Annotated in this window: 188 protein-coding genes and 2 pseudogenes; 128 read left to right on the forward strand and 62 right to left on the reverse strand. The window is 65.1% G+C overall.

Features of this window, described 5'->3' with window-relative positions; genetic code table 11:
• Positions 1-384: 384 nt before the first annotated feature.
• The 4 genes from ACUSIJ_RS12380 (at position 385) to ACUSIJ_RS12395 (ending at position 3,989) form a co-directional block, all read left to right on the forward strand.
• The gene (locus tag ACUSIJ_RS12380) at positions 385-1,359 is read left to right on the forward strand and encodes an ABC transporter substrate-binding protein (protein WP_449308707.1); all 975 of its coding nucleotides are present in this window, start codon (positions 385-387) and stop codon (positions 1,357-1,359) included.
• Between the two features lie 25 nt (positions 1,360-1,384).
• Positions 1,385-2,206: an ABC transporter ATP-binding protein gene (locus tag ACUSIJ_RS12385; RefSeq protein WP_449308708.1), complete on the forward strand. Its 822-nt coding sequence runs from the start codon at positions 1,385-1,387 to the stop codon at positions 2,204-2,206.
• Complete coding sequence (locus ACUSIJ_RS12390; RefSeq protein WP_449308709.1) at positions 2,203-3,042, forward strand: ABC transporter permease; 840 nt, start codon at positions 2,203-2,205, stop codon at positions 3,040-3,042. Before ACUSIJ_RS12385 ends, ACUSIJ_RS12390 begins: the two co-directional genes overlap by 4 nt.
• A gap of 191 nt (positions 3,043-3,233) precedes the next feature.
• Positions 3,234-3,989 (forward strand): SDR family oxidoreductase, encoded by a 756-nt coding sequence (locus tag ACUSIJ_RS12395; RefSeq protein ID WP_449308710.1) that lies wholly within the window; start codon positions 3,234-3,236, stop codon positions 3,987-3,989.
• Between the two features lie 37 nt (positions 3,990-4,026).
• On the opposite strand, the gene ACUSIJ_RS12400 is transcribed toward ACUSIJ_RS12395, so the two are convergent.
• The gene (locus ACUSIJ_RS12400; protein WP_449308711.1) at positions 4,027-4,707 is read right to left on the reverse strand and encodes a polysaccharide deacetylase family protein; all 681 of its coding nucleotides are present in this window, start codon (positions 4,705-4,707) and stop codon (positions 4,027-4,029) included.
• Positions 4,708-4,867: 160 nt separating this feature from the next.
• Between ACUSIJ_RS12400 and ACUSIJ_RS12405 the strand changes: the two genes are divergently transcribed.
• The gene (locus ACUSIJ_RS12405; protein WP_449308712.1) at positions 4,868-5,152 is read left to right on the forward strand and encodes a hypothetical protein; all 285 of its coding nucleotides are present in this window, start codon (positions 4,868-4,870) and stop codon (positions 5,150-5,152) included.
• Between the two features lie 87 nt (positions 5,153-5,239).
• Here ACUSIJ_RS12405 and ACUSIJ_RS12410 read toward each other — a convergent pair whose 3' ends face one another.
• On the reverse strand, positions 5,240-5,998 hold the full coding sequence (locus ACUSIJ_RS12410) for a GntR family transcriptional regulator (protein ID WP_449308713.1): 759 nt from the start codon (positions 5,996-5,998) through the stop codon (positions 5,240-5,242).
• Between the two features lie 358 nt (positions 5,999-6,356).
• On the opposite strand from ACUSIJ_RS12410, the gene ACUSIJ_RS12415 reads away from it, so the two are divergent.
• The 8 genes from ACUSIJ_RS12415 (at position 6,357) to ACUSIJ_RS12450 (ending at position 16,813) form a co-directional block, all read left to right on the forward strand.
• Complete coding sequence (locus tag ACUSIJ_RS12415) at positions 6,357-7,397, forward strand: threonine aldolase family protein (protein WP_449308714.1); 1,041 nt, start codon at positions 6,357-6,359, stop codon at positions 7,395-7,397.
• Positions 7,394-8,692, forward strand: coding sequence for a hydantoinase/carbamoylase family amidase (locus tag ACUSIJ_RS12420; protein ID WP_449308715.1), 1,299 nt, complete (start codon positions 7,394-7,396; stop codon positions 8,690-8,692). The genes ACUSIJ_RS12415 and ACUSIJ_RS12420 overlap by 4 nt, the downstream gene beginning before the upstream one ends.
• 88 nt (positions 8,693-8,780) lie before the next feature.
• Complete coding sequence (locus tag ACUSIJ_RS12425) at positions 8,781-9,980, forward strand: aminotransferase class V-fold PLP-dependent enzyme (RefSeq protein ID WP_449308716.1); 1,200 nt, start codon at positions 8,781-8,783, stop codon at positions 9,978-9,980.
• A 93-nt stretch (positions 9,981-10,073) separates the two neighbouring features.
• Positions 10,074-11,066: an ABC transporter substrate-binding protein gene (locus ACUSIJ_RS12430; RefSeq protein WP_449308717.1), complete on the forward strand. Its 993-nt coding sequence runs from the start codon at positions 10,074-10,076 to the stop codon at positions 11,064-11,066.
• 68 nt (positions 11,067-11,134) lie between these two features.
• Positions 11,135-12,868, forward strand: a complete 1,734-nt coding sequence (locus ACUSIJ_RS12435) for an ABC transporter permease (protein WP_449308718.1) — start codon at positions 11,135-11,137, stop codon at positions 12,866-12,868.
• A 14-nt stretch (positions 12,869-12,882) separates the two neighbouring features.
• Positions 12,883-13,983, forward strand: a complete 1,101-nt coding sequence (locus ACUSIJ_RS12440; protein WP_449308891.1) for an ABC transporter ATP-binding protein — start codon at positions 12,883-12,885, stop codon at positions 13,981-13,983.
• A gap of 29 nt (positions 13,984-14,012) precedes the next feature.
• Complete coding sequence (locus tag ACUSIJ_RS12445) at positions 14,013-15,449, forward strand: MmgE/PrpD family protein (protein ID WP_449308719.1); 1,437 nt, start codon at positions 14,013-14,015, stop codon at positions 15,447-15,449.
• Positions 15,446-16,813, forward strand: coding sequence for an MmgE/PrpD family protein (locus tag ACUSIJ_RS12450; protein WP_449308720.1), 1,368 nt, complete (start codon positions 15,446-15,448; stop codon positions 16,811-16,813). The genes ACUSIJ_RS12445 and ACUSIJ_RS12450 overlap by 4 nt, the downstream gene beginning before the upstream one ends.
• A gap of 34 nt (positions 16,814-16,847) precedes the next feature.
• Here ACUSIJ_RS12450 and ACUSIJ_RS12455 read toward each other — a convergent pair whose 3' ends face one another.
• A complete protein-coding gene (locus ACUSIJ_RS12455; protein ID WP_449308721.1) occupies positions 16,848-17,738 on the reverse strand; it encodes a LysR family transcriptional regulator in 891 nt (296 codons plus the stop codon).
• A 175-nt stretch (positions 17,739-17,913) separates the two neighbouring features.
• Between ACUSIJ_RS12455 and ACUSIJ_RS12460 the strand changes: the two genes are divergently transcribed.
• Positions 17,914-19,428 (forward strand): CoA-acylating methylmalonate-semialdehyde dehydrogenase, encoded by a 1,515-nt coding sequence (locus tag ACUSIJ_RS12460; protein WP_449308722.1) that lies wholly within the window; start codon positions 17,914-17,916, stop codon positions 19,426-19,428.
• Between the two features lie 72 nt (positions 19,429-19,500).
• On the opposite strand, the gene ACUSIJ_RS12465 is transcribed toward ACUSIJ_RS12460, so the two are convergent.
• A complete protein-coding gene (locus ACUSIJ_RS12465; protein ID WP_449308723.1) occupies positions 19,501-20,406 on the reverse strand; it encodes a LysR family transcriptional regulator in 906 nt (301 codons plus the stop codon).
• Between the two features lie 160 nt (positions 20,407-20,566).
• Here ACUSIJ_RS12465 and ACUSIJ_RS12470 point away from each other — a divergent pair, with 160 nt between their 5' ends.
• Together ACUSIJ_RS12470 and ACUSIJ_RS12475 are read left to right on the forward strand one after the other, a co-directional pair.
• Complete coding sequence (locus tag ACUSIJ_RS12470) at positions 20,567-21,787, forward strand: ABC transporter substrate-binding protein (protein WP_449308724.1); 1,221 nt, start codon at positions 20,567-20,569, stop codon at positions 21,785-21,787.
• A gap of 188 nt (positions 21,788-21,975) precedes the next feature.
• Entirely contained in the window at positions 21,976-23,571 is a 1,596-nt protein-coding gene (locus ACUSIJ_RS12475) for a GMC family oxidoreductase (RefSeq protein ID WP_449308725.1), read from the forward strand.
• Between the two features lie 30 nt (positions 23,572-23,601).
• Here ACUSIJ_RS12475 and ACUSIJ_RS12480 read toward each other — a convergent pair whose 3' ends face one another.
• The 4 genes from ACUSIJ_RS12480 to ACUSIJ_RS12495 all read right to left on the reverse strand — a co-directional run bounded on the left by ACUSIJ_RS12480 (position 23,602) and on the right by ACUSIJ_RS12495 (position 27,962).
• On the reverse strand, positions 23,602-24,570 hold the full coding sequence (locus tag ACUSIJ_RS12480; protein WP_449308726.1) for an antibiotic biosynthesis monooxygenase: 969 nt from the start codon (positions 24,568-24,570) through the stop codon (positions 23,602-23,604).
• The gene (gene guaD / locus ACUSIJ_RS12485; RefSeq protein ID WP_449308727.1) at positions 24,567-26,144 is read right to left on the reverse strand and encodes a guanine deaminase; all 1,578 of its coding nucleotides are present in this window, start codon (positions 26,142-26,144) and stop codon (positions 24,567-24,569) included. The genes ACUSIJ_RS12480 and guaD overlap by 4 nt, the downstream gene beginning before the upstream one ends.
• Positions 26,145-26,358: 214 nt before the next feature.
• On the reverse strand, positions 26,359-27,108 hold the full coding sequence (locus ACUSIJ_RS12490) for an SDR family NAD(P)-dependent oxidoreductase (RefSeq protein WP_449308728.1): 750 nt from the start codon (positions 27,106-27,108) through the stop codon (positions 26,359-26,361).
• The gene (locus ACUSIJ_RS12495; RefSeq protein WP_449308729.1) at positions 27,108-27,962 is read right to left on the reverse strand and encodes a fumarylacetoacetate hydrolase family protein; all 855 of its coding nucleotides are present in this window, start codon (positions 27,960-27,962) and stop codon (positions 27,108-27,110) included. The genes ACUSIJ_RS12490 and ACUSIJ_RS12495 overlap by 1 nt, the downstream gene beginning before the upstream one ends.
• A 312-nt stretch (positions 27,963-28,274) precedes the next feature.
• Here ACUSIJ_RS12495 and ACUSIJ_RS12500 point away from each other — a divergent pair, with 312 nt between their 5' ends.
• Positions 28,275-29,123 (forward strand): IclR family transcriptional regulator, encoded by an 849-nt coding sequence (locus ACUSIJ_RS12500; protein ID WP_449308730.1) that lies wholly within the window; start codon positions 28,275-28,277, stop codon positions 29,121-29,123.
• Positions 29,124-29,217: 94 nt separating this feature from the next.
• Here ACUSIJ_RS12500 and ACUSIJ_RS12505 read toward each other — a convergent pair whose 3' ends face one another.
• The 3 genes from ACUSIJ_RS12505 to ACUSIJ_RS12515 form a co-directional block, all read right to left on the reverse strand.
• Entirely contained in the window at positions 29,218-30,540 is a 1,323-nt protein-coding gene (locus ACUSIJ_RS12505; protein WP_449308731.1) for an acetamidase/formamidase family protein, read from the reverse strand.
• A 57-nt stretch (positions 30,541-30,597) separates the two neighbouring features.
• Positions 30,598-31,263 (reverse strand): DsbA family oxidoreductase, encoded by a 666-nt coding sequence (locus ACUSIJ_RS12510; protein WP_449308732.1) that lies wholly within the window; start codon positions 31,261-31,263, stop codon positions 30,598-30,600.
• A 165-nt stretch (positions 31,264-31,428) separates the two neighbouring features.
• Complete coding sequence (locus ACUSIJ_RS12515; protein ID WP_449308733.1) at positions 31,429-32,061, reverse strand: flavin reductase family protein; 633 nt, start codon at positions 32,059-32,061, stop codon at positions 31,429-31,431.
• Positions 32,062-32,437: 376 nt separating this feature from the next.
• Here ACUSIJ_RS12515 and ACUSIJ_RS12520 point away from each other — a divergent pair, with 376 nt between their 5' ends.
• From ACUSIJ_RS12520 to ACUSIJ_RS12565, 10 genes are all read left to right on the forward strand, one after another.
• Positions 32,438-33,739, forward strand: a complete 1,302-nt coding sequence (locus tag ACUSIJ_RS12520) for an NAD(P)/FAD-dependent oxidoreductase (protein WP_449308734.1) — start codon at positions 32,438-32,440, stop codon at positions 33,737-33,739.
• Between the two features lie 606 nt (positions 33,740-34,345).
• Complete coding sequence (locus ACUSIJ_RS12525; protein ID WP_449308735.1) at positions 34,346-35,590, forward strand: transporter substrate-binding domain-containing protein; 1,245 nt, start codon at positions 34,346-34,348, stop codon at positions 35,588-35,590.
• Between the two features lie 143 nt (positions 35,591-35,733).
• Positions 35,734-36,603, forward strand: coding sequence for an urea ABC transporter permease subunit UrtB (urtB, locus tag ACUSIJ_RS12530; protein ID WP_449308736.1), 870 nt, complete (start codon positions 35,734-35,736; stop codon positions 36,601-36,603).
• 10 nt (positions 36,604-36,613) lie between these two features.
• Positions 36,614-37,729 (forward strand): urea ABC transporter permease subunit UrtC, encoded by a 1,116-nt coding sequence (gene urtC, locus ACUSIJ_RS12535; protein WP_449308737.1) that lies wholly within the window; start codon positions 36,614-36,616, stop codon positions 37,727-37,729.
• Entirely contained in the window at positions 37,726-38,454 is a 729-nt protein-coding gene (gene urtD, locus ACUSIJ_RS12540; protein WP_449308738.1) for an urea ABC transporter ATP-binding protein UrtD, read from the forward strand. The genes urtC and urtD overlap by 4 nt, the downstream gene beginning before the upstream one ends.
• A 23-nt stretch (positions 38,455-38,477) precedes the next feature.
• Positions 38,478-39,173, forward strand: a complete 696-nt coding sequence (urtE, locus tag ACUSIJ_RS12545) for an urea ABC transporter ATP-binding subunit UrtE (protein ID WP_449308739.1) — start codon at positions 38,478-38,480, stop codon at positions 39,171-39,173.
• Between the two features lie 85 nt (positions 39,174-39,258).
• Positions 39,259-40,299 (forward strand): aliphatic amidase, encoded by a 1,041-nt coding sequence (locus ACUSIJ_RS12550; RefSeq protein ID WP_449308740.1) that lies wholly within the window; start codon positions 39,259-39,261, stop codon positions 40,297-40,299.
• Positions 40,300-40,508: 209 nt separating this feature from the next.
• Entirely contained in the window at positions 40,509-41,645 is a 1,137-nt protein-coding gene (locus ACUSIJ_RS12555) for an AAA family ATPase (protein WP_449308741.1), read from the forward strand.
• 13 nt (positions 41,646-41,658) lie between these two features.
• Entirely contained in the window at positions 41,659-42,840 is a 1,182-nt protein-coding gene (locus ACUSIJ_RS12560; protein WP_449308742.1) for a transporter substrate-binding domain-containing protein, read from the forward strand.
• 30 nt (positions 42,841-42,870) lie between these two features.
• Positions 42,871-43,476, forward strand: coding sequence for an ANTAR domain-containing response regulator (locus ACUSIJ_RS12565; protein WP_449308743.1), 606 nt, complete (start codon positions 42,871-42,873; stop codon positions 43,474-43,476).
• A 104-nt stretch (positions 43,477-43,580) separates the two neighbouring features.
• Here ACUSIJ_RS12565 and tenA read toward each other — a convergent pair whose 3' ends face one another.
• The 3 genes from tenA to ACUSIJ_RS12580 are packed head-to-tail and all read right to left on the reverse strand — an operon-like array spanning position 43,581 to position 45,397.
• Positions 43,581-44,249, reverse strand: coding sequence for a thiaminase II (gene tenA, locus ACUSIJ_RS12570; protein ID WP_449308744.1), 669 nt, complete (start codon positions 44,247-44,249; stop codon positions 43,581-43,583).
• 13 nt (positions 44,250-44,262) lie between these two features.
• Positions 44,263-44,904, reverse strand: coding sequence for a TenA family protein (locus ACUSIJ_RS12575; RefSeq protein ID WP_449308745.1), 642 nt, complete (start codon positions 44,902-44,904; stop codon positions 44,263-44,265).
• A gap of 22 nt (positions 44,905-44,926) precedes the next feature.
• Positions 44,927-45,397 (reverse strand): NUDIX hydrolase, encoded by a 471-nt coding sequence (locus ACUSIJ_RS12580; protein WP_449308746.1) that lies wholly within the window; start codon positions 45,395-45,397, stop codon positions 44,927-44,929.
• A 160-nt stretch (positions 45,398-45,557) separates the two neighbouring features.
• Here ACUSIJ_RS12580 and ehuR point away from each other — a divergent pair, with 160 nt between their 5' ends.
• From ehuR to ehuA, 9 genes are all read left to right on the forward strand, one after another.
• Positions 45,558-47,033: a MocR-like ectoine utilization transcription factor EhuR gene (ehuR, locus tag ACUSIJ_RS12585; RefSeq protein ID WP_449308747.1), complete on the forward strand. Its 1,476-nt coding sequence runs from the start codon at positions 45,558-45,560 to the stop codon at positions 47,031-47,033.
• 155 nt (positions 47,034-47,188) lie between these two features.
• Entirely contained in the window at positions 47,189-48,217 is a 1,029-nt protein-coding gene (gene eutB / locus ACUSIJ_RS12590; protein WP_449308748.1) for a hydroxyectoine utilization dehydratase EutB, read from the forward strand.
• Entirely contained in the window at positions 48,210-49,235 is a 1,026-nt protein-coding gene (gene eutC / locus ACUSIJ_RS12595) for an ectoine utilization protein EutC (RefSeq protein WP_449308749.1), read from the forward strand. Before eutB ends, eutC begins: the two co-directional genes overlap by 8 nt.
• A gap of 29 nt (positions 49,236-49,264) precedes the next feature.
• On the forward strand, positions 49,265-50,443 hold the full coding sequence (gene doeA, locus ACUSIJ_RS12600; RefSeq protein ID WP_449308750.1) for an ectoine hydrolase DoeA: 1,179 nt from the start codon (positions 49,265-49,267) through the stop codon (positions 50,441-50,443).
• A gap of 4 nt (positions 50,444-50,447) precedes the next feature.
• Positions 50,448-51,452: a N(2)-acetyl-L-2,4-diaminobutanoate deacetylase DoeB gene (doeB, locus tag ACUSIJ_RS12605; protein WP_449308751.1), complete on the forward strand. Its 1,005-nt coding sequence runs from the start codon at positions 50,448-50,450 to the stop codon at positions 51,450-51,452.
• A gap of 64 nt (positions 51,453-51,516) precedes the next feature.
• Positions 51,517-52,428, forward strand: a complete 912-nt coding sequence (gene ehuB / locus ACUSIJ_RS12610; RefSeq protein ID WP_449308752.1) for an ectoine/hydroxyectoine ABC transporter substrate-binding protein EhuB — start codon at positions 51,517-51,519, stop codon at positions 52,426-52,428.
• A gap of 129 nt (positions 52,429-52,557) precedes the next feature.
• Positions 52,558-53,223 (forward strand): ectoine/hydroxyectoine ABC transporter permease subunit EhuC, encoded by a 666-nt coding sequence (gene ehuC / locus ACUSIJ_RS12615; protein ID WP_449308753.1) that lies wholly within the window; start codon positions 52,558-52,560, stop codon positions 53,221-53,223.
• A complete protein-coding gene (ehuD, locus tag ACUSIJ_RS12620) occupies positions 53,220-53,912 on the forward strand; it encodes an ectoine/hydroxyectoine ABC transporter permease subunit EhuD (RefSeq protein ID WP_449308754.1) in 693 nt (230 codons plus the stop codon). The genes ehuC and ehuD overlap by 4 nt, the downstream gene beginning before the upstream one ends.
• Before the next feature lie 37 nt (positions 53,913-53,949).
• Entirely contained in the window at positions 53,950-54,747 is a 798-nt protein-coding gene (gene ehuA / locus ACUSIJ_RS12625; protein ID WP_449308755.1) for an ectoine/hydroxyectoine ABC transporter ATP-binding protein EhuA, read from the forward strand.
• 2 nt (positions 54,748-54,749) lie between these two features.
• Here ehuA and ACUSIJ_RS12630 read toward each other — a convergent pair whose 3' ends face one another.
• Complete coding sequence (locus tag ACUSIJ_RS12630; RefSeq protein ID WP_449308756.1) at positions 54,750-55,217, reverse strand: Lrp/AsnC family transcriptional regulator; 468 nt, start codon at positions 55,215-55,217, stop codon at positions 54,750-54,752.
• 127 nt (positions 55,218-55,344) lie between these two features.
• On the opposite strand from ACUSIJ_RS12630, the gene ACUSIJ_RS12635 reads away from it, so the two are divergent.
• The 4 genes from ACUSIJ_RS12635 (at position 55,345) to sigJ (ending at position 59,680) form a co-directional block, all read left to right on the forward strand.
• Positions 55,345-56,823: an NAD-dependent succinate-semialdehyde dehydrogenase gene (locus ACUSIJ_RS12635; protein ID WP_449308757.1), complete on the forward strand. Its 1,479-nt coding sequence runs from the start codon at positions 55,345-55,347 to the stop codon at positions 56,821-56,823.
• Positions 56,824-56,835: 12 nt separating this feature from the next.
• Complete coding sequence (locus tag ACUSIJ_RS12640; RefSeq protein ID WP_449308758.1) at positions 56,836-58,239, forward strand: aminotransferase; 1,404 nt, start codon at positions 56,836-56,838, stop codon at positions 58,237-58,239.
• Between the two features lie 120 nt (positions 58,240-58,359).
• On the forward strand, positions 58,360-58,785 hold the full coding sequence (locus tag ACUSIJ_RS12645) for a carboxymuconolactone decarboxylase family protein (RefSeq protein ID WP_449308759.1): 426 nt from the start codon (positions 58,360-58,362) through the stop codon (positions 58,783-58,785).
• Between the two features lies 1 nt (position 58,786).
• The gene (sigJ, locus tag ACUSIJ_RS12650; protein ID WP_449308760.1) at positions 58,787-59,680 is read left to right on the forward strand and encodes an RNA polymerase sigma factor SigJ; all 894 of its coding nucleotides are present in this window, start codon (positions 58,787-58,789) and stop codon (positions 59,678-59,680) included.
• A gap of 45 nt (positions 59,681-59,725) precedes the next feature.
• Here the strand turns inward: sigJ and ACUSIJ_RS12655 are convergent, their stop codons facing one another.
• From ACUSIJ_RS12655 to ACUSIJ_RS12665, 3 genes are all read right to left on the reverse strand, one after another.
• A complete protein-coding gene (locus tag ACUSIJ_RS12655; protein ID WP_449308761.1) occupies positions 59,726-60,454 on the reverse strand; it encodes a glutathione S-transferase family protein in 729 nt (242 codons plus the stop codon).
• 72 nt (positions 60,455-60,526) lie between these two features.
• Positions 60,527-61,396, reverse strand: a complete 870-nt coding sequence (locus ACUSIJ_RS12660; protein WP_449308762.1) for a carbon-nitrogen hydrolase family protein — start codon at positions 61,394-61,396, stop codon at positions 60,527-60,529.
• A complete protein-coding gene (locus ACUSIJ_RS12665; RefSeq protein WP_449308763.1) occupies positions 61,396-61,983 on the reverse strand; it encodes a GNAT family N-acetyltransferase in 588 nt (195 codons plus the stop codon). Before ACUSIJ_RS12665 ends, ACUSIJ_RS12660 begins: the two co-directional genes overlap by 1 nt.
• Before the next feature lie 86 nt (positions 61,984-62,069).
• Here ACUSIJ_RS12665 and ACUSIJ_RS12670 point away from each other — a divergent pair, with 86 nt between their 5' ends.
• The 4 genes from ACUSIJ_RS12670 to fghA all read left to right on the forward strand — a co-directional run bounded on the left by ACUSIJ_RS12670 (position 62,070) and on the right by fghA (position 65,060).
• Complete coding sequence (locus ACUSIJ_RS12670; RefSeq protein WP_449308764.1) at positions 62,070-62,471, forward strand: ketosteroid isomerase-related protein; 402 nt, start codon at positions 62,070-62,072, stop codon at positions 62,469-62,471.
• A gap of 71 nt (positions 62,472-62,542) precedes the next feature.
• Positions 62,543-62,830 (forward strand): metal-sensing transcriptional repressor, encoded by a 288-nt coding sequence (locus tag ACUSIJ_RS12675; RefSeq protein WP_449308765.1) that lies wholly within the window; start codon positions 62,543-62,545, stop codon positions 62,828-62,830.
• 162 nt (positions 62,831-62,992) lie between these two features.
• The gene (locus ACUSIJ_RS12680) at positions 62,993-64,105 is read left to right on the forward strand and encodes an S-(hydroxymethyl)glutathione dehydrogenase/class III alcohol dehydrogenase (RefSeq protein WP_449308766.1); all 1,113 of its coding nucleotides are present in this window, start codon (positions 62,993-62,995) and stop codon (positions 64,103-64,105) included.
• A gap of 118 nt (positions 64,106-64,223) precedes the next feature.
• Positions 64,224-65,060, forward strand: a complete 837-nt coding sequence (fghA, locus tag ACUSIJ_RS12685; protein WP_449308767.1) for an S-formylglutathione hydrolase — start codon at positions 64,224-64,226, stop codon at positions 65,058-65,060.
• 15 nt (positions 65,061-65,075) lie between these two features.
• On the opposite strand, the gene ACUSIJ_RS12690 is transcribed toward fghA, so the two are convergent.
• Positions 65,076-65,924, reverse strand: coding sequence for a VOC family protein (locus ACUSIJ_RS12690; RefSeq protein WP_449308768.1), 849 nt, complete (start codon positions 65,922-65,924; stop codon positions 65,076-65,078).
• 206 nt (positions 65,925-66,130) lie between these two features.
• On the opposite strand from ACUSIJ_RS12690, the gene ACUSIJ_RS12695 reads away from it, so the two are divergent.
• Positions 66,131-68,302, forward strand: a complete 2,172-nt coding sequence (locus tag ACUSIJ_RS12695; protein ID WP_449308769.1) for a malate synthase G — start codon at positions 66,131-66,133, stop codon at positions 68,300-68,302.
• A 48-nt stretch (positions 68,303-68,350) separates the two neighbouring features.
• Here the strand turns inward: ACUSIJ_RS12695 and ACUSIJ_RS12700 are convergent, their stop codons facing one another.
• Positions 68,351-69,991, reverse strand: a complete 1,641-nt coding sequence (locus tag ACUSIJ_RS12700; RefSeq protein ID WP_449308770.1) for an acyl-CoA synthetase — start codon at positions 69,989-69,991, stop codon at positions 68,351-68,353.
• A 78-nt stretch (positions 69,992-70,069) separates the two neighbouring features.
• Entirely contained in the window at positions 70,070-70,540 is a 471-nt protein-coding gene (locus tag ACUSIJ_RS12705) for an Lrp/AsnC family transcriptional regulator (RefSeq protein ID WP_449308771.1), read from the reverse strand.
• A 129-nt stretch (positions 70,541-70,669) separates the two neighbouring features.
• Between ACUSIJ_RS12705 and putA the strand changes: the two genes are divergently transcribed.
• Both putA and ACUSIJ_RS12715 read left to right on the forward strand, forming a co-directional pair.
• A complete protein-coding gene (putA, locus tag ACUSIJ_RS12710; RefSeq protein WP_449308772.1) occupies positions 70,670-74,407 on the forward strand; it encodes a trifunctional transcriptional regulator/proline dehydrogenase/L-glutamate gamma-semialdehyde dehydrogenase in 3,738 nt (1,245 codons plus the stop codon).
• A gap of 292 nt (positions 74,408-74,699) precedes the next feature.
• Positions 74,700-76,958: a TonB-dependent siderophore receptor gene (locus ACUSIJ_RS12715; RefSeq protein ID WP_449308773.1), complete on the forward strand. Its 2,259-nt coding sequence runs from the start codon at positions 74,700-74,702 to the stop codon at positions 76,956-76,958.
• A 30-nt stretch (positions 76,959-76,988) separates the two neighbouring features.
• On the opposite strand, the gene ACUSIJ_RS12720 is transcribed toward ACUSIJ_RS12715, so the two are convergent.
• Positions 76,989-77,720 (reverse strand): hypothetical protein, encoded by a 732-nt coding sequence (locus tag ACUSIJ_RS12720; protein ID WP_449308774.1) that lies wholly within the window; start codon positions 77,718-77,720, stop codon positions 76,989-76,991.
• Positions 77,721-78,040: 320 nt separating this feature from the next.
• On the opposite strand from ACUSIJ_RS12720, the gene ACUSIJ_RS12725 reads away from it, so the two are divergent.
• The 15 genes from ACUSIJ_RS12725 to ACUSIJ_RS12795 all read left to right on the forward strand — a co-directional run bounded on the left by ACUSIJ_RS12725 (position 78,041) and on the right by ACUSIJ_RS12795 (position 93,632).
• Positions 78,041-78,760 (forward strand): GntR family transcriptional regulator, encoded by a 720-nt coding sequence (locus ACUSIJ_RS12725; RefSeq protein ID WP_449308775.1) that lies wholly within the window; start codon positions 78,041-78,043, stop codon positions 78,758-78,760.
• A 22-nt stretch (positions 78,761-78,782) separates the two neighbouring features.
• Positions 78,783-79,694 (forward strand): dihydrodipicolinate synthase family protein, encoded by a 912-nt coding sequence (locus ACUSIJ_RS12730; RefSeq protein WP_449308776.1) that lies wholly within the window; start codon positions 78,783-78,785, stop codon positions 79,692-79,694.
• Positions 79,695-79,759: 65 nt separating this feature from the next.
• On the forward strand, positions 79,760-80,953 hold the full coding sequence (locus ACUSIJ_RS12735; protein WP_449308777.1) for an extracellular solute-binding protein: 1,194 nt from the start codon (positions 79,760-79,762) through the stop codon (positions 80,951-80,953).
• A gap of 86 nt (positions 80,954-81,039) precedes the next feature.
• Entirely contained in the window at positions 81,040-82,113 is a 1,074-nt protein-coding gene (locus ACUSIJ_RS12740) for an ABC transporter ATP-binding protein (protein WP_449308778.1), read from the forward strand.
• A gap of 3 nt (positions 82,114-82,116) precedes the next feature.
• Positions 82,117-83,037: an ABC transporter permease gene (locus ACUSIJ_RS12745; RefSeq protein WP_449308779.1), complete on the forward strand. Its 921-nt coding sequence runs from the start codon at positions 82,117-82,119 to the stop codon at positions 83,035-83,037.
• Between the two features lie 3 nt (positions 83,038-83,040).
• A complete protein-coding gene (locus ACUSIJ_RS12750; protein WP_449308780.1) occupies positions 83,041-83,883 on the forward strand; it encodes an ABC transporter permease in 843 nt (280 codons plus the stop codon).
• 28 nt (positions 83,884-83,911) lie between these two features.
• The gene (locus tag ACUSIJ_RS12755; protein WP_449308781.1) at positions 83,912-84,802 is read left to right on the forward strand and encodes an SMP-30/gluconolactonase/LRE family protein; all 891 of its coding nucleotides are present in this window, start codon (positions 83,912-83,914) and stop codon (positions 84,800-84,802) included.
• A 1-nt stretch (position 84,803) separates the two neighbouring features.
• Positions 84,804-85,598, forward strand: coding sequence for an NAD-dependent epimerase/dehydratase family protein (locus ACUSIJ_RS12760; protein WP_449308782.1), 795 nt, complete (start codon positions 84,804-84,806; stop codon positions 85,596-85,598).
• Positions 85,595-86,509: an aldose 1-epimerase gene (locus tag ACUSIJ_RS12765; RefSeq protein ID WP_449308783.1), complete on the forward strand. Its 915-nt coding sequence runs from the start codon at positions 85,595-85,597 to the stop codon at positions 86,507-86,509. Before ACUSIJ_RS12760 ends, ACUSIJ_RS12765 begins: the two co-directional genes overlap by 4 nt.
• A complete protein-coding gene (araD, locus tag ACUSIJ_RS12770; RefSeq protein WP_449308784.1) occupies positions 86,506-88,239 on the forward strand; it encodes an L-arabinonate dehydratase in 1,734 nt (577 codons plus the stop codon). The genes ACUSIJ_RS12765 and araD (ACUSIJ_RS12770) overlap by 4 nt, the downstream gene beginning before the upstream one ends.
• Before the next feature lie 60 nt (positions 88,240-88,299).
• A complete protein-coding gene (locus ACUSIJ_RS12775) occupies positions 88,300-89,025 on the forward strand; it encodes a ribonuclease activity regulator RraA (protein ID WP_449308785.1) in 726 nt (241 codons plus the stop codon).
• A gap of 376 nt (positions 89,026-89,401) precedes the next feature.
• Positions 89,402-90,145, forward strand: coding sequence for a GntR family transcriptional regulator (locus ACUSIJ_RS12780; RefSeq protein WP_449308786.1), 744 nt, complete (start codon positions 89,402-89,404; stop codon positions 90,143-90,145).
• A 405-nt stretch (positions 90,146-90,550) separates the two neighbouring features.
• Positions 90,551-91,492: a Bug family tripartite tricarboxylate transporter substrate binding protein gene (locus tag ACUSIJ_RS12785; RefSeq protein ID WP_449308787.1), complete on the forward strand. Its 942-nt coding sequence runs from the start codon at positions 90,551-90,553 to the stop codon at positions 91,490-91,492.
• A gap of 11 nt (positions 91,493-91,503) precedes the next feature.
• The gene (locus ACUSIJ_RS12790) at positions 91,504-91,977 is read left to right on the forward strand and encodes a tripartite tricarboxylate transporter TctB family protein (RefSeq protein ID WP_449308788.1); all 474 of its coding nucleotides are present in this window, start codon (positions 91,504-91,506) and stop codon (positions 91,975-91,977) included.
• A 131-nt stretch (positions 91,978-92,108) separates the two neighbouring features.
• A complete protein-coding gene (locus ACUSIJ_RS12795; protein ID WP_449308789.1) occupies positions 92,109-93,632 on the forward strand; it encodes a tripartite tricarboxylate transporter permease in 1,524 nt (507 codons plus the stop codon).
• Positions 93,633-93,751: 119 nt separating this feature from the next.
• Here the strand turns inward: ACUSIJ_RS12795 and ACUSIJ_RS12800 are convergent, their stop codons facing one another.
• Complete coding sequence (locus ACUSIJ_RS12800; protein ID WP_449308790.1) at positions 93,752-94,735, reverse strand: GlxA family transcriptional regulator; 984 nt, start codon at positions 94,733-94,735, stop codon at positions 93,752-93,754.
• A 552-nt stretch (positions 94,736-95,287) separates the two neighbouring features.
• On the opposite strand from ACUSIJ_RS12800, the gene ACUSIJ_RS12805 reads away from it, so the two are divergent.
• The 6 genes from ACUSIJ_RS12805 (at position 95,288) to ACUSIJ_RS12830 (ending at position 104,070) form a co-directional block, all read left to right on the forward strand.
• Positions 95,288-96,154, forward strand: a complete 867-nt coding sequence (locus ACUSIJ_RS12805) for a p-hydroxycinnamoyl CoA hydratase/lyase (protein WP_449308791.1) — start codon at positions 95,288-95,290, stop codon at positions 96,152-96,154.
• A 123-nt stretch (positions 96,155-96,277) separates the two neighbouring features.
• The gene (locus tag ACUSIJ_RS12810; RefSeq protein ID WP_449308792.1) at positions 96,278-97,312 is read left to right on the forward strand and encodes an ABC transporter substrate-binding protein; all 1,035 of its coding nucleotides are present in this window, start codon (positions 96,278-96,280) and stop codon (positions 97,310-97,312) included.
• Positions 97,313-97,324: 12 nt separating this feature from the next.
• Positions 97,325-99,079: an ABC transporter permease gene (locus tag ACUSIJ_RS12815; protein ID WP_449308793.1), complete on the forward strand. Its 1,755-nt coding sequence runs from the start codon at positions 97,325-97,327 to the stop codon at positions 99,077-99,079.
• Between the two features lie 266 nt (positions 99,080-99,345).
• Positions 99,346-101,607 carry an acetate--CoA ligase family protein gene (locus tag ACUSIJ_RS12820; RefSeq protein WP_449308794.1) on the forward strand — a complete coding sequence of 754 codons (2,262 nt, stop codon included), beginning with the start codon at positions 99,346-99,348 and terminating at the stop codon, positions 101,605-101,607.
• Between the two features lie 87 nt (positions 101,608-101,694).
• A complete protein-coding gene (locus ACUSIJ_RS12825; RefSeq protein ID WP_449308795.1) occupies positions 101,695-103,122 on the forward strand; it encodes an aldehyde dehydrogenase family protein in 1,428 nt (475 codons plus the stop codon).
• Positions 103,123-103,305: 183 nt separating this feature from the next.
• The gene (locus ACUSIJ_RS12830; RefSeq protein ID WP_449308796.1) at positions 103,306-104,070 is read left to right on the forward strand and encodes an enoyl-CoA hydratase-related protein; all 765 of its coding nucleotides are present in this window, start codon (positions 103,306-103,308) and stop codon (positions 104,068-104,070) included.
• A gap of 287 nt (positions 104,071-104,357) precedes the next feature.
• Here the strand turns inward: ACUSIJ_RS12830 and ACUSIJ_RS12835 are convergent, their stop codons facing one another.
• Together ACUSIJ_RS12835 and ACUSIJ_RS12840 are read right to left on the reverse strand one after the other, a co-directional pair.
• Positions 104,358-105,380: an LLM class flavin-dependent oxidoreductase gene (locus ACUSIJ_RS12835; RefSeq protein WP_449308797.1), complete on the reverse strand. Its 1,023-nt coding sequence runs from the start codon at positions 105,378-105,380 to the stop codon at positions 104,358-104,360.
• Between the two features lie 91 nt (positions 105,381-105,471).
• A complete protein-coding gene (locus ACUSIJ_RS12840) occupies positions 105,472-106,089 on the reverse strand; it encodes an NAD(P)H-dependent oxidoreductase (protein WP_449308799.1) in 618 nt (205 codons plus the stop codon).
• A gap of 108 nt (positions 106,090-106,197) precedes the next feature.
• Between ACUSIJ_RS12840 and ACUSIJ_RS12845 the strand changes: the two genes are divergently transcribed.
• Entirely contained in the window at positions 106,198-106,779 is a 582-nt protein-coding gene (locus tag ACUSIJ_RS12845) for a TetR/AcrR family transcriptional regulator (protein ID WP_449308800.1), read from the forward strand.
• Between the two features lie 15 nt (positions 106,780-106,794).
• On the opposite strand, the gene ACUSIJ_RS12850 is transcribed toward ACUSIJ_RS12845, so the two are convergent.
• The 4 genes from ACUSIJ_RS12850 to hemP form a co-directional block, all read right to left on the reverse strand.
• The gene (locus tag ACUSIJ_RS12850) at positions 106,795-107,322 is read right to left on the reverse strand and encodes a class I SAM-dependent methyltransferase (RefSeq protein ID WP_449308801.1); all 528 of its coding nucleotides are present in this window, start codon (positions 107,320-107,322) and stop codon (positions 106,795-106,797) included.
• A 66-nt stretch (positions 107,323-107,388) separates the two neighbouring features.
• Complete coding sequence (locus tag ACUSIJ_RS12855) at positions 107,389-108,075, reverse strand: ceramidase domain-containing protein (protein ID WP_449308802.1); 687 nt, start codon at positions 108,073-108,075, stop codon at positions 107,389-107,391.
• A 12-nt stretch (positions 108,076-108,087) separates the two neighbouring features.
• Positions 108,088-109,014 (reverse strand): cation diffusion facilitator family transporter, encoded by a 927-nt coding sequence (locus tag ACUSIJ_RS12860; protein WP_449308803.1) that lies wholly within the window; start codon positions 109,012-109,014, stop codon positions 108,088-108,090.
• A 198-nt stretch (positions 109,015-109,212) separates the two neighbouring features.
• On the reverse strand, positions 109,213-109,494 hold the full coding sequence (hemP, locus tag ACUSIJ_RS12865) for a hemin uptake protein HemP (RefSeq protein WP_449308804.1): 282 nt from the start codon (positions 109,492-109,494) through the stop codon (positions 109,213-109,215).
• A gap of 159 nt (positions 109,495-109,653) precedes the next feature.
• Here hemP and ACUSIJ_RS12870 point away from each other — a divergent pair, with 159 nt between their 5' ends.
• A complete protein-coding gene (locus ACUSIJ_RS12870; RefSeq protein WP_449308805.1) occupies positions 109,654-111,816 on the forward strand; it encodes a TonB-dependent hemoglobin/transferrin/lactoferrin family receptor in 2,163 nt (720 codons plus the stop codon).
• A 235-nt stretch (positions 111,817-112,051) separates the two neighbouring features.
• Positions 112,052-112,144: pseudogene (locus tag ACUSIJ_RS12875) on the forward strand (CstA-like transporter-associated (seleno)protein); the annotation flags it as partial.
• A gap of 69 nt (positions 112,145-112,213) precedes the next feature.
• Here the strand turns inward: ACUSIJ_RS12875 and ACUSIJ_RS12880 are convergent.
• Entirely contained in the window at positions 112,214-113,251 is a 1,038-nt protein-coding gene (locus ACUSIJ_RS12880; protein ID WP_449308806.1) for an LLM class flavin-dependent oxidoreductase, read from the reverse strand.
• A 128-nt stretch (positions 113,252-113,379) separates the two neighbouring features.
• Entirely contained in the window at positions 113,380-116,490 is a 3,111-nt protein-coding gene (locus ACUSIJ_RS12885) for a UvrD-helicase domain-containing protein (RefSeq protein ID WP_449308807.1), read from the reverse strand.
• A 587-nt stretch (positions 116,491-117,077) separates the two neighbouring features.
• Between ACUSIJ_RS12885 and ACUSIJ_RS12890 the strand changes: the two genes are divergently transcribed.
• A complete protein-coding gene (locus tag ACUSIJ_RS12890) occupies positions 117,078-117,374 on the forward strand; it encodes a hypothetical protein (RefSeq protein ID WP_449308808.1) in 297 nt (98 codons plus the stop codon).
• A 12-nt stretch (positions 117,375-117,386) separates the two neighbouring features.
• Here ACUSIJ_RS12890 and ACUSIJ_RS12895 read toward each other — a convergent pair whose 3' ends face one another.
• The 7 genes from ACUSIJ_RS12895 to ACUSIJ_RS12925 all read right to left on the reverse strand — a co-directional run bounded on the left by ACUSIJ_RS12895 (position 117,387) and on the right by ACUSIJ_RS12925 (position 126,154).
• Entirely contained in the window at positions 117,387-117,827 is a 441-nt protein-coding gene (locus ACUSIJ_RS12895) for a DUF1810 domain-containing protein (protein WP_449308809.1), read from the reverse strand.
• Between the two features lie 181 nt (positions 117,828-118,008).
• Positions 118,009-119,850, reverse strand: a complete 1,842-nt coding sequence (locus ACUSIJ_RS12900) for an ABC transporter ATP-binding protein (RefSeq protein WP_449308810.1) — start codon at positions 119,848-119,850, stop codon at positions 118,009-118,011.
• 90 nt (positions 119,851-119,940) lie between these two features.
• Entirely contained in the window at positions 119,941-120,660 is a 720-nt protein-coding gene (locus ACUSIJ_RS12905) for an MBL fold metallo-hydrolase (RefSeq protein ID WP_449308811.1), read from the reverse strand.
• Positions 120,661-120,665: 5 nt separating this feature from the next.
• Positions 120,666-121,520: an ABC transporter permease gene (locus ACUSIJ_RS12910; RefSeq protein WP_449308812.1), complete on the reverse strand. Its 855-nt coding sequence runs from the start codon at positions 121,518-121,520 to the stop codon at positions 120,666-120,668.
• Positions 121,517-122,437, reverse strand: a complete 921-nt coding sequence (locus ACUSIJ_RS12915; RefSeq protein WP_449308813.1) for an ABC transporter permease — start codon at positions 122,435-122,437, stop codon at positions 121,517-121,519. The genes ACUSIJ_RS12910 and ACUSIJ_RS12915 overlap by 4 nt, the downstream gene beginning before the upstream one ends.
• An 81-nt stretch (positions 122,438-122,518) precedes the next feature.
• Positions 122,519-124,036: an ABC transporter substrate-binding protein gene (locus ACUSIJ_RS12920; protein WP_449308814.1), complete on the reverse strand. Its 1,518-nt coding sequence runs from the start codon at positions 124,034-124,036 to the stop codon at positions 122,519-122,521.
• A gap of 51 nt (positions 124,037-124,087) precedes the next feature.
• Positions 124,088-126,154: a hypothetical protein gene (locus tag ACUSIJ_RS12925; RefSeq protein ID WP_449308815.1), complete on the reverse strand. Its 2,067-nt coding sequence runs from the start codon at positions 126,152-126,154 to the stop codon at positions 124,088-124,090.
• Between the two features lie 498 nt (positions 126,155-126,652).
• Between ACUSIJ_RS12925 and ACUSIJ_RS12930 the strand changes: the two genes are divergently transcribed.
• Both ACUSIJ_RS12930 and ACUSIJ_RS12935 read left to right on the forward strand, forming a co-directional pair.
• Positions 126,653-127,555 carry a LysR substrate-binding domain-containing protein gene (locus ACUSIJ_RS12930; protein WP_449308816.1) on the forward strand — a complete coding sequence of 301 codons (903 nt, stop codon included), beginning with the start codon at positions 126,653-126,655 and terminating at the stop codon, positions 127,553-127,555.
• A gap of 141 nt (positions 127,556-127,696) precedes the next feature.
• On the forward strand, positions 127,697-128,389 hold the full coding sequence (locus ACUSIJ_RS12935) for a nitroreductase (RefSeq protein ID WP_449308817.1): 693 nt from the start codon (positions 127,697-127,699) through the stop codon (positions 128,387-128,389).
• 65 nt (positions 128,390-128,454) lie between these two features.
• On the opposite strand, the gene hydA is transcribed toward ACUSIJ_RS12935, so the two are convergent.
• Positions 128,455-129,909 (reverse strand): dihydropyrimidinase, encoded by a 1,455-nt coding sequence (gene hydA / locus ACUSIJ_RS12940; protein ID WP_449308818.1) that lies wholly within the window; start codon positions 129,907-129,909, stop codon positions 128,455-128,457.
• A 564-nt stretch (positions 129,910-130,473) separates the two neighbouring features.
• Between hydA and cofG the strand changes: the two genes are divergently transcribed.
• The 19 genes from cofG (at position 130,474) to ald (ending at position 152,129) form a co-directional block, all read left to right on the forward strand.
• Positions 130,474-131,595: a 7,8-didemethyl-8-hydroxy-5-deazariboflavin synthase CofG gene (gene cofG / locus ACUSIJ_RS12945; protein ID WP_449308819.1), complete on the forward strand. Its 1,122-nt coding sequence runs from the start codon at positions 130,474-130,476 to the stop codon at positions 131,593-131,595.
• A gap of 4 nt (positions 131,596-131,599) precedes the next feature.
• Positions 131,600-132,871, forward strand: a complete 1,272-nt coding sequence (gene cofH, locus ACUSIJ_RS12950; protein WP_449308820.1) for a 5-amino-6-(D-ribitylamino)uracil--L-tyrosine 4-hydroxyphenyl transferase CofH — start codon at positions 131,600-131,602, stop codon at positions 132,869-132,871.
• 2 nt (positions 132,872-132,873) lie between these two features.
• Positions 132,874-133,848 carry a 2-phospho-L-lactate transferase gene (gene cofD, locus ACUSIJ_RS12955; RefSeq protein WP_449308821.1) on the forward strand — a complete coding sequence of 325 codons (975 nt, stop codon included), beginning with the start codon at positions 132,874-132,876 and terminating at the stop codon, positions 133,846-133,848.
• Positions 133,845-135,215, forward strand: coding sequence for a coenzyme F420-0:L-glutamate ligase (cofE, locus tag ACUSIJ_RS12960; RefSeq protein WP_449308822.1), 1,371 nt, complete (start codon positions 133,845-133,847; stop codon positions 135,213-135,215). The genes cofD and cofE overlap by 4 nt, the downstream gene beginning before the upstream one ends.
• A complete protein-coding gene (gene npdG / locus ACUSIJ_RS12965; protein ID WP_449308823.1) occupies positions 135,212-135,898 on the forward strand; it encodes an NADPH-dependent F420 reductase in 687 nt (228 codons plus the stop codon). Before cofE ends, npdG begins: the two co-directional genes overlap by 4 nt.
• A gap of 57 nt (positions 135,899-135,955) precedes the next feature.
• Entirely contained in the window at positions 135,956-136,963 is a 1,008-nt protein-coding gene (locus ACUSIJ_RS12970; protein WP_449308824.1) for a TIGR03842 family LLM class F420-dependent oxidoreductase, read from the forward strand.
• 77 nt (positions 136,964-137,040) lie between these two features.
• Complete coding sequence (locus ACUSIJ_RS12975; protein ID WP_449308825.1) at positions 137,041-138,291, forward strand: Zn-dependent hydrolase; 1,251 nt, start codon at positions 137,041-137,043, stop codon at positions 138,289-138,291.
• A complete protein-coding gene (locus tag ACUSIJ_RS12980; RefSeq protein WP_449308826.1) occupies positions 138,288-139,037 on the forward strand; it encodes a peroxiredoxin in 750 nt (249 codons plus the stop codon). The genes ACUSIJ_RS12975 and ACUSIJ_RS12980 overlap by 4 nt, the downstream gene beginning before the upstream one ends.
• A 580-nt stretch (positions 139,038-139,617) precedes the next feature.
• Positions 139,618-140,655: an extracellular solute-binding protein gene (locus tag ACUSIJ_RS12985; RefSeq protein ID WP_449308827.1), complete on the forward strand. Its 1,038-nt coding sequence runs from the start codon at positions 139,618-139,620 to the stop codon at positions 140,653-140,655.
• A 345-nt stretch (positions 140,656-141,000) separates the two neighbouring features.
• Positions 141,001-142,095: an ABC transporter ATP-binding protein gene (locus tag ACUSIJ_RS12990; protein WP_449308828.1), complete on the forward strand. Its 1,095-nt coding sequence runs from the start codon at positions 141,001-141,003 to the stop codon at positions 142,093-142,095.
• On the forward strand, positions 142,092-142,961 hold the full coding sequence (locus ACUSIJ_RS12995) for an ABC transporter permease (RefSeq protein WP_449308829.1): 870 nt from the start codon (positions 142,092-142,094) through the stop codon (positions 142,959-142,961). The genes ACUSIJ_RS12990 and ACUSIJ_RS12995 overlap by 4 nt, the downstream gene beginning before the upstream one ends.
• Positions 142,958-143,755, forward strand: coding sequence for an ABC transporter permease (locus tag ACUSIJ_RS13000; protein ID WP_449308830.1), 798 nt, complete (start codon positions 142,958-142,960; stop codon positions 143,753-143,755). The genes ACUSIJ_RS12995 and ACUSIJ_RS13000 overlap by 4 nt, the downstream gene beginning before the upstream one ends.
• A 12-nt stretch (positions 143,756-143,767) precedes the next feature.
• Positions 143,768-144,985 carry a CaiB/BaiF CoA transferase family protein gene (locus ACUSIJ_RS13005; RefSeq protein ID WP_449308831.1) on the forward strand — a complete coding sequence of 406 codons (1,218 nt, stop codon included), beginning with the start codon at positions 143,768-143,770 and terminating at the stop codon, positions 144,983-144,985.
• Positions 144,986-145,016: 31 nt separating this feature from the next.
• Positions 145,017-145,562, forward strand: coding sequence for a gamma carbonic anhydrase family protein (locus ACUSIJ_RS13010; protein ID WP_449308892.1), 546 nt, complete (start codon positions 145,017-145,019; stop codon positions 145,560-145,562).
• 5 nt (positions 145,563-145,567) lie between these two features.
• Positions 145,568-147,373: an AMP-binding protein gene (locus ACUSIJ_RS13015; RefSeq protein ID WP_449308832.1), complete on the forward strand. Its 1,806-nt coding sequence runs from the start codon at positions 145,568-145,570 to the stop codon at positions 147,371-147,373.
• A 13-nt stretch (positions 147,374-147,386) separates the two neighbouring features.
• Positions 147,387-148,187, forward strand: coding sequence for an enoyl-CoA hydratase/isomerase family protein (locus ACUSIJ_RS13020; RefSeq protein WP_449308833.1), 801 nt, complete (start codon positions 147,387-147,389; stop codon positions 148,185-148,187).
• A gap of 166 nt (positions 148,188-148,353) precedes the next feature.
• Positions 148,354-149,322 carry a D-2-hydroxyacid dehydrogenase gene (locus ACUSIJ_RS13025; RefSeq protein WP_449308834.1) on the forward strand — a complete coding sequence of 323 codons (969 nt, stop codon included), beginning with the start codon at positions 148,354-148,356 and terminating at the stop codon, positions 149,320-149,322.
• Positions 149,323-149,783: 461 nt separating this feature from the next.
• Positions 149,784-150,419 (forward strand): TetR family transcriptional regulator C-terminal domain-containing protein, encoded by a 636-nt coding sequence (locus ACUSIJ_RS13030; RefSeq protein WP_449308835.1) that lies wholly within the window; start codon positions 149,784-149,786, stop codon positions 150,417-150,419.
• Between the two features lie 594 nt (positions 150,420-151,013).
• A complete protein-coding gene (gene ald, locus ACUSIJ_RS13035) occupies positions 151,014-152,129 on the forward strand; it encodes an alanine dehydrogenase (protein WP_449308836.1) in 1,116 nt (371 codons plus the stop codon).
• Between the two features lie 463 nt (positions 152,130-152,592).
• Here ald and ACUSIJ_RS13040 read toward each other — a convergent pair whose 3' ends face one another.
• The gene (locus ACUSIJ_RS13040) at positions 152,593-152,847 is read right to left on the reverse strand and encodes a hypothetical protein (RefSeq protein WP_449308837.1); all 255 of its coding nucleotides are present in this window, start codon (positions 152,845-152,847) and stop codon (positions 152,593-152,595) included.
• A gap of 217 nt (positions 152,848-153,064) precedes the next feature.
• Here ACUSIJ_RS13040 and ACUSIJ_RS13045 point away from each other — a divergent pair, with 217 nt between their 5' ends.
• The 4 genes from ACUSIJ_RS13045 to ACUSIJ_RS13060 all read left to right on the forward strand — a co-directional run bounded on the left by ACUSIJ_RS13045 (position 153,065) and on the right by ACUSIJ_RS13060 (position 159,099).
• Positions 153,065-154,420: a solute carrier family 23 protein gene (locus ACUSIJ_RS13045; protein ID WP_449308838.1), complete on the forward strand. Its 1,356-nt coding sequence runs from the start codon at positions 153,065-153,067 to the stop codon at positions 154,418-154,420.
• Positions 154,421-154,508: 88 nt separating this feature from the next.
• On the forward strand, positions 154,509-156,914 hold the full coding sequence (locus ACUSIJ_RS13050; RefSeq protein WP_449308839.1) for a molybdopterin-containing oxidoreductase family protein: 2,406 nt from the start codon (positions 154,509-154,511) through the stop codon (positions 156,912-156,914).
• Positions 156,915-156,921: 7 nt separating this feature from the next.
• A complete protein-coding gene (locus ACUSIJ_RS13055; RefSeq protein ID WP_449308840.1) occupies positions 156,922-158,595 on the forward strand; it encodes an MOSC domain-containing protein in 1,674 nt (557 codons plus the stop codon).
• Between the two features lie 51 nt (positions 158,596-158,646).
• On the forward strand, positions 158,647-159,099 hold the full coding sequence (locus tag ACUSIJ_RS13060; protein ID WP_449308841.1) for a DMT family transporter: 453 nt from the start codon (positions 158,647-158,649) through the stop codon (positions 159,097-159,099).
• Positions 159,100-159,197: 98 nt separating this feature from the next.
• Here ACUSIJ_RS13060 and ACUSIJ_RS13065 read toward each other — a convergent pair whose 3' ends face one another.
• Positions 159,198-160,121 (reverse strand): LysR family transcriptional regulator, encoded by a 924-nt coding sequence (locus ACUSIJ_RS13065; RefSeq protein WP_449308842.1) that lies wholly within the window; start codon positions 160,119-160,121, stop codon positions 159,198-159,200.
• Positions 160,122-160,215: 94 nt separating this feature from the next.
• Between ACUSIJ_RS13065 and ACUSIJ_RS13070 the strand changes: the two genes are divergently transcribed.
• On the forward strand, positions 160,216-161,403 hold the full coding sequence (locus tag ACUSIJ_RS13070) for an acyl-CoA dehydrogenase (RefSeq protein WP_449308843.1): 1,188 nt from the start codon (positions 160,216-160,218) through the stop codon (positions 161,401-161,403).
• Between the two features lie 38 nt (positions 161,404-161,441).
• Positions 161,442-162,599 carry a CaiB/BaiF CoA transferase family protein gene (locus ACUSIJ_RS13075; RefSeq protein ID WP_449308844.1) on the forward strand — a complete coding sequence of 386 codons (1,158 nt, stop codon included), beginning with the start codon at positions 161,442-161,444 and terminating at the stop codon, positions 162,597-162,599.
• A gap of 41 nt (positions 162,600-162,640) precedes the next feature.
• On the opposite strand, the gene ACUSIJ_RS13080 is transcribed toward ACUSIJ_RS13075, so the two are convergent.
• A complete protein-coding gene (locus ACUSIJ_RS13080) occupies positions 162,641-163,219 on the reverse strand; it encodes a cupin domain-containing protein (RefSeq protein ID WP_449308845.1) in 579 nt (192 codons plus the stop codon).
• A 414-nt stretch (positions 163,220-163,633) separates the two neighbouring features.
• Between ACUSIJ_RS13080 and ACUSIJ_RS13085 the strand changes: the two genes are divergently transcribed.
• From ACUSIJ_RS13085 to ACUSIJ_RS13105, 5 genes are all read left to right on the forward strand, one after another.
• Positions 163,634-165,028, forward strand: a complete 1,395-nt coding sequence (locus tag ACUSIJ_RS13085) for an aspartate aminotransferase family protein (protein ID WP_449308846.1) — start codon at positions 163,634-163,636, stop codon at positions 165,026-165,028.
• 105 nt (positions 165,029-165,133) lie between these two features.
• Positions 165,134-166,147, forward strand: a complete 1,014-nt coding sequence (locus ACUSIJ_RS13090; RefSeq protein ID WP_449308893.1) for an ABC transporter substrate-binding protein — start codon at positions 165,134-165,136, stop codon at positions 166,145-166,147.
• Between the two features lie 68 nt (positions 166,148-166,215).
• On the forward strand, positions 166,216-167,325 hold the full coding sequence (locus ACUSIJ_RS13095; protein ID WP_449308847.1) for an ABC transporter ATP-binding protein: 1,110 nt from the start codon (positions 166,216-166,218) through the stop codon (positions 167,323-167,325).
• Positions 167,322-168,515 carry an ABC transporter permease gene (locus ACUSIJ_RS13100; protein ID WP_449308848.1) on the forward strand — a complete coding sequence of 398 codons (1,194 nt, stop codon included), beginning with the start codon at positions 167,322-167,324 and terminating at the stop codon, positions 168,513-168,515. Before ACUSIJ_RS13095 ends, ACUSIJ_RS13100 begins: the two co-directional genes overlap by 4 nt.
• Before the next feature lie 3 nt (positions 168,516-168,518).
• Positions 168,519-169,304: an ABC transporter permease gene (locus ACUSIJ_RS13105; RefSeq protein ID WP_449308849.1), complete on the forward strand. Its 786-nt coding sequence runs from the start codon at positions 168,519-168,521 to the stop codon at positions 169,302-169,304.
• Positions 169,305-169,322: 18 nt separating this feature from the next.
• Here ACUSIJ_RS13105 and phnE (ACUSIJ_RS13110) read toward each other — a convergent pair whose 3' ends face one another.
• The 5 genes from phnE (ACUSIJ_RS13110) to ACUSIJ_RS13130 form a co-directional block, all read right to left on the reverse strand.
• A complete protein-coding gene (gene phnE / locus ACUSIJ_RS13110) occupies positions 169,323-170,138 on the reverse strand; it encodes a phosphonate ABC transporter, permease protein PhnE (protein ID WP_449308850.1) in 816 nt (271 codons plus the stop codon).
• Position 170,139: 1 nt separating this feature from the next.
• Complete coding sequence (gene phnE, locus ACUSIJ_RS13115; RefSeq protein ID WP_449308851.1) at positions 170,140-170,949, reverse strand: phosphonate ABC transporter, permease protein PhnE; 810 nt, start codon at positions 170,947-170,949, stop codon at positions 170,140-170,142.
• Entirely contained in the window at positions 170,946-171,785 is an 840-nt protein-coding gene (gene phnC / locus ACUSIJ_RS13120; protein WP_449308852.1) for a phosphonate ABC transporter ATP-binding protein, read from the reverse strand. The genes phnE (ACUSIJ_RS13115) and phnC overlap by 4 nt, the downstream gene beginning before the upstream one ends.
• 132 nt (positions 171,786-171,917) lie before the next feature.
• Entirely contained in the window at positions 171,918-172,874 is a 957-nt protein-coding gene (gene phnD / locus ACUSIJ_RS13125) for a phosphate/phosphite/phosphonate ABC transporter substrate-binding protein (RefSeq protein WP_449308853.1), read from the reverse strand.
• A gap of 187 nt (positions 172,875-173,061) precedes the next feature.
• Positions 173,062-173,721: a TetR/AcrR family transcriptional regulator gene (locus ACUSIJ_RS13130; protein ID WP_449308854.1), complete on the reverse strand. Its 660-nt coding sequence runs from the start codon at positions 173,719-173,721 to the stop codon at positions 173,062-173,064.
• A gap of 118 nt (positions 173,722-173,839) precedes the next feature.
• On the opposite strand from ACUSIJ_RS13130, the gene hlyD reads away from it, so the two are divergent.
• The 7 genes from hlyD (at position 173,840) to ACUSIJ_RS13165 (ending at position 182,811) form a co-directional block, all read left to right on the forward strand.
• Entirely contained in the window at positions 173,840-174,847 is a 1,008-nt protein-coding gene (gene hlyD, locus ACUSIJ_RS13135) for a secretion protein HlyD (RefSeq protein WP_449308855.1), read from the forward strand.
• Positions 174,844-176,622 carry an ATP-binding cassette domain-containing protein gene (locus ACUSIJ_RS13140; protein ID WP_449308856.1) on the forward strand — a complete coding sequence of 593 codons (1,779 nt, stop codon included), beginning with the start codon at positions 174,844-174,846 and terminating at the stop codon, positions 176,620-176,622. Before hlyD ends, ACUSIJ_RS13140 begins: the two co-directional genes overlap by 4 nt.
• Complete coding sequence (locus ACUSIJ_RS13145) at positions 176,619-177,800, forward strand: ABC transporter permease (RefSeq protein WP_449308857.1); 1,182 nt, start codon at positions 176,619-176,621, stop codon at positions 177,798-177,800. Before ACUSIJ_RS13140 ends, ACUSIJ_RS13145 begins: the two co-directional genes overlap by 4 nt.
• Before the next feature lie 5 nt (positions 177,801-177,805).
• The gene (locus ACUSIJ_RS13150; protein WP_449308894.1) at positions 177,806-178,906 is read left to right on the forward strand and encodes an ABC transporter permease; all 1,101 of its coding nucleotides are present in this window, start codon (positions 177,806-177,808) and stop codon (positions 178,904-178,906) included.
• A 292-nt stretch (positions 178,907-179,198) separates the two neighbouring features.
• Positions 179,199-180,710, forward strand: coding sequence for a sugar ABC transporter ATP-binding protein (locus ACUSIJ_RS13155; RefSeq protein ID WP_449308858.1), 1,512 nt, complete (start codon positions 179,199-179,201; stop codon positions 180,708-180,710).
• Between the two features lie 7 nt (positions 180,711-180,717).
• A complete protein-coding gene (locus ACUSIJ_RS13160) occupies positions 180,718-181,746 on the forward strand; it encodes an ABC transporter permease (protein WP_449308859.1) in 1,029 nt (342 codons plus the stop codon).
• Between the two features lie 117 nt (positions 181,747-181,863).
• On the forward strand, positions 181,864-182,811 hold the full coding sequence (locus tag ACUSIJ_RS13165) for a substrate-binding domain-containing protein (RefSeq protein WP_449308860.1): 948 nt from the start codon (positions 181,864-181,866) through the stop codon (positions 182,809-182,811).
• 53 nt (positions 182,812-182,864) lie between these two features.
• On the opposite strand, the gene ACUSIJ_RS13170 is transcribed toward ACUSIJ_RS13165, so the two are convergent.
• From ACUSIJ_RS13170 to ACUSIJ_RS13195, 6 genes are all read right to left on the reverse strand, one after another.
• Positions 182,865-184,034: a Gfo/Idh/MocA family protein gene (locus tag ACUSIJ_RS13170; protein ID WP_449308861.1), complete on the reverse strand. Its 1,170-nt coding sequence runs from the start codon at positions 184,032-184,034 to the stop codon at positions 182,865-182,867.
• Between the two features lie 32 nt (positions 184,035-184,066).
• Positions 184,067-185,119: a sugar phosphate isomerase/epimerase family protein gene (locus tag ACUSIJ_RS13175; protein WP_449308862.1), complete on the reverse strand. Its 1,053-nt coding sequence runs from the start codon at positions 185,117-185,119 to the stop codon at positions 184,067-184,069.
• Between the two features lie 120 nt (positions 185,120-185,239).
• Positions 185,240-186,049, reverse strand: a complete 810-nt coding sequence (locus tag ACUSIJ_RS13180) for an SDR family oxidoreductase (protein WP_449308863.1) — start codon at positions 186,047-186,049, stop codon at positions 185,240-185,242.
• Positions 186,046-186,960, reverse strand: a complete 915-nt coding sequence (gene iolE / locus ACUSIJ_RS13185) for a myo-inosose-2 dehydratase (protein ID WP_449308864.1) — start codon at positions 186,958-186,960, stop codon at positions 186,046-186,048. Before iolE ends, ACUSIJ_RS13180 begins: the two co-directional genes overlap by 4 nt.
• Before the next feature lie 181 nt (positions 186,961-187,141).
• Positions 187,142-188,983: a 3D-(3,5/4)-trihydroxycyclohexane-1,2-dione acylhydrolase (decyclizing) gene (iolD, locus tag ACUSIJ_RS13190; RefSeq protein ID WP_449308865.1), complete on the reverse strand. Its 1,842-nt coding sequence runs from the start codon at positions 188,981-188,983 to the stop codon at positions 187,142-187,144.
• Between the two features lie 150 nt (positions 188,984-189,133).
• The gene (locus ACUSIJ_RS13195; RefSeq protein ID WP_449308866.1) at positions 189,134-190,048 is read right to left on the reverse strand and encodes a MurR/RpiR family transcriptional regulator; all 915 of its coding nucleotides are present in this window, start codon (positions 190,046-190,048) and stop codon (positions 189,134-189,136) included.
• A 377-nt stretch (positions 190,049-190,425) separates the two neighbouring features.
• Here ACUSIJ_RS13195 and ACUSIJ_RS13200 point away from each other — a divergent pair, with 377 nt between their 5' ends.
• The 10 genes from ACUSIJ_RS13200 (at position 190,426) to ACUSIJ_RS13245 (ending at position 202,937) form a co-directional block, all read left to right on the forward strand.
• Complete coding sequence (locus tag ACUSIJ_RS13200; protein ID WP_449308867.1) at positions 190,426-191,862, forward strand: NAD-dependent succinate-semialdehyde dehydrogenase; 1,437 nt, start codon at positions 190,426-190,428, stop codon at positions 191,860-191,862.
• An 11-nt stretch (positions 191,863-191,873) separates the two neighbouring features.
• Positions 191,874-192,698, forward strand: coding sequence for an HpcH/HpaI aldolase family protein (locus tag ACUSIJ_RS13205; protein ID WP_449308868.1), 825 nt, complete (start codon positions 191,874-191,876; stop codon positions 192,696-192,698).
• Between the two features lies 1 nt (position 192,699).
• Positions 192,700-193,689 carry a hydroxyacid dehydrogenase gene (locus ACUSIJ_RS13210; RefSeq protein ID WP_449308869.1) on the forward strand — a complete coding sequence of 330 codons (990 nt, stop codon included), beginning with the start codon at positions 192,700-192,702 and terminating at the stop codon, positions 193,687-193,689.
• Between the two features lie 69 nt (positions 193,690-193,758).
• The gene (gene iolG / locus ACUSIJ_RS13215) at positions 193,759-194,754 is read left to right on the forward strand and encodes an inositol 2-dehydrogenase (RefSeq protein ID WP_449308870.1); all 996 of its coding nucleotides are present in this window, start codon (positions 193,759-193,761) and stop codon (positions 194,752-194,754) included.
• 11 nt (positions 194,755-194,765) lie between these two features.
• Positions 194,766-195,935, forward strand: coding sequence for a Gfo/Idh/MocA family protein (locus ACUSIJ_RS13220; RefSeq protein WP_449308871.1), 1,170 nt, complete (start codon positions 194,766-194,768; stop codon positions 195,933-195,935).
• 13 nt (positions 195,936-195,948) lie between these two features.
• Positions 195,949-197,700, forward strand: a complete 1,752-nt coding sequence (gene araD / locus ACUSIJ_RS13225; RefSeq protein ID WP_449308872.1) for an L-arabinonate dehydratase — start codon at positions 195,949-195,951, stop codon at positions 197,698-197,700.
• Positions 197,701-197,926: 226 nt separating this feature from the next.
• Positions 197,927-198,856, forward strand: coding sequence for a sugar ABC transporter substrate-binding protein (locus ACUSIJ_RS13230; RefSeq protein WP_449308873.1), 930 nt, complete (start codon positions 197,927-197,929; stop codon positions 198,854-198,856).
• Between the two features lie 88 nt (positions 198,857-198,944).
• Complete coding sequence (locus ACUSIJ_RS13235; protein ID WP_449308874.1) at positions 198,945-200,480, forward strand: sugar ABC transporter ATP-binding protein; 1,536 nt, start codon at positions 198,945-198,947, stop codon at positions 200,478-200,480.
• A gap of 90 nt (positions 200,481-200,570) precedes the next feature.
• Positions 200,571-201,593, forward strand: a complete 1,023-nt coding sequence (locus ACUSIJ_RS13240; protein WP_449308875.1) for an ABC transporter permease — start codon at positions 200,571-200,573, stop codon at positions 201,591-201,593.
• Positions 201,594-201,716: 123 nt separating this feature from the next.
• The gene (locus ACUSIJ_RS13245) at positions 201,717-202,937 is read left to right on the forward strand and encodes a transporter substrate-binding domain-containing protein (RefSeq protein WP_449308876.1); all 1,221 of its coding nucleotides are present in this window, start codon (positions 201,717-201,719) and stop codon (positions 202,935-202,937) included.
• Positions 202,938-202,997: 60 nt separating this feature from the next.
• On the opposite strand, the gene ACUSIJ_RS13250 is transcribed toward ACUSIJ_RS13245, so the two are convergent.
• The 7 genes from ACUSIJ_RS13250 to ACUSIJ_RS13280 all read right to left on the reverse strand — a co-directional run bounded on the left by ACUSIJ_RS13250 (position 202,998) and on the right by ACUSIJ_RS13280 (position 211,974).
• Entirely contained in the window at positions 202,998-203,696 is a 699-nt protein-coding gene (locus tag ACUSIJ_RS13250; protein ID WP_449308877.1) for a redoxin domain-containing protein, read from the reverse strand.
• A gap of 34 nt (positions 203,697-203,730) precedes the next feature.
• Positions 203,731-205,839 carry a protein-disulfide reductase DsbD family protein gene (locus ACUSIJ_RS13255; RefSeq protein ID WP_449308878.1) on the reverse strand — a complete coding sequence of 703 codons (2,109 nt, stop codon included), beginning with the start codon at positions 205,837-205,839 and terminating at the stop codon, positions 203,731-203,733.
• Positions 205,840-206,242: 403 nt separating this feature from the next.
• A complete protein-coding gene (gene pstB / locus ACUSIJ_RS13260) occupies positions 206,243-207,064 on the reverse strand; it encodes a phosphate ABC transporter ATP-binding protein PstB (protein ID WP_449308879.1) in 822 nt (273 codons plus the stop codon).
• A complete protein-coding gene (gene pstA, locus ACUSIJ_RS13265; protein WP_449308880.1) occupies positions 207,061-208,425 on the reverse strand; it encodes a phosphate ABC transporter permease PstA in 1,365 nt (454 codons plus the stop codon). The genes pstB and pstA overlap by 4 nt, the downstream gene beginning before the upstream one ends.
• Before the next feature lies 1 nt (position 208,426).
• Positions 208,427-209,803, reverse strand: a complete 1,377-nt coding sequence (gene pstC / locus ACUSIJ_RS13270; protein WP_449308881.1) for a phosphate ABC transporter permease subunit PstC — start codon at positions 209,801-209,803, stop codon at positions 208,427-208,429.
• A gap of 118 nt (positions 209,804-209,921) precedes the next feature.
• Positions 209,922-210,953 carry a substrate-binding domain-containing protein gene (locus tag ACUSIJ_RS13275; RefSeq protein ID WP_449308882.1) on the reverse strand — a complete coding sequence of 344 codons (1,032 nt, stop codon included), beginning with the start codon at positions 210,951-210,953 and terminating at the stop codon, positions 209,922-209,924.
• Between the two features lie 316 nt (positions 210,954-211,269).
• Positions 211,270-211,974: a glutathione S-transferase family protein gene (locus ACUSIJ_RS13280; RefSeq protein ID WP_449308883.1), complete on the reverse strand. Its 705-nt coding sequence runs from the start codon at positions 211,972-211,974 to the stop codon at positions 211,270-211,272.
• A 108-nt stretch (positions 211,975-212,082) separates the two neighbouring features.
• Here ACUSIJ_RS13280 and ACUSIJ_RS13285 point away from each other — a divergent pair, with 108 nt between their 5' ends.
• Genes ACUSIJ_RS13285 through arsC form a run of 3 tightly spaced genes read left to right on the forward strand, consistent with a single transcriptional unit; the run spans position 212,083 to position 214,263 of the window.
• Complete coding sequence (locus ACUSIJ_RS13285; RefSeq protein ID WP_449308884.1) at positions 212,083-212,481, forward strand: winged helix-turn-helix transcriptional regulator; 399 nt, start codon at positions 212,083-212,085, stop codon at positions 212,479-212,481.
• A gap of 51 nt (positions 212,482-212,532) precedes the next feature.
• Entirely contained in the window at positions 212,533-213,786 is a 1,254-nt protein-coding gene (gene chrA / locus ACUSIJ_RS13290; RefSeq protein ID WP_449308885.1) for a chromate efflux transporter, read from the forward strand.
• A gap of 51 nt (positions 213,787-213,837) precedes the next feature.
• Positions 213,838-214,263 (forward strand): arsenate reductase (glutaredoxin), encoded by a 426-nt coding sequence (gene arsC / locus ACUSIJ_RS13295; protein WP_449308886.1) that lies wholly within the window; start codon positions 213,838-213,840, stop codon positions 214,261-214,263.
• 29 nt (positions 214,264-214,292) lie between these two features.
• Here arsC and ACUSIJ_RS13300 read toward each other — a convergent pair whose 3' ends face one another.
• Positions 214,293-215,744 carry an FAD-binding protein gene (locus tag ACUSIJ_RS13300; RefSeq protein ID WP_449308887.1) on the reverse strand — a complete coding sequence of 484 codons (1,452 nt, stop codon included), beginning with the start codon at positions 215,742-215,744 and terminating at the stop codon, positions 214,293-214,295.
• A gap of 118 nt (positions 215,745-215,862) precedes the next feature.
• Between ACUSIJ_RS13300 and ACUSIJ_RS13305 the strand changes: the two genes are divergently transcribed.
• The 4 genes from ACUSIJ_RS13305 to ACUSIJ_RS13320 all read left to right on the forward strand — a co-directional run bounded on the left by ACUSIJ_RS13305 (position 215,863) and on the right by ACUSIJ_RS13320 (position 218,195).
• Positions 215,863-216,756, forward strand: a complete 894-nt coding sequence (locus ACUSIJ_RS13305; protein ID WP_449308888.1) for a LysR family transcriptional regulator — start codon at positions 215,863-215,865, stop codon at positions 216,754-216,756.
• A 98-nt stretch (positions 216,757-216,854) separates the two neighbouring features.
• A complete protein-coding gene (locus ACUSIJ_RS13310; RefSeq protein WP_449308889.1) occupies positions 216,855-217,178 on the forward strand; it encodes an ArsR/SmtB family transcription factor in 324 nt (107 codons plus the stop codon).
• Positions 217,175-217,585 carry an SRPBCC family protein gene (locus tag ACUSIJ_RS13315; RefSeq protein WP_449308890.1) on the forward strand — a complete coding sequence of 137 codons (411 nt, stop codon included), beginning with the start codon at positions 217,175-217,177 and terminating at the stop codon, positions 217,583-217,585. The genes ACUSIJ_RS13310 and ACUSIJ_RS13315 overlap by 4 nt, the downstream gene beginning before the upstream one ends.
• Before the next feature lie 112 nt (positions 217,586-217,697).
• On the forward strand, positions 217,698-218,195 hold the full coding sequence (locus ACUSIJ_RS13320) for a DUF1801 domain-containing protein (RefSeq protein ID WP_449308895.1): 498 nt from the start codon (positions 217,698-217,700) through the stop codon (positions 218,193-218,195).
• A gap of 66 nt (positions 218,196-218,261) precedes the next feature.
• Here the strand turns inward: ACUSIJ_RS13320 and ACUSIJ_RS13325 are convergent.
• Positions 218,262-219,317 (reverse strand): annotated as a pseudogene (locus ACUSIJ_RS13325) (IS481 family transposase).
• Positions 219,318-219,566 lie beyond the last annotated feature (249 nt).

Below are 219,566 nucleotides of genomic sequence, written 5' to 3' on the forward strand. Positions count from 1 at the left end.
TCATCCCCACTCAAAACACAAACCAAACCAAAACACAGACACCCCAAACTCAAACCACCAGAGACCACTCACCCGAGACGGGAAGGGATGGGCAGCTCGATTCCCCCGTTCGCGCCTCCGGCTACAGGACCATGTTCCGATTGACGGCTGGCATGGCTTCATTCAGCGTTCCAACGTCGGCGGAACAAGAAGAACGCCAACTCCATAAGGGAGATCCACCACGCAACCTGTCAAGCAAGAGAAGCGAGGCCTGACTGGAGAAGCCGCGCGATCGGTCTGTTCGAACGGCTCGCCGCTATAAACTCTTGTATAGGATTCATATTACAGTTATAGTTAAGTCGTCAGCATGAAGGCTGATCAATGATAAGCCAGGGGAGATTTCCAATGTCAATTCGTCTCGGTGCGTTCTCGATCCGCGGCTGGGCAGCGGCTCTTTGCATGTTGCTTGTAGTGCCGGCTTTCGCTCAGGAAAAAATCGTCGTTGCTACCGGACTTGATCCGACATTCGCGAACTTCGCATCGTCGGTGGATAAAGGCTTCTTCAAGGAGCAGGGGATCGATGCGGAGCTCAGGTCGTTTGATGATGGCAATGTCGCGCTCGATGCGCTGCTAACCGGGCAAGCCGATATCGGCGCCACCAGTGAGCTCGGTGGCATCGCCCGTGTCGCGCGGGGCGGCAAGATCTATGCCGTCGGGAGCGGCATCCAGTCGGCCGACTTTTTTGGGGTCGTGGGCAGCAGCACGATCCAGAACCCGAAAGATTTCGAAGGCAAGAACGTAGGCGTTCCGAAGGCGACCGGCGCGCACCTGTTCATGGGCAAGTATTTTGCCCACCACGATATCGATCAGTCGAAAGTGAATATCCGTTTTCTGCAAGCGCCGGAATCCGTCGCCGCGCTGGCCCGTGGAGACATAGACGCCTTCTTTTTGTGGGATCCGTGGCTGACGCGCGCGACGGAAACCGTTCCGGACACCCACATCATTGCGCGCTCGGGCGACAACAATGTTTTCCGCCTCAATACCTATATTTGGTTCTCCGAGCGACTGATCAATAACAAGAAGCTTGCCGAACGCGCTCTGAAAGCCCTGGTCAACGGGTCTGAGTGGGCAATGGCGAACAGGCGTGAGGCATCCGAGATCGCAGCAAAGTACTGGCACCTCGATGTGGATTTTTCCGAGAAGATGGCGAGTATCGTGAAGTGGGATATCCGCTTTCTTCCCGAGTTCAACGATAACATGCGCGATGCTGCGGGCTTCGCCATCAAACAAGGCGTTATCGATAAAGAGCCGGACTATGCGACGTTCTTGCGGCCTGACATCATGGAGGTGGTTGATCCGGTGCGCCTGAAGGCTCGCTAGATAGATCCAAGCGCGAGGACCTGACATGCATGGGCCAACAGTTCATTCAAGCGTCGCCATTCGGATATCCGACGTCGCGTACTCCTACAGTCCCGCTGCTCCAGAGCCGACGCTTCAGGGGGTCTCCCTGGACAGTACCAAAGGCGAGTTCCTCTGTCTTCTTGGCCCGAGCGGGTGCGGCAAGACGACGGTCCTGCGCCTCATCGCCGGCTTCGATGTTCCATCCGAAGGCAATATTTGGGTCAACGGTCATCCCGTCCACGGCCCAAACGTGGATCGCGGCGTGGTCTTCCAGGGCGACGATTCCTTGTTCAACTGGTTGACCGCCGCGGACAACGTCGCCTTCGGAGCGAAGATGCGCGGCATCGGCCGCGCGGAAAGAACAGCGATCGCTGAACGCTTTCTTACCTTGGTCGGACTCGAAGGGCACGGCCATAAATTTCCGAGCGAGCTCTCTGGCGGCATGCGCCAGCGCATCCAGATCGCGCGCGTGCTTGCGAACGATCCACAAATCCTGCTCATGGACGAGCCGTTCGGTGCTTTGGATGCGCAGACACGTGCAGAGCTTCAAGACGAGTTGGCACGTATCTGGGAGGAGACAAAAAAGACTGTCGTTTTTATTACCCACGATATCGGTGAAGCCCTGCTTCTCGGTAACCGGATTGGGATTATGCGGCGAGGACCGCGTGCGAATGTCCGCGAGATCATCGAGGTCAACCTGCCGCGCCCTCGCTCGCGGTCATCAGTTCGGTTTGGCGAGCTCTATGAGTACATCAACAACATTATCATTGAAGAGGTGAAGCTGAGCCGGCTTGAATCTCGCTCAACCAATGGGGTAGGTAGATGACCACTAGAGTTTCCAGCCTCGCGGGTGCTCAGAAGCGAAGGACATCTCGCTCGGATATCAGAAAAATAAAGATAGCCAATCGGTCGAGCAATGGCTGGTTGGTGGGCGTCAGCGCAGTGTGCATCGTGCTTGCAATATGGGAGATCCTGTCGAGCTGGATATTCCCAAGCGTCCTGGTTCCGAGTTTTAGCCAGGTGCTCGGCAAGGCCTATGATCTGTTCATCACGGGCGCGATTTTCCCGCATATATGGGCGAGCCTGCAGCGTATTCTGCTCGGGTTCCTGATCGGTAGCGCCGTCGGCGCCCCGATTGGCCTGCTCATGGGAAGCTTCCGTCTGGTGCGGAACCTCGTCGATCCGATCGTGCAGTTCTTCCGCTTCGTTCCGCCGATCGCCTGGCTCACGCCGGCTGTCATCTGGTTCGGTATCGGCGAAACGTCCAAGGTGGTCATTATCTTCTACACGACTGTTTTCATCGTCGCGATCAATGCGTCGCTCGGTGTCATCAACATCCCGAAGAACAAGCTGCTGGCGGCCGAAACGCTGGGCGCAAGCAGGAGCCAGTCCTTCTTTCATGTCGTCGTACCGGCGGCTCTTCCCTTCATCCTGGCCGGCATGAGGCTTGCCATGGGCAATTCGTTCGCCACCGTCGTTTCGGCAGAAATGATTGCTGCGGACAACGGCCTCGGCTACCTCATTTTCAATTCACGCTTGTGGATGGCGTCCGACGTTATCTTCGTCGCGATTCTTCTGCTCGGCTTCCTTGGCCTGCTGACCGATCTCCTCTTCCGCACCGCCATCCGGCGCTTCGCGGGAAAATACGGGCCGATTGATTAAAGCAGCTTGCGTTTGAGCATCAAATCAAGCGCAAGTTGCGGAGAACGACGAAAATTAGAGCGATTTGCGCAACAGACCCCGATTCGACAATTGTGCACCTTGCTCTAAACGCCGGCAAATTTACGGGCATGTCGGCCGATATCTTCAGCCGGAAGCCAATCATATAACTCTACTTTTATGGGGGGTGATTTATGACTCTGAGCGGAAAGGTCGCGATCGTGACCGGCGCCGGATCGGGCTTCGGCGAGGGAATTGCCAGGCTCCTTGCCAAGCGTGACGCGTTCGTCACGGTCAACGATCTCGTCGCATCGTCCGCGGAGAAGGTCGCGGCCGATATCACGGCGGCTGGTGGCAAGGCGATTGCCGTTGCCGGAGACGTGTCCGAGCGTGACAGCGTGAACCACATCGTGGAGCGCACGAAGGCAGCTCACAACCGCATAGACGTTCTCGTGAACAATGCCGGTTACACCTACAGCGCGCAGTCGATGCTCACCGTGTCGACGGAGGAATTCGAGAAGACTTTCGATGTCAATGTCCGCAGCGTCCTTTTCTTCGTGCAAGCGGTCGTGCCGATCATGGCCGAGCAAGGCGGGGGATCGATCGTCAACATCGGCTCGGTCGGCGCGATCCGTCCACGCGCGGGGCTCGGCTGGTATTGCGCTAGCAAGGGGGCCGTCATCACCGCCACCAAGGCGATGGCCGTCGAGCTCGCGGATAGGAATGTGCGCGTGAACTGTATCTGCCCTGCAATCGGAGAGACCGGTATGCTGGAGCCATCAATCGGCGAGGATACGCAGGAAAACCGTGCCCGGGTCCTGAGCACGGTGCCGTTGGGGCGCTTCTGTACCCCCGCTGATATCGCCGCGATGGCCGCATTCCTGGCGACGGACGAAGCGAGTTACATCACCGGCGCCGTGCTGCCGGTTGATGGTGGCCGGTCAGTCTAGCACTGCTATGGCAAATTATGAGCGAGGGGCCGGCCTTTCAAGCGCCATCCCGATCGTGTGCCCCTGCCTGGCTTTCAGTCAGGTAATCCTCAACCTGCCTGCGTATCGCCCCGCCGGCGATCGGCACACAATCCGGAGGAAAGTCCTGGCGGAAGTGTGCGCCCCTCGCTTCGGCCTCATCCAAAAACCGGTCAAGATGCTTCATCGCGCCGGTAGGCAGATCATGAAGCACCATAAGTGTCCAAGGCTGTCGCGCAAGATGATCGAACGCCGTCTCCACCCATTGATCAGGCTCGGCCCAGTCTCGCGGCACAGAATTCCATAAAACGCAGCTATAGTGGTTGGAGAGAAGGTAGTTGAGCGCTGGCCGCGACAATAACGTTTTTCCCAAGACGCCGCCGCCATAGGGCCGGAACAGGGAGGCCGGGTGTGCCAACCCTTTTAGGGCACGTTGCGTCGCTCCGATTTCCGCTTCCGGCGCGGCCGGGTCCAGTCCGATACCGAACGGTATCGAATGCGTGAAAGTATGGTTGCCTATCCAGTGCCCTTCCGCATGGGCGCGCTCGGCAGTCGCAAAGGCCTCACGGTCTGCGAGCTTCGACCCGATAACGAAAAAGGTCGCCTTGATGCCACGGCGAGCGAGAACGGAGAGTACTTGGGGCGTAGTCTCCGGGTCCGGGCCGTTGTCGAAGGTCAGCGTAACGTCGAATCTGCGCATGAAAGTGCTGAGCTATGGTCGACATTGATGGTGTGGACGGCTCCTCGTGGCATCTGACGTAGCAGAAAGAGTTTGCCAGAAACTCTGAAAGACGAGCCGCCTTTAAAACATACTGCCCGGATCGGCATGGACATGTCAACGCATGTTTTCCAGTTGAACGATGTCGATGCTGCTGATCCGGCCCCCATTGCAGTGGTTCACCTTGAAAGATGGTTTTTGTCATGACGAAAGGTCACAGCGTCCAGCTCGCGGACATGGCGATAGCTATGGAACGATGTTCCTTGAGGCATTCATCCTTCAGCCGATGACGCCTTCACTTTCCATGGGCTTCCAGGCGCAATGGAAGGCGCTCATCGCCATCGGCATCCGGCGCCAGACAGTCTGCCCGCCGCAGCGAAAGCCCGGTGCAGGGACTTGGATATCAGGCCGACTGCCTCGCCGCTAGCTCTTCCAATCAATCCTCAGCGCCCCAAAATGCCTCTAAAACCCCGCGGTTCCTGTCTCAGAACGTCCGGAGATTGCGCTGACGGCATTATGGTGCGGTCTTTGCCGCCTTTGACTTCTCCGCGGAGGCCAGGATTGCATCCATGTCCCGAGAGGTGGTCAGCAGATGCTCTCTCATGATCTCAGATGCGGTTACCGCATCGCCCTTTTCAATAGCGGTGACTATGTTCAGATGCCGTTCGTGAGACATGTCCAGATGAGCGAAGTAAGCTATCATTGTCTCCTCCTTGTTTTCCGAGTTTCTTAGCAGAGTGAATCTATAAAATAATATAAGCTTTTTTAAAGAATCCATCATTCTTATGAGAAACTCATTCTGACTTCCTTCAATGATAAGGTCATGAAAGTTCCCGCTATGTTTAAACACTTCCTGCGCATTCCGCGACAAGAGTCCGTTTTTCTTTTTGTTGAGGGTATCCTTGATTTTCTTGAGCAGGCGCTTGTCTCCGCGTAGCGTCAATTCGCGCGTCGCTGCGGCTGCGAGCGCCGAACGGCACACATAAAGATCGAGAAGCCCGGCGCGATCCACGGGGCGAACCTGATAGCCTCCGTTGTCGAGTGTCAGCAGCACGCCATCTCGCGCCATCTGCCGCATGGCTTCACGGACAGGTGTCCGGCTAACATTCAGGTTGTTAGCCCATTGCCGGTCGCTTATGTGACAGCCCGGCGCTATCTCTCCGGATACGATCCGTTCCCATAGGGCCTCCTGAATCTGTTCATAAAGGGGCATGCCGCGTTTGACTTCGGCTGGCTTTCGGGAGGGGAGGGGCATTTGATCGAGGTTCGTCATTGTTCTTTTGCGCTGACGTTTGGACGGGTGATTCTGCGAGTAGATTGAATTTTAGTTTTTTTTAGCATGGCGCGCTCGCTCATTTTCCACAATTGCACAATCGAGCGGTTTGGACGGTACCGATTCCGTTGAAAAACGCGACGCCTTTTACCATCGAGACGGGAGGTCCAGCAGGCATCGTGCCATTTTGCTCGGCCGCCCAGTCGCTATGCGGAGAGCGGTATCAGGCACCGTCAATGGGGCATTCATTTTGTTTCATTCGTGTCTTTTCAAGGGGTACCCGAGCATATATAGTGGTATTCCGAATTCCGAATCCGAGATCGGATGAAGCTTCATTTTCCAGAAAGCGAGCAGGTGCGTGGCAAGGTTTCAGATCGATTTGAGGAGCGATACGAAATCCCTGCCCACGGAGGGCATGCGCCAGGCCATAGCGAGGGCGGAGCTTGGAGATGAGCAGAGCGGGGAAGATCCGACCGTCAATGCCCTTTGCGCCCGCGTTGCCCGCCTGCTCGGCAAGGAGGACGCGCTGCTTCTGCCATCGGGCACGATGTGCAACCATATCGCCCTTCTTGTGCACGGACGGCCCGGTGACGAGATCATCGCAGCGGCCTCGTCGCATATCGTTACGTCCGAATCGGGCGGTGCTGCCGCGCTGGCGGGGCTGCAGATTCACGGGATCGCTTGCGAACGCGGCATCTTCGGAGCCGAGGACGTTGCCGGAGCGTTGCGTCCAACCAAGCGAAACGCGCCGAGATCGTCCATCGTCGTCGTTGAGCAGACAACGAACCTGGGAGGCGGGGCGATCTGGCCCACCGCTGTGCTGGACGCTCTCCGGCAGGTCGCAGATGCGCATGGCATGTGCATTCATATGGATGGCGCCCGCCTGCTCAACGCGGTCGTCGCGTCCGGTGTGCCCGCCGCCACGTTCTGCGGTCCGTGCGACAGTGCCTGGCTCGATCTTTCCAAGGGATTGGGCTGCCCGGTCGGCGCTGTGCTCGCCGGCTCCTTCGAGTTCATCCGGCAGGCGTGGGTCTGGAAGCAACGCCTGGGCGGCGCCATGCGTCAGGCGGGAATATTCGCAGCGGCCGGACTTTATGCGCTCGACCATCATGTCGCCCGTCTGGCGGACGACCACACCAATGCCCGTGCGCTGGCAGAGGGGCTTTCCCGGCTGCCATGGGTGCGTGTCGCGCATACGCCCGTGGAAACCAACATCGTCTTCCTCGACGTTTCTGCGTCCGGCCGAACGGCGTCGGACGCCGCCGCCTTCCTCGCAGCGCATGGCATAGGCATTGGTGTCGACGCGCCGTTTCGCCTGCGAGCCGTGACTCATCTGGGCATCACGCGCCAGGACATCGGCACAACCATCGACCTTTTCGGGAGGCTTGATCAGACATGACCGCAGCTTTGAAAGCCAATGATTTCGATATCGCATCCAGCATTGCCATGGCTGACGAACTGCTGCAGAAGCTTGCGGATCTGACGCGCGGCAAGATCGGCATCGAGCGTGCGACCTATGGCGAAGGCGAACAGATCGCCCATGACGTGGTCAAGGCGCTCGTCGAGTCCTGGGGGCTCGAAACGCGTATAGACGATATGGGCAATCTCTATATGACGCTGCCGGGCCTCGACCGCAGCCGGCCCGCGTGGATGGTGGGGTCGCATCTGGATACCGTTCCGGCTGGCGGGAATTATGATGGCGCTGCCGGAGTCGTCGCGGGTCTTGTCGCCGCGCATGCCCTGATACAGCGCGAGATGCGGTTGCCGATGGATCTGACTGTGGTGGCGATGCGCGCCGAGGAGGCCAGCAGTTGGTTTTCTGGGCCACATAGAAGCCACTTCGGCAGCCGCGCCATGTTCGGCCAATTGAGCCAGGAGGAAATGAACGCGGCGATCTCACGCCGGGACGGGCGTTCTCTCGCGCAAATGGTGAGGGATGGCGGATTTCGCCCTGAAAGGGCCGGGAGCGGCATTTTCCTTCAGGACGTGAAAAACGTGCAGGGCTTTATCGAATTGCACATCGAACAAGGGCCCGTGCTCATCGAGAATGACCTTTCGGTCGCGGTCATCACTGGTATTCGCGGCAACCTCCGTGCACGATCCTGCCAGGTGCGGGGCCAGTATGCCCATTCCGGCGCCGTGCCGCGCGAGTACAGACACGACGCGCTGTTTGCGGCAACCGAGTTCGCCTATCGGCTCGAGCAGCAGTGGCATGCCTGGCTGCAGGACGGGAGGGATGCGGTATGCACCATCGGCATTTTCAACACCGATCCGGAGCACCACAGCCTCTCGAAAGTGCCGGGCGATGTCCGCTTCGTGGTTGATTTTCGCAGCATCGAGCCGGAGCTCCTGTCCGAGGCCGCGAAGTTTCTGCAGACGCTTGCCGACGAGATTGGTCAGCGGCGGGGAGTTGCCGTCGATCTAGGCCCCTTCAGTTCAACGGCGCCGACGGCTTTGTCTGCTGATCTTATCGAGAGCCTCGAGGACGCTGCCGCGCAGATCGACATTCCCACCCTGCGGATGGCAAGCGGCGGAGGACACGATGCCGTCAGCTTCCGGGAAGCTGGCATCCCGGCTGCTATGCTTTTCGTTCGCAATCAGAACGGCAGCCACAATCCCGACGAGGCCATGGAAATCGAGGATTTCGCCGCCGGTGCGCGCGTGATTCTGGCATTTCTACTGCGACAGGCCTGAATTATCTTGACGTCAATTCGGCATGCGGTATACCAATATACATGCCTTTTGACGCCTTAAGCCTCGCTTCGAACGTAGGGCGCTTGCTGTGTTGATAGAAAAAAAGCCTCTCCATGTTTTTGCGGACATCATCGCTCTTCGCGAGGAGTTCCCGGGCGCGGATCAGTGGCGATATTTCGATGTTGCCGCCCGTGGTTTGCTGCCTCGCTCGGCGAGGCGCGCCATAGATGCAGATCTCGACGCGCGCATGAACGACGGCGGCGACAAGGCTGAGATGTTTCGAACCGTCGAGCGCGTGCGGGACCGTTTCGCGCGTCTGATCGGCGCCGACGCCGATGACATCGCCATCACCAAAAACATTTCCGAAGGGCTGAACATCGTCGCCGTCGGCTATCCATGGTCCGCGGGGGACAATGTCGTGGTGTGCGCGGAGCGCGAGCATCCGAACAATGTCTATGTTTGGCTCTACCTTGCCCGCACCCGGGGCATTCGAGTGAAACTGGTGGAGAGTGTAGAAGGGCGCATTCCAACGGACGCCGTTCTTGCCGCTATTGATGATCGGACACGCATCGTCGCGGCCTCGACGGTCACTTTCATGCCGGGATTGAGAACGGATCTCGACACCATAGGCGAGGCTTGTCGCCGTCGTGGCGTTCTGCTGCTCGCTGATGCAGCGCAGTCGGCAGGCATCCTGAAGATTGACGTGCGGCGGACTGCCGTGGACGCCATTGCCTGCTCGACCCAGAAAGGCCTTCTCAGTCTTTATGGGATGGGGCTGCTCTATGTCCGCAGGGAATGGACGGAGCGGATCGCTCCCACCTACCTGGCTCGTTTCGGGGTGGATCTTGGCGATGCGCACGAGGCCGATCTCGGTTCGCCGGATTTTCAGTTCATGCCCGGAGCCCGCCGATACGATCTCGGCAACTACAATTTTACCGCTGCCAGGGGACTGGATGCATCGCTGATGCTGCTCGAAGCTGTCGGCACGGAAGCCATTGAAAATTACGTGGTTTCGCTGTCGCGGCGGCTTGCGGAAGGGTTGCGTGGGGCTGGGTTCGCCATAGCCGGTGATCCGGCCGCCGCCGATTTCGCCAGCATCGTCACCGTCTATGATGATGGCGACACGCTCGCCTCTCTGTCACAGTTCTTGAAGTCGAACAAAGTCAAATTCTCCGAAAGGAGAGGGGCTATCCGACTTTCCTGCCATCTGTACAACTCCACCGATGATGTCGACGATGTAATCGACATAGCAAGCCGTTTCAGGAGGCGGGTTACTAACAAGAATTGAATTTCAACTAAATAAAAATACAGCAGAAGGGGTTCAAAGATGGCTGGATCAAAGCGGAGTATAGCCGGCCTTGTTGCTGGCATCGTGGCGTTCATGATTGCCGTGGATATCGTCCCCTCGGCCGCCCAAAGCTGGGACGACGTTGTGGCGGCCGCGGAGAAGGAAGGGACGGTCGTATGGTACACGAACCAGCGTGCCCAGGGAATCGAGCCGCTGCTTCAGAAATTCCGGGAAGCCTATCCTAAAATTCAGACGGAAGCGGTCCGTATTACCAGTAACGCGATGATGGAGCGTTTCGTTACGGAGTATAATGCCGGCCGACATCTTGCCGATGTCGTCATCACCTTTTCCGACGATCGGCTGATCGACGGGCTGAAGGAAGACTGGATGGCGGAGTGGTCGCCGCCGGAATTGCCCAACTTCCCGCCTGAATACAATCAGGAAAACAAGTTGTTCACCCTTTCGCATGCGCGCGAGGCGATCGTCTGGAACAAGAATCTTGTGGCCGAGGATGACGCGCCGAAGGAATGGTCGGATCTCTTCGACCCGAAATGGAAGGGAAAGGTAGGTCTCAATCCGGTCTGGCGCGCTATCCCGGTGCTGCAGGTCGTGGCATATTGGGAAGATAGGCTGAAACTTGGCGACACGGCGCAAAAACTGAAGGCGAATGACGTTTTCTTCTTCGAGGGATCGGGCGGCGTCATCCAGGCCCTCATTCGCGGCGACATACAAGTGGCGGAAATCACGGACTCCACGCTCAATCCCCTGCTCGAGGATGGCGCGCCGTTCGGCGTTCATTATCCGGCATCCGGGACAACCACGTCCGCCTCGGTCTCATTCGTTGCGAAAAACGCCCCGCATCCGAATGCCGCCAGAGTTTTCATGAACTGGCTGATGACGGAGGAGGGCCAGCTTCATATGCAGAACGATCTGGCGCTCCCGGTTACAAGAAATGGCATGCCGTCGCTGTCTCATCTCCCGGCAACCAAGGACCTGCCGAACGTGACCCCGGGTCCTGAGGTGCTGACGCCTGAACGTCGCGCCCAGATCGTGGAGAACTGGCAACGGGTCTTCGGCATTCGCTGATCAGTGCAGCGCCGGGTGCGCAAGCATTCGACGCTGTATCCGTCACGCCGTTTCAATCGGAGAGCTCGATGACCGGGTTGGTACCGATGCCGCTGACGCACGATTCCATGACAGCGAGCGCCAGGCGGAGCAAACGTTCGGCTTGGATCCTTAACGCGCTCTACATCCTGACGTTCGCCACGATCGTCGTGCTGGTCACGATTCCGCTTGGAGCGCTGGTCTATGGCAGTTTCCGGTCCTCGGCACCCGGCGTGCCCGGTGACTGGACGCTGCAAAATTACGCCGGGCTGGCATCTCCGGGTGTGCTGCGCTCCCTGGGCACGACCCTGTGGATCAGCATCCTGTCGTCGGCGTTCTGCGTCGTCATCGGTACGCTGATCGCCATCATCGTTCACCGGACGGATTTCAAGTACACCCGCACGGTGACGGCTCTGCTTGGCGTTTCCTTCTACTTCCCGTCGTTTATCCTGGCCATGTCGTGGATCATCATTGGTTCGCCGGGAGGCATATTGAATTCCTTCCTCAAAATGTTCGTAGATCCGTCGACTTTTCGAATAAACATTTATAGTATTACGGGAATTATCTTCGTGATGGTACTCAATCAGGTACCGTTCGTATACCTCACCATGCGTGGCCCGATCCTCAGCATGGACGGAATCTTTGAAGAGGCCGCGCGCACCGCGGGAGCCCGGCCTTACCAGGTCCTGCTCCGGGTCACGCTTCCCCTCCTCGCATACTCGATCATTTCCAGCTTGATCCTGACATTCATCCTGAACATCGAGCAATTCGCGATCCCGGCGATGATCGGGATCCCGGGCAATATCAGCGTCCTCGCCACACAGCTCTACCTCTTCGTGCGCTTCGCGCCGGTTGACTACGGTCTGGCGGCCGCGCTGGGCCTGACCTTGAGCATCCTCACCGGGGCGGCGATCTGGGCGCAGCGCCGGGTCACCCGGCTGGGGCGCCTGACGACCGTGACCGGGAAGGCAGGACGTGCGGCGCCGATCCGGCTCAAGTATTGGAAATGGCCTGCCTATATTTTGTGCTTCGGCGTTATCGCGCTTGCGCTGATCCTGCCTATCATCATTCTGCTCTATACATCGGTCCTTAAGTGGTTTGTCTCCAACCCGCTGTTGGCTAACTACACGCTGCGCAATTATGTGTTCATGTGGGAAAGCGCTTCCGCGATGCGCAGTTTCTGGAATACCCTGATCGTTTCCGGTGTCGGCGCCGCGATCGGCGTGACGCTTGGGCTCCTGAGCGGTTATTTCACGCTCCGGCTGAGGCCGCCCGGCCACACGGCACTCGATTTCGTTGCGAGTTTGCCCTTCGGCATGCCCGGTATTGTCATGGGTTTGGGTCTCTTGTGGGCCTATGCTTATCTGCCGCTTCCGGTTTACGGCACGCTGACCATCATCATCATCGCGTTCGTGACCCGATTTCTTCCCTATGCGATCGAAACGATCGGTGGGCAGTTGGTCCAGATCGACAAAAGCCTGGAAGAAGCGGCGTGGGTTGGCGGCGCGTCACGAGTCGCAGCCATCCAGCGTATTTTGGTGCCTCTCGTGACGCCGTCCCTCCAGGGCGCCTATTTCCTGCTGTTCATGGCCTTTTTCAGAGAGATCTCCTCGGCTGTCCTCCTTTATACGGGCAGCACGCAGGTGATCTCGATCTCGATCTGGGCATACTTCGAACAGGCGAACTGGGGTCTCGCCAGCTCTATGTCCGTTGTTGCCACCATCATCATCTTCGCCACCATGTCGCTTATCTTGTGGCTCATGCCGGCTGCGCGAAGGGCATGACAGGAGAATTCGCCATGAGTATCAGCGTCCATAACCTGTCCAAACGCTTTGGCGGACTCACCGTCGTTCACGCCATCTCGTTCGAGGTCAGGCGCGGAGAGTTCGTGAGCCTGCTGGGGCCTTCCGGATGCGGCAAGACGACGACGTTGCGCTGCATCGCGGGTCTTGAAGACGTCAACGGCGGCGTGATCCGAATAGGCGACAGCGTTGTTTCCGATCCGGACCGCGGCGTCATGCTGGCGCCGCACGAGCGCGATATCGGCATGGTGTTCCAGTCCTATGCTATCTGGCCGCACATGACGGTCGCGGGCAACGTCGGTTTCCCCCTGTCGATTCGGGGCGTTGCCCGCGCGGACGTCGAGAAGCATGTCAACGATGCCCTGAGCATCGTTGACATGCTTCATCTCAAGGACCGGCAGCCGTCGCAGCTCTCGGGAGGGCAGCAGCAGCGCGTCGCGCTGGCGCGCGCCATTGTCGGCAAGCCCAACGTCCTGCTGTTCGATGAGCCGCTGTCGAACCTGGATGCCAAGTTGCGGGAGGGCATGCGCAGCGAAATCCGCCGGCTGCAGCGCGAACTGGACATAGCCACGGTGTATGTGACGCACGATCAGGAAGAGGCGCTGTCGATGTCCGATCGCGTGATCGTCATGAGTCGCGGCCACATCATGCAGGAGGGGCCCCCGAGAACGCTGTATCGGCGTCCGAGCAATCGCTTCGTAGCCGATTTCGTCGGCAAGGCGAGCTTCCTCGACGTGAAGAAGGCGCAGGACGGGCCGGGCTGGCTGACACCTGACGGCTCGCTCATCCAGGTCGAGAGCGAACCGCCCGGCGAAGACGGGGTAGGCTACCAGGCCATGCTCCGCCCGGAGGCGGTCACGTTGAGCCCGTCGGACGCCCCATCGGCTGCGGCGGGGTACAATGAACTGCGCGGCGTCATAACCGACAGTCACTACCTGGGCGCGGTTACGGAATACAACGTGCGCGCCGGCGGTGCGGACTTGAGACTTCAATCTTTCGATGACCTGGAGATCGGCACCTCGGTGACCCTGCGCTTCGCCTACGGCGACTGTCGGCTTGTTGCCACCGGAACAGATCGTGCGGACGTCGATCCCTGAAGTCGCCACTCTTCAGCCAGGAGGCGCAGATGAACGGTATCACCCAGGAGCTTTCCCGCCGCGCCAGCGAGCTGAACTTCGACGAACTGCCGGACGATGTCGCACGTTGGGCGAAGATTGCCATCGCGGACACGGTGGGCGTGATGCTGGCGGGCGCCCATGAACCGGCCGTCGAACTGGCGCGCCGGACGCTTGGCATTGCAGGCAATGACGGTGCGGGAAATGACCGTATCTGCCGCGTGCTCGGCCATCGCGATTTCCGCACCAGTGCGTTGAATGCCGCGCTGCTCAACGGCGTGGCGAGCCATGTGCATGATTTCGATGATTGCAGCATCATCCTCGACGGCCATCCGACCGTACCCATGGTGCCGGCCATACTGGCTCTCGCCGAGCAGCATGACCACACCGGCCGGGACGTGATCGAGGCCTATGTCGCGGGATACGAGGTGGAGGTGCATGTGGCGCGTTACCTCAATGGCGGGCAGTTGAGGCCCAGCGACGCGCTGCCCATTGGTGAGCGCGGATGGCATCCAACGGGCGTGTTGGGCACGCTTGGCTGTGCCGTCGCCTGTGCGCGGCTGCTACGGCTATCCGGCACGCAGACCGCCACGGCGCTCTCCATCGCGGCCTCCTCGGCGGCGGGGCTGCGCGGGAATTCGGGCACCATGACCAAATCCCTGCATGTGGGTCACGCCAACCGCAACGGCCTCTGGGCCGCGCTTCTCGCCAGAGAAGGTTTTACCGCCAACCCCGCCGTTCTGGAGCACAGGTTCGGCTATTTCCGCGCCTATAACGGCCCCGGTGACTATGGCTCCTATGACGGCCTCGACACATTCGGCAAGACGTTCGAGCTGAGTTATCCGGGTGTCTCGATAAAGCCCTACCCCTGCTGTTCGTACACCTTCCCGGCGATCGATGCCGCCATTGCGCTGGCGCGCAGGCATGATCTCGCGGTTGATGCCATCGCGGAGGTCGAGGTGCGCCTGCATGAGCGCTGCATCGGTAACGTCAATCGACCCGACCCGAAGACCACGCTCGACGCCAAGTTCAGCACCCAGTATGTGACGGCCTGCGGCCTGAGCGCCCGGCAGGTCGTGCTGGAGGATTTTGAGGGCGATGCCTTCATGCGTCCCGGCCATCGCGACGTCATGGCGCGGATCAGGATGGGGTCACACGCCGAGGACGATCTTTTCCTGGGCCGGGTCGACATCAGGATGCGCGATGGCGCGACCCATTCCTCATCCGCCTCGACGAAGTTCGGGCGTGGTCCCGATGATCCCATGACGGATGAAGAGTTCAGGTCGAAGTTCGTCGGTTGCGCGGCGCGCACCGTAACCCCGGAAGCGGCGGAGAGTCTGTTCGACCGGTTCGATCGTCTCGAGACCGCGGACTCGATGCGCCGGGTTCTCGATGCGGCGGTGATCCCGTCCGGGCGTGGTTCGGCCGAGGCGTCGGGAAGATCATGACCTTCGCTCTCGAACTGGCCCGGCAAGTCAACGGCCGCAAGCATGGCGACGTGCCCGCCGATGTGCTTCGCGCCGCCACGATTCCGATAGCCGATACCATCGGTGTTGCCATTGCCGGCGCTGGCGAGGCTCCGGTCGACAAGTTGGGAATTGCGCTGGGGGAGCTTGCTCCCGGACCGTGCACCTTGCTGGGACGGGTGGAGCAGACGTCGGCCGAGCGCGCGATCATGCTGAATGCGATGGCCGCGCACGCGCTCGATTTCGACGATTCCAGCCAGGTATCCGGCGCTCATCCGTCGGCCGCCCTGTTGCCCGTCGCCCTGGCGCTTGCCGAGGAGTGCGGTTGCTCGGGCCTCATGATGATCGACGCCTATGTCACCGGCTTCGAGACCATGGCGCGGCTCGGCCGCTCGGTCATGCCCGCGCACTATGAGCGCGGTTGGCATCCGACCTCGACCCTCGGCGTGTTCGGCGCTGCGGCCGCTGCAGCGCGCATCATCAAACTCGATCATGAGCGCTTCGCCACCGCGCTTGCCATCGCGGTGTCCTTGTCAGGCGGGGTGAAGTCCAATTTCGGCACCGACACGAAGCCCTTCCACGCGGCGGCCGCCGCGTGGAAGGGGGCTCTCGCAGCCCGCCTTGCCGCTGCGGGGCTGTCCGCGGGCACGGATGCCTTCGAGCACAAACATGGATTCTTCAACGTTTTTCATGGCGTCGATGTGTGCCGTCCAGAAGCGGCGCTGGAAGCGCGCGCGCTCAGCGATGAGTTTTGCTCGCCCGGCATCGCCATCAAACAACACCCGTGCTGTGGCAGCACGCATTCCATTATCGATGCCGTGCTCAAGCTCAGGGAGCGCGTCCGGCCCATGCCGGTCGACCGGATTGCGTCAGTCCGGACCCGCACCCATGTCAGCCGGCTGGCACATACCGACCGTCCCGATCCGCGGACGGACTCGGAAGCGAAGTTCAGTCTGCAATATGTCACGGCCCGCGCCATCATGGACGGCGCCATACGCCTCGATCACTTCAGGAACGGCGCGTTCGAGGATCCCGCTGTCCGCGCGCTCATGGCGCATACCGAGGCCGAGGCGCACAAGGAAGCCGATCCGTTTCTCGGGACGGTGACGATCACGATGAACGATGGCGAGGTTCTTGAGGAGCAGGCTTCTACCGAATTCGGGCGGGATGCCAGGGCGCCTTTGTCCTCCGGGCAGCTCTTCCTGAAGTTCGAGGATTGCCTGAGGGGTGCAGGCTGCGCCGGGCATGCCGCCGCTCTCTACGGTGCGTTGATGGATCTCCATGCGCGCGCAATACGCGATGTCGCCCATTCCGTTCGTTCGTGCATACCGCCGGCGCGCTTCTGAGCGGCTTTGCCAGTCCGGGGTGTGCGGGTTCCGTTCAGGAAAAAGGCACGAAGCGCCGTCGTTCCTCGCGGAAGCGGCGCACCACGAAGTCGCGCAGCACCGCAATTCTCTTGATGGTGTGCGTGTCGGGGTGGGAGAGCAGGTAATAGCTGCGCCGGAAGCCGATCTCCGGGAGGATGCGCGCCAGGCCGTCGATGGAGGCGGCTGCGAAGTCGTGCAGAACGCCGATGCCGGTGCCGCACCTCACCGCCTCGATTTGGCCCATGACGCTGGCGCAGCAGAACCGGCTTCGCGCCTCCCTTTGCAGGGCGGCGGAATAGTCGAGCGCCGAGGCGTAGGTGAGGTCCTCCACGCCCGTGACCACGGTATGATCGCCCAATGCCTCCAGGGACGCGGGCGTGCCGTTGCGTTCGAGATAGCCGTGCGCGGCATAGACGCTCAGCGTGTAGTCGGTTAGGCGCGATACCACAAGCCGCCCTTCGGCGGGCCGGTCCAGAACGATGGCGAGATCCGCCTCGCGGCGCGACAGCGAGAACGTGCGGGGCAGGGGAACGAGCTCCACGACGAGATCGGGATGGCGGGCCGTCAGCTCTCCGAGCTCCGAGGCGAGGAAATAGTTCCCGAGCCCGTCCGGCGCGCCGATGCGGACCGTTCCCGAGGCATCGGCCTCCTCATCCCGAAAGCTTTCGGTGATTCCCAGCAATTCGAACTCGATCCGTTCGGCCACGGGGAAGAGCCGCTCGCCGGCCTGCGTCAGGACGCACCCGCTCGGCCGACGGTCGAAAAGCGGCGTGCCCAGCGAACGCTCCAGCGCGTCGAGCCGACGGGCGACGGTGGCGTGATTGAGACCGAGCCGCCGGGCGGCCGCCAGCAACTGCCCATGCCGCGCCACGGCGAGGAATATGCGCAGATGGTCCCAGTCCATGGCCGCCCGCCCCCTGACTATAAATTTCGCACAACGAATAATGAAACAACGACGTTGATGTGCAACGAACGATGTTGGATGACAGGGGTGGGTTCGTCAATGCCATCCGGCATTCACCCGTTCGGGAACGACGCGACGAAGAAGACGCGACAAAGAAACTGCGGAGGTCACTGCCATGTCCGGAACCACCACTGCAAGGACCATCAATCATTTCATCGGCGGGCGCGAGGTTGCGGGCGAGAGCGGCCGCACGGCGCCCGTGTTCAACCCGGCGACCGGCGAGGAGAGCGGGCGCGTGGCGCTCGCTTCCGCCGCCGAGGTGCGTCGGGCCGTCGAGGCGGCGCGCGATGCGGCGGAAGGCTGGGCCAACACCACGCCGCTGCGCCGGGCGCGCATCCTCAACGCCTTCCTGCGCATCATCGAGGAGCGCATCGACGAACTCGCCGCCGTCATCACCGGTGAGCACGGCAAGGTGCTGTCCGACGCCAAGGGCGAGATCCAGCGCGGCCTCGAGGTCGTGGAATTCGCCACCGGCATTCCCCAGCTCCTCAAGGGCGAGATCACCGAGGACGTCGGCACGCGCGTCGACAGCCATTCCGTGCGCCAGCCGCTCGGCGTCGTGGCCGGCATCACGCCCTTCAACTTCCCGGCCATGGTGCCGATGTGGATGTTCCCCGTCGCGCTCGCCTGCGGCAACGCCTTCATCCTGAAGCCCTCGGAGCGCGATCCGTCGGCCTCGCTGCTGCTGGCGCAATGGCTCAAGGAAGCCGGTTTGCCGGACGGCGTCTTCAACGTCGTGCAGGGTGACAAGGAAGCGGTCGACGCGCTCCTCCACGATCCCGACGTGCAGGCGATCAGCTTCGTCGGCTCAACGCCCATCGCGCGCTACATCTACGAGACGGCGGCGAAGACCGGCAAGCGCGCCCAGGCGCTCGGCGGCGCCAAGAACCACATGATCATCCTGCCCGATGCCGATCTCGACCAGGCGGTCGATGCGCTGATGGGCGCGGCCTACGGCTCGGCCGGCGAGCGCTGCATGGCGATCTCGGTCGCGGTGCCGGTGGGCGAGAAGACGGCGGATGCGCTCATCGAGCGGCTGGAGCCGCGCGTGCGGGCACTGAAGATCGGTCCCGGCACCGACCCCGAGGCCGAGATGGGGCCGCTCGTCACCAAGCAGCACCTGGAGAAGGTGCGCGGCTATATCGACGCCGGCGAGGCGGAGGGCGCGAAGCTCGTCGTGGACGGGCGCGGGCTGACGCTGCAGGGTTTCGAGAACGGCTACTTCATCGGCGGCACGCTGTTCGACAACGTCACCACCGACATGAAGATCTACAAGGAGGAGATCTTCGGCCCGGTGCTCGCGGTGGCGCGCGCCGACAGCTACGCCACGGCGGCGAGGTGGATCAACGAGCACGAGTTCGGCAACGGCACGGCGATCTTCACCCGCGACGGCGACGCGGCGCGCGAGTTCGCGCACAGCATCAAGGTCGGCATGGTGGGCATCAACGTGCCGATCCCGGTGCCGATGGCGTTCCACTCCTTCGGCGGCTGGAAGGCGTCGCTGTTCGGCGACCATCACATGCACGGGCCCGAGGGCGTGCGCTTCTATACGCGCCTCAAGACCATCACCTCGCGCTGGCCCACCGGCATCCGCGCCGGCAGCGAGTTCGTCATGCCGACGCTCGGGTAACGGGCGCCGCGCCTGCGCCCGCATCGGCATGCCTTTCCCCGCGCGGGGCCGCCGTCTTCCCGACGGCGGCCCTCAGCCGTTGTGGATGAACAGGTGTTCGTGCGCGCGCGCCGTCGTCAGGATGAAGTCCATGACCGAACGGATGCGGGGCACTTCGGCAAGGTCCTGGTGGCAGGTCAGCCAGTAGCTGCGGCGAAGCGCCACTTCCTGCGGCAGCACCATGACGAGATCGGGAAAGCGCACGGCGATGAATTGGGGCAGGACGCACAGACCGCGTCCGCTCAAGGTCGCTGTCACCTGCGCGGAAAGGCTGGACGACTGGAACCCGGCCCGCAAGCCGGTGAGAATGTTGCGCAGGTAGTCGAGCCCGGGCGAAAAGATCAGATCCTGCACGTAGCCGATGAAGAAATGATCGAGCAGATCCTCGCGGCGCGTGATGGCCGGCCGCTCGGCCAGATAGGCGCGCGCCGCATAGATGTGCAGCGTGTAGTCGATGATTTTCTCGCTGACGTAGGGTCCCGCCTTCGGAGGATCGAGCGTCACCGCCACATCCGCCTCCTTGCGGGACAGCGCGATGATCTGCTGGATCGTGATGAGCTCCAGCGTGATGTTGGGATGGGATGCGGCGAAATCGTTCAGCTTCTCGACGAAGAAGAAATTGGAAAAGCCCTCCAGCACGCTGATGCGCACGACGCCGCGCAACTGGCTGCTGCCCGACGAGACGTCCGATTGCAGCCGCTCGGCTTCGGCTTCCATGCGCTCGACCGTCTCGATCAGGCGGCGGCCGACACCCGTCAGCTCGTATCCGCGCGGATTGCGCTCGAACAGCTTGACCTTGAGCGCGAATTCCAGCCGGTCGATATGACGTGCGACGGTGGCGTGGCTGGAACGCAGGCTGCGCGCCGCGCTCGAGAGCTGCCCCGAGCGCGCGACAGCGAGAAAATACTGCAGATCGTCCCAGGCGAAAGGGGTTGCCATAAACTGCTTCTGTTCAAAAACGAACGGACCCTGTTCGCACTTTGATGATGCGGCGTCCTTGTGTCAACGCACGGATTTGACAAAGCTGAGGGCGTATCCGGCGCTCCGGACAATGCGAACCGGCAATGTCGGATCGCCTATAATGGATGGGAGGAAACGTATGTATAAAGAGGTTGTCATATCGGCGGCCATGCTTCTGGCCATAGGTGCTTCCTGGAGTACTTCCTCCTTCGCCGCCGAGATTTCCGACGGCAAGGTCAAGATTGGCATTCTGAACGATCAGTCGGGCGTTTACGCCAACTTCGGCGGCCGATATTCCTACGAGGCCGCCCGAATGGCCGTCGAGGACCACGGCGGCAGCGTGCTCGGCGCTCCCATCGAGGTGGTGACGGCCGACCACCAGAACAAAACCGACATCGCCGCCAATATCGCCCGGCAATGGTACGATCTCGAACAGGTCGACTCGATCATGGAGCTGACCACGTCCTCGGTCGGCCTCGCCGTGCAGTCGCTCAGCGCGGAAAAGAAGAAGATCACCATCAATACCGGGGCGGCGACGACGGAACTGACCGGCAAGCAATGCACGCCCTACGGCTTCCATTGGGCCTACGACACGCATGCGCTGGCGGTCGGCACCGGCGGCGCGCTCGTGCGCCAAGGGGGCGACAACTGGTTCTTCCTCACCGCCGATTATGCCTTCGGCTATTCGCTGGAGGAAAATACCGCCGACTTCGTCAAGGCCAACGGCGGCACGGTGGCCGGCGCCGTGCGCCATCCGCTCGCGGCCACCGACTTCTCGTCGTTCCTGATCCAGGCCCAGGGCTCCGGCGCCAAGATCATCGGCCTCGCCAACGCCGGCCTCGATACGTCCAACGCCATCAAGCAGGCGGCCGAGTTCGGCCTCGTCGAAGGCGGCCAGCGCCTGGCGGCGCTGCTGTTCACGATTGCCGAGGTGCACGGTCTCGGCCTCGAGGCGGCGCAGGGGCTGACGCTCACGGAAGCCTTCTACTGGAACCGCGACGACGCGTCGCGGGAGTTCGGCGAACGCTTCTTCAAGCGCACCGGCGCCATGCCGAACATGGTTCACGCGGGCACCTATTCGGCCGTCAGCCAATATCTCAAGGCGATCGAGAAGGCGGGCACGGACGACGCGGACGCGGTCGCCCAGGCCCTGCGCGAGCTGCCGGTCGATGACGTCTTCGCCCAGAACGGCAAGGTCGAGGCCAACGGCCGCATGATCCACGACGTGTATCTCATGCAGGTCAAGAAGCCGGGCGAGAGCGACATCCCGTGGGACTATTATACCGTGCTCGCCACCATTCCCGGCGAGCAGGCCTTTCTGAAACCCTCCGAGAGCGGCTGCCCCCTGACCACGCAGTGACCGGCTACGCCTGACAGAGGACGCTGCCATCGCGACCGGCCCCGGCCGGTCGCGCAGGGCTGAACGCGTGGACACAGGAACGAGGCGCAGGAACGAGGCGGCGGATACGATTTCCTCTCGTCATCCGCCGCTTCGGATATTCCCGGTGAGAGGACGGCGGGCGAAACGGCCGCCGCATGGAGAAGGGCATGGGGGAATACGACTACGTCGTCATCGGTGCGGGCAGCGCCGGCTGCGTCCTGGCGAACCGGCTGTCGGCGGACCCGCGAAACCGGGTGCTGCTGCTGGAGGCCGGCGGCAGGGACAACTATCACTGGATCCATATTCCGGTAGGCTATCTCTATTGCATCAACAATCCGCGTACCGACTGGTGCTTCACGACCGAGCGGGAGGAGGGCCTGAACGGCCGCTCCCTCTACTATCCGCGCGGCAAGGTGCTCGGCGGCTGTTCCTCCATCAACGGCATGATCTACATGCGCGGCCAGGCGCGCGATTACGACACGTGGCGGCAGATGGGCTGCGAAGGCTGGGGGTGGGACGAGGTTCTGCCCTATTTCCGCAAGTCCGAGGACTATTATCGCGGTGAAAGCCCGCTGCACGGGGCGGGCGGCGAATGGCGGGTGGAAAAGGCGCGGGTGCGCTGGGCCGTGCTCGATGCCTTCCAGCAGGCGGCGCAGGAGGCCGGTATTCCGGCGATCGAGGATTTCAACACCGGCGACAACGAGGGCTCCGGCTATTTCGACGTCAACCAGCGCTCGGGCTGGCGGTGGAACACCGCCAAGGCGTTCCTGCGGCCCGCGCGCGGCCGCGCGAACCTCACCGTTCTGACCAACGCGCATGCGCAGCGGCTCGTCATCGAGGACGGCGCGGTCGCGGGCGTCGTGTTCCGGCACGCCGGCGAGGAGAAGACGGCGCGCGCGAGGCTGGAGACGGTGCTGTCGGCGGGCGCCATCGGCTCGCCGCATCTGCTCGAACTCTCCGGCGTCGGGCGTGGGGAGGCGCTGAAAGGGGCTGGTATCGACGTGCGGCTGGACGTTCCCGGCGTCGGCGAGAACCTTCAGGACCATCTGCAGCTTCGCCTCGTCTACCAGGTCTCCGGCGTGCCGACGCTCAACGAGCAGGCGTCGAGCCTCGTCGGCAAGGCGCGCATTGGCCTGGAGTATGCGCTGAAGCGTTCCGGGCCGATGTCGATGGCGCCGAGCCAGCTCGGCATTTTCACCCGCTCCTCGCCGGAGAAGGAGACGGCCGATCTCGAATATCACGTGCAGCCGGTCTCGCTCGACAGGTTCGGCGATCCGGTCCACCCGTTTCCGGCGATCACCGCGAGCGTGTGCAACCTGCGGCCGGAAAGCCGGGGATCGGTTCATGCCAGGGCGCCGGACCCCGCCGTGCAGCCGGCGATCCGGCCGAACTACCTTTCCGCCGAGGCCGACCGGCAGGTGGCGGTGACTGCGATCCGCCTCACGCGCCGGATCGCCGCGCAGCCCGCCTTCGCGCGCTTCTCGCCGCAGGAGTACAGGCCCGGCCCCGCCTGCGAGAGCGATGGCGACCTCGTGCGCGCCGCCGGCGATATCGGCACCACGATCTTCCACCCGGTCGGCACGCTGCGCATGGGGGCCGATCCGCAGAGCGTCGTCGACCCGCGCCTCAGGTTCCGCGGGCTGGCGCGCCTGCGCGTCGCCGATGCCTCGGTCATGCCGACAATCACGTCCGGCAACACCAACTCGCCCACGATCATGATCGCGGAGAAGGCCGCCGACATGATCCTCGCCGACAACCGCTGAAGGAGAGGCGGTCGGGAGGTCACGGGGAAGTCACGCCATGGCGAGCAGGGCGGCGTAGCCGGCCATCGAGACGGCGTAGAGCGCCGCGACGAGAAGGTAGCCGCCGATCTGCCGGCGGGTGTCGGCCTGCGGGGAGAGCCACCAGCCGAGCGCCCGGGACGCCGCCGGTACCGCCCACCAGCCGAGTAGCTGGGTGCTCACGAGGTTGCCGATGAACAGCGCCAGCCAGAACGGCACGCCATGCGCACCAAGCACCGGCCCGCCGATGAAATAGCCCCAGAGGTAGACCACGGGGTAGAGGACGAGCAGGACGATGAGGTTGCACTTGAAGATGAAGGACGGGTTCTGCTCCGGCGCCGTGCCGGGCGGAAACCAGAAGTTGAAGCCGTAGCTCGCCCGCTTCACCACCATGTCGGCGTTGAAGCGCGCGCCTTCCGCCAGCAGCGCCTGGCGCTGCGGCGAGTCGAGCCAGGCGGAGAGGTTGGCGTCACTGTCGAACGACAGGATGATGACCCAGTTGTCGTGCAGGCCGGGGGTCGGTCGTTCGATCTTGTGGTTCAGGAAGCCCTTGAATTTGGCCTCCGCCGCCTGAACCCGCTGCTGCCAGTCGAGAAAGGCCTCCTCCAGCCCGGGCGGCACGTCGAAGGAGATGACCGCCGAGACCGGCGCCTCCTGGCGGAAGCCCGCGCCACGCAGAATGTGCGTGTCCTCCGGCCCGATGAAATGCTGGCGCATCTCCTCCACGAGGCGGGCGCGCACGTCGCTCTCCAGCCAGGCGCGTGCCGCCGCCGGATCGGCGAAGTGCAGGATGACCACCCAATCGTCCTGGGCCGGCGGTTTCGGCGGCACCACCTCCTGGCCGAGGAAGCCCGGCCAGGATTTGAGGCGCTCGCCGACCTTGCCGTTCCAGCGCGTGAAGTCGGCGAAGCCCTCGTCGGCGATGCGTCGCTGGATGACGAGGGCGACCGGCCCGCCGGCGGTGTCGCGATCCGCGCTCATCCGGCGCTGTCCGGCGCGTTCTTCTTGTAGAGGCGCTTGCCCGCCACCCATGTCTCGTCGATGCTGCGGTCGTCGCCCACCATCATCACGCCGAACAGCAGGTTCGCGGCGTCCTCGAGCGTGCGCGGCAGGCCGTCCTCGGTGATCAGCGACTGGTGCCACGCCTGCGCGACGGGGCCGCCGTTGGGGTCGAGGGCGACGAAGTCGGCCTCCTTGCCGGGCTCGAAATTGCCGAGCCTGTCGTCGATGTAGAGCCCCTCGGCGCCGCCGAGGGTGATCGACCAGAAGCCGCGATAGGATGACAGCTTGTTGCGCTCCGCCTCGGCGAGGTCCTTGCGCACGGGATCGATGCTGCCGTCGAGCAGGGTGTTGTTGCACATGCCGACCTTGTAGGCGTCGTCGAGCACGTTGATCATCGAGAAGCGGTTGCCGCCGCCCATGTCGGTGCCGAACGACATCCGCACCCGGTGCTCCGGGTCGGTGGCACGGCCGAGGCGGAAAAGGCCGCTGCCGAGGAAGAGGTTCGAGCACGGGCAGAACACCACCGCCGCCCCGCTGTCCGCCATGCGCCGGAACTCGCCGTCCGACAGGTAGACCCCGTGCCCGCCGGAGAATTTCGGGCCGACGAGGCCGAATTTCTCATACACGCCGAGGTAGTCGTCGCAGTCGGGATGCTCGACGAGCACGCCCCGGCACTCGCTGGGGTTCTCGGAGATGTGGGTGTTCACCCAGCAGTCCGGGTGCTCCTCCTTCAGGCGCCGGCATGCCCGCAGCAGCTCCGGCGAGGCGCCGAAGGCGAAGCGCGGCGTGATGGCGTAGAGGTTGCGGCCCTTGTTGTGGTACTGCGCGATGAGACGCTTGCTGTCGCGGTAGAAATTCTCCGGCGTGTCGATGAAATCGGCCGGCGCGTTGCGGTCGATGCCGGTGAGGCCGGCGATGATGCGCATGTTGCGCCGCCCCGCTTCCTCGAAGAGCTCCTCCGTCGCCACCGGCGAGGAGCTGGTGAACGCCTGGCACGTGGTGGTGCCGGCGGCGAGCAGCGCATCGAGAAAACGCCTCACGCCCTCGCGGGCATAGTCGCGGTCCTTGTACTTCACCTCCTCGGGATAGACCCACGTCTGCAGCCACGGCAGCAACTGCTCGCCGAAGGCGCCGAGCACCCGGGTCTGCGGCAGGTGGATATGGCCGTCGATGAAGCCCGGAACGATGATGCGGTCCGGGATGGTGGTGATCGCGAGGCCGGGATAACGGGCCGCCACCTCCTCGTGGGGGCCGAAGGCGTCGATGACGCCGTCGGTCACCACCAGCAGGCCGTCCCGATGGAAGCGCGCCGCCGCCTGCTCGTTGCCGACATGCTTCCACGGATCGTCGATGAAATCGAAAAATGTTCCCCGGATACCGATGGTGGTCATGGCGTGGTTGTCCCCCTCTGGGATTGTATCGTCTGGCTGGAAGAAGGAAGCGAGACCGAAGCGGCACGCCCGGACGGCACAGAGGCCGAGGTAGAGCCACCCCACCGGCGCCTGTGTGGTTTCCGGAAGCACCGCGGCGATCGCCAGGGCGCCGCCCGGCATCCCGCGCCGCGGTTGCCATGAAAAATTCCCCCCTCGCCCCTGTCTATCACAGGAACACGTATGTCATTGTATACTGAAACTTTTTGTTCCGCGAGGGCCGCTTGCTCGCATTCCCTGTCCGTTCCCGCGCCGGGGCGGCGGGCGGCGGGCGGGCGGGAAGCGGCGGCGCGGGATGCGCGGCCGCCGGGGGGACGGGCGCGGCGCAGCATCCTTTTCAGTAGGTCGCGCGCCCTCCCGAGGCGTCGAAGACGGCGCCCGTGGTGAACGAGCATTCCCCGGAGGCGAGCCAGCAGATGAGGGCGGCGATCTCGCCGGTCTCGCCGAAGCGTCCCATGGGGATCTTGGAGAGCATGAAATCGATGTGCTGCTGGGTCATCTGCGAGAAGATGCCGGTGCGCACCGCCGCCGGCGTGACGCAGTTGACGGTGATCTTCGTGTGCGCGAGTTCCTTGCCGAGCGACTTCGTGAGCCCGATGACAGCCGCCTTCGAGGCGCTGTAGGCGGGGGCGTTTGGATTGCCCTCCTTGCCGGCGACGGAGGCGACATTGACGATGCGGCCGTAATCCTTCTCCAGCATGTAGGGCACGATGGCCTTGCCGCAGTGGAAGACGCCGTTCAGGTTGACGTCGATGACGCGCTTCCAGTCCTCGACGGGATAGTCCCAGGTGGTGGTATTGGGGCCGGTGATGCCGGCGCTCGTCACCAGGGTGTCGATGCCGCCCAGCGCCCCGGCGCTCGCTGCGGCCGCCTGCTCGACGCTCTCCCAGTCGGTGACGTCGACGGCGATGCCGATGACCCCGTCGCCGAGCCGCGCCGTGGCGGCGTCGATCCGGGGCTCGTCCCGGTCCCAGATCGCCACCCGGCCGCCCTCGGCCACGATGCGCTCCACGACCGTCAGCGCGATGCCGGCGGCCCCGCCGGTGACGACGGCGGTACGGCCGCCGAAGCGCGTGGGGTCCGCCATCAGCGCCTCTCCCACGCGACGCAGGTCTGCCGCTGCTCGCCGAGCTTGTCGATGCCGAGCGTGATGACGTCGCCGGGGCGCAGGTACACCGGCTCGGGCTTGATGCCCATGCCGACGCCGGGCGGCGTGCCGGTGGTGATGACATCGCCCGGCAGCAGCGTCATGAACTCGGAGAGGTAGCTCACGATGGTCTTCACGTCGAAGATCATGGTGGCGGTCGAGCCGGTCTGCCGGCGCTGGCCGTTGACGTCGAGCCACATGCCGAGGTCCTGCACGTCGCCGACCTCGTCGGCCGTCACCAGCCACGGGCCGATCGGGCCGAACGTGTCGCAGCCCTTGCCCTTGTCCCAGGTGCCGCCGCGCTCGATCTGGTATTCGCGTTCCGAGACGTCGTTGACCAGCACGTAGCCGGCGACGTGATCGAGCGCCTCCTCCTGCGTGACGTAGGAGGCGCGCCGGCCGATGACGATGCCGAGCTCGACCTCCCAGTCCGTCTTGGTGGAGCCGCGCGGGATGACGATGTCGTCGTTCGGGCCCTGGATGCAGGAGGTCGCCTTGGAGAAGATGATGGGCTCCGCCGGGATGGGCAGGTTCGATTCCGCCGCGTGGTCGGAGAAATTGAGCCCGATGGCGATGAACTTGCCGACCCGCGCCACGGGGCAGCCGTAGCGCGGCGTGCCCTCGACGACAGGCAGCGTCGTCGCGTCGAGCGCCCTGAGGCGGGCGAGGCCGTCGGGCGCGATGACGTCGCCGGTCAGGTCCGGAACGATGCCGGAGAGATCGCGGATGCGGCCGTCGTCGCCGAGAAGGCCGGGTTTTTCCTGGCCCGCGGGGCCGTAGCGCAGAAGTTTCATCGTCAGGCTCGTCAGTGGGTGTGGGACGGGTGGGGCGGCTCGTGGCGGTCCCCGGATGCCGCCCGGTCGGGCGACGCGCGCATCATCCGGCGAGCGAAGGAGGACCCGGACCGTTGACGCGCGCCCTCCGGCACAGGCTGCATCGCTCCGGCGGGCGCGTCACGGACCATGAAAATTGTCTCTCCCGGAGAATACCATATTGTGGTACCAAGTTTCTTATTATAGGATTCGTACAATCGCCGGCGCAGGGTGTCAAGAGCCGGCCCCTGCGGACAAGCCCGCACGCGGCCGGTCGAAGACCGGGAGCGTCGCATGATGAGTCGAACCGGGAAAGCGGGACCAGGCGTGGAGGACGAGAAGCAGACCCAGCGGGAGCCGCCGGCTGGCAGCCAGGCGTTGATCCGCGCGCTCGATGTGCTGGAGGCGGCGGCGGATGGCCCGATCGATCTGCTGCGGCTGGCGGAGACGGTGGGGCTTTCGCGCAGCACCGCGCATCGCCTCGCGACGAGCCTCGTGGCGCGCGACTATCTCAGCTTCGCGCCGGGCAGGGGCTATACGCTCGGCCTGAAGCTGCTCGAACTCGGCCAGCGCGCGGTGGCGCAGCGGCCGCTGGCGCCGGTCGCCCGGCCCTATCTCGAGCGTCTCGCGGAGGAGACGAGCGAAACGGTGCATCTCGGCGTGCTCGAAGGCGACTGGGCGCTCTATCTCGACAAGATCGCCGGCAAGCGCCGGTTCGAGGTCAGCTCGCGCGTGGGCGAGCGCCAGCCGGTGTGGTCGACGGGGCTCGGCAAGGCGCTCATCATGGGCGCCGACGAGGCGCGGCTGAAGCATTTCTTCGCGCTCGGCAACGCGCGCGGTCCCCGCCGGATGAACGACAGGGCCGCATGGCTCGACAAAATGCGGGAATACGCCGCGCGCGGCTATGCGTTCGATCTTGAGGAGAACGAGCCGGGCGTTCGCTGCGTCGCGGCGCCGATCCGCGACGCCTCCGGCGCGATCGTCGCCGCCATCAGCGTGTCGAGCCTGGCCCAGTACATGGAAGGCGCGCGCCTGGACGCGCTGAGCCGCGCCATCATGGCGGCGGCGGGCGCGATCAGCCGGGAGCTCGGATGGCGGCGCGATAGAGCGTGTTCCGATCAAATGGAATCATTTGATCGATAAGAATTCGCTCAAAATCAAAGAGTTAGATCATGTCAGCGTTTCCGGGAACCGCTGACATGATCCAGGCGACGCGCGTCCCGTCGTCGCCCGCGCCTTAAAGGTTGTACTGCTCGCGCGCGTAGTCGCCGAGCCCCACGGCGTCGAGCCGGTCGAGCGGCGCGAGAAACGTGACCTGGATCACGCCCGGCGCGCGCCCGATCTCGATCGCCCCGTTCACCGTCGCCCGGTTGCGCACCTCGGGAACCGTCATGCCGAGGAGCTTCGCCGCCCGTTCGAGTCCGTTGTCGATGGCGGCGTTCATGGTGGCCGCCGTGCCGATGACCGAGACGGGCGCCGTTTCCTCCAGCCTGTCGATGCCCCAGGCCTTCGCCAGGCGCTCGGCCTTGGCGCGCTCCGCCGCATCGAACGGACGCGCCAGCGGCGGCAGGTCCTCCGGCAGCGGAAAGAGCACCGGCCCGTCGATGGGATAATTCCTCACCACCTCGACCTGCAGCGTCACGCTGCCGGCCACGTCCATCGTATGGCCGGCGATCTCGCCGTCGCCCTGGGCGGCGTGCATGTCGCCCATGTACACGCCCGCGCCCTTCACCTTCACCGGCGCGATCAGGATCGCCCCCGGCCTGACGGCGTCGATGTCCATGTGGCCGTCGGTCTTGTGCTCGGCCAGTTGCTCGGCGGTGATGGCGTAGTCGTGCGGCGCGCCGACGAGGAAGGCGCCGAAATCGCCGGCGTTGTGCGAATCCGGGAAGGGGTGCGAGGGGGTCGTGCCGAGTTGCCCGAGGAAGGGACGCATGCGCACCACGGCGCCCACGAGATCGGCGGGCGCGAAGGTCAGGATCGGATGCTGCACCGACTCGTCCGGCAGCGCGGCGTAGTGATGTGCCTCGCGGGCAATCTTTTCGGCCGCCTCCTTCGGCACCGTGACGCCGATGTGCTGCGTCTCGTCGAAGACCACCGTATAGCCGTGGACGATCTCGAACGGCTTCACCGGGTTGCCGCATTTGTCGCATCTCACCGCGTCCTGGCCGATCCCTTCGAGGTGCGTCTCGGGCCAGACCTCGTTGCACGCGGGGCAGCGGGCCGCGACATAGGGATCACCGAGGCAGAATCCCTCGGGCGAGGAATCGTGCCCGGAGGCGGTGGCGATGGAGGTGACGGTGATGTCGCGGATGCGGATGGCGATGCCGTCGCCGGGCTCGGCGCCCTCCACATAGACCGGCTGCGTCACCTCGTGGCCGCCGCGCAGGCGCGGGGTGATCATCGGCCCCCAGCAGCCCGGTGCGGTATTGGCGATGATGATGCCGCCGTCCTCGACCGGCCCCAGCATCGGCGCCGAGGGATCGAGCACGCTGTTGGTGAAGCCGTGAACGACCACGCTCCGCTGTGGTGCGCCGGCGATTCCGACTGGCTTGTTCATGGTGTTGTTCCCTCTCTGTTATCGGGAGTGTGCCTGACAAAACCGCGCGGGGCCGGCTCAGCGCCCCGCCTGCTGCGCGGCCGCCGCTTCCAGCGCCTGCAGGAAAGCCGCCGGCTCCTGGGCGCCCGACAGGCCGTATCGGCCGTCGATGACGAAGAAGGGAACGCCGGTGATGCCGTAGCGGGACGCGAGCGCGATGTCCTCGTCCACCGCCGCGGCATGGTCGCCGGCCTCGAGCGCCCGTTTCGCGTCGTCGCGATCGAGCCCGGCCTCCACGGCGATGTCCGCCAGCGCCTCGATGTCGCCGATATGCACGCCCTCGCTGAAATGGGCGCGCAGCAGCCGTTCCTTCACGTCCGCCTGCCGGCCGTGCGCCTTGGCGTAATGCAGCAGCTCATGGGCCTTGCGCGTATTCGCGATCCGGTTGGTGTCGAAATCGTAGGTAAGCCCGTATTGCGCGCCGAGCGACTGCAGATGCCGGTTCGCCGCCTGTACCCGATCGGCGGACCACCCGAGGCGGGCGGCGAGATAATCGTCGTGGCTTCCGGCATAGTCCGCCGGCAGGTCCGGAGCGAGCTGGAAACTGTGATACGCCACCTCGACCGCGGGGGCATCGCCCCGCTCGCCGAACTGCCTCAGGGCGGCCTCCAGGCGGTGTTTGCCGAGATAGCACCACGGGCAGGCGATGTCCGACCAGACGTCGATCTTGATGGTTCGGGCCATGATAGCAGGCGGACTCCTTACCTCGGCGACATCCGCAGCCGGCAGGAACCCGGTGCGCACCATCGCGGATCAAGTCGGACCAACAACCCTCGCGTTTCAAACTAGGCCATGCGGCGGCGATCCGCAAGCAGCCGTCCCGTCGCACCGGGGCGGCGCGCCGTCCGTCTACGGGCCGGCCTTGGGCCGATACAGCCTGAACAGGCCTTGCGGCAGGGTCTCGAAATAGTCGGCCGGCCCGCCGCCCCGCAGGATCGGGCGGGCCGCGGCGGTGTCGTAGAGGCCGTCCCGCAGCAGGGCCTTGCTGATGTGCACCGCCACCACCTCGCCGAGGACGAGCCAGGTATCGAGGGCGCGCCTGTTCGCTGTGGCGAGCTGCTGGATATGCGCCACCCGGCACTCCAGCGAGACGGGGCTTTCCGCCACCCGCGGCGGCGCGACCGCGAGGGACGGCGCCGGCGTGAGCCCGGCGAGCGCGAACTCGTCGACCTCCGGCGGCGCTTCGATGCTGGTGCGGTTGACCGCATCGGCAAGCGGGCGGGTCGCCAGATTGTAGACGAACTCCCCGGTGGCCTCGGCGTTGCGCAGGCTGTCCTTCCTGCCGGCGCTGGAGAAGCCGATCACCGGCGGGCGGTAGTTGAAGACATTGAAGAAGCTGTAGGGCGCCAGATTGAGGCGCCCCTCGGCATCCCGGGTGGAGATCCAGCCGATGGGCCGGGGCGCCACGATCGCGGATATGGGATCGTGGGGCAGGCCGTGCCCCTCCGAGATCAGGTAGCTATGGATGCCGTCTTGCCCCATCGCCGATCCGCTTCTTCCAGATTGCCGCGGCAATACCGACGCGCCCGGTCTTCAACCGGGGCGTGTGGGCTTTGCTCAAGCGCCGCACGGGCTCGACCGTTTCTCGATGAGCCATGCGCATCGAGAAACAATGTAACACGCCGGAAACTGGCCCGTCGCCTTGCGATGGCCAAGAAGTGCGATGGCCAAGAAGAAAGCGTCGATTCCGCCCTGCGCATGTCACCGGTCCGGCGCCGGCCGCGGATGCCCGGACATATGCCCGTCGCCGGGGCGGGTATAATTGTCGTCGGCAGCCGCCGAATACCTTGGACGCCAATGCCGGGCCATGATCAGATCGGGCAGCCTGCGGACATGCCCGGAAGAAAGGACCTCCTTGATGTCGACGTCGCGCGTGACGCCTGACCGCCACCATGTTGTTGTTGTCGGTGCCGGCTTCGGCGGGCTCGAAGCGGTGCACCGCCTCGCCGGCGCGCCCGTTCGCATCACGATCGTGGACCGGCGCAATCACCATCTGTTCCAGCCGCTGCTGTACCAGGTGGCGACCGCGGCGCTGACGACGTCGGAAATCGCCTGGCCGATCCGGCACCTGCTGCGCGCCCGTCCCGAGGTCACGACGCTGCTGGCCTCCGCCGAGGGCGTGGACAAGGAGGCGCGGCACGTCATCCTCGACGACGGCTCGACGCTGGCCTACGACACGCTGGTGCTCGCCACCGGCGCCCGGCACGCCTATTTCGGTCATGACGACTGGGAACGGTTCGCGCCCGGCCTCAAGACGCTCGAAGACGCGACCACCGTCAGGCGGCGCATCCTCGTCGCCTTCGAGCGGGCGGAGCGGGAAGCCGATCCCGCGCGCCGGGCGGCTCTGCTCACCTTCGTCATCATCGGGGCGGGGCCTACCGGCGTCGAGCTTGCCGGCACCATCGCCGAGCTCGCCTATGTCACGCTGGTCAGGGATTTCCGCAACATCGACACGCGGCAGGCGCGGGTGGTGCTGATCGAGGCGGGGCCGCGCGTGCTCCCGGCCTTTACCGAGGATCTGTCCGCCTATGCGCAGCGCTCGCTCGAAAAGCTCGGCGTGGAGGTCGCGCTCGGCCAGCCGGTCACCGCCTGCACGGCGAGCGGCGTCACGTATGGCGGCGAGGCGCTCGACGCCGCCACCATCATCTGGGCGGCGGGCGTGCAGGCTTCGCCGGCGGCGCAATGGATCGGCGCCCCCGCCGACCGCGCCGGGCGCGCGCAGGTCGAGCCGGATCTGACGGCGCCGGGACACCCGGAGATCTTCATCATCGGCGACACGGCGAGCGTCACTGCTCCGGACGGCAAGCCCGTTCCCGGCATCGCGCCCGCGGCGAAGCAGCAGGGCGAGTATGTCGCGGCGACCATCCGGCGCCGGCTCGCGGGCGGCGCGGCGGGCGCGCCTTTCCGCTATCGCCATCAGGGAAGCCTCGCCACCATCGGCAAGCGGCTCGCGGTGATCGATTTCGGCCGGTTCAAGCTGCGCGGCGCGCTGGCGTGGTGGATCTGGGGGATCGCCCACATCTACTTCCTGATCGGCGTGCGCAACCGGTTGAGCGTGGCGCTGAGCTGGCTGTGGATCCATACGCGCGACCAGCGCAGCTCCCGGCTGATCACGCAGGGCAACGCCGCCGTCACCCCGCCCCGCGATCCGGCACCGTGACAGGACGCGATCCGATCCCGAGCGATCGGATACTGCCCTGACGCTATTGCGCTGCACAATATTTAGATACACGTGCCCGGAATTTGGACCTTGATCTTGTCGCTAAACTGATTCTATACTGCATATATCGCCAGATCATAAGCGATCGGGCGACGATATCAGGGCAATGTAGCCCCTCTGTTCATTCGTCAATGGAGACGTGAGCAGAGGGGTTTTTTGTTTTTCGCATCGGAGAAATAGCGGAAAAGAAACCTGACGTTCTGACACGACAACATAGCGGCGCTTCGCGCCGAAGCATGATCCGGAAAGTGGATGCCGCTTTCCGGAAGAGGTCATGCTCGACCGAACGGGCCCAAGCGCGCAGTGCGGACAGGCCCCATCCCCGGCGGCAGCCATTCGCCCGGGGAAGAAGCGTGAAGCAATCGTCGGCAGGGAGAGGCCGGCAATATCAACGAGATAGAGCATCGAACCGGGAAACGGACACCGTTTCCGGCTGAATGCGATGCATGGACAAACCGTGAGACAGGGCGGCGGCCGTGGCTTCGCTCCGAAGTCCGCCGCTCCGGCGCAACGCTGCCTGCAACAGGCGACATAACGAGGGGAACAATGAGACGGCGTACATTTCTAAAGGGGCTCGGCGCGGCCGGATCCCTGACGGTGGCGGCTGGCCTGTCGGCTCCCGCCATCATCACCCGCTCGCAGCCCGCTTTCGCGGCCAACGGCGAAATCCCGGTCGGCCTGCTGTTCTCGCTCACCGGCGATGTCGCCGTGGTCGAGCACACGCTCCACGACGCGGCCCTGCTCGCGATCGAGGAGATCAATGCCGATGGCGGCATCAACGGCTTGAAGATAAAGCCATTCATCGAGGACCCGGCGTCGGACCCGGCGACCTATGCCGACCGGGCGCGCCGCCTCGTGATCCGCGACAAGGTCGTCAGCCTGTTCGGCTCCTACACGTCGTCGAGCCGGCAGGCGGTGCTGCCGGTCGTGGAGGGGCGCCAGAACCTCTACTGGTATCCGACGCTCTACGAGGGGCGCGAATGCTCGCGCAACGTGATGTACGGCGGCGCGGTGCCCAATCAGCAGCAGCAGGAACTCATCCCCTGGCTGGTCAAGAATTTCGGCGGCCGTTTCTATCTGATCGGCAATAATTACGTGTATCCGCGCGAAGAAAACAACGTCGTGAAAATCCTGCTGAAGGAGCTCGGCGGCGAGGCGGTGCACGAGGAATACGTGCCCATGGGCCACGCCGATTTCAGCTCGGTCATCAACCGCATCCGCTCCCAGCAGCCCGATGTGGTGTTCTCGACCCTCGTCGGCGATTCCGACGTCGCCTTCGCCCGCCAGTACCACGCGGCGGGGTTCGATCCGGAGAAGACCCCCGTCGTCAGCCTGACGCGCTCGGAGATCGAGGTGCGCGCCATCGGCGGCGAGGCGGCGGCCGGCCATCTCGGCTCCGCGCCCTACTACATGGCGCACAAGTCGCCGGAGAACGAGCGCTTCGTGGCCGCCTACAAGAAACGCTGGGGCGACGACCAGGTGACGCATTTCGTGTCCGAGGCGGCCTATTTCCAGGTCTACCAGTTCAAGGCGGCGGTCGAGAAGCTCGACCCGAAGGACATCGCGCCGCTCGCCATCCGCGATGCTGCCGTGGGGATCACCTACAAGGCGCCGCAGGGCGAGGTGCTGGTGGACGAAAACCTCCACACGCATCTGTGGCCGAAGATCGCGCGCTGGAGAAGCGACGGACAGGCGGAAGTGCTGGTGGATTCCGCCCAGCGCGTCGCTCCGGAACCGTACTGGGCCTATCCGGGCGAGACCTGTACGGGCCAGGGCCTGGCCCGGGGCTGAGGCAACACGGCCGAGGGGCGCGGGCCCGCGCCCGCGCCGGACATGCCGACCGGCCGACGATCCGCTCGTCGCGAACCGGCGCATGCCTGCGGCATGCGGCAGAGGCCGCGCGCCTTCGCCAACCGAAAACGGAACCACAACGCATGGACGCATTTCTCAACCAAGCTTTTGCCGGGCTGAGCATGGCCTCGATCCTGCTGATGATCGCGCTCGGCCTGGCCATCATCTACGGCACCATGGGCGTCATCAACCTGGCGCACGGCGAGTTCGTCATGCTCGGCGCCTACGCCGCCTGGGCCCTGCAGAGCCGGCTCGGTTTCAGCATCCTTGCCAGCCTGCCCTTCGTCTTCCTGGCCATCGCCGGTGTCGGCTGGCTCGTGGAGCGCCTCGTCGTCCGGCGCCTGTACAGCCGCCCGCTCGACACCATCCTCGCGACATGGGGCATCGGCATCGTGCTGCAGCAACTGGTGCGCATGGGCATCGGGCCGGAATCCCGCTTCGTCGGCACGCCGTCGATGTTTCAGGGCAATCTGGTCATCGGCAACGTGGTGATGTCGAACTACCGGCTGTTCGTCCTCACCGCCGCGGTCGCGGTGCTGTGGGGCACGTGGGCGCTGCTGACCAGCACCGAGTTCGGCCGCAAGCTGCGCGCCGTCATCCAGGACCGCGAGATCTCCGAGTGCTACGGCATCCGCGCCGAACGCGTCTACAGCATGGCCTTCGCCTACGGGGCGGGCCTTGCGGGGCTCGCCGGGGCGCTGATCGCGCCGCTCGTCAACACGGTGCCGTCGATGGGCACGTATCTGGTGGTCGACGCCTTTCTCGTCGTCATCATCGGCGGGGTCGGCAGCCTGCTCGGCACGGCGTTCGCCTCGGGCGCGGTGGGCGAGGCGACGGCCTTCTTCTCCATGCTCATGAACGACACGCTCGGGCGCATCGCGGTGCTCGTCGGCATCATCCTCATGATCCGCTTCCGGCCCAACGGCCTGTTTCCGCAATACGTGCGCCGTTGAGGAGGCGAGCATGAACCGCACCAATCATCTCGACCTGCCGGGTTATCTGCTCTTCGCCGCCATCATCCTGCTCGCCGTGCCGATGCTGCTCGGCTTCGACGGTTTCGAGCTGAACACCTTCGCGCGCTATCTGGCGCTGGCGATGGCGGCGGTCGCGCTGGCGCTCTCGTGGGGCAACGCCGGCATCCTCAACCTGGGGCAGGCGGCGACGTTCGGCATCGGCGCCTACATCATGGCCATGCACCTGAAGCTGCGCAACAGCGCCGGCAACCCCGGCGGCATGCCGGATTTCATGGGCTGGACCAATGTCGAGGCGCTGCCGTGGTTCTGGAAGCCCTTTCATGCGCTGCTGCCGACGCTGCTCGCCGGGCTTCTGGTGCCGGCGCTCGTCGCCGGCGTCATCGGCGCCTTCATGTTCCGAGGCCGGGTGACGGGCGTGTTCGTGGCCATCATCAATCTCGCGTTCCTGGTGGCGCTGCAGCTTCTGTTCATCGAGGAGCAGCGCTTCACCGGCGGCGAGAACGGCCTCACCGGCCTGGCGCCGCTCGAACTCTTCGGCTGGACGGTCGACAACTACAGTGCCGAATTCTACTACCTCGTCGCCGGGTCGCTGATCGCCGTGCTGGCGCTGGGGTTCGCGCTGGTGCGCAGCAAGGTGGGCCTGATCCTGCGCGCCATCCGCGACGACCAGATGCGGGTGCGCTATTTCGGCTACGACGTCGCGCTCTACGAGACCTTCGTCTTCTGCGTCTCGGCCGCGATCGCGGGCTGGGCCGGCATGCTCTACGTGCTGGTGCTCGAATTCGCCTCGCCGACCTACATGGGCGTGAACTTCAGCCTCGCCATCGTCATCTGGTGCGCGGTGGGCGGGCGCGAGTCGCTGCCCTGCGCGGCGGTGGGCGCCATCCTCGTCAACCTGCTCGAAGGCCGCCTGTCGGACCTCTTCGTCGAAGGCTGGCTGCTCATTCTGGGCCTCTTGTTCATCTTCTTCGTGCTGTTCCTGCCGCGCGGCATCTACGGGCTGCTGCGCGGGGCCGTGGGCGCGTTGTCGCGCATTCTCGCCGGGCGCAACCTGCCTGTGCCGGCGAGCCTGAAGGAGGCGGGCAAGGAAGGGATCGTGTCATGAACCTGCTCGAATTGCGCGACCTCGGCGTCCAGTTCGGCGGCCTCAAGGCGGTGAACGGCCTCACGCTGGACATCCGCCTCGGCGAACTGCGGTGCTTCCTCGGCCCCAACGGCGCCGGCAAGTCGACGGTGCTCGATCTCATCTGCGGCAAGACGAAGGCGACGTCCGGGCGGATCGTGTTCCAGGGCATCGACATCACCTCGCTCAAGGAATACCGGCGGGCAAGGCTCGGCATCGGGCGCAAGTTCCAGGTGCCGTCGGTGTTCAAGGAGCTGACCGTGCTGGAGAACCTCGAGGTCGCGCGCTCGCAGAAGCCCGGCCTCCTGCACGCGCTCGGCATCTTCTCGACGCCGATCCGCGGCCGCGTCAAGGAGGTGCTGGAGCGGGTCGGCCTCATCGGCCACGTCGACACGCGCGCCGGCAACCTGTCCCACGGCCAGACCCAGTGGCTGGAGATCGCCATGCTGCTCGCCCAGGGCAGCAAGCTGATCCTGATGGACGAGCCCACCGCCGGCATGACCATCCAGGAAACCCGCAAGACCGCCGACATCTTCAACGCGCTGAAGGGCGAGCACACGCTGATCGTGGTCGAGCACGACATGCAGTTCGTCCGGCAGGTGGCGGAACGGGTGACGGTGATGAACCGGGGCAGCGTCCTTGCCGATGGCTCCATCGCCGAGATCGAGGCGGATGAGCGCGTCAAGGCCGTCTACCTCGGTCATTGAGAGCCATTGAAAGGAGAACGCTCATGCTTCAGGCGCAGAACCTCTTTTCGTACTACGGCAAGAGCCCGATCCTGCAGGACATCGGCTTCTCGCTCGCGCCGGGCAAGCTGCTCGCGGTGCTCGGCCGCAACGGGGTGGGCAAGACCACGCTGATGCGCTCCATCATGGGGCTCACGGATCGCCTCGAAGGCCGGCTGCGCTTCGACGGCCACGACATCGCGCGCATGCACACCAACGACCGGGCGGAGCTCGGCATCGGCTACATCCCGCAGGGCCGGGCGATCATCCCCCGCTTCACGGTGCGCGAGAACATCGTCATGGGCACCTACGCGCGCCGCGACGGCAGGCGCACCATCCCGGAGCTCGTCTTCGAGCTGTTCCCGATCCTGCGCGAGTTCCTCGACCGGCGCGGCGGCGACCTGTCGGGCGGGCAGCAGCAGCAGCTCGCCTTCGCGCGGGCGCTGGCGATGGAGCCGAAGATGCTCATCCTCGACGAGCCGACGGAGGGCATCCAGCCCAACATCGTCCAGCAGATCCACGACGTGATCGTGCGGCTCAACCGCGAGATGGGGCTCACCATCGTGCTCGTCGAGCAGAACGTGCCCTTCGCCCGGCGGGTGGCGGACCAGTTCGTCGTCATCGACAAGGGGCGCGTCGCCGTCGCCGGGGCCTGCGCGGAGCTGACGGACGAGATCGCCGACCGGCACCTGACTTTCTGAATTCGCGCCGGCCCGCAGCCGCCCCGTACCGGAACGAGGCACGGGCAGGCGCGCGTATCCCGACCAACTACCGGAGGAGAAGACCATGAGACACGGTGATATTTCCAGCAGCGACGATACCGTCGGCGTGGCGGTCGTCAATTACGGGATGCCCCGGCTGCACACCCGCGAGGAAGTGCTCGACAACGCCCAGAAGATCGCCGACATGATCGTCGGCATCAAGAAGGGCCTGCCGGGCATGGACCTGATCGTGTTCCCCGAATACAGCCTGCAGGGCATCATGTACGACCCCGGCGAAATGTTCGACACGGCGGTGAGCGTGCCCGGCCCCGAGACGGAGATCCTGGCGCGCGCCTGCCGCACGGCCAACACCTGGGGCATATTCTCGCTCACCGGCGAGCGCCACGAGGACCATCCGCGCCGCAACCCCTACAACACGCTCATTCTCGTCGACAACAAGGGAGAGATCGTCCAGCAATACCGCAAGATCATTCCGTGGTGTCCCATCGAGGGCTGGTATCCCGGCGGCAAGACCTACGTCTCGGAGGGGCCGAAGGGCCTCAAGGTCAGCATGATCATCTGCGACGACGGCAACTATCCCGAGATCTGGCGTGACTGCGCCATGAAGGGGGCGGAGCTGATCGTGCGCTGCCAGGGTTACATGTATCCCGCCAAGGCGCAGCAGGTCGCCATGGCGCAGACCATGGCCTGGGCCAACAACAGCTATGTCGCGGTCGCGAACGCGGCCGGCTTCGACGGCGTGTACAGCTACTTCGGCCATTCCGCCATCATCGGCTTCGACGGGCGCACGCTCGGTGAATGCGGCGAGGAGGTGAACGGCATCCAGTATGCGCAGCTCTCGATCAGCCAGATCCGGGATGCGCGCGCCAACGACCAGTCGCAGAACCATCTGTTCAAGCTGCTGCACCGCGGCTACACCGCCACCCACGCGGCGGGCGACAGCGACCTCGGCGTCGCCGACTGCCCGTTCGAGTTCTACCGCACCTGGGTGAACGATGCCCAGAAGGCGCGCGAACAGGTGGAGGCGTTCACCCGCACCACCGTCGGCACGGCCCAATGCCCGGTCGGCAGCCTGCCGAACAACGCGAAGGAAAAGGCGGCCTAGAGCGCTTTCCGATCAAATGGAATCATTTGATCGATCAGAATTCGCTCAAAATAAAAGATTTGCAGAGTGTGACCTGATTGCGTGAAATCGGGTCACGCCCGGCCATCCCGCGATCGCGGAAGGCGGGTCACTGCCTTTCGCGCCATTCCCGGCCCGAGACGATCCGCATGCCGTGCGCCCCGTGCCGGCGCGGACGAGGACAATGCGACATGCCGTTTCTGAATGACATGCTGGCCGACACCGAGCGGCGCCGGCGCGACATCGCCGCCTTGCAGACGGAAACCCTGGCGGGGGACGACATCGTCCGCGCCCATCTGGCCGTCAACGGCGCGCCCCGGGGACCAGACAGCCGTTTCAGCTTCGATGTCGAGCTGATCGCCCGCCAGTTGCGGCACGACATCATCGGCCAGGACGATGCGGTCGAGGCGGTGGTCAACATGCTGCACGTGGTGCGCGCCGACATCGCCGATCCGCGCCGGCCGCTGTTCACGGGGCTCCTGCTGGGGCCGACCGGCGTCGGCAAGACGGAGCTGGTGCGGGCGCTGGCGCGCGCCATGCACGGCGACGCCGACGCCGTCTGCCGGGTCGACATGAACACGCTGGCACAGGAGCATTACGCCGCCGCCATCGCCGGCGCGCCGCCGGGCTACGTCGGTTCCAAGGAGGGGCGCACCATCCTCGATCAGGCGAAGGTGGAGGGCACGGCGCGGCTGCCGGGCATCGTGCTGTTCGACGAACTGGAGAAGGCGAGCCCCGAAGTGGCGCTGGCGCTGCTGAACATCTTCGACAACGGCATCCTCACCACGGCGTCGGGGGAGCGGACGTACTCGTTCCGCAACGCGATCATCTTCATGACCTCCAACCTCGGGGCGGAGAAGCTGCGCCGGGAGGCGGAAATGGCGACGCGGCCCTGGCGCAGGCTGCTGCCGCAAACGGCCGGCCAGCGGCGCGCCAGGGCCGACGCCATCGCGAAGGCGGCGCTTTTGAAGAAATTCCCGCCCGAGTTCGTCAACCGCATCGACCACATCGAGGTGTTCAACTGGATCGAGCAGGGCGTGGTCGACGACCTGATCGCGCTGGAAATCGAGAAGCTCAACCGCCGCCTTGCCCGGCACCGCTGCCGGATTGATCTGGCCCCGGATCTACGCAACTATATCCGCCGACACGGATTCGACAGGCAGTTCGGCGCGCGTTCCCTGCGGCGGGCGGTCAGGCGGTATGTCGAGATCCCGTTCGCACGTTTCCTGCTCACGGAGGGCATAGCGCCACAGGAGAACGGTCTGCCCGCCAGCTTTTCCGCCAGGCTGGGAACAGGGCAGGCGGAGTTTGTTTTGATGCCGGAATAACGGATAGACGTTCATGACAGCGAGCCGAAACGAAGAAAACTGGAAAATCGGCGTGCTTTTCTCCGATACGGGCGTGACGACCGTCATCGAGAAGTCCCAGAAGATGGGTGCACTGCTGGCGATCGCCGAAATCAACGCGGAGGGCGGCGTCGACGGGCGTCTGCTGCAGCCTGTCAGCTACGACCCGGGCTCGATTCCCGTCGAATACGGCCGCCTCGCCGAGAAACTCATCGTCGAGGACGGCGTGAGCGTGATCATCGGCTGCTACATGTCGTCGGCGCGCAAGGAGGTGCTGCCGATCATCGAGCGCCGCAACGCCCTGTTCTTCTACCCCACGCTCTATGAGGGGTTCGAGTATTCGCCCAACGTCATCTACGGCGGGGCCTGTCCCAACCAGAACAGCGTGCCGCTCGCCATCTACCTGATGGAGAATTACGGCCATCGCTTCTACTTCGTGGGATCGGACTACATCTATCCGCGCGAGTCGAACCGGGTGATGCGCAACATCGTGCGCCAGGGCGGCGGGGAGATCGTCGGCGAGCACTATCTGCCGCTCTCGGCCACCAAGGCCGACTTCCACGCCCTCCTCGGCGACATCGCCGGGAAGGGCCCGAACGTCATCTTCTCGACCGTGGTCGGCGAGGGCACCATCAATTTCTACACGGCCTATCACGAGGCCGGCGGCGATCCCGCCACCCTGCCGATCGCGAGCCTCACCACCAACGAGGCCGAAGTCCACCGCATCGGCGCCGCCGCCTCCGCCGGCCATATCACCGCCGCCCCCTATTTCCGCAGCATCGACACGCCGGCGAACCGGCGGTTCCTGGAGAGCTTTGTCGCGCGTTTCGGGTCCGAGACGTCGGTGACGAGCTGCTGCGAGGCGGCATATTTCCAGGTGCACATGTTCGCGCAGGCGCTCAAGCGCGTGCGCACGCTCGATCCCGACAGGCTGCGGGAGACGCTGCTCGGCTCGACCTGGGAAGCGCCGCAGGGCTCCATCAAGATCGACCCCGACAACAACCACACCTATCTCCATTCCCGCATCGCCAAGGTCGACGCGGCGGGTGAATTCATCGTCGAGCGCGAGGTCGTCCGGCCGATCAAGCCCGATCCCTATCTCGTCAGTCCCGATCTCAACGACCGCCGCTTCAGATTGCAGGAGGCTTCAGGTTACTGGTTGGTCAATCAAAGATAAGACAGGTTCAATTGTCCCCGGGGAACAAGTATGACAGATCTGATTAATGATCTGCGTAGTCTGAATGTGCTCGTCCTGCATCCACGTGGCGCGGACGCCGATGATCTTATCCAGCAGCTCAACCGCATCGGGTGCAATGTGGAGGCGATCTGGCCCTTGCCGGAGGTCCTGCCGGGCAATGTCGACGTCGTCTTCATCGAGATCAACGAGGCGATGCCGCCATCGGTGCACAAGCTGCTGTCCGCGCGTCCGGACACGACGCCGACGCTCATCGGCCTGATCAGCTATGAGAACCCGTCCGTGCTGCAGGGCCTGCTCGACCTGCGGATCCACACGGTCGTCAGCAAGCCCCTGCGCGCCTTCGGCATCATGAGCAGCATGCTGATGGCGCGCCGGATCTGGCACGAGAAACGCGAGGACTTCCAGGCGCGCGAGAAGCTCAACCTGAAGCTCGAACATCTCCAGATCATCAGCGAGGCCAAGTTCGTGCTGATGCGCCACCACAGCATCAACGAGAAGGACGCCTACAAGATCATCCGCTCGCACGCCATGGCGCGCCGCACCTCCACCATCGAGATCGCCACCGCCATCATCAACGCCGACGGCCTGCTCAGCAACCTGCAGCCGAGAAAATAGAGCGGCGGATATTCAAACGGAATCGCACTGCCGCTCTATCTCTTTGATTGTGCATCAAATTTAACCAAGAAGCGCACGCGCTTCTTGGTTTGATGCTGTAGCCTTCACCGGCCGGAGGCGGCGATATCGAACGCCATCTGCCAGAAATCCGCCTCAAGGCGCGAGGCCTTGGCGAAGATGCCGACGAGTTCGTCGAACCGCCGCTCCGTCAGCGCGTGTTCGGCGAGACGGTCGATGTGGGCGATGGCCGCCTGCGCTGCTTCCTGAAAGCCCTCGCCGGCGTATTCGCCGATCCACTCCCGGTAGGGATGGCCGGGAGCGGCGGCGAGCGCGGGTTCGAGCCGCTTGCCGATCTCCGCATAGCCGATCACGCAGGGAGCGAGCGCCACGTGCAGATCGAGCAGATCGCCCGCGATGCCGCAGTCGAGCACATACCGCGTGTAGGCCACCGTCGCCTGATGTTCCGGCGCGGCCTCGAGGTCGGCCGGGGAGAGGTTCCAGCGCTCGCACAGGCGCACATGCAGCCCCATCTCGTCCATGATGACGTTGAGCGCCGTCTGGGCGGTGCGCATGTCCGCGAGCGTCCGGCTCTTGTAGATCGCCAACGCATAGGCGCGCGCGAACTGGATCAGGAACAGGTAGTCCTGCACGAGGTAGCTCCGGAACACGCTCTCCGGCAGGGTCCCCGTTTCCATCTGGCGGATGAAGGCGTGATCGACGTAGCGTGTCCAGTCCTTGATGGCCGCGGCCTTCAGGCGTTCGAAAACGGTCATGTCAACGGCTCCGTTACACGTCATAGGCGGCGTCGAAGAACGCGCGTTCGAGCCCCACGGCGCGGCGGAAGAAATCGTGCGCCGTTTCGCTGGCCTGCGGCCCGACGCGGTCCAGCTCCCCGCGCAGGAACCCCACGAAATCGCGGAAGAACGGGTTGTCGTGCAGCGTGATCCATTCGGCATGGACGAAATTGTCCGGCAGCGGTTTCGGGGCGCGGGACGCCCAGTCGAGATAGAGCCACTCCGCCACGACCAGCACGGAGAGCACCGCCGCGTAGTCGCGCGTGGCGGCGGCTTCCTGCATGATGGCCTTGAAGCCTGCCGTCGGCGCGGTGTCGGGCGCCTCTGTGCGCTGGGCCTCGCTGACGCCGAGCGCCTCGAAGGCGCGCAGGAAGTAGGTGTTTTCCTCGCCGGACACCATGCCGGCGAACCGGCCGAAGCGCAGCCGCGCCTCGAAGCTGTCGGCGGTGGCGATCGCAGCGCCCAGCAGCGTCAGGAAACTGTCGAGAAAACGGTGATCCTGAATCAGATAGTTGGCCATCACACCATCGGGAACGGTCCCGTCGAACAGTTCCTTGACGAAACGGTGCTCCACGGCCTGCGACCAGGCCTGCCCGTTCGCGGAACGGAGGATTTCGGTGAAATCATCGCTCATGAGGCGTCTCCTCTTCTGGTGATCATGGTTCGGCGGCGTCACGGATCGTCGCGGCCTGCCGGGCGACCTCGACGACGTTGAGGCTGAGGGCGAGATCGGCGCCCGCGAGTTCGTCGAGCGTGAACCATCGCGCCTCCAGCGCGTCGTCCGCCGCGACGGGCTCGCCCGCGACCCACCGGCAGAGGACGGCGATGAGGACGAAATGCCGGCGTAGCCCGCCGGCCGCGTCGCGGTCGAAGACGTCGACGGCGCCGAAGACGCGCCGCGCCTCGCCGCGCACCCCCGTCTCCTCCCGCAGTTCGCGCAGGGCCGCGTCCTCGATGGTTTCGCCGTGATCGATCTTCCCGCCCGGAAAGCCCCACAGGCCCGCGTCGGGCGGGTTCGCCCGCCGCACGAGCAGCGTCCGGCCCTCGTGCAGCACGACGGCGATCACCGCCGCGACGGGACCGCGCCGGGGCTCTGGGGGGGAGAAATGGGGATCAGCTTCAGTCATCGCGTCTCATCGGAGCACACCCCTCGGTAAAATCCTTCATAGCATGGAGTCCGCGAGGGGGTAGGGGATTCGAACCTCAGCGGGCCGGAATGCGGTTGCCTTGCTGTCGATGTGCCTGCATATTGTCATGATTGACTCCAAAATTGAATTGTTATGCATCATGACATCCCTTCCGGCCTCACGCGTCGCCGATTCCGAGTCCGATTCCACGGCATCTGCCGCTTTCGGCGGCGATGGCGAGGCCTGGTGCCCCACGCTGACGCCGCGCCGCGGCCTGACGAAACACCGGCTGCTGACGGAGCGGATCGTCGCCGATGTCGAATCGGGCCTGCTGCCCCCGCGCACCCGCATGCCGACGCATCGTGATCTGGCGCGCAGGCTCGGCGTTTCGGTGCAGACGGTCAGCATCAGCTACAAGGAGGCGGAACGGCTCGGCTTCCTGATCGGCGAGGTGGGGCGCGGCACTTTCGTGCGCAACCGCGTCACCGAGAAGGCGGACCGCTTCATGCTCGACCGCAACAGCGGCGACAGGGCGGACCTGTCCATCGTGCGCTGCGTCTACGCGCCGGAGCACGAGGAGGCCATGCGCCGCCTGTTCGCCGCCATGGCCAGGGAGGACAACAGTCCCTTCATGCAGCCCTGCCGGCCGATCGTCGGGCTCGACGCCCACCGCGCCGGGGCGCAGCGCTGGCTGACGGGGCTCGGGCTCAGCGTGCCGCAGGAGCGCATCATCGTCACCAACGGCGCCGCGCACGGGTTGTTCCTCGCCTGCGCCGCCCTGCTGCGGCGCGGCGACGTGGTTCTGACCGAGGAATTGACCGACCACGGCATCATCGGCCTTTCGAGCCTGCTCGGCTTCACCCTGCGCGGGCTGCCGGCCGACCGGGAGGGGGTGATCGTCGAGGCGTTCGAGGCCGCCTGCCGGTCGGGCAAGGTGGCGGCGCTCGTCATGGTGCCGACGCTGGGCAATCCCACGAGCCACGTGGCCGGGGCCGAGCGGCGGCGGGCGATCGCGGACGTCGCGCGCCGCCACGGCGTATACGTCATCGAGGACGAGGTCTACAAGCCGCTGCTCGCGGAAGCGCTGCCGTCCTACGCGGACCTGCTGCCGGACCTCGGTTTTTTCGTCACGAGTTTCACCAAGTCGGTGATGACCGGCCTGCGCGCCGGTTATCTGGTCGTGCCGCAGCAATACGCCGTCAAGGTCGCGAGCATTCTGCGCGTCACGAGCTGGAGCGCGACCTATCTCGCCGCCGAGATCGCCACCCGCTGGATCGACGACGGCACGGCGCGCTTCCTCCTCGACGTCCAGCGGCGGGAGATCCGCGCGCGGCAGACCGTCGTGCAGGAGGTGCTGGGGCCTTTCATCGCCGGCAGCCATCCGCTGTCGCCCAGCGCCTGGCTCAAGGTGCCCGACCACTGGAGCGAGGACGGGCTCGTGCGCCAGCTTGCGCGCAACAACGTCGCCGTGACGGCTTCCGATCCCTTCGTGTCGAGTCCGGAACGGCCGGTCGGCGGCATCCGCATCTGCATCGGCGGCCATCTCTCGTCGGCCCGCCTGCGGCAGGTGCTGACGACCGTCCGCGCCACCTTCGAACAGCTGCCGCCGGTTCACGGCGTCGACATGTTCGACTAGCATCTTGGTTCGACGCGTCTTCTGCACGCGAACCGGTGTCCACCTGGCCCGAAAACGCCATGGGACGAAAAATTGTAATGATTTAATGTATTGATTGACATGATAATTGAACTGCGCAACCATTGCTTCAATAATGAAAGCAGAGGGTGCGGAGCATGCCAATCCGTTATGGACCCGGCTCCGGCGAGGATATCGCGCTCGCCCGGCGCCAGCTCGCCGGGCATGTGCGGGAGACCGGACTCAAGCCGTCGCCGAGTCTGTCGCATCGCGTGGGGCAGATGGTCGGGCTGAAGCTCGAAAACCGGCAGTTGACGGGCAGTTTCAAGATCAGGGGCGCGACCTGCGCCATTCTGCGCCTCGACGAGGACCGGCGCCGGCGCGGCCTCGTGACGGCGTCCACGGGCAATCACGGCCGCGCCGTGGCCAGTGCCGCCCGCGCGCAGGGCGTGCGCGCCGTCGTGTGCATGTCGCGCCTCGTGCCCGCCAACAAGGTGGCGGCGGTGCGCGAGCTCGGCGCCGAGGTGCGCATAATCGGCGCATCCCAGGACGAGGCAATGCGGGAAGTCGCGCGTCTCGTGCACGAGGAGGGGCTGACGGTCGTTCCGCCCTTCGATCATGCGGACGTGATCGCGGGTCAGGGCACGGCCGGCCTCGAAATCGCGGAAGCAATGCCCGATGTGGCGACCGTTCTGGTGCCGCTATCCGGCGGCGGGCTGGCCGCCGGCGTCGCGGCCGCGGTGCGGCACAGGCGTCCGCAGGCGACGATCGTCGGCGTGTCCATGCGCCGCGGCGCGGCCATGGCGGCCAGCCTGAAGGCCGGCCATCCCGTCGAGGTGCGCGAGGAGGAGACGCTCGCCGACTCGCTCGGCGGCGGCATCGGCCTCGACAACCGCTACACCTTCGCCCTGTGCCGCGATCTGCTCGATGACGTGGTGCTGCTCGACGAGGACGAGATCGCGGCGGGCATCCGCCATGCCTTTCACGACGAGGGCGAGATCGTCGAGGGCGCGGGCGGCGTCGGCATCGCGGCGCTTCTGGCGGGCAAGGTCAGGCCGCAGGGGCCGACCGTCGTGCTGCTGTCGGGCGCGAATATCGACGCGGAACTGCACCGCAAGATCGTCTCGGCGGCAGCCGGCAGCAACGAAGACGACAGCAACGAAGACGGGGAGGACGATCATGGCTGACATGCTGGTGTTGACCGAGGCCGACCTGCGCCGCGTGGTCAGGCTCGATGCCGATGCGGTGGATTGCGTCGAGGACGCCTTCCGGGCGCTGGCGACGCGGGCCGTGGCGATGCCGCCCGTGCTGCGTCTCGACGTGCCCGAGCATCGCGGCGAGGTGGACGTCAAGACGGCCTACGTCCCCGGGCTCGACAGCTTCGCCGTCAAGATCAGCCCCGGCTTCTTCGACAATCCGCTGCACGGCCTGCCGAGCCTCAACGGCCTGATGGTGCTGCTGTCGGCGCGCACGGGGCTCGTGGAGGCGCTGCTGCTCGACAACGGCTACCTCACCGACGTGCGCACGGCGGCGGCGGGCGCCGTCGCCGCCCGGCATCTGGCGCGCCCCGACGCGCGCGTCGCCGCCATTCTGGGCGCCGGGGTACAGGCGCGGCTCCAGCTCGAGGCGCTGGCGCTCGTGCGCCCCATCGCCGAGGCGCGGCTGTGGGCGCGCGACCCCGCCAGGGGACAGGCCGCGAGCGCGGCGCTGACGCGCGACCTCGGCTTTCCCGTGACATTCGTCGCCGACGCCCGGGCGGCGGTCACGGGCGCCGACGTCATCGTCACCACCACGCCCGCGACCGAGCCCGTCCTGCGGGCGGAATGGGTCTCTCCCGGCCAGCATATCACCGCCATGGGGTCGGACTCGGGCCACAAGAACGAGATCGACCCGGCCCTGTTCCGCAAGGCGACCTATGTCGCCGACAGCCTGTCGCAGACGCGCGTGCTGGGCGAGCTGCGCCATGCGCTCAACGCCGGCGTCGTCGCCGACGATGCCGGCTTCGCCCAGCTCGGCGAGGTGGTCGCGGATCCGTCGTTCCGGCGCGCGGACGACGCCGTCACCCTGTGCGACCTCACCGGCACGGGCGTGCAGGACACGGCCATCGCGCGCCTTGCCTACACGCGCGCCCGCGCGGCCGGCGCCGGCGTCCGTTTCGATACAGGCGGCGAAGAGGGGCAAAACGCCGCCGCGCCTCCGGCGTGACCAACGATCATCAGGGAAACATTCGCGACATGTCTCATCAGTCCGGCTTCACCGAAGACGAATACGCCGCCCGCCTCGCCCGCACCCGCCGCGCGATGGAGAAGGCGGGAACGGACCTGCTCATCGTCACCGATCCGTCCAACATGCACTGGCTGACGGGATACGACGGCTGGTCGTTCTACGTGCACCAGTGCGTGCTCGTCGCGCCGGGCGGCGAGGTGTTCTGGTACGGCCGCCAGCAGGACGCGCGCGGCGCGCAGCTCACCGCGAACCTGCCCGACGCCAACATCCTGAGCTATCCCGACCATTACGTGCAATCGACCGAGCGCCACCCCATGGACCTCTTGGCGCAGATCATCGCCGACCGGGGCTGGGCGAGAGCGCGGATCGGGGTCGAGCTCGACAATTACTATTACAGCGCCGCCGCCGACGCGACGCTGCGCAAGCACCTGCCCGACACCCGCTTCAGCGACGCCACCTATCTGGTGAACTGGCAGCGGGCGGTCAAAAGCCCGGCGGAAATCGACTGCATGCGCAAGGCCGGCAAAATCGTGGCGAAGATGCACGAGCGCATCGTCGCGGTGATCGAGCCGGGGATGCGCAAGTGCGATCTGGTGGCGGAAATCTACGACGCCGGCATCCGCGGCACGGACGACTTCGGCGGCGACTATCCGGCCCTCGTGCCGCTGCTGCCCTCGGGCGAGAACGCTTCCGCGCCGCACCTGACGTGGGACGACGCGCCGATGCGCGCCGGCGAGGGAACGTTCTTCGAGATCGCCGGCTGCTACCGCCGCTATCACTGCCCGCTGTCGCGCACGGTGTTTCTCGGCAAGCCGGACCAGCGCTTCCTCGACGCCGAGAAGGCGACGCTGGAGGGCATGGACGAGGCGCTCGCCGCCGCCCGCCCCGGCAACACCTGCGAGGACATCGCCACCCGCTACTTCGCCACGCTGGAGCGCCACGGCTTCGTCAAGGACAACCGCACCGGCTATTCGATCGGCCTGAGCTATCCGCCGGACTGGGGCGAGCGCACCATGAGCCTGCGCCGCGGCGACCGCACCGAGCTGCGGCCGGGCATGACCTTCCATTTCATGAGCGGCCTGTGGCTCGACACCATGGGGATCGAGATCACCGAGAGCATCCTGATCACCGAAAGCGGCGTCGAGTGCCTCGCCGACGTGCCGCGCCGCCTGTTCGTGAAGGATTGAGGCCATGACGGACCGACCGGCTCCATCCCCCGTCACGCCCACCGTCGATCTCGACGGCACCGGTGCGCAGCACGGCTTCCTGCGCCTGCCCTACAGCCGCGACGACAGTGCCTGGGGGTCGGTGATGATCCCGATCGCCGTCATCGGCGACGGCGACGGCCCCACGGCGCTGCTGACCGGCGGCAACCACGGCGACGAATACGAGGGACCCATCGCCCTGTTCGAGCTCGCCCGCGAGCTCGATGCGCGCGCGGTCAAGGGGCGGGTGATCATCCTGCCGGCGATGAACTACCCGGCGTTCCGCGCCGGCACGCGTACCTCGCCCATCGACCGGGGCAATCTCAACCGCAGTTTCCCCGGCAATCCCCGCGGCACCGTCACCGAGAAGATCGCCGATTTCGTCACCCGCCATCTGGTGCCGCGGGCGGATGTCGTGCTCGACTTCCATTCCGGCGGCCGCACGCTCGATTTCCTGCCCTACGCGGCGGCGCACGAACTCGACGACAAGGAGCAGGAGCGCCGCTGCTTCGCGGCGGTGGCGGCGTTCGCCGCGCCCTATTCCATGCGCATGCGCGAGATCGACGCGGTCGGCATGTTCGACACCGCCGTGGAGGCGATGGGCAAGGTCTTTGTCACCACGGAACTGGGCGGCGGCGGCACGGCGTCGGCCCGCACGGCGGCGATCGCGCGCCGGGGCGCGCGCAATCTGTTGAAGCACGCCGGCATCCTCGCCGGGGAACCGGAAGGCGCGCCCGGCGCGTTTCTCGACATGCCCTCTGCGGATTGCTTCGCTTTCGCCGAGAGCGCGGGGCTCGTGGCCTTCCGCAAGGATCTCGGCGAGCCGGTATCGCGGGGCGAGGTGGTGGCGAGCATTGGCGCCATCGACCGCACCGGCGCGCCCGCGCAGGTGGTGCGCGCGTCGTTCGACGGCATTCTGGCGGGGCGGCATTTCCCCGGTCTCGTCCAGCAGGGCGATTGCCTGTTCGTCATCGCGTCGCTGGAAGGCTGACGCGGCAAACTTGAAAGCGTGGCCGGAGTTCCCGGCCTCCCAACGACAACCAGAGGAGCTGACAATGCAACAATCGACCAAGAAGCAAGCGACCAAGAAACAATCGATCACCTGGAAAAAGTTGGTTTCCGGCGGCATCGCCACGCTCGTGCTGGCGGCGGTGGCCGTCGCGCACGGCGGGACGGCCGCGGCCCTGACTCTGGAGGAGGTCAAGAAGCAGGGCTATATCCGCGTCGCCACCGCCAACGAGGTGCCCTACGGCTTCATGAAGGAGGACGGCACCGCTGCCGGCATCGGGCCGGAGGTCGCCATCGCCGTGCTGAAGACGCTCGGCATCGAGGAGATCAACTGGACGGTGACCCCCTTCGGCACGCTCATTCCCGGCCTCAAGGCCAACCGCTGGGATTTCGTCGCGGCCGAGCAGAACATCTCGCCCGAGCGCTGCAAGCAGGTCAGCTTCAGCGAGCCGAATTCGAGCTACGGCGAGGGGCTGCTCGTCAAGGCTGGCAATCCGAAAGGGCTCACGACCTATGCCGATGTCGCCAAGGACCCGTCGCTGCGGGTCGCCGTGGTGTCGGGCGCGAACAACATAGACTTCCTGCGCGCGGTCGGCGTCGACGACGGCCAGGTGGTGTTCATCCGTGCCAACGCCGATGCGCTTGCGACCGTGCAGAGCCGTGCCGACGCCTATGCGGCGACGGAGCTGACGGTGTTCAACCTGGCCAGGGGCCAGACCGCCGTGGAGCAGGTGAGCCCCTTCACCGACCCGGTGGTGAACGACAAGCCGGTGCGCAACTACGGCGGGTTCTCGTTCCGGCCGGAGGACAAGGAACTGCGCGACGCCTTCAACGAGGCGCTGGTGGCCTTCCGCAAGACGGATGAATACCGCGAGATCCTGAAGAGCCACGGCCTCAGCGAGGAGAGCATCGAGGCCGCGCAGGCGGTGAACGTCGAGCAGCTCTGCGCCGGCGGCTGACGCCGCGTCGTGACGGGCAAGGCCGCGGGCGCATCGCGCCGTCCGTAGCCGTGCCGCGCGTTTCTGTGCTGCAAGTCTCATCCTCTGCAAGTCTCATCCTTTGCAAGTCTCATCCAAGGAGGGGCGCCGATGGACTGGCTTTCCTACCTCCCGTCGCTGGCGCGCGGCGCACTGGTCACCGCCGAGATCACCCTCGTCTCCATCGTGATCGGCGCGCTGCTGTCCTTCGTGGCGGGCATCGCCCGCGTCGAGGGCGGGCGGATCATCCGTCTGATCGCGCTGTGCTACATCGAAATCTTCCGCGGCACGTCGCTGCTGGTGCAGCTTTTCTGGCTCTATTACGCCCTGCCGCTGATCGGCTTCTCCTTCGGACCGGTGACGACGGGCATCGTCGGCCTGTCGCTGCACGCCGGCGGCTATGGGGCGGAGATCGTGCGCGGGGCGCTGCAGGCCGTGCCGCAGCAGCAGCTCGAGGCCGCGCGGGCGCTGAACTTCAGCCGCCGCCACACGCTGTTCCACATCGTGCTGCCGCAGTCGATCGTCGAGATGATGCCGGCCTTCTGCAATCTCGCCATCGACACGCTGAAGCTGTCGTCGCTGGTATCGCTGATCTCCATCGCCGATCTCACCTTCGAGGCGCAGTCGATCCGCAACCTGACCCTCGACAGCACCACGGTCTACACGCTGACGCTGGCGGGTTACTTCCTGATGGCGCTCGTCCTGGCGGCGGCCATGCGGCTCATCGAGCGGCTGGCGCGGCGCGGGGCGGCATTTCCGAAGGCGGCGCACGCATGATGTACGGCTATGCATGGGATACCGCGACGCCGTGGGATTTCGCCGTATCCATCCTGCCGATCCTGCTGATCGGCCTTACGGTGACGGTGCAGGCGGCGCTCGCGGGCTTCGCCATCGCCATTGTCGTGGGCCTCGTCTTCGCCCTGCTGCGCCGCAGCCGCATCAAGGCCATCGCGTGGACGATCGCGTTCGTGGTGGAGTTCCTGCGCGACACGCCGCTCTTGGTGCAGCTCTTCTTCCTCTACTACGTCCTGCCGGATTACGGCATCGTGATGCCGGCGTTCTTCACCGGCGTGCTGGCGCTCGGGCTGCAATATTCCGCCTACACGTCCGAGGTCTACCGGGGCGGCATCGACGCGGTGCCGCGCGGGCAGTGGGAGGCCGCGACCGCGCTGAACCTGCCGCGCCTCAGGATCTACCGCGACATCGTCATCCCGCAGGTGGTGCCGCGCATCGTCCCCTCCATGGGCAACTACGCGGTGGCGATGTTCAAGGAGACGCCGGTGCTGTCCGTCATCACCATTCTGGAGATGCTGGGCCTCGCCAACATGATCGGCGAGCAGACCTATCAATATCTCCTGCCGCTCACCATGGTGGGTCTCATCTTCCTGCTGCTGACGCTGATCTGCTCGGCGGCGATCCACCAGCTCGAACGCTGGCTGCCGAAGGCGGGCATTCCGCTGAAATGAGCGAGCCGCGAACGGAGGTCGTACTATGGAAGCCGCTATGACCACACAATCCCCGGCAGCGAGGCCGGAAGCCGCCGGTCCCATCATCCGCTTCGAGGGCGTGACCAAGCGTTTCGGCCCGCTCACGGTGCTGGACGATTTCAACTTCACCGTGGCCCCCGGCGAGAAGGTGACGCTGATCGGCCCTTCGGGGTCGGGCAAGTCCACGGTGCTGCGCATCCTGATGACGCTGGAGCCCTTTCAGGAGGGCTCGCTCACGCTGTGCGACCACAACTACCACCAGCCGGGAGGCAAGGGACCGTTCCAGGCCTCGGAAAAGCACCTGCAGACCATCCGCTGCAACGTCGGCATGGTGTTCCAGAGCTTCAACCTGTTTCCGCACATGAGCGTGTTGCGCAACATCACCGAAGCGCCGCGCGCCCACGGCGTCCCGCGCGCGGAGGCCGAGAGCCGGGCGCTCGGCCTGCTCTCCCTCGTGGGTCTCGCCGACAAGAAGGACCATTACCCCGCGCAGCTCTCGGGCGGGCAGCAGCAGCGGGTGGCGATCGCCCGCGCGCTCGCCATGCGCCCGCGCGTGCTGCTGTTCGACGAGCCGACCTCGGCGCTCGACCCGCAGCTCGTCGGCGAGGTGCTGGGCGTCATCCGCAGCCTCGCGCATGAGCATGACCTGACCATGCTTCTCGTCACCCACGAGATGCGGTTCGCGCGCGAGGTCTCGGACCGGGTGTGCTTCTTCAACAAGGGCCGCATCGTCGAGCAGGGCGACCCGGAGCGGATGTTCACCAATCCCGAGCGGCCGGAAACGCGGGCGTTCCTGCAATCCGTCCTCGGGTGAGGTTACTCCGCGATAGGGAATGCGAACCCCGCCTTGACCCGGTCCATCACCACGAGGGTCTTGAACCCCTTGATGTCGGGGTTCTCGTAGAAAAACCGGCGGGTGAACTGCTCGTAGTCCTCCATGTCGCGGGCGGTGACGACGAGGATGAAGTCGGCGTCGCCGGTGACGTAATAGCCGATCATCACCTCGCGGGTGTTGCGGATCGCCTGCTTGAACCGGTCGACGATGTCGGCGCGCTCGCGCTCCAGCGAGACGAGGACGATCATCGTGATCGGCCGGCCGGCCGCCTTCGGCGACACGACGGCGATGTCGGCCTCGATCACGCCGGTCTCCCGCAGGCGCTTCAGCCGTCTCTGGCAGGCGGTCGGCGACAGATGGGCGATCTTCGCCAGTTCCTCCGACGTCAGCCGGTTGTTGCGCTGCACGGCTTCTAGAAGCAGCGCGTCGGCACGATCGATCTCAGTCATGCAGAAATCCCGCGTTGATATCGGACAATGCGCATAAATCCTGCATACTGCCCGCTATAGTCGCCGTCAACCGACACGCCGCCAGGGCTATGATCGGGCAATGGAATGCGCAAGCTGGAGTATCCCGATGCGTGGCCTTGCTGTCGCCGCCCTGAAACGTCTCGAACGTCCCCATCTCATGGAGACCCGCGCCTTCATCCTGGGCGAATGGGTCGAGCGGCGGGAGACGATCCCCGTGATCGATCCCGCCACGGCTGAGCATCTGGCGGACGTCGCCGCATGCTCGGTCGAGGATGTGGACCGGGCGGTGGACGCTGCCGAGGCGGCCTTTCGCGCATGGCGCGACAGGTTGCCGGGCGAGCGCGGCGCCGTGCTGCGGGCGTGGGCCGAGGGCATGCGGCGCAACGCGCACGACCTCGCGGTGCTGATCACGGCCGAGCAGGGCAAGCCGCTGGCCGAGGCCCGGGGCGAGATCGCCTACGGGGCGCAGTTTCTCGACTGGTTCGCCGCCGAGGCCGAGCGCGCCTATGGCGAGACCATCCCGAGCCACCTGCGCGGCAGCCGGCTGTCGGTGCAGATGCAGCCCGTGGGGGTGGCCGTGGCCATCACGCCGTGGAACTTCCCCTGCGCCATGATCACCCGCAAGGCGGGCGCGGCGCTGGCGGCCGGCTGTTCCATGATCGTCAAGCCGGCGCCGGAAACGCCGCTCTCGGCGCTGGCGCTCGCGCGTCTCGCCGAGGAGGCCGGCGTGCCGGCAGGCGTCCTGCAGGTCATCACGGGCGAGGCGGCGCCGCTGGCACGCCGCCTGCTGGAGCACAGGGAAGTGCGGGCGTTCTCCTTCACCGGCTCCACCGAGATCGGCCGCCTGCTGCTCACCCAGTCGGCGCAGACCATCAAGAAGGCGTCGCTCGAACTCGGTGGCCACGCGCCGTTTCTGGTGTTCGACGATGCGCCCGTCGATAGCGCCGTGCGCGGCTGTCTCGATGCCAAGTTCGCCACCTCGGGGCAGGATTGCCTCGCCGCCAACCGCATCTACGTGCAACGGACGATCTACGAGCGCTTCGTCGCCGATTTCGCCCGCGCCGCGGCGCGCCTCAGGGTGGGCCACGGCCTTGGGGAGGGCGTCGACATCGGCCCCATGACCCGGCCCTCGGTCGCGCAGAAGTGCCGGCATCAGATCGCCGATGCGCTCGCGGCCGGCGCGCGCCTCGTGACCGGCGCGCAGGACAGCCCGCTCGGCGGCAATTTCGTCAGCCCCACCGTGCTGGCGGACGTGACGGACACCATGCTGATCGCCCGCGAGGAGACGTTCGGGCCGGTCGCGGCTATCCTGCCCTTCGACAGCGAGGCCGAGGCCGTCGCGCGGGCGAACGACACCGAGATGGGGCTTGCGGCCTACGTGTACACCACGGATCTGGCGCGCGCCATGCGCCTCACCGACCGCCTCGAATACGGCATGGTAGCGGTCAACACGCCGAAGTTCACCGGCGCGCCGATCCCCTTCGGCGGCTGGAAGCAATCCGGGCTCGGCCGCGAGGGATCGAGGCACGGCCTCGCCGAATATCTGGAGCCGAAATTTGTCTGCATCGGCGACATCGCAGCGTGAAAGGAAAACGACATGACATTGAGCATCAAGGATATCAGCGAGCTGGACCGGCGCAGCGTCCTGCATCCCTTCACGCAGCTCAAGGATTTCGCCACTGGTAAAATCGGCGACCCCACCATCGTCGATACCGGCAAGGGCATCCGCATCAAGGACGCCGGTGGGCAGGAGCTGATCGACGGCTTCGCCGGGCTCTACTGCGTCAACATCGGCTACGGGCGCACGGAGGTGGCGGAGGCCATCGCCCGCCAAGCCTACAAGCTCGCCTACTATCACACCTACGCCGCCCACACCACGGAGGAGCTCGCCGTCCTCTCCGACCGGCTCGTGCGCATGGCGCCGGGCAACGCGAGCAAGGTCTTCTACGGCATGTCGGGGTCTGACGCGAACGAGACGCAGGCCAAGCTCGTCTGGTACTACAACAACCTGCGCGGCAAGCCGCAGAAGAAGAAGATCATCTCCCGCGAGCGCGGCTATCACGGGTGCAGCGTCATCTCCGGCTCGATGACGGGCATGAGCTTCTATCACGACTATATGGACCTGCCGACCGGCAACATCCTGCACGCCGGCGTTCCGCACCACTACTGGGGCGCGCGGCCCGGCGAGACCGAAGTGGAGTTCTCGAACCGCCGCGCCGCCGAACTCGACGAACTGATCGAGCACGAGGGACCCGAGACAGTGGGCGCCTTCATCGGTGAGCCGGTGCTCGGCACGGGCGGCATCACGCCGCCGCCGGAAGGCTATTGGCCGGCGATCCAGGCCGTGCTGCGCAAGCACGACGTGCTGCTGATCGCCGACGAGGTGGTGACCGGCTTCGGCCGCACCGGGTCGCTGTTCGGCTCGCATCACTACGGCATCGAGCCCGATCTCATCACCGTCGCCAAGGGCCTCACCTCGGCCTACTTCCCCCTGTCGGCTTCCATCGTCAGCGAAAAGGTCTACGCGGTGCTGGAGGAGGGGGCGGACAGGGTCGGCGCGTTCTCGCACGGCTACACCTATTCCGGCCACCCCATCGGCGCGGCGGCGGCGAATGCGGTGCTCGACATCGTGGAGAAGGAGGACCTGCCCGGCAACGCGCGCGACACGGGGGCCTATTTCCAGGCCCGTCTGCGGGAGACCTTCGCCCAATTGCCCATCGTCGGCGAGGTGCGCGGCGTCGGCCTGATGGGGGCGATCGAGTTCGTGGCCGACCGCGACGGCAAGACGCGCTTCGACCCGGCGCTCAAGGTAGGGGCGCGCGTGTCGAAGGCCGCGCGCGACCGGGGGCTCATCGCGCGCGCCATGCCGCACGGCGACATCCTCGGCTTCGCGCCGCCGCTCGTCATCACCCGCGCGGAGGTCGACGAGGTCATCGCGATCGCCGAGGCGTCCGTCCGTCAGGTGCTGGACGAACTGGTCCGCGAGGGGCAGGCGGGCTGATCCGGCCCGGCCCCGGCCTGCCGGAGCCGGGCGGCCTGCCGATTTTCCGCACGCGCACGTCACAAATCGGGCCGGCCGATCGTCAAGCGGGTATACCGTCCTCGAAACGGAGAACCCCCGATGACGAATTCCGTGAACTACTACAAAGCCATTCCCGACGTTTTCGACGCGCTCATGCAGGTGAAGGCAGCCATCGGCACGCACGGCATCGATCCGACGCTCCACCATCTCGTCCATCTGCGCGCATCCCAGATCAACGGCTGCGCCTTTTGTGTGAAGATGCACACCAGGGAAGCGCGCGAGGACGGCGAGACGAACGAGCGGCTCGATCGGCTCGTGGTCTGGGAGCACGTCGACGACTTCTCTCCGCGGGAGCGCGCCGCGCTGGCCTGGACCGAGGCCCTGACCCAGCTCGACCGCGCGACCGACTATGCCCCCCTGCGTGCCGCGCTGCGCGAGCATTTCAGCGAGGTGGAGATCAGCGCATTGACGGCGACGATCGGCATGATCAATCTGTGGAACCGCATTCAGGTGTCCTTGCACTGAGATGGCCGATCAAGATTACGTCGACCTGTTCGAGGCGAGGCGCGGTTTCCTGACCGGCCTCGCCTACCGCATCGTCGGCTCGCTCGCCGAGGCCGAGGATGCGGTGCAGGACACGTTCCTCAAATGGAGCCAGGCGGACCGCGGCGCGATCGCGAACCCGGCCGCGTGGCTCACCGCCGCGTGCACGCGCCGCTCCATCGACATGCTGCGCGCGGCGCGGCGGGCGCGCGTGGACTATGTCGGCGTCTGGCTGCCGGAGCCGATCCAGACCGCGGCCGAGGACACGCCCGAAAGCGCATCCGAACTGTCCTCGTCGCTGTCGATGGCGTTTCTGCTGGTGCTCGAACGGCTCGCGCCCAAGGAGCGCGCGGCCTATCTGCTGCACGACATCTTCGATCGGCCCTATGCGGAGGTCGCGACCGCGCTCGGCGTGCAGGAGGCGGCCTGCCGCAAGCTCGTTTCGCGGGCGCGGATCAATATCGGCAAGGCGGAGAGCCGCAACCCGGTGCCGCCGGAGCGGCAGGAGGAACTGCTGGCGGCGTTCCGGCAGGCGATCGCCACCGGCGCGACCGGAGAGCTCGCCGCGCTCATGTCCGGGGATGTCGCGCTCAGGGCCGACGGCGGGGGCAAGGTGCCCGCCGCGCGCCAGCCGCTCACGGGCAAGGCAAGCGTGCTCGATTTCATCACCGGCACGCTCGGCGTGTTCTGGAAAACCTATGCATGGCATCCCGCCGACATCAACGGCGTGCGCGGGGCCCTGCTGTCGCAGGATGGCGCGGTGGTGGGCGCGGTCAGCTTCGCCTGCGACGGGGAGGGCCGCCTCGCCGACATCTTCATCATGCGCAATCCGGACAAGCTCGTCCGCATCGCGCGGTCGGCGGCTTCCCTGCGGTGAGGGGATCTTGCCGGCCGCCGGCTCGGGCGCCGCTGCCGGGAAGGCTCACGGGCCGGGACGCGCCTCTCCGCTCGGCGCATGCGCGACCGGGGCGGAGCGGGCGAGGCCGCCGAAGGCGTCGAGCAGCCGCTCGCGCCAGAGGAAGACGGGGTCGTCCTCGGCCAGCAGCTCCGTGGCGCTGGTGCAGCGCGCCCACATGAACGCGCCGAACACGCAATAATCCGCATAGGCCGGCGTCGCGCCGGACAGGAAGTCCTGTTCCCGCAGAGTGCGGCGCAGCGGCGCCAGCACTTCGCGCAGCGCCGCCAGATGCGCCGGCCGGTCGGCGACGACGGCCTCCAGGCTCTGGCCGAAGCGCTTTTCCCGTGAGGCGCGGAAATAGTCGCGGTTGGCCTCATCGAGGCAATCGTGGATATCGCGCAGGATGAGGCGGATGAGGGCCGGCACCAGCGCCCCGTCCGCCCAGTCGTTCACGAAGCGCGTGAGCGCGACCACGCCCGCGCCGGCGCCGGGAAACAGATGCGGCGCATCGGGATAGCGCTCCTCCAGATGCAGCGCGATCCGCCAGGAATCGGACACGGCCTCGCCGTGGTCGACCAGCACCGGCACGGTGGTCGATCCGGAGAAGGCGATCGTCTCCTTCTCGATGAAGCGCCACGGCCGCCGTTCGGCCTCGAGGCCCTTGTGGGCCAGCGCCATCCGCGTCTTCCAGCAATGCGGACTGAAGCGTATCGCCGGATCGGCGGCGGCAAGTTCGTAAAGCACGATGCCCATGGGTCGCCCCGTCGTCGTGGTGGTTCTCGCGGTTCTTCGGGCGCATGATAGCACGGTGCGGACGCGCCGGCTTCAGATATCGAACTGCTCCGGCCAGTCGCGGAAAAGCGCCACCTGCCCCTCGCGGCGCAGCGCCCTGACGCGGGCGAGGTCGATGTCTCCATGGAGCCAGCGGCTCGTTGCGGTGCAGATCGCCTCGCTCTCGGCGAAGACGCCGTCGGGCGGCATGCCGCGGTCGGCCGGCACGTAGAGGGCGGCGCGGCCGTAATTCTCGTCGACCGCCGGCGACCACGGGGCCATGCCCGCCGTCGATGAGACGAGCACCGCGAACTGGTTTTCGAGCGCGCGCGCCTGCGCGCCGATGCGCACGCGGTGATAGCCGGCCTCGGTATCCGTGCAGCTCGGCGCGAGAACGAGATCGGCCCCCATCTCCGCGAGCCGCCGGGCCGGGATCGGAAACTCGTTGTCGTAGCAGATCAGGATGCCGAGCCGGCCGAAGGGCGTATCGAAGACGCGCAGCCCCTCGACGCCGCCGGCGATGAACCACTGCTCCCGCTCGAAGCGGGTCATGACAAGCTTGTCCTGATGGCCGAGCGGTCCGTCCGGGCCGAACAGGAAGGCGCGGTTGCGGTATTTCCCGTCCGGGTCCAGCACCGGGGCCGAGCCGGGGCAGAAATGGACGCGGTGCCTGCGGGCGACGTCGGCGGACAAGGCGAGCCAGCGGGGAATGAGCGGCTGGATGCCGGCGATCGACTTGGCGAGGTCGCCGCGCTCGTCCTCCGGCAGGAGGCCCGTCAGCGCCATGGCGGCGTATTCCGGCAGCAGCAGCAGCTCGGCCCCGTTGCCGGCGGCCTCGGCCGAAAGCGTATCGAGATGCGCCGCATAGGCTTCCCAGCCATCGAACAGCGATATCGCATACTGGCAGGAGGCGAAGGCCACCATCACCGGATCTCCTTCAGCCAGAACGACATCGGCTTGGCGGTTTCCGTGTCGTCGCCGACGTCGCGCCAGGTGAACGCGGTGCGCAGCTCCGGATGATGGCGATAGCCGCGCCGGTTCCAGAATGCATCGAGCGGCTCGTAACCGGCGGGCCGCAGCGGATGGTCGGCGGGGCGCTCCACGGCGCAGAAGCAGCAATAGTCGAAGCGGCCGAGACGGCGGGCGTGGGCCTCCCGCTCCTCGAAGAAGCGCACGCCGATCCCCCGCCCGCGATAGGCGGACAGCAGCACGGACTCGCCGAAATAGAAAATGCGTTCGGGGTTCCAGCCGCCGTCGAGGAAGGGCGCCTTGAACGCCTCCGTCTCCTCGCCCATGGGAATGCCCGTCGAGGCGCCGACGACCGTCTCGCCGTCGAGCGCCAGCACGAAGAGGCTTTCCACTGACCGGGCATAGGTCGCGAGGTAGCGCCGCTCGTAGTCCTCCGTTCCCTCGTAGAGATAGGGAAAGGCGCGGAACACCGTGATGCGCAGGCGCGCGAGATCGTCGATATAGGGGGCCGCCGCCTCGCCCTGCCGAACGATTATCTGCATCTTCGCTCCCCTTTCCTGCCACCCCCGGATACTGGTATAGAGTATCTTCGAATCGTTATCCATCGGATTTGCGGGAAGGGGACACCATGAGCGCCGGCGAGACCATCCGCGCCTATTACGACGCCTTCAACCGGGGGGACGTGGAAGGCTTCCTCGCCCTGCTCACCGAGGACGTGGTGCACGACATCAACCAGGGCGAGCGGCAGATCGGCAAGGAGGCCTTCCGGGCCTTTCTCGATCGCATGAACCGCAGCTATCGGGAAACGCTGACCGACATCGTCATTCTGGAAGGCGCGGACGGGACGCGCGGCGCAGCGGAGTTCGTCGTCCACGGCGCGTATCTGCAGACCGACGAGGGCCTGCCGGAGGCGAAGGGGCAGCAATACGTCCTGCCGGCGGGCGCGTTCTTCGAGATCCGCGACGGCAAGGTCGCCCGCATCACCAATTACTACAACCTCAACAACTGGATCGCCCAGGTCGGCGGGTGAGCGGCCGGCCGGGGGACCCGGCGGCGGACGGAAGGGAATGGTATATAGTCATCCGGCCGAGGGGAGGTCTCATGCCGCATTCGCCCGAGGAGAAGAAGCGCGCCCTGACGCGCCTGCGCCGGATCAGAGGGCAGGCCGAGGCTCTGGAGCGCGCGGTGGCGGCCGGCACCGAATGCGGCGCGCTGCTGCAGCAGATCGCGGCGTTGCGCGGCGCGGCCAACGGACTGATGGCCGAAGTGCTGGAAAGTCATCTGCGTGAAACCTTCGGGCGGCAGCGTGACGAGGCCGGCATAGCCGTGCCGGAGCCGGAGGCGGATATCGACGCGATCATGCGGCTGCTGCGGACCTATCTCAGATAACGCGGCCGAACGGGTTTTGGGAAACAGAGCGGATTGCGCGCTTGTCGAATCGGGGTCTGTTGCGCAACCCGCTCTCATTTCTATCGTTTTCCGCAACTTGCGTTTAATTTGATGCTCAGATCAAACGCAAACTGCTTTAGCGAACCGGAAGGGAACATCGTCATGAAATCACGTGCAGCCGTTGCCTGGGAGGCGAACAAGCCGCTGTCGATCGAGACCGTCGAGGTCGACGGGCCGAAGGCTGGCGAGGTGCTGGTCGAGATCATCGCGACCGGCGTCTGCCATACCGACGCCTATACCCTGTCGGGACTGGATTCGGAGGGCAAGTTCCCTGCGATCCTCGGCCACGAGGGGGCCGGCATCGTGCGCGAGGTCGGGGAGGGCGTCACCGCGCTGAAGCCGGGCGACCACGTCATCCCGCTCTACACGCCCGAATGCCGCCAGTGCAAGACGTGCCTGTCGCGCCGCTCCAACCTCTGTACCGCGATCCGCGCGACGCAGGGGCAGGGGCTGATGCCGGACAGGACGACGCGCTTCGCCTGCGACGGCGGCGAGGTGTTCCACTACATGGGCTGCTCGACGTTCTCGAACTTCACGGTGCTGCCCGAGATCGCGGTGGCGAAGGTGCGCGAGGACGCGCCGTTCGACAAGATCTGCTACATCGGCTGCGGCGTCACCACCGGCATCGGCGCGGTGATCTACACCGCGAAGGTGTGGCCGGGGGCGAATGTCGTCGTGTTCGGCCTCGGCGGCATCGGCCTCAACGTCATTCAGGGCGCGCGCATGGTGGGCGCCGACAGGATCATCGGCGTGGACATCAACCCGGCCAAGCGCGCCATGGCCGAGAAGTTCGGCATGACGGACTTCGTCAATCCGATCGAAGTGGGCAACGACAAGGTGGTGCAGGCCATTCAGGACCTCACCGACGGCGGGGCCGACTTCTCGTTCGACGCCACAGGCAACGTCAACGTGATGCGCCAGGCGCTGGAATGCTGCCACAGGGGCTGGGGCGAATCCATCATCATCGGCGTGGCGGAGGCGGGCAAGGAGATCGCGACGCGCCCGTTCCAGCTCGTCACCGGCCGCGTCTGGAAGGGCACGGCCTTCGGCGGCGCGCGCGGGCGCACCGACGTGCCGAAGATCGTCGACTGGTACATGGACGGCAAGATCAACATTGACGACCTGATCACCCACACCATGCCGCTCGACGAGATCAACACGGCCTTCGACCTGATGCACGAGGGCAAGTCGATCAGGTCCGTCGTTACGTTCTAACGCCTTGATTTTGAGCGAATTCCTGTCGATCAAATGATTCCATTTGATCGGAACGCGCTCCAAGCAGCCGCCGGTGGTCCGGCGCGGCCCGCAACGCATGACGGAAGGGTGAGACACGATGAAGCAGATATCGGCCAGCAAGGCCTTTGGCGGCGTCCAGCACGTCCATTCCCACGCGTCGGACGCCTGTGGGTGCGACATGACCTTCGCGCTCTACCTCCCGCCCCGGGCACAGGGCGAGAAGGTGCCGCTGCTGTGGTATCTGTCGGGGCTCACCTGCACCCATCAGAACGTCATGGACAAGGGCGAGTACCGCCGCGCGGCCTCGGCGCTCGGCGTGGCGGTGATCTGCCCGGACACGAGCCCGCGCGGCGAGGACGTGCCGGACGAGAAGGACAACTGGCAGTTCGGCCAGGGCGCTGGCTTCTACCTCGACGCGACACAGGCGCCGTATTCCCGGCACTATAACATGCAGCGCTATATCCTGTCGGAACTGACCGACCTCGTAGGGGCGGAATTTCCCGTCGACCTCGGCCGGCAGGGCATCTTCGGCCATTCGATGGGCGGGCATGGCGCGCTGACGCTCGCGCTCAAGCACCCGCAGCGCTTCCGGTCGGTCTCGGCCTTCGCGCCAATCGTCCAGCCCTCGACCGCCGACTGGTCGCGGCCCGCCTTCGAAAAATATCTCGGCACCGAGGCGGCGAACTGGCGGGCCTACGACACCGTCAGCCTGATCGAAGACGGTTTTCGGGTGGACGAGATCCTGGTCGACCAGGGCTCCGCCGATCCGTTCCTCGCCAACGGATTGCGGCCGTGGCTTCTGCTCAAGGCGTGCCTCGAAGCGGACATCGCGCTGTCGCTGAACGCCCGCGACGGCTACGATCATTCCTACAATTTCATCTCGACCTTCATGGCCGACCACATAGCCTGGCACGCGGAACGCCTGGGGCGTTGACGTCTCGCGGGCGGGTCACTCGAAAGCGAGAACGGCGCCGGCGGCGAGGCGGGCGGGCACCAGCAGGGCGCCGTCCGGCCGCGCCGTGAAACCGATGCCGCCCCGTTCCAGCGCCTGACGCGCGGTCGCGCGCGAGGCTGTCCGCAATACCAGTGCGATCTTCCGGTCGGCCGTGTCCGTTCCGGCCGGGAGGTTGTCGCCGAACGCGGCCCGGACGGCGTCGGGCCGCAGGTAGTCGATATCCGCCCCCTCGGCACGGAACCTTTGTCCGCCTTCGATGGCCTCGATCCGGTCCGCTCCGAAGATGTCGGCGAGCAGACCGACCGAGCGCGCCGGATCGCGGGCGGCGATCACGAGGCGCGCGACCCCCGTCGCGGCATTGGGATGGCGCTGCCACTCGCTGCGCCAGACGAGATCGGGGTCGAGATGCTGGCAGAAGAAGATGCGTCCGCTCTCCGCCGCGCGGGGATCGAGATGGACGATGCCGAAGCGCGCGTCGCGCGTGGTGCCGTCCGGCAGCTCCACCGGACGCGACAGCGCCAGCGGGGCTCCGTCCTTCAGCGGGATGCGCCGGGCGCGGAGATCGGCGTCCAGCGCCCCGGCGTCGTCCGCCCTGAAGGCGAGGCCCGCCAGGCCCGTCACATCTCCCCAGGCACCCGCGGCCTTCTCCGCATTCTGCGGCTCGTATCCGACCAGTTCCAGATAGTCGTCGCCGAATACCGCCAGATGGTTGCTCGATCCCAGCGAATGGTGGCCGCGCGGGGTCAGGACAAAGCCGAGGCGCTCGTAGGTTCGCACGGCCTCGTCGAGCCTGTCGTTGACGTTCACCAGCACGTGGTCGATGCGTGGAATGAGCCTCGTCATGATCGTCCTCATCGGCGGGAAGGGGCCGGGCGGCATAGTGCAACGCGGCGCACGGCCGTGTCCAGCGGCGGATGGGCCGGTAGCCAGGGCCGGCTTCGGCCGCTATTGTTTCATCCACGGCAGAAGTCATTTAACATTTGCGCCAATTGTTATTGATGTCGGCGCGGGGGAGACATCTAGCGAAGCATGGAACCCGGGAGGCACGAATGGCCAGGATAGATCGTTTTGGTTTGGCGATAGATGAGGAGCTGCACGACTTCCTCGTGAAGGAGGCGCTGCCCGGCACGGGTGTCGATGCCGACCGTTTCTTCTCCGCGTTCTCGCAGATCGTGCACGATCTCACGCCCAGGAATCGCGACCTGCTCGCGAAGCGCGACGCCCTGCAGGCGAAGCTCGACGACTGGTATCGCGCCAACGGCGCGCCGGCCGATCAGGACGCCTATGAGAATTTCCTGCGCGAGATCGGCTACCTGCTGCCGGAAGGCCCCGATTTCAGCGTCTCGACCGAGAACGTCGACCCCGAGATCGCCGAGATCGCCGGGCCGCAGCTCGTCGTGCCGGTCTCGAACGCCCGCTATGCGCTCAACGCCGCCAACGCCCGCTGGGGCTCGCTCTATGACGCGCTCTATGGCACGGACGCCATTCCCGAAACGGACGGCGCCGAGAAGGGCAAGGGCTACAATCCGGTGCGCGGCGCGAAGGTCATCGCCTGGGTGCGCGATTTCCTCGACGAGTCCGTGCCGCTTGCCGGCGCGAGCTGGACGGACGCTGCCTCGTTCACCGTGGCGGCGGGCGCGCTCACCGTCACGCTGCGCAACGGCGCAACGGCGGCGCTCGCCGTTCCGGCGCAGTTCGCCGGCTACCTCGGCGACATTGCAGCACCTTCCCGCCTGCTCTTCAGCAAGAACGGCCTGCATGTCGAGATCCTGATCGACGCCGCGGCCGCGATCGGCAAGGACGACCCGGCGCACATCGCCGATGTCTGGCTGGAGTCGGCGATCACCACGATCATGGACTGCGAGGATTCGGTCGCGGCCGTGGACGCCGAGGACAAGGTCGTCGTCTACCGCAACTGGCTCGGCCTGCTGAAGGGCGACCTCACCGAGGAGGTGACCAAGGGCGGCAAGACCTTCACCCGCGCGCTCAACCCGGACACGGAGTACACGGCCCCCGACGGCTCCGGCTTCGTGCTGAAGCGCCGCTCGCTCATGCTGGTGCGCAACGTCGGCCATCTGATGACCAACCCCGCGGTGCTCGACCGGGAAGGTCGCGAGGTGCAGGAGGGCATCCTGGACGCGCTCGTCACGGTGCTGATCGCACTCCATGACATCGGCCCCAACGGCCGGCGGCAGAACTCGCGCAGCGGCTCCGTCTACGTGGTGAAGCCGAAGATGCACGGCCCGGAAGAGGTCGCCTTCACGTCCGAGCTGTTTTCGCGTGTGGAGGAGGCGCTGGGGCTGCCGGCCAACACGATCAAGGTGGGCATCATGGACGAGGAGCGCCGCACGACGGTCAACCTCAAGGCGTCGATCCGCGAGGCACGCGAACGCGTCGCGTTCATCAACACGGGCTTCCTCGACCGCACCGGCGACGAGATCCACACCTCGATGGAAGCCGGCCCCATGATCCGCAAGGGCGACATGAAGCAGGCGCCGTGGATCGCCGCCTACGAGAACTGGAACGTCGACATCGGCCTCGAATGCGGCCTGTCGGGCCACGCGCAGATCGGCAAGGGCATGTGGGCCATGCCGGACCTGATGGCCGCCATGCTGGAACAGAAGATCGCCCACCCGAGGGCCGGCGCCAACACCGCGTGGGTGCCCTCGCCGACGGCGGCGACCCTGCACGCGACCCATTACCACAAGGTCGACGTCGCGGCCGTGCAGGAGAACCTCCGGAGCCGCCCGCGCGCCAGGCTCTCCGACATCCTCTCCGTGCCGGTGGCGACGCGGCCGAACTGGACGGCGGAGGAAATCCAGCGCGAGCTCGACAACAACGCCCAGGGCATCCTCGGCTACGTCGTGCGCTGGATCGATCAGGGCGTGGGCTGCTCCAAGGTGCCGGACATCAACAACGTCGGCCTGATGGAAGACCGCGCGACGCTGCGCATCTCCGCCCAGCACATCGCCAACTGGCTGCATCACAACGTGGTGAGTCGGGAGCAGGTGCTGGAGACCTTCCGGCGCATGGCGGCCGTTGTCGATGGCCAGAACGCCGGCGATCCGCTCTATCGGCCGATGGCCGCCGATTTCGACGGCTCCGTCGCCTTCCAGGCGGCGCTCGATCTGGTGCTGAAGGGCCGCGAGCAGCCCAACGGCTACACCGAGCCGGTGCTGCACGCCCGCCGGCTGGAGCTGAAGGCGAAGCTCGCCGGCTGATTCAATCGAGGAAAGGCCGATGAGCCATGCTCATCGGCCTTTCGTATTTTAGAGGCTCTTGGCCAGCTCGCGCAGCCTGAACTTCTGGATCTTGCCCGTCGAGGTCTGCGGCAGCTCGGTGAAGACCACCGTGCGCGGACACTTGAACCGGGCGAGATGCTCGCGGCAATGGGCGAGCAGTTCCTCCTCCGTCGCCGTGGCGCCGGGTTTCAGGTGGACATAGGCCACGGGCGTCTCGCCCCATTTCTCGTCCGGCTTGGCGACGACGGCGCAGGCACCGACGGCCGGATGCCGGTAGAGCGCGTCCTCGACCTCGATCGAGGATATGTTCTCGCCGCCCGAGATGATGATGTCCTTGGAGCGGTCCCTGAGCTGGATGTAGCCGTCCGGGTACAGGACGCCGAGATCGCCCGAATGGAACCAGCCGCCGGCGAACGCCTCCTCGGTGGCGGCGGCGTTCTTGAGATAGCCCTTCATGACGATGTTGCCGCGGAACACCACCTCGCCGATGGTCTCGCCATCGGCGGGCACCTTCTCCAGCGTGACCGGGTCGATCACCGCGATGTCGTCCAGAGCGGCGTAGCGCACGCCCTGGCGCGCCTTCTTCGCCGCGCGGGCCTCGCTGTCGAGCGCATCCCACTCCGGCTGCCACTCGTTGACGACGGACGGGCCATAGGTCTCGGTCAGCCCGTAGAGATGGGTGACGGCAAAGCCCGCCTCCGCCATGCCGGCGAGCACCGATTCCGGCGGCGGCGCGGCGGCGGTGTTGAACGTCACCGTCTGCGGGAAGGTCCGCTTGTCGGCGGCCGGGGCGCTGAGCAGCGCCGACATGACGATCGGCGCGCCGCACAGATGCGTGACGCCGTGGTCGGCGATGGCGGCATAGATCGCCTTCGCCCGCACCCAGCGCAGGCACACGTGCGTGCCCGCCGTCAGCGCCAGCGTCCACGGGAAGCACCAGCCGTTGCAGTGGAACATCGGTAGCGTCCACAGATAGACCGGATACCGGCCGAGCCCGGCGTGGATCGTGTTGGTGTAGGCCATCAGCGCCGCGCCGCGGTGATGGTAGACCACGCCCTTGGGATTGCCGGTGGTGCCCGACGTGTAGTTGAGGGCGATGGCGTCCCATTCGTCGTCGGGGCGCAACCAGGCGAAGTCCTCGTCGCCGGAGGTCACGAAATCCTCGTAGTCGAGGGTGCCGATGCGCTCCTGCTTGGGATAGGGCGCGTCGTCGCCATATTCCGGATCGTCGAAGTCGATGACGAGCGGCTTGACGCTGGCGAGGGCGAGCGCCTCCTTCACGACGCCGGCGAACTCGCGGTCGACGATGAGCACTTTCGTCTCGGCATGGTCGAGCTGGAAGGCGATGATGGGCGCGTCGAGCCGCGTGTTGAGCGAATGCAGCACGGCCTTGACCATCGGCACGCCGAAATGCGCCTCCAGCATGGGCGGGGTGTTGGACAGCATCACCGACACGGTGTCGCCCTTGCCGATGCCGTGCCTGGCCAGCGCCGAGGCGAGCCTGAGCGAACGGCGCCAGAATTCGCCGTACGTCCAGCGCGCTGCGCCGTGGATGATGGCCACCTGGGAGGGAAACACCTTCGCCGCGCGCTCCAGGTAGGAAAGAGGCGTCAGCGGCTGGTAATTGGCCGGGTTCTTGTCGAGATCGGTGGCGTATGGATTGGACATGAGGCTTCCTCCGTGTGGCGCGATTATGCACAGTTGCAGACAGGCGTCATCACGCCGAAAGTTGAAGGCCCGCGCCGATCAGAACCCTCTTTCCTTCACGGCCTGCATGACGACGTAGGTCGACGTGCTGGCGACGTGGGGCAGGTTCGATATCTTCTCGCCGAGCACGAGGCGGTAATTCCTGATGCTCGCCGTGCGCACCTTCAGCAGATAGTCGAACGCGCCCGCGATCATGTGGCATTCCTCGACCTCGCGCAGCCGGCGCACCGCCGCGTTGAATTCCTGCAGCGCCTGTTCGCGCGTGTCCGAGAGCTTAACCTCGGTGAAGGCGATGTGATCGAGGCCGAATTGCTGCGGATTGAGGACGGCGCTGAAACCGATGATGTAGCCCTGGTCGACGAGGCGTTTCAGGCGCGCCTGACAGGGCGTCTTCGACAGGCCGACCCGCGCCGACAGGCTGGTGATGGACATGCGCCCGTCCTCGCTCAGCGCCGCGATGATTTTTCTGTCGATCTGGTCGAGTTGCGCTGTATCGGGCGGATTCATCATCCGATTTTCCTGAAAATGCATCGAATAATGGATAAATTACCTGCCTCTGCCGATAATTCAAGCGAGAATGGCGTGACGGACGGTGCTATTCTCTTCGGGTCGGGAAAATGAACGAGGGGCCGTATAGCGATGGCAGACAGTCCGGAGATCACGGCGGGGAATGCATCCGGGGCGGCGCGTGCCGACGCCGCCGCGCGGGATGTGTTCGCCGCGTTCGCGCCGCCGGTGCGGCAGCAAGGCGCGCTCCGGCGCGCTGTCACGGCGGCCTATCGGCTGCCGGAGCCGCAGTGCGTGGCGCCCCTCATCGAAGCGGCGACGCTGGGGGCTGAAACGCGGGCGCGCATCGCCGCGACCGCGAGCGCGCTGATAACGGCCCTGCGCGGCAAGCACAGGGGCTCCGGCGTCGAGGGGCTGGTGCAGGAATATGCACTCTCCAGCCAGGAGGGCGTGGCGCTGATGTGCCTGGCCGAGGCCCTGCTGCGCATTCCCGACACCGCCACGCGCGACGCGCTCATCCGCGACAAGATCGCCACCGGCGACTGGCGCTCGCATCTGGGCACGGGCAGGTCGCTGTTCGTCAACGCGGCGACGTGGGGGCTCGTGGTCACCGGCAAGCTCACCGCGACGGTGAAGGAGCGCGGTCTCGCCTCGGCGCTGACGAGGCTCATCGCCCGCTGCGGCGAGCCGGTCATCCGCCACGGCGTCGACATGGCGATGCGGCTGATGGGCGAGCAATTCGTCACCGGCCAGACCATCGACGAGGCGCTGCGGCGCGCGCGCGAGCTGGAGGAGAAGGGCTTTCGCTACTCCTACGACATGCTCGGCGAGGCCGCGACCACCGCCGCCGACGCGCGCCGCTACTACGAGGCTTACGAGAACGCCATCCACGCCATCGGCAAGGCATCGGCGGGGCGGGGCATCCATGACGGTCCCGGCATCTCGATCAAGCTCTCGGCGCTGCATCCCCGCTACGCCCGCGCGCAGGCCGGGCGCGTCATGGCCGAGCTGCTGCCGCGGGTGAAGGCGCTGGCGGGACTCGCGAAAGGCTACGACATCGGTCTCAACATCGACGCCGAGGAGGCGGACAGGCTGGAACTGTCGCTCGACCTGCTGGAGGAGCTCGCCCTCGATCCGGACCTTGCCGGCTGGGACGGCATCGGCTTTGTGGTGCAGGCCTACGGCAAGCGCTGCCCGGCCGTGATCGACTATCTCATCGACCTCGCGCGCCGGGCCGGGCGGCGCATCATGGTGCGTCTGGTGAAGGGAGCCTACTGGGACGCGGAGATCAAGCGCGCCCAGGTCGACGGCCTCGCGGATTTCCCGGTGTTCACCCGCAAGAACCACACCGACGTGTCCTATATCGCCTGCGCCCGCAAGTTGCTCGCCGCGACGGATGCGGTGTTCCCGCAGTTCGCGACCCACAATGCGCAGACCCTCGCCACGGTCTATCATCTGGCGGGCGAGGTGGCGGGCGCGCCGTTCAGCACCGGCCAGTACGAGTTCCAGTGCCTGCACGGCATGGGTGAACCCCTCTACGAGGAGGTCGTCGGGCCGGACAAGCTCGACCGTCCCTGCCGCATCTACGCGCCGGTCGGCACGCACGAGACGCTGCTCGCCTATCTGGTGCGCCGCCTGCTGGAGAACGGCGCCAACGCCTCCTTCGTGCACCGGATCGGGGATCCGGCCGTGTCGGTGGCGGAGCTCGTCGCCGATCCGGTCGATCTGGCGAAGGCGCTGCCCGTCGTGGGGGCGAAACACGAGCAGATCGCGCTGCCGGAAGACCTGTTCGGGGCGTCCCGGAAAAACTCCGCCGGCCTCGACCTGTCGAACGAGGCGACGCTCGCGGAACTCGGCGAGACGCTGCGCGCGGGCGTGGCGACCGACTGGTCGGCGGTTCCGCTGCTCGCGGATGGCGAGGGCGCGGGCGAGGCGCGCGAGGTGCGCAATCCGGGCGACCGCCGGGATATCGTCGGCCGGGTGGTCGAGACGTCGGATGCGGACGTCTCGCGCGCGGTCTCCCTCGCTGCCGGGGCGGCGCAGGAATGGGCGCGGGAGCCGGTCACCGAGCGCGCAGCGGCGCTCGAACGCGCCGCCGACATCATGCAGGCGCGCATGCCGGCCCTGCTCGGGCTCATCGCCCGCGAGGCGGGAAAATCCCTGCCCAACGCCATCGCGGAGGTGCGCGAGGCGATCGATTTTCTGCGCTACTATGCCGAACGGGCGCGCGCGACGCTCACGCCCGCCCATGCGCCGATCGGCCCCGTCGTCTGCATCAGCCCGTGGAACTTCCCGCTCGCCATCTTCACCGGCCAGATCGCGGCGGCGCTCGTCGCGGGCAATCCGGTGCTGGCGAAGCCGGCGGAAGAGACGCCGCTGATCGCGGCCGAGGGCGTGCGCATCCTGCACGCGGCCGGCGTGCCGCGCGGCGCGCTCCAGCTGCTGCCCGGCGACGGGCGCGTGGGGGCGGCGCTCGTCGCGGCCCCCGAAGTCCAGGGCGTGATGTTCACCGGCTCCACCGAGGTGGCGCGGCTCATCCAGAAGACGTTGGCCGGCCGGCTGTCGGCGAGGGGCAAGCCCGTCCCGCTGATCGCGGAGACGGGCGGGCAGAACGCGCTCATCGTGGATTCGTCCGCGCTCGCCGAGCAGGTCGTCGCCGACGTCATCGTCTCCGCCTTCGACAGCGCCGGCCAGCGCTGCTCGGCGCTGCGCGTGCTCTTCCTGCAGGAGGAGATCGCCGAGCGCACGCTCGCGATGCTGAAGGGGGCACTGCACGAGCTCTCCATCGGCCGCACGGACCGGCTCGCCGTCGATGTCGGCCCGGTCATCACCGAGGAGGCGAAGGAGACCATCGCGGCGCATGTCGAGAAGATGCGCGGCCTCGGCGCTTCCATCGAGCAGATCCATCCCGCCGGCGAGACCCGGCACGGCACGTTCGTGCCGCCGACCATCATCGAGATCGACTCGCTCGCGCAGCTGACGCGCGAGGTGTTCGGGCCCGTGCTGCATGTCGTCCGCTACCGGCGCGAGGAGATCGATGCGGTGATCGACGCCATCAACGCCACCGGCTACGGCCTCACCTTCGGCCTGCACACGCGCCTCGACGAGACCATCGCCCATGTCACGTCCCGGGTGGAGGCGGGCAATCTCTACGTCAACCGCAACATCATCGGCGCGGTCGTCGGCGTGCAGCCGTTCGGCGGACGCGGGCTGTCGGGCACCGGGCCGAAGGCGGGCGGGCCGCTCTATCTCGGGCGCCTCGTCGCCACGCCGCCGGACCTGCCCCGGGACGGCGCCCCGCCTCCCGACCCGGCGCTGGCCGATTTCGCCGGCTGGCTGGAGGCGCAAGGCGCGGCCGGGGAAGCCGCGGCGGCGCGGCACGCAGGCGGCCGCTCGCTTGTCGGGCTCGCGCGCGAGCTGCCGGGGCCGGTGGGCGAGCGCAACCTCTATGCGCTGCGCCCGCGCGGACGGGTTCTGGTTCTTCCTCAGACGCGCGCGGGCTTCATCCGCCAACTGGCGGCGGCCCTCGCCACCGGCAACAGCGTCGTGGCGGATGCGGCGAGCGGGCTGGAGAGCGGCTTTCCGGACCTGCCCGCGAGCGTGCGCGCGCGGCTCACCTGGTCACGCGACCTGCCGGCAGCAGGCCCCTATGCGGGCGCGCTGATCGAAGGGGACGGCGCGCGCACCCGCGCGGTTGCCGGGGCCATCGCGGCGCTGCCGGGGCCGCTCTTTCCCGTGCAGGCCGCCGCCAGCGAGGCGCTGGCGGCCGATCCCGACGCGTATTGCCTCGACTGGCTGGCGGAGGAAGTGTCGACCTCGATCAACACCACTGCCGCCGGCGGCAACGCCACGCTGATGGCCATCGGCTGAGGCGGAATGTCGCCGTCCATCATCAACAGCTCGGGCCACGCCCCCCGGCCCGCCGCCGTCGGGCGCGGCTCTGACAGCCATGCGGGTGGCTTCCTCTCGCGAACAGGCGCGATAGCATTCGGTGTCGATATTCATGTATTCATGGTGTTCATCGACATATAAAGTTTTATTAACTTGCGCATTATAATAATTATAAACAATATTATTGATGGCATGTTGCAGACATGCACTATTTGATCGGGGTTGGAAGCGATATCTTTCGTCCAAATCAACTGGATGAAAGTATGCAGCCATGAGCATGGTATCGGGACCGGTGTCCGCACCGGGGATCGGCAGGCGGGTATTGTTGATGACGGCCAGCCTGCTTGCGCTGACTTCCCACGCGCTGGCGCAGCAGGCCGGCGATACCCGGCAGAACGGCGCGAATGCCGTCGTTCTCGATACCGTCGTCGTCGAGGGCACGGCCGAAACGGCGACCGGCCCGGTCGACGGCTACATCGCCCGCCGCTCGGCGACGGGCACGAAAACCGACACCCCGCTGATTGAGACGCCGCGCTCCATCAGTATCATCCCGCGCCAGCAGATCGTCGACCAGGGCGCGCAGAGCGTCTCGCAGGCCCTGCGCTATTCGGCCGGCATCGTCTCGGAAACGCGCCCCACCAACGGCCGCTACGACAGCATCTTCCTGCGCGGTTTCGGCGGCGGCGGCACGCAGGCGGCCTACATCAATTTTCTCGACGGGCTGAAACTGCCGCGCGGCATTTCCTATGCCATCCCGTCCATCGAAGTCTACGGGCTGGAGCGCATCGAAATCCTGCGCGGCCCGGCCTCGGTCCTGTTCGGCCAGGTGAGCCCGGGCGGCATCGTCAACCAGATCAGCAAGCGCCCGCAATCCACGCCGCACGGGGAGATCCAGCTGCAGGGCGGCACGTGGAACCGCCTGCAGGGCGCCTTCGACATCGGCGGGCCGGTCGATCCGCAGAAGACGCTGCTCTACCGCATCGTCGGGCTCGCGCGCCAGGCGGACACGCAGGTGGACCACACCAAGGAAGAGCGCATCTTCATCGCCCCCTCGCTGACATGGCAGCCGACGGCGGATACGTCGCTGACGATCCTCTCCAGCTACCAGCGCGATCCCGAGACGGGTTTCTACGGCGGCCTGCCGGCGCTCGGCACCCGGCTGCCCAACCCTTATGGCCGCATGGGCAGTTCGTTCTTCCCAGGCGATCCGATTTTCGAGGGCTTCAGCCGCGACACGGCCCAGATCGGCTATCAGTTCTCGCATCGCGTCAACGACACGTGGACGGTGCGCCAGAACGCGCGCTTCCAGCATATCGAATCCACCTTCAAGACCCTGTCGTCCCTCGGCCTTGCCGCGGACCAGCGCAACATCAACCGGCGTCCGACCTATTCGCGCGAGCGCTCGAACAGCGTCGTCATCGACAACCAGGTCGAGGCGCGCTTCGAGACCGGCGCGCTGAGCCACACCGCGCTGTTCGGTCTCGATTACCAATACGGCTGGGCCAACCGGTCGCTGGGCAGCGGCGGCACGGCGCGGACGCTCGACTTCACCCGGCCGATCTATTACCAGCCGTTCACGCCGCCGCCGCTCGCCTATACCGACCGGGAGCAGAACCAGCTCGGCCTCTACGCGCAGGACCAGATCCGGCTCGGCAAGTGGGCCTTCCTGGTGGGCGTGCGTCAGGACTGGGTGGAAACGCGCCAGAGGGCGCAGGCGAACCCCGAAAGTTCCACTTTCAACCGCACGAAGGAAACGGACGACGCCTTCAGCGGCAATGCCGGCGTCGTCTACCTGTTCGACAACGGCCTTGCGCCCTACGCCAGCTTCTCGACCTCGTTCGAGCCGGTGAGCGGCACGGATTTTCAGGGCAACACGTTCGACCCCTCCGAGGGCGAGCAATACGAGATCGGCCTGAAGTACCAGCCGACCGGCCGCAACAGCTTCATCCGGCTCTCGGCCTTCAACCTGACGCAGACGAACGTGCTGACGTCGGACCCCGTCAACCCCACCTTCAGCGTGCAGACCGGCGAAATCCGCTCGCGCGGCTTCGAGGCCGAGGTGCGCGCCAATCTCTTCGAAGGGCTCGATCTGATCGGCGCCTACACGTTCATCGACGCCAAGATCACCAAGGACAACAACGTCAACACGCTCGGGCGCACGCCGGTGGGCGTGCCCAAGCACATGGCCTCGCTCTGGGGCCATTACACGGTGTCGCAGGGCGCGCTGCGCGGCCTCTCGTTCGGCGCCGGCGTGCGCTACATCGGCGTGACGCCGGGCGACAGCACGGGATGGTTCAACGTGGCCGGCTATCCGCCGGTGCGCGCCACCGTGCCGGCCTATACGCTCGTCGACGCGGTGATCTCCTACGACCTCGGCGCGCGGTTCGACGAGCTGAAGGGCTTCAACCTGGCGGTCAACGCCAACAATCTGTTCGACAAGGAATACATCTCGGGCTGCTACGCCGTGAACAACGGCTGCGTCTACGGCCCGCGGCGCACCATCCTCGGCACCCTGTCCTACCGCTGGTAGGACGAGGGCACCGGCAAGGGCCGCCGGCGGTTACGCCGGCACCTCCTGACCCAGCGGTGGCAGGCCGCAGGCAACGAAGAAGACCGATAACGACGCATTGAAGGCGCTCCGTTTGAGGTTGCGCGACGTCTCGGACAGGGTAAGGATTTCGCACGCAATCTTATTGACCTCGCGCATGTCGAGCGGCCGGCTGGTGCCGGGATCGACAATAACGTGTAGATTTTTATGAATATTTTCCATCTTTTTCAGGTTCTGGCGAAGCTTTGCGACGGCTGTCGTGATCGGCTGTTCATGCTGCGTGCTATCCGAAGCAGCGACTTTTTGAGCTGAAGGCTCATGCGCTATTTCGGGAGCCGCCCCGTCCGGCCTATGTTCGGAGTCCGGGGCTGCTTTTGCGGTGAGATCGTGGAGGCTTTCGCGGGTATCCGAAATGCATTGTTGAACGTGCTGGCCGAGAGTCCAACGCAAGTCATCCCGGATCTTTTTATTGGCCTGGCCGTCGCGGATCCAGGAAACGATCCTGCCGAACAGGTCCGCAAGCCAGTTGCCGCTCGTTCTCGCCATGAGATTGCCCTCCACGACACCCGCGCTGGCGTCGGCAAGGGCGGCGAAGGCGTATCCCTTGCCCGCGACGTCGTTGGCGACCGTTTGAAACAGCTTCAGCTTGGACTCGTGATCGGGGACGGACGTTTCGGAAGAGGCATAGGCTCCGAACGAACCCTGCGGCGGAGAGATACGGACGGCGGAAATCGATTCAGACATGATAATCCTCACTCAATCAATAGGAAAAGAAATAAAATTCGGAGGAAGGAGTGTTTTATTGCAGTTAATAGATTCTTATAATATGCAATTAATCTTTATATCGAATACTTTTTATGAAATGATGCATTTCATTTATAAATGGAAGCCTATTTTTTGAAAAAATATACGCAATGTTGCCAATATATACCCCGGCAATTATGTCCTAAATAAGGTGCGGTCACGTATCCCGGCCCCTGGGCCGGGCGGTGCACGGCCGAAAATGTCTCACTGAAATCTGATGTATCAGATGTTGACAGATCACATATCAGCGGGTAACCATCATGCCAAGAACACGTGCTGAGGGGGATGCGATGGGCAGGACGGCCAATTCGGTGCAGGAAGACGAACTGCGCGTTCTGGAGCCCATCAAGCTGAAGAGCCTGCGCGAGCACGTCCATGACGAGCTGCGCCAGGCGATCATCTCCGGGCGGTTGAAGCTCGGCTCCCGCCTTAACGAACGCAAGCTCGCCGCCGATCTCGGCACCAGCACGAGCCCCCTGAAGGAGGCCCTCCGGCAGCTCGAAAGCGAGGGGCTCGTGCGTACGGAGGCGCGGCGCGGCACCTTCGTCACGTTCTCCCCCCGGCAGGCGGAGGAAATGACGCTGGCGCGTGCGGCGCTGGAGAGCATCATCGCGCGCCAGGCTGCCAAGCACGGCGGCGAGGAAGCCTTCGACAGGCTGCGCGCCCTGATCGAGGAGATGCGCGCGGCCGTGGAATCGGGGCAGGTGCACGTGCTCATCGAGCTCAACGAGGCGTTCCATGACACGATCCACGACGCCTCGGGCTGCGAATACCTGCGTCGGCTGCAGAGCTCCCAGCGCATGTACGACCACGCGGCGCGGGTTGCCGTTCTCGCCCGCCCGCACGTGCAGCGCACCTCGTTCCACGAGCACGAGGCGATCATGCGCGCCATCACGGCACGGGACGAGGATCTCGCCGAACGGCTGATGCGCGAGCACATCGTCAAGGCGGGCACCACGCACATAAAGCTGGTCTTCTGACCGGCACACGGGGAGAGGCACGATGGATTTCGAGGCATATCGCCGGGTGCTGCACGGTATCTCGGGGGTGCATGTGACCGCCTATGACGACGGCGGCGGGATCGATCCGGCGCTGACGGGCCGCATCGTGGCGGATATCGCCGCGGCCGGCGTGCACAACATCGTCTCCGGCGGCAACACCGGCGAGTTCTTCAGCCTGACGGCCGACGAGGTGATCAGCCTGCAGGCGATCGCTGTCGCCGCCGTCGACGGGCGCGCCGCGGTGACGGCCGCCGCCGGCCGTTCGGTGCGGGAAGCGGTCACTGTGGCGCGCGCCGCCCGGGCCGAAGGCGCCGATGGCGTGATGGTGCACCATCCGCTCGATCCCTTCGCCGCCCCCCATGCGCAGGTCGACTACTTCATCGCCATCGCCGAGGCGGTCGAGATGCCGGTGGTGGCCTATGTCCGCTCCGATCTCATCCCGCTCGACGACATGGTGCGGCTGGCGATGCATCCGCGCATCGCGGGTGTCAAGTTCGCGTCCACCAACACGATGCTCTTCGCCGATTGCGTCCGCGCCACCCGGGGAACCGGGGCGACCTGGATCTGCGGGCTCGCGGAAAGCTGGGCGCTGCCGTTCTATGCGCTCGGTGGCAGGGGCTTCACGTCGGGTCTCGTCAACGTCGCGCCCGAGCGCTCGCTCGCCGTCTGGCGGGCGCTGGAGGCGGGCGACTTCGCCCGCGCGCGCTACCTCGTCGACAGCATCGCCGCCTTCGAGAGCATGCGCACGAAATATCGCAACGGCGCCAACGTCACCGTGGTCAAGGAGGCGCTGCAACTGCGCGGCCATGCCGTGGGACCCGTGCGCCTGCCCGGTCTGCCCGCGCTGGAGGAGGCCGACCGGCAGGCGCTCGCCACCATTCTCGCACAATGGGAGGGCGACGAAGACGCCTGACAGGAAATCCCGGCCGTCAGGGAAAGAAGTGGCCGGTTCAAGCAACGGTACAGGGAGGTAACATCATGACATACGAACTTTCACGCCGCCATCTGCTCGCGGGCGCCGGTCTTGCCGCCGGCGCGGGGCTTGCCGGCCTCATGCCGGCGCGCGGGGCCCTGGCGCAGGCGGCGAAGCTGCCGTCCGCGCCCGTCGCTCTCAACGTCATCGACGTCGCGGGCAATCTGGCGCTCACGCAGCCGATCTTCGACAACTTCGCCGCCGAGAACCGCAACCTGGTCTCGCGCTTCACCTTCAACAAGGCGCCCGCGCCGGAACTGCCCGGCAAGATCAAGGCCCAGCAGCGCGCCAACCGGGTCGATATCGATCTCATCATCAGCGGCACCGATGCCCTTTCGGCGGGGCTGGCGGACGACCTGTGGGTCGACATCGTCGGCCTGCCGGAGAACGGGCTGCCCGATCTGGAGCAGATCCTGCTCGAACCCGCTTGGCGCATGCAGGGCCTCTCCGGAGGCAAGGGCGTGATCGTATCCTACTATCCCTCCGGCCCGCTGCTGCAATACAGCCCGGCGCGCGTGGCGAAAGTCCCGACCACCGCGGAGGAGCTGCTGGCATGGGCGAAGGAAAATCCGAACAGGTTCCTCTATGCCCGCCCGGCCAATTCCGGGCCCGGACGCACGTTCCTGATGGGTCTGCCGTATCTGCTGGGCGATTCCGACCCCAAGGACCCGGCGAACGGCTGGAGCAAGACCTGGGACTATCTCAAGGAACTGCATCAATACATCGAATACTATCCCGCCGGCACCGGCGCGCTGATGAAGGAATTCGGCGAGGGCACGCGGGACATGACGGTCACGACGACCGGCTGGGACATCAATCCGCGCGCGCTCGGCGTCGTGCCGAAGGATGCGGCGGTCGGCAAGCTCGACGGCTTCCACTGGGTGGCTGACGCGCATTACTTCGCCATTCCCAAGGGGGTGCCGGAGGAGAAGATCGCGGTTCTGCTGGCGTTCATCAACTTCGCGCTCCAGCCCGAGCAGCAGGCCTATTCCTACGATGCCGGCTATTTCTATCCGGGTCCTGCGGTCAAGAACGTGACGCTCGACATGGCGCCCAAGGAAAGCCAGGACATCATCGCCGAGTTCGGCCGGCCCGAATACGAGGACTGGATCGCCAACAATCCGATCGAGCTGCCGCTCGAACCGAACGCCCTCGTCACCGCCTTCCGCCGTTGGGATGAAACGGTCGCGGGCTCGTGACCGCACCCCTCACGTCATGCTCTGCGGGCGGGATATCGCCCGCAGCGGCAGCGCCCAGTTTCACGCTCTCAAAACGGGATGTCGGCATGCCGCTCATGTCCACGACCTTCAATGAACTGCGGCTGGAACGCATGAGCCGTTCCTTCGGCAATTTCAACGCCCTGCACGAGATCAGCCTCGCCATCGGCAAGGGTGAGTTCGTCGCCCTTCTCGGCCCGTCCGGCTGCGGCAAGTCCACGGCGCTCAACTGCATCGCCGGGTTGCTGAATACCACCGGCGGCGGCATCTATCTCGACGACAAGCGCATCGACCAGCTCAAGCCCGAGGATCGCGGCTTCGGGATGGTGTTCCAGAACTATGCCCTGTTTCCGCATATGACCGTGCGCCAGAACGTCGGCTTCGGGCTGAGGATGCGCGGCCTGCCGCGCGCCGAGATCGAACGGCGCGCGAACGAGGCGCTGGCGCTCGTGCGCCTGACGGGGCAGGGCGACAAGTTGCCGGGCCAGCTTTCGGGCGGCCAGCAGCAGCGCGTGGCCATTGCCCGCGCCATCGTCATCGAGCCGCCGCTGGTGCTGATGGACGAGCCGCTGTCCAACCTCGACGCCAAGCTGCGCCTGGAAATGCGCGCCGAAATCCGGCGCATCCACAACCAGCTCGGCGCGACCACCATCTACGTCACCCACGACCAGGACGAGGCGCTGTCGCTCGCCGACCGGATCGTCGTCCTGCGCGACGGATCGATCCGGCAGGTGGGGAAGCCGCGCGAGCTCTACGAGAGCCCGCGTTATCTCGATGTCGCCGAGTTCCTCGGCTTCCGTAACCGCGTCGCGGGCAAGGTCGTGCGCATCGAGAACGGATCGGCGACCGTCGCCGTCCCCGGCGGCGAGCTCACCGGCCGGGCGATGGATGCGCTGGCACCGGGCGACACCGCGGTTCTCGCCGCGCGCGGCGACGATGTCGTGGAGAGTTCATCGGGACCCAACGCCATCCCCGCAACCGTCGAGACCATCGAGTATCGCGGCCGCGAGTATGTCGGCACCGCACGGGCCGATGGGGGCTTGGAACTCATCTTCCACGGGCTGCACAACACCCGGCCCAACAGCCGGGTGGCGCTCGGGATCGACGCCGGCCGGGCCCTCGTCTTCAAGGGGGAGCAGTGAGCCATGGCCAATGCGATGACCGTGACGGAGCGACAGCGGCCGGCGCTCGCGCCCGGGCTGCGCCAGCGCCTCGCCAACCGCGGGATCGACGGCGTGACGCTGCTGATGCTGCCCGCACTCCTCTTCGTTCTGGGCGTCTTCGTCTATCCGTTTCTGTACGGGCTCGTTCTGTCCTTCAATCCTCTGGAGAGCGAGGATGCGTTGGCGAACTACCGCAAGTTCTTTTCCGATCCCTATCTCTACAGGACGATCGGTGCGACGCTCTGGCTCGCCGTGCCGGTCACGGTGCTCAGTGTGCTCTTCGCGGTACCGGTCGCCATGCGCGTGCGGCTGATGGAGCGGCAGCGGATTCTGACCACCATTCTCGTCCTGCCGATCACGCTCGGCACGGTGCTGGTGGCGGAGGGGCTGCTCAACTACCTGGGGCCGCAGGGCTGGTTCAACCGGACACTCGTCACGATCGGGCTCATCGAGGCGCCGCTGCGGCTCACCAACAATTACTGGGGCGTGTTCGCGTCGCTGGTGATCACGGTGTTTCCGTTCACCTTCCTGTTGACGCTCTCCTATGTCACCGGCATCGACCCGGCGCTGGAGCGGGCGGCGGCGACGCACGGCGCGAGCAGCTGGCAGCGCTTCCGCTACGTGATGCTGCCGCTGCTGGTGCCCGGCCTCGTGGTCGCGTCCTGTCTCACCTTCGTGCAGGCCTTCGCCGTTTTCCCCTCGGCCGTGCTGCTCGGCGCGCCCTCCGGCCCGACGCGCGTCATCTCGATCGCGGCGGCCCAGGCGGCATTCGAGCAATACGACGACCCCATGGCCTCGGCCATCGCGATGATCATGGCGGTGGTGCAGCTTGCCGTCGTCGCCGCGCTGCTCGGCGTCCGGTCCCTGTTCTATCGCGGCTCCACGGCGGGCGGGAAAGGCTGAAACATGATCCGCGACACTTCCGCATTCTCGAAGCTCTGGATCACCGCCGTGTGGGCGGTGACGGGGTTCTTCGTCCTCAACGTCATCGCCGTCATCGTCGCGGTGGTGGTGTCCTCCTTCGGCACGCGCTGGCTCGGCACATGGCTGCCCGACGGCCTCACGACCCGCTGGTATGCCGCCGCCTGGGCGGAGTTCCAGCTCGACCACGTGCTGCTCGTCACCTTCCAGGTCGTGTTCGCGGTGGTGCTCTTCTCGGGGCTCCTCGGCGTCACGGCGGCCTATGCCATGGCGCGACGCGACTTTCCGGGCAAGAAGATCGTTCTGCTGATCTTCCTGCTGCCGCTGCTCGTGCCGCCGATCACCTTCGGCATTCCGCTCGCCACCGTGCTCTACAAGGCGGGCGTCGGCGGCACCTTCTGGGGCGTCGTGCTGGCCAACCTCGTGCCGACCGTGCCGTTCGTCATCCTGGTCATGATCCCCTTCATCGAGCAGATCGACCCGAAGGTGGAGGCGGCGGCGCGCGTCTTCGGCGCGGGCACGTTCCAGCTCTTCCGCCATGTGCTGCTGCCGATGCTGCTGCCGGGTATTCTGGCTGCGATGCTGCTCGTGCTCGTGCGCACCATCGCCATGTTCGAACTGACCTTCCTGACCGCCGGCCCGACCAGCCAGACCCTCGTCGTGGCGCTCTACTACTCGGTATTCGCGGCCGGCGTGCGTTCGGTCCACTCGATCGACGCCATGGCGGTGATCTACATGGTGACGTCCCTGGTCTGGCTGCTGATCGCCCTGCGCTTCGTCAATCCGACACAGATCGTCGCTCGCAGCCGGCAGGCGTCGGCTCACTGATGCCGACGGTCAATGAGGAGGCCACGTGATGGGACCGTTCCGCTGCATCGCCGATCTGCGCGGAGGCCTGCTCGAAAGTCCGGTCTGGGACGAGCGGCGGGAGATGCTTTTCGTCTGCGATATCCCCGGCCGCGAGGTGATCGAGATCGATCTTGCGCAGGGCGTGCGCCGCCGCTGGCCGTTCGAGGCGGAGGTCGTCGCGCTGGGGCTTGGCGAGAGCGGCGATCTCGTCGTCGCACTGGCGCGCGAGGTCGTGGTGTTCGACCCGGAGACCGGCCGTCGCCGCAGCCTGTGGAACGGCTATGACGAGCCCGCCACCTCGCGGCTCAACGACGGCAAGGTGGGACCCGACGGGGCGTTCTGGATCGGCGGCGTGGACACGCGTGCGGCGCGCGAGCCGATCAGCCGGCTCTACCGGATCGACGCGGCGGGTTCCGCCACGGTGGCGGCGGAAGGGTTCGCGGTGTCCAACGGGCTGGCGTGGTCCGCCGACGGGCGCGTCATGTATCACTCCGACTCGCGCGGTTCTTCCTCGGATGGCCCCTGGATCAATCGCTACGATTTCGATCCCGCGACGGGCAGGGCGAGCGGCCGCACGCGGTTTCGCGATCTCGACGAGGCGACGGGACGTCCCGACGGTGGCGCGACCGACGTCGATGGCGACTACTGGAGCGCCGGCGTGTCGGCGGGCGTGCTCAATCGTTTCGCGCCGGACGGCCGGCTGCGCGAGAGCCACCGCGTGCCGGTGCCGGCGCCGACCATGCCCTGCTTCTGCGGCGAGGGCTTGCGCCAGCTCGCCGTCACCTCGCACCGCCAGATCGACGCCGGGAAGCTTGCCGAGACGCCTCTGTCCGGCGGCGTCTTCCTGGCCGATGCGCCCGTTGCCGGCACGCCGGTCGCCCGGATGAAGGGAGTTTGAGATGGCGAAACACGTTCTCCTGACAGGCGCCTCGGGCACGCTGGGCCGCCTTCTCGCGCACCGCCTGTCGGCGGCGGGCTACCGGCTGCGCCTGTCGGACATCAAGCCCTTTCCCGATCCGTTGCCGCAGCGCGCGGCCTTCGTCGCGGCCGATCTCACTGAACGGGTGGCCGTCGAGGCGCTGGCGGCGGGGACGGACGTGATCGTGCATCTGGGAGGGATCAGCGTCGAGGACGCTTTCCGGCCGATCGTCGACGCCAATATCATCGGCCTCACCCATGTGTTCGAGGCCGCGCGCCAGGGCGGGCAGCGCGTCGTCTTCGCGAGTTCCAACCACGCGATCGGCTTTTATCCGCGCGGGCAGCGGCTCGATGCGCGCGCGCCGATGCGCCCGGACGGTTACTACGGACTGTCCAAGGCGTACGGCGAGCTGCTCGGCCGGATGATGTACGACAAGCACGGTCTCGAAAGCGTGCATGTGCGGATCGGATCCTGCCTCGCCGCGCCGACCGAGGCGCGTCACCTGTCGACCTGGCTCTCCCACGACGATTTCGAGCGGCTGGTCGTGGCGGCCATCGAGGCACCGCAGACGGGCCACGCGGTGGTCTGGGGCGTGTCGGCCAATGCCGATTCGTGGTGGGCCGGGGACGATGCGGCGCGTATCGGCTACACGCCGCAGGACGATGCCAGCCGCTTCGCTCCGCTGCCGGAGCCGGGCGATGCGGTCGCCCGGCGCTTCCAGGGCGGCGTCTTCGCGGCTGACGGCTATACGCGCGGCGATCGGGGCGACGCATGACGCTCACGCTGGACAAGCACGGCTACCGGCTGCGGATCGCTCCCCGCCACGGCGCGGCCATCCTGTCGGCCGACTGGACGACGCCCGGCCGCCCGTCCGTGCCGCTGCTCGCACCGCTCGCCGATGCCGCCGGTTTAAGGGCCGGCTGCTTCGTGATGGCGCCTTTCGCCAATCGCATCAACCGGGGCCGCTTCGCCTTCAGGGGACAGCGCTTCCGGCTGCCCATCAACCTCCCGGAAGAGGACATGGCGATCCACGGATTCTCCAGGGATCGGCCGTGGGAGGTGACACTGCAGACCCCGGACGAAGTCCACCTGCAGCAGGACTTCGCCGATGACGGCAACCCCTATCGCTACCGCGCGGCGCAGGAGATCCGGCTGTCGCCGGGGACGATCCGCATCCATCTCGCCGTCCGCAACGACGGGAGCGAGGCCATGCCCTTCGGCATCGGCCTGCACCCGTGGTTCGCGAAAACGGCACGGGCCACGCTGTCCCTTGACGCCGCCGGCGTCCATGGTCGGGATGCGCGCGGGCTGCCGGTCGCGCCACTCGCGGCGGTTCCCCACTTCACGCCGGCCGCGCCCGCCCGGCTGGGGCAGCTCGCCCGCTTCGACAACTGCCTTGCCGGCTGGTGGCCACGCACGGCCTTCATCGCATGGCCGGAACACTGGACGGGGTTGAGGCTCGCAGCCGAGGGCGCGTTCCGGCATCTGCATGTCTTCGTGCCCGATGACCGCCCCGTCTTCTGCGCCGAACCCGTGAGTCACTTTCCGGACGCGGTCAACCGTCCGGAGCTGGGGCCGGAGGGCGCCATGGACGTTCTCCAGCCGGGCGAGACGCTGACTGGCGCCACGACGCTTGCTGCCGTCGCGCTCGCCGCCGAGCCGAACCCGAACGAGGTGCAGGAATGACCCGCAAGACATATGAGGAGCTGCGCTCGGCGCGGTGGATGGTTCCGGACGACCAGCGCAGCTTCGGCCACCGCTCCCGCACGATGCAGATGGGCTACGACCCGGTCGACTGGGAGGGCAGGCCCATCATCGCGGTCATCAACACCTGGTCCGATGCCCAGCCCTGCCACATGCACTTCAAGGACCGCGTGGAATGGGTCAAGCGCGGCATCCTGCAGGCGGGCGGCTTTCCGATGGAGTTGCCGGCGCTGTCGCTGTCGGAGAATTTCGTCAAGCCGACGACCATGCTCTACCGCAACATGCTGGCGATGGAGACGGAGGAACTGCTGCGCTCCCACCCCATCGACGGCGCGGTGCTGATGGGCGGCTGCGACAAGACGACCCCCGGCCTCGTCATGGGCGCGACGACCATGGGCCTGCCGTTCATCTTCCTGCCGGCGGGGCCGATGCTGCGCGGCAACTACGCCGGCCAGTACCTCGGCTCCGGCACCGACGGGTTCAAGTATTGGAACGAGCGCCGCGCCGGCACGATCACCAAGGAGGAATGGCAGGGCATCGAGGGCGGCATCGCCCGCAGCTACGGCCATTGCATGACCATGGGAACGGCGAGCACCATGACGGCGATTGCCGAGGCGATGGGGCTTACCCTGCCCGGCGCCTCGTCCATTCCCGCCGCCGACGCCAACCACCAGCGCATGTCTACCCAGTGCGGGCGGCGCATCGTCGAGATGGTCTGGGAAGACCTGACGCCCGACAGGATCATCACGCCCGCCGCGGTCACCAACGCGGTGACGGTCGCCATGGCCACGGGCTGCTCGACCAACGCCATCATCCACCTGATCGCCATGGCGCGCCGCGCCGGCGTGCCGCTGGAACTCGACGATCTCGACCGGATCGGCCGCACCACGCCGGTCATCGCCAACATCCGCCCCTCGGGCACGACCTATCTGATGGAGGATTTCTACTACGCCGGGGGCTTGCGCGCGCTGATGAAGCAGCTCGCCGGCAAGCTCGATCCCTCCGCCATCACCGTCACCGGCAAGCCGCTGACCGATGGTCTCGACGGAGCGAAGATCTGGAACGAGGACGTCATCCGCCCGCTCACCGATCCGGTCTATCACGAAGGGTCGCTCGCCGTGCTCAAGGGCAACCTCTGCCCGGACGGGGCGGTCATCAAGCCGGCGGCCTGCGATCCGAAATTCCATCGCCACCGCGGCCCGGCGCTGGTCGCGGACAGCTATCCGGAACTGAAGACCATCATCGACGACCCGGATTATCCCATGACCCCGGATACGGTGCTCGTACTGCGCAACGCCGGGCCGCAGGGCGGGCCGGGCATGCCCGAATGGGGCATGATCCCGATCCCCAAGGCGCTGCTCAAGCTCGGACTCAGGGACATGGTGCGCATTTCGGACGCGCGCATGTCGGGCACCTCGTTCGGCGCCTGCGTCCTGCATGTCGCGCCGGAATCATTCGTCGGCGGCCCGCTGGCGCTGCTGCGCACCGGCGACATGATCGAACTCGACATCCCCGCGCGCCGGCTCGACATGCTGGTGAGCGACGACGAACTCGCCCGCCGCCGCGCGGCATGGGTCACGCCGAAACCCCGCTACGAGCGCGGCTACGGCTACATGTTCTCCAAACACATCGAACAGGCCGACAAGGGCTGCGATTTCGACTTCCTGCACACCGACTTCGGCCGGCCGGTGGAGGAGCCGGCAATCTACTGACGGGAGCGCAACCGGCGGGAACACGCCGCCGGCGCCGTCCTTAACCGAAAAGAGAAGCAGATGACCGATTACATCCTTTCCGACGATACGCGTGCCAGGCTGGCGAAGGTCTCCACGGCGTCGATCGCCACCGCGCTCTACAAGCGGGGGCTGCGCGGCCAGTTCATCCAGGGCGTGTCTCCCGTGCACTGGAAGGGAATCAACATGGTGGGGCAGGCCTTCACCCTGCGCTACATTCCCGCGCGGGAAGACCGCAACCCGATCGAGATCTTCCGCGATCCCGACCATCCGCAACGGGTCGCCGTCGAGACCTGCCCGCCGGGCTCGGTGCTGGTGATGGACAGCCGCAAGGACGCGAGAGCCGCCTCCGCGGGCTCGATCCTCGTGACGCGGCTTGCCGTGCGCGGCTGTGCCGGGGTGGTTTCGGACGGCGGGTTCCGGGACGCGGAGGGCATCGGCCGGCTGGACATGCCGGCCTACCACCGGCGTCCCTCGGCCCCCACGAACCTCACGCTGCACGAGGCGCTCGACATCAACGTGCCCATCTCCTGCGGCGATGCGCCGGTCTTCCCCGGTGACGTCGTGGTGGGCGACGGCGACGGCGTCATCGTGATCCCGGCCCATCTGGCGGAAGAGATCGCGGAGGAATGTACGGATATGGAAACGTTCGAGGATTTCGTGACGCAACGGGTGCAGGCGGGAGCCGCGGTCATCGGCCTCTATCCGCCCACCACGGAACGGGCGCTTGCGGAGTATGCCGAATGGCGCCGGAAGACGGGCCGCTGAAGCACTGCGACAGTATTCCGCATCGGCTTTCCCGGTGCGAGATGCAGCGGATTGGTTCATTGACATGGCGCATTATTAGATATAATAATTAAATACAATATTATTTATGATTAAATTTTATACAAATTGACCGGAAGAATGGCCTTCTCTCACGAAAAAGGCCGGAAAGGGAACGTCGGACGTCCGCCCGCCGGATTCGCGCCGCTGGTTCCGGGCGCGAAGGGCGAGCGCGTCCGGGCGGGACGGGACACATCGGCGGGAGGGGATATCTCGCCGGCCGCCGCGTGCAGCCGGCGTTTTCTCTTGCGGACGCATTTTGGTATTTGTTATCCCGTTATGAGTTGCAGCCGATCGAGCATGCTCATTTGGAGATCCGATGACCGCCAAGCTGGAGACCGCCAAGCTGGAGATTGAACCGGGCGTTCCGACCTACGCGGTATTGCGGGATCGTCTGCGCGCCGAGATCCTCTCCGGCAAGCTCCCCGCTGGCGCACGGCTGACGACGGCGTCCCTGGTGCAGCGGTTCGGCGTCAGCCAGATGCCGATACGGGAAGCGTTGCAGGCGCTGGAGGGGGAGGGGCTGATCGAGATCGCGCCCCACAAGGGCGCGGCCGTGCTGCCGCTCGATGCGACCCGTGTCCGCAACATCTATGATCTGCGGGGTGCGCTCGAGGCACTGCTGGTGCGGCTCGCCATTCCGAATTTGAGCAACCGCGCCATGGCGCAGATCGCGGCGACCCACCACCAGATGGTGGAGGCTGTCCGCAAGGGCGAGACGGCCCAATTGTTCGCCCTCAATCACCAGTTCCACGATCTGATCTATCGCCACGCCGACAACGACGAGGCGTTCAGCATGTACAACCGCTACGCCAGCCTGCTCAGCTCGCTGCGCGAGACCTATGGCTTCAGCGCCGGCAGGCTCGATCAGATGATGAAAGAGCATGGCGAGATCCTGGCCGCGTTGCAGGCGCAGGACGAGGCGCGCCTGACGAGCCTCACCGAGCGGCACTGCGAAGGCGCGAAGCTCGACATGCTGGATCTCATGCAGAACGAGGCGTATGGCCGCCGCGCCGCGCAGTCGAAACCTTCCCTCGAGCTGCCGGAAGTCGAGGCGTTCTGACGCGCCGCCGTCCGAAGGCATCCGGATCCGGCCGTTTCCCCGGCGTTTCATCCATACCGGCGATCGCGCGGGCGCGATGGTGCGTGCGCCTGTCCCGCGGTTGGCGAGCCCCAGCTCACGATCATGACGGAGCGGCGCCCTGCCAGGGGGCGCCCGACGGGCCTTTTATGGATAAGAAATGCGTTGTTGACAGCACGCAGGTGTTATATATAATTCAATACAATTTGATATAATGATCCGCCGCCCAACAGGACGGACTGGCTGCGCACGGTATGGCCGGGGGTGTCAGCCGTCGCCGGACATCGCTTGTTCGATCCGGCGGGATGAACGGATTTCAAGAATAACAGGGAGGAAATCACCATGTCTTTGGTGCGGCAACTGATACAATGTTCGGCGGCAGTCGCATTGGCTCTGATAACGGCTGTTGCGGCGCAATCCGGCGCGCAGGCGCAGGGGTATCCGCAGCGCGACATTACCTTCATCGTACCGTTCAACCCCGGCGGCGGGACGGACCCGATCTCCCGCTTCTTTTCCGCGGAGCTCGAAAAGGTACTGGACGTCAACATCAACGTGATCAACAAGCCCGGCGGCTCCGGGGCGATCGGCATAGGGCAGATCGTCACCTCGCCGCCCGACGGCTATACGATTGGTATTGCGACCAATTCCGCGCTCGCCTACCAGCCGCTCATCAACGACGGGCTGGCCTGGAAGACGCCGGACGACTACCAGCCGATCGTCAAGCTCGACGATCTGCCGGCCATTCTCGCCGTCCGCGCCGATGCGCCGTGGAATACCTTTGCCGACTTCATCGCCGACGTGAAGGCCAACCCCGGCAAGATCCGTCTGTCGAACTCCGGCGTCGGAACGCTGCCGGACCTGATTATCCAGCAGCTCAACAGGAACAGCGGCGTCAAGATCGCCAGCGTGCCCTTCACCGGGGGCAGCGGTGAAGCCGTGGTGGCATTGCTCGGCAAGCGCGTGGAAGGCTATATCGGCTACGGCGCGGCCGTCGTCGGACAGCTCCAGGCCGGTAATCTGAAAGTATTGGCGCATTTCCAGAAGGGGAATCTCGAGTATTTCCCGGATGCCGAATCCGTTATCGATGCGGGACATGAGGTCACGCTCAGCACCGGCAACTACGTCATCGCGCCCAAGGGCCTGCCGGAAGACGTGAAGACGAAGCTCGTCGACGCCGCCCAGCAGGTGGTCGGAAGCCCGGCATTTCTCGAATTCCTGAAAACGCAGGGCTTCGTTCTCGATCCGAAGCAGCCGGAAGAAGTGCGAGAAGAGCTGTCGGCCTATCAGAAGGATTTCGCTGATCTGATCGACTATATCGGCAAGCAGTGAGGCGATCCGGGATGACGACCACCACCCACCAGAAGCGCCATGCCTACATCGCTTTCGGAATCATCGGGCTCGTCTTCTCCGCCGGTTATCTGGCCGCGTCCTTCCAACTGCCCCTCGGGCGGTTGGATCGGCCCGGCGCAGGGGTCTTCCCGATTGTCGTCGGCGTGATCATGGCGGGAGCCAGCTTCGCCACGCTTTGGGAGGGCCTGCAGATGGGCGAGGCCGAACCCATCGACTTTCCCTCGGGCGTGAACCGCCGCCGCCTGTTCATTCTGGTTGCCCTGCTGTTCGGCTACGTCCTTGTCCTGCCGTGGCTCGGCCAGATCGCGACCGGCTTCGTCTTCAGCGCGCTGCTGATGCGCATCCTTTCCGAACTGAGTTGGCTGCGCATCGCGGTCTATTCGCTTGCGTTATCCGTGTCGATCGATTTCGTCTTTGCCCGGCTGCTGGCGGTGCCGCTGCCCGCGGGCATTTTCGGCTATTGATCGCGGCAGGAAGACAGCAATCCGGAAAGCAGCCGGAAGGTCGCGCACGGCGGCTGTCTCCTGTTGATATCGCTTCCGTCCATCCGCTGGTGCTTCGACCGAAAGCGCAGTCAGCTTAAGGGAAACGCCCCGTGACATCGATTGATGGAATCCTGTACGGCTTCACCGTCGTATTCACCTATCAGAACCTTCTGGCGGCATTTGCCGGCGCCTTCGCCGGTACGGCCATCGGCGTCCTGCCGGGGCTTGGCCCCACCGCCGGCATAGCGATGATCCTGCCGATCAGCTATTCCTTCTCCCCGACGACGGGCCTCATCATGATGGCCGGCATGTATTATGGCGCGATGTATGGTGGTTCGACGACCGCTATACTTGTGAACATGCCGGGCGAGGCGGGCTCGATCATGACGTGCGCCGACGGTTACCAGATGACGAAGAAGGGGCGCGGCGGGGCGGCGCTGACGATCGTCGCCGTCGGCTCTTTTGTCGGCGGAACCTTCGCCACGCTCGGCGTCATGCTGTTCGCCCCGCCGCTCGCCGATTTCACCATCGAATTCGGACCGATCGAATTCTTTGCCATCGCGGCGGGCGGCCTGCTGCTTTTCTCGCGCATTTCCGGCGGCACGCTGGCCGCCGGCATCTTTCCCATGGCGATCGGGCTCGTGCTCAGCACCGTCGGCCAGGAGGCCGTCAGCGGCCTCAACCGCTTCACCTTCGGCTTCAGCCAGCTCAGCCTCGGCATCGAGCTCGTGGCGGTTGTCGTCGGCGTCTACGGTATCGCCGAAATCATGACCGTGGTCGAATCCCCGCAGAAGCAGATGCGGCCGGCGACGGTGAGGATGCGCGAACTGTTGCCGACCCGGGAGGAATGGCGCCGGTCCGTGCCGCCTTTCGGCCGCGGCACGGTTGTCGGCTTCATCCTCGGCCTGCTGCCGGGGCCGCATACGACGCTGTCCAGCTTCGTGTCCTACCGGCTCGAGCAGGCGATGTCGAAATATCGCCGCGAGCTTGGAAGCGGCGCCGTCGAGGGCGTTGCCGGACCGGAGACGGCCAATAACGCCGCCGCCACCGCGACCATGGTGCCGCTGCTGGCGCTGGGCATTCCGTTCGGCGCGGTGACGGCGCTGATGCTGGCGGCCATGATGGTGCAGGGCGTCCAGCCCGGCCCGATGCTGATGGCCACGAATCCCGACATCTTCTGGGGACTGATCGCCTCGATGTATGCCGGCAATGTCATGCTGCTGCTGCTGAACGTGCCGATGGTCGGCATCTGGGTCAGCCTGCTGCGGGTTCCGCTGCACATCTTCCTGCCGGCGATCATTCTGCTGGCGATCATCGGTTCCTTCAGCGTCAACAACAACATTCTGGATGTCTTCGTTCTCGTCATTCTCGGCGTCTTCGGCTATGTGCTGAGAAAGTACGATTTCCAGCTTGCGCCACTCGTCATCGGTCTGGTGCTGGGCCCGCTGATCGAGAAGGATCTGCGTGAGGGCCTGTTCATGAGTCTCGGCGAGGTCTCGGCCTTCTGGACCAGCCCTGTCGCCCTCGTCATCTGGCTCCTCGTCCTCGTGACATTGCTGGCCGGCCCGGCACAGACCCTGCTGAGGCGCCTGAAAGCCGCATGGCTGCCCGGCCGGGAAACGGGTCGGAGCTAGAGCGTGTTCCGATCAGGCGGGATCGTCTGATCGATCAGAGTTTGCTCATCTCCAAAATCAGCGTTGAATCTGATTTGCGACACAAGGGAGTCCCCAAAATCCTAAATTGTCACCACAGCCTAACGCTCGAAATCCAGGATTGACGACTGGAAAAGCCTTTCCTTGCTCGGCGGCTTGTCGAAGTGGGCGCGGTAACTGCGGGAGAAATGACTCGCGCTGGAAAAGCCGCACGCGATGGCGACTTCAAGTATCGACAGAGCTGTATATCTCAAAAGAGCGCGTGCGTGGACAAGCCGCACATGCAGATAGTATTCGGCCGCCGTTTTCTTCAGATGGATGCCGAACAGCCGGTCCAGCTGGCGGGGCGATACGCCGGCCAGGGAAGCGAGTTCCTCCCGACTGGCGGGATTTTCGATCTGGCTTTCCATATATTCCAGCACGGAGAGCAGTTTCTGGTTGCTGATGCCGTATCGCTCGCGCAGAGGCATGCGCTGGGGGCCGCCCTCACGCACGCGCGAATAGACGAACCAGTCGCTGACATAGGCCGCGAGTATATGGCCGTGGTGCGATTTGATGACGGTGTGAATCATATCGAACGCCGCGACCCCGCCTCCGCAGGTAACGAAATTGCCGTCTATTTCATAGACCGTCTTTCTCAGATCGAGATCGGGGAATTCTTCGGAGAAGCCCTCGGCATATTCCCAGTGAATTGTGCATCGACGCCCCTTGAGGAGACCTGCGCGCGCCAGGAAATAGGGGCCGCCCGCAATGCCGCCGATCGTCGTTCCCCGGCGGGACAATCGCCTCAGCCATTCAATGACGGAAGCATCCGAAGCCTTCCGTATCGGCTTTCGTCCCCCGCACACGAAAATCATGTCGAGATCCAATTCGTCCCCCACACGGCCATCGGCGGGAATGGAGGCGCCGCTCGACGCAACCGAGGGCGCCCCGTCGAGAGAGATATTCAGCCACCGATAGAGTTGCCTGCCGGACAGGCGATTGGCCGCCCGCAGGGGCTCGACGGCCGAGGCATACGACAGCAACGTGAAATTCGGCAGGAGCAGGAAGCCGATGCGCCGCTCCGGATAAGCATCGACAGCCATTTTGGGAAAAGTGTCCATATAAGGCAATTTTCCTTCCATATCGGTCACGCCTGATCCCAACGCTCAACTAACATCAGTTCCAGGGAGCGCCGCAACCATGATGAATTGAAAGCATATTCTCATGCGGGCTTCCCGCCCAGAGGATTCTGGGCGGAGGTCCGGGCGCGCCTTCAGGCGATGGTTCAGGAGCCCCGGCGCCGTTCGCCGCCGCCGGGATGATTGAACGGTCGCTCAAGATAACAGCCGGTTGCGAAAAAGCCCGGGTCATTGAAGGGAGGAATTCATGCCGCATGGGGAAAAAGCTGAACCAATCGCCTGACGGGCGATCCGCGCCGTTTCCGGTTTCGCCGGCCGGGGAACGGCAATAGCTCCGGGGCGGCCGGCGGGCCGCCTGCCGACGGCGGAAAACAAGCTTCATTGAACCGGATGACCAGCACGGCAACCGGACAAAGCCGGGCCGCGCGGTCAGGCTCACACACGCCGCAGACCGGCGTGAACTGCGGGAGCGCGTCTCGCGCTTGCGTATCATCTCTCGATAAATCGGAGGAAATAATGCCACAGAACTCAGTGGAGGGGGTGCACGACGGCGCCGGGGCGCAGGATGTCATTGCGCTGGACAACGTCAAGATCGAGCGCGACGGCGCCACCACCTTCATCATTCTCAATCGGCCGGAAAAGCGGAACGCGATGAGTCCGCAACTGCACATGGACATGATCGAGGCGCTCGACTGGGCTGAAATGGACGATCAGACGAAGGTGGTCGTCATCACCGGCGCCGGTGGCAATTTCTGCGCCGGGCAAGACCTGAAGCTGTACTTTCGCGGCACGGATAACGATCCCAAGGCCCGCGTCCGTGCCCGGCGCGCCGCCCATACCTGGCGCTGGGATCGCCTGTCGACCTTTCCCAAGCCAACCATCGCCATGGTGCACGGTTACTGCTTCGGCGGCGGGTTCACGCCCGTCATCGCATGCGACTTCGCCATTGCTGCCGACGACGCGACCTTCGGCCTGTCCGAAGTGAACTGGGGCATCATCCCCGGCGGCCTCGTCGCCTGGGCCGTGACACAGGTGATGAACTACCGGGACGCGATCTACTATTCGGTCACCGGCGATCAGTTCACCGGCGCGCAAGCCGCTGCCATGAAGTTCGTCAATCGCTCGGTGCCGCTCGGAAGCCTGCGTGACGAGACGATTGCTCTCGCGCGCAAGCTTGAAGCGAAAAGCCCCGTGGCGGTGCGCTACACCAAGGAAGCGCTCCGCGTCGTCCGGAACATGACGAAGGATCAGGCGATGGACTATCTCGACGCCAAGAACGACTCCCTGAAGCACAGCGACCCCGAAGGAGGCCGTCAGAAGGCCTTGAGTCAGTTCCTGGACGAGAAGTCCTTCAAGCCGGGATTCGGCGAATTCAGACGCTGAGCCAGGCCAGGTGAAACAAAAGACGACTGAAACAAGAGACGACCCGCGCAAGGGCTAAGAAGCCCTTGCCGCAACAAGATCGCAGAAAAACACACAAGAATACACGTTCCGGAGGAGACGGGCATGTTTCATTTACGGTCATTCTGGAAAACCGGTCTGGCGCTTTGTGCGGGGCTTCTGTCAGCGAACGCCATGGCGGCTGACCAGGCGCTGATCGACGCGGCGAAGAAGGAGGGCGAAGTCACCTGGTACACGACGCAAATCATCGATCAGTTCGCACGGCCGGTATCAGAGGCGTTCGAGAAGAAATACGGCATCAGGGTCAACTACGTCAGGACGAATTCGACCGAAGCGACGCTGCGCATCATGAACGAGGGCAGGGCCAGCAGCACCCAGGCCGACGTCTTCGACGGCACCGGCGGCGTGAGCACGCTCAAGCGGGAAGGGCTCGTCGCCCAATGGGTACCCGAAGCCAGCAAGAGCCTGCCGCCGGAATACGTGGACAAGGAAGGCTACTGGGTCGCCACCAATCTTTACGCGATGACGCCGGGCTTCAATACCGAGCTGGTTGAAAAGGGAACCGAGCCGCAAACATTGCAGGATCTTCTCGACCCCAAATGGCGGGGAAAGCTGGTCTGGAATTCGAACCTGTCTTCTTCCGGAGCCGCCGGCTTTGTCGGCATGGTCCTGAGCGAAATGGGCGAGGAGAAGGGGATGGCCTATCTCCGTGACCTTGCGCAGCAGAACGTCGCCGGGCTGTCGGCGTCGGCCAGACAGGTGCTCGATCAGGTCATCGCCGGTGAATATGCCATCGCGCTGAACATCTTCAACCACCACACGGTCATCAGCGCGAACAAGGGCGTGCCCGTCATGTGGATTCCGATGCAGCCCGCCCTTGTCTTCCTCTCGTATATATCGCTGACGAAGGACGCGCCGCATCCGAATGCGGGCAAGCTGTTCATGGAATTCCTGATCTCGGAGGAGGGACAGAAGCTTTATCGCGAGGCGGACTACCTGCCCGTGCATCCGAATGTGGAGCCGAAAGATCCGAGCTTGCGGCCCGATGGCGAAACCCTGCGGGTGGTGTTCAAGACCCCCGAGGAACTCGACGCCAACCTTTCCAAATGGGCCAACATCCACAGAGAGCTGTTTCGGTAAGGGATACGGGCAATGAAAGATGTTTCCTTGGACTATCCGGGCGGCAGGGAGGCGGGGCGCCTGCGGCGGCTCATTCCCGACGCCAACGAAAAAACGGTCTTCGTGCTCGTGCTCGGCATCATATTCGCCGTTCTGGTGCTGCCACCCCTGTTCTTCCTGATAAAGGCCGCGGTGACGTTCAGCGAGGAAGGCGTGATGCGGTTCAGCCTTGAACGGTTTTACGTCCTCTTTGGCCAACGGGGCATCCTTCTGAGCTTGTGGAACTCGTTCGCGTTCGCCATCGGCAGCGCGCTTGCCGCCCTGATTATCGGTGGCGTGGCGGCCTGGCTGGTGGAACGCACGGACGCACCGCTGAAATCGCTGACTTACTTCACCACCGTCATCGCCCTCGGCACGCCCTATGTGCTTTACACGAGCGCCTGGCTGCTGCTTCTCGCACGCTCCGGTCCGGTGAACAGCCTCTATCGCCAGCTGACCGGCAGCACCGAGGTCCTGATAGACGTGTATGGCCTGGGCGGCATGATCCTGATCGAGGGGCTTCTCTGGTCGCCTTTCGTCTTCCTGCTCATGGGCGCGACGTTGCGCAACTTCAACCCGGAGCTGGAAGAAGCCGCGCGCATGAGCGGCGCGGGAACCTGGACGACCATCAGGCGGATAACCTTCCGCCTCTCGCTTCCCTCCGTGATCGCCCTTTGCATGCTTGTCTTTATCCGCGCCGTGGAAGCATTCGAGGTTCCCGCCCTCGTGGGCCTGCCCGGCGGCGTCCATGTGCTGACGACGGATATCTACGAGATGATGCATAGAACGATGCCGCCGGATGTCGGCTCGGCCAGCGCCATGTCCCTCATCCTTCTGCTGATCGTCACCTGCCTCATCTATTATTATGGCCGGCTGACGCGAAACGCGGAGAAATATGCAACCGTCACCGGCAAGAACTTCAAACCTCACCAGCTCGGTCTCGGGCGCTGGCGGTGGGTCGGCGGCTTCGTGCTGATCCTGAATTTCTTTCTTCTCATCGTCCTGCCGATGATCATCCTGGTATGGGCCTCCTTCCTGCCCTACTACCAGACCATCCGCGCATCGGCGCTCTCCCTGCTGACGCTGAACAACTACGCGCAGGTCCTCAGTTCGCCGCGCTATCTGGGGCTGATGGCCAATACGCTGATCGTCGCGGTCATCACGGCGACGGTGGTGATGATGCTGACCTCGCTGAGTGCATGGCTCACTGTCAGGCGGGCGCCGGGAGCCCGGATCATCGATCAGCTGGGCACGATGCCTCTCGTATTTCCGGGGATTGTGCTTGGCGTGGGCGTCATGCAGTTTTTCCTGAACGTGCCGGTTGGCATCTACAACACGATCTGGATCATCGTGTGGGCGTTCGTGATCAACTACTTGCCCTACGGCACGCGGTATACGTTCGCGGGAATGCTGCAGCTCCACCGCGAGCTCGAGGAAGCGGCAGCGCTTTCGGGAGCATCGCCGATCACGAGTTTCAGGCGGATCGTTCTGCCTCTTCTCGCCCCTTCCGTCATCGCAGGCTGGCTGTTCATCTTCCTGCTGGCCACCAGGGCCCTGTCCCTGCCCGTGCTCCTGTCAGGGCCGCGTTCGCAGACCATGGCGGTCGCCATGTTCGATCTCTGGTCGAACGGGCAGGGCCCCGAACTCGCGGTACTCGGCCTGCTGTGGGGCCTCGGAATGACCGTGGTCGCCATGACGTTCTACTTCACCACCCGCCGAACCGGCCTTGCCTCTTTCGGCGGTGCCTAGCGTATTTCTCCTTTTCGTTGAAACGGAGAAATACTCTATCTCTTTGTTTTTACGCAATTCCGGACGCAAAACCGGTTCCCACTGTTGCTGGAATTGCTTTAGCGCACGATCGATCCGACCGGATCGGATCGCGCTCCAGAGGAACGACACAACGACACCCGATCAATCGGCCGGGATCATGGCTACGAGTGCCGGCTTTCTTCAACCGGGCGCAAAGGCTGCGGGTGTGCCTGCGCGTGCCCAGAACAGACGATGGAATGAATATCATGACACTTGGCCGGATAGGTGCGGGGATAGGTGGCGAGGTCGGGAACGTGCAGGACGCCACGGAAAAGGAAGCCGGGACGCCCGGGAGTCGATCCCTGAAGGGAGCCGATGGAGTCCGGGCCCTGCTGTCTCCCGGTAACGTGGCCATCGTCGGAGCAAGCGACCGCCCCGGAAGCTGGTCGAAGCTGGTATTGGCGTCGCTGAGGCGCGGCGGCTTTCCCGGAGCCATCTACCCCGTGAACCCCAGGAACGAGACCGTATGGGACGGCATGAAGTGCTATCCCCGGCTCCAGGATCTGCCGGAGCCGCCGGACCATGTCGTCATTCTGGTTCCCGGCCGGGCGGCCATTGAGACGATCCGCGAGGCGGGAAAGGCCGGTGCCCGCAGCGCGACCATCTATGCAAGCGGTTTCGGCGAAGGCGGAAACCCCGAGGGTCTGGCGCTTGGAGACGAGCTGCGCTCGGCCGTCGCGGAGTCCGGGCTTGCCGTTTCGGGGCCGAACTGCCTCGGCAATCTGGCGGCCCGGTACAACTTCATGACCTTGACCGACGCGCGCATCACCGGGCTCAGGCGAGGGCCGATCGGCATTTTCGGACAGAGTGGCGGCATTGTCACCGCCATCTACCGGGCGCTGACGGGCCGTGGCATGCAACCCGGATATGCCCTCACTGTCGGTAACGAAGCCGGCCTGACTTCGGCGGACTACATCGGCTACTTCGTTGACGACGAGGATACGCAAATCATCGCGTGTTTCATTGAGGCGATCAAGGACCCGGCCGCTTTCCGCGCTGCCTGCAAGGCGGCGCACGATGCCGGCAAGCCGGTTGTCGTCATGAAGATCGGCGGCTCCGAAGCCAGTCGCGCCGCGGCTCTGGCGCATACGGGCTCCCTGGCGGGCTCTATCGCGTGCTTTGATGCGGTTGCGGAAACGATCGGCGCCATCCGTGTCGATACCATCGATGAGATGGTCGAGGTTATCGAGGTGCTGACCCACGGCGAGAGACCGGCCGGTCCGCGCCTGGGAGCCATCACCTTTTCCGGCGGGATGAAGGGGCTTCTGCTGGAGGCCGCCGAGCGAAACGGCGTGGAATTCCCGCCGCTGGCGGATCGGACCCTGGACCGCCTGCGCGGGGTCGTCGGCGTCGGGACGTCCCTGGGCAACCCTCTGGATGCCGGTTTCACGGCTCTGAGCAGCCGTGAGGCCTATCTCGAGTGCATCGAGATCATGCAGGAGGACCCCGGACTGGACCTGCTGATCGTTCAGGAGGAATTGCCCTCGCGAGAGGGCATGAACCTGAAGGCCGGCAACCTCGTCTCCGTGGACGGCATGGTGACGCAGCCGGGACGCATCCCCGTCGCTGTCGCATCGATGGCGTCGTATATGTATACCGATTATACACGGCAATTCAGGGCCGATCTGCCGCATTTGCCTGTGCTGCATGAGGTCGACAAGGCGCTGAAGGCGCTGCACGCCGCTGGCAGATGGGGTGCTTCGCGCCTCGTCCCGAAGTCGCCGGCAAGAGCCCGGCCCGCCCGTCCCCCGCAGCTTGCGGCGCTTGGCGCGCAACCGGCCGCGGCCAACGGATACGGGATACTCGGCGAGGTCGCCTCCAAGGAGTTGATCACCGCCTACGGCATTCGGACGCTCCGGGAAGCCGTGGCGCGAACCCCCGCCGAGGCTGCCGAGGCGGCGGCGCGGATCGGCTATCCGGTTGTCCTGAAGCTCGTGTCTCCGGACATACAGCACAAGACGGAGGTCGGCGGGGTCATCGTCGACCTTCAGGACGCCGCCGCGGTCCGCGTCGGATGGGACCGTATCAGGGAGAATCTCGCGGCAGCCCGCCCCGATGCGCATTTTGAGGGCGTCGTGGTCGCGCAGCAGGCAAGGCGCGGCATCGAACTTGTCCTGGGGATGCAGCGCGATCCGGAGGTCGGTCCCGTCGTGATGTTCGGCACGGGAGGCGTTCTTCTCGAACTTCAGAAGGATGTCGCCTTCGGCGCCGTTCCGCTGACGGAAGCGCAGGCCAACGACATGGTCGACCGCACGACGGCCGGCAGCCTGCTCAGAGGCTACCGGGGCGCTCCCGCCTCCGACCGCGAGGCGGTCATCGACGCGCTCATGGCCCTTTCCTGTCTTGCCGAGGATATCGGCGACCGCCTGGAGAGCATCGACATCAACCCGCTTGTGGCGGTTCCGGGCCAATCCGGCGTGTTCGCGCTCGACGCCCTGATCGTGCTGGGGCCCGAAGCAGAGGCCTGAAAGCCGCGACGCCGGCCCCCTCTCGAAGATAGCGGCATCATGAGGAAGACGGACATGGATAATGGTATGAATGGGCGGCGCGGCCGAATGCTCGTCGGCGGCGAGCTGGTCGAAGCTCAGTCGGGTGAATGGCTCGAGTCGATAGATCCGGCCAACGAGCAGGTGATGGGATATGTGCCGGCCGCATCCGCCGCCGACGTGAACCGGGCTGTCGCGGCCGCGGAGGCGACGGCCCCCGCCTGGGCGGCGCTCAGCCCCACCGAGAGAGCGACGTATGTGCGGGCCATATCCCGGAGAATCCGCGATCGGGCTGAAGAAATCCTGCCTGTCGAGGTTCAGGATACGGGCAATACCATCACGAAAATGCGGGGTGATGTGGAATCGGCCGGCAACGCGCTGGACTATTATGCCGGGCTCGGGCGCGAGATAAAGGGCGAGTCTATCCCTGCCAGCGCGCGAAACCTTCATGTCACCGTGCGGGAACCTTATGGAGTCGTCGGGCGCATCATACCCTTCAATCATCCGATCAAGTTCGCGGCAAACGCACTTGCCGCGCCGTTGATGGCGGGCAACGCCGTGGTGCTCAAGCCGTCGGAACAGAGCCCGTTGTCCTCGGCGATCCTGGCCGAGATCTGTCGCGATGTGTTGCCGCCGGGTGTCGTCAATATCGTGACCGGCACCGGCCTGGCAGTCGGCGACCCCTTGGTCCGCCATCCATCGGTCCGCCGCCTGGCGTTCACCGGCTCGGTTCCGACGGGGCTGGCAATACAGCGGGCAGCGGCGGAGTCGGATGTCAAGCATGTGACTCTGGAACTCGGCGGGAAAAATCCGCTGATCGCGTTCCCGGACGTCGACCCCGACAAGATTGCCGACGTCGCCGTCAGGGGCATGAACTTCGCCTGGCAGGGACAATCCTGCGGCTCCACGAGCCGGCTCCTGCTCCATGAGTCTCTCTACGACGCCGTGGTTCCGCTCATCGTGGAGCGGGTGCGTGCGTTGAGGATCGGCAATCCGCTCGATCCGCAGTCGCAGATGGGGCCATTGAACTCCCGGCCCCATTACGAGCGTGTCCTTTCAGCGATCCAGACGGCGAACGCCGAGGGCGCACGCCTGCTGACCGGCGGCAAGCGTCCTGACGGAAGCGCGTTCGAACGCGGCTACTGGCTCGAACCGACTGTATTCGGCGATGTCGATCCGCAGATGCGCATCGCACAGGAGGAGATTTTCGGGCCTGTGCTTTCGATCATGCGCTGGAAGGACGAAGAGGAAGCTTTCGCCATCGCGAACGGGACCCGCTACGGCCTGACAGCGTCGATCTGGACCCACGACATCGACAAGGCCTTCCGCGCCGCACGCAGGGTTCAATCGGGATATATCTGGATCAACGGTGCTTCGGGACATTTTTACGGCACCCCCTTCGGCGGCATGAAAAACAGCGGCCTGGGGACCGAGGAAGGTCTTGATGAGCTGCTTGGCTATACGCAGGTCAAAACCATCCACGTCATGCTGAGTTGAGCGCAAGGAGCCAGCAAGACGACCGGCACAGGCGCGGACGGCAGGCAACCTCCGGAACAGCGTGCCGCGAGCAGGAATCATCGGGTCGACAGGAACTCGTCCGGAATCAGGGATTTGCAGAGCATGGTCCGGTTCTGCCGGATCACGTTCCTGAGAAGGCATGGATAGCGGAGATTCAAGAATATGACGATGACGGTTTGTCTGGACGTTTCGGGCGACGGCATTGCAACCCTCACGTTGAACAGGCCTGAGCGGGGCAATGCCTTTAATCAGGAAATGCTGGATGAATTGGGACAAGGCCTGTCGACCCTGGAAGGAGACGAGTGCGTGCGGATTCTCGTGCTGCGTGGAAACGGCAAGCATTTCTGCACCGGCGCCGACATTGCCCCGCGAACAGGGGAACGGGACGGCGGGCTGACATTCAATCAGGTACTGTCCCGGCTGGATCGTTTTGCCAAGACGACGATCGCGGTCGTGGAAGGCGGATGTGTTGGCGGAGGGCTCGGATTCGCCTCATGCTGCGATGTCCTGTTGGCCACCGACAACGCCTTCTTCATGGTGCCGGAGCTGAGAGTGGGCATCGCGCCATCGGCGGAGTTTACCGGTCTCCTGATCCGCGCCATGGGGCACCGGGCCTTTCGTCGCTATGGCCTTTCCGGAGAAAGAATAAGCCCGTCAGAGGCTCTTCGCACAGGTCTGGTCCACCAGATCATCGAACCCCATGAGACAGAATCCGAACTTGAGAAAATGACGGATGCATTTCTCCATGGTGCACCGGAAGCAACGGCGCAACTCAAGCGAACCATCGCGACACAGTCCGTGCCCGGGGAAGCAATTCTTTTTCCTTCGGAAAAGCCGAAGCCGCGCGGCCTGGAACGCTCGCCGGAAGCGATCGAGGGCTTGCAGGCGCTGCGGGAAAAACGCAAACCCTCATGGTATCCGCGATAGCCGTCATGCGCTCCCGGACGGAGCGGCGTGTGGCACTGGACATTGCTCTGGCCTCTTGCCGTTCAGAGGCGGGCCTCATCCCCGTCCTCCCGGCCTTGCGCGCTGCCGGTTTTCCGGAGGTGTCAGGACCTCCGGCGTGGGGCTCGATCGGCGTCGGGGGGATCCGTAGCTGCAGCAGCTTGCCCGGACGTCCGGGCGGTTTCCGGCAGCGCCTCGACGAATTCGTCCATCAGCTCCGGGAGCGCGGTTTTCGTATTCGCCGTGAAGTGTGGAGACGGCGCGGACCCTCAGCGCCAGCCGAGGGCGGGGGCGATGTGGGTCAGCACCGCTTCGATGACATGTGCGTTATAGGCGACGCCGAGCTGGTTGGGCACGGTCAGCAGCAGCGTGTCCGCCTCGGCGATGGCTTCGTCCCGCGCCAGTTCCTCGATGAGCGCGTCGGGCGCTGCGGCGTAGCTGCGTCCGAAGATCGCGCGGGTTTTCGCGTCGATGAAGCCGACCTTGTCTTCCTGCTGGTTGTCGTGCCCGAAATAGGCCCGGTCGCGATCGTCGACGAGCGGGAAGATGCTGCGGCTGACCGACACCCGCGGCTCGCGCGTGTGGCCGGCTTCCTTCCATGCGGCGCGGAAGGCACGGATCTGCTCGGCCTGCTGGATATGGAAGGGCTGTCCGGTCTCGTCGTCCTTGAGCGTCGAGCTTTGCAGGTTCATGCCGAGCTTGGCCGCCCAGGCGGCGGTCGCGTTGGAGCCGGCACCCCACCAGATGCGCTCTCGCAGCCCCGGCGCGTGCGGCTCGATGCGCAGCAGGCCCGGCGGGTTGGGGAACATCGGCTGCGGGTTGGGCTCTGCAAACCCCTCGCCGCGCAGGATGGTCAGAAAGACCTCCGCGTGGCGCCTGCCCATGTCGGCGTCGCTCTGGCCTTCCGCCGGCGCGTAGCCGAAATAGCGCCAGCCGTCGATCACCTGCTCGGGCGAGCCGCGGCTGATGCCGAGCTGGAGCCGGCCGCCGGCGATGAGATCGGCGGCGCCGGCATCCTCGGCCATGTAGAGCGGGTTCTCGTAGCGCATGTCGATGACGGCCGTGCCGATCTCGATGCGGCTCGTCCTCGCGCCGACTGCCGCGAGCAGCGGAAAGGGCGACGCGAGCTGGCGGGCGAAGTGGTGCACGCGGAAATAGGCCCCGTCCGCGCCCAGCTCCTCGGCCGCGACGGCAAGCTCGATGGACTGCAGCAGCGCATCCGCCGCCGAGCGCGTCTGTGAGCCGGAGGAGGGCGTCCAGTGCCCGAACGACAGGAAACCGATCTTCTTCATAATACGTCAGCAGCCTCGAGGTGTGGCAGGGACAAGCTGCCACACCTTGGCATATTTTTACCCGGGATGCGCCCACGGAAATGGGGCCGCCTCACGCCCCGGCGGGCGCCTCCTCGCGCGCGAAAACGCGGCGGCCGAGATCGTGGGCGGTCTGGAGATTGCGCTCGAAGGCGGCCGTGTTGTCGCCCTCGACGTCCAGCAGCAGGTGCAGGTGAACGTCCCGCACGCCGCAATAATGGAAGATGCCCTCGCTTATCTGCGTCTCTATGGCCCGGTCGTAGCCGTGGCGCGCGAAGCCGCCAAGATCGCTCGCCCCGATGCCCAGAAGATGAACCGGTCCGCTGGGCAGCCGGCCGTTCGCCTTTCCGCCGAGCGCGTAGTCATAGGCCCAGCCGTTCGTGAACACCCGGTCGATCCAGCCCTTCAGCAGCGCCGGCATTCCCCACCAGTAGACGGGAAAGACGAGTGCGAGCGCATCGGCGCGCTCCACCCGCTCCTGCTCGCGCGCGGCGTCGGCGGGAAGCGGCCCTTCCTCGCGGAAATGGGCGAGGTCGGCGAGGGAGAACCGCGGATCGAAGCCCTCCGCTGCGAGATCGGCCAGTTCGCTGGTATGGATTCCGCCAAGCTCCACGCCGGCGCGGAAACGATCGGCCACGGCGCGGGAAAAGGACTGCGGTTCGGGATGAGACAATACAACGAGTGCGTGCATGGTATGCTCCTCTGCAGCGGCGCCGTGAGTCTTGTGTTACAGATAGTAACTTACTAGTAGTAATAATGGTTGGATCCCAATGTTGTCAAGTGCGGAGGAAAACGAGCGATGACCAGGAAGATGCCCAGGGCCGACCGGCGGGCGCAGCTTCTGGAAACCGCCCATGCCATCGTGCGCGAGCAGGGCACGGACATGCTGACGCTGGGCGCTCTCGCCGAGCGGGCAGGTGTGAGCAAGCCGATCGCCTACAGCCATTTCTGCACCCGCGCCGGGCTGATGATCGCGCTCTACAGGGAGCTCTACGACCGGCAGGTGGAGATTGTGGTGGCGTCGCTGCGGCGCGCGCCCGCCCGCCTCGCGGAGGTGGCGTGGGTGATCGCGGATTCCCACATGGAGTGTTACGCAGACATCGGTCGCGAATGGCACGCCATCGCCGCTGCGCTGAGGGGAGAGGCCGAGATGGCCGCCCACCAGCGCGAGATGACCGAGGGGTGCGTCGCGCTCTACTTCGAGGCGCTGGCGCCGCTTTCGTCCCTGCCGGCGGAGCATGTCCGGCGCCGCTGCTTCGCCATTATCGGCGCGGCGGATGCGCTCGCCGACGAAATGGCGCGCGGCAACGTCACCAGGGACCAGGCCTCGGAGGATCTGGCCGGGCTGATCGTGAGTTGGCTGTCGCCGCCGGCGGCCTGACGCGTGCGGGCGGGTTCAGGTGGCGGCGCGGGACGACCAGTGATACGCGCCGAGGGCCTTGCCCCTGATCGAGTCGACGACGTTTCCGCCGAGCGCCTCCAGCATTTCGCCGTGCTCCCACGTCGCGAGGTGGCGTTCGTACCAGTTGCCGTTCACGCTGTCCTGCGGCATCTCCCCCAGCGGGATCGAGATCAGGATATCGTCGACCCATTGCTTGAGACGGGCGATCTGGGCCTTGGCGGCGTCCTTCGGCATGTGTTCCAGCACGTCGCCGGCGATGGCGAGGGTCGGGCGCGGCGAGATGGTGCCGATGTCGAGGTGCAGCACGTCGGCGACGATCACCAGATCGTACTTCGACCGCAGGTCGAACTGCTCGATATAGGGCGCCCATACCTCGATACCTGTCCAGTGCGAGCGGAAATGCGGGCGCATCAGTTTGGCGTAGGTGCCCGCGCCGCTGCCGATATCGAGCACGCTCTGCGGCCGGATGGCCAGATATTTGTCGAGCATCCAGTCCTTGTGCTCGGAATATGAGTGTGGCATTGCCCGCCCCCTGTTGCGCCCGTTTGCGGATAGGAATGGATTCGCGGCCTCGATTGCCGCCGGTCATCATGGCTGCTGCGCCGCGCCCCTTTGTCCAGGAATTCGTCGTCCATGCCTGAGGGCGGCCGTGAGCAGCAGGCCGAGCATGGTCGCGTTCAGCAGATGCCACAGGAAATGCGTGCCGAACGGGATGTGGTCGCAGGCCGCGAGATCGACGGAACGGAAGAACAGTGACAGCGCGAACACCAGCCCGGCGGCGACGATCAGGCGCGCGCCGGGCCGCCCCGTCCACAGGAATGCCGCGGCGAAGGCGACGAAGGCGAGGACGGCGGGAAGGTACTGCGTCGCCTGGTTGGTGCGCGCCCCGAGCTCGCCGGGCAGTACCCGCATCACCAGCCCGACGACGGCGACGCCCGTGACGAGGACCGCGCCCGTCGCCGCCCACCCGAGGGTGAACAGGCGCCGCAGCGTGAAGACGACATAGACGGCGACGAAGGTCCAGATCGGTATGACGTCGGCGAGCGCCGACCAGCGGTTGGCGAAGGTGTGGAACAGGAACGAGCCGACGCCGATCGCCACCACCCACAGGCAGAGGACCTTGATCCAGAGATCGGCCCCGCCGGTCCGCGCCCGGTGCAGGGCGAAGAGGCCGACCAGCACGAAGGCGCCGTTGGAGATAGCGTTGATCGGCTCGGACCAGAAGCCCGCGTCCGTCCGTTCGCAGTAGATATCGACGGCCTGCGTCCAGTCCATCCGTGCCTCCGGTCAGTCGGCCCATTCGGGGTCGGTGGTGAAGACGATGGTCAGCCAGCGGTCCGGGCTTTCCTCGCCCAGCGCCTCGCCGATCTCGTCGCGGATCCGGTCCCACGCCTCCAGCGGCTTCGCCGGCAGGTTCGTCGGAACGATGAAGTAGAGCTCGATCTGCCGCCCGCGGCCGACGCGCGCAACATAGGCCCGATAGGACAGGAAGCCGTAGCGGCGCACCATCGTCTGCGCGACATCGTCGACATGCTGCTTGAGATCCGATGGCGTGACCAGCAGAATGTCGGCGAGCGCCTGGCGCACCGTGGCGACGGGCATCGGAATGACGATGAGGCACACCGCGGTCAGCATCGCCGGGTCGATGTAGGGCGCCATCCATTCCAGGGACGTGCCCTGGATCAGGTAGCCGGAGACGAAGGCGATGAGCCACGCCACGGACATGGCAGCCGACATCTGCCAGCCCTTCGCGTCGAGGGCCAGGAGGTCGGAGCGGATGGCGCGGTTCGCCCGCGCGGCGTAGATCGCCATGCCGATCTCGACCACGAGCGAGATGAGAGCGTAGAGGATGGCGTAGTCGAACGCGAGGTGGCGCCCGCCCGACAGGAAACTGTCGACGGCGGTGATGAGCGCGTAGATCGCGGCGATGATCAGCAGCGTGCCGTTCACGCCCAGCACCATGGGTTCGAGGTGCCAGAACCCCATGGTGAACCGTTCGGCGAGCCTTTTCTGGATGAAGCCGTCGGCGCCCGACGAGGCGACCAGCTTGGCGACGAGCAGCGCCAGCGTCGTCATGAGCGCATCGGTCAACTCATAGACGCCGTCGAAGATGATCGCCGACGAGCCCGACAACAGGCCGAACACGACGCCGAGCCCCGCCATGAAGACGGTGAAGGCAATGGAAACGCGCAGGACGCCCTGTTCGGAATGCATGATCGGTCTTTCCATTGCGGACACCCGCTGCCGGCACGCCGTTGCGTGACGGCCGGCGCCGTGGCTTCGCCGGCCGCCGTTCGCCGGAATGGTGGCTATGACGGAGACTGTCTGCGGCTTTCTACATGGTCGCCGCCCGTTACGGAAGCCCGGCCGGGTTTACGGGGGCGCCCGCCGCCGCGCATCCGGCGCAGCCGGTCACTTCGTCAGGATGAGTTTGCCGTTCGCCGTGATGCGGAGCCGGTATCGTTCGCCATTGTGGAGCAGCACGATTTCCCGGGCATCTCCCATGATGTCGCGCAGATCCCGTTCGGCCGGCGGGGTGTACGGGCGCGCCGTTCGCGGCTCCGCGGCCTCGCCCTCAGCCGCTGTGGCGGGCGAGGGAAGTTCGTTTCTAGTATTGTTTGAATTTTTGCCGTTCATTTCATTTATAATAATTCGAATTTTAATGCTTTTTGCATGAGTTGTGTTGATATTCAAAGTGAACACCGGTCACATATTCGGCGGCATATTGACTCAGTTTATGCCATGTGCCTAGAACTTTCCGTCAAGATGGCGCAGCCAGCCAGTGCGGATACAGTCCACCAGCCAGCCAGCCGGAAGAAATACCACCAATCGCTGTGCAAGAAGGCGTTGCCGATGGCTTTTGTCGCTCACGGGCTGCGTATTGCTGCCTTGTCCCTGCTCGGGACTGTCTCGTTCGTGGCTTTCGCGGCAAGGGCCGAAGCCCAGACCGCCACCTTCCGGACCGCTGCCCCGCAAGCGTCCACCCCCGCGGCGACGGACGCCGACGGCGGAGGAGAGGCCGCAACGCCGGTCGTGCTCGACACCGTGACCGTGATCGCGACGCGCACCAACGAGCGTCTCGTGGATACGCTCGCGGGCGCCAGCGTCGTGACACGCGAGGATATCGAGCTGCTGCAGCCGGGTTCCGTCGACGCCCTGCTGCGCAACGTGCCGGGCGTCGTCGTGCAACTGACCCAGGACGATCCGGCGCAGGCCATCAACATCCGCGGCCTGCAGGACTTCGGCCGGGTCAACGTGCTCGTCGACGGTGCGCGGCAGAACTACCAGGCGAGCGGCCACGGGGCCAACGGCGTGTTCTATCTCGACCCCGAACTCATCGGCAGCGTCGATATCGTGCGCGGTCCGGTATCGACCATCTACGGCTCGGGCGCCATCGGCGGCGTCGCGTCGTTCACCACCCGCGGCATCGACGACATCCTGAGCGAGAACCAGCGCTACGGCATCGAGCAGAAGACCGGCTACGGCTCCAACGGCTCCGGCTTCCTGAGCAGCACGGCGGGCGCCTTCCGCATCGGCACGGCGGCGGATGTCTTCGGGCAGTTCGTTTTCCGCGACCGGCGCTCCTACAGCGACGGCGACGGCAACCGCGTCGACCGGACGGGGTCCGATCTCGCCGCCGGCCTGTTCAAGTTCAACCTGCGCCCGGCCGATGGCCATACCATTTCGGGTACGGCGCTCTACCAGGACTATGAGTTCGAGAACGGCACCACGACGCTGTTCAACAGCCATGTGACCACGGGCACCTACACGCTCGGCTACACGTTCTCCCGTCCGGACGTGCCCTGGCTCGACCTGTCGGTGAAGGGCTACTACGCGACCACGAAAAACGAGCAGCGCATCTCCTCGCCGAGCGCGACTTATCAGAGCTTCGGCGGCAATGTCGGGTCGCCGCGCACGTTCGATCTCGAAACCTGGGGCATCGACGTCTACAATACCGCCCGCTTCTCGACGGGCCCGATCGGCCATACGCTGACCTTCGGCATCGACGGGGTCTGGGACGACGTCACGGTGACGGACCAGGCCGGCGGCTTCGGCTCGGCCTTCACGCCGGACGGCAAGCGCACCCTGTTCGGCGGCTTCATCCAGGACGAATTGCGCTACAGCGACTGGCTGCGGGTCATCGGCGCGCTGCGCTTCGATTCATACGAGCTCGAGGGCGGCGGCTTCAAGTCCAGCGGCGACCGGGTATCGCCCAAGATCACCATCGGCGTCACGCCCCTGAGCGGCATCGAGCTCTACGCCACCTACGCCGAGGGCTACCGGGCGCCGTCGATCAGCGAGACGCTGATCAGCGGCACGCATCCGTTCCCCGCGTTCGAGATCCTGCCCAATCCCGACCTGAAGCCCGAAACGGCCCACAACATCGAGGGCGGCGTCAACATCTCCTACGACGACGTACTGACGGCGGGCGACAGGCTGCGCGGCAAGGTCAACGTGTTCCGCAATGACGTCGACGACTACATCGGCATCGTCGATGTCGGCGATCCCAAGCTCACGCCGGTGGTGCCCGGCATGCCGGCGAGTGTCTGCCGGTTCACGCCCCAGCTCTGCATCCCGCTCCACGACCAGCAGTATCAGAACATCTCCAAAGTCAGGCTGGACGGCGCCGAGTTGGAGGCGGCCTACGACTGGGGCGGCGGCTTCATCACCCTCGCCGCCTCGCGCACGAACGGCAAGAACCGCACCGAGCACCTGCCGCTCGCCTCGGTTCCGCCCTACAGGATCGGGTCGACGCTCGGCCTGCGCTTCTTCGGCGACAAGCTCACCGTGGGCGCCCGCTGGACCTATACCGGCGCGAAGAAGAGCGGCTCGACGCCCAGCGAGGACTATCACCTCGTCGACCTGTTCGCGTCATACCGCTACAACGAGAACATCCGCGCCGACTTTACCGTGCAGAACGTCTTCGACCAGCAATACACCCAGTACCGCCACTCCGCGCCGAGCGCCGGCCTGACGGCCAAGGGAGCGCTGACGGTGAGCTTCGCCTCGTACTGACCGCGGCCGCCCGGCTGGCCGCCGCCTGTGAGGCGGGCGGCCCGCCGCGCGCCTCCCGCGCGACAACGAGATGCCGCTCCGTCTTCCCCCACGGAAAACGGCAGGGGCAAACGAGGAATTGGTGGAGACATTTTATGCAAGCACGCTTACGCCAGCATGGGCCGTGGGCCGTTCTCGGCATCATCGGCGCGCTGTCGCTGGCCGTTGATGGCCGGCGTGCCGGACTACGAGACCTTTGTCGCCCACGTGCACCACCACCCATCCCGATCAGGAGCCGATGACCTACGCGGCCTTCTTCCGCGAGCGGCAGGACGCGCGCTACGGTGGCCCCGGCAAAAAGGGGGCTTTCGGGGGGCTTTCGCTGCTGCTGAAGCCCGGCGGGGGCAGTAGAGCAGCCTCACGCGACGGAAGCCGCCGCCGTCTCGCCCAGCCATGCGGCGGCGATGAGTTCGAGCGAGCGCAGCCGCGCCGCATGCTCGTAGACGTCGGAAACGATGATCAGCTCGTCGGCGCCCGTCTCCGCCACGAGATCGCGGATGCCGGAACGGATCGTCTCCGGCGCGCCGATGATCGATCGCGTCAGCATGCGCTGCGCGTGTTCTTTCTGCGCGCCCGACCAGTAGGTCTCGATGTCGTCGATGGGGGGCTTGCTGAGACCGCGCTTGCCGGTCACGAGGTCGGCGAACGACATCTGCTGCGTCGTGGCGAGCCTGCGGGCCTCGGCATCGGTGTCGGCGGAGATGACGTTGACGCCCACCATGGCGTAGGGCTTCGCCAATTGCTCCGAGGGCTTGAAGCGGCTGCGGTAGATGTCGAGCGCCGGCAGCAGGTGTTCCGGCGCGAAGTGCGACGCGAAGGCGTAGGGCAGGCCGAGTTCCGCCGCCAGCATGGCGCCGAACGCGCTTGAACCCAGGATCCACAACGGCACCTCGGTGCCCGCCGCCGGCACGGCGACGATGCGCTGGTCCGCGCCCGCCGGGGCGAAATAGGCTTGCAGTTCGAGGACGTCCTGCGGAAAGTGGTCCGCCGCCTCCGGCGCGCGGCGCAGGGCGCGCAGGGTGAGCTGGTCCGTGCCCGGCGCCCGGCCGAGCCCGAGGTCGATGCGCCCCGGAAACAGCCGCGCCAGCGTGCCGAACTGTTCCGCGATGACATAGGGCGCATGGTTCGGCAGCATGATGCCTCCCGAGCCGACGCGGATGCGGCTGGTGCCCTCCGCGATGTACCCGATGACGACCGAGGTGGCCGCGCTGGCGATGCCGGCCATGTTGTGATGCTCGGCAATCCAGATGCGGTTGTAGCCCCACCGCTCGGCGTGCACGGCGACGTCGCGCGCGTTCATCAGCGCGGTTCGCGCATCGGTCGCCTGCGTGACGCGGACGAGATCGAGGATGGACAAGGGGACCGTGACTTCGGGGACCGTGACTTCGGGGATCATGACTTTCCCTCACGAAAAACCGTCGGCTATGCGGCGCCCCTCCGCTTGCCCGCAAGGTAGGGACGGCGGGTCGCCGCGTCAACAGGAGCATGCTCCCGGCTGGATCCTGCCTTATGGTTCGACAGCCGCTAGAACAGGCTGAGCTGGCGCGCCTTCCGGCGTTTGCGCCCTTCCGGGGCAAGGCGCGTCGTCAATGTCGCGGGAATGGCGGCGAGGAAGGGGGAGGGCGGCAGCGGACGCACCGCGCCGCGCCAGAACCGTTCCATCGCGCGGGTCAGGAACAGCCTGTCCCTGGCGCGGGTCATGGCGACGTAGAACAGCCGCCGTTCCTCGGCGTCCGCGCCCGCATCGCGCGCGCCGGCATCCCACGAGAACGGCGTCAGCCCAGCCTCCATGCCGACCACGAATACGACCGGAAACTCAAGCCCCTTGGCGGCGTGCATGGTGAGCAGCGACACCCGGTCCGCCCGCGCATCGTGAAAATCAGCCTCCGTCGAAAGGGCCACCGCCTCGGCAAGCTGCGCCCGGTCGCCCGCCACGGTGTCGGAGGCGGCCAGCGCCTCGAGCCAGCCCTTCGCCTCGGCGAGGGCCGCCGCGTCGGCCTTCTGCGCCCGGCGCGCCGCCTCGGCCGCCGCTGCGATGCCGGCAGCGAGATCCGCCTCCGCCTCTCCGTCCAGCCCGCCGAGGATCGCCCCGACGCCCGGGTGGCCGGCGATGGGCGCGGGAGAACTTTTTGCGAAAGGGATGCCTGCGTTCTCGAACGCCGTCCGCAGCGCCTCCGCCTGCGCGTCCGTCCGATAGAGCACGGCGCAATCGGCGAAGCCGAGCGCGCGGCCGGCGGAGCTTCCGCCACCGGCCGCGCCGCTGCGGCTGGCCGCGAGCATGTCGTGCCCGCCCAGAAGCTCCTCGATCGTCGCGGCGACGTATTCGGCCTCCGCCGCCGCGTTCACCGCGGCGTGAAGCCCGATCTTCTCCCCCGCCGGCCGTGTGACGCCGTCCGCCGGCGCGCCGATGAAGCCCGTTGCCGCCGTGACGATGGTGCCGCTCGACCGGTAGTTGCGGTGGAGCCGCAGCGTGCGCGCCGCCGGGAAGTCCTGGCCGAAGCGTGCGAAGCAGGCGGCGTCCGCGCCGCGAAAGCCGTAGATCGCCTGATCGGGATCGCCGATCACGCAGACATTGCCGCCATCCCCCGCGATGAGCCGCAGGAGGCGGTATTGCTGCTCGTCGACGTCCTGGAACTCGTCGGCGACGATGTGGGAGAAACGCGCCCGCCACGCGTCCGCGATGGCCGCGTGCGTCTCCAGCAGACCGACCGAGAGGCCGACGAGGTCGTCGAAATCGACCCAGTTCCGTTCCCGCCCGATCCGGTCGAGCGCGACGCGCGCCTCGCCTTCCTCGTCCGTGCCGGCCGCGCCCGTGCGCTTGAGCACCGAGACGGCCCTGATGAGCCGCGCGGCCCGGCTGTCGCTCACGTCGAGCGCCTCGGTGAGCGCCGCCTTGCGCTCCTTCTCGTCGGCGATGCGGAAGTCGGGGCCGAGGCCGGCGGCGTCGGGGTGTGTGCGCAGGATCGCAAGCCCCAGCGAATGGAAGCTGTGCACATTGACGCCGCGCGCCCCGTCGCCCAGCAGCGCCGCAAGCCGCGCCCGCAGTTCCTCCGTCGCCTTGCGGGTGAAGGTGACGGCGAGGCAGGCCGAGGCCGGCACGCCGCGTTCGCGCACGAGATGGGCGATACGGTGCGTCAGCATCCGCGTCTTGCCCGAGCCCGGGCCGGCGATGACGACGAGCGCGCCGTCCGTCGTCTCCGCCGCCAGCGCCTGATCCGCGTCGAGCGCCGCGAGCACGCCCGTGCGGCCCGACGGCACCGGCGCGGCGGGTTCCGGCTCTGGTGCGGTCTCCTGCGGCGCGGCGTCCGCCGCCTTGCGCCCGGCGGCCCGCGCGCGCCGCTGCAGGGGCGTGTCGAACAGCAGGTCGTTGCCGGCGAGCCGGCTGATCTCGCCGTCCTCGAACAGTCGGATCACGCCGTATTCGCCGTCGTAGCCCGCCTGGCGGATGACCTTGCCGCCGCGCAGCCGCGTCACCGCCTCGCCCAACAACGGATGCACCCTGTCGATGTCCTCGACCGGCACCTCGCTCAATAGCGAAAGCTCCGAACCGAGCGCGGCGACCGTGCGGTCGTAGACCTCCGCCACCTTCTTGGAGCCGACGCCGCTGCCGACGATTTCGGACAGGATTTCCGGCAGCGGGACAAGACTTGCCACCTCGCCGGCGGTCGCGGGCGGCACGACCTCGGCCTCGTCGCGGTCAGCGAGCGCCGCGATGCGGTGCGCCACGCCCACCGTGACCGGGCGGCCGCAGACCGGGCAGCGGCCGCCGAGCGCGATCGTCTCCTTCGGATCGAGCCGCACGCCGCAGGCGCGGTGGCCGTCCATGTGGTACTTACCTTCCTCCGGGAAGAACTCGACCGTTCCACCATAGCCCTCGCCCGTCTCCAGCGCGCGGCGGATGGCGAGGTAGTCCGGCGCGCAGGAGAAGCGCGTCGCCTCGCGGCCGAGCTTGCCGGGCGAGTGGGCGTCCGAATTGGAGGTGAGGCGGAAGCGGTCGAGCGAGGAGACGCGCCAGTTCATCTCCGGGTCCGAGGACAGGCCCGTCTCGATCGCGAAGATATGGCCGGCGAGGTCGCCGTAGCACTCATCGATGGAATCGAAGCCTGACTGCGACCCGAGCGCGGCGAACCACGGCGTCCAGACATGGGCCGGGACGAGGTAGGAATCGGGGGCCGATTGCAGCGTGATCTCCAGAAGGTCGCGCGAGTCGAGGCCGAGGATGGGCCGCCCGTCCGAGGCGATGTTGCCGATGCGTGCGAGGCTCGCGGCAAGCCGGTCGGCGGCGACGAGATCGGCGGCATAGATCAGGTGGTGGATTTTTCGCGTCTTCTCGCCCTTCTTGTAGATGGTCGAGATTTCGGTCGACAGCATGAACGACACCGGCCGCCGGCAGGCGGGCGGCAGGGTCTGCCACAGCGCATCCTCGATCTCGGGCCGCAGGCGGAAGAGCCCGTTTCCTTCGGGCAGCAGCTTGTCCTTGATTTCGGCGAGCCAGACGGGATGCACGCAATCGCCCGTGCCGACGACCCGGATGCCCTTGCGCGCCGCCCACCAGAACAGATGCTCCAGATCGAGGTCGCGGCTGGTGGCGCGGGAATATTTCGAATGGACGTGCAGATCGGCGTGAAAGGTCATGGGTGTGCGATGATGGGCGCGTGTCCGGTTGCCGGGCGCATTGTTCGGGCTTGGAATGGTGGCCGGGGCGAAACTCCGGCCGCCGTCTGAAACCGCTATAGCAGGAAGGGGCGGGCGGAGATAGGGCCGCGCTCGCCCGAAGGCTGGAAACGGTTGGATATCCTGCCGGCGCCGGTTGGTCGTGGCATTCAGATCAATTGCCCTGTCCGGGGGCGCAATGCCAGCATTCCGCATCGGACGGGCGGATTCGGGCAGATGCAGACGAGCTGACCGAACTTTTTCATAATATAGCACGGGAAGAGAAGACGCTGCCTCCCGGTGGAATTATTGATCCGTCTTATCCTCTGTATCCGCGCTATTTGGAACGGGAGAGAGCCAGGCACCTTTCCGGGACGATTACAGGACGGGTGGTGTCCGCGACCGCAGACGGGTGCGCTGGCCGGGTTGTTTCAACCTGAGCGGGTCCGGCGAGGGGTTGAAAGCAGCCGGCAATGAAATTGGTGCGGGATTATTGTCTTGAATATGTCGCATATTTATTTATACTTAGCTATGAATTTACTTGTATAAACATTGGCAGGATTCCAGAAATGGCGATTGAATCGATTCTGGCGCAATTGATCGGCGGTGCTGCCGGCGGCGCGGCGGGTGGCAAGGTCGTGAAGAGCTCCGACCTGGGCAATATCGGCAATCTCGTCGCCGGGGCGATCGGCGGCCTCGGGGGCGGCTCGATACTGGGGTCGCTCGTCGGCGGCGCGGCCGGAGACGCGGGAGCGGGGCTCGACATCGGCGCGTTGCTCGGCCAGCTGGTCGGCGGCGGCGTCGGCGGCGCGATCCTGCAGATCGTCGTCGGTCTGATCAAGAACAGGCTGGTCAGCTCACAATAGGGTCGCCGGGTGTCATCCGGCTTCGTCGAGCAGCGCCACGGTGCGCTCGTCCTGGCGGGATTCGCACCAGCGGTCGAGCGCCTGTCGGAACGGGTTGTCGGCCTGCCCTGAGGCGATCGAGAACAGCGTCATGCAGGAGCGGAATTTCATATCGTCCGGCGATCCGAATATGCCGTGCAGCGATGAGCCCTCGGTCTCGATGACGGTATGGGTGGCAAGTTTCAGTCTGGGTCCGAGCACGGGATGAGCAAGGTATGCTCGGGCCTCGTCCAGCGAGCCGATGCCGTAGGACTGTGCCATCGGCGAATGGCCGAGGCCGCGCAGTTGTGGAAAGATGAACCACATCCAGTGGGTGCGTTTGCGGCCGGCCCGCAGTTCCGCGAGCGCGGTATCGAAGGTGGCCTCCTGCGCCAGGACAAAGCGATCGAGGTTGAACGGGTCGGCGTCCGGCATCGTGTTTCTCCCTTTCCTGTCCGAAGACAGTATAGCGCAACGCGCCGAAGCGTGTGCCGTCCGTCCGGATATCGCCGGACGGGAGCGTTTCATCATTTCACGGGAACGATGAAACGCTCTAGATCTTTGATTTTGACCGAATTCTTATCGATCAAATGATTCCATTTGATCGGAACGCGCTCTAGCTTATCTGAACGATATGTCCTGCGGAGACCTCGCGATATTGGCGTGCGGGGGGCACGTAGCCGATGGGGCGGATCGGGCTCTTGATCTCGTCGGTCGATATGTCGCGCTTGATCCTGCGCCGCGCCGGGTCGGGCACCGGCACCGCCGACATCAGCTTCTTCGTATAGGAATGCTGGGGGTTCTCGAACACCGCCGCCCGCGGCCCGATCTCGACGATCTCGCCGAGATACATCACCGCCACCCGATGGCTGACGCGTTCCACCACCGCCATGTCGTGGCTGATGAACAGGTAGGCTAGGTTGAGGTTCTGTTGCAGGTCGAGGAGCAAGTTGCAGACTTGCGCCTTGATCGACACGTCGAGGGCCGAGACCGCCTCGTCGGCGACGATCACCTTCGGGTCGAGCATCAGCGCGCGGGCGATCGCGATGCGCTGGCGCTGGCCGCCGGAGAATTCGTGCGGGAAACGCTGCATCATGTCCGCGGCAAGCCCCACTTTCTCCATCAGGCTCGCCGCCTTGTCGCGCGCCTGTTGCCTCGTGCCGAGACGATGCGCGACGAACGGCTCCGTCAACGCCGAACCGATGCTCATCCGGGGGTTGAGCGAGGCGAACGGGTCCTGGAACACCATCTGGATCGAGCGGCGCATCCGGCGCAACATCGGCGGGCCAAGTTTCATGAGCGCGCAGCCGTCGAGCGTCACCTCGCCGCTGGTCGGCGTGACGAGGCGGGTGATGGAGCGGCCGGTCGTCGACTTGCCGCAACCCGACTCGCCGACCAGTGACAGCGTCTCGCCTTCGAACAGGTCGAAGGACACCTTTTCCACCGCATGCACGGCGCCCGTCTTGCGGCCGAGCAGGCCGGAACGGATGTCGAAGCGCGTCGTCAGGTCCCTGACATGGAGGACCGGCGCGTTGTCCCTGGCGACCGTATCGACGACATCGGCGACCGGCTGCTGTTCGCCGCTCTTCACGTCAACGACGGGGAAGCGCAGGGGGAGCGTGCGCCCGCCCATCGAGCCGAGCCGCGGCACCGCCGAGAGCAGGGCGCGCGTGTAGGGATGCCGGCCCCGGCGGAAGATATCCGCGGTCGCGCCCGCCTCCACCGCATCGCCACGATACATGACGATCGTGCGGTCGGCGATCTCCGCCACGACGCCCATGTCGTGGGTGATGAAGAGGACCGACATGCCTTCCTCGTCCTGCAGCACCTTGATCAGGTCGAGGATCTGGCCCTGGATCGTCACGTCGAGCGCCGTCGTCGGCTCGTCGGCGATCAGCAGCTTCGGCTTGGACGCCAGCGCCATGGCGATCATCACGCGCTGGCGCATGCCGCCGGAGAACTGGTGCGGATAATCGTCAAAACGGTTTCTCGCGTTGGGAATGCGCACCTTCTCCAGAAGCCTGACGACCTCTGCCCTGACGCCAGCCTTGGGAATGTTGTCGTGGACGGTGAGCGCCTCGGCGATCTGCTTGCCGATCGGGAAGATGGGGTTCAGCGACGTCATCGGCTCCTGGAAGATCATCGAGATGTCGTTGCCGCGCACGCGGCGCATCTGCTCTTCGGGGAGCGATAACAACTCCTTGCCGCCCAAGAGCACCTGGCCTTCGATGCGGCTCGAATGCTTCGGCAACAGCCGCATGATCGACAGCGAGGTGATGCTCTTGCCCGAGCCGGATTCGCCGACGATCGCCACCGTCTCGCGCGGGGCCACGTCAAAGGAGATGCCGCGCACCACCGTCTTCCACGCGTCGTTCACCCGGAACGAGGTGGAGAGATTGCGCACCGACAGGACCGGGACGCGGGATGAATCCGAACGTGGCAGGGTGATGGCAGCCATGAGTCCAAGTCTCACATCGTTTGCGGCGAATGAAGAGGGCCGGATGTCGTGCTCTTGCAGAGAAGGGGATCGTGCGGAAGCGCCGGCATGTCAGACCTTGAGGTTGAAACGACGGTCGTCGAGCGTCAGGCTGATTTCGGTCGAGACAGGCGATGACGCGACGATACGGCCCTTGTCCATGGTGAGCGGACCGTCATGACCGGGAACGATGATGTCGGCCATGGCGGTAATCCGGCGGAGGCTGGCACGGGCCGCCTCCTCGTCGAAGGCGCCGGTGGGGGTGCCGGCCTGAATCTCGCCGCGGTGCTTGACGGCATCCTGGGCCAGCATGACGCATTGGCCGTCAACCGTCATCACAAGCGAGACATGGCCGTCGCTATGTCCGGGCGTGCGGATCATCGTGACGCCCGGCAGCACGTCCGGCTCGCCGGAGACGAGGGTCAGTTGCGGACTGCGCAGCAACCCTTCGACCTGGAAGCGCGAGATCGCCGGGTCGCGTCGCATGTGGGCCTGCGCATAGGCGCGTTCGCTCTCATGCAAAACGATCCTCGCCTCGGGGAAACATTCGGCATTGGCCATGTGATCGAAATGGAGATGCGAGAGGATGACGGTGCGGATGTCCTCGTTGTCGATGCCGCGCTCCGCGAGCGCTGCCATGAGGCCGGGCCGGTCGCCGCTCCCGCCCGTGTCGAAAAGGGCATGACCATCCGCCGTCCTCAGGAGCACGATCGTGCTCCAGCCGAGAAAGCCGCGCGAGCTGCGGCCCGGAAAGCCCGGAATCAGGATATCGTAGGAGACGAGGTTCGACATCAGCTTCAGCCCTCCATCTGCCGCAGACGCGGATCGAGCAGGTCCCGCAGGCGGTCCCCGACGAGATTGGTGCCGACGACGGTGATGAAGATCGCGAAGCCGGGGATGGTCGCGACCCACCACGCATTGCCGATATAGTCGCGGCCCTCGGAGATCATCGTGCCCCAGGTCGGCGTGTCCGGCGGCACGCCGAGGCCGAGGAAGCTCAGCGAGGATTCGAACAGGATCATCTTGGCAACCAGCAGGCTGGAAATGACGATGACGGAGGACATGACGTTGGGCAGCAGATGGCGCGTCAGGATCTGGGTTGCCGGAATGCCCATCATGTGCGCGGCCTGGATGAATTCCCGCTCGCGCAATACAAGGCATTCGGCGCGCACGACACGGGCATATTGCACCCAGTTCGTCAGTCCCAGGATGGCAATGATGTTCCACAGGCTCGGGCCGACCACGGCGGCGATGGCAAGCGCGAGCACGAGGAACGGAATGGCGAGCTGGATGTCGGTCAGCATCATCAGCACGCGCCCGGCATATTTGTCCTCGTAGCCGGCGATGAGGCCGAAGGCGACGCCGATGACCCCCGAGATGACGACCGCGCTGACGCCGACCAGCACCGAGACCCGCGTGCCCACGACGATGCGGCTGAAGATGTCACGGCCGAGGGCATCGGTCCCGAACAGGTGGATGCCCTCCGGGCCCTGCCAGAGCGGCGGCTTCAGACGCTGCAGGATGTCCTGCGCGCTCGGGTCGTAGGGAACGAGCCACGGCCCGAAAAGCGCGGCGAAAAGCGCAACGAGCACGATCGCCAGACCGGCGGCGGCGAGATGGCTCGCCAGATAACGTTCGAGAAACGCGGTCATTGGCCCTTCCTCAGACGCGGATCGAGCAGGCCGTACGAGAGATCGACCAGGAGATTGATGACGACGATAACGGCGGCCATGAACAGGACGAAGGCCTGCACGACGGTGAAGTCGCGGTTGGCGATCGCCTGGATCGCAAGCCGGCCGATGCCGGGATAGGCGAAGACCTCTTCCGTGATCACCGCGCCGCCGAGGAGCGCGCCGATCTGCAGGCCCATCACCGTCAGGGTCGGGATCGCCGCGTTGCGCAGCGCATGGGACAGGATGATGCGGCTTTCGCGCACACCCTTGCCGCGGGCCGTGCGCACGTAGTCCGACTGCAGCACCTCTATCATCGACGAGCGCAGGAGACGGGTGATGATCGCGGTCGAATAGGTCGCGAGCACGATCGCCGGCATGACGAGGTTCTGCCAGCCGCCGCGTCCGGAAGGCGGCAGCACGTGGAGGGTCTCGGAAAACAGCAGGATCAGGATGATCGCCAGCCAGAAGGCCGGGAAGCTCTGGCCGATCAGCGAGATCAGGAGGCTCGCCCTGTCGATGGCCGAGCCACGGTTGGCGGCGGCAAGAATGGCGAGCGGAACCGCAAGCGCGACCGACATGACGAAGGCGGTGCCGGCAAGTTCGACGGTTGCCGGCACGCGCTCCAGAACGAGCTGCATCGCAGGCTGCTCGTAGCGCAGCGACAGGCCGAAATCGCCCTGCACGGCGCGGCTGAGGAAGTCGACATATTGCACCGCGAGAGGCCGGTCGAAACCCATCAGACGGCGAAAGCGCTCGATCTCCTCCAGCGAAGCCTCCGGCGGCAGGAAAAGCGCCGATGGATCGCCGCCGATCCGAACGAGGAAGAAGACGGCAACCGACACGCCAAGCAGCACGACGACGGCATAGAGCAATCGGGATATCAGAAAATGGGCCACAGCTTGCGTAACTCCCTGCGCGACCTGCAATCGAAGCATCGATTGCGACCGGACGAACGCCGGTCACGATCGATGTCCTTGTCAGAAATGCGCCTTACGCAGATCGATGACGCTGTCCGGCCGCGGAGTCCAGGACAGTTTCGCATCGAGGCCGTAGATCAACGGCAACTGGAGCATCGGCAGATGCGGAGCCTCTTCCTTGATGATGGCCGCCGCCTTCTGGTAGATCGCCGTCCGCTCCGCCGGGTCGATGGTTCCGGCGCCGGCGTTCAGCAACGCATCGAGCTCGGGATTGCTGTAATAGCTCTGATATTCGCCGGTATGCAGCAGCGGCATCCACACGAGGTTCGGATCACGGCCGCTCCAGCCGGGGAAGGTGATGCCCTCGCGACCCTTCTTTTCCGAAATCTGACCCCAGACGCCGGGTTCGATGTACTGGATATCGGCCTTGATCCCGACCCTTGCCAGGAACCCGGCCGTTGCCTCGACGATTTCGCTGTCTTTCATGTAGCGGCCCTTGCGGGTCATCAGCGGAATGGTGAAACCGTCCGGATAGCCCGCTTCGGCAAGCAGCGCCCTGGCCTTGTCCGGATCGAACGGATAGGGCTGCCAGCTCGGGTCATATCCGAAGGCGTTCTGGGGCAGGGTGAGCGCGATGCGGTTGCCCATGCCGTTCAGCAAAGCTTGCTGGATGGCATCGACGTCCACCGCATAGTTGATCGCCTGGCGGACGAGCTTGTTCTTGAGCGGCGTGTCGCGTGTGGTGTCGAAGGCGAGGAAGTAGAGGAATTCGCTGGCCACCGACGCGACTTTGGTATTGCCCCCCTCCAAGGCGGGAATGTCTTCGGGAGGGATGTCCACCGCAATGCCGACCCCGCCGCTTTTCAGTTCCGCGATACGCGTGCGGGTTTCCTTGATCGGCCGGAAGACGACCCTGTCGATTGCCGGCTTTCCGCCCCAATAGTCCGGATTGGCCTCAAGGACGACCTGTTCGTCTTTCTGCCACGCGACGAAACGGTACGGGCCGGTGCCGACCGGCTTGGAGGCGAGCGCCGCGCCGTCGTCCTGTTGCGTGTAGGACGGCGGGACGATCAGAGCCGGGAAGCTTGCCTCGTAGAGAGAAAGCAGCATCGTCGGGAAGGGTTTTTCCGTTTTGATGTCGACGGTATAGTCGTCGACGATTTCGACCGCCTTGATCTGCGCAATCCGGGCGTAATACGGTGCCTTGAAACCTGGATCGAGCGCGCGATCGAAGCTGTATTTCACAGCGGCGGCGTTGAAGGGCTCGCCGTTATGGAACTTGACGCCCTCGCGCAACTTGAAACGCCAGGTGAGCGGATCCGGGTTGCTCCAGGAAGTGGCCAGAGCCGGGGCGATCTCGCCATTCTCGTCCTGTGTGACCAGGGCATCGTAAATCTGGAAAAGGACGTTCGCCGTGGGGAACGTGGAATGCTTGGCGGGGTCCATCGAATAGGCGTCGGCCGGCTGGGCGACGACGAGTGTCGCCGGCCCCTGGGCGGGCGAGGCGGTCGGCAACGATGGGATTGCCACGGCGGCGAGCGCGCCAATCATGAAATGCCGTCTCAGGATATTTTTCATATGTTCACCCTCTTTTGTTCGTTGGCCGGGAAATCCGCTCGACGGGTCTCCTCAGGTTTCTTTTCTGCGGGCCGGACCCTTGACCAGGGCTATGGCCGCAAAGTGATCCAGGCGCTCGAGGCGAAAGGCCACGGTTCCGCCTGTCCTTTCGATGGGCAGCTCTTTGCCGTCCTGAAGCGAAAAGGCGATGTCCGCGTCCGTTTCCACGCAGACCTCGAAGCCGGCAAGCGGTGTCAGTTCCGTCAAACCCTTTGTCCGCACCGCCGCGCCGTTGATCAGGTGCAGAACCGTCCCGTCGCGATGAGCGTAGATGATGGCCTCGACGGCATTGGATGCCGTCGTCCGGACCGGCGCGGCACCGATCCGATCCTCGATCAATGCTCCGAGAAGCAGGCGGTATTCCGGCATGGAATAGCGATGATATAGCGCCCCGGCACGCCACGGCAGCCAGAGCGCCAGTCCTGTGCCGAACCGCCGTTCGATGAGGCCGGGGGCCTTGCCGTCGCCCTCGATCGTGGTGAATTCCGGCGCGTTGTTGACGAAGGGACCGATGATGCGCAGATCGTCGTGCGCGTCGCCGGCATCGAACGGCGCCCAGAATTCGCCGGCAGCGGGGATATGGGGGACGTCCTGAACGGCTTTCTGCAAAGCCGGCCGTTTCAGGGCGAAATAGGCGCCAACCGCCGTGCGTGCCGCGCCCGGCATTCCCGGCAGGCAGCGCAGGGGAGGGGTTTCTCGCCTTGCGCCGATGTCGTCCATTGCGGCGAGATCGGCGGTCGCGGCAATTGTGCCGCCGCGTTCGACATAGGCATCGAATGCGGCTGCGTCGGCATCCGAGAGGCAGCTCACTGCCGGCAGGATGACGAGGTCGTAGCGGGCGAGCTCCGCCGCGTTCACGCCCGGCGCGACGACGATGTCGTAGGGATAGCGGAGGTCGGACAGCATTTCGCACAAGCCGCGGAATTCCGCGACGTGGCCGTCGCCATTCGGCGCGCCCGCCATGCGGCCGCCGTCCTCGCCCCACATGCGGCTGTCCTCGGAGCGGACGATCGCGATGCGGGCAAGGCTCCTCAAGCCGTCGTACCAATGCGCATTCTTCCGGTAATACGCGCCGAGCGCCTGCAGGGCGGGCACGAAACGCGCGTCTTCCTGATCGAGCAGGCCGTTCACGGCCGGCGCCGTGCTCGCGCCGTGCGCGGCCGCCTGGATCAGGTTGTGGATCAGGCGTGCGTTCGGCATGGCGGATTGCCGGCTGGCAAAGACTTCCGACGTCGTCTGGATCAGCAGCGGCGGGTGAGCGGGCTTCAGGGCGCGCGCCATCAGCGCCTCTTCCGCAGCCCAGTGATTCCAGATCGGTTGCGGGTCGACCGGATTCGGCATGACCGGATTCGACACCTGCGAGCCGATGATGTCGGTGATCCCGGCCATGCGGCGGATGTCCCAGCCGTCGTGAACGTGGTGGTAGGGGACGATGGCAGCGGCGGGATTGCGCTCGTGAACGAACCGGCGGACGCGTCCCATGTAATCCGCGAGAAAGTTCTGCCGCCAGATTTCATAGTCCGGCTCGCGGCGATCGGGAGCCGGGATCGGCCTGCCGGTTGCCGCCTCGACGATCCCGCGGCAACGCTCGCAGTAGCAGCGCGGCACATGCAGGTAGTTGAAGAAGAACCCGTCAGCAGCGGGATAGCGTTCGAGGATCTCGTCAAGGATCTGATACACCTGCGTCTGCCAGAAAGGGCCGGTCGCGCAGATCTGCGGCATGTTCCAGACTTTGCTGATCGCGCCGTCGGACTTGCGCACGAACCAGTCCGGATGCGTCTTCTCCATGCCTTCGCGGCCTTTGGAAATATCCATCCGCACCAGAACGCGGATGTCTTCCGCCTTCGCGGCCTTCAGGAAATCGCCGAGAAAGTCGCCCTTCAGGTACGGGTTGACGGTCTGGGAGCCAAGACGGGTGGGATACCAGGCGGAAAAACCGCCGCCCATGACGATACAGGCGTTGGCGCCGACGCTTTTGATCTCGTTTATGAGATCGTCGATGCTCGTTTCACAGGCATCCGTTTCTCTCAGCAGATGCTGGAAGAAACGCAGAGGCTTCCGAGTCCAGGCTAGGGGCATTGTCCGCCTCCGCCCCAAACCGTATCGGCTGGGCTTGGAACGGCGGAAACGCCGCCAGCCTCAATGCGTTCGCCTTGCAGCAACGGGCAGAGACACATTGTCCTCCGGTGCGATAGCTTATCGTCGAGCCTGTATTCCAGCATGCAATGTCCAACCGACTGTGATGCCCGCGTCTCGTGGCGTTTCTGCCGGTTAGGTGACCCTCCCGCGATCGGAAGGTGAATAGAAACTTTGGGAAAAGACATTTTCCATTTGGCCGGCGGGAACGAAGGCAAGCGTGGTTCTCTCGCGACTGTCATCGCCCGTCGGCGGCCGGAATGAGAGCAAAATGCATTAAATCTGGATCGTTATTTTGCTCTATCCATTTGTTAACGCATCAAATTTCTCCAGAAAGTGCGCACACTTTTTGGTTTGATGCCGTAGCGGAGCGGCTTCAACAACTGGTAAGTTGCCGCAAGAACAGAGGATAGGGGACAGCCAGTGCTGTGGGAGTAGGCGGTGAGAGAGCTTAACGATATTCGCTTCTTCGTGAAAACGGCGGAGCTTGGCAGCTTTACGGCGGCGGCCTCAAGCCTGGGCGTTTCGGTTTCATTGGTCACCAAGCGTATCCAACGCCTCGAGCAGGAACTGGGCGTGGCGCTTCTGGCCCGCAGCACGCGCCAGCAAACCCTGACGGAGCTGGGCCAGAAGTATTACGAACGCATGCGGGGACTCCTCTTTGAAATGGACGAGGCGGCTCAGCAGCTCCGGGCCGACAACGCATCCCTGGAGGGCCGGGTGCGGATCAGCGTTACGCCCGCTTTCGGCCGCACGGTGCTCGTGCCGGCCCTCTCGGCCTTCATGGAAAGAAACAGGCATATCGAGATCGATTTATATCTGGGCAGGCAGACCGCGGATCTGATCAAGGCGGACTTCGACATCACGATGCGGGCCTACCAGCCGGGGGATTCACGGTTCAAGCGCAAGGTGATCGCCAGTGGGACGCGGCGAACCGTCGCCTCGCCGAGCCTGCTTGCCAAGTACGGTACTCCTGGGGATCCCGAGGCCCTGCAGTCATTTCCCTGTCTGGGAAATCCCCTCGCCCCGGACTGGGAGTTCAAGGACGGCTCGGGGAAACCGCAAAAGCACAGAATCGCCGGCCATCTCCGTTCGGACAGCGGCGATATCGTCCTGGCGGCCGCCCTTGAGGGGCTGGGTGTCGCTCAATCGGGGTGGTGGCTGTTCGAGAAGGAAATCGCCAGCGGCAGGTTGATACCCATCCTGGAGGACTACCAGACGGAAGCCGATCCGCTGTGTCTGCTCTATCCGGGGCGCGATCGTGTTCCGGCAAGAGTGCTCGCAGTGATCGACTTCATCGTCGAGATAGGACAAAAGGGATGGTCATCCCCCTACACGACGTAGGATGACGCCGGGACGTCAAAGCCTCCCGCTTGCGCGGCAAGATCGGGAGAGAGGTGCCGCGTTGGCGTGCGAGAGGGGCGGAGAGAACCGGGCTGGAGATCCCGAAACAGCTCATGCTTCAATGAAAGGACAGACCGGAAGATGGTGCAGCCTACAGATGCTTCCCCCATTCATCGCGCGCTCCATGACCGGCGAAGCGTCCGCGCCTATCTCGATCGGGACGTGCCGCGACCGGTGCTGGAGCGCATTCTCGCATCGGCCGCGCGGGCGCCCTCGGGCAACAATACCCAGCCGTGGCAGGTGGAGGTTCTGACCGGGGCGGCGCGGAAAAGGCTCTCGGCCGCGATCCTGGCGGAACGGGCGGCGGGCATCGAACTGCCGCCGCCGGAATACGACTATTATCCTGCCGCCTGGCCCGAGCCCTTCCTCTCCCGCCGCCGGGAGAACGGCTGGGCGCTCTACAACCTGATCGGGGTGAAGCGCGGCGATCGGGAGGGGGCGCGGGCGCACCACGACCGGAACTTCGATTTCTTCGGCGCGCCCGTGGGGCTGATCGTTTCGATCGACCGGCGACTGGGCGAGGGGGCGTATATCGACGTCGGCCTGTTCCTGCAATCACTGGCCGTCGCGGCGGTGGCCGAGGGGCTTGCCACCTGCCTGCAGGCGGCTTTCATGGCCCATCACGCGACCATTCGCGCCGTCCTCGGCCTCGATGCCGGACAGAAGATCATCTGCGGCGTCGCCGTGGGTTACGAGGACCCCACCCACCCCGCCAACGCCTTGCGCACGCCCCGCGAGCCGGTCAGCGGCTTCGCGCGTTTTCACGAGGACTGAACCGGTGCGGGGCGTGCCTGATCCGGGCGCGGCGTTCGCCGCGGCCCGACTTGCCCGGACAGGCGTTACACGCCGATCGGCATATGCTCGGGCGACCGGCTGATGGCGCGCGGCGCGGTCAGTTCCTTCCACCTCGACAGCGCCCTGGTGACAGCGGGAAAAGCCGGCCGCTTCACGTGTTTGCCGCGGCCCGGGCGCGGCTCGTTGGCGCCTTCGCCCCACACCACATCGCCGCGCGAGATCGTGTAGCGCGGCAGGCCCGATACCTTGAGGCCCTCGAAGACGTTGTAGTCGATGACCGATTTTTGCGTCGCTGCCTGGATCGTCTTCGAAGCCTTGGGATCCCACACCACGATATCGGCGTCCGAACCCGGCAGGATGGCACCTTTGCGCGGATAGATGTTGAGGATCTGGGCGATGTTGGTCGATGTCACGGCCACGAATTCGTTCGGCGTCAGCCGGCCGGTCTCCACCCCTTGCGACCACAGCACCGACAGCCGGTCCTCCACGCCGCCGGTCCCGTTCGGGATCTTGGTGAAGTCGCTCAGCCCGAAACGCTTCTGCTCGGTCGTGAACGCGCAATGGTCGGTTGCAACCACCTGCAGGGAACCCGACTGGAGCCCGGCCCACAGCGAGGCCTGATGAGCGGCGGCACGGAACGGCGGCGACATGACCCGCCGGGCGGCGTGATCCCATTGCCGGTTGAAGTATTCGCTCTCATCGAGGGTCAGATGCTGGATCAGCGGTTCGCCGAAGACGCGCATGCCCTTCTGCCGCGCGCGCCGGATGGCCTCATGCGCCTGCTCGCAGGACACATGCACGATATAGACGGGCACGCCTGCCGCATCCGCAATGGTGATGGCGCGGTTGACGGCCTCGCCCTCGACTTCGGGAGGGCGCGAATAGGCATGCGCCTCGGGGCCGGAAACGCCGGAGGACATGAATTTCTGCTGCAGCGCCGCAACGAGGTCGCCGTTCTCGGCATGGACCAGGGGCAGCGCGCCGAGCGCGGCGCAACGCTGGAACGAGGCGAACATCTCGTCGTCGTTGACCATGAGCGCGCCTTTGTACGCCATGAAGTGCTTGAAGGTGTTGATGCCGCGGGCGACGACTTTCTCCATGTCGTCGAATATCTGCTCCGACCAGCCTGTGATGGCGACATGGAACGAATAGTCGCTGCAAGCCTGCCGCGCCGCCCGCTCTTCCCAGACGTCGAGCGCTTTCAGCAGGCCATCCTGACCGGGAATGACGAAATCGACCACGAGCGTCGTGCCGCCCGAGAGCGCGGCATAGGTGCCGCTTTCCCAGGTCTCGGCCGTGGTCGTGCCCATGAAGGGCATTTCGAGGTGGGTGTGAGGATCGATCCCGCCCGGGATGATCAACGCTCCTTCGGCGTCGATCACCGTGTCACCCGACAAATTCTCTCCGATCGCGACGATCTTCTCACCCTCGATCAGTACATCCGCTTCATAGCTACGATCCGCTGCAACGATCGTGCCGCCTTTGATGACCTTCGACATTTTTCAATTCCCTTCTGTTATTACACGTGAGAAAAACCGCAATACTGACCGACCGTCGGCCTTGTCGCGGCAACGGCCTGTTTTAGTGGTCGCGGAAAGTGAAACGAGGCGGCCGACCGAGGCTTTCACCGCCCCGGAAACATCCGGCAGCGTTCGCCTTCAGCACCGCCCTTCGCGATGTCATGCTGTATTCCCCTGTTTTTTATCGTTGAGCGCTTATCGATCCGGCATCTTCCGTCCGGTTGCCCCGGGGGGAGCCTGCTGTGCGGCTATAGGCGCAAGCGGTGCAAGGCGTGGACATGCGGATGTTATGACCGATAAAACAATGACTTGCATGTCGTCTTGCGCAAGATGACCTTTTCAGCATGCTTTCTCTTGACATTTTTTTATCAATTGGTCAATAATTGACTATACGATAAAAACAAAGGGGATCCAATGATGCATGCATCGGTTGGCTGTCGAGATGGCAGCAAGGTGGGACGGGAGACGAAGGATGTCTCTGCTCTCGATCGGCATATGAGTCATCGCGCCGTCGCTGCTGCGGCAGTTCAGTGATCACTTGTCGTGTCTGGATTTCGAGACGACGCCTGCGCGGCCGGCCGCGCGAGCGAGGCAGAGATTGCGTCGCTCCGCCAGGACGCTTGCGCAATTCGTGACCGCCACTGGGGCCGGGAGATCACCTTCTCCCGAAAGGTCTTCATTCCGCTGACGAACATGTGCCGCAATACTTGCGGATATTGTGTCTTCGTCAAACATCCGGGTGATCCCAAGGCTGGCTACCTGACGCCCGAGGAGGTGCTCGACATAGCCCGCCGCGGTGAGCGTCTGGGTTGCAAGGAGGCGCTTTTTTCATTGGGCGAGCGTCCGGAGCGGCGTTACGACGAAGCTGCCGGGATATTGGCCGGTCTCGGATACGAGACGACCATCGACTACCTGGTCGATGCGTGCCGGCTCGTTCTCGAGAACACGTCTCTCATTCCGCATGTCAATGCCGGCACCTTGACCGGAAGCGAGGTCGCCCGGCTGCGGGATGTCTCGGGTTCGATGGGAATGATGCTCGAAAACGTCAGCAAGCGCTTGATGAAGCCGGGCCTGCCCCATCATGCCTGTCCCGATAAATCGCCTCTGCTCCGCCTGCGAACCATCGAGGCGGCCGGCCGGCTGAACGTGCCTTTCACCACCGGCATCCTCATCGGCATCGGCGAGACCTGGGAGGAGCGTGTCGACAGCCTGATCGCCATCAACGACGTGCATCGTCGTCATGGCAATGTCCAGGAGGTCATCGTCCAGAACTTCCGGGCCAAGCCGGGGACCGCGATGGCGGAATGGATCGAGCCGTCGCGCGAGGACATGCTGCGGACTCTCGCCGTTGCCAGACTTCTGCTTGATCCGGCCATCAGTCTCCAGGCGCCTCCCAATCTGGACGAGGCCTTCGAGGAGTATATCGACTCGGGCATCAACGACTGGGGCGGCATTTCACCGCTCACCGTCGATCACATCAATCCGGAGCGCGCCTGGCCGACGCTGGCCGAACTCTCCAGGAGAACGGCGGCAAAGGGATATCGGCTCGCCGAAAGGCTCACCGTCTACCCGAAGTATTTGACCGGCTGCCGGCCGACACTCGCAGCGCCCCTGTCGCGTCTGGCCGGGGCCGGCGGCCTGGCCCGCGACCAGTTTACGAGCTGAAACCATGAGCATCGACCTACAAGGCTTGCGGCAGATCGAAGGCCGCGCCGCGCCGGCACTGGCAGAGACATCGAGACCGGTGCGGGCCATTCTGGAACGCGCGCTGTCGGGCCTCGAAATTTCGCGGGAACAGGGCGAGACGTTGTTCCGTGCCGAGGGGCCGGATCTGGCGGCGCTGATCGGCACGGCGGACGCGGTGCGGCGCGAGCGTGTCGGTGACCGGGTCACGTTCGTGACCGTGCGCAACATCAACTTCACCAATGTCTGCTACATGGCGTGCCAGTTCTGCAATTTCGGCGTGCGGAAGGACGCGGCCGGCGCCGAGCTTCTGACGCCGGAACAGGTGGCGGACCGCGCCGAGGAGGCGTGGAAACGCGGCGGCACCGAGGTTTGCATTCAGGGCGGCCTGCATCCCGACATTCCCGGTGACTATCACGTCGCGCTGCTGCGCGCGGTGAAGGCCCGCGTTCCGAAGATGCATGTCCATGCCTTCTCGCCGTTCGAGATCTGGTACGGCGTGCGGAAGACGAAAATGGCGTTGCCCGACTATCTGGCGATGCTGAGGGAGGAGGGGCTCGGGTCCATTCCCGGCACCGCCGCCGAAATCCTCGATACCGAGATTCGATTGCAGCTGACACGCAACAAGCTCTCCGCGGATGAATGGGAAAAGATCATTCGAGCCGCGCATGCGCAGGGCATCCGCACGACGGCGACGATCATGTACGGGCATATCGACGGCCCCGGGCACTGGGCGGCCCATATCGATCGCCTGCGCGCGATCCAGAAGGATACCGGCGGGTTCACGGAGTTCGTGCCGCTCGGGTTCATTCACGAGAACACCAGGCTTTACCGCAACACGCCGGGAGTGCGCCCTGGGCCCACAAACCCCGAGAACCTGCGCATGCATGCCGTGGCGCGGCTCATGCTGCAGGGGCACATCGACAACATCCAGGCCTCGTGGGTCAAGCTGGGGCCGGAGATGGCGCAGACCATGCTCAGATGCGGCGTGAACGACCTCGGCGGTACGCTCATGAACGAGAGCATTTCGCGCGCCGCCGGCGCGAAACACGGTCAGGAGATCACGCCGCGCGAGATGGTGCGCATCATTCGCGCCGCCGGGCGTGTGCCGGTGCAGCGCACGACGCTTTACGCCACCGTGGAGGACTTTTCGGACCACGATCCGCCCGAAATCGCGCCGCTCGTCGCGCGTGCGCAGGGCGTTAGTCCCGTCGCCTTCCTCAATCGGGCACAGCCCCGGCACGCGTCGGGAGGCTAGAGATGAACGGTGCCCGCAGAAAGGTCGTTCTGCTCGCCGGTGGCGTCGGCGGTGCGCGCATGGCCGAGGGTCTGAGCCGCGCCCTGCCGGAGGAGGCGCTGACCGTGATCGCCAATGTCGGCGATGACGACACGTTCTACGGGCTGCTCGTCTGTCCCGACATCGACACCATCCTCTACACGCTTTCCGACCGCATCGATCGACGCCAGGGATGGGGCGTGGCCGACGATACGGTGAACGCGCTCAACATGCTGCGCGACCTCGGCGCGCCGGTATGGATGAAGCTCGGCGACGCCGATTTCGGCCTGCACATCTGGCGAAGCTGGCGCCTGGGGCAGGGGGCGTCGCTGCAGGATGTCATCGCGGAATGCGCGGTGCGCCTCAAGGTGCCCGCGCGGATCCTGCCGGCCACGGACGATCTTCTGAGGACGAAGCTCCTGACCGACGAAGGGCTGTTCGATTTCCAGGCTTGGTTCGTCGGACATCGCTGCAAGCCCCGGGTGCGTGAGGTGCGGTATGTCGGCGCTGACATCGCCGTCGCCGGCAGCGCTGCCCTGGAATCCATTCGAAGCGCCGACCTCATCGTCTTCGCGCCGAGCAACCCGCTGCTGTCGATTGAGCCGATCCTGGCGGTCAAGGCTATCCGGGACGCAGTAAGGCAAAGCCGGGTGCCGCGCATCGGGATCTCGCCCCTGATCAACGGCAAGGCCGTCAAGGGGCCTCTCGCGCAACTTCTCGCCGACCTCGGGCAGCCGGGGGGAGCATCAGGTGTTGCGGCTCGCTATGGCGGGCTCCTCGATGGCTTTGTCGTCGACCGGGGCGACACGGCCGACATCGACGCCATTCGGAGCGACGGGCTGTCGGTGCTTGGCACCGACATCATGATGCGCGATCCGGCTGACGCGGAACGGCTGGCCCGGGAGGTTCTCGATTTCGCTGCCGGGCTGCGCCCCATTTCCGATGGAGGACCGCTGTGAGGCTTGCAATCGCGATCCTGATGAAAGATCCGGCGGATGCGAAGACCCGCCTGAAGCCCGCGTTGGGCAACGATGCGCGGGAAGACCTCGCCCTGCTGCTGTTCGAAAACACGCTCGGCTTCTTTCGGCGTTTTCATGCGCAGGAGCCCCTGGCGGTGGTCACACCATCGCGCCGCATTGCCGAAATCGGCCGCGCGCACGGTGCCATCGCCCTTGAGGAACAGGCGCAGGGAGGCATCAACGGCGCGGCCGCACGTGCCGCCGAGTGGGCGCGCAGCATCGACGCGCGGTCGCTGCTCGTCATCCATGCCGACGTTCCGACACTGGTCGCGGCCGAGATTTCCCGTCTGATCGAGGCATGCAGCCGGCACGCGGTCGTGATCGGCGAATCCCATGACGGCGGCACCAATGCGCTGCTGCTGTCGCCGCCGGACGCCATCCCGTTCCAGTTCGGACCCGGCTCCGCTGCGGCGCATGAGGCGGCGGCCGGAGCCGGGGGGCGCGCCAGTATCCGCCTGCGTCTCTCTCATCTGAGCCGTGACATCGACACGCCCGCGGATCTGTTTTCGGCGTCCGTCCGCGCCGGCGCCGGCAGGGACGGCCTGAAGGCGTTCGCGATCGACGGCATTCCGGAGGTGGCGGCGGGGGACAACCTCGCTGTGCTGATGGCAGATGCGCTGTCGCGCAACGGCGGCGTATTGCGGCCGTACGACATTGTGGTGGTGGCGCAGAAGGTGGTTTCGAAGAGCGAGGGACGACTGGTTCCGCTTGCCGCCTACAGCCCGTCGGCGCGAGCGATGCAGATCGCCGCGGAGATCGGCAAGGATGCGCGCAAGGTGGAGGCCATCCTTGCGGAATCGAGCGAGATCATTCGATCGCGGCGGCAGGAACCGGACGGACTGCTGATCACGCGCCACAGGCACGGCTGGATCTGCGCCAATGCCGGGATTGACGAGTCGAATCTCGGCGACGGCAGGGAAGGCATGCTGCTGCTGCTTCCTGAAGATCCCGATGCAAGCGCCGCGAGGATCAGAGCGGGTCTCGAGGAACGCTACGGCGGGCCGATCGGCGTCGTCGTGACCGACACGTTCGGCCGGCCGTGGCGGCAGGGGTTGGTGAACGTCGCCATCGGCGTTGCCGGTGTGCCCGCGGTCGTTGACTGGACCACGCGCGCCGATGCCTACGGCCGGGGGCTCAAGGCGACCCTGCCGGCCTTCGCCGACGAGCTCGCGGCGGCCGCGGGACTGCATATGCAAAAGGATGCCGGATTGCCGGTCGTCGTCCTGCGGGGACTGGCCTGGAGCGACGACCGGAACGCCACGGCGCGGGACGTGTTGAGACCGATTTCGCAGGAGCTGTTTCTATGACAATCGCAATACTCGGAGGGACGGGCCCACAGGGCCAGGGGCTGGCGCTCAGGTTCGCCCGCAGCGGCATCACCGTAGTGCTGGGCTCGCGCGACGAAGCCCGGGGCGCCGACGTCGCCGGAGAACTGAACGCAAGGCTTGCCGCGACGGGACAGCCGTTCGTGCCGATCACCGGGAGCGACAACCTCGCCGCCGCCCGGGCTGCCGAGAGGATCGTCATTCTGGCCGTTCCGTTCGCCGCGCACGAGGCGACGCTGGAGACCATCCGCCCGGCGCTCTCCGGAAAGATCCTCGTCGATGTCGTCGTGCCGCTGGCGGCAGGCAATCCCCGCCTCTACGGCCCGCCGCCCGAGGGCTCGGCAACGGAGGCCGCCCAGAAGCTTCTCGGGGAGGGCGTGGCTGTCGTTGGGGCGCTCCACAACGTTTCCGCCCATTCGCTGAACGATCTCGACAGCGCGATCAACTGCGACGTCCTCGTGTGCGGCGACGATGCCGGAGCCAAGGAAGAGGTCTCGGCCCTCGTTGCGCGGCTCGGCGTGCAAACCTATGACGCCGGTCCTGCCACGAGCGCGCGCTGCGTGGAGGCGATCACGCCGCTTCTGATCCGGTTGAATATCTCGAAGAAGGTTCCCTTCACCCATGCGGGCGTCCGCATCTGGGCGCCGGAACACCGACCGTCATGACGGCGCCGCGGCACGCTGCCCGGATCCCGATCCATAAAGATACGAATGGAGGAGAGAATGGATTTTGGTATTACGTTCAAGGGCTTTGTCGAAGCCGATAGAGCCCGTTATCTGGTGAGGGCCGCCGAATATGCCGGCTTCAGCCATTGCTGGTTCTACGATTCACATATCCTTTGGCGCGAAAGCTACCCGGCCATGGCCATGGGCATCGAGCACACCCGCCACATGCATTTTGGACCGCTGGTCACCAATCCGGATGTGCGCGACTGGTCGCTGGCCGCTTCGCTGTTCGGCTCGCTTGCCAAGCAGAGCGGAGGGCGGTTCGAAATCGCGGTCGGGCGTGGCGACTCCTCGCGCCGGGTCATGGGCAAGAAGCCGGCGTCGCTCGCACGCGTGGCGGAATTCGTGCACAAGGTCAAGGCCATGGTGAGGGGCGAGGAGGTCACCTATCCGGAATGCCCGGAGCCGGTGAAGTTTCCCTGGGCCGTCGGCTACGAGCTGCCCGTATGGATCGGCGCCTATGGGCCCATGGCGCTCAGGACGGCGGGCGAGAACGCCGATGGCGTCGTGCTGCAGATTGCCGAGCCGGGCCTTTGCAAATGGTTCACCGATCAATGCATCGAGGCGGGTAAGGCGGCCGGCCGTGACATGTCCGGCTTCAAGTCGATGGCGGCCGCGCCTGCCTATTTCGGCGACAAGGCACGCGCGATCGAGGCGACGAAATGGTTCCCCGCCATGGTCGGCAATCATGTTGCGGACATCGTCGAGAAGTACGGCAGCGATTCCGGCCTCGTCCCCGAGAGCCTGACCAAATACATCGAAAATCGCCGCGGCTACGACTATTCGAAGCACGGACAAAGCGACAACCCCTATCTCGACTTCATCACGCCTGATATTGTCGAGAGCTTCTGTGTGCTCGGCGAGCCGGACGATCACATCGCCAAGATCAGGAAACTGCAGGAGGGAGGCGTGACGCAGTTCAACATTTATCTCGACAGCGGCGACGAGGAGGAGATCATTGCTCGCTATGGCCGGGAAGTTATCCCTGCCTTCAAACAGGGTTGACCACGGCAGCATCGATGCCGGGCGTCCTGGGAGAGCCTCCGGCTCTCCCGACCGGATAAACTGAGAGGAACGTGCAAATGACCGCACCCGGCGAAAACCTTCGTATCAATCCGGACCGTCTGTGGGGTTCGCTCATGGAGATGGCGAAGATCGGCCCCGGTATCGCAGGCGGCAATAATCGTCAGACGTTGACCGATGAAGACAACGAGGGACGCCACCTCTTCAAGCGCTGGTGCGAGCAGGCCGGGCTTCGCATGGGCGTTGACAGGATGGGAACGATGTTCATGACCCGCCCCGGAGAGGACCCGGAGGCCCTGCCGGTCTATATCGGAAGCCACCTCGACACCCAGCCCACGGGCGGGAAGTTCGACGGCGTGCTCGGCGTCCTCGCCGGGCTGGAGGTGGTGCGTTCGCTCAACGATCTGGGGATCAGGACGAAGCGCCCCATCGTCGTCGTGAACTGGACCAACGAGGAGGGCGCGCGTTTCCCACCCGCCATGGTCGCCTCGGGGGTATTCGCGGGCGCGCATACCCTCGAATATGCCTACGACCGTACCGATCTCGACGGAAAACGCTTCGGCGACGAGTTGAAGCGCATCGGCTGGGTGGGAGACGAAGAAGTGGGTGCGCGCAAGATGCACGCCTATTTCGAGTATCACATCGAGCAGGGGCCGATCCTCGAGGCCGAAAACAAGCAGATCGGGGTCGTCACGCATTGTCAGGGGCTGTGGTGGCTGGAGTTCACGCTTACCGGCAAGGAGGCGCATACGGGATCGACGCCGATGGCCATGCGCGTGAATGCCGGGCTCGCCATGGCGCGCATCTTCGAACTGGTGCAGACCGTCGCGATGGAAAGCCAGCCGGGAGCCGTTGGGGGCGTCGGGCAAGTGAAGTTCTCCCCCAATTCGCGCAACGTGCTGCCGGGCACGGTGGTTTTCACAGTCGACATTCGCTCGCCTGACAAGGCCAAGCTCGACGGCATGCGCGCGCGCATCGAGCAGGAGGCGGCGACGATCTGCGAGGCCCTGCAGGTTGGGTGCGCGGTCGAGGTGGCCGGCCACTTCGATCCCGTGACCTTCGATCCGACGCTGGTCGGACGGGTGCGCGCGGCGGCGGAGAAGCTCGGCTACACGCATATGGACATCATCTCTGGTGCCGGGCACGATGCATGCTGGGCGGCGAGGGTCGCCCCCACGACGATGATCATGTGCCCCTGCGTAGACGGGCTGTCGCACAACGAGGCCGAGGACATCTCCAGGGAATGGGCGGCGGCGGGCGCGGACGTGCTCTTCCACGCGGTGGTGGAGACGGCGGAAGGTGTCGAATGATCCGGGGGGATGACCCGGTATCGGATCGTGCTGCGCAGGCTGCCTGTTTCGAGTTCTGGGTGAATTGGCGCAGCGTGCAGAAAAGCAGGAACCACTTTTCGTCGACAAAGCTGCGCAAATGCAAGAACGCCTGGCGCTCTAGCAAAGGCTTTCATTCTGATCAGTCAAGGATGGTTGAGATGAACAATCTGCATGAGGTCGACTGGTCGCGCATTCCACCGCCGAAGGACGACGGCGGCGCTGCGCATTTGCGCGGTGCGGCCGTGCCGGGCGTGCCGCTCATCGCGACGGACGGGACCACGATCAATCTTGCCGAGCTGGAAGGATTGGCCGTCGTCTACGCCTATCCCCGGACCGGACAGCCTGGTGTACCATTGCCCGAGGAATGGGACATGATTCCGGGCGCCCGCGGCTGCACTCCGCAATCGTGCGCGTTTCGTGATCATTTTGACGAACTGCGGGATTTGGGCGTCGAACACCTGTTCGGACTGTCGACGCAGGAGACGGCCTATCAGCAGGAGGCGGCGGAGAGGTTGCATCTGCCGTTTCCGCTGCTATCGGACGAGACGTTGTCCTTTGCCCGCGCGCTCGGTCTGCCGACTTTCGAAGTTGAGGGCATGACATTGCTCAAGCGCCTCACGCTCGTCATCGATCGTGGGCGCGTCGAAAAGGTCTTCTATCCGATATTTCCGCCCGACAGAAATGCAGGCGATGTCATCGCCTGGCTTGGCGCGCGGAAACTGTGAGCCTGAAAAACCAGTCGAAAACGGGTTTTGAACCCCTGACAAAACCTCGCGGGGTCGGCTGGCCGGTGATTTTGGCTCCCTCCGGTATTGCCGATCCTCGCCGATGCAACCGGCATCGACTGCGGTCGGCGCCAAAGGAAGCCAGATTGGCAGGATGGCCAGCATCCCCCGGCCATCCTCAACCCTGAGATTCTGTGAGGGGTTCTTCATGTCGCCGCGCCAGAAACACACGGCGGAACCCCGGCGCGGCGGCAGATTGCCCGCCGGAGTAGATGCGTTTCATCTTGGATGGCTGATCCGGTCGACCTCGACCGTGGCGCCTCCGTAATGCTTCGATCTGTAGGCAGGAGAGTCAAGCTGTTTGGTCGCAGCGACCGATATCTAGTACGCAGTTGCTCGCTATCCGGAACGCATATCGACTATGCGTCGATCCTTCGTGCTGTGCAATCTTGTTCGCTGCTTAAATAAACGACAATTGCATCCAGAAATTTCGGCGAATTAATGTTGACATATTTTGACCATCTGATAAAAATGTATAAGGGAAAATTTCAAACTAAAATATAAACAGAGGGAAATCAAAATGATGCACGTTAATAGAAGGTCGATTCTGTACGGAATGGCCGGTTTGCTTGGCTATGGTGCGGCAATCACAAAATCTCACTCGCGTGATACATTAGTTATACCGACATATGGCGGGCGATGGGAGAAGTTCTGGCGGGATGTACTTGTTCCGGGCTTGCGAGAGAAGGCGGATATCGAGCCCACGATTATGACGGGGCTAAGCAAGACATTTGCCACAACGGTGCGCGCGGCAGGCGGCAATTCGCCCCTGACCGTTTTCATGGCCAATGAGAATTATGCGCATCTGTTGAGGTCTGAAGGTATATTCGAGCCGATTCCAGTGGAAAAGGTTCCGAATTTGGAGCGTGTGTATCCTTTCGTCAAGAACAAGGATAACAACGGTGTCCGAGCTATCATTTCGCCTATCGGGCTCGCCTATCGAACGGATCTGGTAAAAACGCCCCCCACTGCGTGGGCTGACTTGTGGGACAATCCGGAGTTCAAGGGAAAGATCGGATTGTATCAGATCGGCGCCACGGCGGGCATGCTTTTCCTGGCTCTTACCGCCAAAATCTTTGGCAGCTCCGAGACCGATATGGATGTAGCATTCGCGCAAGTGCGTAAGTTGCTACCATTCCAGCAGGCTGACTTCAGCGGCACGAACTCCACGTTGTTGGCTCGGGGTGATGTCAACGTGGCGATGCTCGACTTCCCGGAGGTTGTTGCTCTCAAGCAGAGAGGGGTGCCGGTTGAACTGGTCGTTCCCACGGAGGGCGTCGTGGCGTTCGACCAGTCGTTCAACATCGTAAAAGGCGGGGCCGAAAAGGAAGCGGCTTATAGATACATAAACTACATTCTCGATCCCGAGGTGCAGACGCAAATGGCGCGCGAATTCTATACGGCGCCAACCAATATGGACAGCGTTGTTCCTGCAGACCTGTCTGCTGAAATACCGATCAGCGGAGAGAGAATGTCCGAGATAAACTGGTTCAATTGGGATGTTATCAACCCCATGATGCCGGAAATACTTGACCGTTGGAATCGAGAAGTCAGGTAGGCGTTCGGATTGCCCTTCGCCACGGAGGGCAGTTCCTCGGAATTCCAGGATCATTCCCTCGCCGGGCCAGCGCAGCGTGCGGAAAAGTGGATACTACTTTTCGTCGACAAGGCTGTGCAAAATCAAAAGTCTAGAGCAAAATGCATTAAATCTGAACCGCTATTTTGCTCTATCTCTTTGTTTGTGCATCAAATTTATCCAAAAAACGGGGTTCATTTTTGGTTTGATGCAATAGAGAGCGCGTTCCGATACTGTCGAAGCGTCTGGCGCTTCAGAAACAGCTGGCCAGAGGGATGGCATTGGCGGCTCAAAAGGCTGCCGAGCAGCAATTCAGAGAGGAAACGGATGGCAAGTCAGCCACATTTGGCGCTTCGCGCGTTATCGAAAAGCTTTGCCGGGCGTCCCGTGCTAAAGGGTATTGATCTGGAAATTCAACAAGGCGGTTTCGTCTCACTGCTGGGACCGAGCGGCTGCGGGAAGACGACGACGCTCAGATGCGTCGCGGGGTTTGAATTTCCCGATTCCGGGGAAATCCTTTTCAAAAATGAAAACATCGCGCTGCGAGATCCGGCGAAGAGAAACTTCGGAATGGTGTTTCAATCCTATGCGCTGTTCCCCCACCTCACCGTACATGAGAACATATCGTTCGGCTTGGAAATGCGGCGCGTCAACAAAGTCGAGCGTGATCAGCGGATTGCGAGAATGCTTGAGCTCGTTCAGTTGAGGGGCAAGGAAGACAGCTATCCCCGTCAACTGTCCGGCGGCCAACAGCAGAGAGTGGCGCTCGCGAGAGCAATTGCTTTTGAGCCCGATGTTCTGCTTCTGGACGAACCGCTTGCAAACCTCGATGCGGTACTGCGAGACGAAATGCGGTACTTCATCAGAGAAATTCAGAAACGGCTGAATCTGACGGCGGTTTACGTCACTCACGATCAAGCCGAGGCCATGGCGATGTCGGACCAGATCGTGGTGATGTTCGACGGCGAGATCGCACAGAAGGGCTCGCCCACGGCCGTGTATGGCGCGCCCGCTTCCCGGCGCGTGGCATCATTTATCGGCCGCGCCAATTTCCTCGAAGGAACTGTCGAGAGAAGGGGGCAGGGGGGGCAGCACCTGATTGCAACGAAAGCAGGCCCTGTTCTTGCGTCGGCGCCTGGTCCGGTCGCAGAAGGGGCGACGGTAACGGTGCTGATACGTCCCGAGGACATCGCCGTGTCCCGGGACGCAAGTGCCAGTCGGGAAGAAGGCCCCGACCCTGGCAATGTATTTCAGACGAAGATCGTCAAGACTGTCTATCACGGTTCGCAATGGGAGATCACCTGCGAAACGGCTGACGGGACACAGCTGTCAACATTCGTTTCCAATCAAGTCGGCGAGTGCACCAACGCGACCGTATTTCTCTCCATCAATGCTTCCCGTTGTCAGGTGCTCGCGCGATGAACACGATCAGCATGAAAGAGAGAAAGTTCGTATTCGGCCTCGATCTGGTACTTGTTGCACCTGCGCTTCTTCTGGTTATCGCGTTCATTGTGGTGCCCTATATCAACGTCGTAGGCATCAGTTTCAGCACACACAGCCGGGGCGAAACCGAGTTCACTCTCAACAGCTACACACGAATTCTCACGGATGGCTTCTATCTCGAGGCACTCGGCAGGACCTTGCTCATAGGCCTGATTGTCTCGACACTTTGCCTGATCATCGGTTATCCGCTTGCCTATCATCTGGCGCGGACGCGGACGAAGTGGAGCGGCCTTCTCTATGCCGCAGTCCTCTCGCCTTTGCTGATCGGCGTCGTCGTCCGCACCTTCGCCTGGGTCATTGTGCTCTCCAGCAATGGCGTTGCCAACCAGGCGCTGAACATATTCGGGATTCCAATGGGTTCAGTGCAGCTTATGAACAATGAATTCGGTGTTATTCTGGCAATGACGCATGTTCTGCTGCCGATCATGATACTGTCGCTTGTCGGAATACTGCAGACAGTCGACCCGTCGGTCGAAGCAGCCGCGCGCTCTCTTGGCGCTTCTCGCCTGCAGATGTTTCGCCGAGTCACCTTTCCGTTGAGCCTTCCGGGCGTGATTTCCGGCACGATACTCGTGTTTATCCTTGCTGTGAGTGCTTACGTTACGCCCCTGGTGGTCGGGGGGTCGCGAGTCAAAACGTTTCCTATCCTGATCGTGCAGACATTGCTCGATACTTTCCAGTGGGAATTGGGCTCGGCGCTCGCTCTCGTTCTCGCCATGTCGGGGTTGATCATCGTCATCATATTCTCGCGCCTCACCTCGGCTGCTGTCGCGAGGCTGCCATGAAGAAGAGAATTTCACCTCCCCGTGCGGCATTCTATGCTGCAGTTATCCTGACCTATCTGTTCCTTCTCAGCCCCATCGTGCTGGTATTCATCCTTTCCTTCAATGCGGGTGAGCTCCTTGCGTTTCCACCTACAGGCCTTTCGTTGCGATGGTATATCGCTGCGTTCTCGAGCGAACAGTTTCGCAATGCTTTTATTACGTCGGTCAAGCTTGCGGGCGTTTCCGTGCTTGTATCCGGCCTGCTGGGAACGATGGCGGCTATATATTATGTTCGCTATGCAAAATATGCGCGCGGCACCACGAAGTTCTTGTTGCTGAGCCCGCTCATTTTGCCTGAGGTTCTGACCGCTATAGCATTGCTGATATTCCTATACAGCACGGGCTTTCGCCCGGGGTATGTATCCCTGCAGATCGGACATATTCTGATTACGCTGCCGTATGTCTTCATCAACGTTGTCGCGGCACTGAGCAATTTCGATGTCAGCACTGAGCAGGCAGCTCGTGGACTTGGTGCGTCACCCCTGGTCACATTCTATAGGGTCACACTCCCGCTGATCAAGCCGGGTATCATTTCAGGATGCCTGTTCACCTTCGTCATATCGTTCGATCTCTTTAATACCTCCCTGCTCCTGAAAGGAGCCGGCCTCAATACTCTCCCGCTGCAGCTCTACGATTACCTGACCTGGGATCTCGATCCGACGGCGGCTGCGGTGTCCGGGGTGAGTATTGCCGTGACGACCGTCTGCCTGATCGCCCTCGAGCGGACCGTCGGTCTTCGATCCCTGCGCTTCTAGAGGAAGGTGACGATGCCTCACCAGAGACATAAGGGACACGAATTCGATGTCACGGATCCGCAGGCTGGTGCCGGCGGGACCGCGCCGACGGCGCAACGCCAAGTCGGCCCGCCGCGGGGGCCTTTGCATGGACTGCGTGTGCTGGAGATTGCCAACGCAAATGCTTTGGCAATGTGCGGCATGGTCCTGGCCGATCTGGGGGCCGAGGTCGTGAAGCTCCAGCGGCCGGCGGGCGAGAGCCGGGAAGAATACCAGATACCCCACACGGCCGATCTTCTTTCGCGCAACAAGAAGTCTGTCGAGCTCGACCTGAAGGCTGAGGGAACAGTCGAGGCGGTACTGGAACTCCTATCGCGCTCGGATGTATTGATCGAGGGGTTCCGTCCGGGCGTGATGGAAAGGCTTGGCCTGGGGCCGGATACCAGCCTTGCGAGAAATCCTCGCCTGATTTATGGCCGGCTGACGGGCTGGGGACAGATCGGGCCGTTGTCCCGGCAAGCCGGCCACGATTTGAATTTTATCGCACTGACAGGCGCTTTGCACGCTCTAGGCAGGAGGGGAGCGCTTCCGACGCCACCTCTCAACCTGATCGGAAACTTTGCGGGCGGCGGATATTACCTGACGATTGGCGTATTGGCTGGTCTGCTTGAGGCGCGGCTCTCGGGCAAGGGGCAAGTTGTCGACGCATCGATGCTGGATGGATCGGCGTATCTGATGACGCATTATTTCGGCCTTCTGGCTGCCGGGTGCGTCACGCTGACACGCGGAGCGAATCTGCTCGATTCAGGTGCCCCGATCTACGACATCTACGAATGCAAGGATGGACAATACGTCTGCATCGCTCCCATGGAGCAAAAGCACAGGGATGCGCTTGCGTCGGCGCTGGGCATCGAACTGAGAACGAAATCGACTTTCCACGATCCCGATGCGTGGGAGCACGATCGAGCAGTGCTGGCGGAAGCTTTCCTTCGCAAGGCACGCGATGAATGGTGCACGTTCCTGAGGGAAGTGGACGTCTGCCTGACGCCCGTTCTGGACGCGAGGGAAGCGCTTCAACACCAGCACAACGTGCAGCATCAGACCTTCATGACTGTGGGAGACATCGCGCAGCCGGCACCGGGGCCGCGTTTTAGCCGGTCGCGGCTTGCCGTCCCGCAACCTCCACCAAAGCCCGGCTCCACTTCCATTACGGATCTCATCGAAGCATGGGATGCGGCTGCCGAGGTGTGACACATGTGAATACTCAAGCAGAGGAACGATGATGACGATCTTCCAGTTGGATGAATTACGGCCACAGTTCGCGGAGGACGCCAGTTGCTGGATAGCTCCCACTGCTGTTCTCATTGGTCGTGTGGTGTTGCGCAAACAATCCAGTATCTGGTTCGGAAGCATCCTGCGTGCCGATGACGATACGATCGAGATCGGCGAACGCAGTAACGTCCAGGATGGTTGCGTCCTGCATGTCGATCCCGGCTTGCCGATTGTCGTGGGCGCGGACGTCACGATCGGGCATAGCGCGATCATTCATGGCTGCACTATCGGCTCAAACACGCTGATCGGCATGGGCGCCACGATCCTGAACGGCGCCAGGATCGGCGCCAATTGTCTGATAGGCGCCAACTCGCTGATAACAGAGGGAAAAGAGATCCCCGACAACAGTGTCGTGATGGGTTCTCCCGGACGCGTTGTCAGGGAAGTCGATGACGCAACGATCGAGAGCTTGCGTCGATCGGCCGATGTCTACGTCCGCAGAGCCGTCCAGTACAGGCGGGGCCTTGCAGCCATCGCGGAGCCATCAAACGGGTAACAACGATGCCAACTCAATTTGATACTCAGAGGTTTGCACCGGCCGCTGTGCAGGTCTCGGCCATGCCGGGTGGCGGGTGGACGTTGCAATCACCGCTTGCGTTACCGGATGAGCTCGATTTCATCACGGATCGTCTTCGCCAGTGGGCGTCCAGGGCGCCGGAACGGCCCCTGATCTCGGAACGCCGGGGGGACCAGTGGCAAACGCTGACATATGAAGACGTTTACAGAAGATCGGGACGCATCGCACACGAGTTGCTCCGCCGGGGATTGAGCGTCACGCGCCCGCTGATGCTGATTGGAGAGGCGTCGATCGAGCAGTTCTTGCTTCGCACGGCGGCGCTTCTATCCGGCATTCCCTTCGTGCCGGTCTCTCCGGCACTCATTCGGCATCGATCCGACGAACGTTTTCGGGCTGTCATCGAGACGTTCAACCCAGGCATGGTGGTGATGTCCGCCGCCATAGCCGACGAATGTCCCGGGGCGCTATTCGACATTCATCCGCAGACATGCCGCCTCGGCGACTACTCTACCGATCCCTTGCTGAACCCTGGGCAGATGAGTATCGAGGGTCCTCGTGATCTGAACATGGATAGCGTGGCGGCCTATTTCCTCACGTCCGGCTCCACAGGTGCTCCCAAGGCGGTGCCGATCACCCATCGCATGATTTCGGTTACCCAGGCGTCATACGAACTTGTCTGGCCCTTCCTGCATCTGCAGCCTCCGGTGCTGCTGGATTGGCTGCCATGGCACCATACGTTCGGCGGCAATGACAACATTCACAAGATCATATGGACGGGAGGGAGCTATTATATCGATGACGGACGGCCCACGCCCGAGCTGATCGACCGGACGATCGACAACATTCGCCAGGTTCGCCCTACGATCCATATCAACGTGCCGAAGGGAATCAAGGAGCTGTTGGGCCGGCTCGAAGCAGACGAGGCGCTGTTCCATATGTTTTACGAGCGCCTTGACATCATCTTTTTCGCTGCCGCTGGCCTCGATAACGAGACATGGCGCCGGCTCAACGCGCTCAACGAGCGGGCGAGATCGTTGCTGAAGGTGAATACGGCCCTCGTCACGGGCTGCGGGACAACCGAAACGGGATCGATCATCTGCCTCGTCCATTTTCCGATCGATCGGCCAAGCATCATCGGCTTGCCGGTTCCGGGGATGGAGGTACGGCTCGTGCCCGATGCGGAGAAATTCGAGGTTCGGGTCAAGAGTCCGGCGGTCATGCCGGCCTACTTCAAGAACCCCCAAGCAACAGTGAATGCCTTCGATGAGGAAGGCTACTATCGCACAGGGGACGCGGCGCTCTTTTTTGATCCCGATCATCCTGAGCGTGGCCTGCTTTTCGATGGGAGATTGTCCGAAGACTTCAAGCTTGCAACCGGCACCTGGGTATCCGTAGGACCACTGCGAACCACGCTCCTCGCCCTGCTGTCGCCTCTCGTTCGAGATGTTCTGCTCGCCGGTCGGGACCGGGAGGCGATCGCCATCATCGTGTTTCTGGACGAGGATGCTTGCAGGAAGGAGTTGTCAATTGACGTCGGTGCCTCGCCGCTGAGCCTGAATCCCATTGTCCAGCAGGCCATACGTTCGCGGCTTCAAGCTTACAATCGCAATAACGGCTCATCGAGCAAGGCGGTCGCCGCGGCAATCATAGACGACGTGCAGCCCGACAGGGCGGCTGGCGAGATAACCGATAAAGGCAGCGTGAATCAGCGGTTGGCGCTTTCCAATCGCGCAGCACTCGTTGACCTTCTCTATGCAGCAGAATCCGACGGCCGGATCATCCGTCCCTAGAGAGGAGCAGGAAATGACATATGAAACAATAATATTGGAGCATCATGCAGCAGAGAAGGTGACCGCTATCACCTTGAACCGGCCGGAAAAGTTGAATTCCATCAATGGGAAAATGGTTGAGGAGCTTGGCCGGGCCATTGATGAAATCGTGGCAGCGAAAGATGCGAACGCAATCGTTCTCCGTGGTGCCGGATCGGCCTTCACGGCCGGCTATGACTTGAAGGCGGACGATTTCGATCGCGATATCGAGACCTGGCGTGATGATCTGGATTCGGTCTCTGCTCTGTTCAAGAAGGTGTACTCCGTTCCCCTTCCGATCGTGGCGGCGGTACAGGGCTATGCGATTGGCGGCGGTCTGGAGCTGATGATGTGCTGTGATTTCGCAATCGCGGCAAAGAATGCAAAATTCGGGGAGTCGGAAGTTCGCCACGCGTCGGGCGCCCCGTCCGTGCTGCTGCCATGGCACGTTCCGATGCGTCATGCGCGATATCTGCTCTACACCGGAGACCTGATCAACGGTGACGAGGCCCAGAACATTCACCTTGTCAATCGTGCGGTACCGGCTGAAGAAGTGGACACGGAAGCGTTCGCTCTGGCCCGCAAGCTTGCCAGCGTTCCGCTGCCTGCAATCAAATTCATCAAGCAGTCCCTGAACCATGTGCAGGCAGCTGCCGGTTTCTTCGAGTCGTGGGCTCATAACCAGGAGCTCATCTGCGCGCTCCACACGACGAATGAAGGCAGACGGTGGTTGAGAATGCTCAATGAAATGCCCCTGAAGGAGTTTCTCGAAATTCGCAACCGGCCGTTCAAATAGGCGTCGCGGACTTTTCAGGCGGGTCCTGTGGCGCATGTCCCGGTCGCTTGACACCGTTTCTGAACCATTATTCAATCGTCTGCGTCTTTCGGGCGCCGGATTTGTCTGTATGCGTCCTGGACTGTGCAGCCGTTGACGTGAGTATTGATTGCTGGAGGGTGATCGTATGGTCTCGCAAGTGTTGAAGATTGTATTCCTGGACCGTGACACTCTTCCACCTTCCGTCGTGCTGCGGAGTCCGGCTTTCCCTCATGAGCTTGTCTCCTACGGAAGTACGGCTGCCGATCAGATACAGGCCCGCATTTCCGATGCCGATATCCTCATCACCAACAAGGTGCCTATCCGCGATAGACACCTTCGAGCTGCCCCGCGGCTCCGATTGATCGCCGTGGCGGCGACGGGAACCGACATCATCGATATCGACGAATGCCGACGCAGAGGTGTTTCGGTAACCAACATCCGCGGGTATGCGATAGATACCGTTCCGGAGCATACATTTGCTTTAATCCTTGGGCTGAGGCGAAGCATAATTGCGTATCATAAGTCGATAGCTCGTGGTGACTGGGCACGAAGCGGGCAGTTTTGCTATTTCGACTACCCGATCGGCGACTTGTCCGGTGCGACGATCGGCATCGTGGGAGACGGGGTTCTCGGCCAGGCCGTCGGCGCTATCGCAAGAGCCTTCAAGATGAACGTGCTCTTTGCTTCGTACAAGGGGGTCGAGGGAATGGGCCCGCTATATACGCCGTTCGATCGTGTTATGGCCGAGAGCGACATCATTACATTGCACGCACCCCTGACGGAAACGACACGCAATCTCATCTCGGACCGGGAGTTCGACCTGATGGCGCGCAAGCCCATCATCATCAATACGGCGAGGGGTGGCCTTGTAGACGAAGAGGCGCTGTGCCGCGCTCTCGATGCGGGCAAAATTGCGGGAGCGGGTTTCGACGTATTGACGGAAGAGCCGCCGAGTGATGATCATCCAATGCTTAGACTGGTAGACAGGCCCGACGTCATTCTCACCCCGCATGTCGCCTGGGCAAGCCGGGCCGCAACACAGGCGCTCGCCGATCAGTTGATCGAGAATATCGAGGCATTTGTCAGGGGTGAGCCCACCCGTATCGTTTCGTAACGCAAGGTTCGCTTGCTGATTGCTGCTTCGTGCTTCTCAATGCCACGTATTCAGAGGGGCCATCTTGAAAAGAAACGGGCAAAATAGCACTTCAGATTGAATGCATTTTGCTCTAGTGCCCCGCCTGCGCCAATCGGCGCAAACAGCCGGCCGGTTCCGGACGCTGCTCGACGAAACATCGGTGGCGGGCCGAACGGCCGGGCGATTTCCCATTCCGAATCCGTCAGGTCGCTTGCCTAACATGCCGTCCGGCGTGCATAGTCGCGTCGGAGGAGTTCGTCTCAGGTTGAGGTGAGTCCTATCGAGCCTTCGCAATCTCGATGGAATCACAGCTTCTTGAAATTCCTCCACTTTTTTCGAGGGGGCCTTCAGGTATTTTTGCTCGATGCACGCTCAAGGGGTTTTAGGATGATGCCATATGCATGCTCACCGGTTCGGCCGAAGCGCGGGGAAGGTCTGCCTTGAGCACGAGCGCAAATTTCCTCCCGCGGACGCGAATTCAGGCCGAAAAGCATAACATCATTCTTGAAGCGGCGTTGGATGTTTTTTCGCTGCACGGCTTCCGTGGCTCCACGATAGATCAGATTGCCGCTGCGGCGGGCATGTCCAAGCCCAACCTGCTGTATTATTTCCGCCGGAAAGAGGACATTCATAACGCCCTGATCCAGCGCCTCCTTGACGATTGGCTGCAGCCGCTGCGCGAATTGGACGAGACCGGCGATCCTGTCCGCGAATTGCGCCATTACATCAGGCGCAAGGTGGAAATGGCGCGCGACGCCCCGCGCGAGAGCAGGCTTTTCGCCAACGAAATCCTTCAGGGCGCGCCCCACATCATGGGTATGCTCCGAGACCAGTTGAAGCCGCTGGTCGACGAGAAAGTGAAGATCATCGAGGGGTGGATGAAGGCGGGACGTATGGTTCAAACCGACCCTTATCACCTGATATTCTCAATCTGGGCGACGACGCAGCACTATGCGGATTACGATGTGCAGGTCCGCGCCGTTCTCGGCCCGGGCCGGGACGGCGATCGTCGCTTCGAGGACGCGACGCAGTTCCTTGAGCTGCTCTATCTCAACGGACTGGGCCTCCGGAGCTAGAGCGCGTTCCGATCAGACGGAATCGTCTGATCGACAAGAATTCGCTCAAAATAGAGAGTTAGCGCATGTCATCGTTTCCGTGAAATGATGACATGCGCTAACTGGAGCATTCTGTTGCTTCTACGTCTCTCGGAAGGCGGGTTCGGGCAGAGGGTATCCCGTCAAGGGTCCGTTCATGGGTGGTCCTGGACGGATTCACTGGTTCGACCCGGATCTGCGGTGTTTGTGTTGTTCAATATCCAATAACATTTCACAATATGCCTTTTAATTACAATATGATACGGGGCGCGAAAAAAGGACTTGTTTCGAAATAAACGGCGTGTGTTAATCATGGGAAATAAGGGGAATCCTGGGCCATGAGCGTCCGCGTCGTGGTGAGCGCGCCTGACTTTCCGGCTTGTTGGATCATTCTACCATCAATCTGCCATTCAGGGCGGCGTCACGTCTTCTTCGTTTGCACAGGACATGTCTTCCATGTGCATCGATCGCTGGTGGATCGTTGAGGGAGCATCAATTCCCCTGCGTGTGAATGCCAACCTGGCCCAAGCCGGACTGCCTACCTGCTGACAGGTTCAAGAAACAAGGAACACCAAGATGTTGATCGGAGTGCCCAAGGAGATCAAGACGCACGAGTACCGGGTCGGTCTGACGCCGGCCGCCGTGCGCGAGTACACTGCTGCCGGCCACGGCGTCGTCGTCGAGCAAGAAGCCGGCGCGGGCATCGGCGCTTCGGACGAGGTTTACCGGAAGGCGGGAGCTCGGGTCGCCGATACGGCGGAGGAGGTTTTCGCCGAGGCCGACATGATCGTGAAGGTCAAGGAGCCGCAAGCTGCCGAATGGCGCCGCCTGCGCGAGGGGCAAATCCTCTTCACCTATCTTCATCTCGCTCCGGACCCCGATCAGACGAAGGGGCTTATGGAGTCCGGCGTCACCGCAATCGCCTACGAGACTGTAACGGACGCACAAGGCGGTCTTCCCCTGCTCGCACCGATGAGCGAGGTGGCCGGCCGGTTGTCGATCGAAGCGGCAGGCAGCGCGTTGAAGCGATATGCAGGGGGGCGCGGACTGCTTATCGGGGGCGTGCCTGGTGTGAAGCCGGCCAGGATCATCGTCATCGGCGGCGGCGTCGTCGGCACCCATGCGGCGCGCATGGCCGTCGGTCTTGGCGCTGACGTCACGATCTTCGATCGCTCGCTGCCGCGCTTGCGGCAACTGGACGAGCTCTTCGAAGGCAGGGTTCGAACCCGTTTCGCTACGATCGACGCGATCGAAGAGGAGGTCTTCTCGGCGGATGTCGTCATCGGCGCCGTGCTCGTGCCCGGCGCGAGTGCGCCGAAGCTGGTCACCCGCGAGATGCTGGGCTCCATGCAGCCCGGAGCGGTCCTGGTGGACGTCGCAATCGACCAGGGGGGATGTTTCGAGACTTCGCATGCAACGACCCACGCCGAACCCACCTATGAGTGCGAGGGCATCATCCACTACTGCGTTGCGAACATGCCGGGAGCGGTGCCGCTGACGTCGAGCCACGCGCTGAACAACGCGACCCTGCCCTTCGGGCTCGCGCTCGCCAACAAAGGCCTCGCCGCGGCGCTTGAGAACCCGCATCTGCTGGACGGCCTCAACGTTCATCGGGGCCGTCTGACGAACAAAGCGGTCGCCGACAGTCTCGGCCTCGACTACTCGCCGCCCGCCTCCGCAGTCGCGTCATAGGGCGAGCCCGGACAGGACATCCATCCCCAAGTCCAGCATGCGCTGCGAGAGATGGCCGACAAGCTCGAGGCCAACGTATCCTGCGATGAGGTTTCGCGCCGGAGGACATCGCTCCGAGTGCGCGCAAGCCGGTGTCGCCCATGGTATTCGGCGCCCATGTCATCGGCCCGCGACGGCAAGTCCATTGGCAACATGCCGTTCTGCAAGGACGGAACCATGATGCTGCTGGGCGGCGTAAAGAAAGACCAAGGAAATCGTCAAGGCGATTGCGGAGTAAACAGACTTCCCGTCAGTCGGTCGTCCAAAGCGACGACCGACGCGACATGCCTTTGGCGATTGGCATTCGAACGCTGTATAGCGTCTTCCTCAAGTTTGCGGATGGTAAATCCCGCAGCAGACGGCCCTGCCGCACAATCAGATGCCGCTTGTCAGGCAGTCACTCGAATACCGTTCCCAAAGGCGTTCATCTCCATTGGCGGGCAATTTTGGCCGACGTGAATTCTTGATGCAAGCTCAATAAAATCAATAAGTTATTATTAAAGTTACTGATCATCGACTTTTTGCCACGCAAATTCATTGACATTTTTTTCCAATTGGTCAACTTTTGAAGAAATGAAAGAGTGTGGAGAATGCCGGGCTGTTGGCGGCATCCGTAACCGCACTGACTTCCAAGAGAGAGACGGCACGGCGGCACAGGGGAGCCGCCCGATTGTCCCATTTTCCCGATCCTTATGGGTCTGAGGGAGAGATCGCGGTTGCGGCGAGGGAAACTGGCCATCTGCCGATAGGCTAGTCAGGCTTAGAAAGTCCTGCTGCCGGTTGTCCTAGGCAACGTCAAGTCGTCTCACAGCATGAGGGGACAGCAAGAGGGGAATGGTGCAGAGGTTGCACCTCTGCGATGTCCACGGATGATAGATAAAGGGGGAGAATGTCGTATGGCCGGAAACTTTTTCCCAGTATGGACGCTGTCGAAATCCGATGCGGGAGCGGTGGTTGCTCCGGATGAACGTTTGCCATGGCCCCAGATGATCGCAATGGGGGCACAACACGTCGTCGCGATGTTCGGCGCGACGGTGATCGCTCCGCTCCTGATGGGGTTCGATCCCAATGTGGCGATATTGATGTCCGGGGTTGGCACCCTGATCTTTTTCGTTGTCGTCGGCGGACGCGTGCCCAGCTATCTGGGCTCGAGTTTCGCGTTCATCGGCTCGGTGATCGCCGCGACAGCCTATGCGGGCCAGGGGCCCAATACCAATATCGGTCCCGCCTTGGGCGGGATCATTGCCTGTGGCGCCCTCTATGCCGCTATCGGGCTTCTCGTCATGCTGACCGGCACCAAATGGATCGAGAAGCTGATGCCGCCGGTCGTCACGGGTGCCGTGGTCGCGATCCTCGGTCTCAATCTCGCCGGTGTCGCCATCAAGAGTGTGGGCGTCGACGTCTTCGACACGCTCTTTGCGCTGTTCACCATCGTCGCGGTCGGTTTCGTCGCGGTCTCGATGCTGGGATTGACCCGCCGGCTGATGCTTCTCGTCGGTGTTCTCGTATCCTACGCGCTCTATGTTGTCTTCGCGAATGTTGGCGGTTTCGGCAAGCCCGTCGATTTCAGCGCCGTGGCGAATGCCCCGTGGTTCGGCGTGCCGACCTTTTCCGCACCGACCTTCACGGTGACGGGCGTGACGCTGATCGTTCCCATCGCGCTCATCCTCGTCGCGGAGAACCTCGGTCACGTCAAGGCGGTCGCGGCCATTACGGGCCGCAATCTCGATCGCTACGTGGGGCGCGCCTTCCTCGGCGACGGCATCGCGACGATGGTGTCCGGATCCTGCGGCGGAACCGGCGTCACGACCTATGCCGAGAATATCGGCGTGATGGCGGTGACGAAGATCTACTCCAGCCTGGTGTTCGTGATCGCCGCATTCATGGCGCTCGTGCTGGGTTTCTCACCCAAGTTCGGTGCAGTCGTCATGACCATTCCGGCTCCCATTCTGGGCGGGGTTTCAATTGTCGTGTTCGGCCTGATCGCCGTCGCCGGCATGCGGATCTGGATGAATCATTCCGTGAACCTTACCAGCAATCGAAACCTGATCGTGGCATCGGCGATCATGATCATGGGGACCGGTGATTTCACCCTCCATATCGGATCGTTCTCCCTCGGCGGCATCGGCACGGCCACGTTCGGAGGCATCGCTCTCAACGCGCTGCTGAGGGCGTTCGAGCGCGGCGATGAAGAGGGCGAGATCGAGGACGGCGAAATCATCGCAGCCGAGGAAGGACTGCCCGTCAGGTAGCAGAAGACACGGGGCGAGCCCGGCAGCAGCGCCTCCAGGGCAACGAGGCGCTGACTGTGCGGCCTGAAGGACGAGCAAGGGGCGCGATATGGCAGAGCAACGCATCCCGGGTTTCTGTGCACTGTGTAAGTCCCGGTGCGGTTCCGTCATGGTGACGCGGGACGGCAGGTTCATTGCGCAGGAAGCAAATCCCGAGCATCCGACCGGGATGTCGCTTTGCGTGAAGGGCAAAGCCGCCCCGGAACTCATCTATAACGAAGATCGGCTGCTCTACCCGCTCATGCGCACGAACCCGAAGGGCAGTGCCGATCCGGGCTGGAAGCGTATCAGCTGGGACGAAGCACTCGACCGGACTGCAAATGAGCTCGCCAGAATTCGTGATACCTACGGGGCGGAGGCCGTCGTTATCGGCCTTGCCACTCCCAGTGGAACGCCCATTTCGGATGATATCCGCTGGATCGAGCGTTTCGCCAATGCGTTCGGCACGCCGAATTCCGCTGACGGCACCGAACTCTGCAACTGGCACAAGGACCATGCGCACGCCTATACCTACGGACGGGGCATATCCTCTCCGGATTTTGCGCAAACGAACTGCGTCGTGCTGTGGGGACACAATCCGAGCGCGACATGGCTCGACCATGCCACCGCGACGGTTGCCGCGAAGGCGCGGGGCGCCAAGCTCGTCGTCATCGACCCGCGTCGCGTCGGATTTGCGCCAAGGGCCGATCAATGGCTGAGGGTTCGGCCGGGATCGGATGGCGCTCTTGCGCTCGGCCTGGCAAGATCGATGATCCGGAACAAGTGGTTCGACGAAGACTTCATTCGTGATTGGTCGAGCGGTCCGTTTCTGGTCCGGCCGGATACGGGACGGTTCCTGCGCATCCGGGATCTTCCCTCCGTCTTCCCGGACAGCGATCCGGACGACCTCGTTGCGCAGGACGCAACATCGGGCGAGCTCGTCCCGTACTCCCCGAAGACCGGATCCTACGCGCGCCCGCAGATCGAACCCGACCTCTGGGCGAGGGGGGAGGTTGACTCGCGCGACGCGGGCCGCATCGTCTGCATGTCGGCCTTCTCTCTCTACGCCAAGCTGTGCGACGACTATCCGCCGGAAGTCGTCGAGCGGATCTGCTGGATCCCGGCTGAACAAGTCGACGCCACGGCAAAACTCATCGCGACCTCGGGCCCCGTCTGCTACTACGGCTGGACCGGCATTGGCCAGCACACCAACGCGACGCAGACGGATCGCGCCATCGCCCTGTGCATGGCGCTCACCGGCAGCTTCGACGCGCCGGGCGGCAACGTCGTCTACGCCAAGCCGCCTGCATTTTCGGTCGCGCGTCCGGACCTGATGTATCCCGAGCAGCGGGCCAAATGCATCGGCCTCAAGCAGTCGAAGCTCGGCCCGGCGAAGGACAACTGGATCGGTTCCCATTCAATGTACGACGCGATCCTGGAAGGCGACCCCTATCGGATCCGTGCCCTGGTCGGTTTCGGCCGAAACTTCCTCGTCAATCATCCCAATGTCCAGCGCGGAGCGGAGGCGCTCCGCAAGCTCGAGTTCCATGTCCAGACGGATGTGACGCTGACGCCGACCGCCTCCTACGCCGACATCGTGCTGCCGATTTGCACGCCGTGGGAAAGGAGCGCGCTGCGCGTCGGGTTCGAAGGCAGCGATCGAGCCGAGCGGCTGGTGCAATTCAGGCAGGCCGCCATCGAGCCGCTCGGCGAAAGCCGCCCGGATGCCTTCGTTGTCTTCGAACTGGCAAAGAGGCTCGGCCTGAAGCACCTCTTCTGGAACGGGGACATCGATGCCGGGCTCGAATACATCCTCAAGCCGCTCGGTCTGACGCTCGATGATCTGCGAAAGAACCCGAACGGCATAGCCGTCGCGGAGCAGACGAAATTCAGACGCTATCTGGCAGAAGGGTTCAGGACGGCGACGGGCAAGGTTGAGATCTATTCGGAAGTCTTCGCGAACGAGGGGCATGATCCGCTCCCGCGCTTTGTCGAGCCGTATCTGAGCCCCATGAAGGACGGCGACGGAAAATACCCGCTGATTCTGATGTCGGCGAAAGTCGTTCACTACCGGCACAGCCAGGATCGGCAGGTTGCATCCTTGCGCAAGCGTCAGCCGGACCCGGAGGTCACGGTTCATCCCGATCTGGCGAAGGCCCGATCGCTCGCAGAAAACGAGTGGGTCGAGATCACCACGCCCCACGGCACCGCGCGAATGCGGCTGAAATTCGATTCATCCCTGCATCCGCGGGTCGTGTGCGCGCAATACGGCTGGTGGCAGGGCAACAAGGCGCTGGGGCTGAGGGGGTTCGACCCCTTCTCCCCGGACGGCGCCAACTTCAATCGGCTCATATCGGACGAGAAAACCGACCCGATCAGCGGCGGCGCGCCGCTGCGCTCGTATCTGTGCGACATCCGCAGATTCGTCGACCGGTCGGAGCGCTCACCGACATTGGCTGCCGCAACCAGCGGGTAGGACGCGTATGGGCAACCACGATCGTGCAGCTCGCAAAGGCGAGACGTCGACATCATGCAGCGAGAGCGCGGCCATGCCGGCGCGGGTGCTTGCTCTGTGGCTCGCCGGAGAAGCGGGCGAACGCGCGAGCGGGCGGGAAAGCTGCAACACGGCGATCGTCGCGGAGGCCGCCGCCGACCCCGACCGGGCACTGCTTCACTACCCGCAGTTCCACTATACCGCCTGGCAGCGCGACTTGCCGGAACGCGCCGACCTGTTCGTCCCCGGCGCGTTCGGAGAGAATCTGTCGGCCGATGTTCTGGGAGAGGCTGACGTCTGTGTCGGAGACAAGGTCCGGATCGGCTCGGCGCTGTTGCAGGTCACCCAGCCATTCCAGCCGAACTACCTTCTCGATACCCGGCTGAACCACCCCTCCGTCTCCCGGAAGGCATTGGAAACGCTGCGGACGGGCTGGCATTACCGGGTTCTCGAGAACGGCAGTTTCAACCTCGGGAGCGCACTCGAGATCATCGAGCGGCCGCATCCGGATTGGCCGCTGTCGCGTGTGCTGCACTACTTCCATGAAGAGACGACGAACCGGCAGGCGCTGGAGGAGCTGTCGGCGCTGGCGGGACTTGCGCCAGCCATGCGGAAGCTCTTCCGGGCGCGATTGAACGATCTCGAACCTGAATTCGATCAGCTCGACAAATTGCCCGCGCCGCCGCGGATCGTTGCCGCCGCTGCATCCGCTTCGAACGTTCCGGACGAGGAAGGATGGATACCTGTTCTGGTCCGCGGCATCATGATCGAGTCGCCCGCCGTGCGCTCGTTCCATCTCGTCCCGGCCGCCGGCGGCAGGCTGCCGAAATCGAAGCCCGGCGCGCATCTCAAGCTCAGGCTTCCGAACAGGCTGATCAGGCATTACTCGCTCTGCAACAACTCGTCGGGTGACGAATACCATATCGCCGTCGGTCGAAATCCCAATAGTGCGGGCGGCTCGGTCTTCCTGCACGAGCAGGTGAAGGTCGGCGATGTGCTTCAGATCGCCGGTCCGGTCAATACATTCCCCGTCGACCGGAAGGCCGAACATCACATCATGATCGCGGGCGGGATCGGCATTACGCCGTTCCTGTCGATGATCGATCACTTCGAGCGCTTGTCGATCAGCTACAAGCTGCATTTCTGCACGCGCAGCGAGAAGGACACTCCCTTCTACAAGCGCCTGTCTTGCCTGCCCGCCAACCGGATCAGCTTTCATCATGACGGCGGCGAGCCGAGGAACGGCATCGACCTGAACGCGGTTCTCTCGGATCTCGACCCGGACGCGCATGTCTATTGCTGCGGCCCGAACGGACTGATGCGCGCCGTCGAGGGCGCGACCAGCCATCTCGACCGGAAGCGCGTTCATTTCGAGTCGTTCGTCTCGGCGCCGGCGACGCAGAACGCCTTCAGGGTCAAGATCGAGTCGACCGGTCAGATCTTCCCGGTCGGGCCCGATCAGACGATCCTGCAGGTTCTCCGCGACAATGGCATCAATGTCGACTCCCAGTGCGAGGCCGGCTCGTGCGGGACCTGCATCGTGCAGTATTCGCAGGGCGACGTGCTGCACAAGGATTTTGCCCTGAGCCCGGAGGAGCGCAAGACATCGCTCATGGTGTGCGTCTCACGGGCCACCTCCGACCTGCTGACCCTGAAGCTGTAGCACGGGGCGCAAACCGGGCGATCTGAACATTGCCGAGGAATGGATACTGGCATGGGACCTTATGGCAATCTGATACTTTGCATCCTGGCTGTCGGTGCGGGCATCAGTTCGGCAGCCCAGCATCTCCTCAACATGAATCTTCGATTTGGCCTGGGGTCGCCGTGGTGGGCCGGCCTCGTCAGCTATCTCACCGGCACCGTCGCGATGCTTGCAGTCGTCCTTATGTCCGGCAGTTCCTGGTCGTCGAATGTCGTGTCGGCAAACACCCCGTGGATTTCATGGGTGGGGGGTGTGTTCGGGGCCATCTTCGTAGGCACCATGATCCTCATCACCCCGCGCCTTGGGCTCGCGACGGTTCTGGCCCTGGTCGTGGTGGGGCAGATGGTCGGAGCGATGGCGTTCGATCATTTCGGCCTGCTCGGCGTTCCCCAGCAGCCTGCGAGCTCGACCCGCATCATCGGTGCCGGCCTGCTCGTGCTCGGGGTCGTGCTGATCCGCGGTTAGAGCATGTTGTCCTTTCACGGAAACGGCAACATGCTCTAACTTATTGATTTTGAGGAAATTCTTGTCGTTCAAACGATTCCGTTTGAACGGAAAGCGCTCTAGAGCGGGTTGCATAGTTCCCCTGTCTCGAAGATGGCGATCTCGTGTTGCAGCCATTCCAGAAAACGCGCGACGGGCGGGTGGGAGCGCTTGCGTAGCGGACAGACGAAGTAATAGGCGCTCTGGCTTTCAACCGGCCAATCGAACGCGACGGTCAGCTGGCCGGTGGCCAGTTCGCTCGCGATCAGGAAGACAGGCATCAGCGCGACGCCGAGACCGCCGCTGCACGCCTGGGAAACGCTGATGAACTGTTCGAACCGCATGCCCTCCCGGTAGGGTTCCGCAATCCCCAAGCTGGCGAACCAGTGCTGCCAGGCGTTCGGCCGCGACGCCATTTCCAGAAGCGGCATCTTCAGGAGGTCACGCGCGGAGGGGAGCGGATTGTCGGCGAGGAACGCCGGGCTGCATACCGGTATGACCGTTTCACGCATCAGAAACTGGCAATGACACCCCGGCCAGTCCGGCTGGCCGATGTGGATCGCCGCATCGAGCCCTTCCGCATCGAGGTCGCAATGCCCTATCCGCGTCGCGAAATTGATGGTGATCGCGGGATTGCGCTTCACGAAATCGGGCAGGCGGGGCAGAAGCCAGCGGGTTCCGAACGTCGGCAGGATCGCGAGCGCGAGGGTGCTGGAGGGGTCCTGCGCCATGGCCTCGAGCGACATCAGGCGGATTTGCCGGATGACCTCCGCCGCGTTTTCCGCATAGCGCTTCCCCTTGTCCGTCAGCGTGACTCCCTTGTTGTTGCGGACGACCAGGACGACGCCGAGCTGATCCTCCAGCAGCGACACCTGACGGCTGATCGCGCCTGCCGTCAGATCGAGCGCATGCGCCGCCGCCGAGAAACTGCCGAGCCGCGCCACGGCGTCGAAAGCCGTGAGCGCCGATATCGAGGGGAGGAGACGTCGTTGCGCGAATTCCATCTGCTTTGATTAAAACTGAAAGCACACGGAGTAAATATGATTTGCCTCACGCCTGCCCGGCGCGCAATCTGGAGGCAGAATCAAAGGGGGAGACATGAGCACCACCTCGGCTTTCGTGTGGACGGACGCCTTCCTGCTGGACGACCAGTTGTCGGAAGAGGAGCGTCTCATTCGCGATTCCGCTGCCTCCTTCGCCGGCTCGGAACTGCTGCCGCGCGTCGAGAAGGACTATCTGGAGGAGAGGACGGACCCCGATCTCTTCCGGCTGATGGGGCAGGCGGGCCTCCTGGGCGTCACCTTGCCGGAGAAGTACGGCGCCGCCGGCGCGAGCTACGTCGCCTACGGCCTTGTCGCCCGCGAGGTGGAGCGCATCGATTCCGGCTATCGCTCGATGATGAGCGTCCAGTCGTCGCTGGTGATCTATCCGATCTACACCTATGGCTCGGACGAGCAGCGGGAACGGTATCTGCCCGGCCTCGTGTCCGGGGAGCTCATCGGCTGCTTCGGCCTGACGGAGCCCGACGCCGGTTCCGACCCCGGCGGCATGAAGACCCGCGCCGAGAAGATCGAGGGCGGCTATCGGCTCCACGGTTCGAAAACCTGGATATCGAACGCCCCGATCGCCGATGTCTTCGTGGTATGGGCGAAATCGGCGGCCCACGACGGGCAGATTCGCGGCTTCATCCTTGAAAAGGGCATGAAGGGCCTCAGCGCGCCGAAGATCGGCGGCAAGCTGTCGCTGCGCGCGTCGATCACCGGCGAGGTCGTGCTCGACGGCGTGGACGTGGGCGAGGACGCGCTCCTGCCCAATGTTTCGGGCCTGAAGGGGCCTTTCGGCTGCCTCAACCGGGCGCGCTACGGCATCTCGTGGGGAGCGATGGGCGCGGCGGAGGATTGCTGGCAGCGCGCCCGTCAATATGGTCTCGACCGGCACCAGTTCGGCCGTCCGCTGGCCGCGACCCAGCTCTTCCAGAAGAAGCTCGCCGACATGCAGACCGAGATCGCTCTCGGCCTGCAGGGATCGCTGCGGGTGGGCAGGCTCATGGACGAGGGCAAGTTCGCCCCCGAGATGGTCTCGCTCATCAAGCGCAACAACTGCGGCAAGGCGCTCGATATCGCCCGCATGGCGCGCGACATGCACGGCGGCAACGGCATCCAGATCGAATATCACGTCATGCGCCATGCCCAGAACCTGGAGACGGTCAACACCTACGAGGGCACGCACGACGTGCACGCGCTCATCCTCGGGCGGGCGCAGACGGGGCTGCAGGCCTTCTTCTGACGCCGCAAGCCGATGATCTGATGCAGGGATGGCAGGGAATGGTGCAATCTTCCGGACAATTGCCGCTTGAAGGAATCCGGGTCGTCGAACTGGCCCGCATTCTCGCCGGGCCGTGGGCGGGGCAGACGCTGGCGGATCTCGGGGCGACGGTCGTCAAGGTCGAGAGCCCGGAGGGCGACGACACCCGCCAGTGGGGACCGCCCTTCATCGATGACGGCGCCGAGCGGGCGGCCGCCTATTTCCATAGCTGCAATCGCGGCAAGCACAGCATCACGGCCGATTTCGGCCGGCAGGAGGACCTCGACAGGGTCAGGCGGCTGATCGCCGGCGCCGATGTCGTCATCGAGAATTTCAAGGTGGGCGGGCTGACGAAGTTCGGCCTGGACAGCGCAAGCCTCAGGGCGGCGAATCCGGGGCTCGTCTATTGCTCCATCACGGGCTTTGGCCAGTCCGGTCCCTACGCGCACCGGGCGGGCTACGATTTCATCATTCAGGCCATGTCGGGCATCATGGACCTCACGGGCGCTCCGGACGGAGAGCCGCAGAAGATGGGCGTCGCCTTCGCCGACATCTTCACCGGTCTCTATGCGGTCATCGCCATCCAGTCGGCATTGATGCTGCGGCAGAGGACGGGACGCGGCCAGCATATCGACATGGCGCTGTTCGACTGCATGACGGGCGTGCTCGCCAACCAGGGCATGAACTATCTCGCCTCCGGCATCTCGCCGAAACGCCTCGGCAACGCGCATCCGAACATCGTGCCCTATCAGGTCTTCCCGGTCGCCGACGGCTACATCGTGATCGCCTGCGGCAACGATGCGCAGTTCACGCGGCTCGCGGCCGCGCTCGGCCTGCCGGCGCTTGCCGAGGACGCGAGGTTCCGCACCAACGCCGAACGGGTACGCCATCGCGCGACCCTCGTGCCGCTGCTGTCGGAGCGGACACGCGCGATGACGCGCGCCGGGCTTCTCGCGATCCTGGAGTCCATCGGCGTGCCGGCCGGCCCCATCAACAGCGTCAGCGAGGCTTTCGCGGACCCGCAGCTGCGGCATCGCCAGATGTTCACCGAAGCCGGGGGCATCGGGGGCGCACGCACGCCGATCGTGTTCTCGGATGCTTCCCTGTCGCCGCCGCGCCGTTCGCCGCGGCTCGGCGAGCACGATGACACCGTCGCCGACGGGTGGGATTTCGAATGATCGCGGACCGGCCGCTTTCCACGCGGGAGGCGGCGGTATGCCTAGAGATAGGGCGGCGAGCAGGCGGAGACGACGACGGCCTCCCTGTCGCTGACGTTGCGGAAGCGGTGCGGCACGGAACTGTTGAACAGATAGCTGTCGCCAGCCTTCAGGGTCGCCGTGCGCTCGCCTACCGTCAGCTCGATCTCGCCCGATATCACGATGCCGCCCTCGCTGCCGACGTGTTCCAGCATGGCGGCGCCCGTGTCCGCGCCGGGGTCGTAACGCTCGTAGAGGATCTGGAGATTGTGCGCCCTCGCGTCGCCGACCTGCCGAAAGGACATATGCCCCGTCGGCTTCCCGAGTGTGGTGAAGAGCCTGGAGGTCAGATCGCGCAGGTCTTGCGGCTTGAAGAACACGTCGGCCGGAATGGCGGAATCCGGTTCGAAAAATTCCGACAATGATATACCGAGGCCGCCCAGAATCTTGCGCAAGGATGCTACCGACGGGCTGCTCTTGTTGGTCTCGATCATCGAAATCTGACCGTGCGGCACGCCGGACAGTTCGGCCAACCGTCGCTGGGAGAGGCTCATCCCGATGCGCAGTTCCTTGAGTCTGCCGCCTACGTCGAAGTCCTGCATTCACTCCCCCCTTTTATCGGACAGAGTATCGTCTTGCTGGCTATCTGACAACACGCAGGAAAAGGCTTGCTCATTTTTTTGAACGATGATAGTAGTCAATTCATAGAATCCTGGGGGAACAAAATGATCGTCAAGCTCAGCATGGAAGCGGCTCTCGCCGCTTAGGCAGCCTTTTATGCCGCCACCCGGGCCCATGGGTGCCTGCCGGACCGGAACGGGGGCAGTCATGCCGCGGCCGGGCGGGGCCGGCGTTTGCTCGCCCCGGCTCCCGATGTCATCATGCGGGCGGTGCCGCATCGATGCCTTGCCCGCCATGAGACCATGACGACCATATCGCCCCAGCTGCGAATCAGCCGTTTCCGGCCCGCATCCGATGCCGTGCGGCGCCCGGAAGACGCACCATGAGAGGAAGCCATGTCGACTACATCAACAAGCGACAACGTGCCATCCGCCGCTCCGAACTCCGTCGAGGCGCGCGATATCGCCTATCACCTCCATGCCTATACGAACGCCCGCAAGCATGAGGAGATCGGCCCTCTGGTGATCGACCGCGGCGAGGGCATCCATGTCTACGATCTCGCCGGCAACCGTTACATCGAGGCCCTGGCCGGGCTGTGGAGCGTGGCGGTGGGCTTCGGCGAGAAGCGCCTTGCCGCCGCCGCCGCGCGGCAGTTCGAGAAGCTGCCCTACTATCACGACTTCACCCACAAATCGCATGGTCCGGTCATCGATCTCGCGGAAAAGCTCGTGTCGATGGCGCCCGTGCCGATGAGCAAGGCGTTCTTCACCAATTCCGGCTCCGAGGCCAACGACACCGTCCTGAAGATGATCTGGTACCGCTCCAACGCCCTCGGCCAGCCCGAGCGCAAGAAGGTGATCGTGCGGGAGCGGGCCTATCACGGCGTCACCATCGGCTCCGCCAGCCTCACCGGCCTGCCCAACAACCACAGGTCGTTCGATCTGCCGCTGCCAGGCATCCTGCGCACCGGCAGCCCGCACTTCTGGCGCGATGGGCTGCCGGGCGAGACGGAGGAGGACTTCGCCACCCGCCGGGCCGCCGAACTCGAAGAGCTCATCCTGGCGGAGGGGCCGGAGACGGTCGCCGCCTTCTTCGCCGAGCCGGTGATGGGCGCGGGCGGCGTCGTCGTGCCCCCCGCGACCTATTGGGCGAAGATCCAGGCGGTGCTGCGCAAGTACGACATCCTGTTCGTCGCCGACGAGGTGATCTGCGGTTTCGGCCGCACGGGGCGGATGTTCGGCACCGAAACGTTCGACCTCCAGCCGGACGTCATGGTGGTGTCCAAGGCGCTGTCGTCCTCCTACCTGCCCATTTCTGCGATCATCGCCAACGAGCGCTTCGTCGCGCCCATCATGGACCAGAGCAGCGCCATCGGCACCTTCGGCCACGGCTTCACGGCCGGCGGGCATCCGGTGGCGGCGGCGGTGGCGCTCGAAAACCTCCGCATCATCGAGGAGGACGGGCTGGTGGCGAACGCCGTCGCCAGCGGCAAGCGCCTGCTGGACGGGCTGCATGCGCTTCGCGATCATCCGCTCGTCGGCGAGGTGCGCGGCGTCGGCCTCATCGCGGCCATCGAACTCGTGACCGACAAGGCCGCGAAGAAGGCGCTGGAGCCCGCCGGCGCGCTCGGCGCGCTGGCGAACGCCACCCTGCAGGCCAATGGCGTGATCAGCCGCAGCATGATCGACGTCATCGCCTTCTGCCCGCCGCTGATCATCACCGAAAGCGAGGTAGACGATTTGTTATCGCGGGTTGCGTTGACACTCGATATTGTCGCGAAGCAAGTTTGAATATTGGCAAAAGCCGATATGCGGGCAATGTAAAACAATAGAAACCTGTAAACAGAGGGCTATGACATGAAGAATCGCAGCGTTCTTATCTTCTCCGGCGCACTCATGGTTCTTGCGGCGGCACTCGCCCCGGGGGGAGCCTCGGCCCGCGATCTGACCGTCGTGTCGTGGGGCGGCAACTATCAGGATGCGCAGCGGGAAATCTACTTCAAGCCGTTCGCCGCCGAGGCCGGCAAGCCGGTTCTGGACGAGGCGTGGGACGGCGGCATCGGCATCCTGCAGGCTAAGATCAGGGCCGGAAATCCGAACTGGGACGTGGTGCAGGTCGAGGCGGAGGAGCTTGCGCTCGGCTGCAACGACGGTCTTTTCGAGGAGATCGACTGGGAGAAGCTGGGCGGACGCGACCTCTTTCTCGACACCGCGGTGAACGATTGCGGCGTGGGCGCCATCGTCTGGTCGACGGCGATCGCCTATGACGGCGACAAGCTGCAAGAGGGGCCGCAGTCGTGGGCGGATTTCTGGGACACGGCGAAGTTCCCCGGCAAGCGCGCGCTGCGCAAGGGACCCAAATACACGCTGGAGTTCGCCCTGCTCGCCGATGGCGTGCCGGTCGAGGAGGTCTATGACGTGCTCGCCACGCCCGAAGGCGTCGACCGCGCCTTCAACAAGCTCGACGAGCTGAAGCCGAACCTGGTGTGGTGGGAGGCGGGCGCCCAGCCGCTGCAGCTGCTCGCCTCCGGCGAGGTCGCCTTCACGAGCGTCTACAACGGCCGCATCACCGGCATCAACCGGTCCGAGGGCAAGAACTTCAAGCTCGTATGGCCGGGCAGCATCTATGCCGTCGATAGCTGGGTGATCCTCAAGGACGCCGAGAACAAGGACGCCGCCATGGATTTCATCGCCTTCGCCAGCAAGCCCGAGAACCAGTCGAAGCTGCCCGAGTACATCGCCTACGGCCTGCCCCTGAAGGCGGCGGCGGAGGCCGTGCCGCCCGAGCTTCAGGCCGACCTGCCGACCGCGCCCGCCAACCTGGAGCACGCGCTCGCGCTCGACGTCGATTTCTGGATCGACAACGCCGAGGCCCTGACCCAGCGCTTCAACGCGTGGCTCGCCCGCTGAGGGACGCGCAAGCCGCGCCGCGCGGAGAGCCGTCCGCGCGGCATCGGAGGGCAGGCTTTCAGGGGCGGATGGTCCCAGCCTCTAGTTGCCGAAAAGGAGCGGACCCATTGGCGATTCCACGCATCCGTTTCGATCAGATCACGAAATCATATGGCGGCCATCGGGTGATAGACGGTCTCTCGCTCGATATCGCGAAGGGAGAGTTCATCAGCCTGCTCGGCCCGTCGGGCTCCGGCAAGACGACGCTCCTGATGATCCTCGCGGGCTTCGAGGCCGCGACCGGCGGCGGGGTGTGGCTCGACGGCGAGCGGATCGACCACCTGCCGCCGCACCGGCGCGACATGGGCGTGGTGTTCCAGAACTACGCCCTGTTCCCGCACATGACGGTGGCGGAGAACATCGCCTTCCCCCTGCAGATGCGGGGCCTGAGGAAGGCGGAGATCGCGGAGCGGGTCAGGCGCGCCCTCGACATGGTCCAGCTCGGCGCCATGAGCGGGCGCTACCCGGCGCAGCTGTCCGGCGGCCAGCAGCAGCGCATCGCGCTCGCCCGCGCGCTGGTGTTCGAGCCCGCCGTCGTGCTCATGGACGAGCCGCTCGGCGCCCTCGACAAGCAGCTGCGGGAGCAGATGCAGCTCGATATCCGCAAGCTGCACATGCGGCTCGGACTCACCGTGGTCTTCGTCACGCACGACCAGTCCGAGGCGCTGACCATGTCCGACCGCATCGCGGTGTTCAACAAGGGCGTGATCGAGCAGATCGGCACCCCGCGCGAGATCTACGACCACCCGGCGACACGCTTCGTGGCCGAGTTCATCGGTGAAACCAATCTCATCGAGGGAACCGTCGAACGGGTCGAGGGCGAGACAGCGACGGTGCGCCTGCCGGGCGGGGGCGAGATCGGCGTGCCCGCCGGCAAGGCCGCGACCGCCTCGGCCAGCGTGCTCGTCTCGGTGCGCCCCGAGCGCATCCACCTCGGCACCGACGCGGGCGGCCGGCGCAACGCCCTGCACTCCACCATCGTCGACAGCGTCTATCAGGGCGATCACCTCAGGGTGCAGCTCGACGACGGCGCGCACGGCTTCATCGTGCACTCCGACCGCAGGACGGGCGAATGGATGCCGGGCGCACCCGTCGTCGCCTCCTTCCAGCCCGACGATTGCTGGGTGATCGCGCCATGAGCGACGTCAGCTACCGACAACGGCTCGGGGCGCTGGCACTCATCGCGCCGCTGGTGATCTTCATCGGCGTGTTCTTTGTCTGGCCGCTCCTGACCATGCTGAAGGAATCCGTGTCGGACGCGACCGTCAGCCGCGCCCTGCCGACCATGGTCGAGGCCGCGGCCGACTGGGACCGGCAATCTCCTCCGACACAGGCCATGCAGGCCGCCCTCGTCACGGATCTGCGCGGGATCGACGATCAGCAACTCTTCGGCGATCTCGTGCGGCGCCTCAACAGCGCGCAGGCGGGCTTCCGCACCCTGCTGCCCAAGACGCGCACCGCCGTCGTCAAATCCCGCGACACGGTCGCGCCCGAAGCGGTCGATCTGGAGGAGATCGACCGGCGCTGGAACGATCCGGTCTACTGGCGGGCCATCGCCTCCACGCTTTCGCCATTCACCGACCAGCACCTTCTTGCCGCCGTCGATCTCGGCCGGGACAGCACGGGGGCCATCGTCGTGCTCGGCGCCCATGAATCGGCCAATCTCACCATCCTGCTGCGCACGTTCCAGGTCTCGGCGACGGTGACGCTGGTCTGCCTCGCCATCGGGCTGCCCTATGCGATGCTGGCCGCCGCCATGACAGGGTGGCGGCGCCAGGTCCTGCTCGGCGCGGTGCTGCTGCCGCTGTGGACCTCGCTGCTGGTGCGCACGGCGTCGTGGTACATCCTGTTGCAGGACAACGGCCTCGTCAACGACATGCTTCAGTCGCTCGGGCTGACGGATGCGCCCCTGCGGCTCATCTTCAACCGCGTCGGCGTCGTCATCGCCATGGCGCACATCCTGCTGCCGTTCATGGTGCTGCCGATCTACAGCGTCCTTATCACCATTCCGAAGACGCTGATGCCGGCCGCGGCGTCGCTCGGGGCGAATCCGCTGCGCGCGTTCCTGCGGGTGCTGCTGCCGTTGAGCCTGCGCGGCATCGCCTCCGGCACGCTGCTCGTGTTCATGGCCGCGATCGGCTACTACATCACGCCGGCGCTCATCGGCGGCGCGCAGGACCAGATGATCTCGTCCGTGATCGCGTTCTACGCCACCGGCTCCGCCAACTGGGGCATGGCGGCGGCGCTGGGCATCGTGCTGCTGGCGGCGACGCTGCTGCTCTATGCAGTCTACGGCTGGCTTTCCTCCGACAAGACGGCGAGGGCGTGAGCGATGCTGAAAACGATGCAGCTTCTTTTCGGCGTGGCGGCGGTGTTCTTCCTCATCGTCCCGCTCATCGCCATCCTGCCGCTGGCCTTCACGTCCGGGGCGTTCCTCACCTATCCGATGCCGGGCTTCTCGATGCGGTGGTTCGACGAGCTCGTCACGGCCGATGCCTGGCGGCGCTCCATCGTCAACAGCCTCGTGATCGGGTTCGGCACCACGGTTCTCTCGACGCTGCTCGGCACCCTGGCTGCGCTGGGTCTGCGCGGGCGCGTGGCGCTCGGCGGGCTGTTCCGGACGATGTTTCTGCTGCCCATGGTCGTGCCGGCGGTGGTGCTCGGCGTCGGCATGCAGATTCTGTTCGTGCGGTTCGGCCTCGCCAATTCCTATTTCGGCGTCATCGCGGCCCATACCGTGGTCGCGATCCCCTTCGTGGTGGTGAGCGTTTCCGGCTCGCTCGCGGGCATCGACCGGCGGGTGGAGCGGGCGGCGCTCAGCCTCGGCGCCTCTCCCCCGACGGTGCTGCGGCGGGTGACGCTGCCGCTGGCGATGCCGGGGATCGCGTCGGGGGCGGTGCTGGCCTTCGCCACGTCGCTGGACGAGGTCGTGCTGACGCTGTTCGTCGCCGGCCCCAACCAGCGCACGCTGGCGCGCCAGATGTTCTCGACGATCCGCGAGAACATCAGCCCCGCGATCGCCGCCGCCGCCTTCCTCTTCATCGTCGGCACGCTGCTCGCCGCCGCCATCGCCATCGTCCTGAAGCAGCGGAGGCAGCGGCGCATCGGCGTGGCATGAACCGGATCGGACGGCGGGCTAGATGATCGCCCTGCGCACCCGCGCCGAGACCCATTCGGAGACGATGACCGTCGCGAGGATGACGATGAAGATCATGGTCACCTGCGGCCACGCCAGCACGTTGAGCGAGGCCTGCAGGTTGAGGCCGAGCCCGCCCGCGCCCACGAGCCCCAGGATGGCGGATTCGCGGATGTTGATGTCCCAGCGGAACACCACCGAGCCGATGAACGACGGCAGCACCTGCGGCACGATGGCGTAATCGATGACCTGCAGCGGGGTCGCGCCCGTTGCCGAGACGGCCTCGACCTGGCTTTCGTCGATCTCCTCGATCGCCTCGTAGAGCAGCTTGCCGATGAAGCCGATGGAGCGCAGCGCGATGGCGATGATGCCGGCGAGCATCCCCGGCCCCAGGATCGACACCAGCAGCAGCGCCCAGATCAGCGAGTTGATCGACCGCGAGGCGACGATGATGAAGAGCGCCAGCGGCCGCGCCACGAAGTGGCTCGGCGTCGTGTTGCGGGCGGCGAGGAAGGCGATCGGCACGGCGATGGCGGTGCCGAGGAGGGTGCCGAGCGTCGCCATGTTGAGCGTGTCCCACAGCGGCTTCCACAGGTTGCCGAGGTAGGACCAGCGCGGCGGGAAGGCGCGGGAGAGGATGTCGGCCCCCTGCGTCGGCGCGTCGTAGACGAAGATCCACATCGTGTCCTTCGTCATCACCTGCCAGCAGAAGACGAAGAACGCGACGAGCGCGAGCCAGGCCGCAAAGCCCAGGATCTCCCGCGCCGGCGTATGGCGGCGCCAGATACGCCCGCCGTCTGTGGTCGTGACCGGCATGCTACTGGATCCGCTTGCGAATGATGCCGGAGCCGTATTCGGCCAGCATGACGATGCCGATGATGACGAGCAGGATCGCGCCCGCGCTGTCGTATTCGTAGCGGTCGATGGCGGTGTTCAGCGTCGCGCCGACGCCACCCGCGCCGACGATGCCGATCACCGCCGACTCGCGGAAATTGATGTCGAGGCGATAGAGGGAGAGCCCGATGAGACGCGGCATGACCTGCGGCTGCACCGCGTAGTTGACGAGTTGCAGCCACGACGCCCCGGTGGCGCGGACGGCCTCGGCCTGGGTCTCGTCGATCTCCTCGATGTCCTCGGCCAGGAGCTTGGCGATGAAGCCGATGGTGGCGAAGGCGAGGGTGAGAAAGCCGGCGAACGGCCCGAAGCCGAACATCGCCACCAGCAGGATGGCGATGACGATCTCCTGAAACGCCCGCGACACCGCGATGATCGCCCGGCAGACGAGATAGACCGGCAGGGGCGCCAGATTACGCGCCGCGCCGATGCCGATCGGGATCGAGATCGCGATGCCGACGACGGTCGCGCAGACCGTCATGGTCAGGCTCTCCTGAATGCCGGCGACGATGTCACGCCAGCGCGTGGTGAAATCGGGCAAGAGGAAGCCCTGCGCGAACCGCCAGCCGCGCTCCAGCCCCTCGTAGGCGCGCAGCCAGTTCACCTCCACCGTCGACAGCGCCGCGAGGAGATAGAGCGCGAGGCCGCCATAGACGAGAAGGCGCGTCGTGCGCGAGCGGATGAACAGCGGCGGCCGTTTCCAGCGGCCGGGATAGGATACGGCGCCCGTCATGCGATGCCCGCCAGACGGCTCGCGGCCTCGCGCGCGTAGGCGGCGCTCTCGGCGTCCTCCGAGGCGTCGGCGTCGGCCTGCTTGCGCATGGCGGCCCAGTCCTCCTCGCCGTAGATGCGGGTGAGCGCGTCTGTGTCGAGCGCGTCGGGCGGGCCGTCGAAAACGATCTCGCCGGCGCGCAGGCCGATGATGCGCTCGACGAAAGCCTGCGCCAGCAGCACGTCGTGAATGTTGATGATCGCGGGCAGGCCGCGCTCCTGGCAGATCTCCATGATCAGGCGCATGATCTGGCGCGAGGTGCGCGGATCGAGCGAGGCGGTGGGTTCGTCGATCAGCAGCAGTTCCGGGTCCTGCTCCAGCGCGCGGGCGATGCCGACGCGCTGCCGCTGGCCGCCCGAGAGCGCGTCGGCGCGCTTGTCGGCGTGGTCGATAAGGCCGACGCGGTCGAGCAGCGCGAAGGCGTCGGTGACGTAGACAGGCGGGAAGCGGCGCAGGAAGCTGCGCCAGAAGGGCACGTAGCCGAGCCGGCCCGACAGCACGTTCTCCATCACGGTCAGCCGCTCCACGAGCGCGTATTCCTGAAAGATCATGCCGATACGCCGGCGCGCCAGCCGGAGCCTGCCGCGCGGCAGGGCGGTGACGTCGAGATCGCGCAGATAGACCTTGCCGCCGTTCGGCTCCACGAGGCGGTTGATGCAGCGGATCAGGGTCGACTTGCCCGAGCCGGACGGGCCGATGAGTCCAACGACCTGTCCGGCCGGGATCTCGAAGCTGACGCCTTTCAGGGCCTTGTCGCCGGTTCGGTAGGTTTTTGTCAGGTTCGACACCCTGAGCATGGGTTATTCCCTTGTGCCGGACTTCGATTTTCGAGCGCTTTCTGATCGATTGTTTACATTCGATCGGCGGGCGCTCCAAACAGAAACGCCGGGGTTCGACCGAACACCGGCGTTTCGTTTCGGGAACGGAGGTTATTTGCAGTCGTAGCTGACGCCGGTCGCTTCATCGATGGCGCGGATCACGGCCCAATGGTCCTTGAAGCTGATCGGGATGAACTTCTCCTGCGGCGGCTCGGAAGCCTGGAACTCCTTCAGCAGCGCCGAATCCGTCCAGTCGAAGGTGAAGAAGGCATCGCGGATCTTGTCCTGCAGCTCCGGCGTCAGGTTGTAGACCACGCCGTAGCCGGTGGTGGGGAAGGTCTGCGACTTGTAGATCGACACGAACTGGTCGCGCTTCACGACATCGCGGGCGACCATGCGGTTGAGCACGGAATTGGCGACGGCCGCGGCCGGATAGTCCTTGTTGACGACGCCGAGGATGGAGTTGTCGTGCTTGCCGGAGAACACCGGCTCGAAATCCGTGCCCGCGTCGAGGCCGTATTCCGCCTTGAGGATGGCGGACGGCGCCTTGAAGCCGGAGTTGGAGGTCTCGGAGGTGAAGGCGAGCTTCTTGCCCTTCAGATCCTCGATCTTCTCGACGCCGGAGCCCGGGAACGTGATGATCTCCATCTCATAGCCGAAGGCGTCGCCCTCGTTGGCGGCCATCATGGCGAAGGGCTTGAAGCCGGCGCAGGCGACCGCGATCGGGTTGCCGCCGGTGTTGAAGCCCGCGACATGGAGGCGGCCGGCGCGCATCGCCTCGATCTGGGCGGCGTTCGACTGCACGGGGAAGAACTGCACCTTCTTGCCGGTCTTCTCGGCGAGATGGTCGAGGAAGCCCTTCCACACGTCGGCGTAGACGGCGGGGTCTTCGACCGGGGTGTAGGCGAAGATCAGCGTATCCGGGTCGATCTGCTGGGCCGGATCGGTCGGCGTATCGGCCACCAGGTCGCCGTCGGCGTCCGTATAGCGGCTGTCGAGCTTGAACTCGGCGTGCGCAGGGAATGCGAACGCCACGGAAAGGGCCAGGGCGGCAAGCAATTTCTTCATGAGTCTCTCCCGTAAGACGACGTCGGCGGCCGCAATCCTGCCGGGAGTCGAACCCGCAGCGGCCTCAAGCCGATCCTGCCGGGTTATTGGACAGCAACGTCACAGTCTTGTGACAATGGCGTTCACAGAAGCGCGGATCGGGCAGGAGATCGTCCGGCAGCGGCCCATTCCGGGGGGATTGCCGGGATCATGGACGTCTGTCCCCCGCCGAATGCGCATCCGCGCTGCCGAGAGCGAGCGACAGTTGCGCCTCGGCGATCTCGACGAGATCGATCGGCGGACGTTTCGTCATGAACCTGTTCCACAGCAGGCCGGCCATGACGGGAGCGATCAGGAGCTGGGGAAAACGGCGGATCGCGTCCAGCCGCGGCGCATCGTCGCGATTCGCCATTGTCGCGATGTGCTCCAGGATCGGCTCCACGACCGCTTCTATATAGATGTCGACGAGTTGCGGGAAGTGGCGCCCCTCCGTCAGGGCGACCAGCGCGACGCCCGCCCTGCCGGAGTTCTGCAAATCCGCCACGGACTGGAGCATGAAGGCGCGAAGGGCCTCGATGGGAGAAGTGTCCTGCGCGATCGTCGCGCTTCGTTCCGCGTGCGGCGGCGGCAAGGTCTCGCGCACCACGCCGGCGAAGAGGTCCTCCTTGCTTCTGAAGTAGAGGTAGAGCGTGCCCTTGGCCACACCGGCTCTCTCGGCCACCGACGAGAGCCTCGCGTTCGCGAAGCCGTTTTCGGTGAATTCTTCCATGGCCGCGCGCAGGATGGCGGCGCGCTTCACCTCTTTCTTGAGGCGCACGCGATCGGATTCGGACCTGGTCGGCGCGGTGGGGCGTTGTTGTTCTGTCATGGGCGGTTCCGCTATCCGCGAATAGTGGCATGAAACAAAATGACCTGCCAGTCATTTTATCATTGAAAAATGACCGGAAGGTCATTATCGTCGCGAATGACATCGGGAAGCCTCTGACATGAAGCGTGGAGCCCTCATCATCCTGCTCGTCGCCGCCCTTGCCGGCGGCGGGGCGTATTACTGGGGGAGCCGGCAATCGGGGGGTGAGGCGCTGGCGCTCGGCGGCAATGTCGACATCCGCGAGGTCAATCTCTCCTTCCGGGTCGCCGGGCGCGTCGCGGCGGTGGAGGTGGACGAGGGCGACCGCGTCGCCGCGGACGACGTCATCGCGCGGATCGACCCCGAGCCGCTGCGGCAGGCGCTGGCGCAGACGGAAGGCTCGCTCGCCGCGGCTGAGGCCAACGAGGCGCTCCTGAGGGCGGGCACCAGAGCCGAGGACATCGCACGGCTCAAGGCGCAGATGGAGGGACTCAGCGCCGTCTCGGAAACTGCGCGGATGACCTATGACCGCCAGCAGTCGCTGGCGCGGACGAACATCACCTCGCGGCAGGCGCTGGACGACGCCCGCGCGGCACGCGACCGCGCCATTGCGGAACACGAGGCGGCGCGGCAGGCCTATACGGCCGCGGTCAACGGCGCGCGTCCCGAGGAGCTGGCGCAGGCGGCGGCGCAGCGGCAGGCGGCGCAGGCGCAGCGGGACGCCGCCGAACTGCAACTGCGCGACGCGACCCTGCTCGCCCCGAGCCCGGGGACGGTTCTGACGCGCGCCGTCGAACCCGGCACCATGGTCAGCGCCGGCGCGACCGTCGTCACCCTGTCGCTCGACCGTCCGGTGCGCATCCGCGCCTATGTGCGGGAGCCCGATCTCGGCCGGGTCGCGCCGGGCACGAAGGTGCTCGTCCATACCGACGCCCGCCCTGGCGAACCCTATGCCGGCACGGTCGGCTTCGTATCGCCGCGGGCGGAGTTCACGCCCAAGCAGGTGGAGACGCAGGACCTGCGCACCGCGCTCGTCTACCGGCTGCGCATTGTCATCGACGACGCCGACGACCGGCTGCGGCAGGGCATGCCGGTGACGGTGCGCCTCGCGAGCGAGGCCGAGCCAGGATCAAAGTCAGCGCCATGAGCGAGCCGGCCGTCCTTCTCCGGGGCCTCGGCCACCGCTACCCGGAACAGGGTGAGGGCGAATCGGCCCTTCTCGACATCGACATCGCCGTCCGTCCCGGCATCATCACCGGGCTTGCGGGTCCCGATGGCGCGGGCAAGACGACGCTGATGCGCGTCATGGCCGGCCTGCTGAAGCCGACGGCCGGATCGGCGCAGGTTCTCGGGCTCGATCCGATCGCCGACACGGACGACCTGCATGTGCGGGTCGGCTACATGCCGCAGAAATTCGGGCTCTACGAGGACCTGACGGTCATGGAGAACCTCGTCCTCTACGCCGATCTGCGCGGCGTCGGCGGCAAGGTGCGCCAGGCGCAGTTCGAGCGGCTGCTCGATTTCACCGATCTGCATCGCTTCACCACGCGTCTCGCCGGCAAGCTTTCGGGCGGCATGAAGCAGAAGCTCGGCCTCGCCTGCACGCTGATCGGCACGCCGGAGCTGCTGCTCCTCGACGAGCCGGGGGTGGGCGTCGATCCGATTTCACGCCAGGACCTCTGGCGCATGGTGACGAGCCTCGCCGAGGGCGGCATGGCGGTCGTCTGGGCCACGGCGTATCTGGACGAGGCGGAGCGCTGCGACGAACTCTGCCTGATGAACGAGGGCAGGGTGATCTTCGCCGGCCGGCCCGCCGAACAGATTGAACGGATGCGCGGGCGCTGCGTCCAGATCAGGGACATTGCCGGCAACCGCCGCCATTTCCTGCGCCGCGCGCTCGGCAGCGCCGGCGTGGTCGATGGCGTGATCCAGGGCGAGAGCGTGCGTCTCGTGCTGGAGGAGGGCGTGACCCGCCCGGATGCCGGCCTGATGGCGGGCGAAGCGGGCGCACGGGCCGTCGCGGTCGAGCCGCGTCTGGAGGATGCCTTCATCGACCTCGTCGGTGGCGGGCCGGACGGTCATTCCGTCCTCGCCGAAACCATGCCCGTCGCCGAACTCCCCGAGGGCGTCGACGCGGATGCGGTGATCCGCGCCCGCGAGCTGACGCGCAAGTTCGGCGACTTCACCGCCACCGACCATGTCACCTTCAACGTCAGGCGCGGCGAGATCTTCGGCCTGCTGGGGCCGAACGGCGCGGGCAAGTCCACCACCTTCCGCATGCTGTGCGGCCTTCTCACGCCGACCTCCGGCGAGGCGCAGGTGATGGGGATCGACCTGAAGCGAAGCGCGGGCCGGGCACGCCAGAAGCTCGGCTACATGGCGCAGAAATTCTCGCTCTACGGCAATCTCGGCGTCGAGCAGAACCTCGCCTTCTTCTCCGGCATCTACGGGCTGAAGGGACGCGCGCGCGAAGAGAAGGTGGCCCGGATGATGGAGAGCTTCGACCTTGCGCGCTACCGGCGCACCATGGCGGGCGAGCTGCCGCTCGGCTTCAAGCAGCGGCTCGCGCTCGCCTGCGCGCTGATGCACGAGCCGCCGCTGCTCTTCCTCGATGAGCCGACATCCGGCGTCGATCCGGTGACGCGGCGCGAATTCTGGATGCACATCAACGCCCTCGTCGACAAGGGCGTGACCGTGATGGTGACGACGCATTTCATGGACGAGGCGGAATATTGCGACCGCATCGCCCTGATCTATCGCGGACGCATGATCGCCGCAGGCCCGCCCGATGCGCTGAAGCGCGAGGTCGCGAGCCACGACCTGCCCGATCCCACGTTCGAGGACGCCTTCATCCGTCTGATCCGGCGCGACGACGCGGCACAGCGTGAAGCGGAGGGCCAAGCGGGGGAGGGGGCGGCATGACGGAGAACGCGCCCGCCAAGGCACCCCCTGCCAAGGCACCCCCCTCTCGCGCGGGCTTTTCGCTGCGCAGGCTCTCCGCCCTGTGCCTCAAGGAGACGCGACAGATCATCCGCGATCCGAGCAGCATCCTGATCGCCATCGTCCTGCCGGTCGTCCTGCTGTTCATTTTCGGTTTCGGCATCTCGCTCGACACCAACCGGCTGGCGGTCGGCGTGGTGATGGAGGATCGCGGCGTCGAGGCGGTGCGGCTCGCGGCGGCCGCGGCCGGCTCGCCCTACATCGAGCCCGTCTTCGCCAATACGCTGGCCGAGATCGAGGAGAGGCTGACGCGCGGGGAACTGCGCGGGGCCATCGTCATCCCGCAGGATTTTACCGCGAAAGTGCAGGCGGGGGGCGGCGAGGCCAACGTGCAGGTGCTGGCGGACGGGTCGGAGCCGAATACGGCGAATTTCGTCGCGAGCTATGCGCGGGGGCTTTTCGAAAGCTGGCTCGCCGCGCGGGCCGATGCCTACGGCATGCCGTTCAGCGAAGCCATCTCGATCGAGCCGCGCTACTGGTTCAACCCGGCGACGGTCAGCCGCAACTATCTCATTCCCGGCTCCATTTCCGTGATCATGACCATCATCGGGGCGCTGCTGACATCGCTCGTCGTCGCCCGCGAGTGGGAGCGGGGAACCATGGAGGCGCTGCTCGCGACCCCCGTCCGCCGGGCCGAGCTGCTGCTGTCGAAAAGCCTGCCCTATTATGTGCTGGCCATGCTGGCCATGGCCATCTGCGTCCTGATCGCGGTCTTCGTCATGGACGTCCCTTTCCGGGGGTCTATCGCCGTCCTGCTGTTGTCGACGAGCCTGTTCCTTGGCAGCGCGCTGGGGCTCGGCCTGCTGCTGTCGACGGTGACGCGCAACCAGTTCAACGCCGCGCAGGGGGCGCTCAATGCCGCCTTCCTGCCCTCGGCCCTGCTGTCGGGCCTGATCTTCGAGATCGCCTCGATGCCCGCGGTGGTGCAGGCGGTGACCTATCTCGTTCCGGCCCGCTACTTCGTGAAGATCATGCAGACGCTGTTCCAGGCGGGCGAGGTGTGGTCCATTCTCCTGCCGAACATGCTGTTCCTGCTGATCTCGGCAATCTTCTGGCTCGGCCTCACGGCGTGGAAGACGCGCCGCAGGCTGGACGGGTGAGTGCCATGTGGAACCGCATCGTCGCCCTCGTCATCAAGGAATTGCAGCAGCTTCTGGCCACCCGGCGCAACGTGATGATGCTGCTCACGCCACTCTTCCTCCAGCTCGCCATTTTTCCCTTCGCGACCACGCTGGAGGTGCGGAACGCCACGCTCGCGATCATGAACGAGGATCAGGGCGCCGTCGCCATCGAACTCGTCCAGCGCCTCGCGGCGGCGTCCGCCTTCAACGAGGTGGTCGCCGTGCACGACGAGGACGCGCTCCGGCAGACGATCGACGCGCAGGCGGCGCTGCTGGCGATCCGCATCCCCCCGGACTTCTCCGGCAAGGTCCTGACCGGGGAACCCGTGAGCCTTCAGGCGCTGATCGACGGGCGGCGGTCCAACGCGGCGCAGATCGCCTTCTCCTATGTCCAGCAGATCGTCATCCAGTTCGCCGAGGAGTACGCCGGCCAGGTCCCGCCCGCGACCCTTGTCGTCCGCAATCTCTACAATCCCAACCTCGAATACCGCTGGTTCGTGCTGCCGAGCCTCGTGGCGATCATCGCCACCGTCGGCTGCCTGCTCGTGACGGCGCTGTCGCTGGCGCGCGAGCGGGAGGAAGGCACGTTCGACCAGCTGCTGGTGACGCCGCTGACGCCCGCCTACATCATGCTCGGCAAGGCGGTGCCCGGCGTTCTCGTGTCGATGGTGCAGGGAGGGATCATCGCGCTCGCCGCCGTCGTGCTCTACGGCGTGCCCTTCACGGGGCCGGTCTGGCTGCTGGCGCTCGCCACCTTCGCCTACGCACTCGCGCTTTCCGGCGTGGGCCTGCTGATCTCGGCGGTCTCGACCAGCCAGCAGCAGGCGTTTCTCGGCGTCTTCTGCTTCATGGTGCCCTCCGTGGTGCTGTCCGGCTATCTCGCGCCGGTCGAGAACATGCCGACCGTGCTGCGCTGGCTGAGCGCGGCCAATCCCCTGACGCACTTCATCGCCATGGCGAAGGGCATCTTCCTCAAGAGCTACGGCCTGCCCGAAACCACCGCGTCGCTTCTGGCGCTGTTCGCCATCGCCGGCGTTTCCCTGATCACCGCCCATATGGTGTTCTGGAGGCAGACGAAGTCGTGACGGGGCCGGCTCCCGCCCGTGATGCCGGAGAGCCGCTAATATCGCTTGACGCGCACCAAAAATTGCGTGATCTTGGAATCAGAAATAAAAATTGCAAATCACGCGGGAGATGGCACCCGGGTGAGGAGGAAACGACCTGAAATGCCGGTGCCGGCGGATGCGTGCTTTCTCGTGCGATCCGCGCCGTCAGCGCGCATGGGGCCTGCCTGTCTCCTCGCCGGGTTTTCGGTCCGCTCTCCATCTTCAGCATCCGGAACGGGAGGCGAGCGTTCGCCTCTGCGCGAGCCCGACCATGGCGATACTGCAACTCGACAAGATCACGAAGTCCTACGGCGAGGTGCCGGTGCTCAAGGGCATCGACCTGTCGCTGGAGGCCGGCGAGGTTCTGGCGCTCGTCGGCGAGAACGGGGCCGGGAAATCCACGCTGATGCGCATCGTCGCGGGCCTCCACCGCCAGACCGCCGGCAAGCTGGTGTTCGACGGCAAGCCGGCGCCCGCAAGCCTCATCGCGGCGGAACAGGCCGGCATCGTGATGGTGCATCAGGAATTCTGCCTCGCGCCGCATCTGACCGTGGCCGAGAACGTCTTCCTGGGGCGCGAGCGCGTGCGGGGGTTCTTTACCGACCGGCAGGCCATGGAAAAGGCGTCGGCGGCGCTGCTCGCGGAACTCGGATCGTCGGTGCCTGTGCGCGCCCGGATGCACGACCTGCCCGTCTCCGACTGGCAGATGGTCGAACTCGCCAAGGCGTTCGCCCGCTCGCCGAAGCTCATTCTCATGGACGAGCCGACGGCAGTGCTGTCGGGCACGGAAGCGCAGCGCCTTTTCAGGCGCATCCGCGCCTTTCAGCGCACCGGCGGCGCGGTCGTCTTCACGTCGCATCGTCTCGACGAGGTCAAGGAGATCGCTGACCGCATCGCGGTGCTGCGCGATGGACAGATCGTGCGTGTCGCAAGGGCCGATGCCCTGTCCGAGGCGGAGATGGCGGAAGCCATGGTGGGCCGTCCGCTCGCGGAGATCTATCCGGAAAGGGCGAAACGCGACCCCGTCGAGACGCTCGTCAGCGTGCGGGACCTGACCGCGCCCCATGCGGTGACGAATGCCAGCCTCGACATCAGGAAGGGCGAGATCCTGGGCGTCGCCGGTCTCGTGGGGTCGGGGCGCACGGAGCTGTTCGAGGCGATCGTGGGCCTGCGCGCGGCGCACTGCCGCTCGTTCGTGCTGCGCGGGGCCGAGCGCCGGCTGCCGAGCGCCCGGCAGGCGTGGCAACTGAAGCTCGCCTATCTGACGGAAGACCGGAAGGGGCGGGGGCTGCTTCTCGGCAAGTCGCTCGACGAGAACGTGGCCCTGACGAAGGGCGCCATCAGCGGCGCGCACTGGATAGACCCGCGCGCGGAGCGGGACGATCTGACGGCGGCGGTGAAGCGATACGACATCCGCGTGGGGCGTCACGACGTGCCGGTGGGCGCGCTGAGCGGCGGCAACCAGCAGAAGGTGCTGATCGCCAAGACGCTCGCGACCGATCCCGATCTCGTCATCTTCGACGAGCCGACGCGCGGCGTCGACATCGGCGCGAAACAGAAGATCTACGCGATCATCGTCGAACTGGCGGCGGCGGGGAAGGCCGTCGTGGTCATTTCCTCCGAGATGCAGGAAATCGTCGGCCTCGCCGACCGGGTCATCGTCATGCGCCGCGGCAGGATCGCCGGCGAACTGACCGGCGAGAGCATCTGCGAGGGCGAGATCATCCGCTTCGCCATGGGGCTGCAGGAAATGGGCCTTCAGGAGGAGGCAAGCCGTGTCTGAACAAGCCATGTCTGAACAAGCCGCGTCCGAAATCACCATCGAACGGAACCGCGCCGCCTCGCCTTCCGTCCGCGCGCTCGTGCGGGCGCTGGGAGCGGGAGGCCCCCTGATCGCCCTCGTGCTGCTGATGATCGTCGGCGCCCTCATGAGCGACCGTTTCCTGACCCCGGACAACCTGTCGAACGTGCTCACGCGCAGCGCCATCATCGGCATCATCGCCGTTGGCGCGACGTTCGTCATCACGGCAGGCGGCCTCGACCTGTCGGTCGGGTCGCTCTCGGCCCTCGTCGCTGGTCTCGCGATCCTGTTCATGAACAGCCTGACGGCGACGTTCGGCGCCGGATGGGAGACGGTCGCGGCGGGCATCCTCTTTTCCGTCTTCATCGGCGCGGCGGCGGGCTTGCTGAACGGCGCCATGATCGTCAAGGGCAGGGTCGAGGCGTTCATCGTCACTCTCGGCACCATGGGGATATTCCGCTCGCTCGTGACGTGGCTCGCCGACGGCGGCTCGATATCGCTCGACTTCTCGCTGCGCGACGTGGCCCGGCCGATCTATTACGGGCAGCTCGGCGGCGTCACCGTCCCGATCCTGGTTCTCCTCGTCATCGTGGTCGTCGGCGAAATCGTGCTGCGGCGCGTGCGGTTCGGACGCCACGTCGCGGCGATCGGGTCGAACCGGAACGTGGCGGCCTACTCCGCGATCCCGGTCGATCGCGTCCGCATCCTGACCTATGTGATCCAGGGCGTCTGCGTCGCCGTCGCCTCGGCCATCTACGTGCCGCGGCTCGGCACGGTGACGCCGTCCACCGGCCTCATGTGGGAGCTCGAGGCGATCGCGGCCGTCATCATCGGCGGCACGGCGCTCGGCGGCGGGTTCGGACGCATCTGGAGCACCATCGCCGGCGTGCTGATCCTCGGGTTCATCAGCAACATCCTGAACCTGACCGGCGTCGTCAGCCCTTATCTGAATGGCGCGTTCCAGGGGGCGATCATCATCATCGCGGTTCTGGTGCAGCGCGACCGCTCGCGCGGATAGGGGGCCTATCCGCGCGGCGCATCACTACCGTTTCACGCAATACCCATGCGCCGGCCTCCGGGCCGGACAGGGAAACTTTGTCGCAATCCAAGGGTCATAACCCAAGGGAGGAAATGCATGCTGAAGGGTTTGAAATCTGCAATCGTCGCGGGCGTGGTCGCGCTTGCCGGCTGGGCGACACCGTCTGTCGCGGCGGACGCCGTGATCGGCGTCTCGATCCCCGCCGCCACCCACGGCTGGACCGGCGGCCTCAACTATCACACCAGGCGCACGATCGAGCGCATGAAGGAGGCGTTCCCGACCATCGACTTCGTCCTCACCACCTCGTCGAGCGCGACGCAGCAGGTGAACGACATCGAGGACCTGCTCGCGCGCGACATCAACGCGCTTGTGGTGCTGCCGTTCGAATCCGATCCGCTGACCGCGCCGGTGAAGGCGGCGAAGGCGAAAGGCGTCTTCATCACCACGGTGGATCGCGGTCTCGGAGAAGAGGGGATCGAAGATCTCTATGTCGGCGGAGACAATCCGCAATACGGCCGCACGGCGGCCGAGTATTTCAAGCAGAAGTTTCCGGACGGCGGCAAGGTCGTCGTCATGCGCGGCATTCCGACCGCCATCGACAATATCCGCATCGAGGCTTTCGAGGAGGCGCTGAAGGACAGCAAGATCGAGGTTCTGGACAAGCAATACGCCAACTGGAACCCGGACAAGGGCTTCGAGGTCATGCAGGACTACCTGCAGCGGTTCCCGCAGATCGACGGCGTGTGGGCCGGTGACGACGACGCGGCGCTGGGGGCTATCGAGGCCATCCGGCAGAGCGGGCGCCAGAACATCGCGGTTCTCGGCGGATCGGGCATGAACAAGGTCATCAAGCTCGTGATCGACGGCCACGATCTCGTGGATGCGGACATCTTCTATCCGCCGACCCTGATCATTCCCGCCATCGAACTGGTGACGCTGAAATACGCCACCCAGGCGCCGATCACCGGCCGCTACGTCCTCGACAGCCCGCTGATCACCAAGGACAACGCCGCCGAATACTACTTCGCCGATGCGCCCTACTGATAAACGAATGCGCCCCCGAAAGGGGGCGCATTTTTTGGCGTTTTGCGGGATGTTCAGACGAAGGCCGGCGTGAGCCACTGGCCGGCAAGGTGGCTGTCGACCACGGCATCGACGAAGGCGACGCCCTTGAGGCCGTCCGCGGAGGTCGGGATGGACGCGGGGTCGTGGGCGGGTGCGCGTTCCTCGATCCGGGCGCGGATGGCCTCGGCATAGCCGGTGTAGAGATTGGCGAAAGCCTCGATGTAGCCCTCCGGATGACCCGGCGGCGTGCGGGTGCGGCTTTTCGCGTTGGGCGCGAGATCGTCCCGCCCGCGCTTGATGAGAGTGGGGGCGCCGTTGAGCGGCGTGAACAGCAGGTCGTTCGGCTGCTCCTGCTGCCACGCGAGGCTCGCCCTGTCGCCGTAGACGCGCAGCCGCAGGCCGTTCGACTGGCCGATAGCCACCTGCGAGGCCCACAGCAACCCGCGCGCGCCGCCCTCGTAGCGCAGCAGGACGTTGGCGTTGTCATCAAGCGCGCGTCCGGCGACGAAGGTCTGCAGGTCTGCGAACAGCGCTTCGACCTTCAGGCCGGTGACGAAACCGGCGAGATGGTAGGCGTGGGTGCCGATGTCGCCGATGGCGCCGCCGCGGCCGGATTTTTTCGGGTCCGTCCGCCACGCGGCCTGCGCGTTGCCTTCGAGCTCGATGCCGGTCGCCATCCATTCGAGCGGATATTCCACCTGCACGACGCGGATGGTGCCGAGTTCGCCCGCCGCGACGAGAGCGCGCGCATGGTGAACGGCGGGATAGCCGCTGTAGGTGTAGGTCACGCCCACGAAGCGGCCGGTGGACCCGGCGAGCTCGTGCAGGGCCACGGCATCGTCGAGGGTGGTCGTCATCGGCTTCTCGCAGATGACATGGAAGCCCTCATTCAGCAGGGCGCTGGCGATGGGGAAATGGGTATGGTTGGGCGTGCAGATGGCAACGACGTCGACGGGGTCCGACCGCTCCTTCTCACCCGCGATGAGCGCATGCACGTCGTCATAGGAGCGGTCGGGGGCGATGTAATTGGCGGCGGCGAAACGATGGCCGCGCGCCGCATCCGCGTCGAAGGCGCCGGCGACGAGGTCGTAATGGTTGTCGAGGCGCGCGGCGTAGCGATGGATGCCGCCGATATAGGCCCCTTCGCCGCCGCCGATCATGCCGAGGCGCAGGCGGCGGGAGGGTGTGGACGCTGACGTCATGAACGGGCTCCGGTGGTCACAGGCCGATGATTTCACAAACCGAGTATCCGGCGGTTGACGGTGCGGTCGGCATCCGCCTTGACGAAGTCGTCGAAGGGCCGCTCCGCGACACGGATGATGTGGTCCCTGATGAACTCAGCGCCTTCCCGCGCGCCGTCTTCCGGGTGCTTCAGCGCGCATTCCCACTCCAGCACGGCCCAGCCGTCGAAGTCGTAGGCCGCGAGCTTGGAGAAGATGGCGCCGAAATCGACCTGTCCGTCGCCGGGGGAGCGGAAGCGGCCGGCGCGGGAAATCCACGGCTGGTATCCGCCATAGGCTCCGGTCTTGCCGGTGGGGCGGAACTCCGCGTCCTTGACGTGAAAGGCGCGGATGCGCTCGTGGTAATGATCGATATACGCGAGGTAATCGATGGATTGCAGCACGAGGTGGCTCGGGTCGTACATGATGTTGCAGCGGGCGTGGCCGTTCACGCGTTCGAGGAACATCTCGAAGGTCAGCCCGTCGTGGAGGTCTTCGGTCGGGTGGATCTCGTAGCACAGGTCGACGCCCTCGGCGTCGAAACGGTCGAGAAGGGGCCGCCACCGCCGCGCCAGCTCGTCGAACCCGTCCGCGATCAGGCCGTCCGGCCATTGCGGGTAAGGGTAGAAATAGGGCCACAGCAGGGTGCCGCTGAAGGTCACATGCCGGTCGAGGCCGAAACGGCGCGAGGCGACGGCGGCGCGTTCCAGTTGCCGCACGGCCCATTCCTGCCGGGCGGCCGGATTGCGGTGCATGGCCTTGGGCGCGAACGAGTCGGCGGGCAGGTCGAAAGCGGGATGGAGCGCGACGAGCTGCCCCTGCAGGTGGCTCGCGAGCTCGGTCACCACGAGACCGTGGCGGGCGAGCGTTCCCCGGATATCATCGACATAGTCCTGGCTGTCGGCCGCCCGTTCGAGATCGATGATCCGGCTGTCCCAGGTGGGGATCTGCACGCCGGTGAAGCCCTTTTCGGCCGCCCAGCCGGCGAGGCCGTCCAGCGTGTCGAAGGGGGGATCGTTCCCCGCGAACTGGGCCAGAAAGACCCCGGGACCCTTCAAAGTGCGCATCGGCCAACTCCTCGATGTGATTCAGGGGCATGGTTCAGGTTGCCTCGCGGTGCCCGCCATGACGTCCCCGTGATATCCCTTTGGACGTTGTGCATCGCGGCCGCCTCCCGGAAGCCGGGCTCAGAGCGGTGCTGCGGGGGCGGGCGAGGAATCGTAGGCCGCCCAGATCGACTGGTCGTAGTTGATCACGGAACCCGTCATCAGGCCCGATTCCGCGCTGGACAGGAACGCGACCGCCCGCGCCACCTCGTTCGGATCGATCAGCCGGCCGAACGGCTGCGCCGCGGCGGCGTCCTCCAGCCAGTTGTCCTCGGCCCCGTGGTATTCGCGCTGGATGCGGTCCTCGCCGTCGGACGCCATCCAGCCGATGTTGAGCGCGTTGACGCGGATACGGTTGCGCAGCACCGCGTAGGCCGTGTTGCGCGTCAGCGTCGCCAATGCGCCCTTCGAGCTGCAATAGGCGGCGATGAAGGGCTGCCCGGCCTCCGCCGACATGGAACAGATGTTGACGATGGTGCCTTCCGTCTTCTCCCGGCGCATCAGCTTGAGCGTCTCCTGGATCAGGAAGAACGGCCCGCGCACGTTGACGGCGAAAATGGCGTCGAACAGCTCCGGCGAGGTGTCGAGGATGGTGCCCCGGTCGGTGAGCGCCGCCGCGTTGACGAGCGCATCCACGCGGCCGAACGTGCTGTCGGCCCGGTGGATGACGGCGCGGCAATCCTCGACGCTGCGCAGGTCCGCCTGCTGGAACACCACGCGCGCGCCGGTGCGCCGGCCGATGGCCTCGGCCCGTTCCTCGCCCTTGTCGCGCGAGCGGCCGCAGATGACGATGCCGGCGACGCCCCGTTCGGCGAAGAGCGTCGCGATGGCGGCGCCGAGCCCCTGCGTGCCGCCGGTGACGACGGCGATCTTTCCTTCGAGCGTACTCATGCTGCGGCTCCTTCTATGGTATAGCCGGCGTTGGCCAGCGCGCGCGCCAGGGCGTCGTAGCCCTTGACGGCGTATTCGGCGGGCGGGGCCTTGGCGGGATCCTGCTCCGCCTCCACCACGAACCAGCCCTCGTAACCGCTGTCGGCGATGCGCCGGACGATCGTGCCGAAATCGAGCGATCCGTCGCCCGGAACGGTGAACGCGCCCTTGAGCACGGCGTCGAGGAAGGAATCCCGGCCGCGGTCGAGAGCGTCGATGACCGGCGCGCGGATATCCTTGGCATGGACGTGGACGATGCGGCTGCCGTGCTTCTCGATCACGCGCAGGACGTCGCCGCCCGCGAAGGCGAGGTGGCCCGCGTCGTAGAGCAGGCCGACCGCCTCGCCGGTGTGGCGCATCAGGAGGTCGACGTCGTGCTCGGACTCGATGGCCGTGCCCATGTGATGGTGGAAGGCGAGCGGCACGCCCGCCTCGGCGCAGTGCTCGGCAAAGCGGGTGAGCCTGTGGCCGTAGACGCGGATTTCGTCCTCCGACAGCCGGCGGCGGGTGTCGAGCGGCGCCTCGCGCCGGTTCTGGATCGTGCCCGCCGTCTCGCCATAGGCGAGGCACGCGGCGCCGAGCGCGCTGAACAGCGCGAGCTGGCCGGCGACCTTGTCCTTTTCCGCGGCGAGGTCGTCGGGGGCGTCGAGGACCGTGCCGGAGTACCAGCCCGAGGCGAGCTGCAGTGTGTGTGCGGTGAGTTCCCGGCGCAGTTCCGGGGCGGTCCTGGGGAACTTGCCGCCCGTCTCCACGCCGGAAAATCCGGCCGCGCGGCTTTCCCGCAGGCAGGTCTCAAGGGGTGTGTCGCCGCCGAGTTCGGGAAGGTCGTCGTTCGACCAGGCGATCGGCGCGATTGCAAGCTTGGCTTTCATGCATGCGGCTCCTCGGTCCGGCGCCGCGGAGCGGCGGCCGGATCAGTGACAGGACGGAAAACGAGGTGAACGGATCGTCGGACCAACGGGCAATGAGCTTGTCTCAGTGTCCGTTGGTCAAGCCCGCGCGGCGCTTGAGCGACACCCGCTCGACATCGGTCGAAGACCGGGGCCGATGGCATCAAACCCCGACGCGCTGCTTCCTGCGCGCTTCGAGCTGCTGCCGGGACGCCTCGCGGACGCTCTCGCGCTCGCTGACCTGCGGCACGCCGACATCCCACCACGCGTCGCCGGGGGTCCAGGTGAAGGCGTCGGAGACGATGGTGAGCACCGTCGTGCGGTCCGTCGTCTTCGCCCATTCGACGGCCTCGCCGAGTTCCGCGAGGCTCTCGACGTGGCGTGCCAGCGCGCCCATGGACTGGGCGTGCGCGGCGAAGTCGACGGGAAACGGATCCCTGACGCGGCAATCCCTGATCAGATTGTTGAACGACGCACCGCCCTTGGCGTTCTGAAGGCGGTTGATGACGGCGTAGCCGCCGTTGTCGCAGACGATGAGAATGAACTTGTGCCCGGCCAGCACCGATGAATAGATTTCGGAGTTCATCATCATGTACGTGCCGTCGCCGATCATGACGATGGGTGTCCGCGTGGGATCGGCCATGGCCGCGCCCCAGCCGGCCGGGATCTCGTAGCCCATGCACGAGAAGCCGAACTCGCAGTCGAATGTGTTGGGGGTCTTCACGCGCCAGTTCTTCACCACCTCGCCCGGCAGTCCGCCCGCCGCCGTGATGAGCAGGTCGCGCTCGCCCGCGTGGGCGTTGACGACACCCACGACCTGCGCATAGGTCGGCACGGGCTCGTTGGTCGGCCGCTGGTAATCGTCGAGCGCCTCGTTCCAGCGCGCGAATTCCTCGCGCCCCTTGCGCGTCCAGCCGGCATCGGCCCGCCAGTCGCCGATGGCGGCATCGAGTTCCGTGACGGTTTCGAGCGCGTCGCCCACCACCGCCAGCGCCCGGTGCTTGGTAGCGTCCCACCGCGCCGCGTTGATCGACAGGAAGCGGGCGTCTGGGGCGAAGGCGGACCACGATCCGGTGACGAAGTCCATCAGCCGCGTGCCGACCGCGATCACGACGTCGGCCTCGGCTGCCAGCGCGTTGGCGGAGGTCGAACCCAGAATGCCGACGGGGCCGACATGGGCGGGATGCTCATGAATGACGGCGCCCTTGCCGGCGATGGTTTCGGATAGCGGAATGCCGTGCCTGTCGGCGAAATCGGCGAGCGCCTGCTCCGCCCCCGAGTAGCGCACGCCGCCGCCCGAGATGATGAGCGGGCGCTTCGCCGATTTCAGCAGCTCGGCGGCCTCGGCGAGACGCTTCCGGTCCGGGCGGGGACGGGGAACGGCGTGGATCGTCTCCTCGAAGAAGGCTTCAGGGTAGTCCCAGGCGATCTCCTGCACGTCCTGCGGCAGGGCGATGAACGCGGGGCCGCAGTCGGCGGGATCGAGCATCGTCGCCACCGCCTGGGGCAGCGAGGAAATGATCTGCTCGGGATGGGTGATGCGGTCCCAGTAGCGGGCCACCGCCTTGAAGGCGTCGTTGACGTTGATCGTGGGATTGCCGAAATGCTCGACCTGCTGCATCACCGGGTCGGGACGGCGATTGACGAAGGTGTCGCCGGCGAGGAGCAGCACGGGCAGACGGTTGGAATGCGCGACTCCGGCCGCCGTCACCATGTTCAGCGCGCCGGGACCGATGGAGGTCGCCGCGACCATGATCTGCCGGCGGCGTTTTGCCTTGGCGAAACCGATCGCAGCCAGCGCCATCGCCTGCTCGTTCTGCGCCCGCCATGTCGGCAGCCTGTCCTGCACCGCCTCGAGCGCTTCCGACAGGCAGGTGACGTTGCCGTGGCCGAAAATGGCGAAGACGCCGGGAAACAGCGGGACTTTCTCTCCGTCGATAAGGGTATGTTGGGCGCAGAGATAACGCACCAGGGCTTGCGCCATGGTGAGACGAACCGTTGACATGAAATGGTCCCTCCCAGGATCGTCGGCATTCTTGACTGTCGGCATCCTTCCCGGTGCCCCTGTTCTGAAATTTATATTGCCGATATTATAATTTCGCAACAAAAATTGCAATAGTGGACATAAATTTTATAACCATTTGAAATATATGATTCAATTTCCCCTCTTGCGCAGCATGGCCTCGGTCACGGTGGGGATGCGCGGCGTCTGACCCGTGTTCGGATGGAGCCGGATGGCGGTCGCGGTGGCGATGGACTGGATGAGACACATCGGCGCCGCCAGCGAGCGGGAGAAAGTGTACTCGTCCTCCGCGATCGTGAACAGCACCTCGGCGTCCTTGGCGAGCGGCGACAGCTGGCTGTCGGTGAGCGCGATCAGCGGAATATCGCGGGCGGCGGCCGAATCGGCGATGGTCACGACCTCCTTGGCATAGTGCCGGAACGCGATGGCGACGAGCACGTCCCGCTGCGTCATCGTCGCCGCCATTTCCGTGGCGAGCCCGCCGGAGGGGTCGAGCAGCACGACGCGGCGCTGCAGCATGGTCAAGAGATAGCGCATGAGCGAGGCGATCGGCTCGGAGCGCAACTGCCCGGCGATATAGACCGTGTCAGCCCCGGCCAGCAGCGCCGCCGCCCGCTGGAGATCGTCCTCGCCCACGGTTTCCAGCAGGTCTTGCAAGGCGGCGATGTCCCGCACGACCAAGGCGTGGAGGTGGCTAGCGCAGCCCGTGCCGGCGTAACGCGACAGCTCGCCCTCCAGCGCTCGGATACGCTCCTGGAAGCCGGGGGCGGCGGTGGCGATGCGGGTCTGGAACACCACCTGCATGGGTTTGAAGCCGGAGAAGCCGAAATGCTGCGCGAAACGCACGAGGCTCGACGAATGGGTGCCGCACTTGGCGGCGAGCGCGTTGATCGATTCGAGCGCCACGCTGTTCGGGTTCTGCGTCAGGAAGCGGGCGATCTGCTGGAAACCGGCGGACAGCCGGGGGTACTCCTCCGTGATCAGATTGACGATGCCCTCGTAATTGTCGGGCACCTGCCCTGTGATCTTCGGCCTTTGTCGGGACATGCATGTTCTCCGGGTGTGTCTTGTTCTCCAGATGCGTCTTGCGGCCGGCCGTCGTTTCCGGACCGCCGCGCCTTGCCGCATCGGTCGTTGCGGGAAACGGCTTGACAAGGAAAAATAATTGCGAAATTAATTATGCAACAATTTTTGTTGCGCTTCGCCGTGTCAATCGCGTCATGTCAATCGCGCGTCGTCGGCGGCGACAGGGGCGCAAGCCCACTGAGGGTGGGTAACCGTCAAAGATTTCATTGTGTTCAAGCCCGATTCCAGTGCGCCTCGAAATGAGTCCCGCATTGAATCTAGCCGCACGACAAAGAAACGCAACAAAAGTTGCAACATCGCCGGCCTGGCACGGGCCGATCCAGGGTGAGGAAACAGACATGTACGAGAGTTTCGGGCTTTTCATCGGCGGCGGCTGGCGCGCCGAGGGCAGCGGAGGCGTCATCGAGGTGGAGGATCCGGCGACGGGATCCGGCATCGGTTCTGTTCCTGCGGCCGGCGTCGCGGAGGTCGAGGAGGCCATCGGGCTGGCCGAGGCCGCGCTCAAGGTCTGGCGCTCGACCCCCGGGTGGACGCGGGCGGACGCGCTGCACGGGATCGCCGACCGGATGGTCGCGCGGGCGGACGAAGCGGCGCGCATCATCACGCTGGAGACGGGCAAGCCGCTGGCCCAGTCGCGGCGCGAATGGGGGCTGTCGACGGACCAGTTCCGCTGGTACGCCGAGGAAGCCCGCCGCATCTACGGGCGCATCGTGGAAAGCCGTGCGCCGGGCGGGCGCATCGAGGTGCTGCACGAGCCCGTCGGCGTCGTCGCTGCCTTCACGGCGTGGAATTTCCCTGCCGTGCTGGTGGCGCGCAAGATCGCGCCGGCGCTGGCGGCAGGTTGCAGCATCATCGTCCGGCCGTCGAGCGAGACGCCCGGCAGCGCCATGATCATCGTCGACTGCGTGCGCGAGGCCGGCATTCCCGCGGGGGTCGTCAATCTCGTCGCCGGGCCGACGTCCGCCACCTATGAACCGCTCATCGCCTCACCCGTGGTCCGCAAGGTCACGCTCACCGGCTCCACCGCGGTGGGCCAGCGGATGATCCGCGATTCGGCGGCGACGGTGAAGCGCCTCAGCATGGAGCTCGGCGGCAACGCGCCGCTCGTCGTGTTCGACGATGCCGATTTCGACACGCTGCTCGATCTCGCGGTGCCGACGAAATACGCCAACGCGGGACAGGTCTGCGTCAGCCCCGACCGCTTCTTCATCCACGAGTCGCTCTACGACCGGTTCGCCGAGGAGTTCGCGCACCGCGCGGCGGCGCTGAAGCTCGGCCACGGCCTCGACGAGACATCCCAGATGGGACCCATCATCAATCTGCGCCGGCTCGAAGCCATCGAGGGCGTGGTGGCGGAGGCGCAGAAGCGCGGCGCCAGGCTTCTCACCGGCGGCAAGCGGCCGCAGGACGGCAGCGGCGGCTACTTCTTCGAGCCAACGGTGCTGAAGGACGTGCCGGACGCCGCGCAGGCGCTCGCCGAGGAGAACTTCGGTCCGATCGCCGCGATCACGTCCTTCAGCCGGCCGGACGAAGTCTACGAGCGGGCGAATGCGGGCGGTTTCGGCCTCGCGGCCTATGTCTTCACCCGGAGCGCGAGCCGCGCGCGGGAGGCGGTGGCAAACATCGAGTCCGGCATGGTGGGCGTCAACAGCTTTGCGCTGGCGGCGGCCGAGGCGCCGTTCGGCGGCATCAAGCTCAGCGGCATGGGCCGGGAAGGCGGCAGCGAGGGAATCCACGATTTCCTGAATATCAAGCTGTCGCAGGTCGCATTCTGAGGGGCGCGCTCATGTTCAGGAATCCGATCCGGGAAAAATGGGCGGCCGGCCGGGCAGTCGCCAACGGCTGGCTGTCCATCGCATCGCCCTTCGTGGCGGAAATCATGGCGGCCCAGGGGTATGACTCCGTCACCATCGACCTGCAGCACGGCTTCGTCGGCTTCGAGGCGGCCGGCACGATGTTCCAGGCCATGCGCGGCAGCAGCGCGGCGCTGATGGCGCGCGTGCCGTGGCTCGATCCGGCCGATATCATGAAGGTGCTGGACGCCGGCGCGCACGGTGTCATCTGCCCCATGATCAATACGCCGGAGGATGCGGCGCGGCTCGTGTCCTACGTGCGCTATCCCCCAGCGGGTGTGCGCTCCTTCGGGCCGACGCGGGCGGTGTTCGCGGCGGGCAGCGACTATGGCCAGCATGCCGACCGCGAGATCGTCTGCTTCGCCATGATCGAGACGCGGGAAGCGGTCGCCAACCTGGAGGCGATCGTCGCGACGCCGGGCCTCGACGGGGTCTATATCGGGCCGGCCGACCTCACGCTGGGGCTGACGGGGCGCAAGTACCGCACCGGCTTCGACCGGGAGGAGCCCGAGGTCGTGGACGCGATCCGGCACGTCCTCGACACGGCGCACGCCGCCGGCATCCGCGCCGGCCTGCACAACGGCTCCGCCGAATATGCCGGCAAGGCGGTGGGCTGGGGCTTCGACCTCGTCACCATTTCCAACGATGTCCGCCTGCTGGCGAGCGCCGCCGAGGCGAGCCTCGCCACGTTCCGCCGCAGCGTGGAAGGGCACGAGGCGGCGGACGTCTCCCGCCGACCGACCGAGGGGGGATACTGATATGCCTCATGTTCTTGTTGCGGGCCGCATCCACGATGCGGGTATCGAGCGGCTGCGCCGGGCGCCGGGCTTCACCCTCCAGGTTGTCGACGAGGTCTCGACCGAGGCCTTCGCGCCCCATGTCGGCGCGGCGGACGCCCTTCTCGTCCGCACCCAGCCGCTGCCCGCGAGCGTCATAGCCCGGGCGCCGGCTTTGAAGATCGTCTCGCGGCACGGCGTCGGCTACGATTCCGTCGACGTGGCGGCGCTCAACGCGCGCGGCATCGCGCTCGCCATCGTCGGCGACGTGAATTCGATCTCCGTCGCCGAGCATACGCTCATGCTGATGCTGGCCATCGCCCATCGCACGATAGCCTATGACGCGGCCACGCGGGCGGGGCAGTGGTCGTTCCGCAATACGTTCCAGGCAACGGAACTGTTCGGCAAGACGGTACTCGTCGTGGGTTACGGGCGCATCGGCCGGGCGGTTGCCCGGCTGTGCGCGGCCTTCGGCATGAGCGTCTGCGTCCACGACCCCTTCGTCGACGCTGCGTGTGTGAAGGCGGACGGCTTTTGCGCCGTCCGGGATCTCGCCGCCTCCCTGGACGAGGCGGACGTGGTGACGCTGCATGTGCCGTTTTCCGGCGGCGGGCCGCTGCTCGGCGCGCGCGAGCTCGCGCTCACCAAACGCGGGGCCGTCGTCATCAACACCGGAAGAGGCGGACTGATCGATGAGGACGCGCTCGCCGACGCCCTGACCGTCGGCCATGTCCGCGGAGCCGGTCTCGACGTGTTCTCGACCGAGCCGCCCGATGCGGCAAGCCCCCTGCTCGCCTCCGACCGCGTGGTGCTCAGCCCGCATTCGGCCGGCCTGACGGTGGAATGCGCCGAGCGGATGGCCATCGCGGCGGCGGAAAACATCATCAACTTCTTCGACGGCAGCCTCGATCCCGCCCTCGTCGTCAATCACGCGGCCATCGGCGCGAGAAACCGGCAAACGGCGCGTGCCTGAGCGGCCGGTCGTGTCCGTTTCGGACAAAGGCCGCGGGAACGACAAGCAGATCATGGGGAGAAACGGAAAATGGTACGCATCGCCGTCCTCGGCGCGGGACGCATCGGACGAATCCATGCCGGAAATGCCGCGGGAAATCCGCAGGCGACGCTCATCACGATAGCCGATCCGTTCGGGACGGCGGCGGCGGACCTCGCGGCGCAGTTGTCGGCCGAGCCCTCGCTCGATCCGCTGCGGACGATCGAGCGCGAGGATGTCGACGCAGTCGTGATCGGCACGCCCACCGATACGCACGTCGACCTGCTGCTTCATGCTGTGCGCCACGGCAAGGCCGTGTTGTGCGAGAAGCCGATCGACCTCGATCTCGCCCGCGTGGACGAAGCCGTGGCCGAGGTCGCTCGCCTCAACGGCCGGGTTATGCTGGCGTTCAACCGGCGCTTCGACCCGAGCAGCCGGGAGTTGCGCAAGGCCATCGACGCCGGCGACATCGGCGAGGTGCGGCAGGTCGTCATCACGAGCCGCGATCCCGGCCTGCCGCCGGAAGGTTACCTGCGCTCGTCCGGCGGCATCTTTCGCGATATGACCATCCACGATTTCGACATGGCGCGCTGGCTGCTGGGCGAGGAGCCGGTGGAGGTCTCGGCGATCGGCAGCCGCCTCGTCGACCCTGCGCTGATGGCCGCCGTCGACGATTACGATACGGTGATGGTGCAACTGCGCACGGCCTCGGGCCGCCAATGCCACATCAACAATTGCCGTGAGGCCGTCTACGGCTACGATCAGCGGTTCGAGATCTTCGGCTCGCGGGGCGCGGTGTTCAACGAGAACCTGCGGCCGACCACCGTGCGGCGCTGGACCCGCGACGCGACCGACGCGCGGGCGCCGCTGCTGAACTTCTTCCTGGAGCGTTATGCGGATGCCTACCGGGCGGAGATGGACGCCTTCGTGGACGCCGTCGCGCACGATCGGCCGTTGCCGGTGACGCCCCATGACGGGCGTCAGGCGCTGCTGCTGGCCGACAGGGCGCTGGAGTCGCTGCGGACCGGCAGGACCGTGGCCGTCTGAGGGAGAACACCATGCGTTCCGAAATAGGCGTCGGCATCATCGGCACCGGCTTCATGGGCAAGGCGCACGCCTTCGCCTATCGGTCTGTGGCGTCCCATTTCCCCGAAAGCGCCGTGCCGGTGCTCGAGGTCGTCGCGGATGTCAACGGGGCGGCGGCGGAGGAGGCGAAGGCGCAGTTCGGCTTTCGCCGCGCCACGACGGACTGGCGCGACCTCGTCGCCGATCCCGCTGTCGCGATCGTGTCGATCACCGCGCCCAACGCCCTTCACCGCGAAATCGCGCTGGCGGCGGCAAAGGCGGGCAAGCACATCCATTGCGAAAAGCCGCTCGCCCCGGATGCGCGGGCGGCACGCGACATGGTCGAGGCCGCGGATGCGGCGGGCATCGTCACGCAGGCCGGCTTCAACTATCTGCAAAACCCGCTCATCAAGCTCGCGCGCGACATGATCGCGGGCGGGGAGCTCGGCGAGATCACGTCGTTTCGCGGCATTCATGCCGAGGACTACATGGCCGACCCCGACGCGCCGTGGACGTGGCGGCTCGACCCCGCCGGCGGCGGCGGGGCGGTCGCCGATCTCGGCAGCCACATCATCGCGATGGCGCGGTTCCTCGTCGGCGAGATCACCCACGTGAACGCCGATCTGGAGACCGCGATCGCGAGCCGTCCCGTGGCTCCGGGCGCAACGGAAAGGCGGGCTGTGGAGGTCGACGACATCGCCCGTCTCACGCTGCGCTTCGCGCGCGGCTGCGGCGGTCATGTCGAGGCCAACTGGGTGGCGACGGGGCGCAAGATGCACCTCGCCTTCGAGGTCGCGGGCAGCAAGGGGGCGCTCGTCTTCACCCAGGAGCGCCTCAACGAGCTGCACTTCTACCGCGTCGGCACTGACGCGCGGCACGCCGGGTTCACGCGCATCGAGGCAGGTCCCCAGCATGCGCCCTATGGCCGCTTCTGCGTGGCGCCCGGCCACCAGCTCGGCTTCAACGACCTCAAGGTGATCGAGGTGGCGGTATTCCTTGAGGCCATCGCCGGGCAGGAGGCCGTCGGGCCGGACTTCCGCGAGGCGTGGGAAATCCAGAAGGTCATCGACACCGCGATCCGCTCCTCCGGCAGCCGCTCTTCCTCCGGCGGCTCCTCCTCCGGCAACTCTTCCTCCGTTGGCTCTTGGCAGGCAGTTTCCTGAAGGCGGTGGCGAGATGAGCGAGAAAAAGCCTCCCGCTTCCGCCCCGCCGGCTTCGCTGCGCAGTGACCGGTGGTTCGCATCCGACGACCTGCGCGGCTTCGGCCATCGCTCCCGCATCATGCAGATGGGCTACGCGCCCGAGGACTGGGCGGGCAGGCCGGTCATCGCCATCCTGAACACGTGGTCGGACATCAATCCGTGCCACGCGCATTTCAAGACGCGGGTGGAGGACATCAAGCGCGGCGTGTTTCAGGCCGGCGGCTTTCCGATCGAGCTGCCGGCGCTGTCGCTGTCCGAAAACTTCGTCAAGCCGACGACGATGCTCTACCGCAACATGCTGGCGATGGAGGCGGAGGAACTCATCCGCTCGCATCCGGTCGACGGCGTGGTGCTGATGGGCGGCTGCGACAAGACGACGCCCGGCCTCATCATGGGCGCGACCAGCGCCGGCCTGCCGGCGATCTACGTTCCCGCCGGCCCCATGCTGCGCGGCAACTGGAAGGGCAGGGTGCTCGGCTCCGGCTCAGACGCCTGGAAATACTGGGACGAACGGCGCGCCGGCACCATCACCGATCAGGACTGGCTCAACATCGAAGGCGGCATCGCGCGCAGCCACGGCCATTGCATGACCATGGGCACGGCGGCGACCATGACGGCCATCGCGGAAGCCATCGGCATGACCTTGCCCGGCGCCTCGTCCATCCCGGCGGCGGACGTCAACCATATCCGCATGTGCGCCGCCGCCGGCCGGCGGATCGTCGAGATGGTGCGCGAGGACCTGCGGCCCGCCGCGATCCAGACCCGCAACGCTTACTTGAACGCCATCGCGACGGCCATGGCGATGGGGTGCTCGACGAATGCCGTCATCCACGTCATCGCCATGGCGCGGCGCGCCGGGCACGACATCTCGCTCGACGACTTCGACGCCATGAGCCGCAAGGTGCCGGTGATCGCCAACATCAGGCCGAGCGGCGATACCTACCTGATGGAGGATTTCTACTATGCGGGCGGCTTGCGCGCGCTGATGAAGCGGATCGCGCCGCATCTCCTCCTCGAGGAAATGACCGTGAGCGGCCGGACGCTGGGCGAGACCATCGCGGATGCGGAAGTCTACGACGACGACGTGATCCGCCCGCTGGAGCGGCCGATCTACGCCGAGGGCGCGCTCGCGGTGCTCAAGGGGAACCTGGCCGAGAACGGCTGCGTCATCAAGCCGAGCGCCTGCGCGCAGCGTTTCCTGCAGCATACCGGCCCCGCTCTCGTGTTCGACGACTATCCGTCGATGAAGGCCGTCATCGACAGCGACGACCTCGACGTGACGGAAGACCATGTGCTGGTGCTGCGCAACGCCGGCCCGCAGGGCGGACCCGGCATGCCGGAATGGGGCATGCTGCCCATCCCCAGGAAGCTCGTGCGCCGGGGCGTGCGGGACATGGTGCGGCTGTCGGATGCGCGCATGAGCGGCACGAGCTATGGCGCGTGCATCCTGCACGTCTCGCCGGAGGCCTACATCGGCGGCACGCTGGCGCTGGTGCGCACCGGCGACCTCATCACCGTCGATGTTCCGCACCGCCGCATCCACCTCGACGTCGGCGAGGCGGAGCTCGCCGCGCGCCGGGAGGCGCTGGCGCCGCAACCGCCGCGTTTCGGCAGAGGCTACGGCTATATGTTCACCCGTCACATCCTGCAGGCGGACCGGGGATGCGACTTCGACTTCCTGGAAACCGGCTTCGGACCCGCGACGGGCGAACCGGCCATCTTCTGACCACCCGCAGCCGCGCCGGGCGGAAACGAATAAAAATTGCATATAATTAAATATTGCAATTTTTGTTGCGAAATGGCATGGCTTTCGGATAAGCTGCGCATACCGGCCGTGCTGGCGCTCGGTTTCCGGACCCGAGAGCGGGAAGGCGGAACGTATTCCCCCCGCTCCGGGCAAGAGCAGCCACTCCAAAGACAACGACGGCTTGTAGACCGGGAGGATACTGACAATGAAGAAGCTGTTGATGGGCATCGCGATCGCCGCACTGTCGGCCGGCATCGCCCAAGCCAAGAACATCGGCATCAGCATGTCGCTGTTCGACGATAACTTTCTGACGGTGCTGCGCCACAACATGCAGGACTATGCCAAGACGCTCGACGGCGTCACGGTGCAGGCGGAAGATGCGCAGGGCGACATCTCGCGCCAGCAGAGCCAGATCGAGAACTTTCTGGCCTCTGGCGTGGACGGCATCGTCGTGATGCTCGTGGATGCCGATTCCGGCCCCGCGATCTCGGCCGCGGCGGCGCGCGCGGGCGTGCCGCTCGTCTTCGTCAACATGTCGCCGACGGGTGTCGACAACCTGCCGCCGAACCAGGCATGGGTCGGGTCGGACGAGATCCAGGCCGGCACGCTCCAGGTGCAGGAGGTTTGCCGCCGGCTTGGCGGCGAGGGCGAGGCCGTCATCCTCATGGGCCAGCTCGGCACCACGGGCCAGCGCGGCCGCACCCAGGCGGCCCACGACGTGCTGGCCACGGACGAATGCAAGGGGATCAAGGTCCTCGCCGAGCAGACCGGCAACTGGATGCGCACCCCGGGCATGGACATCATGACCAACTGGATCACGTCCGGCCTGAAACCCGACGCCGTGATCGCCAACAACGACGAGATGGCGCTCGGGGCGATCCAGGCGCTCAAGGCCGCCGGCGTTTCGCTGGACGAGGTCCTGGTCGCGGGGGTGGATGCGACGCGCGACGCGCTGCAGGCCATCCAGAGCGGCGACCTCGACGTCACCGTCTTCCAGAACGCCCGCGAGCAGGGGATCGGCGCCATCGATACCGTGCTCAAGCTCGCCAACGGCGAGAGCGTCGAGCAGAAGAATGTCGTTCCGTTCGAACTCGTCACCTCGGACAATCTGCAGGACTACCTCACGCGCAACTGAGGCGTGAGCGCATCCGCCCGCATGCACGCAGGCGGATGCGGCCAGCGGCTCGATCCGCGACGCAAGGCCGAAGGGAAGGAAACGGTCCATGATCTCGAACAGGACGCTGGAGGCTGTCAAAGCCTATACGCAGGGCGCGGGAGATGACCTGCTCGTCGTCGAGGGCATCCGGAAGGAATTTCCCGGCGTCGTGGCGCTCGACGAGGTGCGGTTCAGGCTCAGGCGCGGCACCGTTCATGCGCTGATGGGCGAGAACGGCGCCGGAAAATCGACCCTGATGAAGATCATCGCCGGGATTTACACGCCGGATCGGGGCCATATCTACCTGCGCGGGGAGGAAGTCACGCTGGATTCGCCCCTCGAGGCGTTGGAGCACGGCATCGCCATGATCCATCAGGAACTCAACCTGATGCAGTTCATGACGGTGGCGGAAAACATCTGGATTCGCCGCGAGCCGAAAAACCGCTTCGGATTGATCGATCATCGCCGCATGAGCCGGATGACCCGCGAGCTGTTCGAGCGTCTCCATATCAACATCGACCCCGATGCGGAGGTGCGCAGGCTTTCAGTCGCCTCGCGACAGATGGTCGAGATCGCCAAGGCCGTGAGCTACCAGAGCGACGTGCTCATCATGGACGAGCCCACCAGCGCGCTGACGGAAACCGAGGTCGAGCATCTGTTCGACATCATCCGCAAGCTGCGCGCGGAGGGCAAGGGCATCGTCTACATCACCCACAAGATGAACGAGCTCTTCGAGATCGCCGACGAGTTCTCGGTGTTTCGCGACGGCACCTACGTGGCGACGCACGACAGCGCCGACGTCACGCGCGACGACATCATCAGGATGATGGTCGGGCGCGAGATCACCGACATGTTTCCCAAGGAGACGGCCGAGATCGGCGACGTCGTGCTGTCCGTGGACCGGCTGACGCTCGACGGCGTGTTCCATGACATCAGCTTCGACGTGCGGGCGGGGGAAATCCTCGGCGTCGCGGGTCTCGTCGGATCCGGCCGCTCCAACGTGGCGGAAGCGCTCTTCGGCGTGACGCCGGCGACCTCCGGCAGCATCCGCATCCGGGGCAGGGAGACGGCCATCCGCAGCCCGCAAGACGCAATGCGCAGCGGCATGGCCTTTCTCACCGAGGATCGCAAGGAAACCGGCTGCTTTCTCATTCTCAGCGTTCTCGAAAACATGCAGATCGCCGCCCTGCACAACGCCCATGTGCGCGGCGGCTTCGTCGATCAGCCGGCCGTCACCAGGCTGTGCGAGGACATGCGCGGCCTGTTGCGGATCAAGACGCCCGGCCTGCACGAGCGCATCGAGAACCTGTCCGGCGGCAACCAGCAGAAGGCGCTGATCGCGCGCTGGCTGCTCATCAAACCGTCCATTCTCATTCTCGACGAGCCGACGCGCGGCATCGATGTCGGCGCCAAAGCCGAAATTCATCGCCTGATCAGCCAGCTCGCGGGCCAGGGCGTCGCCATCATCATGATCAGTTCGGAACTGCCCGAGGTGCTCGGCATGTCCGACCGCATCATGGTGATGCACGAGGGCCATGCAACGGGAATCATCGGCCGCGACGAGGCCGACCAGGTCAGGGTCATGGAGCTGGCGGCGAAATAGCGTCAAGCCCGCGCGGCGCATGAGCGACATCCGTTCGGGATCGGTCGAAGACCGGGACCGATGGTATAAAATGTCAGGGAGTGAAACGGAATGTCCATCCAACAGATCAACACGGCCGTCGTGGCCGCGGACCGCTCCCGAAGGCGGTTGCCGCCCGAGCTGAACATTCTCTCCGTGCTGCTTGGCGTCGCCCTGGTTTTCGAAGTGTTGGGCTGGCTGCTGCAGGGGCAGAGCTTCCTGCTGAATCCGCAGCGTCTGACCATCATGATCCTGCAGGTGAGCGTGATCGGCATCATCGCGGTGGGGGTGACGCAGGTCATCATCACGGGCGGCATCGACCTGTCGTCCGGCTCCGTCGTCGCCATGTCGGCGATGGTGTCGATGAGCTTCGCCCAGATCGCCACCGACCGCGCGGTGTTTCCGGCGCTGACCGATCTGCCGGCGATCGTCCCCATCATGATCGGGCTGACCTGCGGATTGCTGGCCGGCCTCGTCAACGGCGCGCTGATCGCCTACACGGGGATTCCCCCGTTCATCGCCACGCTCGGCATGATGGTGACGGCGCGCGGTTTCGCCAAATGGTACACGAAGGGGCAGCCGATCTCCTTTCCGACGCCCGAGTTCGCCGCCATCGGCTCTGGCATCTGGCCCGTCGTCATCTTCCTCACCGTGGCGGTGATCTTCCACATCGCCTTGCGCTATACGCGCTACGGCAAGTTCACCTACGCGATCGGCGCCAACCCGCAGGCCGCGCGCGTGTCGGGCATCAACGTCCGCACCCATCTCGTGAAGGTTTATGCCATCGCCGGGCTGCTCGCGGGTCTTGCGGGCATCGTCACGGCGGCGCGCGCCCAGACGGCCCAGGCCGGCATGGGCATGATGTACGAGCTCGACGCCATCGCGGCGGCCGTGATCGGCGGCACGTCGCTCGCCGGCGGTGCCGGCCGGATCACGGGCACGGTGATCGGCACGCTGATCCTGGGGCTCATGACATCCGGATTCACCTTCCTGCGCATCGACGCCTATTACCAGGAGATCGTCAAGGGCGGCATCATCGTGGCCGCGGTCATCGCGGACGTCTACCGCCAGAAGAAGCGCTCGAAAGCGGCCTGAGCCCGCGGCGCGGCGGATGGGCCGGCTCTCTCGGCCGCGCGGGGTTGAATCGGCCGACCATATCGGCCATACCTTCGGGCTCGTACCAGTCTGCAACTGATATCGACGGGGCCATAGCCTGGGATGACCGGTGAAGGGACCAAGGGTTTTGTGCGCGTTGTCCGACGGGCATTCGGCAGGGTTGCGGCCGCGGTGGTGCCGCTTCCGCAAGGGCGGGATCGGCAAGGGCGCGCGCTTGTGTCGGGCGGCATCTTTTACCTTCTTGCTGTCGGCCTGATTGCTGTCGGCCTGGTTCTTGGCCTGGCTCAAGGGCCCGTGGCCGCGCAGCCGGTTCAGGAGGGCACGGCGCGGACCGTCACCGTCGGGCTCTACATCAGCCCGCCGTTCGTTACGGCAAGCGACGGCGTCTATTCGGGCATGGCCATCGATCTCTGGCAGGCCATCGCGACCCGCCTCGACATGGCGAGCCGTTACGAGGTCTATCCCACTTTCCGGGCGCTCATCGACGCGACCCGCGGCGGCAATATCGATATCGCCGTCACCAATCTGACGATCACGCGCGATCGCGCCGAGGTGGTTGCCTTCACGCAGCCGTGGTACGACGCGGGCTTGCGCATCATGGTGCCCGACGACGGCACGGGCGGTTTCTGGAACGTGGTGAACGCGCTCGGAAACGCCGGCCATCTGCAGGCCTACGCGCTCCTGCTGCTGGCAATCGCCGCCGGCACGGTCGCGCTCACGCTGCTCGACCGCCACTTCGATCCCAGCTTCCCCCGGCGCTGGCGGGACGGTCTCGCCGAGAGCCTGCACCATGTCGTGTCGATCGTCAGGTCCGGCAATACGACGCACAAGAACCTGTTCGGCTGGAAGGGGCGGGTGTTTTCCGTGATCTGGATGGTCTGCGGCGTCGCCGTCATTGCCTATATCACCTCGTCGGTGACGAGCGTGATGACGGCGCTGTCGCTCGAGCGGCAGATCAATTCGCTCGCCGACCTCCCTGGCCGGACGGTCGGTGTCTTCACCGGCAGCGTCGCGGAAGGCTATGTCACCGAACTGGGCATCGCCTCGCGCTCATATGCGGGCATCGAGGAGGCGGCCGCGGCGATCAGGGACGGATGGATCGACGCCGTGGTCGGCGATGCGCCCATTCTCGAATATCACGCCCACACTCATCCCGAGCAGAAGCTCGCGGTCGTGGGCAAGATCTTCCACCCTGACAAATACGGCTTCGCCTTTCCCCACGACAGCGATCTCGTCAGACCGGTGACGTTGCAGATTCTCGATCTGCATGAGGATGGAACGGTCGGCAAGCTGAGATCGACCTATTTCGGCAGCGCCCATTGACGTGAACGGCCGCGCGCCGGACGGGACGACGCCCTGCGTCGCCCCGCCCGTGCGCGGTGGTCAGACGCCCGGGTATTTGACGTTGCAGCCGTAGGGCCGCGTCACGGCCTGCTGGACGGGCTTGCCCTCGCTGACGGCGAGGAAGGCGTTGCGGAAAAGGGGCTCCGCCTTTTCGAGGTCCTCGATCCGGGTCGAGGCGATGCTGTCGATGCCGCCCATGTAGCGCAGCACGCCTTCCGCATCGATGACGTACATGTGCGGCGTCGTCTGCGCGTTGTAGGCGCGCCCGATGGTCCCTTCCGGATCGAGGATGATGCCGGTCGGCGCCGCGTCGCGGCTCGTGGTCAGTTCGTTGGCCGCGGCGGCGTCGACATACCCCTGCTCGCCGGGAGCCGAGGAGATGACGGAGAGCCACACCGCGCCCGTGGCCGTCACTTCCTTCTGCAGGTTCGGGATATTCGCGGAATTGTAGTGCTTGCGCACGAAGGGACAGTCGTGGTTCGTCCATTCCAGCACGACGACCTTGCCCTTCAGGCCCGCGAGATCCCGCGCGGTGCCGTTGGTGTCGGTCGCGTCGAAGGCGGGCGCCGGCTGGCCGATCTGAGGGGCGGCAAGCGCCGGCCCGCTGCGCAGCAGCGCGGCCCCGCCGACGGTGAGCGCGCCGAGGCCCGTCACGGTGCCGAGCAGCATGCTGCGGCGGTCGATCGCCGTCGTCCGGAGGAGGGGCGCGGGACGCTCAAGGGAAGGCTTGTTGCTCATGACGCAAGTCTCCTGTTTCGGGTTGGTTGGAGGATCAGTTGGTGACGGTCCGCCGGATCTCGTCCACGACGGCCGCTTCCGTCAGCACCGGCGGCAGTACGACGGGGTCCCGCCCATCCCCGGGATAGAGGGCATAGAAGGGCAGGCCGTCGCGGTTGAAGCTGCGCAGGAAGGCGGTGATCTCGGGATCCTGGTTGGTCCAGTCGCCCTTGAGATAGGTGATGTCGTGCGCGTCGAACGCCTGCTGGACAGCAGCGGTGGACAGCGTGGTGCGCTCGTTGACGAGGCAGGTGATGCACCATGCCGCCGTCATGTTGACGAAGACCGGCTTGCCCTCGTCGCGCAGCGCCGCGAACCGGGCGCTGCTGAACGGTTCCGCACCTGTGGCGGCCGTCGTCGCATTCGCCGGCGAAGCGGTGACGCCGTCGAGCTGCGGCAGCAGCGCCACGAGGCCGGCGACGGAGGCGACGGCAAGCCCGCGCGAGAACCAGTGCCGCCCGGTTCCGTGCTGGGCGATGCCGTAGGTCCAGGCGGCGAGGGCGACCAGCAGCGCGCCGGTGAGAGCGATCATCACCCCGAAATCGCCGGCCTGCTGCGTCAGCACCCACACGAGCCACGCCGCCGAGGCGTACATCGGGAAGGCCATGGCCTGACGCAGGCGCAGCATCCAGACGCCGGGGCGCGGCAGCAGGCGCGCCAGCCGCGGGAAGAGGCCGAGCAGCGCATAGGGCGCGGCGAGCCCGAGGCCCAGCGCCACGAAGAGCGCGATGCAGACGAGCGCCGGCGCGGTCAGCGCCGTGCCGATCGCCGCCCCCATGAAGGGCGCCGTGCAGGGCGTGGCCACGACGACCGCCAGAAGCCCGGTGAAGAAGCTGCCGGCGTGGCCGGGCGTGTGGGTAAGGCTCTGGCCGGCGCCGGTCAGGGTCAGGCCGATCTCGTAGACGCCGGAGAGGTTGAGGCCGATGGCCAGCATCAGCCAGGCCATCGCCGCCACGAACAGCGGCGACTGGAACTGGAAGCCCCAGCCGACGGCCTCGCCGCCCGCCCTGAGCGCCAGCAGGACGCCGGCGAGCGTCAGGAAGGCGGCGAGCACGCCGAGCGTATAGAAAAGTCCCGACAGCCTCACCTCGCGCAAGGCGCCGCCCGACAGCTTGGCGACCGACGTCGCCTTGATGGCGAGCACCGGAAAGACACAGGGCATGAGATTGAGGATCAGCCCGCCGAGAAAGGCAAAAGCCACCGCCTGCCAGAGCGGCAGGCTCTCCATGCCGCCCGCGGCCGCGTCGATCCCCGGCGCACCGGCCCCCGATGCGCCGGCGGCGGGCGTCATCTCGAACCAGCGCGTCTGCCCGCCGCCATCGGTGACGGCAAGCAGGCCGGCCACGTTGACCTGCGGCGTGAAGGCGAGGCCTTTTTCCATGGCGAGGCTCAGCCTGCCGTCTTCGACATCGAGCTGCTGCGCGGCGGCGTGAACGACGACGCCCCATTCCTCGGGATAGAAGAACGCCGATTTGACCGATGCCTCCGAAAGCCCTTCGCCCTCCACGGTCAGCGCGAGGGCCGGCCCCTCGTCCGCGAGGCTCGCCGACCACGGGCTCGCTACGGGCAGGCGCGCATCCGTCGCCGCGAAGGCGGCGGTGACGTCGTCGGCCGCCGGGACCGATGCCGCCGCAACCGGCAGGTCGAGACGGAAACTGCCGGATTCGGGAATGCACTCCTTCTCGCAGACGAGCCAGTTGGCCTCCGCCGCGATCGAAAAGGTCTCGCCGGGAGTGGCCGATTGCGGCACCGTCACCGTGATGGGCAGGACGATCTCGTTCTCGTAGCCGAAATTGCGCACCGGGCCGACCGAAATGCCATCGGGACCGGGCCAGGCGATTTCGCCCGCATTCGCGCCCTCCGGCAGGTCGAGGGCGATGTCAGGCGGCGCGCCGGCATCGCCGGGGTTCTTCCAGTAGGTGTGCCAGTGCGGCGCGAGTTTCTGGCGCAGCCCGATGCGGAAGCTCTGGCCGGGCGCCACGCTGTCATGATCGCTGATCAAGCTGACGGTGGCGCGCGGGCTGCTTTCCGCCGCGCTCTCCGCCGCGTTGCCGGCGGCAGAGAACGCCGTGAGGGCGATCACCGCCGCGAATGCGGCGAGCATGGAGAACCCCAGCCCTCGTCTTGCCGGGGTATGTCTTGCCGGGGTGTGTCTCGCCGGGGTGTGACGCGATGCATCATGGCAGTGCATTGCCTAACCTCTCGCCAGTATGCGGGTATGAAGTCCATCGGCATGTTGTGCGGCGCAAAGTAGCATATCGACGGCGCCATTTCCCCCGAATAGCGCCAGAGCGGCTTTCAAAAGATCGTAATTTGACCTCACAAGAAAGTGATATCGATGCTTAATCCATGTATTATTGCATAATATGCGGGCACATTGAGAATAGAATTATAAAAAGTTACGCTGGAATGAGGCGATAAGGTGGATACTATTCAGATGAGCCCGCATTACTGAATTTTCATCTTTATTATTGGTGGAGTTGTGTCAATGGGATTCTCTCCGGGCGCTATCCGATGCGGCCGGTGATATAATCCTGCGTCTTCTTTTGCCTCGGGTTCTGCATGATCAGCTCGGTCGGGCCTTCCTCGATCAGCCGTCCCAGGTGGAAGAACGCCGTCTTCTGGCTCACCCGCGCCGCCTGCTGCATGGAATGCGTGACGATGATGATCGTGTAGTGCGCGCGCAATTCCTCGATCAGCTCCTCGATCACCGCCGTGGCGATCGGGTCGAGCGCGGAACAGGGCTCGTCCATCAGGATCACCTCGGGGCTGACCGCAATCGCCCGCGCGATGCACAGACGCTGCTGCTGGCCGCCGGAAAGGCCGGTGCCGGGCTCGCGCAGCCTGTCCTTCACCTCCTCGAAAAGCCCCGCCCGCTTGAGGCTGGCGACGACGATCTCCTCGAGATCGGCTTTCGTGCGCGCCAGCCCGTGGATGCGCGGGCCATAGGCGACGTTCTCGAAAACCGACTTCGGAAACGGATTGGGCTTCTGAAACACCATGCCGACCCGCGCGCGCAATTCGACGACGTCGAGCGACGGGTCGTAGATATCCTGCCCGTCGAGCACGATCTCGCCGGTGACCCGGCAGCCCTCGATGGTGTCGTTCATCCGGTTGATGCAGCGCAGGAACGTGGTCTTGCCACAACCCGAGGGGCCGATGAGCGACGTCACGGCCCTGTCGGGAACATCGAGTGACACGTCGAACAGAGCCTGCTTCTCGCCGTAGAACACCTCGACATGCCGCGCCCGCAGCCGGACGTTGCGCGTGTGCGGATCGGGGCTGCGCACGGTGCCGTCGGTCGATTCGGTCAGGGTCGAGGCGGTCATAGGCGACGCTCCAGTCGTGTACGCAGAAAGATGGCCAGCGCGTTCAGCAGGATCATCAGGCCAAGCAGCACCATGATAGCCGCCGAGGTGCGGGCCTCGAAGAAATTGCGGTTCTCGTTGCCCTGCCACAGATAGATCTGCGCCGGCAGGGCGCTCGACTTGTCGAAGGGCGTCGCGGGGACCGAGGCGACGAAGGCGTTCATGCCGATCAGCAGCAGGGGCGCGGTTTCACCCAGCGCCTGCGCCACGCCGATGATCGAGGCGGTCATGATGGCCGGAAAGGTGACCGGCAGGACGTGGTGGAACACCGTCTGCGAGGGCGAGGCGCCGACCCCGAGCGCCGCCTGGCGCAGCGACATCGGCACGGCCCGCAGCGCCGAACGGGTGGCGATGATGATGGTGGGCAGCGTCATCAGCGTCAGCACCAGGCCGCCGACGATGGGCGCGGACATGGGCAGGCCGAAATAGCGGATGAAGACCGCAGCGCCCAGCAGGCCGAACACGATGGAGGGCACCGCCGCCAGATTGTTGATGTTGACCTCGATGAGATCCGTCAGCCGGTTGCGCGGCGCGAACTCCTCCAGGTAGATGGCGCTCGCCACGCCGATGGGCACGGCGAGCACGATGACGATCAGCATCATGTAGAGCGAACCGACGAACGCGCCGGCGAGGCCCGCCGCCGCAGGCGCGGAGCGCGAATCGGTATTGGTGAAGATATGCCAGGCGAAGGCGAAACGGATCTTGCCCTCGGCCAGCAGGGCGTCGGCGAGCGCGCGGGTCTGGGCGGAGAGCTGCTGGCGCGCATCCGGCAGATCGCGGTTGATCGTGCCCTTGAGCCAGTTGTCCGTATTGGCCGAGGCCAGCATGTCGACCTCGATGGTGCGCCCGAGCAGGTTCGGATCGGCGACGAACATCTCGCGCAGCCGGTGCCGCTCGTTGGTCTCCACCAGCGCGAGCACGCTGCGTGTGTCGATCTCGAACCCTGCCGGCGCGGCGTTGCGTATCGCCGCTTCGACGAGCCCGTTCCAGTTCGCCAGCGCCACCTGCCGCTGCCACGTGCGCTGGGCCGCCTGATAATCGGCCGGCGACTGCCCGGTGGCCCGCACCGGCGCGGGGGTCACCTTGACGATCGCGGGATCGAAGGTGACCTCGAGCCTCAGCGTGGCCTGGGTGAAGGCGGGATAGCCCTTGGACACCACCATCCAGAAGAGCGTTCCCACGAGGCTGAGCGCAATGACGATGGCTGCGATCCCCACGCCGCGGAACAGCCGCTCGACGACATGACGGCGGGTGAGGCTCGCGCTCACACGTTCTCGGCGCAGCGCGGCCAGTTTCTCGATGTCGAGGGCGATGTGGGCCATTCTACTCGTATTGCTCCCGGAAACGGCGGACGATGTACAGCGCGACCATGTTGAGCAGCAGTGTGATCACGAAAAGCGTCAGGCCGAGGGCGAAGGCGACAAGCGATTGCGGGCCGGCGAAATCGGAATCCCCGGTCAACTGGTTGACGATGGTGACGGTGATGGTCGACATCGGCTCGAACGGATTGAAGCGCAGCACCGGGCTGTTGCCGGCCGCCAGCACGACGATCATCGTCTCGCCGATGGCCCGGCTGATCGCCAGCAGGAGCGCGCCGACGATGCCGGGCAGCGCCGCCGGCAGCAACACCCGGCGGATCGTCTCCGACTGCGTCGCGCCGAGCCCCAGCGACCCGTCGCGCAACGATCGCGGCACCTGGCGCATGATATCGTCGGACAGCGACGAAATGAAGGGAATGATCATGACGCCCATCACGAGCCCGGCCGTCAGCGCGCTGGTGGCGCGGATGTTCAGGCCGATCGAGGCCCCCAGCGAGGACAGGAAGGGCCCGACCGTCACCAGCGCGAAAAAGCCGTAGACGATGGTCGGAATGCCCGCCAGCACCTCGATCACCGGCTTGGCGACGTTGCGCAGGCGCTCGGAGGCGTATTGCGAGAGATAGATCGCCGTCATGAGCCCCACCGGCACCGCGACGAGCATGGCGACGACGGCCACCATCACCGTGCCCCAGAGCAGCGGCAGCAGCCCGTACTGGCCGACCGCCTGCGTGCCCGTCGTGGCGAAGCCCGGGTTCCAGACGGTGCCGAAGAAGAAGTTCAGGGGGTGGACGAACGAAAAGAACCGGAACGCTTCGTTGAACAGCGAGACGACGATCCCGATCGTGGTGAGCACCGCGATGGCGGAACAGGCGAGCAGCAGCAGGGTGAGCAGCGCTTCGACCTCGTTGCGGGCGCGCAGCGCCGGCGAAATGCGCCTGCGCGCGACGAGCAGGCCCAGAACGCCGAGGCCCGAGGCGGCCGCCACGACGACGAGCAAGGCAAAGCGCCGGAAGTCGTGTACGGCCGTGCCGGCGGCGAACTCCCACGGCTCGACCTGCCCGGCGACGCCGAAGCCCGAGGCGATCGCCTCGACGCGCCGAACCGCGACGGTGACCGCCTGCGGGTTGAGCGTGTCGATCTCCGGGGGGAGCTGCGCCATCACGAAGGAGCGCGTCACGCCCGGCCCGAGAAGCACCCACAGCCCCAGGATCAGCAGGGCCGGCACCAGGCACCAGATGGCAACCAGCAGGCCGTGATAGCTGGGGCGCGAATGCAGCCGCCCCCCGTGCTCCCGCGCCACGGCCCGGCTGTGTGACAAACCCTGAGTATAGGCCAGCCCCGACAGAACCAGCAGCAACGCGGCGATGAACAAAGGTGACACGGCTTCTCGTCTTCCACAATGCCAAGAAAGGAGCGGCGGAACATGTCCGCCACTCCAACGTTCGTGTCAAATCAGCTTCTCGTGCCCGCCAGGGCCGAAAGGCGAAAAATGGACGCTCTCAGAGATCCGAGGCCGTCAGCTTCTTGCCTTCCTTGAAGCCCTCGAGCACGGCCGCCGTTTCCTCGGCGGGAGCGGGGATGAGGCCAGCAGCCTCGAGACGCCCGCCGGTGCCGACGATCTCCGGGGAGAGGAAGAAGTTGACGTATTCCTCGATGCCGGGGACCACGCCGATGTGCTCGCCCTTGACGTAGAAGAAGAGCGGACGCGACACCGGATACTCACCCTTGGCGATGGTTTCCAGCGTGGGCTCGATGCCCGACACCGTCGCCACCTTCAGCGTGTCGCGATTCTGGTCGTAGAAGGACAGGCCGAACACGCCGACCGTGTTGGGGTCGGACTGCAGACGCGCCAGCGTCTCGGTGTAGTCACCGGAGATCTCGACCACGACGTCCTGACGGAGCGCGGACTGCGCCTCCTTCGGCGCGTCGGCGGGCGGGTTGCTGGCCTTGAAGCCGGCGGCGACCACGCGCTCCTCGAACACCTCGCGGGTGCCGTGGTTGGGAGCGGGGATGGCGAGCGCGATCGGCTGGTCGGGCAGCGAGGCGTCGATGTCGGACCAGCTCTTGTGGGGATTGGCGACCCACTGGCCGTCGATATAGAGCTGGGCGGCGATGGCCTGGTAGACGTGCACCGGCTCAAGCTTGAAATCGCCCTTGCTGACCGGCACGGCGAAGACGATGCCGTCATAACCGATCTGGACTTCGCGGATTTCGTTGACGCCGTTCTTGTTGCAGGCTTCCAGCTCGCCGGCGTTGATGCGGCGCGAGGCGTTGGCGATGTCGATGGTGCTCGGGCCGACGCCTTCGCAGAACTGACGCAGACCGCCGCCCGTCCCACCCGACGCGACGACCGGGGTCTTGAAGTCGGGGAACGCGGCGCTGAACTCTTCGGCGACGATCGAAGCAAACGGCAGAACCGTCGAAGAACCTGCGATCTGGATGGTATCCCGGCTCTGAGCAAGGGCTCCGGTGGCGGTAAAGATGCCGGCAAAGGCAAGGGCGGCGACGCTCACCTTGAATGCGTTCTTCATGAGAGTTCGTTCCATTTCGAAAAGCGGTTGGAGGTCGTGGAGCCCCACAAACCAATGCCGACAAAAGCCGGCGGGTTATTGCGAATGGCTCCAAATGAATGGAGGCGGCAGCTTGAGCTTTTGAAGCATTTTCAAGACCGCTTGAAAAGCGTAACACCAAACAATAACAGTTTGGATACAATAGAATTTGCTTATATATCAGTAAAATAGGGGTCAAAAGGCGCTTCCGGCGGCGACCGGCGAGGCGGCGGATCAGGGCGGTCTGGCCGGGGCGGTGCGGCGAGGGGCGAGGGATGCGCCTTGCCCCTCGCCGGCCTTACCTGCCGAATCGCTCGATGAGATCGGCGAGCGCGAGATGGCCGACACAGGCGCCGCTCCCCGGCCGCATTTCGCCGTTTTCGATAGCGGTCGCGTCGATCACCGCGGGGTCGGCTTCCAGCCTGCGGCGCAGGGCGGCGAGCCTCGGCCAGCGTTCCTTGTCCGCGACCTCGTGGAAATCGAGCCAGCGCGCGACGCCGATGAACAGGGCGTCCGCCAGCGTCGGCCGGTCGCCGGTGAGGAACGGGCCGTCGCCGGCCATGCCCTCGAGCTTGTCGTGGCGCTCGATGACCGATCCGGCGCCCCATTCGCGCAGGGCTGCCTGCAGGGGAGGGTCCGGCGGATCCATCTCGAGCGCCGCCCACAGCGGGCTGAAGGCGCCGGTGAAGCCGGTGTTGATGAACGCCATCACCTGGTGCATCCGGTCCGCCTCCGGTGACAGGGGATCGAAGCTGATGCGCCGTTCGGCGTCCCTGGCTTCGAGCCAGGCGGCGATCGCCATCGTCTCCGTCAGGGGCTTGCCCCTGTCGGAGACGAGGACGGGCGTCTCATGCCGCGCATTGATCCGGGCATAGGCCGGCTCGCGCATCTCGGTGAGCATGTCGACCCGGCACAGCCGGTACGGCTTGCCGAGCCATTCGAGCGCAGCGACGAGCCCCATGGAACTTCCCAGCGGGAAGCCATAGATAAGGATCGGTTCCATGATTGTGTCTCCGTGATGTCCGACGATCACGGCTGCGCAGCCGAACCGGACATTATCCGAGTACGGTCCCAAGTAAATTACGCATGTTTTTGTAACCACGAGCTGCCGATGAAGGATCTCGTTTCCCGCTGTCCGATCGAGGAGGTGATGCAGGTGCTCGGCGGCCGCTGGCCGGCCCTGCTCATCTACTATCTGAAGGACGGCACCAAGCGTTTCAGCGACCTGCGCCGGGACAACCCCACCATCTCCCACAGGATGCTCGCGCTGGAGCTGCGCAAGCTGGAGGATGCCGGCATCGTCCGGCGCACGGAGTTCGACGGCTATCCGCTGCGGGTCGAATACGACCTGACGCCGGCGGGACACCGGCTGGTGCCGCTCATCGATGCGCTCGGCGACTGGTGGGAGGACGTCGCCGGCGAAAAGCCGGGAAGCGCCGCGGCGAAGCCGAAGGGCGGCGGTGTCGCGGCGGCCTTGCCGGGCGCCCCCCGGAGCGCGGGAGGCGCTTGATCTCGCGCGGGAAAAGGTCCACGAACCGTTTGGCGAATCGATCGGGGGACGATGATGGAGCTGACCGGGAACAAGGCGAACGGCCAGGCGGCCGGCGCCGGGACGGAACAAACCGGCGGCAAGGGCAGCCCCGTCGAAGTCTTTGCCGCGTTCCTCCGGCTGGGCCTCACTTCCTTCGGCGGCCCCGTCGCCCACCTCGGCTATTTTCGCGATGAGCTCGTGGTGCGCCGGCGCTGGATCGACGAGGAGGGCTATGCTGATCTTGTGGCGCTCTGCCAGTTCCTGCCGGGGCCGGCGTCGAGCCAGCTCGGTTTCTCGCTCGGCGTTCTGCGCGGCAGCGGGCTCCTCGGCGGGTTTGCGGCATGGCTGGCCTTCACCCTGCCGTCGGCGCTCGTCCTGTTCGCCTTCGCTCTGGGAGCCGCCGTCTTCACCGGTCCCGTGGCCGAAGGCCTCCTGCACGGGTTGAAGCTCGTCGCTGTCGCCGTCGTGGCGCAAGCCGTCTGGGGCATGGCCAGAAGCCTGACGCCGGATCGCGAACGGGCCGGCATCGCGCTGGCTGCCGTCGCAATCGCGGTGTTTCTGGCCGGTGCCCTCGGTCAGATCGGCGCGATCGCGCTCGGCGCGCTTGCAGGGCTGTGGCTTTGCCGGGACAGCGGATCGACCGCCATCGGCCAATTGCGGTTTGCGGTATCGCGCCGCGGCGGCGCCATCGCCCTCGCGGCCTTCGCGGTCCTGCTCGTGGCGCCGGCGCTCGTAGTGGGTCTCACCGGCAGTCAGGGGCTCGCGCTTTTCGACGCGTTCTACCGCTCCGGCGCGCTCGTCTTCGGCGGCGGCCACGTCGTGCTGCCGCTGCTCCAGGCGGAGACCGTCGCTCCGGGCTGGGTGAGCAACGAGGCGTTTCTCGCAGGCTATGGCCTCGCGCAGGCTGTGCCGGGGCCGCTCTTCACCTTCGCCGCCTATCTCGGCGCGGCGATGGAGCCGGCGCCCAACGGGGTCGTGGGCGCCGTCATCGCGCTCGTCGCGATCTTCCTGCCCGGACTGCTTCTGGTTTACGGCATGCTGCCGTTCTGGGACGCGCTGCGCGCGCGTCCCGCTGCCCAGGCCGCCATGCGCGGCGCCAATGCGGCCGTCGTCGGCATTCTCGGCGCCGCGCTCTACGATCCGGTATGGACGAGCGCCGTCCTGTCGCCGCGCGATTTCACGCTCGCGCTCGCCGGCTTCCTGCTGCTGACCGTCTGGAAGACGCCCCCCTGGATCGTCGTGCTGCTGCTGGCCGGGGCCGGCACGCTCGCCGGTCTTCTCTGATCGTTCAAACGATTCCGTTTGAACGGAAAGCGCTCTAGCATGAGGTGAATCATGGACGTCATCATCTATCACAATCCTGCCTGCGGCACGTCGCGCAACACGCTCGCCATGATCCGCAATGCCGGTGTCGAGCCGCATGTCATCGAATATCTGAAGACGCCGCCGACGCGGACCCTGCTCAGGCAGCTCGTCGCGCGCATGGGCATCACGGTCCGCGCCCTGCTGCGCCAGAAGGGAACGCCCTATGCGGAACTCGGCCTCGACGATCCGGGCCTGACCGACGACCAGCTTCTCGACGCCATGACGGCGCATCCGATCCTGATCAACCGGCCCATCGTCGTCAGCCCGAAGGGCGTGAGGCTCTGCCGCCCGTCCGAACAGGTGCTCGACCTGCTGCCGCCGCAGCGGGGCGAGTTCGTCAAGGAGGACGGCGAGCGCGTGGTGGACGAGCACGGCCGCCGCGTGGCGACGGCCTGAGAACGGGCGATGTCCGTCCGCTCCCATCCTCATGCCGGCGATGTCCGGAACACCTCGTAGCCGGGCGTGAGCGTGCCGCCGGGGTCGTAGCGCAGCTTCGCCTCGCGCAGAAGCGGCCACTGCGGCCCGAAATGATCCTTCCAGTCGCTCTGCATCGTGGGGAAGGCGCTCACCGGGTAGAGAAGCCCTCCGGCGTCGCGGACGCGCTCGTAGAGCGCGCGGTTCCGGGCCACCATATGGCGCGTCTCGGCCGTATCGTTCGAGGCCGGCATGCGGATGACGTTGCACGGGAAGGCGATGCTTTCATCGGGCAGCCGGACCAGGGGCGTGCGCAGGCCGGCGGTCCGCATGGGATAGCAGGTGACCCGTCCGAAGGGGCCGACGTCGTCGGGGGTCAACCCTTTCAGCACCTCTTCGGCAATCTGCTCCGCGTTGGAGCCGGGCAGGAACGTCAGCCACCAGGGATGCGGATTGAACCAATGGCCATTCGACCGCAGCAGGCTCTCGAGCCGGGCGAAGGCGCCGGCATCCTCGATATAGGTCAGATCGGAGAATTCCGCCGCGCGGCGGTCGTCCGACAAGCCGGCAAGCAGCGCTTCCCGGTCCGGGGCCGCATCGCTGTCGTGGAACACCGCCCCTTCGAGCTGGTAGCGCCAGCCGCCGGCACCATCCGGCAGAACCGCGCCCTGAAGCTGATCGAAGCGGTCTTCTTCCAGCAGGCGACGCTGATCCGCGGCCAATGCGCGCAGGTCCGGATAGAACAGCTGGAACCGCAGCACGCGTTCGGGCGCCCGCACCAGGCGCAGGGTGGCCCTGGTGATCACCGCGCATTGGGCAAGCCCGCCCCGGACGGCGTCGAACAGATCGGCTTGGCGCTGCGGCGAGCATGTGAGGTGGCGGCCGTCGCCCGTCACCACGTCGAGCGCGAGGACGTTGTCCGTCTGCATGCCGTGGCGGGAGGTCGACCCGCCGATGCCACCGACGGCAAGCGTGCCGCCCACCGAGAGATCGAGATAGTTCGTCAGCACCGGGGGCGTGAGCCCGCGGGGCAGGGTGGCTTCGAGCACCGTCTGCCACGTCGCGCCGGCGTCGACGACGATGCGATCCGCGCCGATGCGGTGGATCGCGTTCATCGCGCCCATGGCGATGACGATGCCGCCCTCGGCCATGGAACGGCCATAGATCGAATGCCCCTGTCCGCGGGCGGCGACCTTCAGTTTCCGGTCTCCGGCCCACCGCAACAGGTCGGCGATATCGGTGGTGGAGGCCGGCCGGAATACGGCCGCCGGCCTCTTGCGAACGATATGTCCGAAATCGTCCGCCGCTCCCTTGAGAGCTTCGGCACTGTCGTCGAGCCTGTCCTCGATCGCGGGCGCGGCGTATCCGCGCATCCTTGCCGAAGCTGCTCCATGCTTGCCGTCCGCGGCAAGCACCGCGGCGGAGGCGAAACCGCCCAGCACCGTGCGTCTGTTCGAAGGCATGCAACCCTCTTCGAGCTGTTCGAGCCCCCCGCCGTCGTGACAGCATCATCACTCGACCGCACTTTGCGGACAATCGCCCGCATCCGTGATATATTCTCCCGCAAATCGGGAGAATGCCATGGACCGGCTGGACGACATCGAGGCATTCCTCGCCGTGGTGGAAAAAGGTAGCCAGACCGCGGCCGCGAGCCATCTGCGCCGCTCGCTGCAGTCGGTCGGCCGCTCGCTCGCGACGCTGGAACAAAGCGTCGGGGTCGAGCTGATCCGCCGCACGACGCGCCGTTCGAGCCCGACCGATGCCGGGCTTGCGTTCTACCACCGCGTCAAGCCGGCCTTCCTGGAAATCCACGCGGCCCGGCAGGAGGCGGCCGACAAGGGCAGCGAACCGTTTGGCCTGCTCAGGATCGGCGCGCCGGTTCTGTTTGCTTCGGCCCATGTGATGCCGGCGGTCTGCGACATCATGGAGCGCTACCCGAAGATCGAGATCGAGCTCAAGGTCTCAGACCGCCCGACGGACCTCCTCAGGGAGGGCCTCGATGTGGCGGTGCGCATCAGGGACCTCCCCGATTCGGGGCTGAAGGCCCGCCGGCTCGGCGATCTGCGCGCCGTGGTCTATGCCACTCCCGCCTATTTCGCCGCCCACGGCCGCCCCGAGCATCCGGACGACCTCGTGCGTCACAATTGCATTCTGCGCCTCGCCGATGGCGACACCGAGCCCTGGCCCTTCTGTGTCAACGGCCGGCACAAGACCGTCCGGGTCTCGGGCCGGCTGAGGACGGACAGCACGGCGGCGACCCATGCGGCCGTCGCGCGCGGCCTCGGCATCGGCTTCACGCCGCTCTGGCAGATCCGCCCTCTGGTCGACCAGGGTGCAGTCGAGATCATCCTTGAGGAGTTCGAGGCCGCGAAGGTGCCCATCCATGCGGTCTGGCCGGCGACCAAGGCCCCGCTGGCCAAGACGCGGCTGTTCGTCGACGCGCTCGCAGCACGGCTGAAGAACGAGCGGCTTTGACGCGCCGATGACCATCGTGCCGCGACATGTTTCCGCTTGACCGACGCATATCTCGCCGGTTATATATTCGATCAATAGCTCGCGAGTTATATGTCCCGATGCCGAACGCTCACGATGTGCTCTTCAGAACGCTTGCCGATCCGACCCGCCGGGCGATCTTCGAGCGGCTGTGCCGAGAAGGAGAGCAGACCGTCGGGGCGCTGACGGCTCAGGCCGGCATCTCGCAACCGGCCGTCTCGAAGCATCTCGGCGTGCTGAAGCAGGCCGGGCTGGTACGCGACCGCCACGAGGGCCGCCAGACCCACTATAGCGCGCGGCTCGAGGCATTGACCCCGCTGATCGACTGGACGAACCGGATGACCGGGTTCTGGCAGGGCCGGTTCGACAATCTCGAAGACCTGCTCAAAAGGATGGATCAATGAACGGCACGTCGACCGAAACGCTCTCCGTCATCGTCGAACGCGACATCCCGCATCCGCCGGAAAAGATCTGGCGCGCGCTCACGCAGCCGCACCTGATCGGGGAGTGGCTCATGCAGAACGATTTCAAGCCGGAGGAGGGGCACCGTTTCAAGCTGAGCGCAGACTGGGGCAGCGTCGATTGCGAGGTCCAGGCAGTCGAGCCGGCGAGAACCCTGTCCTACACGTGGGACACCAAGGATCTCAAAAGCGTCGTCACCTGGACCCTCACCCCCACGGGGACGGGAACCCATCTGCGCATGGAGCAGTTGGGCTTCCGGCCGGATCAGCAGGCCTACTACCAGGGCGCCACGGCCGGGTGGCCGAGGTTCCTTGCGGCCCTGGAACAGGTTCTGACGCGGACGGATTGAAGCTTGCCCGATCGGGCTGCCCGATCCGCCCCGGCTCACCTGAAAGGGAGGTGCGGCCATATGCCGCCAGATGGGGCGGCGGGCGATGCAGCCTCGGACAGGAGTGACGATGATGGCCAAGACGCCCGATAAGACATCGGGGAAGTCGGCGGAGAGCGTGAGGGAGGCCGCGGCCGAGCCGCGCAAGACGGCGCCGAAGCTGCAGCCCGGCGAGGTCGTCCTCCTCTCGGGCGGCAATCCTCAGATCGCCAAGGGATACGGCGACGCTCCCGTGCAGGCCTACATCGCGGCCATGCCGGGCTGGAAAAGCGAGGTCGGGCGACGCCTCGACGCACTCATCGAACGCACCGTCCCCGGCGTGAGCAAGGCCGTCAAATGGAACTCGCCCTTCTACGGTGTCGAGGGCGAGGGGTGGCTCCTCAGCTTTCATTGCTTTACGCAATACGTGAAAGTGACCTTCCTCCGTGGCGCGTCACTGCATCCTCTCCCGCCTGGCGCGTCCAAGCACAAGGACGTGCGCTACCTCGACATCTACGAAGGCCGGCTCGACGAAGCCCAGTTCGCCACCTGGGTGAAGCAAGCCAGCCGATTGCCCGGCGAACGCCTGTGAGCGGCTGCTGCGAAGGACGCGCGGCGTGGTCCAGGCACCTGAGCGACAGTCGACGGTGGTTTGGAACTAGCCCGGACTAGCGCGCAATCGGCGGCAATGGGGACGGGACCGATGACGAGGCAGCTCGGCGTAGGTGTTTAGTCCCGCCATTTGATGGATCGGATTGAGGATGAATCTTTCGGGCTCGCTTGTCCATCGTTTGCAGATGAATTCGTAAGGGGTGAGGCCTTTGAGGGTCTTGAGCCGCTTTGCGAAATTGTAGGCGCTGACGAAGTCGGAGAGATGGCTTCGGAGTTCATCATGCGTCTCGTAGTAGAACCGCTTGACAGTCGCATCCTTGATGGTTCGGTTCATGCGCTCGACCTGCCCGTTTGTCCACGGATGCCGCGGCTTGGTCAGCCGGTGCTCGATATCCAGATCGGCGCATGCAGCTTCAAAGGCATGGCACCGGAACGATATGTTCTGTGCCCGCATCGCCTTGATATCGTCTGGTGTCCAGCCGTCCCTGGTCGGATCGGTAAAGTGCGTTCCATTATCAGTGAGAACCGTATGGATCCGATACGGCAGGGCTGCTGCCAGATGACGGAGAAAATCGCCTGCCACACGTCGGGTTGCCTTTGCATGCAACTCGACGAAAGCAAATTTAGAAGTCCGATCGATCGCAACGAAGAGGTAGAGCTTGCCTTCGGCCGTCTGCACTTCGGCCAGATCAATGTGGAAATAGCCGATCGGGCAGCTCTTGAACTTCTTCTTCGTGGGCTTGTCGCCTTCGACGTCGGGCAGACGGCTGATCCCGTGGCGCTGCAGGCAGCGATGCAATGAAGATCGCGTCAGGTGCGGGATAGTTGCCTGCAAGGCTTAGAGACAATCATCCAGCGGCAGCAGGGTGTGCTTGCGGAAGGCGACGATGATGGCCTCCTCCTCCAGCGACAGAACGGTTGAATGGACGTCTTTCGGCCCGGTCGGCAGATCGGCAACCGAGGTGCGTTTTTTCCATTTTGCCACGGTTTTTTGATTGATGCCGTAGAGCCTCGAAAGTGCCCTCAGGCTCTCTTCACTATTTTGTATCGCTCGACGGACTGCCTCTGTCGTTGTGGCGCTCCCGTGCAGAATTTGTCCCATAGGGCATCCTTCCATTCAGCACTGAATAATGCACCATCAAATGGCGGGACTAAACACGAGGCCACCCTTGATGCACGCAAGGATCCGGCTCCCCTTTTGCGCCGCCGGCATTCCCGCCGGCGCGGATATCTATTGCATCTTGCATCGCTCCACACGCTCCCGGGACTGCATTCACCACAGCCCCGTCGGAACCGGCCTCACAAACCGAGTTCGGCCAGCGACGCATCAAGCCGCTCGCGCGACTTCTTC

It is taken from the genome of Pseudochelatococcus sp. B33 (genome assembly GCF_053570585.1).

Excerpts from the sequence above, each read along its gene's own strand:
- ACUSIJ_RS12750 (WP_449308780.1), top strand. The coding sequence starts at position 83,041 with ATGATCCGCGACACTTCCGCATTCTCGAAGCTCTGGATCACCGCCGTG.
- chrA (WP_449308885.1), top strand. The coding sequence starts at position 212,533 with ATGATGGAGCTGACCGGGAACAAGGCGAACGGCCAGGCGGCCGGCGCC.
- ACUSIJ_RS13220 (WP_449308871.1), top strand. The coding sequence starts at position 194,766 with ATGCGTTCCGAAATAGGCGTCGGCATCATCGGCACCGGCTTCATGGGC.
- ACUSIJ_RS12695 (WP_449308769.1), top strand. The coding sequence starts at position 66,131 with ATGGCCAGGATAGATCGTTTTGGTTTGGCGATAGATGAGGAGCTGCAC.
- ACUSIJ_RS13305 (WP_449308888.1), top strand. The coding sequence starts at position 215,863 with ATGGACCGGCTGGACGACATCGAGGCATTCCTCGCCGTGGTGGAAAAA.
- ACUSIJ_RS12450 (WP_449308720.1), top strand. The coding sequence starts at position 15,446 with ATGACCTTCGCTCTCGAACTGGCCCGGCAAGTCAACGGCCGCAAGCAT.
- doeA (WP_449308750.1), top strand. The coding sequence starts at position 49,265 with ATGTCTCATCAGTCCGGCTTCACCGAAGACGAATACGCCGCCCGCCTC.
- ACUSIJ_RS13095 (WP_449308847.1), top strand. The coding sequence starts at position 166,216 with ATGGTCCCAGCCTCTAGTTGCCGAAAAGGAGCGGACCCATTGGCGATT.
- ACUSIJ_RS12640 (WP_449308758.1), top strand. The coding sequence starts at position 56,836 with ATGACATTGAGCATCAAGGATATCAGCGAGCTGGACCGGCGCAGCGTC.
- pstB (WP_449308879.1), bottom strand. The coding sequence starts at position 207,064 with ATGACCGCCTCGACCCTGACCGAATCGACCGACGGCACCGTGCGCAGC.
- ACUSIJ_RS12380 (WP_449308707.1), top strand. The coding sequence starts at position 385 with ATGTCAATTCGTCTCGGTGCGTTCTCGATCCGCGGCTGGGCAGCGGCT.
- ACUSIJ_RS12760 (WP_449308782.1), top strand. The coding sequence starts at position 84,804 with ATGGCGAAACACGTTCTCCTGACAGGCGCCTCGGGCACGCTGGGCCGC.
- ACUSIJ_RS12995 (WP_449308829.1), top strand. The coding sequence starts at position 142,092 with ATGAACACGATCAGCATGAAAGAGAGAAAGTTCGTATTCGGCCTCGAT.
- ACUSIJ_RS12430 (WP_449308717.1), top strand. The coding sequence starts at position 10,074 with ATGATTGCCGTGGATATCGTCCCCTCGGCCGCCCAAAGCTGGGACGAC.
- ACUSIJ_RS12765 (WP_449308783.1), top strand. The coding sequence starts at position 85,595 with ATGACGCTCACGCTGGACAAGCACGGCTACCGGCTGCGGATCGCTCCC.
- ACUSIJ_RS13100 (WP_449308848.1), top strand. The coding sequence starts at position 167,322 with ATGAGCGACGTCAGCTACCGACAACGGCTCGGGGCGCTGGCACTCATC.
- ehuC (WP_449308753.1), top strand. The coding sequence starts at position 52,558 with ATGGACTGGCTTTCCTACCTCCCGTCGCTGGCGCGCGGCGCACTGGTC.
- ACUSIJ_RS13230 (WP_449308873.1), top strand. The coding sequence starts at position 197,927 with ATGAAGAAGCTGTTGATGGGCATCGCGATCGCCGCACTGTCGGCCGGC.
- ACUSIJ_RS13285 (WP_449308884.1), top strand. The coding sequence starts at position 212,083 with ATGAAGGATCTCGTTTCCCGCTGTCCGATCGAGGAGGTGATGCAGGTG.
- ACUSIJ_RS12850 (WP_449308801.1), bottom strand. The coding sequence starts at position 107,322 with ATGCCACACTCATATTCCGAGCACAAGGACTGGATGCTCGACAAATAT.
- iolG (WP_449308870.1), top strand. The coding sequence starts at position 193,759 with ATGGTACGCATCGCCGTCCTCGGCGCGGGACGCATCGGACGAATCCAT.
- ehuA (WP_449308755.1), top strand. The coding sequence starts at position 53,950 with ATGACCACACAATCCCCGGCAGCGAGGCCGGAAGCCGCCGGTCCCATC.
- phnE (WP_449308851.1), bottom strand. The coding sequence starts at position 170,949 with ATGACGGGCGCCGTATCCTATCCCGGCCGCTGGAAACGGCCGCCGCTG.
- ACUSIJ_RS13000 (WP_449308830.1), top strand. The coding sequence starts at position 142,958 with ATGAAGAAGAGAATTTCACCTCCCCGTGCGGCATTCTATGCTGCAGTT.
- ACUSIJ_RS12395 (WP_449308710.1), top strand. The coding sequence starts at position 3,234 with ATGACTCTGAGCGGAAAGGTCGCGATCGTGACCGGCGCCGGATCGGGC.
- ACUSIJ_RS13010 (WP_449308892.1), top strand. The coding sequence starts at position 145,017 with ATGACGATCTTCCAGTTGGATGAATTACGGCCACAGTTCGCGGAGGAC.
- ACUSIJ_RS13070 (WP_449308843.1), top strand. The coding sequence starts at position 160,216 with ATGAGCACCACCTCGGCTTTCGTGTGGACGGACGCCTTCCTGCTGGAC.
- ACUSIJ_RS13020 (WP_449308833.1), top strand. The coding sequence starts at position 147,387 with ATGACATATGAAACAATAATATTGGAGCATCATGCAGCAGAGAAGGTG.
- ACUSIJ_RS12660 (WP_449308762.1), bottom strand. The coding sequence starts at position 61,396 with ATGGTGGCCTTCGCCTCCTGCCAGTATGCGATATCGCTGTTCGATGGC.
- urtB (WP_449308736.1), top strand. The coding sequence starts at position 35,734 with ATGGACGCATTTCTCAACCAAGCTTTTGCCGGGCTGAGCATGGCCTCG.
- ACUSIJ_RS13045 (WP_449308838.1), top strand. The coding sequence starts at position 153,065 with ATGGCCGGAAACTTTTTCCCAGTATGGACGCTGTCGAAATCCGATGCG.
- ACUSIJ_RS12675 (WP_449308765.1), top strand. The coding sequence starts at position 62,543 with ATGCCGCATTCGCCCGAGGAGAAGAAGCGCGCCCTGACGCGCCTGCGC.
- ACUSIJ_RS12555 (WP_449308741.1), top strand. The coding sequence starts at position 40,509 with ATGCCGTTTCTGAATGACATGCTGGCCGACACCGAGCGGCGCCGGCGC.
- ACUSIJ_RS12725 (WP_449308775.1), top strand. The coding sequence starts at position 78,041 with ATGCCAAGAACACGTGCTGAGGGGGATGCGATGGGCAGGACGGCCAAT.
- ACUSIJ_RS13165 (WP_449308860.1), top strand. The coding sequence starts at position 181,864 with ATGCTGAAGGGTTTGAAATCTGCAATCGTCGCGGGCGTGGTCGCGCTT.
- ACUSIJ_RS13200 (WP_449308867.1), top strand. The coding sequence starts at position 190,426 with ATGTACGAGAGTTTCGGGCTTTTCATCGGCGGCGGCTGGCGCGCCGAG.
- ACUSIJ_RS12575 (WP_449308745.1), bottom strand. The coding sequence starts at position 44,904 with ATGAGCGATGATTTCACCGAAATCCTCCGTTCCGCGAACGGGCAGGCC.
- ACUSIJ_RS12920 (WP_449308814.1), bottom strand. The coding sequence starts at position 124,036 with ATGAAAAATATCCTGAGACGGCATTTCATGATTGGCGCGCTCGCCGCC.
- ACUSIJ_RS12790 (WP_449308788.1), top strand. The coding sequence starts at position 91,504 with ATGACGACCACCACCCACCAGAAGCGCCATGCCTACATCGCTTTCGGA.
- ACUSIJ_RS12465 (WP_449308723.1), bottom strand. The coding sequence starts at position 20,406 with ATGGCAACCCCTTTCGCCTGGGACGATCTGCAGTATTTTCTCGCTGTC.
- ACUSIJ_RS13060 (WP_449308841.1), top strand. The coding sequence starts at position 158,647 with ATGGGACCTTATGGCAATCTGATACTTTGCATCCTGGCTGTCGGTGCG.
- ACUSIJ_RS12755 (WP_449308781.1), top strand. The coding sequence starts at position 83,912 with ATGGGACCGTTCCGCTGCATCGCCGATCTGCGCGGAGGCCTGCTCGAA.
- ACUSIJ_RS12390 (WP_449308709.1), top strand. The coding sequence starts at position 2,203 with ATGACCACTAGAGTTTCCAGCCTCGCGGGTGCTCAGAAGCGAAGGACA.
- ehuD (WP_449308754.1), top strand. The coding sequence starts at position 53,220 with ATGATGTACGGCTATGCATGGGATACCGCGACGCCGTGGGATTTCGCC.
- ACUSIJ_RS12460 (WP_449308722.1), top strand. The coding sequence starts at position 17,914 with ATGTCCGGAACCACCACTGCAAGGACCATCAATCATTTCATCGGCGGG.
- ACUSIJ_RS13205 (WP_449308868.1), top strand. The coding sequence starts at position 191,874 with ATGTTCAGGAATCCGATCCGGGAAAAATGGGCGGCCGGCCGGGCAGTC.
- hlyD (WP_449308855.1), top strand. The coding sequence starts at position 173,840 with ATGAAGCGTGGAGCCCTCATCATCCTGCTCGTCGCCGCCCTTGCCGGC.
- ACUSIJ_RS12435 (WP_449308718.1), top strand. The coding sequence starts at position 11,135 with ATGACCGGGTTGGTACCGATGCCGCTGACGCACGATTCCATGACAGCG.
- ACUSIJ_RS12820 (WP_449308794.1), top strand. The coding sequence starts at position 99,346 with ATGACACTTGGCCGGATAGGTGCGGGGATAGGTGGCGAGGTCGGGAAC.
- ACUSIJ_RS12910 (WP_449308812.1), bottom strand. The coding sequence starts at position 121,520 with ATGACCGCGTTTCTCGAACGTTATCTGGCGAGCCATCTCGCCGCCGCC.
- ACUSIJ_RS12410 (WP_449308713.1), bottom strand. The coding sequence starts at position 5,998 with ATGACGAACCTCGATCAAATGCCCCTCCCCTCCCGAAAGCCAGCCGAA.
- ACUSIJ_RS12635 (WP_449308757.1), top strand. The coding sequence starts at position 55,345 with ATGCGTGGCCTTGCTGTCGCCGCCCTGAAACGTCTCGAACGTCCCCAT.
- ACUSIJ_RS12900 (WP_449308810.1), bottom strand. The coding sequence starts at position 119,850 with ATGGCTGCCATCACCCTGCCACGTTCGGATTCATCCCGCGTCCCGGTC.
- ACUSIJ_RS12905 (WP_449308811.1), bottom strand. The coding sequence starts at position 120,660 with ATGTCGAACCTCGTCTCCTACGATATCCTGATTCCGGGCTTTCCGGGC.
- ACUSIJ_RS12690 (WP_449308768.1), bottom strand. The coding sequence starts at position 65,924 with ATGACGAGGCTCATTCCACGCATCGACCACGTGCTGGTGAACGTCAAC.
- ACUSIJ_RS12780 (WP_449308786.1), top strand. The coding sequence starts at position 89,402 with ATGACCGCCAAGCTGGAGACCGCCAAGCTGGAGATTGAACCGGGCGTT.
- ACUSIJ_RS13050 (WP_449308839.1), top strand. The coding sequence starts at position 154,509 with ATGGCAGAGCAACGCATCCCGGGTTTCTGTGCACTGTGTAAGTCCCGG.
- ACUSIJ_RS12400 (WP_449308711.1), bottom strand. The coding sequence starts at position 4,707 with ATGCGCAGATTCGACGTTACGCTGACCTTCGACAACGGCCCGGACCCG.
- ACUSIJ_RS13310 (WP_449308889.1), top strand. The coding sequence starts at position 216,855 with ATGCCGAACGCTCACGATGTGCTCTTCAGAACGCTTGCCGATCCGACC.
- ACUSIJ_RS12525 (WP_449308735.1), top strand. The coding sequence starts at position 34,346 with ATGAGACGGCGTACATTTCTAAAGGGGCTCGGCGCGGCCGGATCCCTG.
- ACUSIJ_RS13245 (WP_449308876.1), top strand. The coding sequence starts at position 201,717 with ATGACCGGTGAAGGGACCAAGGGTTTTGTGCGCGTTGTCCGACGGGCA.
- ACUSIJ_RS12825 (WP_449308795.1), top strand. The coding sequence starts at position 101,695 with ATGCTCGTCGGCGGCGAGCTGGTCGAAGCTCAGTCGGGTGAATGGCTC.
- ACUSIJ_RS12925 (WP_449308815.1), bottom strand. The coding sequence starts at position 126,154 with ATGCCCCTAGCCTGGACTCGGAAGCCTCTGCGTTTCTTCCAGCATCTG.
- cofH (WP_449308820.1), top strand. The coding sequence starts at position 131,600 with ATGAGCATCGACCTACAAGGCTTGCGGCAGATCGAAGGCCGCGCCGCG.
- ACUSIJ_RS12855 (WP_449308802.1), bottom strand. The coding sequence starts at position 108,075 with ATGGACTGGACGCAGGCCGTCGATATCTACTGCGAACGGACGGACGCG.
- doeB (WP_449308751.1), top strand. The coding sequence starts at position 50,448 with ATGACGGACCGACCGGCTCCATCCCCCGTCACGCCCACCGTCGATCTC.
- ACUSIJ_RS13275 (WP_449308882.1), bottom strand. The coding sequence starts at position 210,953 with ATGAAGAACGCATTCAAGGTGAGCGTCGCCGCCCTTGCCTTTGCCGGC.
- ACUSIJ_RS13280 (WP_449308883.1), bottom strand. The coding sequence starts at position 211,974 with ATGGAACCGATCCTTATCTATGGCTTCCCGCTGGGAAGTTCCATGGGG.
- ACUSIJ_RS13155 (WP_449308858.1), top strand. The coding sequence starts at position 179,199 with ATGGCGATACTGCAACTCGACAAGATCACGAAGTCCTACGGCGAGGTG.
- ACUSIJ_RS12680 (WP_449308766.1), top strand. The coding sequence starts at position 62,993 with ATGAAATCACGTGCAGCCGTTGCCTGGGAGGCGAACAAGCCGCTGTCG.
- ACUSIJ_RS12565 (WP_449308743.1), top strand. The coding sequence starts at position 42,871 with ATGACAGATCTGATTAATGATCTGCGTAGTCTGAATGTGCTCGTCCTG.
- ACUSIJ_RS12935 (WP_449308817.1), top strand. The coding sequence starts at position 127,697 with ATGGTGCAGCCTACAGATGCTTCCCCCATTCATCGCGCGCTCCATGAC.
- ACUSIJ_RS13150 (WP_449308894.1), top strand. The coding sequence starts at position 177,806 with ATGTGGAACCGCATCGTCGCCCTCGTCATCAAGGAATTGCAGCAGCTT.
- ACUSIJ_RS12975 (WP_449308825.1), top strand. The coding sequence starts at position 137,041 with ATGACCGCACCCGGCGAAAACCTTCGTATCAATCCGGACCGTCTGTGG.
- ACUSIJ_RS13160 (WP_449308859.1), top strand. The coding sequence starts at position 180,718 with ATGTCTGAACAAGCCGCGTCCGAAATCACCATCGAACGGAACCGCGCC.
- ACUSIJ_RS12665 (WP_449308763.1), bottom strand. The coding sequence starts at position 61,983 with ATGCAGATAATCGTTCGGCAGGGCGAGGCGGCGGCCCCCTATATCGAC.
- ACUSIJ_RS13130 (WP_449308854.1), bottom strand. The coding sequence starts at position 173,721 with ATGACAGAACAACAACGCCCCACCGCGCCGACCAGGTCCGAATCCGAT.
- eutB (WP_449308748.1), top strand. The coding sequence starts at position 47,189 with ATGCCAATCCGTTATGGACCCGGCTCCGGCGAGGATATCGCGCTCGCC.
- ACUSIJ_RS12745 (WP_449308779.1), top strand. The coding sequence starts at position 82,117 with ATGGCCAATGCGATGACCGTGACGGAGCGACAGCGGCCGGCGCTCGCG.
- ACUSIJ_RS13255 (WP_449308878.1), bottom strand. The coding sequence starts at position 205,839 with ATGCTCGCCGCATTCGCGGCGGTGATCGCCCTCACGGCGTTCTCTGCC.
- ACUSIJ_RS12775 (WP_449308785.1), top strand. The coding sequence starts at position 88,300 with ATGACCGATTACATCCTTTCCGACGATACGCGTGCCAGGCTGGCGAAG.
- ald (WP_449308836.1), top strand. The coding sequence starts at position 151,014 with ATGTTGATCGGAGTGCCCAAGGAGATCAAGACGCACGAGTACCGGGTC.
- ACUSIJ_RS12715 (WP_449308773.1), top strand. The coding sequence starts at position 74,700 with ATGAGCATGGTATCGGGACCGGTGTCCGCACCGGGGATCGGCAGGCGG.
- ACUSIJ_RS13300 (WP_449308887.1), bottom strand. The coding sequence starts at position 215,744 with ATGCCTTCGAACAGACGCACGGTGCTGGGCGGTTTCGCCTCCGCCGCG.
- ACUSIJ_RS12520 (WP_449308734.1), top strand. The coding sequence starts at position 32,438 with ATGTCGACGTCGCGCGTGACGCCTGACCGCCACCATGTTGTTGTTGTC.
- ACUSIJ_RS12885 (WP_449308807.1), bottom strand. The coding sequence starts at position 116,490 with ATGACCTTTCACGCCGATCTGCACGTCCATTCGAAATATTCCCGCGCC.
- ACUSIJ_RS13040 (WP_449308837.1), bottom strand. The coding sequence starts at position 152,847 with ATGGGACAATCGGGCGGCTCCCCTGTGCCGCCGTGCCGTCTCTCTCTT.
- ACUSIJ_RS12800 (WP_449308790.1), bottom strand. The coding sequence starts at position 94,735 with ATGGCTGTCGATGCTTATCCGGAGCGGCGCATCGGCTTCCTGCTCCTG.
- ACUSIJ_RS12880 (WP_449308806.1), bottom strand. The coding sequence starts at position 113,251 with ATGATCCCCGAAGTCACGGTCCCCGAAGTCACGGTCCCCTTGTCCATC.
- phnC (WP_449308852.1), bottom strand. The coding sequence starts at position 171,785 with ATGCTCAGGGTGTCGAACCTGACAAAAACCTACCGAACCGGCGACAAG.
- ACUSIJ_RS12980 (WP_449308826.1), top strand. The coding sequence starts at position 138,288 with ATGATCCGGGGGGATGACCCGGTATCGGATCGTGCTGCGCAGGCTGCC.
- ACUSIJ_RS13320 (WP_449308895.1), top strand. The coding sequence starts at position 217,698 with ATGGCCAAGACGCCCGATAAGACATCGGGGAAGTCGGCGGAGAGCGTG.
- hydA (WP_449308818.1), bottom strand. The coding sequence starts at position 129,909 with ATGTCGAAGGTCATCAAAGGCGGCACGATCGTTGCAGCGGATCGTAGC.
- ACUSIJ_RS12700 (WP_449308770.1), bottom strand. The coding sequence starts at position 69,991 with ATGTCCAATCCATACGCCACCGATCTCGACAAGAACCCGGCCAATTAC.
- ACUSIJ_RS12420 (WP_449308715.1), top strand. The coding sequence starts at position 7,394 with ATGACCGCAGCTTTGAAAGCCAATGATTTCGATATCGCATCCAGCATT.
- iolD (WP_449308865.1), bottom strand. The coding sequence starts at position 188,983 with ATGTCAACGGTTCGTCTCACCATGGCGCAAGCCCTGGTGCGTTATCTC.
- ACUSIJ_RS12655 (WP_449308761.1), bottom strand. The coding sequence starts at position 60,454 with ATGGGCATCGTGCTTTACGAACTTGCCGCCGCCGATCCGGCGATACGC.
- ACUSIJ_RS13175 (WP_449308862.1), bottom strand. The coding sequence starts at position 185,119 with ATGCGCACTTTGAAGGGTCCCGGGGTCTTTCTGGCCCAGTTCGCGGGG.
- guaD (WP_449308727.1), bottom strand. The coding sequence starts at position 26,144 with ATGCCGGGCGGCGCCCTGGCGATCGCCGCGGTGCTTCCGGAAACCACA.
- ACUSIJ_RS12810 (WP_449308792.1), top strand. The coding sequence starts at position 96,278 with ATGTTTCATTTACGGTCATTCTGGAAAACCGGTCTGGCGCTTTGTGCG.
- ACUSIJ_RS13210 (WP_449308869.1), top strand. The coding sequence starts at position 192,700 with ATGCCTCATGTTCTTGTTGCGGGCCGCATCCACGATGCGGGTATCGAG.
- ACUSIJ_RS12490 (WP_449308728.1), bottom strand. The coding sequence starts at position 27,108 with ATGGCGGACCCCACGCGCTTCGGCGGCCGTACCGCCGTCGTCACCGGC.
- sigJ (WP_449308760.1), top strand. The coding sequence starts at position 58,787 with ATGGCCGATCAAGATTACGTCGACCTGTTCGAGGCGAGGCGCGGTTTC.
- ACUSIJ_RS12720 (WP_449308774.1), bottom strand. The coding sequence starts at position 77,720 with ATGTCTGAATCGATTTCCGCCGTCCGTATCTCTCCGCCGCAGGGTTCG.
- ACUSIJ_RS12705 (WP_449308771.1), bottom strand. The coding sequence starts at position 70,540 with ATGATGAATCCGCCCGATACAGCGCAACTCGACCAGATCGACAGAAAA.
- ACUSIJ_RS13085 (WP_449308846.1), top strand. The coding sequence starts at position 163,634 with ATGTCGACTACATCAACAAGCGACAACGTGCCATCCGCCGCTCCGAAC.
- ACUSIJ_RS12970 (WP_449308824.1), top strand. The coding sequence starts at position 135,956 with ATGGATTTTGGTATTACGTTCAAGGGCTTTGTCGAAGCCGATAGAGCC.
- ACUSIJ_RS12670 (WP_449308764.1), top strand. The coding sequence starts at position 62,070 with ATGAGCGCCGGCGAGACCATCCGCGCCTATTACGACGCCTTCAACCGG.
- ACUSIJ_RS12455 (WP_449308721.1), bottom strand. The coding sequence starts at position 17,738 with ATGGACTGGGACCATCTGCGCATATTCCTCGCCGTGGCGCGGCATGGG.
- ACUSIJ_RS13065 (WP_449308842.1), bottom strand. The coding sequence starts at position 160,121 with ATGGAATTCGCGCAACGACGTCTCCTCCCCTCGATATCGGCGCTCACG.
- eutC (WP_449308749.1), top strand. The coding sequence starts at position 48,210 with ATGGCTGACATGCTGGTGTTGACCGAGGCCGACCTGCGCCGCGTGGTC.
- ACUSIJ_RS13080 (WP_449308845.1), bottom strand. The coding sequence starts at position 163,219 with ATGCAGGACTTCGACGTAGGCGGCAGACTCAAGGAACTGCGCATCGGG.
- ACUSIJ_RS13170 (WP_449308861.1), bottom strand. The coding sequence starts at position 184,034 with ATGACGTCAGCGTCCACACCCTCCCGCCGCCTGCGCCTCGGCATGATC.
- ACUSIJ_RS12895 (WP_449308809.1), bottom strand. The coding sequence starts at position 117,827 with ATGCCGGACGCCGACCCGTTCAACCTCGATCGCTTTGTCCTGGCGCAG.
- urtC (WP_449308737.1), top strand. The coding sequence starts at position 36,614 with ATGAACCGCACCAATCATCTCGACCTGCCGGGTTATCTGCTCTTCGCC.
- ACUSIJ_RS12870 (WP_449308805.1), top strand. The coding sequence starts at position 109,654 with ATGGCTTTTGTCGCTCACGGGCTGCGTATTGCTGCCTTGTCCCTGCTC.
- ACUSIJ_RS13105 (WP_449308849.1), top strand. The coding sequence starts at position 168,519 with ATGCTGAAAACGATGCAGCTTCTTTTCGGCGTGGCGGCGGTGTTCTTC.
- ACUSIJ_RS12515 (WP_449308733.1), bottom strand. The coding sequence starts at position 32,061 with ATGGGGCAAGACGGCATCCATAGCTACCTGATCTCGGAGGGGCACGGC.
- ACUSIJ_RS12500 (WP_449308730.1), top strand. The coding sequence starts at position 28,275 with ATGATGAGTCGAACCGGGAAAGCGGGACCAGGCGTGGAGGACGAGAAG.
- ACUSIJ_RS12580 (WP_449308746.1), bottom strand. The coding sequence starts at position 45,397 with ATGACTGAAGCTGATCCCCATTTCTCCCCCCCAGAGCCCCGGCGCGGT.
- ACUSIJ_RS12730 (WP_449308776.1), top strand. The coding sequence starts at position 78,783 with ATGGATTTCGAGGCATATCGCCGGGTGCTGCACGGTATCTCGGGGGTG.
- ACUSIJ_RS12740 (WP_449308778.1), top strand. The coding sequence starts at position 81,040 with ATGCCGCTCATGTCCACGACCTTCAATGAACTGCGGCTGGAACGCATG.
- phnD (WP_449308853.1), bottom strand. The coding sequence starts at position 172,874 with ATGAAGAAATTGCTTGCCGCCCTGGCCCTTTCCGTGGCGTTCGCATTC.
- phnE (WP_449308850.1), bottom strand. The coding sequence starts at position 170,138 with ATGCCGGTCACGACCACAGACGGCGGGCGTATCTGGCGCCGCCATACG.
- ACUSIJ_RS13195 (WP_449308866.1), bottom strand. The coding sequence starts at position 190,048 with ATGTCCCGACAAAGGCCGAAGATCACAGGGCAGGTGCCCGACAATTAC.
- ACUSIJ_RS12815 (WP_449308793.1), top strand. The coding sequence starts at position 97,325 with ATGAAAGATGTTTCCTTGGACTATCCGGGCGGCAGGGAGGCGGGGCGC.
- fghA (WP_449308767.1), top strand. The coding sequence starts at position 64,224 with ATGAAGCAGATATCGGCCAGCAAGGCCTTTGGCGGCGTCCAGCACGTC.
- ACUSIJ_RS13015 (WP_449308832.1), top strand. The coding sequence starts at position 145,568 with ATGCCAACTCAATTTGATACTCAGAGGTTTGCACCGGCCGCTGTGCAG.
- urtE (WP_449308739.1), top strand. The coding sequence starts at position 38,478 with ATGCTTCAGGCGCAGAACCTCTTTTCGTACTACGGCAAGAGCCCGATC.
- ACUSIJ_RS13250 (WP_449308877.1), bottom strand. The coding sequence starts at position 203,696 with ATGAGCAACAAGCCTTCCCTTGAGCGTCCCGCGCCCCTCCTCCGGACG.
- iolE (WP_449308864.1), bottom strand. The coding sequence starts at position 186,960 with ATGAAAGCCAAGCTTGCAATCGCGCCGATCGCCTGGTCGAACGACGAC.
- ACUSIJ_RS12860 (WP_449308803.1), bottom strand. The coding sequence starts at position 109,014 with ATGCATTCCGAACAGGGCGTCCTGCGCGTTTCCATTGCCTTCACCGTC.
- ACUSIJ_RS12890 (WP_449308808.1), top strand. The coding sequence starts at position 117,078 with ATGGCGATTGAATCGATTCTGGCGCAATTGATCGGCGGTGCTGCCGGC.
- ACUSIJ_RS12985 (WP_449308827.1), top strand. The coding sequence starts at position 139,618 with ATGATGCACGTTAATAGAAGGTCGATTCTGTACGGAATGGCCGGTTTG.
- ACUSIJ_RS13315 (WP_449308890.1), top strand. The coding sequence starts at position 217,175 with ATGAACGGCACGTCGACCGAAACGCTCTCCGTCATCGTCGAACGCGAC.
- urtD (WP_449308738.1), top strand. The coding sequence starts at position 37,726 with ATGAACCTGCTCGAATTGCGCGACCTCGGCGTCCAGTTCGGCGGCCTC.
- ACUSIJ_RS12560 (WP_449308742.1), top strand. The coding sequence starts at position 41,659 with ATGACAGCGAGCCGAAACGAAGAAAACTGGAAAATCGGCGTGCTTTTC.
- ACUSIJ_RS13240 (WP_449308875.1), top strand. The coding sequence starts at position 200,571 with ATGTCCATCCAACAGATCAACACGGCCGTCGTGGCCGCGGACCGCTCC.
- ACUSIJ_RS13140 (WP_449308856.1), top strand. The coding sequence starts at position 174,844 with ATGAGCGAGCCGGCCGTCCTTCTCCGGGGCCTCGGCCACCGCTACCCG.
- ACUSIJ_RS12845 (WP_449308800.1), top strand. The coding sequence starts at position 106,198 with ATGACCAGGAAGATGCCCAGGGCCGACCGGCGGGCGCAGCTTCTGGAA.
- arsC (WP_449308886.1), top strand. The coding sequence starts at position 213,838 with ATGGACGTCATCATCTATCACAATCCTGCCTGCGGCACGTCGCGCAAC.
- ACUSIJ_RS12645 (WP_449308759.1), top strand. The coding sequence starts at position 58,360 with ATGACGAATTCCGTGAACTACTACAAAGCCATTCCCGACGTTTTCGAC.
- pstA (WP_449308880.1), bottom strand. The coding sequence starts at position 208,425 with ATGGCCCACATCGCCCTCGACATCGAGAAACTGGCCGCGCTGCGCCGA.
- ehuR (WP_449308747.1), top strand. The coding sequence starts at position 45,558 with ATGACATCCCTTCCGGCCTCACGCGTCGCCGATTCCGAGTCCGATTCC.
- ACUSIJ_RS12480 (WP_449308726.1), bottom strand. The coding sequence starts at position 24,570 with ATGAGCGCGGATCGCGACACCGCCGGCGGGCCGGTCGCCCTCGTCATC.
- araD (WP_449308872.1), top strand. The coding sequence starts at position 195,949 with ATGAGCGAGAAAAAGCCTCCCGCTTCCGCCCCGCCGGCTTCGCTGCGC.
- ACUSIJ_RS12630 (WP_449308756.1), bottom strand. The coding sequence starts at position 55,217 with ATGACTGAGATCGATCGTGCCGACGCGCTGCTTCTAGAAGCCGTGCAG.
- cofD (WP_449308821.1), top strand. The coding sequence starts at position 132,874 with ATGAACGGTGCCCGCAGAAAGGTCGTTCTGCTCGCCGGTGGCGTCGGC.
- ACUSIJ_RS13005 (WP_449308831.1), top strand. The coding sequence starts at position 143,768 with ATGCCTCACCAGAGACATAAGGGACACGAATTCGATGTCACGGATCCG.
- ehuB (WP_449308752.1), top strand. The coding sequence starts at position 51,517 with ATGCAACAATCGACCAAGAAGCAAGCGACCAAGAAACAATCGATCACC.
- ACUSIJ_RS12445 (WP_449308719.1), top strand. The coding sequence starts at position 14,013 with ATGAACGGTATCACCCAGGAGCTTTCCCGCCGCGCCAGCGAGCTGAAC.
- ACUSIJ_RS13090 (WP_449308893.1), top strand. The coding sequence starts at position 165,134 with ATGGTTCTTGCGGCGGCACTCGCCCCGGGGGGAGCCTCGGCCCGCGAT.
- ACUSIJ_RS12550 (WP_449308740.1), top strand. The coding sequence starts at position 39,259 with ATGAGACACGGTGATATTTCCAGCAGCGACGATACCGTCGGCGTGGCG.
- ACUSIJ_RS12830 (WP_449308796.1), top strand. The coding sequence starts at position 103,306 with ATGACGATGACGGTTTGTCTGGACGTTTCGGGCGACGGCATTGCAACC.
- ACUSIJ_RS13235 (WP_449308874.1), top strand. The coding sequence starts at position 198,945 with ATGATCTCGAACAGGACGCTGGAGGCTGTCAAAGCCTATACGCAGGGC.
- ACUSIJ_RS12835 (WP_449308797.1), bottom strand. The coding sequence starts at position 105,380 with ATGAAGAAGATCGGTTTCCTGTCGTTCGGGCACTGGACGCCCTCCTCC.
- ACUSIJ_RS12510 (WP_449308732.1), bottom strand. The coding sequence starts at position 31,263 with ATGGCCCGAACCATCAAGATCGACGTCTGGTCGGACATCGCCTGCCCG.
- ACUSIJ_RS12840 (WP_449308799.1), bottom strand. The coding sequence starts at position 106,089 with ATGCACGCACTCGTTGTATTGTCTCATCCCGAACCGCAGTCCTTTTCC.
- ACUSIJ_RS12405 (WP_449308712.1), top strand. The coding sequence starts at position 4,868 with ATGTCGATGCTGCTGATCCGGCCCCCATTGCAGTGGTTCACCTTGAAA.
- araD (WP_449308784.1), top strand. The coding sequence starts at position 86,506 with ATGACCCGCAAGACATATGAGGAGCTGCGCTCGGCGCGGTGGATGGTT.
- ACUSIJ_RS13145 (WP_449308857.1), top strand. The coding sequence starts at position 176,619 with ATGACGGAGAACGCGCCCGCCAAGGCACCCCCTGCCAAGGCACCCCCC.
- ACUSIJ_RS13180 (WP_449308863.1), bottom strand. The coding sequence starts at position 186,049 with ATGAGTACGCTCGAAGGAAAGATCGCCGTCGTCACCGGCGGCACGCAG.
- ACUSIJ_RS12475 (WP_449308725.1), top strand. The coding sequence starts at position 21,976 with ATGGGGGAATACGACTACGTCGTCATCGGTGCGGGCAGCGCCGGCTGC.
- ACUSIJ_RS12495 (WP_449308729.1), bottom strand. The coding sequence starts at position 27,962 with ATGAAACTTCTGCGCTACGGCCCCGCGGGCCAGGAAAAACCCGGCCTT.
- ACUSIJ_RS13075 (WP_449308844.1), top strand. The coding sequence starts at position 161,442 with ATGGTGCAATCTTCCGGACAATTGCCGCTTGAAGGAATCCGGGTCGTC.
- ACUSIJ_RS12505 (WP_449308731.1), bottom strand. The coding sequence starts at position 30,540 with ATGAACAAGCCAGTCGGAATCGCCGGCGCACCACAGCGGAGCGTGGTC.
- ACUSIJ_RS13055 (WP_449308840.1), top strand. The coding sequence starts at position 156,922 with ATGGGCAACCACGATCGTGCAGCTCGCAAAGGCGAGACGTCGACATCA.
- putA (WP_449308772.1), top strand. The coding sequence starts at position 70,670 with ATGGCAGACAGTCCGGAGATCACGGCGGGGAATGCATCCGGGGCGGCG.
- ACUSIJ_RS12805 (WP_449308791.1), top strand. The coding sequence starts at position 95,288 with ATGCCACAGAACTCAGTGGAGGGGGTGCACGACGGCGCCGGGGCGCAG.
- ACUSIJ_RS12385 (WP_449308708.1), top strand. The coding sequence starts at position 1,385 with ATGCATGGGCCAACAGTTCATTCAAGCGTCGCCATTCGGATATCCGAC.
- tenA (WP_449308744.1), bottom strand. The coding sequence starts at position 44,249 with ATGACCGTTTTCGAACGCCTGAAGGCCGCGGCCATCAAGGACTGGACA.
- ACUSIJ_RS12735 (WP_449308777.1), top strand. The coding sequence starts at position 79,760 with ATGACATACGAACTTTCACGCCGCCATCTGCTCGCGGGCGCCGGTCTT.
- npdG (WP_449308823.1), top strand. The coding sequence starts at position 135,212 with ATGACAATCGCAATACTCGGAGGGACGGGCCCACAGGGCCAGGGGCTG.
- ACUSIJ_RS12440 (WP_449308891.1), top strand. The coding sequence starts at position 12,883 with ATGAGTATCAGCGTCCATAACCTGTCCAAACGCTTTGGCGGACTCACC.
- ACUSIJ_RS12990 (WP_449308828.1), top strand. The coding sequence starts at position 141,001 with ATGGCAAGTCAGCCACATTTGGCGCTTCGCGCGTTATCGAAAAGCTTT.
- ACUSIJ_RS13025 (WP_449308834.1), top strand. The coding sequence starts at position 148,354 with ATGGTCTCGCAAGTGTTGAAGATTGTATTCCTGGACCGTGACACTCTT.
- ACUSIJ_RS12470 (WP_449308724.1), top strand. The coding sequence starts at position 20,567 with ATGTATAAAGAGGTTGTCATATCGGCGGCCATGCTTCTGGCCATAGGT.